This is a genomic window from Variovorax sp. PAMC26660, assembly GCF_014302995.1.
GTDB lineage: Bacteria > Pseudomonadota > Gammaproteobacteria > Burkholderiales > Burkholderiaceae_C > Variovorax.
The window spans coordinates 5,708,865-5,929,220 of the sequence record NZ_CP060295.1 but is presented as its reverse complement, the minus strand read 5'-3'; the positions used below and the strand labels follow the sequence as shown (position 1 = coordinate 5,929,220).

Annotated in this window: 225 protein-coding genes, 4 tRNA genes, 1 other RNA gene and 1 riboswitch (2 of these 231 running past the window's edge); of the genes, 116 read left to right on the top strand and 114 right to left on the bottom strand. The window is 65.3% G+C overall.

Going from position 1 to position 220,356, the window contains the following annotated elements; translation table 11 throughout:
• From H7F35_RS28005 to H7F35_RS27965, 9 genes are all read right to left on the bottom strand, one after another.
• On the bottom strand, positions 1-355 hold the start of the coding sequence (locus tag H7F35_RS28005) for an ABC transporter substrate-binding protein (protein ID WP_187109781.1). 572 nt of this gene lie to the left of the window's left edge; only the first 355 of its 927 coding nucleotides appear in the window; it begins with the start codon at positions 353-355; its stop codon lies beyond the left edge, outside the window.
• An 11-nt stretch (positions 356-366) separates the two neighbouring features.
• A complete protein-coding gene (locus H7F35_RS28000) occupies positions 367-1,287 on the bottom strand; it encodes an ABC transporter substrate-binding protein (protein WP_187109780.1) in 921 nt (306 codons plus the stop codon).
• Positions 1,288-1,327: 40 nt separating this feature from the next.
• Positions 1,328-3,175, bottom strand: a complete 1,848-nt coding sequence (locus H7F35_RS35075; protein WP_222621975.1) for an amino acid ABC transporter permease/ATP-binding protein — start codon at positions 3,173-3,175, stop codon at positions 1,328-1,330.
• Positions 3,172-3,708: a GNAT family N-acetyltransferase gene (locus tag H7F35_RS27990; RefSeq protein ID WP_187109779.1), complete on the bottom strand. Its 537-nt coding sequence runs from the start codon at positions 3,706-3,708 to the stop codon at positions 3,172-3,174. Before H7F35_RS27990 ends, H7F35_RS35075 begins: the two co-directional genes overlap by 4 nt.
• Positions 3,705-4,922: a M20 aminoacylase family protein gene (locus H7F35_RS27985; protein WP_187109778.1), complete on the bottom strand. Its 1,218-nt coding sequence runs from the start codon at positions 4,920-4,922 to the stop codon at positions 3,705-3,707. Before H7F35_RS27985 ends, H7F35_RS27990 begins: the two co-directional genes overlap by 4 nt.
• On the bottom strand, positions 4,922-6,262 hold the full coding sequence (locus H7F35_RS27980) for an LLM class flavin-dependent oxidoreductase (protein WP_410010734.1): 1,341 nt from the start codon (positions 6,260-6,262) through the stop codon (positions 4,922-4,924). The genes H7F35_RS27985 and H7F35_RS27980 overlap by 1 nt, the downstream gene beginning before the upstream one ends.
• Before the next feature lie 38 nt (positions 6,263-6,300).
• Positions 6,301-7,305, bottom strand: coding sequence for an LLM class flavin-dependent oxidoreductase (locus tag H7F35_RS27975; RefSeq protein ID WP_187109777.1), 1,005 nt, complete (start codon positions 7,303-7,305; stop codon positions 6,301-6,303).
• 101 nt (positions 7,306-7,406) lie between these two features.
• Complete coding sequence (locus H7F35_RS27970) at positions 7,407-7,907, bottom strand: AAA family ATPase (protein WP_187109776.1); 501 nt, start codon at positions 7,905-7,907, stop codon at positions 7,407-7,409.
• Positions 7,908-7,984: 77 nt separating this feature from the next.
• Positions 7,985-8,182: a hypothetical protein gene (locus H7F35_RS27965; protein ID WP_187109775.1), complete on the bottom strand. Its 198-nt coding sequence runs from the start codon at positions 8,180-8,182 to the stop codon at positions 7,985-7,987.
• Positions 8,183-8,331: 149 nt separating this feature from the next.
• On the opposite strand from H7F35_RS27965, the gene H7F35_RS27960 reads away from it, so the two are divergent.
• A complete protein-coding gene (locus H7F35_RS27960) occupies positions 8,332-8,538 on the top strand; it encodes a dodecin (protein WP_187109774.1) in 207 nt (68 codons plus the stop codon).
• Positions 8,539-8,571: 33 nt separating this feature from the next.
• Here the strand turns inward: H7F35_RS27960 and mgrA are convergent, their stop codons facing one another.
• A complete protein-coding gene (gene mgrA / locus H7F35_RS27955; protein ID WP_187109773.1) occupies positions 8,572-9,612 on the bottom strand; it encodes an L-glyceraldehyde 3-phosphate reductase in 1,041 nt (346 codons plus the stop codon).
• Positions 9,609-9,914 carry a hypothetical protein gene (locus tag H7F35_RS27950; RefSeq protein ID WP_187109772.1) on the bottom strand — a complete coding sequence of 102 codons (306 nt, stop codon included), beginning with the start codon at positions 9,912-9,914 and terminating at the stop codon, positions 9,609-9,611. Before H7F35_RS27950 ends, mgrA begins: the two co-directional genes overlap by 4 nt.
• Positions 9,915-9,957: 43 nt before the next feature.
• On the opposite strand from H7F35_RS27950, the gene H7F35_RS27945 reads away from it, so the two are divergent.
• Positions 9,958-10,386, top strand: coding sequence for a GNAT family N-acetyltransferase (locus H7F35_RS27945; RefSeq protein WP_187109771.1), 429 nt, complete (start codon positions 9,958-9,960; stop codon positions 10,384-10,386).
• 337 nt (positions 10,387-10,723) lie between these two features.
• Here H7F35_RS27945 and H7F35_RS27940 read toward each other — a convergent pair whose 3' ends face one another.
• Positions 10,724-11,914, bottom strand: a complete 1,191-nt coding sequence (locus H7F35_RS27940; RefSeq protein WP_187109770.1) for an acyltransferase family protein — start codon at positions 11,912-11,914, stop codon at positions 10,724-10,726.
• A gap of 216 nt (positions 11,915-12,130) precedes the next feature.
• Between H7F35_RS27940 and H7F35_RS27935 the strand changes: the two genes are divergently transcribed.
• From H7F35_RS27935 to H7F35_RS27900, 8 genes are all read left to right on the top strand, one after another.
• On the top strand, positions 12,131-13,120 hold the full coding sequence (locus H7F35_RS27935) for a MurR/RpiR family transcriptional regulator (RefSeq protein ID WP_187109769.1): 990 nt from the start codon (positions 12,131-12,133) through the stop codon (positions 13,118-13,120).
• The gene (locus tag H7F35_RS27930) at positions 13,117-14,082 is read left to right on the top strand and encodes an isoaspartyl peptidase/L-asparaginase family protein (RefSeq protein WP_187109768.1); all 966 of its coding nucleotides are present in this window, start codon (positions 13,117-13,119) and stop codon (positions 14,080-14,082) included. The genes H7F35_RS27935 and H7F35_RS27930 overlap by 4 nt, the downstream gene beginning before the upstream one ends.
• 29 nt (positions 14,083-14,111) lie before the next feature.
• Entirely contained in the window at positions 14,112-15,989 is a 1,878-nt protein-coding gene (locus H7F35_RS27925) for a dipeptide ABC transporter ATP-binding protein (protein WP_187109767.1), read from the top strand.
• An 85-nt stretch (positions 15,990-16,074) separates the two neighbouring features.
• Complete coding sequence (gsiB, locus tag H7F35_RS27920; protein WP_187109766.1) at positions 16,075-17,628, top strand: glutathione ABC transporter substrate-binding protein GsiB; 1,554 nt, start codon at positions 16,075-16,077, stop codon at positions 17,626-17,628.
• An 80-nt stretch (positions 17,629-17,708) separates the two neighbouring features.
• Positions 17,709-18,629, top strand: a complete 921-nt coding sequence (gene gsiC / locus H7F35_RS27915; RefSeq protein ID WP_187109765.1) for a glutathione ABC transporter permease GsiC — start codon at positions 17,709-17,711, stop codon at positions 18,627-18,629.
• Positions 18,630-18,639: 10 nt separating this feature from the next.
• Complete coding sequence (gene gsiD / locus H7F35_RS27910) at positions 18,640-19,566, top strand: glutathione ABC transporter permease GsiD (protein ID WP_187109764.1); 927 nt, start codon at positions 18,640-18,642, stop codon at positions 19,564-19,566.
• 15 nt (positions 19,567-19,581) lie between these two features.
• A complete protein-coding gene (locus H7F35_RS27905; protein ID WP_187109763.1) occupies positions 19,582-20,649 on the top strand; it encodes a P1 family peptidase in 1,068 nt (355 codons plus the stop codon).
• Positions 20,650-20,664: 15 nt separating this feature from the next.
• Complete coding sequence (locus tag H7F35_RS27900; protein WP_187109762.1) at positions 20,665-21,483, top strand: M55 family metallopeptidase; 819 nt, start codon at positions 20,665-20,667, stop codon at positions 21,481-21,483.
• Positions 21,484-21,495: 12 nt separating this feature from the next.
• Here H7F35_RS27900 and H7F35_RS27895 read toward each other — a convergent pair whose 3' ends face one another.
• Positions 21,496-23,094: a methyl-accepting chemotaxis protein gene (locus tag H7F35_RS27895; protein ID WP_187109761.1), complete on the bottom strand. Its 1,599-nt coding sequence runs from the start codon at positions 23,092-23,094 to the stop codon at positions 21,496-21,498.
• A 405-nt stretch (positions 23,095-23,499) separates the two neighbouring features.
• Here H7F35_RS27895 and H7F35_RS27890 point away from each other — a divergent pair, with 405 nt between their 5' ends.
• Genes H7F35_RS27890 through H7F35_RS27860 form a run of 7 tightly spaced genes read left to right on the top strand, consistent with a single transcriptional unit; the run spans position 23,500 to position 30,066 of the window.
• Positions 23,500-25,278, top strand: coding sequence for a nitrite/sulfite reductase (locus H7F35_RS27890; protein ID WP_187109760.1), 1,779 nt, complete (start codon positions 23,500-23,502; stop codon positions 25,276-25,278).
• Positions 25,275-25,670 (top strand): DUF934 domain-containing protein, encoded by a 396-nt coding sequence (locus tag H7F35_RS27885; RefSeq protein ID WP_187109759.1) that lies wholly within the window; start codon positions 25,275-25,277, stop codon positions 25,668-25,670. Before H7F35_RS27890 ends, H7F35_RS27885 begins: the two co-directional genes overlap by 4 nt.
• Positions 25,671-25,699: 29 nt before the next feature.
• Positions 25,700-26,332, top strand: a complete 633-nt coding sequence (locus H7F35_RS27880) for a phosphoadenosine phosphosulfate reductase family protein (RefSeq protein ID WP_187109758.1) — start codon at positions 25,700-25,702, stop codon at positions 26,330-26,332.
• Positions 26,333-26,375: 43 nt separating this feature from the next.
• Positions 26,376-27,329 carry a sulfate adenylyltransferase subunit CysD gene (cysD, locus tag H7F35_RS27875; RefSeq protein WP_187109757.1) on the top strand — a complete coding sequence of 318 codons (954 nt, stop codon included), beginning with the start codon at positions 26,376-26,378 and terminating at the stop codon, positions 27,327-27,329.
• Complete coding sequence (locus tag H7F35_RS27870; protein WP_187109756.1) at positions 27,329-28,669, top strand: sulfate adenylyltransferase subunit 1; 1,341 nt, start codon at positions 27,329-27,331, stop codon at positions 28,667-28,669. The genes cysD and H7F35_RS27870 overlap by 1 nt, the downstream gene beginning before the upstream one ends.
• Positions 28,670-28,708: 39 nt before the next feature.
• Positions 28,709-29,038 carry a ferredoxin FdxA gene (gene fdxA, locus H7F35_RS27865; protein ID WP_056518182.1) on the top strand — a complete coding sequence of 110 codons (330 nt, stop codon included), beginning with the start codon at positions 28,709-28,711 and terminating at the stop codon, positions 29,036-29,038.
• Between the two features lie 5 nt (positions 29,039-29,043).
• Positions 29,044-30,066, top strand: a complete 1,023-nt coding sequence (locus tag H7F35_RS27860) for an NAD(P)/FAD-dependent oxidoreductase (protein ID WP_261803383.1) — start codon at positions 29,044-29,046, stop codon at positions 30,064-30,066.
• Here the strand turns inward: H7F35_RS27860 and H7F35_RS27855 are convergent.
• On the bottom strand, positions 30,063-31,367 hold the full coding sequence (locus H7F35_RS27855) for an aspartate aminotransferase family protein (protein ID WP_187109755.1): 1,305 nt from the start codon (positions 31,365-31,367) through the stop codon (positions 30,063-30,065). The two genes, H7F35_RS27860 and H7F35_RS27855, sit on opposite strands and share 4 nt — an antisense overlap.
• 115 nt (positions 31,368-31,482) lie before the next feature.
• Between H7F35_RS27855 and H7F35_RS27850 the strand changes: the two genes are divergently transcribed.
• Entirely contained in the window at positions 31,483-32,223 is a 741-nt protein-coding gene (locus H7F35_RS27850) for a TetR/AcrR family transcriptional regulator (protein WP_187109754.1), read from the top strand.
• On the opposite strand, the gene H7F35_RS27845 is transcribed toward H7F35_RS27850, so the two are convergent.
• The gene (locus H7F35_RS27845) at positions 32,210-34,123 is read right to left on the bottom strand and encodes an adenylate/guanylate cyclase domain-containing protein (protein WP_261803713.1); all 1,914 of its coding nucleotides are present in this window, start codon (positions 34,121-34,123) and stop codon (positions 32,210-32,212) included. The two genes, H7F35_RS27850 and H7F35_RS27845, sit on opposite strands and share 14 nt — an antisense overlap.
• Positions 34,124-34,291: 168 nt before the next feature.
• A riboswitch (TPP riboswitch) is annotated at positions 34,292-34,399 on the top strand.
• Positions 34,400-34,475: 76 nt separating this feature from the next.
• On the opposite strand from H7F35_RS27845, the gene H7F35_RS27840 reads away from it, so the two are divergent.
• Positions 34,476-35,810, top strand: coding sequence for a purine-cytosine permease family protein (locus H7F35_RS27840; protein WP_187109752.1), 1,335 nt, complete (start codon positions 34,476-34,478; stop codon positions 35,808-35,810).
• On the opposite strand, the gene thiD is transcribed toward H7F35_RS27840, so the two are convergent.
• Positions 35,755-36,603, bottom strand: a complete 849-nt coding sequence (gene thiD / locus H7F35_RS27835) for a bifunctional hydroxymethylpyrimidine kinase/phosphomethylpyrimidine kinase (RefSeq protein WP_187109751.1) — start codon at positions 36,601-36,603, stop codon at positions 35,755-35,757. The two genes, H7F35_RS27840 and thiD, sit on opposite strands and share 56 nt — an antisense overlap.
• Positions 36,604-36,743: 140 nt before the next feature.
• On the opposite strand from thiD, the gene H7F35_RS27830 reads away from it, so the two are divergent.
• The 7 genes from H7F35_RS27830 (at position 36,744) to H7F35_RS27800 (ending at position 42,351) form a co-directional block, all read left to right on the top strand.
• Positions 36,744-37,838 carry an FAD-dependent oxidoreductase gene (locus H7F35_RS27830; RefSeq protein ID WP_187109750.1) on the top strand — a complete coding sequence of 365 codons (1,095 nt, stop codon included), beginning with the start codon at positions 36,744-36,746 and terminating at the stop codon, positions 37,836-37,838.
• Positions 37,835-38,038, top strand: coding sequence for a sulfur carrier protein ThiS (thiS, locus tag H7F35_RS27825; protein ID WP_187109749.1), 204 nt, complete (start codon positions 37,835-37,837; stop codon positions 38,036-38,038). The genes H7F35_RS27830 and thiS overlap by 4 nt, the downstream gene beginning before the upstream one ends.
• A 22-nt stretch (positions 38,039-38,060) precedes the next feature.
• Entirely contained in the window at positions 38,061-38,876 is an 816-nt protein-coding gene (locus H7F35_RS27820) for a thiazole synthase (protein ID WP_187109748.1), read from the top strand.
• Entirely contained in the window at positions 38,873-39,808 is a 936-nt protein-coding gene (locus H7F35_RS27815; protein ID WP_187109747.1) for a thiamine phosphate synthase, read from the top strand. The genes H7F35_RS27820 and H7F35_RS27815 overlap by 4 nt, the downstream gene beginning before the upstream one ends.
• A gap of 5 nt (positions 39,809-39,813) precedes the next feature.
• Entirely contained in the window at positions 39,814-41,964 is a 2,151-nt protein-coding gene (locus H7F35_RS27810; RefSeq protein WP_187109746.1) for a TonB-dependent siderophore receptor, read from the top strand.
• A gap of 83 nt (positions 41,965-42,047) precedes the next feature.
• A tRNA-Asn gene (locus H7F35_RS27805) sits at positions 42,048-42,123 on the top strand.
• Between the two features lie 152 nt (positions 42,124-42,275).
• Positions 42,276-42,351 (top strand) — tRNA-Asn (locus H7F35_RS27800).
• Between the two features lie 72 nt (positions 42,352-42,423).
• On the opposite strand, the gene H7F35_RS27795 is transcribed toward H7F35_RS27800, so the two are convergent.
• The gene (locus H7F35_RS27795) at positions 42,424-42,741 is read right to left on the bottom strand and encodes a YnfA family protein (protein WP_187109745.1); all 318 of its coding nucleotides are present in this window, start codon (positions 42,739-42,741) and stop codon (positions 42,424-42,426) included.
• 362 nt (positions 42,742-43,103) lie between these two features.
• Here H7F35_RS27795 and H7F35_RS27790 point away from each other — a divergent pair, with 362 nt between their 5' ends.
• Both H7F35_RS27790 and H7F35_RS27785 read left to right on the top strand, forming a co-directional pair.
• Positions 43,104-43,505 carry a GreA/GreB family elongation factor gene (locus H7F35_RS27790; RefSeq protein WP_187109744.1) on the top strand — a complete coding sequence of 134 codons (402 nt, stop codon included), beginning with the start codon at positions 43,104-43,106 and terminating at the stop codon, positions 43,503-43,505.
• Between the two features lie 384 nt (positions 43,506-43,889).
• Positions 43,890-44,792: a CsgG/HfaB family protein gene (locus tag H7F35_RS27785; protein WP_187109743.1), complete on the top strand. Its 903-nt coding sequence runs from the start codon at positions 43,890-43,892 to the stop codon at positions 44,790-44,792.
• Positions 44,793-44,837: 45 nt separating this feature from the next.
• Here H7F35_RS27785 and H7F35_RS27780 read toward each other — a convergent pair whose 3' ends face one another.
• Positions 44,838-45,242 carry a GFA family protein gene (locus H7F35_RS27780; protein ID WP_187109742.1) on the bottom strand — a complete coding sequence of 135 codons (405 nt, stop codon included), beginning with the start codon at positions 45,240-45,242 and terminating at the stop codon, positions 44,838-44,840.
• A gap of 87 nt (positions 45,243-45,329) precedes the next feature.
• On the opposite strand from H7F35_RS27780, the gene H7F35_RS27775 reads away from it, so the two are divergent.
• The 3 genes from H7F35_RS27775 to H7F35_RS27765 all read left to right on the top strand — a co-directional run bounded on the left by H7F35_RS27775 (position 45,330) and on the right by H7F35_RS27765 (position 49,057).
• Complete coding sequence (locus H7F35_RS27775; RefSeq protein WP_187109741.1) at positions 45,330-46,319, top strand: helix-turn-helix transcriptional regulator; 990 nt, start codon at positions 45,330-45,332, stop codon at positions 46,317-46,319.
• Positions 46,320-46,491: 172 nt separating this feature from the next.
• Entirely contained in the window at positions 46,492-47,187 is a 696-nt protein-coding gene (locus H7F35_RS27770) for a response regulator (RefSeq protein ID WP_187109740.1), read from the top strand.
• 4 nt (positions 47,188-47,191) lie between these two features.
• Positions 47,192-49,057 carry an ATP-binding protein gene (locus H7F35_RS27765; protein WP_187109739.1) on the top strand — a complete coding sequence of 622 codons (1,866 nt, stop codon included), beginning with the start codon at positions 47,192-47,194 and terminating at the stop codon, positions 49,055-49,057.
• A gap of 12 nt (positions 49,058-49,069) precedes the next feature.
• On the opposite strand, the gene H7F35_RS27760 is transcribed toward H7F35_RS27765, so the two are convergent.
• From H7F35_RS27760 to H7F35_RS27740, 5 genes are all read right to left on the bottom strand, one after another.
• Positions 49,070-49,372 carry a hypothetical protein gene (locus H7F35_RS27760; protein WP_187109738.1) on the bottom strand — a complete coding sequence of 101 codons (303 nt, stop codon included), beginning with the start codon at positions 49,370-49,372 and terminating at the stop codon, positions 49,070-49,072.
• Between the two features lie 120 nt (positions 49,373-49,492).
• Positions 49,493-50,977: a DegQ family serine endoprotease gene (locus H7F35_RS27755; RefSeq protein ID WP_187109737.1), complete on the bottom strand. Its 1,485-nt coding sequence runs from the start codon at positions 50,975-50,977 to the stop codon at positions 49,493-49,495.
• A 101-nt stretch (positions 50,978-51,078) separates the two neighbouring features.
• Positions 51,079-52,407: an ATP-binding protein gene (locus tag H7F35_RS27750; RefSeq protein WP_187109736.1), complete on the bottom strand. Its 1,329-nt coding sequence runs from the start codon at positions 52,405-52,407 to the stop codon at positions 51,079-51,081.
• Positions 52,404-53,063: a response regulator gene (locus H7F35_RS27745; protein ID WP_187109735.1), complete on the bottom strand. Its 660-nt coding sequence runs from the start codon at positions 53,061-53,063 to the stop codon at positions 52,404-52,406. The genes H7F35_RS27750 and H7F35_RS27745 overlap by 4 nt, the downstream gene beginning before the upstream one ends.
• A gap of 50 nt (positions 53,064-53,113) precedes the next feature.
• Positions 53,114-53,884, bottom strand: a complete 771-nt coding sequence (locus tag H7F35_RS27740; RefSeq protein ID WP_187109734.1) for an IclR family transcriptional regulator C-terminal domain-containing protein — start codon at positions 53,882-53,884, stop codon at positions 53,114-53,116.
• 130 nt (positions 53,885-54,014) lie between these two features.
• On the opposite strand from H7F35_RS27740, the gene pobA reads away from it, so the two are divergent.
• Positions 54,015-55,196 (top strand): 4-hydroxybenzoate 3-monooxygenase, encoded by a 1,182-nt coding sequence (pobA, locus tag H7F35_RS27735; RefSeq protein WP_187109733.1) that lies wholly within the window; start codon positions 54,015-54,017, stop codon positions 55,194-55,196.
• Here the strand turns inward: pobA and H7F35_RS27730 are convergent.
• From H7F35_RS27730 to H7F35_RS27715, 4 genes are read right to left on the bottom strand one after another with little or no spacing between them, the layout of a single operon-like run.
• Positions 55,193-55,615: an SRPBCC family protein gene (locus H7F35_RS27730; RefSeq protein ID WP_187109732.1), complete on the bottom strand. Its 423-nt coding sequence runs from the start codon at positions 55,613-55,615 to the stop codon at positions 55,193-55,195. The genes pobA and H7F35_RS27730 overlap by 4 nt on opposite strands.
• 15 nt (positions 55,616-55,630) lie before the next feature.
• Positions 55,631-55,990, bottom strand: coding sequence for a VOC family protein (locus tag H7F35_RS27725; protein ID WP_187109731.1), 360 nt, complete (start codon positions 55,988-55,990; stop codon positions 55,631-55,633).
• Positions 55,969-56,880, bottom strand: a complete 912-nt coding sequence (locus H7F35_RS27720) for a helix-turn-helix transcriptional regulator (protein ID WP_187109730.1) — start codon at positions 56,878-56,880, stop codon at positions 55,969-55,971. The genes H7F35_RS27725 and H7F35_RS27720 overlap by 22 nt, the downstream gene beginning before the upstream one ends.
• Positions 56,881-56,909: 29 nt before the next feature.
• Positions 56,910-59,240 carry a xanthine dehydrogenase family protein molybdopterin-binding subunit gene (locus tag H7F35_RS27715; RefSeq protein ID WP_187109729.1) on the bottom strand — a complete coding sequence of 777 codons (2,331 nt, stop codon included), beginning with the start codon at positions 59,238-59,240 and terminating at the stop codon, positions 56,910-56,912.
• Between the two features lie 225 nt (positions 59,241-59,465).
• On the opposite strand from H7F35_RS27715, the gene aat reads away from it, so the two are divergent.
• From aat to H7F35_RS27700, 3 genes are read left to right on the top strand one after another with little or no spacing between them, the layout of a single operon-like run.
• A complete protein-coding gene (gene aat / locus H7F35_RS27710; RefSeq protein ID WP_187109728.1) occupies positions 59,466-60,221 on the top strand; it encodes a leucyl/phenylalanyl-tRNA--protein transferase in 756 nt (251 codons plus the stop codon).
• Positions 60,218-61,051, top strand: coding sequence for an arginyltransferase (locus tag H7F35_RS27705; protein ID WP_187109727.1), 834 nt, complete (start codon positions 60,218-60,220; stop codon positions 61,049-61,051). Before aat ends, H7F35_RS27705 begins: the two co-directional genes overlap by 4 nt.
• Before the next feature lie 30 nt (positions 61,052-61,081).
• Positions 61,082-61,924, top strand: a complete 843-nt coding sequence (locus H7F35_RS27700; protein WP_187109726.1) for an IclR family transcriptional regulator — start codon at positions 61,082-61,084, stop codon at positions 61,922-61,924.
• A gap of 82 nt (positions 61,925-62,006) precedes the next feature.
• On the opposite strand, the gene H7F35_RS27695 is transcribed toward H7F35_RS27700, so the two are convergent.
• Positions 62,007-63,056, bottom strand: coding sequence for a serine hydrolase (locus tag H7F35_RS27695; RefSeq protein WP_261803382.1), 1,050 nt, complete (start codon positions 63,054-63,056; stop codon positions 62,007-62,009).
• 16 nt (positions 63,057-63,072) lie between these two features.
• Between H7F35_RS27695 and H7F35_RS34900 the strand changes: the two genes are divergently transcribed.
• Positions 63,073-63,348, top strand: a complete 276-nt coding sequence (locus H7F35_RS34900) for a hypothetical protein (protein WP_261803381.1) — start codon at positions 63,073-63,075, stop codon at positions 63,346-63,348.
• Here H7F35_RS34900 and H7F35_RS27690 read toward each other — a convergent pair.
• The 7 genes from H7F35_RS27690 to H7F35_RS27660 all read right to left on the bottom strand — a co-directional run bounded on the left by H7F35_RS27690 (position 63,345) and on the right by H7F35_RS27660 (position 71,645).
• Positions 63,345-64,883, bottom strand: coding sequence for a 2-isopropylmalate synthase (locus H7F35_RS27690; protein WP_187109724.1), 1,539 nt, complete (start codon positions 64,881-64,883; stop codon positions 63,345-63,347). The genes H7F35_RS34900 and H7F35_RS27690 overlap by 4 nt on opposite strands.
• Before the next feature lie 51 nt (positions 64,884-64,934).
• Positions 64,935-66,638: a 2-isopropylmalate synthase gene (leuA, locus tag H7F35_RS27685; protein ID WP_187109723.1), complete on the bottom strand. Its 1,704-nt coding sequence runs from the start codon at positions 66,636-66,638 to the stop codon at positions 64,935-64,937.
• 211 nt (positions 66,639-66,849) lie between these two features.
• Positions 66,850-67,674 (bottom strand): CDP-diacylglycerol--serine O-phosphatidyltransferase, encoded by an 825-nt coding sequence (pssA, locus tag H7F35_RS27680; RefSeq protein ID WP_187109722.1) that lies wholly within the window; start codon positions 67,672-67,674, stop codon positions 66,850-66,852.
• Between the two features lie 182 nt (positions 67,675-67,856).
• On the bottom strand, positions 67,857-68,873 hold the full coding sequence (ilvC, locus tag H7F35_RS27675; RefSeq protein ID WP_187109721.1) for a ketol-acid reductoisomerase: 1,017 nt from the start codon (positions 68,871-68,873) through the stop codon (positions 67,857-67,859).
• 50 nt (positions 68,874-68,923) lie between these two features.
• Positions 68,924-69,196 carry a DUF4282 domain-containing protein gene (locus H7F35_RS27670; protein WP_187109720.1) on the bottom strand — a complete coding sequence of 91 codons (273 nt, stop codon included), beginning with the start codon at positions 69,194-69,196 and terminating at the stop codon, positions 68,924-68,926.
• Between the two features lie 55 nt (positions 69,197-69,251).
• A complete protein-coding gene (gene ilvN / locus H7F35_RS27665) occupies positions 69,252-69,743 on the bottom strand; it encodes an acetolactate synthase small subunit (protein WP_187109719.1) in 492 nt (163 codons plus the stop codon).
• 117 nt (positions 69,744-69,860) lie between these two features.
• The gene (locus H7F35_RS27660) at positions 69,861-71,645 is read right to left on the bottom strand and encodes an acetolactate synthase 3 catalytic subunit (protein ID WP_187109718.1); all 1,785 of its coding nucleotides are present in this window, start codon (positions 71,643-71,645) and stop codon (positions 69,861-69,863) included.
• 283 nt (positions 71,646-71,928) lie between these two features.
• Here H7F35_RS27660 and H7F35_RS27655 point away from each other — a divergent pair, with 283 nt between their 5' ends.
• The 6 genes from H7F35_RS27655 to H7F35_RS27630 are packed head-to-tail and all read left to right on the top strand — an operon-like array spanning position 71,929 to position 75,380.
• The gene (locus tag H7F35_RS27655) at positions 71,929-72,495 is read left to right on the top strand and encodes an RNA polymerase sigma factor (RefSeq protein WP_187109717.1); all 567 of its coding nucleotides are present in this window, start codon (positions 71,929-71,931) and stop codon (positions 72,493-72,495) included.
• The gene (locus H7F35_RS27650) at positions 72,492-72,914 is read left to right on the top strand and encodes a DUF3619 family protein (RefSeq protein ID WP_187109716.1); all 423 of its coding nucleotides are present in this window, start codon (positions 72,492-72,494) and stop codon (positions 72,912-72,914) included. The genes H7F35_RS27655 and H7F35_RS27650 overlap by 4 nt, the downstream gene beginning before the upstream one ends.
• Positions 72,915-72,971: 57 nt before the next feature.
• The gene (locus H7F35_RS27645) at positions 72,972-73,775 is read left to right on the top strand and encodes a DUF3106 domain-containing protein (RefSeq protein WP_261803380.1); all 804 of its coding nucleotides are present in this window, start codon (positions 72,972-72,974) and stop codon (positions 73,773-73,775) included.
• 12 nt (positions 73,776-73,787) lie between these two features.
• Positions 73,788-74,354, top strand: a complete 567-nt coding sequence (locus H7F35_RS27640; RefSeq protein WP_187109714.1) for an RDD family protein — start codon at positions 73,788-73,790, stop codon at positions 74,352-74,354.
• Positions 74,351-74,758 carry a diacylglycerol kinase gene (locus H7F35_RS27635; protein ID WP_261803379.1) on the top strand — a complete coding sequence of 136 codons (408 nt, stop codon included), beginning with the start codon at positions 74,351-74,353 and terminating at the stop codon, positions 74,756-74,758. Before H7F35_RS27640 ends, H7F35_RS27635 begins: the two co-directional genes overlap by 4 nt.
• 31 nt (positions 74,759-74,789) lie before the next feature.
• Entirely contained in the window at positions 74,790-75,380 is a 591-nt protein-coding gene (locus H7F35_RS27630) for a TIGR00730 family Rossman fold protein (protein WP_187109713.1), read from the top strand.
• A gap of 47 nt (positions 75,381-75,427) precedes the next feature.
• Here H7F35_RS27630 and H7F35_RS27625 read toward each other — a convergent pair whose 3' ends face one another.
• Both H7F35_RS27625 and H7F35_RS27620 read right to left on the bottom strand, forming a co-directional pair.
• Entirely contained in the window at positions 75,428-75,766 is a 339-nt protein-coding gene (locus H7F35_RS27625) for a P-II family nitrogen regulator (protein ID WP_013540975.1), read from the bottom strand.
• Complete coding sequence (locus tag H7F35_RS27620; protein WP_187109712.1) at positions 75,763-77,460, bottom strand: NAD+ synthase; 1,698 nt, start codon at positions 77,458-77,460, stop codon at positions 75,763-75,765. The genes H7F35_RS27625 and H7F35_RS27620 overlap by 4 nt, the downstream gene beginning before the upstream one ends.
• A 19-nt stretch (positions 77,461-77,479) precedes the next feature.
• Between H7F35_RS27620 and H7F35_RS27615 the strand changes: the two genes are divergently transcribed.
• Positions 77,480-78,655: a GNAT family N-acetyltransferase gene (locus H7F35_RS27615; RefSeq protein ID WP_187109711.1), complete on the top strand. Its 1,176-nt coding sequence runs from the start codon at positions 77,480-77,482 to the stop codon at positions 78,653-78,655.
• Between the two features lie 30 nt (positions 78,656-78,685).
• On the opposite strand, the gene ppa is transcribed toward H7F35_RS27615, so the two are convergent.
• A complete protein-coding gene (gene ppa / locus H7F35_RS27610) occupies positions 78,686-79,213 on the bottom strand; it encodes an inorganic diphosphatase (protein WP_187109710.1) in 528 nt (175 codons plus the stop codon).
• 254 nt (positions 79,214-79,467) lie between these two features.
• On the opposite strand from ppa, the gene H7F35_RS27605 reads away from it, so the two are divergent.
• The 8 genes from H7F35_RS27605 to H7F35_RS27570 are packed head-to-tail and all read left to right on the top strand — an operon-like array spanning position 79,468 to position 89,861.
• The gene (locus H7F35_RS27605; RefSeq protein WP_187109709.1) at positions 79,468-81,981 is read left to right on the top strand and encodes a sodium-translocating pyrophosphatase; all 2,514 of its coding nucleotides are present in this window, start codon (positions 79,468-79,470) and stop codon (positions 81,979-81,981) included.
• A 1-nt stretch (position 81,982) separates the two neighbouring features.
• Entirely contained in the window at positions 81,983-82,351 is a 369-nt protein-coding gene (locus H7F35_RS27600) for a nuclear transport factor 2 family protein (protein ID WP_187109708.1), read from the top strand.
• Positions 82,352-82,402: 51 nt separating this feature from the next.
• Complete coding sequence (locus H7F35_RS27595; RefSeq protein WP_261803378.1) at positions 82,403-84,307, top strand: YhgE/Pip domain-containing protein; 1,905 nt, start codon at positions 82,403-82,405, stop codon at positions 84,305-84,307.
• 48 nt (positions 84,308-84,355) lie between these two features.
• Positions 84,356-85,087, top strand: a complete 732-nt coding sequence (locus tag H7F35_RS27590; protein ID WP_187109707.1) for a MerR family transcriptional regulator — start codon at positions 84,356-84,358, stop codon at positions 85,085-85,087.
• Positions 85,088-85,092: 5 nt separating this feature from the next.
• Entirely contained in the window at positions 85,093-86,514 is a 1,422-nt protein-coding gene (locus H7F35_RS27585) for a TolC family protein (protein WP_261803377.1), read from the top strand.
• A complete protein-coding gene (locus H7F35_RS27580; RefSeq protein WP_410010733.1) occupies positions 86,514-87,506 on the top strand; it encodes an HlyD family secretion protein in 993 nt (330 codons plus the stop codon). Before H7F35_RS27585 ends, H7F35_RS27580 begins: the two co-directional genes overlap by 1 nt.
• A gap of 19 nt (positions 87,507-87,525) precedes the next feature.
• Positions 87,526-88,710, top strand: a complete 1,185-nt coding sequence (locus H7F35_RS27575; protein ID WP_187109705.1) for an ABC transporter permease — start codon at positions 87,526-87,528, stop codon at positions 88,708-88,710.
• On the top strand, positions 88,710-89,861 hold the full coding sequence (locus tag H7F35_RS27570; protein WP_187109704.1) for an ABC transporter permease: 1,152 nt from the start codon (positions 88,710-88,712) through the stop codon (positions 89,859-89,861). The genes H7F35_RS27575 and H7F35_RS27570 overlap by 1 nt, the downstream gene beginning before the upstream one ends.
• Here H7F35_RS27570 and H7F35_RS27565 read toward each other — a convergent pair.
• Entirely contained in the window at positions 89,858-90,487 is a 630-nt protein-coding gene (locus tag H7F35_RS27565; RefSeq protein WP_187109703.1) for a TetR/AcrR family transcriptional regulator, read from the bottom strand. The two genes, H7F35_RS27570 and H7F35_RS27565, sit on opposite strands and share 4 nt — an antisense overlap.
• A 129-nt stretch (positions 90,488-90,616) precedes the next feature.
• Between H7F35_RS27565 and H7F35_RS27560 the strand changes: the two genes are divergently transcribed.
• Entirely contained in the window at positions 90,617-91,459 is an 843-nt protein-coding gene (locus H7F35_RS27560) for a metal-dependent hydrolase (protein WP_187109702.1), read from the top strand.
• A 1-nt stretch (position 91,460) separates the two neighbouring features.
• Here the strand turns inward: H7F35_RS27560 and H7F35_RS27555 are convergent, their stop codons facing one another.
• From H7F35_RS27555 to H7F35_RS27520, 8 genes are all read right to left on the bottom strand, one after another.
• Positions 91,461-92,048 (bottom strand): hypothetical protein, encoded by a 588-nt coding sequence (locus tag H7F35_RS27555; RefSeq protein WP_187109701.1) that lies wholly within the window; start codon positions 92,046-92,048, stop codon positions 91,461-91,463.
• Positions 92,049-92,283: 235 nt separating this feature from the next.
• Complete coding sequence (locus H7F35_RS27550) at positions 92,284-92,520, bottom strand: hypothetical protein (RefSeq protein WP_187109700.1); 237 nt, start codon at positions 92,518-92,520, stop codon at positions 92,284-92,286.
• Positions 92,507-92,878 (bottom strand): hypothetical protein, encoded by a 372-nt coding sequence (locus H7F35_RS27545; protein ID WP_187109699.1) that lies wholly within the window; start codon positions 92,876-92,878, stop codon positions 92,507-92,509. The genes H7F35_RS27550 and H7F35_RS27545 overlap by 14 nt, the downstream gene beginning before the upstream one ends.
• Positions 92,879-92,895: 17 nt before the next feature.
• Positions 92,896-93,807, bottom strand: coding sequence for a DUF6999 family protein (locus H7F35_RS27540; RefSeq protein ID WP_187109698.1), 912 nt, complete (start codon positions 93,805-93,807; stop codon positions 92,896-92,898).
• Positions 93,804-95,768: a 3-oxoacyl-[acyl-carrier-protein] synthase III C-terminal domain-containing protein gene (locus H7F35_RS27535; RefSeq protein ID WP_187109697.1), complete on the bottom strand. Its 1,965-nt coding sequence runs from the start codon at positions 95,766-95,768 to the stop codon at positions 93,804-93,806. Before H7F35_RS27535 ends, H7F35_RS27540 begins: the two co-directional genes overlap by 4 nt.
• 4 nt (positions 95,769-95,772) lie before the next feature.
• Positions 95,773-96,711, bottom strand: a complete 939-nt coding sequence (locus H7F35_RS27530; protein WP_187109696.1) for a fatty acid desaturase family protein — start codon at positions 96,709-96,711, stop codon at positions 95,773-95,775.
• Positions 96,695-97,504, bottom strand: coding sequence for a sterol desaturase family protein (locus tag H7F35_RS27525; RefSeq protein ID WP_187109695.1), 810 nt, complete (start codon positions 97,502-97,504; stop codon positions 96,695-96,697). The genes H7F35_RS27530 and H7F35_RS27525 overlap by 17 nt, the downstream gene beginning before the upstream one ends.
• A 9-nt stretch (positions 97,505-97,513) precedes the next feature.
• Positions 97,514-99,088: a phospholipase D family protein gene (locus H7F35_RS27520; RefSeq protein ID WP_187109694.1), complete on the bottom strand. Its 1,575-nt coding sequence runs from the start codon at positions 99,086-99,088 to the stop codon at positions 97,514-97,516.
• A gap of 133 nt (positions 99,089-99,221) precedes the next feature.
• Between H7F35_RS27520 and H7F35_RS27515 the strand changes: the two genes are divergently transcribed.
• Together H7F35_RS27515 and H7F35_RS27510 are read left to right on the top strand one after the other, a co-directional pair.
• Entirely contained in the window at positions 99,222-99,776 is a 555-nt protein-coding gene (locus H7F35_RS27515; RefSeq protein ID WP_187109693.1) for a peroxiredoxin, read from the top strand.
• Positions 99,777-99,839: 63 nt separating this feature from the next.
• Positions 99,840-101,273, top strand: coding sequence for an aldehyde dehydrogenase family protein (locus H7F35_RS27510; protein WP_187109692.1), 1,434 nt, complete (start codon positions 99,840-99,842; stop codon positions 101,271-101,273).
• A 115-nt stretch (positions 101,274-101,388) separates the two neighbouring features.
• On the opposite strand, the gene H7F35_RS27505 is transcribed toward H7F35_RS27510, so the two are convergent.
• Positions 101,389-102,318 (bottom strand): ZIP family metal transporter, encoded by a 930-nt coding sequence (locus H7F35_RS27505; protein WP_410010732.1) that lies wholly within the window; start codon positions 102,316-102,318, stop codon positions 101,389-101,391.
• Positions 102,319-102,329: 11 nt separating this feature from the next.
• A complete protein-coding gene (locus tag H7F35_RS27500; RefSeq protein ID WP_187109691.1) occupies positions 102,330-102,965 on the bottom strand; it encodes a superoxide dismutase in 636 nt (211 codons plus the stop codon).
• Positions 102,966-103,159: 194 nt separating this feature from the next.
• Here H7F35_RS27500 and H7F35_RS27495 point away from each other — a divergent pair, with 194 nt between their 5' ends.
• The 5 genes from H7F35_RS27495 to glp all read left to right on the top strand — a co-directional run bounded on the left by H7F35_RS27495 (position 103,160) and on the right by glp (position 108,441).
• Positions 103,160-103,891 carry a hypothetical protein gene (locus H7F35_RS27495; protein ID WP_261803376.1) on the top strand — a complete coding sequence of 244 codons (732 nt, stop codon included), beginning with the start codon at positions 103,160-103,162 and terminating at the stop codon, positions 103,889-103,891.
• Between the two features lie 85 nt (positions 103,892-103,976).
• Entirely contained in the window at positions 103,977-105,254 is a 1,278-nt protein-coding gene (locus H7F35_RS27490) for a serine hydrolase domain-containing protein (protein ID WP_187109690.1), read from the top strand.
• Between the two features lie 54 nt (positions 105,255-105,308).
• Complete coding sequence (gene moaA / locus H7F35_RS27485) at positions 105,309-106,472, top strand: GTP 3',8-cyclase MoaA (RefSeq protein WP_187109689.1); 1,164 nt, start codon at positions 105,309-105,311, stop codon at positions 106,470-106,472.
• Positions 106,473-106,486: 14 nt separating this feature from the next.
• Positions 106,487-107,128 (top strand): molybdenum cofactor guanylyltransferase MobA, encoded by a 642-nt coding sequence (gene mobA / locus H7F35_RS27480; protein ID WP_261803375.1) that lies wholly within the window; start codon positions 106,487-106,489, stop codon positions 107,126-107,128.
• Positions 107,125-108,441 carry a gephyrin-like molybdotransferase Glp gene (gene glp, locus H7F35_RS27475; RefSeq protein ID WP_187109687.1) on the top strand — a complete coding sequence of 439 codons (1,317 nt, stop codon included), beginning with the start codon at positions 107,125-107,127 and terminating at the stop codon, positions 108,439-108,441. Before mobA ends, glp begins: the two co-directional genes overlap by 4 nt.
• A 4-nt stretch (positions 108,442-108,445) precedes the next feature.
• Here the strand turns inward: glp and rnhA are convergent, their stop codons facing one another.
• Positions 108,446-108,931 (bottom strand): ribonuclease HI, encoded by a 486-nt coding sequence (gene rnhA / locus H7F35_RS27470; RefSeq protein ID WP_187109686.1) that lies wholly within the window; start codon positions 108,929-108,931, stop codon positions 108,446-108,448.
• A 15-nt stretch (positions 108,932-108,946) separates the two neighbouring features.
• Entirely contained in the window at positions 108,947-109,717 is a 771-nt protein-coding gene (locus H7F35_RS27465) for a class I SAM-dependent methyltransferase (protein WP_261803374.1), read from the bottom strand.
• Between H7F35_RS27465 and gloB the strand changes: the two genes are divergently transcribed.
• Positions 109,716-110,495, top strand: a complete 780-nt coding sequence (gene gloB / locus H7F35_RS27460; RefSeq protein WP_187109685.1) for a hydroxyacylglutathione hydrolase — start codon at positions 109,716-109,718, stop codon at positions 110,493-110,495. The two genes, H7F35_RS27465 and gloB, sit on opposite strands and share 2 nt — an antisense overlap.
• Positions 110,492-112,114 (top strand): transglycosylase SLT domain-containing protein, encoded by a 1,623-nt coding sequence (locus tag H7F35_RS27455; RefSeq protein WP_187109684.1) that lies wholly within the window; start codon positions 110,492-110,494, stop codon positions 112,112-112,114. The genes gloB and H7F35_RS27455 overlap by 4 nt, the downstream gene beginning before the upstream one ends.
• A gap of 42 nt (positions 112,115-112,156) precedes the next feature.
• Here H7F35_RS27455 and H7F35_RS27450 read toward each other — a convergent pair whose 3' ends face one another.
• The 8 genes from H7F35_RS27450 to dnaX all read right to left on the bottom strand — a co-directional run bounded on the left by H7F35_RS27450 (position 112,157) and on the right by dnaX (position 119,651).
• Complete coding sequence (locus H7F35_RS27450) at positions 112,157-113,347, bottom strand: low temperature requirement protein A (protein WP_187109683.1); 1,191 nt, start codon at positions 113,345-113,347, stop codon at positions 112,157-112,159.
• An 87-nt stretch (positions 113,348-113,434) separates the two neighbouring features.
• The gene (locus tag H7F35_RS27445) at positions 113,435-114,265 is read right to left on the bottom strand and encodes an ABC transporter permease (protein ID WP_187109682.1); all 831 of its coding nucleotides are present in this window, start codon (positions 114,263-114,265) and stop codon (positions 113,435-113,437) included.
• Positions 114,265-115,080 (bottom strand): ABC transporter ATP-binding protein, encoded by an 816-nt coding sequence (locus tag H7F35_RS27440; protein ID WP_187109681.1) that lies wholly within the window; start codon positions 115,078-115,080, stop codon positions 114,265-114,267. The genes H7F35_RS27445 and H7F35_RS27440 overlap by 1 nt, the downstream gene beginning before the upstream one ends.
• A 44-nt stretch (positions 115,081-115,124) precedes the next feature.
• Entirely contained in the window at positions 115,125-116,162 is a 1,038-nt protein-coding gene (locus H7F35_RS27435; protein WP_187109680.1) for an ABC transporter substrate-binding protein, read from the bottom strand.
• 136 nt (positions 116,163-116,298) lie between these two features.
• Positions 116,299-116,691 carry an MAPEG family protein gene (locus H7F35_RS27430; protein ID WP_187109679.1) on the bottom strand — a complete coding sequence of 131 codons (393 nt, stop codon included), beginning with the start codon at positions 116,689-116,691 and terminating at the stop codon, positions 116,299-116,301.
• Between the two features lie 48 nt (positions 116,692-116,739).
• Entirely contained in the window at positions 116,740-117,330 is a 591-nt protein-coding gene (gene recR / locus H7F35_RS27425; protein WP_187109678.1) for a recombination mediator RecR, read from the bottom strand.
• Between the two features lie 7 nt (positions 117,331-117,337).
• Positions 117,338-117,670 carry a YbaB/EbfC family nucleoid-associated protein gene (locus H7F35_RS27420; RefSeq protein ID WP_007836669.1) on the bottom strand — a complete coding sequence of 111 codons (333 nt, stop codon included), beginning with the start codon at positions 117,668-117,670 and terminating at the stop codon, positions 117,338-117,340.
• A gap of 100 nt (positions 117,671-117,770) precedes the next feature.
• Entirely contained in the window at positions 117,771-119,651 is a 1,881-nt protein-coding gene (gene dnaX, locus H7F35_RS27415) for a DNA polymerase III subunit gamma/tau (protein ID WP_187109677.1), read from the bottom strand.
• A 180-nt stretch (positions 119,652-119,831) separates the two neighbouring features.
• Here dnaX and ffs point away from each other — a divergent pair.
• Together ffs and H7F35_RS27405 are read left to right on the top strand one after the other, a co-directional pair.
• An RNA gene (gene ffs / locus H7F35_RS27410) (signal recognition particle sRNA small type) lies at positions 119,832-119,928 on the top strand.
• A gap of 115 nt (positions 119,929-120,043) precedes the next feature.
• Entirely contained in the window at positions 120,044-121,387 is a 1,344-nt protein-coding gene (locus H7F35_RS27405) for a site-specific integrase (RefSeq protein WP_187109676.1), read from the top strand.
• On the opposite strand, the gene H7F35_RS27400 is transcribed toward H7F35_RS27405, so the two are convergent.
• The 3 genes from H7F35_RS27400 to H7F35_RS27390 are packed head-to-tail and all read right to left on the bottom strand — an operon-like array spanning position 121,372 to position 122,265.
• Positions 121,372-121,734 (bottom strand): hypothetical protein, encoded by a 363-nt coding sequence (locus tag H7F35_RS27400; protein WP_187109675.1) that lies wholly within the window; start codon positions 121,732-121,734, stop codon positions 121,372-121,374. The two genes, H7F35_RS27405 and H7F35_RS27400, sit on opposite strands and share 16 nt — an antisense overlap.
• Positions 121,697-121,972, bottom strand: coding sequence for a hypothetical protein (locus H7F35_RS27395; RefSeq protein ID WP_187109674.1), 276 nt, complete (start codon positions 121,970-121,972; stop codon positions 121,697-121,699). The genes H7F35_RS27400 and H7F35_RS27395 overlap by 38 nt, the downstream gene beginning before the upstream one ends.
• Positions 121,969-122,265, bottom strand: coding sequence for a hypothetical protein (locus H7F35_RS27390; protein ID WP_187109673.1), 297 nt, complete (start codon positions 122,263-122,265; stop codon positions 121,969-121,971). Before H7F35_RS27390 ends, H7F35_RS27395 begins: the two co-directional genes overlap by 4 nt.
• A 347-nt stretch (positions 122,266-122,612) precedes the next feature.
• Here H7F35_RS27390 and H7F35_RS27385 point away from each other — a divergent pair, with 347 nt between their 5' ends.
• A complete protein-coding gene (locus tag H7F35_RS27385; RefSeq protein WP_187109672.1) occupies positions 122,613-123,008 on the top strand; it encodes a Rap1a/Tai family immunity protein in 396 nt (131 codons plus the stop codon).
• Between the two features lie 16 nt (positions 123,009-123,024).
• Here the strand turns inward: H7F35_RS27385 and H7F35_RS27380 are convergent, their stop codons facing one another.
• Positions 123,025-123,609 (bottom strand): recombinase family protein, encoded by a 585-nt coding sequence (locus H7F35_RS27380; protein ID WP_187109671.1) that lies wholly within the window; start codon positions 123,607-123,609, stop codon positions 123,025-123,027.
• Between the two features lie 143 nt (positions 123,610-123,752).
• Here H7F35_RS27380 and H7F35_RS27375 point away from each other — a divergent pair, with 143 nt between their 5' ends.
• From H7F35_RS27375 to H7F35_RS27365, 3 genes are all read left to right on the top strand, one after another.
• On the top strand, positions 123,753-124,601 hold the full coding sequence (locus H7F35_RS27375) for a hypothetical protein (protein WP_187109670.1): 849 nt from the start codon (positions 123,753-123,755) through the stop codon (positions 124,599-124,601).
• Positions 124,602-125,504: 903 nt separating this feature from the next.
• Positions 125,505-129,992 carry an RHS repeat-associated core domain-containing protein gene (locus tag H7F35_RS27370; RefSeq protein WP_187109669.1) on the top strand — a complete coding sequence of 1,496 codons (4,488 nt, stop codon included), beginning with the start codon at positions 125,505-125,507 and terminating at the stop codon, positions 129,990-129,992.
• 102 nt (positions 129,993-130,094) lie between these two features.
• The gene (locus H7F35_RS27365) at positions 130,095-130,307 is read left to right on the top strand and encodes a hypothetical protein (protein ID WP_187109668.1); all 213 of its coding nucleotides are present in this window, start codon (positions 130,095-130,097) and stop codon (positions 130,305-130,307) included.
• A gap of 249 nt (positions 130,308-130,556) precedes the next feature.
• On the opposite strand, the gene H7F35_RS34895 is transcribed toward H7F35_RS27365, so the two are convergent.
• The 5 genes from H7F35_RS34895 to H7F35_RS27345 form a co-directional block, all read right to left on the bottom strand.
• Complete coding sequence (locus tag H7F35_RS34895; RefSeq protein WP_261803373.1) at positions 130,557-130,685, bottom strand: hypothetical protein; 129 nt, start codon at positions 130,683-130,685, stop codon at positions 130,557-130,559.
• Positions 130,686-130,700: 15 nt separating this feature from the next.
• Positions 130,701-130,928 carry a hypothetical protein gene (locus H7F35_RS27360; RefSeq protein WP_187109667.1) on the bottom strand — a complete coding sequence of 76 codons (228 nt, stop codon included), beginning with the start codon at positions 130,926-130,928 and terminating at the stop codon, positions 130,701-130,703.
• 337 nt (positions 130,929-131,265) lie between these two features.
• The gene (locus H7F35_RS27355; RefSeq protein ID WP_187109666.1) at positions 131,266-132,504 is read right to left on the bottom strand and encodes a TIGR03862 family flavoprotein; all 1,239 of its coding nucleotides are present in this window, start codon (positions 132,502-132,504) and stop codon (positions 131,266-131,268) included.
• Entirely contained in the window at positions 132,501-135,758 is a 3,258-nt protein-coding gene (locus H7F35_RS27350) for a UvrD-helicase domain-containing protein (RefSeq protein ID WP_187109665.1), read from the bottom strand. Before H7F35_RS27350 ends, H7F35_RS27355 begins: the two co-directional genes overlap by 4 nt.
• On the bottom strand, positions 135,755-138,400 hold the full coding sequence (locus H7F35_RS27345; protein WP_187109664.1) for a PD-(D/E)XK nuclease family protein: 2,646 nt from the start codon (positions 138,398-138,400) through the stop codon (positions 135,755-135,757). Before H7F35_RS27345 ends, H7F35_RS27350 begins: the two co-directional genes overlap by 4 nt.
• A gap of 158 nt (positions 138,401-138,558) precedes the next feature.
• Here H7F35_RS27345 and trxA point away from each other — a divergent pair, with 158 nt between their 5' ends.
• Positions 138,559-138,891: a thioredoxin TrxA gene (gene trxA / locus H7F35_RS27340; RefSeq protein ID WP_042578306.1), complete on the top strand. Its 333-nt coding sequence runs from the start codon at positions 138,559-138,561 to the stop codon at positions 138,889-138,891.
• 180 nt (positions 138,892-139,071) lie between these two features.
• Positions 139,072-140,337: a transcription termination factor Rho gene (gene rho / locus H7F35_RS27335; RefSeq protein WP_013540932.1), complete on the top strand. Its 1,266-nt coding sequence runs from the start codon at positions 139,072-139,074 to the stop codon at positions 140,335-140,337.
• Between the two features lie 54 nt (positions 140,338-140,391).
• Here the strand turns inward: rho and H7F35_RS27330 are convergent, their stop codons facing one another.
• Positions 140,392-141,459, bottom strand: coding sequence for an oxidoreductase (locus H7F35_RS27330; RefSeq protein ID WP_187109663.1), 1,068 nt, complete (start codon positions 141,457-141,459; stop codon positions 140,392-140,394).
• 174 nt (positions 141,460-141,633) lie between these two features.
• Between H7F35_RS27330 and H7F35_RS27325 the strand changes: the two genes are divergently transcribed.
• The 3 genes from H7F35_RS27325 to H7F35_RS27315 all read left to right on the top strand — a co-directional run bounded on the left by H7F35_RS27325 (position 141,634) and on the right by H7F35_RS27315 (position 145,050).
• Positions 141,634-141,903 carry a type B 50S ribosomal protein L31 gene (locus tag H7F35_RS27325; RefSeq protein WP_007836661.1) on the top strand — a complete coding sequence of 90 codons (270 nt, stop codon included), beginning with the start codon at positions 141,634-141,636 and terminating at the stop codon, positions 141,901-141,903.
• 76 nt (positions 141,904-141,979) lie between these two features.
• Positions 141,980-143,710: a hypothetical protein gene (locus H7F35_RS27320; RefSeq protein ID WP_187109662.1), complete on the top strand. Its 1,731-nt coding sequence runs from the start codon at positions 141,980-141,982 to the stop codon at positions 143,708-143,710.
• The gene (locus H7F35_RS27315; RefSeq protein WP_187109661.1) at positions 143,707-145,050 is read left to right on the top strand and encodes an MATE family efflux transporter; all 1,344 of its coding nucleotides are present in this window, start codon (positions 143,707-143,709) and stop codon (positions 145,048-145,050) included. The genes H7F35_RS27320 and H7F35_RS27315 overlap by 4 nt, the downstream gene beginning before the upstream one ends.
• Positions 145,051-145,059: 9 nt before the next feature.
• Here H7F35_RS27315 and phoR read toward each other — a convergent pair whose 3' ends face one another.
• Genes phoR through pstS form a run of 7 tightly spaced genes read right to left on the bottom strand, consistent with a single transcriptional unit; the run spans position 145,060 to position 151,708 of the window.
• Positions 145,060-146,397: a phosphate regulon sensor histidine kinase PhoR gene (gene phoR / locus H7F35_RS27310; protein ID WP_187109660.1), complete on the bottom strand. Its 1,338-nt coding sequence runs from the start codon at positions 146,395-146,397 to the stop codon at positions 145,060-145,062.
• Between the two features lie 44 nt (positions 146,398-146,441).
• Positions 146,442-147,134 carry a phosphate regulon transcriptional regulator PhoB gene (gene phoB / locus H7F35_RS27305; protein ID WP_007836652.1) on the bottom strand — a complete coding sequence of 231 codons (693 nt, stop codon included), beginning with the start codon at positions 147,132-147,134 and terminating at the stop codon, positions 146,442-146,444.
• A gap of 27 nt (positions 147,135-147,161) precedes the next feature.
• Positions 147,162-147,863, bottom strand: a complete 702-nt coding sequence (phoU, locus tag H7F35_RS27300; RefSeq protein WP_187109659.1) for a phosphate signaling complex protein PhoU — start codon at positions 147,861-147,863, stop codon at positions 147,162-147,164.
• A gap of 15 nt (positions 147,864-147,878) precedes the next feature.
• Positions 147,879-148,658, bottom strand: coding sequence for a phosphate ABC transporter ATP-binding protein PstB (gene pstB / locus H7F35_RS27295; protein WP_187109658.1), 780 nt, complete (start codon positions 148,656-148,658; stop codon positions 147,879-147,881).
• A 13-nt stretch (positions 148,659-148,671) separates the two neighbouring features.
• On the bottom strand, positions 148,672-149,556 hold the full coding sequence (gene pstA / locus H7F35_RS27290) for a phosphate ABC transporter permease PstA (RefSeq protein WP_187109657.1): 885 nt from the start codon (positions 149,554-149,556) through the stop codon (positions 148,672-148,674).
• Entirely contained in the window at positions 149,553-150,635 is a 1,083-nt protein-coding gene (pstC, locus tag H7F35_RS27285; RefSeq protein ID WP_187109656.1) for a phosphate ABC transporter permease subunit PstC, read from the bottom strand. The genes pstA and pstC overlap by 4 nt, the downstream gene beginning before the upstream one ends.
• Positions 150,636-150,670: 35 nt before the next feature.
• A complete protein-coding gene (gene pstS, locus H7F35_RS27280; RefSeq protein ID WP_187109655.1) occupies positions 150,671-151,708 on the bottom strand; it encodes a phosphate ABC transporter substrate-binding protein PstS in 1,038 nt (345 codons plus the stop codon).
• 249 nt (positions 151,709-151,957) lie between these two features.
• Between pstS and H7F35_RS27275 the strand changes: the two genes are divergently transcribed.
• Positions 151,958-153,478, top strand: a complete 1,521-nt coding sequence (locus tag H7F35_RS27275) for a Ppx/GppA phosphatase family protein (protein ID WP_187109654.1) — start codon at positions 151,958-151,960, stop codon at positions 153,476-153,478.
• Here the strand turns inward: H7F35_RS27275 and H7F35_RS27270 are convergent.
• From H7F35_RS27270 to H7F35_RS27260, 3 genes are all read right to left on the bottom strand, one after another.
• A complete protein-coding gene (locus tag H7F35_RS27270) occupies positions 153,475-153,936 on the bottom strand; it encodes a SixA phosphatase family protein (protein WP_187114428.1) in 462 nt (153 codons plus the stop codon). The genes H7F35_RS27275 and H7F35_RS27270 overlap by 4 nt on opposite strands.
• Positions 153,937-153,958: 22 nt before the next feature.
• The gene (gene ppk1, locus H7F35_RS27265) at positions 153,959-156,097 is read right to left on the bottom strand and encodes a polyphosphate kinase 1 (RefSeq protein WP_261803372.1); all 2,139 of its coding nucleotides are present in this window, start codon (positions 156,095-156,097) and stop codon (positions 153,959-153,961) included.
• A gap of 179 nt (positions 156,098-156,276) precedes the next feature.
• Entirely contained in the window at positions 156,277-157,158 is an 882-nt protein-coding gene (locus tag H7F35_RS27260) for a GNAT family N-acetyltransferase (protein ID WP_187109652.1), read from the bottom strand.
• Between the two features lie 145 nt (positions 157,159-157,303).
• Here H7F35_RS27260 and H7F35_RS27255 point away from each other — a divergent pair, with 145 nt between their 5' ends.
• From H7F35_RS27255 to H7F35_RS27240, 4 genes are all read left to right on the top strand, one after another.
• A complete protein-coding gene (locus tag H7F35_RS27255; protein WP_187109651.1) occupies positions 157,304-158,983 on the top strand; it encodes an FAD-dependent oxidoreductase in 1,680 nt (559 codons plus the stop codon).
• 38 nt (positions 158,984-159,021) lie between these two features.
• Positions 159,022-159,285: a UBP-type zinc finger domain-containing protein gene (locus H7F35_RS27250; protein WP_187109650.1), complete on the top strand. Its 264-nt coding sequence runs from the start codon at positions 159,022-159,024 to the stop codon at positions 159,283-159,285.
• Positions 159,286-159,384: 99 nt separating this feature from the next.
• Positions 159,385-160,089: a glutathione binding-like protein gene (locus tag H7F35_RS27245; protein WP_187109649.1), complete on the top strand. Its 705-nt coding sequence runs from the start codon at positions 159,385-159,387 to the stop codon at positions 160,087-160,089.
• 36 nt (positions 160,090-160,125) lie between these two features.
• Positions 160,126-160,202: transfer RNA gene (locus H7F35_RS27240), tRNA-Pro, on the top strand.
• Between the two features lie 171 nt (positions 160,203-160,373).
• On the opposite strand, the gene H7F35_RS27235 is transcribed toward H7F35_RS27240, so the two are convergent.
• Positions 160,374-160,745 carry a hypothetical protein gene (locus tag H7F35_RS27235; RefSeq protein WP_187109648.1) on the bottom strand — a complete coding sequence of 124 codons (372 nt, stop codon included), beginning with the start codon at positions 160,743-160,745 and terminating at the stop codon, positions 160,374-160,376.
• 168 nt (positions 160,746-160,913) lie between these two features.
• Here H7F35_RS27235 and H7F35_RS27230 point away from each other — a divergent pair, with 168 nt between their 5' ends.
• The 3 genes from H7F35_RS27230 to H7F35_RS27220 all read left to right on the top strand — a co-directional run bounded on the left by H7F35_RS27230 (position 160,914) and on the right by H7F35_RS27220 (position 165,985).
• Positions 160,914-161,198: a hypothetical protein gene (locus tag H7F35_RS27230; RefSeq protein WP_187109647.1), complete on the top strand. Its 285-nt coding sequence runs from the start codon at positions 160,914-160,916 to the stop codon at positions 161,196-161,198.
• A 1,338-nt stretch (positions 161,199-162,536) separates the two neighbouring features.
• Complete coding sequence (locus H7F35_RS27225; protein WP_187109646.1) at positions 162,537-164,030, top strand: lactonase family protein; 1,494 nt, start codon at positions 162,537-162,539, stop codon at positions 164,028-164,030.
• Between the two features lie 950 nt (positions 164,031-164,980).
• Entirely contained in the window at positions 164,981-165,985 is a 1,005-nt protein-coding gene (locus H7F35_RS27220; RefSeq protein WP_187109645.1) for a hypothetical protein, read from the top strand.
• Between the two features lie 38 nt (positions 165,986-166,023).
• Here H7F35_RS27220 and H7F35_RS27215 read toward each other — a convergent pair whose 3' ends face one another.
• Positions 166,024-166,794, bottom strand: a complete 771-nt coding sequence (locus H7F35_RS27215) for a DNA adenine methylase (protein WP_187109644.1) — start codon at positions 166,792-166,794, stop codon at positions 166,024-166,026.
• 150 nt (positions 166,795-166,944) lie between these two features.
• Positions 166,945-167,967 carry a phage portal protein gene (locus H7F35_RS27210; RefSeq protein ID WP_187109643.1) on the bottom strand — a complete coding sequence of 341 codons (1,023 nt, stop codon included), beginning with the start codon at positions 167,965-167,967 and terminating at the stop codon, positions 166,945-166,947.
• On the opposite strand from H7F35_RS27210, the gene H7F35_RS27205 reads away from it, so the two are divergent.
• Both H7F35_RS27205 and H7F35_RS27200 read left to right on the top strand, forming a co-directional pair.
• Positions 167,933-168,394 carry a phage tail protein gene (locus tag H7F35_RS27205; RefSeq protein ID WP_261803371.1) on the top strand — a complete coding sequence of 154 codons (462 nt, stop codon included), beginning with the start codon at positions 167,933-167,935 and terminating at the stop codon, positions 168,392-168,394. The genes H7F35_RS27210 and H7F35_RS27205 overlap by 35 nt on opposite strands.
• A gap of 1 nt (position 168,395) precedes the next feature.
• The gene (locus H7F35_RS27200; RefSeq protein ID WP_187109642.1) at positions 168,396-168,848 is read left to right on the top strand and encodes a phage virion morphogenesis protein; all 453 of its coding nucleotides are present in this window, start codon (positions 168,396-168,398) and stop codon (positions 168,846-168,848) included.
• A gap of 183 nt (positions 168,849-169,031) precedes the next feature.
• Here the strand turns inward: H7F35_RS27200 and H7F35_RS27195 are convergent, their stop codons facing one another.
• The gene (locus H7F35_RS27195) at positions 169,032-170,657 is read right to left on the bottom strand and encodes a serine hydrolase (protein WP_187109641.1); all 1,626 of its coding nucleotides are present in this window, start codon (positions 170,655-170,657) and stop codon (positions 169,032-169,034) included.
• On the opposite strand from H7F35_RS27195, the gene H7F35_RS27190 reads away from it, so the two are divergent.
• The 10 genes from H7F35_RS27190 (at position 170,583) to H7F35_RS27145 (ending at position 177,309) form a co-directional block, all read left to right on the top strand.
• Positions 170,583-170,789 (top strand): hypothetical protein, encoded by a 207-nt coding sequence (locus H7F35_RS27190; RefSeq protein WP_187114520.1) that lies wholly within the window; start codon positions 170,583-170,585, stop codon positions 170,787-170,789. The two genes, H7F35_RS27195 and H7F35_RS27190, sit on opposite strands and share 75 nt — an antisense overlap.
• Complete coding sequence (locus H7F35_RS27185) at positions 170,789-171,070, top strand: hypothetical protein (RefSeq protein ID WP_187109640.1); 282 nt, start codon at positions 170,789-170,791, stop codon at positions 171,068-171,070. Before H7F35_RS27190 ends, H7F35_RS27185 begins: the two co-directional genes overlap by 1 nt.
• A 15-nt stretch (positions 171,071-171,085) precedes the next feature.
• Entirely contained in the window at positions 171,086-171,361 is a 276-nt protein-coding gene (locus H7F35_RS27180) for a hypothetical protein (protein WP_187109639.1), read from the top strand.
• 24 nt (positions 171,362-171,385) lie between these two features.
• Entirely contained in the window at positions 171,386-172,075 is a 690-nt protein-coding gene (locus H7F35_RS27175) for a hypothetical protein (RefSeq protein ID WP_187109638.1), read from the top strand.
• 453 nt (positions 172,076-172,528) lie between these two features.
• Positions 172,529-172,771, top strand: coding sequence for a DUF4224 domain-containing protein (locus tag H7F35_RS27170; protein ID WP_187109637.1), 243 nt, complete (start codon positions 172,529-172,531; stop codon positions 172,769-172,771).
• Positions 172,768-173,832: a tyrosine-type recombinase/integrase gene (locus H7F35_RS27165; RefSeq protein ID WP_187109636.1), complete on the top strand. Its 1,065-nt coding sequence runs from the start codon at positions 172,768-172,770 to the stop codon at positions 173,830-173,832. Before H7F35_RS27170 ends, H7F35_RS27165 begins: the two co-directional genes overlap by 4 nt.
• 448 nt (positions 173,833-174,280) lie before the next feature.
• The gene (locus H7F35_RS27160; RefSeq protein WP_187109635.1) at positions 174,281-174,790 is read left to right on the top strand and encodes a nucleoside 2-deoxyribosyltransferase; all 510 of its coding nucleotides are present in this window, start codon (positions 174,281-174,283) and stop codon (positions 174,788-174,790) included.
• A gap of 421 nt (positions 174,791-175,211) precedes the next feature.
• Entirely contained in the window at positions 175,212-175,988 is a 777-nt protein-coding gene (locus tag H7F35_RS27155; RefSeq protein ID WP_187109634.1) for a hypothetical protein, read from the top strand.
• Positions 175,989-176,362: 374 nt separating this feature from the next.
• On the top strand, positions 176,363-176,674 hold the full coding sequence (locus H7F35_RS27150; protein ID WP_187109633.1) for a hypothetical protein: 312 nt from the start codon (positions 176,363-176,365) through the stop codon (positions 176,672-176,674).
• A gap of 416 nt (positions 176,675-177,090) precedes the next feature.
• Complete coding sequence (locus H7F35_RS27145) at positions 177,091-177,309, top strand: helix-turn-helix transcriptional regulator (protein ID WP_187109632.1); 219 nt, start codon at positions 177,091-177,093, stop codon at positions 177,307-177,309.
• A gap of 172 nt (positions 177,310-177,481) precedes the next feature.
• On the opposite strand, the gene H7F35_RS27140 is transcribed toward H7F35_RS27145, so the two are convergent.
• The 7 genes from H7F35_RS27140 to H7F35_RS27110 all read right to left on the bottom strand — a co-directional run bounded on the left by H7F35_RS27140 (position 177,482) and on the right by H7F35_RS27110 (position 181,071).
• Positions 177,482-177,694: a hypothetical protein gene (locus H7F35_RS27140; protein ID WP_187114519.1), complete on the bottom strand. Its 213-nt coding sequence runs from the start codon at positions 177,692-177,694 to the stop codon at positions 177,482-177,484.
• A 222-nt stretch (positions 177,695-177,916) separates the two neighbouring features.
• Positions 177,917-178,555 carry a hypothetical protein gene (locus H7F35_RS27135; protein WP_187109631.1) on the bottom strand — a complete coding sequence of 213 codons (639 nt, stop codon included), beginning with the start codon at positions 178,553-178,555 and terminating at the stop codon, positions 177,917-177,919.
• 39 nt (positions 178,556-178,594) lie between these two features.
• Positions 178,595-178,753 carry a hypothetical protein gene (locus H7F35_RS27130; protein WP_261803370.1) on the bottom strand — a complete coding sequence of 53 codons (159 nt, stop codon included), beginning with the start codon at positions 178,751-178,753 and terminating at the stop codon, positions 178,595-178,597.
• Positions 178,754-178,791: 38 nt separating this feature from the next.
• Complete coding sequence (locus H7F35_RS34890; RefSeq protein ID WP_261803369.1) at positions 178,792-179,496, bottom strand: hypothetical protein; 705 nt, start codon at positions 179,494-179,496, stop codon at positions 178,792-178,794.
• Positions 179,497-179,562: 66 nt separating this feature from the next.
• The gene (locus H7F35_RS35070) at positions 179,563-179,850 is read right to left on the bottom strand and encodes an Arm DNA-binding domain-containing protein (RefSeq protein ID WP_187109629.1); all 288 of its coding nucleotides are present in this window, start codon (positions 179,848-179,850) and stop codon (positions 179,563-179,565) included.
• A gap of 173 nt (positions 179,851-180,023) precedes the next feature.
• Positions 180,024-180,100 (bottom strand) — tRNA-Arg (locus tag H7F35_RS27115).
• Between the two features lie 710 nt (positions 180,101-180,810).
• Positions 180,811-181,071 (bottom strand): hypothetical protein, encoded by a 261-nt coding sequence (locus H7F35_RS27110; protein WP_187109628.1) that lies wholly within the window; start codon positions 181,069-181,071, stop codon positions 180,811-180,813.
• Between the two features lie 154 nt (positions 181,072-181,225).
• Between H7F35_RS27110 and H7F35_RS27105 the strand changes: the two genes are divergently transcribed.
• Complete coding sequence (locus tag H7F35_RS27105) at positions 181,226-181,540, top strand: hypothetical protein (protein ID WP_187109627.1); 315 nt, start codon at positions 181,226-181,228, stop codon at positions 181,538-181,540.
• Between the two features lie 4 nt (positions 181,541-181,544).
• Here the strand turns inward: H7F35_RS27105 and H7F35_RS27100 are convergent, their stop codons facing one another.
• Together H7F35_RS27100 and H7F35_RS27095 are read right to left on the bottom strand one after the other, a co-directional pair.
• Positions 181,545-182,399, bottom strand: a complete 855-nt coding sequence (locus H7F35_RS27100; protein ID WP_187109626.1) for a fumarylacetoacetate hydrolase family protein — start codon at positions 182,397-182,399, stop codon at positions 181,545-181,547.
• Positions 182,400-182,444: 45 nt separating this feature from the next.
• Positions 182,445-183,422 (bottom strand): VOC family protein, encoded by a 978-nt coding sequence (locus H7F35_RS27095; RefSeq protein WP_187109625.1) that lies wholly within the window; start codon positions 183,420-183,422, stop codon positions 182,445-182,447.
• A 132-nt stretch (positions 183,423-183,554) separates the two neighbouring features.
• On the opposite strand from H7F35_RS27095, the gene H7F35_RS27090 reads away from it, so the two are divergent.
• From H7F35_RS27090 to H7F35_RS34880, 3 genes are all read left to right on the top strand, one after another.
• A complete protein-coding gene (locus H7F35_RS27090; protein ID WP_187109624.1) occupies positions 183,555-184,277 on the top strand; it encodes a GntR family transcriptional regulator in 723 nt (240 codons plus the stop codon).
• A gap of 124 nt (positions 184,278-184,401) precedes the next feature.
• Entirely contained in the window at positions 184,402-184,974 is a 573-nt protein-coding gene (locus H7F35_RS27085) for a DUF4865 family protein (RefSeq protein WP_187109623.1), read from the top strand.
• The gene (locus H7F35_RS34880) at positions 184,971-185,105 is read left to right on the top strand and encodes a hypothetical protein (RefSeq protein WP_261803368.1); all 135 of its coding nucleotides are present in this window, start codon (positions 184,971-184,973) and stop codon (positions 185,103-185,105) included. The genes H7F35_RS27085 and H7F35_RS34880 overlap by 4 nt, the downstream gene beginning before the upstream one ends.
• A 24-nt stretch (positions 185,106-185,129) precedes the next feature.
• On the opposite strand, the gene H7F35_RS27080 is transcribed toward H7F35_RS34880, so the two are convergent.
• Positions 185,130-185,981, bottom strand: a complete 852-nt coding sequence (locus tag H7F35_RS27080) for a LysR family transcriptional regulator (protein ID WP_187109622.1) — start codon at positions 185,979-185,981, stop codon at positions 185,130-185,132.
• Between the two features lie 114 nt (positions 185,982-186,095).
• Here H7F35_RS27080 and H7F35_RS27075 point away from each other — a divergent pair, with 114 nt between their 5' ends.
• From H7F35_RS27075 to H7F35_RS27065, 3 genes are all read left to right on the top strand, one after another.
• Positions 186,096-187,241, top strand: a complete 1,146-nt coding sequence (locus tag H7F35_RS27075) for a DSD1 family PLP-dependent enzyme (RefSeq protein WP_187109621.1) — start codon at positions 186,096-186,098, stop codon at positions 187,239-187,241.
• Positions 187,242-187,355: 114 nt separating this feature from the next.
• Positions 187,356-188,633: an acyl-CoA dehydrogenase family protein gene (locus H7F35_RS27070; protein ID WP_261803367.1), complete on the top strand. Its 1,278-nt coding sequence runs from the start codon at positions 187,356-187,358 to the stop codon at positions 188,631-188,633.
• 84 nt (positions 188,634-188,717) lie between these two features.
• On the top strand, positions 188,718-188,936 hold the full coding sequence (locus H7F35_RS27065) for a hypothetical protein (protein ID WP_187109620.1): 219 nt from the start codon (positions 188,718-188,720) through the stop codon (positions 188,934-188,936).
• A 9-nt stretch (positions 188,937-188,945) separates the two neighbouring features.
• On the opposite strand, the gene H7F35_RS27060 is transcribed toward H7F35_RS27065, so the two are convergent.
• Positions 188,946-189,260 carry a hypothetical protein gene (locus H7F35_RS27060; RefSeq protein WP_187109619.1) on the bottom strand — a complete coding sequence of 105 codons (315 nt, stop codon included), beginning with the start codon at positions 189,258-189,260 and terminating at the stop codon, positions 188,946-188,948.
• Between the two features lie 419 nt (positions 189,261-189,679).
• Positions 189,680-190,513, bottom strand: a complete 834-nt coding sequence (locus H7F35_RS27055) for a crotonase/enoyl-CoA hydratase family protein (protein ID WP_187109618.1) — start codon at positions 190,511-190,513, stop codon at positions 189,680-189,682.
• A gap of 92 nt (positions 190,514-190,605) precedes the next feature.
• Here H7F35_RS27055 and H7F35_RS27050 point away from each other — a divergent pair, with 92 nt between their 5' ends.
• Positions 190,606-192,471: a PhoX family protein gene (locus H7F35_RS27050; RefSeq protein WP_187109617.1), complete on the top strand. Its 1,866-nt coding sequence runs from the start codon at positions 190,606-190,608 to the stop codon at positions 192,469-192,471.
• 37 nt (positions 192,472-192,508) lie between these two features.
• On the top strand, positions 192,509-192,898 hold the full coding sequence (locus tag H7F35_RS27045) for a DUF488 domain-containing protein (RefSeq protein ID WP_187109616.1): 390 nt from the start codon (positions 192,509-192,511) through the stop codon (positions 192,896-192,898).
• Between the two features lies 1 nt (position 192,899).
• Here the strand turns inward: H7F35_RS27045 and H7F35_RS27040 are convergent, their stop codons facing one another.
• Positions 192,900-193,508 (bottom strand): glutathione S-transferase, encoded by a 609-nt coding sequence (locus H7F35_RS27040; protein WP_187109615.1) that lies wholly within the window; start codon positions 193,506-193,508, stop codon positions 192,900-192,902.
• A 129-nt stretch (positions 193,509-193,637) separates the two neighbouring features.
• Here H7F35_RS27040 and H7F35_RS27035 point away from each other — a divergent pair, with 129 nt between their 5' ends.
• Positions 193,638-194,096: an Lrp/AsnC family transcriptional regulator gene (locus tag H7F35_RS27035; RefSeq protein WP_187109614.1), complete on the top strand. Its 459-nt coding sequence runs from the start codon at positions 193,638-193,640 to the stop codon at positions 194,094-194,096.
• Between the two features lie 372 nt (positions 194,097-194,468).
• Here the strand turns inward: H7F35_RS27035 and H7F35_RS27030 are convergent, their stop codons facing one another.
• A complete protein-coding gene (locus H7F35_RS27030) occupies positions 194,469-195,371 on the bottom strand; it encodes an SDR family oxidoreductase (RefSeq protein WP_187109613.1) in 903 nt (300 codons plus the stop codon).
• Between the two features lie 160 nt (positions 195,372-195,531).
• Between H7F35_RS27030 and H7F35_RS27025 the strand changes: the two genes are divergently transcribed.
• Complete coding sequence (locus H7F35_RS27025; protein ID WP_187109612.1) at positions 195,532-196,425, top strand: CoA transferase; 894 nt, start codon at positions 195,532-195,534, stop codon at positions 196,423-196,425.
• 24 nt (positions 196,426-196,449) lie between these two features.
• Here H7F35_RS27025 and H7F35_RS27020 read toward each other — a convergent pair whose 3' ends face one another.
• Together H7F35_RS27020 and H7F35_RS27015 are read right to left on the bottom strand one after the other, a co-directional pair.
• A complete protein-coding gene (locus H7F35_RS27020) occupies positions 196,450-197,370 on the bottom strand; it encodes a hypothetical protein (protein ID WP_187109611.1) in 921 nt (306 codons plus the stop codon).
• 37 nt (positions 197,371-197,407) lie between these two features.
• The gene (locus tag H7F35_RS27015) at positions 197,408-198,313 is read right to left on the bottom strand and encodes a DMT family transporter (protein WP_261803366.1); all 906 of its coding nucleotides are present in this window, start codon (positions 198,311-198,313) and stop codon (positions 197,408-197,410) included.
• 269 nt (positions 198,314-198,582) lie between these two features.
• Between H7F35_RS27015 and H7F35_RS27010 the strand changes: the two genes are divergently transcribed.
• Together H7F35_RS27010 and H7F35_RS27005 are read left to right on the top strand one after the other, a co-directional pair.
• On the top strand, positions 198,583-198,963 hold the full coding sequence (locus tag H7F35_RS27010; RefSeq protein WP_187109609.1) for a tautomerase family protein: 381 nt from the start codon (positions 198,583-198,585) through the stop codon (positions 198,961-198,963).
• A 17-nt stretch (positions 198,964-198,980) separates the two neighbouring features.
• Complete coding sequence (locus H7F35_RS27005; RefSeq protein ID WP_187109608.1) at positions 198,981-199,652, top strand: DUF1294 domain-containing protein; 672 nt, start codon at positions 198,981-198,983, stop codon at positions 199,650-199,652.
• Positions 199,653-199,654: 2 nt separating this feature from the next.
• Here H7F35_RS27005 and H7F35_RS27000 read toward each other — a convergent pair whose 3' ends face one another.
• Entirely contained in the window at positions 199,655-202,042 is a 2,388-nt protein-coding gene (locus H7F35_RS27000; protein ID WP_187109607.1) for a YgiQ family radical SAM protein, read from the bottom strand.
• Positions 202,039-202,200, bottom strand: coding sequence for a hypothetical protein (locus tag H7F35_RS26995; protein WP_187114518.1), 162 nt, complete (start codon positions 202,198-202,200; stop codon positions 202,039-202,041). The genes H7F35_RS27000 and H7F35_RS26995 overlap by 4 nt, the downstream gene beginning before the upstream one ends.
• Between H7F35_RS26995 and H7F35_RS26990 the strand changes: the two genes are divergently transcribed.
• Entirely contained in the window at positions 202,199-203,140 is a 942-nt protein-coding gene (locus tag H7F35_RS26990) for a bifunctional helix-turn-helix transcriptional regulator/GNAT family N-acetyltransferase (RefSeq protein ID WP_261803365.1), read from the top strand. The two genes, H7F35_RS26995 and H7F35_RS26990, sit on opposite strands and share 2 nt — an antisense overlap.
• A 134-nt stretch (positions 203,141-203,274) precedes the next feature.
• On the opposite strand, the gene H7F35_RS26985 is transcribed toward H7F35_RS26990, so the two are convergent.
• The 4 genes from H7F35_RS26985 to H7F35_RS26970 form a co-directional block, all read right to left on the bottom strand.
• On the bottom strand, positions 203,275-204,057 hold the full coding sequence (locus H7F35_RS26985; RefSeq protein WP_187109605.1) for a 3-hydroxybutyrate dehydrogenase: 783 nt from the start codon (positions 204,055-204,057) through the stop codon (positions 203,275-203,277).
• A 43-nt stretch (positions 204,058-204,100) separates the two neighbouring features.
• Entirely contained in the window at positions 204,101-204,850 is a 750-nt protein-coding gene (locus H7F35_RS26980; RefSeq protein ID WP_187109604.1) for an acetoacetate decarboxylase, read from the bottom strand.
• A 78-nt stretch (positions 204,851-204,928) separates the two neighbouring features.
• A complete protein-coding gene (locus tag H7F35_RS26975; RefSeq protein ID WP_187109603.1) occupies positions 204,929-206,134 on the bottom strand; it encodes a patatin-like phospholipase family protein in 1,206 nt (401 codons plus the stop codon).
• Positions 206,135-206,199: 65 nt separating this feature from the next.
• Complete coding sequence (locus tag H7F35_RS26970; protein WP_187109602.1) at positions 206,200-206,649, bottom strand: CHRD domain-containing protein; 450 nt, start codon at positions 206,647-206,649, stop codon at positions 206,200-206,202.
• Between the two features lie 118 nt (positions 206,650-206,767).
• Here H7F35_RS26970 and H7F35_RS26965 point away from each other — a divergent pair, with 118 nt between their 5' ends.
• Entirely contained in the window at positions 206,768-207,319 is a 552-nt protein-coding gene (locus H7F35_RS26965) for a DUF924 family protein (RefSeq protein ID WP_187109601.1), read from the top strand.
• A gap of 44 nt (positions 207,320-207,363) precedes the next feature.
• Here the strand turns inward: H7F35_RS26965 and H7F35_RS26960 are convergent, their stop codons facing one another.
• Positions 207,364-208,287 (bottom strand): YihY/virulence factor BrkB family protein, encoded by a 924-nt coding sequence (locus H7F35_RS26960; protein WP_187109600.1) that lies wholly within the window; start codon positions 208,285-208,287, stop codon positions 207,364-207,366.
• 80 nt (positions 208,288-208,367) lie between these two features.
• On the opposite strand from H7F35_RS26960, the gene H7F35_RS26955 reads away from it, so the two are divergent.
• Genes H7F35_RS26955 through H7F35_RS26940 form a run of 4 tightly spaced genes read left to right on the top strand, consistent with a single transcriptional unit; the run spans position 208,368 to position 211,052 of the window.
• Positions 208,368-208,964, top strand: coding sequence for a chromate transporter (locus H7F35_RS26955; protein WP_187109599.1), 597 nt, complete (start codon positions 208,368-208,370; stop codon positions 208,962-208,964).
• Positions 208,961-209,560, top strand: a complete 600-nt coding sequence (locus H7F35_RS26950) for a chromate transporter (RefSeq protein WP_187109598.1) — start codon at positions 208,961-208,963, stop codon at positions 209,558-209,560. The genes H7F35_RS26955 and H7F35_RS26950 overlap by 4 nt, the downstream gene beginning before the upstream one ends.
• A 36-nt stretch (positions 209,561-209,596) precedes the next feature.
• Positions 209,597-210,562: an aldo/keto reductase gene (locus H7F35_RS26945; protein ID WP_187109597.1), complete on the top strand. Its 966-nt coding sequence runs from the start codon at positions 209,597-209,599 to the stop codon at positions 210,560-210,562.
• 13 nt (positions 210,563-210,575) lie between these two features.
• On the top strand, positions 210,576-211,052 hold the full coding sequence (locus tag H7F35_RS26940) for a DUF3237 domain-containing protein (protein ID WP_187109596.1): 477 nt from the start codon (positions 210,576-210,578) through the stop codon (positions 211,050-211,052).
• Positions 211,053-211,070: 18 nt separating this feature from the next.
• Here H7F35_RS26940 and H7F35_RS26935 read toward each other — a convergent pair whose 3' ends face one another.
• The gene (locus tag H7F35_RS26935; protein ID WP_187109595.1) at positions 211,071-211,754 is read right to left on the bottom strand and encodes a Crp/Fnr family transcriptional regulator; all 684 of its coding nucleotides are present in this window, start codon (positions 211,752-211,754) and stop codon (positions 211,071-211,073) included.
• A gap of 92 nt (positions 211,755-211,846) precedes the next feature.
• Positions 211,847-212,368: a GNAT family N-acetyltransferase gene (locus tag H7F35_RS26930; protein WP_187109594.1), complete on the bottom strand. Its 522-nt coding sequence runs from the start codon at positions 212,366-212,368 to the stop codon at positions 211,847-211,849.
• A 74-nt stretch (positions 212,369-212,442) separates the two neighbouring features.
• Here H7F35_RS26930 and H7F35_RS26925 point away from each other — a divergent pair, with 74 nt between their 5' ends.
• Both H7F35_RS26925 and H7F35_RS26920 read left to right on the top strand, forming a co-directional pair.
• Positions 212,443-213,033 (top strand): helix-turn-helix domain-containing protein, encoded by a 591-nt coding sequence (locus H7F35_RS26925; RefSeq protein ID WP_187109593.1) that lies wholly within the window; start codon positions 212,443-212,445, stop codon positions 213,031-213,033.
• A gap of 122 nt (positions 213,034-213,155) precedes the next feature.
• Positions 213,156-214,358 carry an NAD(P)/FAD-dependent oxidoreductase gene (locus H7F35_RS26920; protein ID WP_187109592.1) on the top strand — a complete coding sequence of 401 codons (1,203 nt, stop codon included), beginning with the start codon at positions 213,156-213,158 and terminating at the stop codon, positions 214,356-214,358.
• Between the two features lie 7 nt (positions 214,359-214,365).
• On the opposite strand, the gene rlmB is transcribed toward H7F35_RS26920, so the two are convergent.
• The 4 genes from rlmB to H7F35_RS26900 are packed head-to-tail and all read right to left on the bottom strand — an operon-like array spanning position 214,366 to position 217,415.
• Positions 214,366-215,112: a 23S rRNA (guanosine(2251)-2'-O)-methyltransferase RlmB gene (gene rlmB, locus H7F35_RS26915; protein ID WP_187109591.1), complete on the bottom strand. Its 747-nt coding sequence runs from the start codon at positions 215,110-215,112 to the stop codon at positions 214,366-214,368.
• Positions 215,113-215,157: 45 nt separating this feature from the next.
• Positions 215,158-216,138 (bottom strand): phage holin family protein, encoded by a 981-nt coding sequence (locus H7F35_RS26910; protein ID WP_187109590.1) that lies wholly within the window; start codon positions 216,136-216,138, stop codon positions 215,158-215,160.
• Positions 216,139-216,142: 4 nt separating this feature from the next.
• Positions 216,143-216,643, bottom strand: coding sequence for a hypothetical protein (locus tag H7F35_RS26905; protein WP_187109589.1), 501 nt, complete (start codon positions 216,641-216,643; stop codon positions 216,143-216,145).
• Between the two features lie 49 nt (positions 216,644-216,692).
• Complete coding sequence (locus tag H7F35_RS26900; protein ID WP_187109588.1) at positions 216,693-217,415, bottom strand: ABC transporter ATP-binding protein; 723 nt, start codon at positions 217,413-217,415, stop codon at positions 216,693-216,695.
• 36 nt (positions 217,416-217,451) lie between these two features.
• Here H7F35_RS26900 and H7F35_RS26895 point away from each other — a divergent pair, with 36 nt between their 5' ends.
• Entirely contained in the window at positions 217,452-218,084 is a 633-nt protein-coding gene (locus tag H7F35_RS26895) for an arylesterase (protein ID WP_261803364.1), read from the top strand.
• A 98-nt stretch (positions 218,085-218,182) separates the two neighbouring features.
• Here the strand turns inward: H7F35_RS26895 and H7F35_RS26890 are convergent, their stop codons facing one another.
• Both H7F35_RS26890 and H7F35_RS26885 read right to left on the bottom strand, forming a co-directional pair.
• On the bottom strand, positions 218,183-218,386 hold the full coding sequence (locus H7F35_RS26890; RefSeq protein WP_187109587.1) for a hypothetical protein: 204 nt from the start codon (positions 218,384-218,386) through the stop codon (positions 218,183-218,185).
• A 127-nt stretch (positions 218,387-218,513) separates the two neighbouring features.
• Entirely contained in the window at positions 218,514-219,707 is a 1,194-nt protein-coding gene (locus tag H7F35_RS26885) for a PLP-dependent transferase (protein WP_187109586.1), read from the bottom strand.
• Positions 219,708-219,802: 95 nt separating this feature from the next.
• Here H7F35_RS26885 and H7F35_RS26880 point away from each other — a divergent pair, with 95 nt between their 5' ends.
• Both H7F35_RS26880 and H7F35_RS26875 read left to right on the top strand, forming a co-directional pair.
• Entirely contained in the window at positions 219,803-220,141 is a 339-nt protein-coding gene (locus H7F35_RS26880) for a DUF5713 family protein (protein WP_187109585.1), read from the top strand.
• Positions 220,142-220,215: 74 nt separating this feature from the next.
• Positions 220,216-220,356 carry the beginning of a helix-turn-helix domain-containing protein gene (locus H7F35_RS26875; RefSeq protein ID WP_187109584.1) on the top strand. The gene runs 717 nt beyond the window's last position, so 141 of the gene's 858 nt are visible here — the first part of the coding sequence; it begins with the start codon at positions 220,216-220,218; its stop codon lies beyond the right edge, outside the window.

The following is a 220,356-nucleotide window of genomic DNA, read 5'->3' as shown; positions in this document are numbered from 1 at the left end:
TGCCCGAACTCAGGCCCAACGGCCAGTCGGCCCAGGCGATGGGCTGCAGATCGAGTTTGCGGCCCAGCGCTTCGGCCAGAAGGTGCGCGAAGTCGGCATCGAAGCCGACGACCGTCTTCGCATCGGTGGCATAGGTGGAGATCGGCGGCGCGAAAGGCGCCACCGCGATGGTGAGCACGCCATCCTTCACGAACTTGAAGCCCGCTGGAATGGCGTTGACAGCCCCCACGTCCTTGCTCGTGTGAAGGCGCCCGCGCTGCTCGGGGCTGAAGTCGAACTTGTCGGCGGCATGCGCCATCGTCAGGGCCGCGAGACCGAGGACGACCAGCACGCCCGCTTTGCTTTTGAATGACATGGGTTCCGGCCTCAGTTCTTCGGCAGGCCGGGCGGATTGGTGCGTGCCACCTCGATCGCCTCCGAACTCAGGTTCCAGCGCGACAGCGCCTTGGCGTAGTTGCCGTTCTTGATCTGCGCGTTCAGCGCCACCGTGACGGCTTCGGCGATGCCCGAGCCCTTGCGCGAGGTGACCGCGATCTCCGCATTCAGCGGCCAGCCGCCCGAGAACAGGCCGGCGAGCCGGGTCTTGCCGTCGCGCGCCTCATAGGCTGCGAGGGCGTTGGGGCCCACGTAGGCGTCGGCACGACCCGACTGGATCGCCAGGCGCTGCACCACATCGTCGTCGTAGTACTGCAGCTCGATCGGCTTCAGCCCGGCGGCGATGTTCTGCTTGTTCCAGCGCAAGAGAATCTGCTCCTGGTTGGTGCTGGCGGTCACGATGATCCTCAGGCCCGCAATGTCCTTGGGCTCCTTGATCGGGGCGATCTTGCTGTCGGACTTCACATACAGGCCGAGCTGGTCGTTGCGGTAGGTGGAAAAGTCGAACTTCTCCTTGCGCTCCTCGGTCACCGTCACGTTCGACACCACCACGTCGAACTTGCCCGACTGCAGGCCCAGCGGCCAGTCGGCCCAATTGGTCGGCACCAGCTCCAGCTTGCGCCCGAGGCTGTCGGCCACCAGTTGCGCGATGTCGGGCGCGTTGCCAACGGGTGTCTTCGTGTCGGTGGCATAGGCCGCGAGCGGCAAGCGCCCGACGCTGGTGCCGACGACCAGCACGCCTTCTTTCAGGAACTTGAAATCCTTCGCGAGCTTGATGGCTTCGTCCAGCTTCTGCGCGCGCGGCCGGCCCGGCTGTTCGGGGTTCAGGTCGCCGACGGACTGGGCCGATGCAGCCAGCGGCAGCAAGGCGGCGACAACCAGGGCGGACAGGATTTTTCTTCGGTGGTTCATGAGGGGCGATGCAGTGAATAAGGAAAAAGAAAAAAGGAAGTCAAAGAACCTTGGCCAGGAACTCGGCCGTGCGCGGATGCTCTGGCGCGTTGAATACCTTCTCGGGCGTGCCGGTTTCGAGAATGCGGCCCCGCTCCATGAAGACGATGGTGTCGGCCACCTCGCGGGCAAAGCCGATCTCGTGCGTCACGATGACCAGCGTGGTGCCTGAGCGCGCCAGCTCCTTGATGACGGCCAGCACCTCGCCCACCAGTTCGGGGTCGAGCGCCGAAGTGGGCTCGTCGAACAGCAGCACCTTGGGCTTGAGCGCGAGCGCACGGGCAATCGCCACGCGCTGCTGCTGGCCGCCCGACAGTTGACGCGGATAGGCATGCGTCTTGTCGGCCAGCCCAACCCGCACCAGCAGCTCGGAAGCCAGCGCCTCGGCGTCGGGACGCGACAGGCCGCGCACGGAGATGGGGGCCTCAATGATGTTCTCCAGCACCGTGAGGTGCGGGAACAGGTTGAAGTTCTGGAACACCATGCCCACGTCGACGCGGCGCTTGAGAATCTCTTTCTCGTGCAGCTCGTACAGCGTGTCTTCGTCGCGGCGGTAGCCGATCAGCTCGCCATCGATGGCGATAAAGCCGTCGTCCACGCGCTCCAGGTGATTGATGGCGCGCAGCAGCGTCGACTTGCCCGAGCCCGACTGGCCGAGGATGACCGTCACGCTGCCCTGCCCCACGTCGAGCGTCACGTTGTCGAGCACCTTGAGCGCACCGAAGCTCTTGGACACACCGTGGATCGTGACCTCGCCGCCTTGCGTGAGCGGGTCGGTCCATCGGGGCACCTGCGCCGGCACGGATGTATCTGCAACGTCGTCTTCGACCACGGGGCCGGCCACGGGCGCCTTCGACCGCCACAGCCCGCGCACCACGCCACCCAGCCACGAACGGGGCGGGTTGCGCAGCGCACCGCGCGAGAAATGCCGCTCGACGTAGTGCTGCACCACCGACAACCCCGTGAGGATGATGAGGTACCACACCGTCGCCACCATCAGCAGCGGAATCACTTCCAGGTTGCGGCGGTAGATGATCTGGATCGTGTAGAACAGCTCTGGCAGTGCCAGGATATAGAGGTTCGACGTGCCCTTGGCCAGCCCGATGATGTCGTTGAAGGCCGTCGGCAAGATGGTGCGCATCGCCTGCGGCAGCACGATGCGGAAAGACTGCCGACCGCGCGAAAGACCGAGCGCCGCAGCCGCTTCGAGCTGCCCCTGCTCCACCGACAGGATGCCGCCACGCACGATTTCCGAGGCAAAGGCCGCCTGGTTCAGCGTGAGGCCCAGCAGCGCTGCAATGAACGGGCTGATGAGCTGCGTGGTCGGGTACGAGAAGAAAGTGATGTCGGTGAAGGGCACACCCAGCGCGACCGTCTCGTACAGGTAGCCGAGGTTGTTGATGATCAGCAGCAGGACGATCACCGGCACCGAACGGAAGATCCAGGTGAACACCCACGACAACCGCGCCAGCAGCGGCGAGCGCGACACCCGCGCCAGCGCCAGCCCCGTGCCGAAGAAGAAGCCCAGCAGCGCACCCAGCGCGGTCAGCAGCAGCGTGCGGCCCAGCCCTTCGAGTACTGGTTCGGCGAAGAACCATTCGGCGAACACACCCCAACCCCAACGCGGATTGGTCAACACCGAATGCAGAACGATGCCGATGACGAACACCGCGAACACGGTGCCCACCGTGCGTGCCGGATAGCGGGCCGGCACGATGCGAAAGTGCGAATAGTCGCCTTTGGCCGGCGCGATGCGTGGCGGCGGTGCGGGCTCGGACCTCGATGGGACACGCGCCGGCGCGGGGCTTCGCGGCTCGGGGCCGACTTCCAGAACGGTGGTGGTGTTCATCGCTGCACCGCCTCTGCCTTGGCCGCTGCCGGGCGGCTGTGATGGCGCGCGGTGGCCAGGTGTTTCTCGAAAGGCAGCTTGCGCGGTGTCTCGGGGTCGGCGACCTCATCGAACAGCGCGGTGTAGCCGTGGCCGCGATACAGGCCCACGGCCTCGGGCTGGCGAAAACCTGTCGTGAGGTAGATGCGCTCATAGCCCTGGCGCAGCACCTGCGCTTCCAGCTCCAGCAGCACCTTGCTGGCAAGGCCCTGGCGCCGCAAGTCACTGTGCGTCCACACGCGCTTCAGTTCGGCCGTGCGTTCGTCGTGGCGCATGAAGGCGCCGCCGCCGATGGCAATGCCATCGCGCAGCAGCAGCACGAAGTTGCCGTGCGGCGGTGCGAACACCTCGGCCGGATACCGGTCGATCTCGCGCGGGGCACCCGGCTCGCGCAGCACGTCGCCGTAGCGGCTGTCGTACTCGAAAGTGAGGCCCTCGATCAACGGCTTGGCGCGCGGATCGAGCGGCGTGGTGTAGAGAAACTGTTCGCTCATGGGGTCGACTCCTGGGGGGCTTCGTCGGAGAGAAAGCGCTCGGCCAGTCGCACCCAGTAGATGGCTGCGGGCGCGAGGATCGCGTCGTTGAAGTCGTAGTGCGGGCTGTGCAGCGAGGCGCTGTCGCCATTGCCGAAGAACACATAGCTGCCGGGGCGCGCCTGCAGCATGAAGGCGAAGTCTTCGCTGGCGGTGCGCGGGCGGAATGCGGCATCGACACGGTCCGCGCCGAAGGTGTCGAGCGCCACCTCGCGGGCGAAGACGGTCTCGGCCTCGTGGTTGATGACAGGCGGAAAGCCCAGCCGGTAATTGACATCCGCCGTGGCACCGAAGCTCTCGGCCTGTGCCTTCGCCAACGCTGGAATGCGCTGTTGCAGCAAGGCACGCACCTCGGGCTTGAAGGAGCGTGCCGTGAGCTTCAGCTCCACGGTGCCGGGAATCACGTTGGAAGCCTCGCCTCCATGGATGGAGCCCAGCGTCACCACGCCCATGTCGAGCGGGTTGACGTTGCGCGACACGATGGTCTGCAGCGCTGTGATCAGGTGTGCGCTGACCACCACCGGGTCGACCGTTTCGTGCGGCTGCGCGCCGTGGCCGCCCTTGCCGCGCACGGTGATCTCGGCCTGGTCGATGGCCGCCATCGCGGGCCCCGAGACGCAGCCGACATGCCCCGCGCCGACGCAGGGCCAGTTGTGCAGGCCGAAGACCGCGTCGCACGGGAAGCGCTCGAACAGGCCCTCTTCGATCATCTGCTTGGCGCCGGCGCCAAGTTCTTCGGCCGGCTGGAAGATCAGGTGCAGCGTGCCGCTGAATTCACCCGACTGGGCGAGAAAACGCGCCGCCGCCAACAGGATGGCGGTGTGGCCGTCATGGCCGCAGGCATGCATCACGCCCGCATTCACGCTGGCATAGGCCAGGCCCGTGGCCTCGCGGATGGGCAGCGCATCCATGTCGGCACGGATGCCCAGACGCTTGCCGGGGCCGCGCCGCAACGTGCCCACCACGCCGGTGCCGGCAATGCCGGTCGTGACCTCGTAGCCCCAGGCGGTCAGGCGCTCGATCACCAGGGCGGAAGTGCGGTGCTCCTTGAATGAGAGTTCAGGGTGCTGATGGATGTCGCGTCGCAGTGCGATGAACTCGTCGCCGTAGCTGGCAATGGCGGATTCGACGCGGTGGATGTCCTTGACGGCCGTGCGCGGCAATACGGCGCCCATCAGGCGACCTTTTTCACAACAGCCGCGACACCTTCCTGCGCCACGTAGCGGCTCGCCTTGCGCGGCAGGCCGAGGTGATCGCGCAGCGTGTGGCCGGGCAGCTCACGCTGGTAGCGCCCGCGCGCCTCCAGCGCCGGGACCACGAATTCGATGAAGTCGTCCAGGCCCTGCCCCAACACCGGAAAGCCGAGGATGAAGCCGTCGGCCGCGCCTTCGTCCACCCAGCGGATGATCTCGTCAGCAATGCGCTCGCCGGTGCCGACGAACTGCGTGCGCGGCGTGGCGACTTCGAGCGCCACTTCGCGCAGCGTCTGGCCCTTGGCCCTGGCGTTGGCCTTGATGCGGTCGGTGGTCGAGCGAAAGCTGTTGCGGCCGATCTCGCCCAGCTCGGGGAACGGCGCGTCCAGCGGGTACTGGCTGAAGTCGTGGTGGTCGAAGAAGCGGCCCAGATAGGCCAGCGCTTCCTCGACGGTCAGCAGCTCGCGGATGGTGCGGTACTTGGCCTCGGCCTCTTCCTCAGTCGCCGCGACGACCGGGCCGATGCCCGGGAATATCTTCACGTCGTCGGCCTGCCGGCCCTGTGCGACCGCGCTGGCCTTCACCTGCTTGAGGAAGGCGCGTGTCTCCTCGATGGACGGCGAATGCGTGAACACCGCATCCGCGTACTTGCCCGCCAGCCCGACACCCGCGTCGGACGATCCGGCCTGGAAGATCACCGGCTGGCCCTGCGGCGAGCGCTGGATGTTCAGCGGGCCCGACACATTGAAGAAGCGCCCCTTGTGGTCCAGCGTATGCAACTTCTCGCGATCGAAGAACTGCCCGCTCTCGCGGTTGCGCGTGAAGGCGTCCTCATCCCAGCTGTCCCACAGGCCTTGCGTCACTGCGAGGTATTCGTCGGCGATCTCGTAGCGCAGCGCGTGCTCGGGGTGTGTGCGGCTGTAGTTCTTGGCGCTGCCTTCGAGCGGCGTGGTCACCACGTTCCAGCCCGCGCGCCCGCCGCTGATGAGGTCGAGCGAGGCGAACTGGCGCGCCACCGTGAACGGGTCGCTGTACGAGCTGGAAATGGTGCCCGCCAGGCCGATCTTCGAGGTCACGGTCGCGAGCGCCGACAGGATCGAGATGGGCTCGAAACGGTTCAGGAAGTGCGGGATCGACTTCTCGTTGATGTAGAGCCCGTCTGCCACGAAGGCGAAGGCAATGCCTGCCGCTTCGGCCTTCTGCGCGGTCCGCACGAAGAAGTCGAGGTTGACGCTGGCATCGGCCGGTCCGCCCGGATGCTTCCATGAATTCATGTGGCTGCCGGCACCTTGCAGCATGACGCCGAACTTGATGTTGCTCATGACGATCGTTCTTCTTGATTGGGGAAAAAAGGAAAGGCTCAGGCCAGCGCGGGCTCGCGCGCCTTGGCCAGCAGTTCGATGCAGGCCGAGCGCTCCGCGAAACCGGCGACGGGAATGTCGATGACGAACTCTTCGATGCCGTGGCGTTCGCTCAACGCATCGAGCGCGTCGCGCACCTCTTCGCCGGTTCCGGCAATGACATGCGGGCGCCGCTCTTCGGTGCGGTAGTCGGTCACACCGGCCTGCCGCGCGAACTCGGCCGCGGCCTCCAGGCTGGGCAGGTTCACGCTCTGCCCGGTCGGCAGATGCACCTTGAAGCTGCGCAACGCGCCCACGAGCTGCGCGGCCTTCTCGTGCGTCTGGGCCGCGAAGGCAAAGAGCGCGAGCAAGGGTGCGCGCCCCGTGGCCGAGCGGTAGGCATCGACAGACTGTTCGAGGTTGACGGGGTCGCCGTTGAAGTGACCGGCGTAGACAAACTCCCAGCCGAGTTGCGCGGCCAGCAGTGCACTCTCGGGGCTGCCGCCGAGCAGCACGCGCTGCGGCAACTGGGGCGGATTCGGCGTGGCGACCGCGCCTGCCAACGCGTGGCCCGAAGCCACGCCGTCATGCAGGAAGGCATCGAGTTCGGCAAGGCGCACGCCGAAGTCTTCGCGCTGCTTCACCGGATCGTGCAGCCACTGCAGCGCCTTGCTGGTGAGCGGCAGGCCACCGGGCGCCTTGCCGACACCCAGATCGACACGACCCGGTGCCAGCGAGGCCAGCACGCGGAAAGTCTCGGCCACCTTGAACGGGCTGTAGTGCTGCAACATGACGCCGCCCGTGCCGACACGGATGCGCGAGGTCTTGGCAAGCACATGCGAGGCCAGCACCTCAGGGGCCGATCCCGCGTAGTTGCGGTTGCCATGGTGCTCGGCCAGCCAGTAGCGGCGGTAACCCAGTCGCTCGGCGCTTTGTGCGAGCGCGATGGTGTGCTGGAAAGCCTGTGCGGCGTCTGCGCCTTCAGGGATCAGGCTCTTGTCGAGCAGGGACAGCGAATAGGACACGGTGTGCGGCGAAAGACGCCATTGAAAGAATTGCTGCGAATTCTGTAGGGCATCGCGCGCACCGTTTGCGCTGATTTTCTATATCGATATCTGCATATTGCTCAGTCGCCCAGGTGGCCCAGGATCGACCGCGCCGCATCGGCCGCGCTGACGATGGCCGTATCGATCACGAGGCGTTGCGTGGTCCACGGCATGTAGTCGCGGCCTTGCACAGAAGCCCATGTCGGCGGCGCGAGGCCCGGAATGTCGCAGGTGCGTTGCGTGACGCGGCGCCGGTGTTCGGCGACATCGGAGCACACGATCTCGACCTCGATCACGCGCGAAGATGAGTCCGACGCCACGGCACGCCAAGCCTCGCGCGTGAGCGGCAGCGGATTGACGCAATCGGCCACCACGGTCTGCCCGAGTGCCAGATTGGCGCGGGCCAGTTCATAGGCGACGACATAGCCCGCAGGCCCGACGTCGCCCGCCAGCACCTTTGCCGACACGATGGCCTGCTCGATGGTGTCGATGCGCAGGTACACGGCCGGGGAGCGTGCAACGATCTCGCGGGCGATGGTGGTCTTGCCCGTGCCGGGCAAGCCACCCAGAACAATCAGCATCGGTGTCTTTGCCTCCAGGTGGGTCCCGCATGGTGCTGGCCCCGGCCCTTGCTGTCAAAGCGCCTGATGCTCGCGCCTCACCACGAATGCGGCAGCAAGGCCAGCGTCGCTGCCGCATGCAGCCGGCGCAACGCCCTCACCGGCACATAGCCATGCGGCGCACGGCGTGCAATTTCGCGCGGCGAGCTGGGGGGAATGCGCCACGACTTCGCTGTCAGGGCAAGAACATGGCGGGCCTGTGCGGCGGGAGAGTCGAAGAGATGGCGCTGTGGCATGGCAATGTGAAGGTGAACGCTGCGCCCGATTCTGCGCAGCGCCCTGCCCTTTGCCAAAGACGGATTGCGAGTTTCCTGATGCAGAAAATTCCACCTGCCACGCCAGGCACTCACTACGATGGCCTGGGTCAACCACAAGGAGCACAGACATGTCGAATCACGTTTACAAGTCGCTCGAGCTGACCGGCTCGTCCTCCACCGGCATCGAGGACGCAGTTCAGACCGCCATCGCCAAGGCGCACGAGACCATCCGCAATATCCAATGGTTCACCGTGACCGAGACGCGCGGCCATGTCGTGGATGGCAAGGTCGCGCACTGGCAAGTGACGCTGAAGATCGGCTTCACGCTGGAATAGCCCACCCGGCGCAAGGCCGGGCATGGCCCGGCATCAGGCGAAGTCGGTCGAGGGCTTTTCCCAGAGATTCACGCCGCCTTCGACCGCGTACTTGTCGATCTCGGCCAGCTCTTCGGCACTCAGCGGCGCATGCGCGAGCGCCGCCACGTTGTCGACGATCTGCTCGGGCCGGCTGGCACCGATCAGTGCGGAGCTGACGCGCGGATCGCGCAAGGTCCAGGTCAGCGCGAGCTGCGCGAGACTCTGGCCCCGGCGCTGCGCGATCTTGTTCAAGGCGCGCGCGCGTTCCACGTTCGCTTCGGACAAATGCTCCTGCTTCAGCGAGCCGCCGCCGGGCCGGTTGATGCGCGCATCGGCCGGAATGCCTTGCAGGTACTTGTCGGTCAGCAGCCCTTGCGCGAGCGGCGTGAAGGCGATGACGCCGGCACCCAGATCCTCGGTGGCCGTGAGCAGGTCTTTCTCGATCCAGCGGTTGAACAGGTTGTAGGCCGGCTGGTGGATCAGCAGCGGCACCTTCCACTCGCGCAGCAGCGCGGCGATCTCGCGCGTCTTGCCGGCCGAGTAGGAAGAAATGCCGATGTAGAGCGCCTTGCCCTGCTGCACGGCCTGCGCCAGTGCAGACGCGGTTTCTTCGAGTGGCGTGTGCGGGTCGAACCGGTGCGAATAGAAGATGTCGACATAGTCCACACCCAGGCGCTGCAGGCTCTGGTCGAGGCTGGCGAGCACGTATTTGCGCGAACCGCCGCCCTGGCCGTAGGGGCCGGGCCACATGTCCCAGCCGGCCTTGCTGGAGATGATGAGTTCATCGCGGTAGGCCTTGAAGTCTTCGCGCAGCAGGCGACCGAAGTTGGTCTCGGCACTGCCGTACGGCGGGCCATAGTTGTTGGCCAGGTCGAAGTGATTGATGCCCAGGTCGAAGGCCGTGCGCAGCAGCTTGCGTTGCACGTCGATGGGCGTGCTGTCCCCGAAGTTGTGCCACAGCCCGAGCGAGATGGCGGGCAGCACGAGCCCGCTGCGCCCGACGCGGCGATAGGGAATGGCGTCGTAGCGCGCGGGAGCTGCGAGATAGGTCATGGAATGTCTCTGAGCGAAAAAGTATGAAGGAAGAGAAAAGCACGCGGAGTGCACGGGGCACGCCAGTGCAGCATGCCTGCGCAGGGATATCGCCGCAAGCGTTGGCGGTCGCTGGTTTCAATGGCGATGAAAGCGAACGTATCAACGGGCGTGCGCGGGCACAAAGAAGGAAAGCGTGGATCGATATGCGGGTTGTGCGCGAGAGGCAGAATCGCGATCTTGCAGATCACGCTCGCGCCGATCCGCCAACCAACCAATCTCCCAGCCGAAACCCATTCGGGCATGGCTGTGCCTTGGGCCATCGTGGCACTCCTCTCCTGAGATTCCGTCTGCCTCATGCGTCCAATGAAAAATATCACCTTCTCCACACCCACGCCCGAACAACTCGCCAGTGGCGAACTCGGCCGAAAGCTGCGTGCGTTCAACTACGGGGTCGTCGGCAAGTACGCCGAGACCCAGTACGTGCGGCTGGACGCGAGGGACGAAGCCGGCCGCCTGCTCGGCGGGCTCCGGGGCTACGTTGCCCTGCGCTGGCTCACCGTCGAAATTCTCTTTGTGGAAGAAGATACGCGCGGCTCAGGGCTTGGGAGTCGCCTGCTCGTGGAAGCGGAACAGCAGGCCATCGCGCTCGGTGCGAAGAATGCGAGGCTCGACACTTTCGAGTGGCAGGCGCGGCCTTTCTATCTCAAGCACGGCTATGAAGAGTACGCCCGCATCGATGACTTCGTGCAGGGCCAATACTTGGTGCTGATGAAGAAGGCGCTAACGGGCTGAAGGCGTGTCTGTTGTTGGCCACATTGAGGTTGCTGTTCAGGGCATCGCTCACGCCGACACGGGGCTCTTTTTCGCGAATGTCCCCCGCTTCGCTCCTCCTTTATTTAGCTAAAAAGAGCCCCGTATCAGCGTGAGCGTTATGCGGAGCAGTCGTTGATCGGCGATCACCAGCAGCGTGCCCCTGTGTGAATGACGCCAGGTGCTCCCCGCAGCGAAATAAAGGAGGAGCGAAGCGGGGGACATTCGCACAGGGGAGCACCTGGTGTCATTCGCACTCGCCCTGAATGAACCCGCTCCAAACAGCAGCGCCCAGAACAAGTACACCCTAAACAAAAAATCAGAGAGCCGCCCGCCCTCGAAGCAAGAAAGCCCTCAGCCTCGCATTCATCGGCTCCGAATAGAACCGCGCGACGCCCCATGCCACAAGCACCGAGGCCGCGACAAAGAAGACCATCGCGGGGAGCTTGTAGACAGCCGGCATCGCCCCACGCGGCACAAAGCTGCGCATCAACCCCAGCACGATGATGTGAAAGAGGTACAGCTCATAGCTGTGCCGTCCCAGCCAGCGCAGCCCCGCCAACGCCCTGCTGCGCAACGCCCAGCCCGGCACGCGCTCGTTGTGCGCGCCGATCAGCAGCACGGCAGTGCCGGCCGCGATGGCAGTGAAGCCGAAGACTTCGTTGCCCTGAATCCCGCGCAGGTACGTCACGGCCACGAGACAGGCTGCGGCAAGCTGTAGCTGGCGGCCTCCCCAACTGCCAAGGCTGAAGCGTTGTGCCAGCAACGCGGCGCAGCAACCGAAGGCCACCGCGTCGAAACACGCGAGATAGCCGTACATGAAGTAGATCTCGTCGTCCGTGTGAAAGCTGCGGTAGATCGGGCCCACGACGATCGCCAGCACCCACACGGCCACGATGGCCCATTGCCGCTTCAGCCCGAAGCACAGCAGCGGAAACGCGAGATAGAACACCTCCTCCACCGACAGCGACCAGTAGATGTTCATCGCGTAGTTGAAGTACCACGCATGCTGCATCAGCACGTTGTGCCAGAAGCTCAGCACCGACAGCACCGCGACCGGATAGCCGACCTCCGGCCAACCGGGCTTGGCGACATTCATGAATGCCGGTTGCTTCAGCAGCCCGAGCACCACGATCACCACCAGCGCAACGACAAGGCACGGCACGATCCGCGCGAAGCGAAACGCATAGAAGCTGCGCACGTCCACGTTGCCCAGGCTGCCGTAGCGCCGCAGCGTGGTCGAGGTGATGAGGTAGCCCGAGACCACGAAGAACATCGTCACGCCGTAGTTGCCATTGCGCGCAACGGCCTTGATGAATTCCGCCGGCAGCACGGCCGCCAATGGACTGTCGAGCAGCGAGTACGACAGGTGGAAGTGCAGCAACAGCACGAGGGAAATCGCGATCCCGCGAAGGATGTCGATCCTGAAATTCCGGGCCTGCAAAGGCTGGGCAGATGCGCCGGCAGCGCCGGGGCCGGTGGCCGCGGACGGCGAAGGAAGCAAGGACATCGGGAAAACACCTAGAGGCGAACTGCAACGAGCTTAAACGAGCGCGCCACGAGGGAAACGGCACGCATGCCGCGTCCATGCGCAGCTCCAAAAGCCCCCTCACTCCTGGCCCGTTACTTGCAACTTCGCCTCAAAATGACAGAAAATTTTCTTAACTGACTTATATTTGTAAACTAGTTTTCATTAACGCACCCTTCCGGGCGCCCCACTCCCCGCATGAGCACCAACGTCGACACCCCAGGCACCACCGTGGCCCAGCGCATTGCGCAGGCATTGCCACGGCTGACGCGTTCGCACCGGCAGGTGGCCGACTACGTGCTGGAGCACCCGCTGCAGGTGGCCACGCTGCCCATCGACGAGCTCGCGGCCGCGGTGGGTGTCTCGGTGGCCACCGCCAACCGTTTCGCCCGCGCGCTGGACTTCGACGGCTACGCCACCTTCCGCGCCGAGCTCGTGCGCGGCTTCGAATCGCTGGTGGCACCGGTGGAGCGCCTGCGCGGCAACCTCGAGCATCCGACCACGGTGGCCGAGGTGTTCGCCACCGCGCTCGACGAAAGCCGCCGCAACATCGAAGCCACGCGCCAGACGCTGGACTACACCGCCTGCGAAGCCGCGGTGGAACGCATCGGCAAAGCGCGCTCGGTCTACATCGCAGGCTTCGGCGCCAGCGGCTGGCTCGCAGGCCTGCTGCAGCACGGGCTGGACAGCAGCTGCCGAGACGTGCGCCTGCTGCCGGGCGTGAGCGGCGTCACGCACGCGGCGCGCTCGCTGATGCACGCGGGCCCGAAGGACGTGTTCATCGGCCTGACTTTTCCGCGCTACCTGACCGACACCGTGATGCTTGCGCAGATCGCACGCGAACAAGGCTGCGGCGTGATCGCGCTCACCGACCGCCCGACCTCGCCGATGGCGCCGTTGGCCGACGTGGCGCTCTATTGCCAGACCGAAACCAGCTACCGCCCGAACTGCGAAACCAGCGTGCTCGCGCTGGTCGAGGCGCTGACCAGTGCGGTAGCGCTGCGCGCGCCCGACCCGGTGCAATCGGCGCGCCGCACGCTGCAGGTGTTGCGCCCCTGGCTGCACGGCGCCAACGGGTTGCCGCGGATCGACGGCCCCGCCGCGCGCTCGGTTGGCACGTCCAGCACTTCCTCCGATGGCGCCGCCCTGAACGGCGCCGGCAAGAAAAAGAACAAAGCTTCCCGATGAAGAACGACAACACCCACATTCCCGTCATCGCCATCCATGGCGGCGCCGGCACCATCAGCGCCGCAACGACCAGCCCCGAACAGGCGCAGGCCTACCACGACGCCCTGCAGAACATCGTGCGCGCCGCACAGGCCATGCTGCTCAAGGGCGCCAGCGCACTCGACGCCACATGCCTGGCCGTCGAGATGCTCGAAGACTGCCCGCTCTTCAACGCGGGCCACGGCGCGGTCTTCACCCACGACGAAACCCACGAACTCGATGCCGCCGTGATGGACGGCGCCACGCTCGCCGCCGGTGCCATCGCCGGTGTGTGCCACGTCCGCCGCCCGGTGCGCGCCGCGCGCGCCGTGCTCGAAGACGGCGCGCACGTGCTGCTGGCCGGCGCGGGCGCCGAAGCCTTCGCGCGCGAACGCGGGCTGGAAATGGTCGAGCCTGCGTTCTTCTCCACCGAGGCGCGCCGCCAGCAGCTCTACCGCGTGCGCGACACCGGCCGCGTGGTGGTCGACCACGACGGCGCCACCATGACGCCACCGCTCGACGAAGACAAGAAGTTCGGCACCGTAGGCGCCGTAGCGCTCGACATGCACGGCCACCTTGCCGCAGCCACATCGACCGGCGGCATGACCAACAAGCGCGTCGGCCGCATCGGCGACACGCCCCTCATCGGCTCCGGCACCTATGCCGACGACCGCACCGCCGCTGTGTCCTGCACCGGCAGCGGCGAAATGTTCATCCGCGTTGCCGCGGCCTACGACGTCTGCGCCCGCATGGCCTACGGCGGCGCCACGCTCGAAGCCGCTACGCACGCGGTGGTGCAGCAGTCGCTGCCCGCCATCGGCGGCACCGGCGGGCTGATCGCCATCGACCGCCACGGCAACCTGAGCCTGGCCTTCAACACCGAAGGCATGTACCGCGGCCACGCGCGTGGCGATGAAGCGCCGGTAACAGCCATCTTCGCCTGACACGCGCGCCCTCTTTCTCTCGCACTCCCATGTCCACCCCTGCCCTCGCCCTGCCGGACGGCCGCGTTCTCGCCGTCGACGATCTCACTGTTCGCTTCTCGACGTCGGAGCGCACCGTCGATGCCGTCAAGAACCTGTCCTTTCACGTCGACCACGGCGAAACGCTCGCGGTGGTGGGCGAATCGGGCTCGGGCAAGTCGGTGACTTCGCTCGCGCTGATGCGGCTGGTGGAGCACGGCGGCGGCCGCATCCTCGGCGGCAGCATGGCGTTTCGGCGCCGCAACGGCGAAGTGCTTGACCTGGCGCAAACGCGCGACAGCACGATGCGCGGCATTCGCGGTGCGGACATCGCGATGATCTTTCAGGAGCCGATGACCTCGCTGAACCCGGTCTTCACCGCCGGCGACCAGATCGCCGAGGCCATCCGCATCCACCAGGGCAAGAGCAATGCGGCCGCACGCGCCGAGGCGCTGCGCATGCTGGAGCTGGTGCGCATTCCCGAAGCGCGCAACGTGCTCGACCGCTTTCCGCACCAGTTGTCGGGCGGCATGCGCCAGCGCGTGATGATCGCGATGGCGCTGTCGTGCAAGCCGCAGTTGCTGATTGCCGACGAACCCACCACCGCGCTCGACGTGACCATCCAGGCGCAGATCCTCCAGCTCATTCGCGAGCTGCAGAAAGAGATGCACATGGGCGTGCTCTTCATCACGCACGACATGGGCGTGGTGGCCGAGATTGCCGACCGCGTGCTCGTCATGTATCGCGGCGACAAGGTCGAAGCCGGCACGTCGGATGCCGTGTTCGCCTCGCCGAAGCACCCTTATACGAAGGCACTGCTGTCGGCGGTGCCCAAGCTGGGCGCGATGCAGGGCACCGACCTGCCCGCCAAGTTCGAACTGCTGCGCACGGAAGGCAGCGCGGAGATGGCGCCATGCGACCACATCACGCCGCAAGACACGGTGCGCGAAGAAGCCGGCCCGATCCTGCGCGTGCGCGATCTGGTCACGCGCTTCGACGTGCGCAGCGGCATCTTCGGCCGCGTCAAGCGCCGCGTGCACGCCGTGGAAAAAATCAGCTTCGACCTGTACCCCGGCGAAACGCTGGCGCTGGTCGGCGAATCGGGCTGCGGCAAGTCGACCACCGGCCGTTCGTTGCTGCGCCTGGTCGAGAGCCAGAGCGGCGCCATCGAGTTCGGCGGCAAGAACATCCGCGAGCTGCCCACGCGCGAACTGCAGGCACTGCGCCGCAACATCCAGTTCATCTTCCAGGACCCGTTCGCATCGCTCGATCCACGTGTGACGGTCGGTTTCTCGATCATGGAGCCGCTGCTGATCCACAACATCGCCAAGGGCGCCGAGGCGCAGCAGCGCGTGGACTGGCTGCTGCAGAAGGTTGGCCTGCCGCCGGAAGTGGCGCAGCGCTATCCGCATGAGTTCTCGGGCGGCCAGCGTCAGCGCATTGCGATTGCACGCGCGCTCGCGCTGAACCCGAAGGTGGTGGTGGCCGACGAGTCGGTGTCCGCGCTCGACGTGTCCATTCAGGCGCAGATCGTCAACCTCATGCTCGACCTGCAGCGCGAGCTGGGCGTGGCCTTCCTCTTCATCTCGCACGACATGGCCGTAGTCGAGCGCATCAGCCACCGCGTGGCCGTGATGTACCTGGGCCAGATCGTCGAGATCGGTCCGCGCCGCGCGGTGTTCGAGGCACCGCAGCACGCCTACACCCGCAAGCTGATGGCGGCGGTGCCGGTGGCCGATCCGTCGCGCCGCCACAAGCCGCGCGCGCTGCTCGAAGGCGAGATCCCCAGCCCCATCCGCGCAGTCGGCGACGAGCCCGACGTGCCGCCGCTGGTGCAGGTCGCGCCCGGCCATTTCGTTGCCCGCCACGCCATCGGCGGGGCCTTTTGATTCCTGACGCCATCGGCGGCGCGTTCCGATTTTTCATCCCGCAGGCCCTCCTGCTTTTTTTCCACGAACCGACTGGAGTTCTTCCATGAAGCCATCTTCTTCCTCCCTGCGATGGGCATCCGCACTGCTGGGCCTGGCCGCCATTGCCGCATCGGGCACGGCGCTGGCCGCGAAAGACGTGGTGCTGGCCATCGGCTGGCAGCCGGAAACGCTGGACCCGTACAACACCAACACCACCATCACCACGGCCGTGACCAAGACCTTCTATGAAGGCCTGTTCCAGTTCGACAAGGACCTGAAGGTGCAGAACGTGCTCGCCGAGAGCTACGACGTGTCCAAGGACGGCCTGGTCTACACCATCAAGCTGCGCACCGGCGTCAAGTTCCACGACGGCACCGACTTCAATGCAGAAGCCGTGAAGGTCACGCTCGACCGCGTGCTCAATCAAGACAACAAGCTGCTGCGCTACAACCAGTTCAACCGTGTTGGCAAGGTCGAGGCGGTGAACCCCAGCACCGTGCGCATCACGCTGAAGGAGCCCTTCGGCCCCTTCATCAACTCGCTGGCCCACGCATCGGCCGCGATGATTTCGCCGACCGCGCTGAAGAAGTGGGGCAACAAGGACATCGCTTTCCACCCCGTCGGCACCGGCCCCTTCGAGTTCGTCGAGTGGAAGCAGACCGACGCCGTCAAGGCCAAGAAGTTCGACGGCTACTGGAAGAAGGGCTACCCGAAGGTCGACAACCTGCAATGGAAGCCGGTGCTCGAGAACAACACGCGCGCCGCCATGCTGCAGACCGGCGAAGCCGACTTCGCCTTCCCGATTCCCTACGAGCAGGCCGAGCTGCTGAAGAAGAGCGACAAGCTCGAAGTGGTGGCCTCGCCGTCGATCATCACGCGCTTCCTGGCATTCAACATGCTGCAAAAGCCCTATGACAACCCGAAGGTGCGCGAAGCCATCGGCTATGCCATCAACAAGGAAGCGCTAGCGAAGGTCGCGTTCGGCGGCTATGCCTTCCCCGCGCAAGGCGTGATGCCGCAGGGCGTGAAGTTCGCCGAGAAGATGGCGCCCATTCCCTACGACGTGAAGAAGGCCAAGGAACTGCTGGCCGAAGCCGGCTACCCCAACGGCTTCGAGTCGGTGCTGTGGAGCGCCTACAACAACACGACCAGCCAGAAGACCATCCAGTTCGTGCAGCAACAGCTCGCGCAAGTGGGCATCAAGCTGCAGGTGCAGGCGCTCGAAGTGGGCCAGCGCACCGAGCTGGTCGATGCATGGCCCGATGCGAAGACGGCCAAGGTGCGCATGTACTACACGGGCTGGTCGTCGTCGACCGGTGAAGCCGACTGGGGCCTGCGTCCGCTGTTCGCGTCCGAGTCGTGGGCGCCCAAGCTGAACAACATGTCGTTCTACAAGAGCGATGTGGTGGATGCTGCGCTCGCCAAGGCGCTGATCACCGTGGACGACAAGGAAAAGGCCGCGCTGTACAAGACCGCGCAGGACGAAATCCGCAAGGACCTGCCGCGCGTGCCGCTGGTCACCGAGCAGAACCTGTCGGCACACGCCAAGCGCCTGTCGGGTGTGTTCGTGATACCTGACGGCAACATCAACATCGACGCCATCGCGGTGTCGAACTGATCGCGCGCTCTTCGTTTCCTGACTGACTGTCCGGCGGGCGGCGGCCTCCTGCTGCCGCCCGTTCGCGACAACCGTACCCCATGCTGAATTACTTCCTCAAACGACTGTTGGGCCTGATCCCGACACTGCTCATCGTGGCAGTGCTGGTGTTCCTGTTCGTCCACATGCTCCCCGGCGACCCGGCGCGCCTTGCCGCCGGACAGGACGCCGACGAGCAGACCGTGGCCATGGTGCGCCAGGAACTGGGCCTCGACAAGCCGCTGCCACAGCAGTTCGTGAGCTTCTTCGCCCACATGGTGCAAGGCGACTTCGGCACCTCGATCCGCACGCGGCGGCCGGTGTCGACGGAGATTGCCGAGCGCTTCTTCCCGACGGTGATGCTGACCATCACCAGCATGGTGTGGGCCGTGATCTTCGGCATGGGGATCGGCATCGTGTCGGCGGTGTACCGCAACAAATGGCCCGACCGGCTGGGCATGACGCTCGCCGTGTCCGGCATCTCATTCCCGGCATTTGCCCTGGGCATGCTGCTGATGCAGATCTTCTCGGTCCAGCTCGGCTGGCTGCCCACCGTGGGCGCCGCCACCTGGAAGCACTACATCCTGCCCTCGATCACGCTGGGCGCGGCCGTGGCCGCCGTGATGGCGCGCTTCACGCGTGCGTCCTTCGTCGAGGTGATCCAGGAAGACTTCGTGCGCACCGCGCGTGCCAAGGGCGTGCACGAAACCAGCGTGGTGTTCAAGCACACGCTGCGCAACGCGCTGATTCCGGTGGTCACGATGATGGGCCTGCAGTTCGGCTTTCTGCTGGGCGGCTCGATCCTGGTCGAAGCGGTCTTCAACTGGCCGGGCCTGGGCCGCCTGCTGGTGGACGCGGTGCAGATGCGCGACTACCCCGTCATCCAGACGCTGGTGCTGCTGTTCTCGCTCGAATTCATCCTGATCAATCTCGTGGTCGATGTGCTGTACGGCTACATCAACCCGACCATCCGCTACAAGTGAGCAAGCAGCCATGACGCAAGCTTCCGGCGTGCCTGCCGAATCCATCGTTCCACTGTCCCCCGTTGCCGTGGTGCAAACCGCGGGCAAGGTCCGCACGCCCTGGGGCGAATGCTGGCGCCGCTTCAAGAAGCAGCCGCTGGGCATCGTGGCGGCCATCTTCGTGCTGTTGCTGGTGCTCATCGCGGTGTTCTCGCCGTGGATCGTGCCCTTCGATCCGGAGAACTTCTTCGACTACGACATGCTGAACAGCGGGCCTTCGGCCACGCACTGGTTCGGCGTCGATCCGCTGGGCCGCGACATCTTCAGCCGCATCCTGGCGGGCACGCGCATCTCGCTGGCGGCCGGCTTCCTGTCTGTGCTGGTGGGCGGCTTCATCGGCACGGCCTTCGGCCTGCTCGCGGGCTACTACGAAGGCTGGTGGGACCGCATCGTCATGCGCATCTCGGACGTGCTGTTCGCCTTCCCCGGCATCCTGCTGGCGCTGGGCGTGGTGGCCATCCTGGGCAGCAGCATGACCAACGTGGTGGTGGCGGTGTCGGTGTTCAGCGTGCCGGCGTTCGCGCGGCTCGTGCGCGGCAACACGCTGGTGCTCAAGCAGCAGACCTACATCGAGGCCGAGCGCAGCATCGGCGCGTCGGACTGGACCATCATCGTGCGGCACATCCTGCCTGGCACCATCTCTTCGATCGTGGTGTATTTCTCGATGCGCGTGGGCACCTCGATCATCACGGCGGCCAGCCTTTCGTTCCTGGGCATGGGCGCGCAGCCGCCAACGCCCGAGTGGGGCGCGATGCTCAACGAGGCGCGCGCCGACATGGTGACCTCGCCGCACGTGGCGCTGTTCCCCAGCCTGGCGATCTTCTTCACCGTGCTCGCCTTCAACCTGCTGGGCGACGCCCTGCGCGACGCGCTCGATCCGAAGATCGACCGCCAGTAAGTTCTTCTCTTCTTCATGCCCTCCACCACCCTGCCCTTCATCGGCCACCTGCTCCAGGGCGAGCGCAACACCATCACCGACGTTGCGGGCGTCACGGTCGGCCACCAGACACTGAGCGATGGCGATGTGCAAACTGGCGTGACGGTCATCCGCCCGCATGCCGGCGATCCGTTCCGCGACAAGGTGCCGGCGGCTGCGGTGGTGCTCAACGGGTTCGGCAAGAGCGTGGGGCTGGTGCAGCTCGCTGAACTCGGCGTGCTCGAAACGCCGATCGCGCTGACCAATACTTTCTCGGTCGGCACCGTGGGCACGGCACAGATCCGCCAGTGCGCTGCCGCCAACCCCGAGACCGGACGGGCGCTGCCCACGGTCAATCCGCTGGTCTTCGAGTGCAACGATGGCTTTCTGAACGACATCCAGCGGATGGCGGTGACGGAGGCCGACTACCTGCATGCCTTCGACAGCGCCGCCGCCGACTTCGCGCAGGGCTCGGTCGGCGCGGGGCGCGGCATGTCGAGCTTTCAGCTCAAGGGCGGCATCGGCAGCGCTTCGCGCCGCGTGTCGTCGCGCGATGGCGGGCTGCACACGGTCGGTGCGCTGGTGCTGGCCAACTACGGGCGCCAACCGCAGATGCTGCTGGCGGGTCATGCGGTCGGCGAGCGGCTGGCGGCGATGCAGGCATCGCGCAACGCCGCGGCTTCAGGCGAACCCGAGAAGGGCTCGATCATCATCGTCGTGGCCACTGACGCGCCGCTCGATGCGCGGCAACTGCGCCGGCTTGCACTGCGCGCAGGCGCGGGACTGGCCCGCACGGGCTCGGTCTTCGGCCATGGCAGCGGCGACATCGTGCTGGCTTTTTCGACCGCCTACACCGTGCCCGACCGTGTCGAACGGCCGATGCCGGCCGTGGCGATGCTGCACGACGGCCTGCTCGATGGGCTGTTCCAGGCTGCGGCCGACAGCACCGAGCAGGCTATTCTTCATGCGCTGTGGCGCGCGACGCCCGTCACGGGCCGCGACGGCAACCACCGCGCCGCGCTCGGCGATTTGCTGCCGGCGTCTTCCCTTTCACCCCTCGCCTGAGGAAACCCTCCGCCCATGAAAGTCCTGATCTCCACCGACATCGAAGGCGTTGCCGGCGTCTATCACCATGAGCAGACGCGTCAGGGCAACCCGGAATACGAACGCGCCCGGCTGCTGATGGCGCACGAGGCCAACGCGGCCATCGCGGGTGCCTTCGACGCCGGCGCCACCGAGGTGCTGGTGAACGACTCGCACGGCGGCTTTCGCAACATGCCGCCCGACGTGCTCGATGCGCGTGCGCGCGTGGTGCAGGGCAAGCCGCGCTACCTGAGCATGGTGGCGGGCGTGGAAGAAGGCGTGGACGCGGTCTGCATGGTGGGCTACCACTCGCGCGCGCAGGGGCGCGGCATCCTCGCGCACACGATCAACGGCTTTGCCTTTGCCGGCATCTGGTTCGGCGATCAGGAGCTGGGCGAAGCCGGCGTCTACGGCGCGCTGGCCGGCGAGTACGGCGCGCCAGTGGTGATGGGCAGCGGCGACGACATGTTCATCGCCGAGAACCGGCCGCTCTTTCCGCACGCGACCTTCGTGCAGACCAAGCGCGCCACGGGGTACTACAGCGGCGTGTCGCTCTCGCCCGAGCAGTCGCGCCATGCGATTCGCGCAGGCGTCGAAGAAGCGCTGGCCGCGCGCGCAAACGCACTGCCGTTGGTGTTCAAGGGCCCGCTGGTGGTCACGCTGCGTTGCCAGTCGCCGGGGCTGGCCGACCTGTTCTGCCAATGGCCGAACTTCGAGCGCGTCGATGGCGTGAACCTGCGCTTCACCGCCGAGACGGTCGAAGCGGCCGTGCGCATGCTGAACTGCTGCTCGGCGATGTCGACGATGCTGCGCTGAGGCGCGGCCCGATCAGCCCGCGTAACCCAGGGCCCGTGTCGCACTGCGACCGCCTTGGCCGCCCTGTTCCAGCTTGAACTCGCCGACGATCTTCGACAGGCTGCCCGCCTGTTCCTGAAGCGACTGGGCCGCCGCCGAGGCCTCTTCGACCAGCGCGGCGTTTTGCTGTGTCGCCTGGTCCATCTGCGTGATGGCCTGGTTGATCTGCTCGATGCCCGAGGTCTGCTCCTGGCTCGCCGCGCTGATCTCGCCCATGATGTCGGTCACGCGTTTCACGCTGCCGACAATCTCGTCCATGGTGCGGCCCGCATCGGCCACCTGTCGGCTGCCTTCCTCGACCTTTTCGACGGAGTTACCGATCAGCGTCTTGATTTCCTTGGCCGCCGCGGCCGAGCGCTGCGCAAGGCTTCGCACTTCGGAAGCCACCACCGCAAAGCCGCGTCCCTGGTCACCGGCACGGGCCGCCTCGACCGCTGCGTTCAGCGCCAGGATGTTGGTCTGGAAAGCAATGCCGTCGATCACGCCGATGATGTCGACGATCTTCTTGGACGATGCATTGATCGAGCCCATGGTGTCGACTACTTGCGACACCACGCTGCCTCCCTTCACTGCCACTTCCGATGCCGACGTGGCCAGTTGATTGGCCTGACGCGCGTTGTCCGCGTTCTGCTTGACGGTCGAGGTGAGTTCCTCGATCGATGCGGCGGTCTGCTCCAGCGAACTCGCCTGCGCTTCCGTGCGCGACGACAGATCGTGGTTGCCCATCGCGATCTGGGTGCTGGCCGTCGAGACGTTCATCACCACGCCATGCACCTGCATCAACGAGCCCTGCAAGGCCGAGCGCATCAGGTCCAGCGCGCGCAGCAGGCGGCCAGTTTCGTCCTTGGCATAGCTCGATTGGGCAACGCCCGTCAGGTCCATGTCGGCAATCGACTGCGCGATGGTCTCGGCACTGCGCAACGGTTGCGTGATGCTGCGGGCCAGCAGCCACGCCAGCAGCGCGCCCAGGACCAGGCTCACTGCGGAGCAGACGATCAGCAGCGTGCGGGTCTGCGCCTGCAGGTCGTTGGCGCGGGCGGCGGCGGCGTCGAGCTGCTCGCGCTGCATGTCCACGACCTGCTGCACACCGGCGAGGTAGCTGGTCGACGTGGGCTGGAACTGGGCATCGAAGGCGCGGTTGGCGCCGGCAAGGTCACCGGTCAGCTTGAGCTTGCTCACTTCTTCGCGCGAAGCCAGGTAGGCCTTGCGCAGGTTGCCGACCTTCTCGAACAGTTCGCGCTCCGCAGGCTTGACCAGCTTGGTCTCGATGAATTTCTGCAGCTCGTTGGTGTCCTTGATCGACTTGGCCGTTGCGGGCGCGAAGTAGTCGATCAGGCTGGCGTCGCTGCTCTTGGCAATGGCGGCCGCGCGCTGCACGCCCGAGGTGGTGTGGCGCAGCCAGTCGGAACCCGCCCGCTCGGTCTTCACGTTGTCCTGGATCATGGTGTCGATCTCCAGGCTCAGTTGCTGCAGCTTCAGCACCGCGGCGACGCTGGTGGCGAGAAACAGCGCCAGGATGGCGCCCAGCACGATGGCCAGACGCTTGCCAATTGAGACATTGCTCAAGAACATGATCGAACTCCAGAACGCAAGGGGGCGGAAAGACGGCCGCAAGACACGGCGGCACCGTCGAACCTGAACGAAGGAGCGAGGCCGGTGGCCGCTCTCCATGGCTGGATATCGGCAGTTCGGGTGAAAACTTTAGGCAACTTCCATCCGAACGCATCGCCGCCCGTCGCTTGCCTGCCGAAACTTCGTTCTGTTCCTAGAATTCCCGGGTCAGGCGGCTCCACGCCGGGGTCCGCGCCTTATCCGGAATAAGCATCCAACCGTCTTGAAACCCGCATGGACACTGGTGAATATGCTTATCCGGATAAGGCGCGAACCAAAAAATAGTTTGTTTCCATAAGGCCCGCTTTCAGAATCTCGGCTTCTTGCTGGGGCGCTGGACGCACTGCACTTCAAGACACACGCACGATGTACCAATACACAGAATTCGATCGCCAGTTCGTTCACCAACGAGCCGCCCAATTCCGAGACCAGCTCGAGCGCTGGCAAAAGGGCCGCTTGCACGAGGACGAGTTCCGCCCCCTGCGGCTGCAAAACGGCTGGTATGTCCAGCGCTACGCGCCGATGCTGCGCGTGGCCGTGCCCTATGGTGAGCTTTCGAGCCGCCAGCTGCGCGTGTTGGCAAAGATCGCCCGCGAGTACGACGAGCCCGAAGCCGAGGTCTACAAGAAGGCCATCGAGACGCAGGGCCTGCTCGGCAGCCAAAAGCTGCCCACCCACTACGCCCACTTCTCGACGCGCCAGAACGTCCAGTACAACTGGATTCCGCTGTCGAAGTCGGCCGACGTGATGGACCTGCTGGCTTCGGTCGACATGCACGGCATCCAGACCAGCGGCAACTGCATCCGCAACATCACGAGCGACGAGCGCGCCGGCATTGCCATCGACGAGATCGCCGATCCGCGCCCCTTCGCGGAAATCATGCGCCAGTGGAGCACGCTGCACCCTGAGTTCGCGTTCCTGCCGCGCAAGTTCAAGATTGCCATCACCGGCGCCACCGAAGACCGCGCCGCCACTGGCTGGCACGACGTGGGCCTGCACGTGGTGAAGAACGAAGCCGGCGAAATCGGTTTCCGCGTGCAGGTGGGCGGCGGCATGGGCCGCACGCCGATCATCGGCACCGTGCTGCGCGAGTTCCTGCCGTGGCAGCAGATCATGAATTACCTCGAAGCGGTGATTCGTGTCTACAACCGCTATGGCCGCCGCGACAACATCTACAAGGCGCGCATCAAGATTCTGGTGAAGGCCGAAGGCCAGCGCTACATCGACGATGTGGATGCCGAGTACAAGCAGATCCTCGAACACGACGGCGCACCGCACACCATCACGCAGGAAGAGTACAACCGCGTGGCTGCCTCCTTCGTGCCGCCGACGCTCGCCACCCGCGTGCTGCAAAGTGCCGAGAAGACCGACGCCGAGCTGCGCACCCACGCGGCAGACGACGTGCAGTTCGCCCGCTGGCTCGCCCGCAACGTCGCGCCGCACAAGAACCCCGCGCTGCGCGCCGTCACGCTGTCGTTCAAGCGCCTGAAGCAGGCGCCCGGCGATGCTTCGGCCGACCAGCTCGACACGCTCGCGTTGCTGGCCGACCGCTTCTCCGCCGGCGAAGCCCGCGTGACGCACGACCAGAACGTGGTGCTGCCCTGGGTGCATGCCGAAGACTTGCATGCGCTGTGGCTCGCCGCTCGCGCGGCCGGCTTTGCCAGCGCCAACGTGCACCTGCTGACGGACATGATCGCCTGCCCCGGCGGCGATTTCTGCTCGCTGGCGAACGCGCGCTCCATCCCGATTGCCGAAGCCATCACCGAGCGCTATCAGGACCTCGACGAGCTCGACGACTTGGGCGAGATCGACCTGCACATCAGCGGCTGCATCAACTCCTGCGGCCACCACCACAGCGGCCACATCGGCATCCTGGGCGTCGACAAGGACGGCAAGGAGTGGTATCAGGTGTCGCTGGGCGGCTCCGACGGTTCCGCGCTCAGCGGCGCGCCCGTGGCCGGCAAGGCCGTGGGCCCCTCGTTCTCGGCGGCCGAAGTGCCGGGCGTGATCGAGGCCGTGCTCACCACCTACCGAGACACCCGCGAAGGCGGCGAGACCTTCATCGACACGCTGCGCCGCGTAGGTCCGGACCCGTTCAAGGCCGCGGCCAACGGTGCGCGATTCAAGGTGGAGGAAGCAGCATGAACAAGACCCTGAACATTCTGGCCGCCGAAGATCACATCGACGATGGCGACCCGAAGGTGCTGCAGCTCGCCAACGATGCCGATCCGCTCGCCATCGAGATGTGCCTGGCCGACATCGAGCGCATCGACCTGAACTTTCCGAAATTCACCGACGGCCGCGCCTACAGCCAGGCCTTCCTGCTGCGCCGCCGCCTGGGCTTCACGGGCGACATCCGCGCCACGGGCGACGTGCTGATCGACCAACTGGTGCAGATGGAACGCACCGGCTTCTCGAGCGCCGTGCTGAAGGAAGGGGTGGACGCCTCCGACGCGCAGCGCCAGTTCGACCGCTTTGCCGCCTTCTACCAGGGCGACGCAGTGAAGACCGCGCCGCACTTCGTGGCCGGCAACTGAGCACCCGAAAGCGCATCGGAACCTTCGACATGAGCATCGCCACGGACATCGACTTCACACGCATCAACACCGACCTCGGCCGCAACGCCGAGGGCTTGGTGGACTGGGCCATCGGCCTGGGCCAGCCCGCGATCATCACCACCAATTTCCGCCCCTTCGAAGCGGTGATCCTGCACATGGTCACGCGTGCCAGGCGCAATGTTCCCGTGGTCTGGATGGACAACGGCTACAACACCGAGGCCACCTACCGCTTTGCCGATGAAGTGACGAAGCAACTGGGCCTGGATCTGCACATCTACCTGCCGCGCCGCTCGCGTGCGCATCGCGAAGCGGTGGAGGGCCAAACGCCGGCGCTCGACGATCCGCGCCATGCCGCTTTCACCGAAGAGGTGAAGCTCGAGCCCTTTGCCCGCGCGCTGCGCGAGACAGCGCCGAAGGTTTGGTTCACCGCGCTTCGTGCCACCGACACGGCCGTGCGTGCGCAGATGGACCCGGTCAGCGTCAACCCGGACGGCCTGATCAAGGTCGCGCCGCTGCTGCACTGGTCGTCCAAGGAGCTGTACGAATACTGCGAGGCCCATGGCCTGCCGAACAACTTCGACTACGTAGACCCGACCAAGGGCGAAGACAACCGCGAGTGCGGATTGCATCTCTCACACTGAGCGCCAACGCCTCACCCACCCTTCGCATTCAGCACACCACCCGATGAACGCCCGTACCGAAACCGATCTGCTGCTGCCGCCCATGCACTCTCCTGCGCACCTGTCCAACACGCACCTCGATGCGCTGGAAGAAGAAACCATCTTCATCCTGCGCGAAGTGGCGGCCGCCTTCGAGCGCCCCACCCTGCTGTTCTCGGGCGGCAAGGACTCGCTGGTGCTGCTCAAGTGTGCGGAGAAGGCCTTCGGCGCGGGTCGCATTCCGTATCCGCTGCTGATGATCGACACAGGCCACAATTTCCCCGAAGTGACGGCCTACCGCGACCAGCGTGCGAAGGAACTGGGCGCCGAACTCATCGTGCGCAATGTCGAAGACTCGATGAAGCGCGGCACCGTGCGCCTGGCGCACCCCGGCGAATCGCGCAATGCGCACCAGTCGGTGACGTTGCTTGAAGCCATCGAAGAATTCCGCTTCGACGCGCTCATCGGCGGCGCCCGCCGCGACGAAGAAAAGGCGCGCGCCAAGGAACGCATCTTTTCGCACCGCGACAGCTTCGGCCAATGGCAGCCCAAGGACCAGCGCCCCGAGCTGTGGACGTTGTTCAACACGCGCCTTGCCTCCGGCGAACACTTCCGCGTGTTCCCGATCTCGAACTGGACCGAACTCGACGTGTGGCAATACATCGAGCGCGAGCACGTCGGCCTGCCGTCGATCTACTACACGCACAAGCGCGAAGTGGTCGAGCGCCGCGGCCTGCTGGTGCCCGTGACCGAACTGACCCCGCCGCGCGACGGCGAAACGGTGCAGGTGCGCGACGTGCGCTTTCGCACCGTGGGCGACATCACGACCACCTGCCCGGTCGAGAGCCTCGCGGCCGATGCGGGCGACGTGGTGCTGGAAACGCTCACGGTCGATGTCAGCGAACGCGGCGCCACCCGGATGGACGACATGACGTCCGAAGCTTCGATGGAAAAACGCAAGAAAGACGGTTACTTCTGATGAGCGCGACGACTGCTGCAACCCCTGTCACCACCGACGTCCACGGCGACACCGGCACCGCCCTGCGCTTCATCACCTGCGGCTCGGTCGACGACGGCAAGAGCACGCTGATCGGCCGCCTGCTGGTAGACAGCAAGACCGTGCTGCAAGACCAGCTCGCCGGCGTGCAGCGCGGCGGTGAAACCGACCTCGCCCTGCTGACCGACGGCCTCTCGGCCGAGCGCGAACAGGGCATCACGATCGACGTGGCCTACCGCTACTTCTCGACCGCCAAGCGCAAGTTCATCATCGGCGACGCGCCGGGCCATGAGCAGTACACGCGCAACATGGTCACCGCCGCTTCGGCTGCCGATGCGGCCGTGGTGCTGGTCGATGCAACCAAGCTGGCCTGGGCCGCCGAAGTGGAAGACGGCACCGTGGTCAAGCGCGAGCTGCTGCCGCAGACCCGCCGCCATACGCTGCTGGCCAACCTGCTGCGTGTGCAGTCGATCGTGTTCGCAGTCAACAAGCTCGACGCCATCGGCGACGCCGGCCTCGCCTTCGAGCGCATCTCGACCGCGCTGAACGCCTTTGCAGAAGCGGCCGGCGTGCAAGTGGCCGGCATCGTGCCGATCTCTGCCCTCAAGGGCTGGAACGTGGCCACGCGCCATGCCGACTGGGTTGGCTACGAAGGTCCGAGCCTGCTTGAACTGCTCGAAGAACTGCCGGTCACCGCGCAGGACGAGGCCGTGCCCTTCGCCTTCCCGGTGCAGTGGGTCGAAAAATTCTCTTCCTCGGCCGACACCTCGCAGGGCCGCCGCGTGTTCTGGGGCCGCGTGGCCTCGGGCCATGTGGAACCCGGCCAGCGCGTGACCGTGCTGCCGAGCAACCAGACGGCGACCGTCGCCCAGGTGCTGAGCCACACCCGCCAGCCGAAGTCGGTGCATGCGGGCCACAGCGCCGGCATCGTGCTCGACCGCGAGGTCGATGTGTCGCGCGGCGACTGGCTGCTGGCGCCTGACGCCTTCGAGCCGGTGCGCGAGATCACGGCCACCGTGGCCTGGCTCGACGACGAGCCGCTGGTTGCGGGCCGCGTGTACTGGGCGCTGCAGGGCCATCGCTGGGTCAAGGCCAAGGTGGCGCGCATCGTCGATCGCGTGAACATCACGACGCTCGAATCGGAGCCCACCACGCAACTGGAAGCCAATTCCATCGGTGATGTGGTGCTCGCGCTGCAGCAGCCGCTGGCTGTGTTGCCCTTCGCGCAATCGCGTGCGCTGGGCTCCCTGGTGCTGGTCGATACGGCCTCCCACAAGACCGCTGCTGCCGTGCTCGTGCAGCCCGCCGCCGCAAAGGCCTAAAATCTCGGGTTTTCCCCGACCACTGACGTTAAAAGACAAATGACCCACGTCGTCTCCGAAGCCTGCATCCGTTGCAAATACACCGACTGTGTGGACGTTTGTCCCGTGGACTGTTTCCGCGAAGGTCCCAACATGCTGGTGATCGACCCGGACGAGTGCATCGATTGCGCGGTCTGCATCCCCGAATGCCCGGTCAACGCGATCTATGCCGAGGAAGACCTCCCGGCCAACCAGATCGCCTTCATCAAGATCAACGCCGAGCTGGCTCTGGCCGACGGCTGGAAGAGCATCACCAAGCGCAAACCCGCGCTGCCTGATGCCGACGACTGGAAAGACAAGACCGATAAAGTTGGGGAGCTGGTGCGCTGAGCACCTTGGCCTCCCCTATCGAAACCGACGCACTGATCGTCGGTGCCGGCCCTGTCGGGCTGTTCCAGGCCTTCCAGCTGGGCCTGCTTGAAATCTCCTGCCACATCGTCGATGCGCTGCCCGCCGCTGGCGGCCAGTGCGTGGCGTTGTACGGCCACAAGCCCATCTACGACATTCCCGGCACGCCGGTGACCAGTGGGCGCGACCTCGCGCAATCGCTGTTGCAGCAAGTGGCGCCGTTCAAGCCGCAGTTTCACTTTGGTGAGCAGGTGGCAACGCTGGCCCGGCAGGCCGATGGACGGCTGCTGATGACCACGTCGGCCGGCACGTCTTTTCTGGCGAAAACCGTGTTCATCGCGGCGGGTGTCGGGGCTTTCGTGCCCAAGCGCATCGCCGTTGAAGGCATCGAGCACTTCGAGGGCTCATCCCTCTTCTATCACCCCGATTCGCTGGACCGCTTTGCCGGCCAGACGGTGGTGGTCAACGGTGGCGACGACATCGCGCTGGAAACCGCCATTGCCCTCACGGTGACGGCCAGGCAGGTCACGCTGGTTCACCGACGCGACGGTTTCCAGGCCGACGAAGGCACCGTGGCATCGATGCGTGCCCTCGTAGCGGCGGGCAAGCTGGCCCTCAAGGTCGGCCAGCCGACAGCTTTCGACGGCAAGCAACTGCAGATCACCACGCCCGACACCACGACCGTCGAGCTGCCGCTCGATGCGCTGGTCGCCTGCCTCGGCATTTCGCCGCGCCTCGGCCCGATTGCCGATTGGGGACTGGAACTCGAGCGCAAGCAGGTGCCTGTCGACACCGAGAAATACGAAACGCGCGAGCGTGGCGTGTTCGCGGTGGGCGACATCAACACCTATCCGGGCAAGAAGAAGCTCATCGTCTGCGGCTTCCATGAAGCCACGCTGGCCGCCTGGGGCGCCACGGCCATCGTGTTCCCCGGCAAGGCCGTGCCGCTGCAGTACACGACCACCAGCACCCGCCTGCACGAGCTGCTGGGCGTGACCGTTCCGCGCTAGGCAATTGCCGCCAGCAGCGGCCGGTATTCACCGATGAAGCTGCCGATGGCGTCAACGAAACGATCGATGTCCGCATCGGTCACCGGCAAAGACAGCACGATGAAGCCGCGCGGCGAGGCATAAATGCCCTGGCCGATCAGGTGAAAAAACAGCAGTTGCCGCAGGCGCCCGTCGACCGCCGCCAGGTCTTCGGAGCGCAAGACTTCGCCCTTCACGAAATGCGCGTTCATCAGCGAACCCAGGCCGGTGAACTGCATGACCACGCCCTCTTTCGCACACAACGCGTTGAGGCGCGCGCGCATGGCGTCACCCCGGTCGGCCAGCGCGCCCGCCGCCTCGGACGTGAACAGCTTCGTCAGGCCCGCATACCCAGCCGCCATCGTCATCACGTTGTTGTTGAAGGTGCCCGAGTGCGCGAGCGACCCCGTGCGCGGGTCGAACAGCGCCATCACGTCGCGGCGTCCACCGAATGCGCCGAAAGACATGCCGCCGCCGATGTACTTGCCCAGCGTCGTCAGGTCGGAGCGAATGCCGAGTTTGTTCGCCAGGCCGTGCGGCGCCAGGCGTGAGGTCATGACTTCGTCGAAGACCAGCAGTGCACCGACACGCGTGGCCTCGTCGCGCAGTGCCTGCAGGAAGTCGAGACGCCCCGGAATGCAGCCACTGGCCCCTTGCATCGGCTCGATCAGGATGGCCGCGATTTCCGGCCCGTGCGCGTCGATCTGCTCGCGTGCGGTCTGCGCGTCGTTGTAGGGCAACACCAGAAAGTCGAAAGGCACTGTCGTCGGCAACGGCTTCGCGCCGAACCCCAGCACGCCGCCGTGATAGCCACCGGAGAACACCACGATCTTGCGGCGCCCCGTGAAATGCAGCGCCGCGGTGAGCGCCATCAGGTTCGCCTCCGTGCCCGAGTTGGTGAAGCGCAATTGCTCGACCTGCGGAAAGCGCTCGCAGATGACTTGGGCGAGCTTCCCTTCGAGCAGGTTGTGGCCCGTGAGGTTGATGCCGCTCTTCATCGCCTCGATGACGGCATCGCGGATCTCGGGCGCCGAGTGGCCGTAGACGCCGGCCGTGTATTCGGCGATGAAGTCGGCATAGCGGTGGCCGTCTGCGTCCCAGAGCGCAGCACCCTCGCCTTTTGCGATGGTGAGAGGGAACGGTGCGTAGAACAACACCGAGCGGCTGTTGGCGCCAGGCATGTAGCGCGCTTGTTCCTCGAACTGGCGCAGGCTCACCGGGTTGCTCTCGGTGAACTGCCGGTGCGCCTTCTCAAGGGCCTTGTTGATCGCGGTGTCGGTCATGGAAGATGTCCTCTCGATGGTGGTACGTCCGGGCGTTTGCGGCGCATTTAATTGATCAATGCTCAATTAATATTATTTATACGATTAATTGATCGCCTGCACAATGGCGGCTTCCATGAAGAAAACACCTGCCAAGCCCCCGCCCAGGACCGCCGGTCGCCCAGCAGGCGGCGCTGCGTTGACGAAGCAGCGCATCGCCGAAGCGGCGCTGGAATACATCGACGAATTCGGCCTCGGCGCCTTCAGCATGCGCGAGATCGCGACGCGGCTGGGCGTCTATCCGGCCACGGTGCACTGGCATGTGAGCACGCGCGAAGCGCTGCTCGCCGAGGTGGCCGCCACGGCGATGGCCGAAGTCACGCCGTCAGCGGGCAAGCTGACGTGGCAGGCATGGATCGCCGAACTGTTCCGCCGCTGCCGCGCCACCGTGCGGCGTCACCCGAACGTGGCGCAATTGCTCGGCGCCCAGTTGGTGTCGAACGGCAGCCTGCCGACCGAGCTTGTCGAGGGCGTGCTTGCGGCTCTGATCGAAGCCGGCTTCGAGGGCGAATCGCTGCTGGAGGCCTACAACTGCGTGATCGCGGCCATGCTGGGCTTCGTGACGATGGAGTTCTCGCCCCTGCCCTCCGACAACACGCAGGCCTGGGCCGAGGAACTGCGCGAACGCGTCCACACCATTCGCCCGCTCGACCACCCGGTGCTCACGCGCCACCTGCCGTTGCTGGCCAACAAGGCCTTCATCGTGCGCTGGGACAACGGCACGACAGTGCCGCTGGACGGCAGCTTCGAGCGGCACGTGCAGATCACCATCGACGGATTGGAAGCTTTCGCCAGCAGGGTCATCAGGACTGCGTAGGCTCCAGCAGCTCGTAGAGCACCATCCGCGTCTGCCGCCCGCGCAGTTCCACCAGTTCCTCGATGCGGCGCGTGGCGAGCCGCCCTTGCAGCCCCGCGAACGTTTCCTCGGAGAGCAACGTGCGCGTGCCCAGTTGCTTGTTGGTGCCTTCGATGCGGCTCGCCACGTTGATCACATCGCCCAGGGCCGTGTACGACAGGCGATCGCTGGAGCCGAGCACACCCGCCACCGCGAGACCCGTGTGGATGCCGATGCGTGTGCGGAACTCGTGCAAGCCCTCGTCGCGCCACTTCTGGTTGAGTTCGTTCATCTCGGCGTGCAGTTCGAGCGACGCGACGCAGGCTTGGTACTCCGCATCCGGCAGGTCTGCCGGCGCCCCCCACAGCACCATGATGCCGTCGCCCATGAACTTGTCGACCACGCCACCGTGCCGTGCGAACACGCCTGTGGCGAGGTTGAAGTACTCGGTCAACTGGCGCATCAGCACATCGGCTTCCATCGATTCCGAAATAGTGGTGAAGCCTTCCACGTCGGTGAACATCGCGGTGATGCGGCGCGGCGCCCCACTGGGCGCGAGCGTGTGGCCATCAGCAATGAGCTGCTTGATCACATCGACCGGCACGAACTTGCTGAAGGCCTTGAGGCTGCGCGCGGAATCGTCCAGCGCCTGGTTGAGGTGCTGGATTTCCAGCACCCGGCTCTTCTCGAGCGGCAGGTCGTCAAGTTCCAGCCGCCCGATGCGGCGGGCGGTGCGCGAGAGGTTTTCGATCGGCGCGGTCACGAGCTTCGACAGGCGCAGCGAAATGAAGAGCGCGATGGCAAGAAAGCTCAACGTGAGCAGCAGCGACCAGAGCACGTTGCGATGCAGGCCGCCGAGCAGCGCGTCTTCGGGCTCCCAGCTCACGAGCCGCCAGCCCGTGCCCGCGATGAGCGATGTCTGCACCCGGTAGCGCGCTCCCTCATGGTCAAGGGTGAAGGCCGTGTCTTCGGTCCAGCCCCGGCTGCCGTTGGCCAGCATGTGCGCGTGCAGCGCGCCGAGCACGCCACCTTGTGGATCTTCCAGCACGCGAACGACGTGGGGCTGGTCGCCACGTGCGATCACGTGGTGGTCGGCGCTCAGCAACGCGCTGTTGCCATGGCCGGTGCCACCGAACAGCCGGACCAGGCTGGAGAGATGGCCCAACGACACGTCGGCGGCCACCACCAGCGTCTGGGGCGCGCCTTCGTCGTCGCGTCGGTGGCTCGGCCGCGCGTGGCTGACGCCGAGTTCCTTCTCCGCTGGCAGCAGGAAAGGTGCGGTCCATACCGCGTGCCGCGCCTTCTCGGCTTGCAGGTATTCGCCGTCCTTCGTCGGGTCGTCGTCACTGCGGAAGGCCTCGATGCGGGTCGTCGCATAGCGCTGCCTCGGGTCGCTGTCGCCGTCTGAATCGGGTGGCTGCTTGTATTCCCACGTCTCGGTGCTGAACGTCGGATCGCGCAGGACCTGCCGCACGGCTGGCACGGGCTGGCGCAGCGCCATCAACTGGTGGCCGTCGTCGCTGGTCACGCCGATGCTGTCGAGCTCGGGCGTCTGCTCCAGCGCGGTCCAGAGCAACTCTGCGGTCTGGTCGCCGTCTTGGCCCGCCGGATGCAGGCTGGGCGTGTGGGCGATGGCGCGCACCAACGCTTCTGTCTTGGCGAGGAAGGCCAGCACGTTGTCCTCGACCCGGTCGTGGTTGACCTTGTGCGCGGACTCACCCACCCTCGACACCAGCCGTTCCGCTGCCCAGTAGCCGAAAGCCACCAGCAGCAGCGATTGCACCAGCGCGACGGCGCAGATGATGGTGCCGACATCGACCCTGAAGCGCCGCATGCGCGTTCGCGAAGTGTTGTCGGAGCCGACCGGCAAAGGCCCTGCCATGTCCGAACGCCTGAAATCATCATCTGCCATACGGTTTCCCTCCCGCGCATTGAAACGCGCCCTTGTTATTGGCCTTGATTTTCTCCCGTTCGCAGCATGGCCATGGCACGCGCGGCGATGCACTTTCCGGCAAGGGATAAAATCCTCCCCGCGCCGCAGTTCGCTGCAGTGCATTGCTAGGGGTGTCGAGCCGGAATCCGTTCCGGGGCTGACTGAGAGAGTCCCTTTGAACCTGACTGAGGTAATCCTCGCGCAGGGAAGCTGGTCCGGCGGCCTGTCGCGTTGTCTCGCGCGACGGCCGAGCCGCTGGAGCCTCGCCCACCTGCCAAACCTTTTGCACTGGAGCAAACGGATGGCACACGACGACAACAACGAATCTTCCCGCGCCAACGAGGCGCTCTCGCCGCTGCCCGCGTCGAAGCGCGTCTTTGGCTGGCATGACCATGCCTCGCTGTGGTTCAGCCTGGGCGTCGGCCTGCTGGTCATGCAGATCGGCGCCTACTTGGTTCCGGCAGTGGGCACGCGCGACGCGGCCATCGCGATCGTGCTGGGCTCCTGCCTCGGCGCCGGCCTGCTGGCCTGGACCGCGCGGCTGGGCTGCGAAAGCGGACTGGCCAGCGCCGGCCTGATGCATGCCACCTACGGCAGCGCCTTCGCGCGCCTGCCGGTGCTGCTCAACATCGTGCAACTGGTGGGTTGGACCACTTTCGAGCTGGTGATCATGCGCGAGGGCACGCAGGCCATCGGCCAACTGGCTTTCGGCCCGTCGCTCGGCTCCTTTTGGGGCGGCGTGCTGACCACGCTGCTGTGGGGCGCGGTGTTGCTGGCGCTGCTTGCGGGATCGATGGTCAAGCTGGTGCGGCGCTTCGTCAGCCGATTCGGCCTGCCGCTGGTGGTGCTGTCGTTGCTGTGGCTCAGTTGGCAGTTCGCGACGCGGCTGCAGGCCAAGGGGCTGGACGCCTTCTGGGCGCGGCCGGGCGACGGCAGCATGGGCATGTTCGGCGCGCTCGACCTGGTGATCGCGATGCCGGTGTCATGGCTGCCGCTGGTGGCCGACTATGCGCGGCACGGCAAGCGCAGCACGGGTGGTCTGGGCAGCGCGTTCAGCGGCACCTGGATCGGCTACGCGCTGGCCAATATCTGGTGCTACGCGCTGGGCGTGATGGTGGTGAGCGTGGCCGAACCGGGCGTCAGCCTCGTCACCGCGCTGCTGCTCGCACAGGGCGGGCTGGTGGCGCTGGGCCTCATCCTCATCGACGAACTCGACAACGCCTATGGCGACGTCTACTCGGGCTCGGTCTCCACCCACAGCCTGCTGCCGCGCTGGAGCGTGCGGCGCTGGGGCCTGCTGCTGGCCACGCTGTGCATTGCACTGGCGCTGGTGCTGCCGATGCACACGCTCGAACCTTTCCTGCTGCTGCTGAGTTCGGTGTTCGTGCCGCTGTACGGCGTGATCCTCGGGCGCCTGGGCAGTGGTCAATCGGTGGTGGCTACCGGCACGCGCCAGGTCGACTTCGGCGCGGCGCTGATCTGGATCGCGGGCATCGCGGCGTACCACGCCCTTGCCAAGTGGGCGCCCCAGTTGGGCTCGGCATTGCCGACGCTGGCCGCGACCTTCGTGCTTGCGTGGCTCAGCCGCCCGTCGCGGGCAGGCGGTACGTCGGCACTGGCGCAAAGCCGTGGTTGAGCGGACCATGGCCCGCGCCGATCTGCACGTTCGCGCCGGCGGCCATCGCGCCGAGGATGTACGTGCGCGCCTTTTCGACCGCCTCGGGCAAGGCCAAGCCCAGTGCCAGGTGCGCCGCGATGGCGGACGACAGCGTGCAGCCGGTGCCATGCAGGTTGCGGCTTGCGATGCGCCTCGAGGCCAGGCGCTTGCGAGCGCCATCGGACTGCAACAGCACGTCGACCACATCGTCGCCCGGCAGATGGCCGCCCTTGAGCAGCACGGCCTTCGCGCCGAGCGCCAGCAGTTCGTCGGCGGCGCCATCGAGCGCATCCACCCCGTCAATGGCATGGCCGATCAGCAACGCAGCCTCGTCGAGATTGGGCGTGACGACCAACGCGCGCGGGAACAGCTCGCGCACCAATACCTGCACGGTCTCCGCGGCGATCAGCCGGTCGCCGCTCGTGGCGACCATGACCGGATCGAGCACCACGTTCTTCAATTGATAGCGGTCGATGGCCCAGGCCACGACCTCCACCACCTCGGGCGTATGCAGCATGCCGAGCTTGACGGCATCGACGCCGATGTCCTCGATCACCGCCTGGATCTGCGCCTTCAGAAAATCGGGCGGCACGCCGTGAATGCCCGACACGCCCAGCGTGTTCTGCGCGGTGAGCGCGGTGATGGCCGTCATGCCGTAGCAGCCGAGGGCCGCGAAGGTCTTGAGATCGGCCTGGATGCCGGCACCGCCGCCGCTGTCGGAACCGGCGATGGAAAGCACGCGTGCGTAGCGCTGGGGAAGTCCTTGGGTCATACGGAAAATTATCGGCGACCTGCCTTGCATTTCTCCCTCCCCTTCCGGGGGAGGGTCGGGGTGGGGGCAAGCGGCGTATCTATTGGGCGCTCTGCCTGCCCCCATCCCAGCCTTCCCCCAGAGGGGGAAGGAGCAAGACCATGAGCCTGCCATTTCAATCAGTCGCCATCCTCGGCGCGGGCCTCATGGGCCGGCTACTGGCGGTTTCGCTGGCGCAGGCTGGCTGCAAGGTCGACCTGTACGAAGCGGGCAGCGCCGACGCCGAGGGTGCGGCCGCGCGCGTGGCCGCAGCCATGCTCGCGCCGCTGGCCGAATCGGCCGTGGCGCCGGTCTCGGTCGTGCGCATGGGGCAGCACGCGCTGTCGCGCTGGCCCGAACTGCTGGCCTCGCTCGCACAGCCCGTGTTCTTCCAGCGCGAAGGCACGCTGGTGCTCTGGCACCGGCAGGATGCGGCCGAAGCCTCGCGGCTTGCGCGGGTGCTCGCCACGACTGGCGCGCAGGTCCCCGAACTCGCGCCGATGCAAACGCTCGACGCGACAGCCATCGCCGCGCTCGAGCCTTCGCTGGGCCAGCGTTTCGCGCAGGGCCTGTTCCTGCCGGGCGAAGGCCAGCTCGACAACCGCGCCCTGCTTGCATCGCTGCTCGCCACCTTGCAGGGCAGCCCGAACGTCGACCTGCACTGGCAATCACCTCGCGCACTGGCGGACTTCTCACCCGGCCAACCGGGCCAGCCCGACTGGGTGATCGACTGCCGCGGCCTGGGCGCCAAGCCCCAGTGGCAGGCGCTGCGCGGCGTGCGCGGCGAGGTGATCCGCGTGCATGCGCCCGAAGTGACGCTGCAGCGCCCCACGCGCCTCGTGCATCCGCGCTATCCGCTCTACATCGCGCCCAAGCCCGGCAACATCTTCGTGATCGGCGCGACGGAGATCGAGTCGGACGACATGTCGCCCGCCAGCGTGCGCTCCACGCTGGAACTGCTGAGCGCCGCCTACGCCGTGCACAGCGGTTTTGCCGAAGCGCGCATCGTGGAGATCGCCACGCAGTGCCGTCCCACGCTGCCCGACAACCTGCCTGCCATTCGCCAGCCGCAGCCGCGCGTGCTGCAGATCAACGGCCTGTACCGCCACGGCTTCATGATCGCGCCCGCCCTGCTCGACGCCACGATGCAGTTGCTCGCGCACGGCCACGCCACGCTTGCGCGCAGCTTCGGCATGGAGACCTCCGACAACGCATGACGATGAACATCCTGATCAACGACAAGCCCTTTGCGCTGCCCGACAGCGCCACGCTCACCGACGCGCTGGCCGCATTGAATGCCACGCCGCCGTTTGCGGTGGCCGTGAACCGCGAGTTCGTGCCGCGCTCGGCCTATGCGGCGCGCACGCTGCAACCCGACGACCGCATCGAGGTGATTCGCCCCGTGACGGGCGGCTGAACGAACGATGGAGACAACACCCATGACGAACAACACAAACGATCCGCTGGTCCTCTACGGCGAGACCTTTCAAAGCCGGCTGCTGCTCGGCACCGCGCGCTACCCATCGCCCGACCTGCTCGAAGCGGCGGTGAAGCGCGCGAAGCCCGCGATGCTGACCGCGTCGCTGCGCCGCCAGACAGCGAATCAGGGCTCGGGCAACAGCGACCTCGGCAACGGCTTCTGGGAGCTGCTGCGCAACCTGGCCGTGCCGGTGCTGCCCAACACCGCCGGCTGCCACAGCGTGCAGGAAGTGGTCGCCACCGCGCAGATGGCGCGCGAGCTGTTCGACACGCCGTGGATCAAGCTCGAATTGATCGGCGACGACTACACGCTGCAGCCCGACACGCTGAATCTTGTCGATGCCGCATCGCAGCTGATCCGCGACGGCTTCAAGGTGCTGCCCTATTGCACGGAAGACCTGGTGCTGTGCCAGCGGCTGGTCGACGTCGGTTGCCAGGCCGTGATGCCCTGGGCCGCGCCCATCGGCACCGGCCGCGGGCCGATCAACCCTTACGCACTGCAAGTGCTGCGCGACCGGCTCAAGGTGCCGATGCTGGTGGATGCGGGCCTCGGTCTTCCTTCGCATGCCTGCCAGGTGATGGAGTGGGGATACGACGGCGTGCTGCTCAACACCGCCGTCGCCCTGGCGCAGGACCCGGTTGCAATGGCAGGCGCTTTCGCCGATGCCGTGCAGGCGGGCCGCACCGCCTGGCGCGCCGGCGCCATGGCTGCGCAGGATGCGGCGCAACCCAGCACGCCGGTGCTCGGCACGCCCTTCTGGCACCACGCGCCATGAGCACCGCCCCAGACGCCCGCGCCATTGCGCACGCCATCGTCGCAGCCCACGGGTTGCGCTTCGGTGCCATCACCTCGGCGCCCGTCAGCGCGCCGAACTTCTCTTCGGACGATGCGGTCTATCGCGGCGCCAAGCAGGCCTGCACAGCCCTTGGCTTCATCGAGATCGATGCGGAATGCCTCGCCCACGCCTGGCGCGCACAAAGCGAGCGGCTGAGCCAATTCGATGCGGCGCTGTGGCCCGACAGCCCTGTTGATTTCGGCCTGCGGCCGTTTCCGCCCGCTGCACGCGACGATGCTTTTCCGCCCTGCCCCGAACGGCTCGGCCTTTACGCTGTGCTGCCCGATGCAGCATGGGTCGGCCGCATGGCGCGCGCCGGCGTGCCAACCGTGCAGTTGCGCTTCAAGTCCGACGACGCGGCAGCCGTCGAACGCGAAGTGCAGGCGGCTGTCGCAGCGGTGCAGGGCACCGGCGCCCTGCTCTTCATCAACGATCACTGGCAAGTGGCCATCGCTGCGGGTGCCTATGGCATTCACCTTGGCCAGGAAGACCTCGATGCGCTCTCGCCTGAAGAGCTGCAGCAGTTGCGCGCTTCCGGCCTGCGCCTGGGTGTCAGCACCCATGGCTACGCCGAGATGGTGCGCGCCGACGCCGTGAGCCCGAGCTATATCGCGATGGGCGCGGTGTACCCGACAACGCTCAAGCGGATGGCGACCGCACCCCAGGGCGTGGCCCGGCTTGCGGCCTATGCGCGCCTGCTGCGCGGCTATCCGCAGGTCGGCATCGGCGGCATCGATGCCGTGCGACTGCCCGAGGTGCTGGCCACCAGCGTCGGCTCGATCGCTGTGGTGCGCGCGCTGGTCGCGGCCGAAGACCCTGAGGCCACGGCCGCGCAATGGATGGCGGCCATGAGCGCCGCTGCAGGCAACTGAACAGAATGAACCAACGCCACCCCTCCCTTTCGTCCATCCAATCGCTCTCACCCGTCTCACGTGCAATTGCCGTTGTGCTTCTGGCAACGGCTTGCAGCGCACACGCGCAACAGGCTTCGCTGCCCGAAGTCACCGTCAATGAAGGCGCTGCTGCACCGCAAGCAGAGATCAGCGGCTTCGGCGACGTGCCGCTGCGCGAGCTGCCGATCTCGGCGACGGTGATCGACAGCAAGCAACTGCGCGCCAGCGGCGCACGACGGCTGGCAGACCTCACGCAGTTCGATGCCTCGGTCACCGACGCCTACAACTCCGCCGGCTATTGGGACTACCTGACGGTGCGCGGTTTCGTGCTCGACAACCGCTTCAACTACCGGCGCGAAGGCCTGCCGATCAGCGCGGAGACATCGATCCCGCTGGACAACAAGGAACGCGTCGAGATCCTGCGCGGCACCAGCGGCATCCAGGCCGGCACCAGCGCGCCAGGCGGGCTGGTCAACTACGTCGTCAAGCGGCCGACCGAGCAGGACCTGCGCGTCGTGCGCATCGAAACCACCAGCCGTGGCAGCGTGCTGGGCGCCATCGACCTTGGCGGCCGCTTCGGCGAGAACCGCCAGTTCGGCTACCGGCTCAACGTGGCGAGCGAAAACCTCAAGCCGCTGACGCACGACCTCGACGGCAACCGCAACCTGTTTTCGCTCGCAGCCGACTGGCGCATCACGCGCGACTCGGTGCTGGAGTTCGAGATCGAGCAAAGCCACAAGACACAGCCGAGCCAGAACGGCTACAGCCTGCTGGGCCATGTGCTGCCTGCACCGGTCGACCCGCGCATCAACCTCAACAACCAGCCCTGGTCGCAGCCCTCGGTGTTCAAGGCGCTGACGGGCACCGTGCGCTTCAGCCAGGCGATCAACACCGACTGGCGCTGGAGCGCGCAGATCGGCCAGCAGCGCCTGAAAAGCGACGACCGCCTGGCCTACGCCTTCGGCTGCGGCGCCGAGGGCAACTACGACCGCTATTGCTCCGACGGCACCTTCGACGTCTATGACTTTCGCAGCGAGAACGAGCGCCGCACGCTGACTGCGGGCAGCCTCAACCTCAAGGGCAACGTGATGACCGGCAGCGTGCGGCACGAGCTGGGCTTCGGGCTGCTGCAAAGCCGCGTGCGCAACCACTTCCAGAATCAGGCCTACAACTACGCGGGCACCGGCAACATCTGGGCCACGGCCATGGTGCCGCCGAACCCGGACGCCACCACGCCGCAGACCAACCGCGACGAGCGCTCGACCGAACTCTCGGTGCAGGACGCGATCCGCTGGAACGACCGCTTCACCACCTGGCTCGGCGCACGCCACACGCGGCTCGACCGCAGCAGCATCGGCAACGACGGCTCGAATCCGACGGGTTACAAGCAGGGCGTGACCACGCCATGGGTCGCCGCCAGTTTCGCCATCCAGCCGGGGCTGCTCGCTTACGCAAGCTGGGGCCGGGGCATCGAGTCGCAGGTCGTACCCAACAAGAGTTCGCAGTACAGCAATGCCGGCCAGGCGCTGCCGGCGCTGCGCTCGCGCCAGTGGGAGCTGGGCCTGAAGGGTGGCAACGATGCCTTCAACTGGCAACTCGCGTGGTTCGACATCTCGCGGCCGATGACCAACCTCGACCTGTGCAGCGGTCTTTGCGAAGTGCGCAACGACGGCAGCGCGGTGCATCGCGGCCTCGAAGCCGGCGCGCAGTGGAACCAGGGGCCCTGGCGTGTCGGCGGCAGCCTCACGCTGATCGATGCGAAGCGACGCGGGAGCGTGGCCAATCCGGCGCTCAACGGCCAGTCGCCCACCAACGTGCCCAAGCAGGTGCTGCGCGCGCAGACGGCCTACCGCTTCGCATCGGTGCCGGGCCTCGAACTGGCGGGACAGCTTTCGTATGAAGGCCGCCGCAACGTGCTGCCCGATGGCTCGGTCACGCTGCCTTCATGGACGCGCGTCGATGCCGTGCTGCGCTACGACACGAAGATGCGCGGCGCCAATGCGACCTGGACGTTGGCGGTCGACAACCTGTTCGATCGGCGCTACTGGAAGGAGTCGCCCTATCAGTTCAGCCACGTCTATCTGTTCCCGGGTGCGCCGCGCACTTTGCGTCTCGGGTTGAGCATTGCGCTTTGAACATCGCGCACGCCGGAAATTTGGTGCGGCAATAACGCGTGGTTGGGAAGGCCCAAAAAACCACGCTATAATCTAAGGCTTGTTCCTCGATAGCTCAGTTGGTAGAGCGCCGGACTGTTAATCCGTAGGTCCCTGGTTCGAGCCCAGGTCGAGGAGCCACTACAAGCCGCAAGGCAACTGGATGCCCCGCTACTCAAACGTAGCGGGGCATTTTCATTTGCGGCTTCGCGACGCTCATGCATTGCCTCTCAAAAAAATGAAGCCGACTGGCCCGGAATCGACAATTTCATTGAATATAATTTAAGGCTTGTTCCTCGATAGCTCAGTTGGTAGAGCGCCGGACTGTTAATCCGTAGGTCCCTGGTTCGAGCCCAGGTCGAGGAGCCAAAACAAACCCCCGTGGTTCTTGGATGCCCCGCTACTCACAAGGTAGCGGGGCATTTTCTTTGGTGCTCTCGCCTATCGCGGCTGGAATGCGATCAGCCCCATGCCGACGAAACACACGGCGACGCCGGCAACGTCCCACGGCGTGGGTCGCATGCCATCGACGGCCCAGAGCCACGCGATCGCCACGCCGATGTACACGCCGCCGTATGCCGCATAGACGCGGCCCGCTGCTGCTTCATGCAGCGTCAGCAGCCAAGCAAAGGCCGCAAGGCTGATTGCTGCCGGCAGCAGCAGCCAGGCCGAACGGTCCTGCTTGAGCCAGAGGTACGGCAAATAGCAGCCGATGATTTCGGCGAGCGCTGTCGCGACATAAAGAAGAAAGGTCCGCATCCGCCGATTGTGCGGGCCGCTTCATGCGCATCCCTCTTTGCGCTTATCGGCAAGACACGTGAGGCCATTGCTTGATGGCCTCATCGGGCACACCTACACTCGTTCGAATGGTCTGCCCGTCCTCGTCCCGCAAACACCCTGCACGCACCGCCCTGCCCTTGGCAGCAGCCGGCCGCCGCGCGGGTGCTGTCGTTGCGGCGGCCACGACGGCCATCCGACGTACCTCCGCACTTTCCTGAGCCCGGCGGTCCGCTACTTCCCTTCTTGTTGCGCGAACCATTGACCGCCGGGCCCCCTCCGCGCGGTAGCGACTTCGCCTGTTCCACTTCACAGGGCGGCGTCGCATTCAATTGGAGTGCTTCATGCTTGCAACCATTCACGGGGAGCGCACGCTCACCGAACTCGACGCCGCCCGTCTCAACAAACTGAACGGCAGCCAGCTTCCGCCGGTGCTTGCGGATCTTCTCGATCTGGCGGAGGTCCTGCCATCGCGCGAGGTGCCTGCGGACATCGTGACGATGTACTCGCAGGTGCAGATCGAAGACCCGGCCACGCATCAGACGCAGAAGATCACCCTCTGCTACCCCGCCGATGCGGAGCCAGCGTCCGGCTTCATCTCGGTGCTCTCGCCCGTGGGCATCGGCCTGCTCGGGGTGAAGGCCGGCACGCTGGCCCGGTGGCAGATGCCCAATGGCGCGCAAGGTGCGGCGCGCGTGGTCGCGATTCTTTTCCAGCCCGAGGCCAGCGGCGACTACACGACCTGAAGCGCGGCGACGCGCCCACCGTGACACGCCTGTTTTAAAAAGTTTCCTGAGTAATAATCGCCACGCTCCGCTTGTCACCCCGGGCAGTTTTCTGTTCGGCGTCGCGGCTGGAGCGACCGAGGATCGGGTTGCCGGACACCCCGCACATCCCCGTTTCGGACACTGGTCAAGGAGCCCTCGCGGCAAAGGGCCATCGACCAGGCCATGCGCGCAAGACCATGACTTTCGGCACTGGTGTGCCGGACCCCCGGGTCGTATCGTCGCGCGGCCGTTGGCGGCGCGTCGGATCGGGAGGTCGTACAGGCCCCTGCAGTTCCCTCTTCGGTTCTCGACGCGTGATGCCCGCCACGGGCACCGCATTGTTTTCACTTGATAGATCGGGACATGGCTTTTTCTAAACTCTCTCTCGCGAGCGCACTCGCCGGCCTGCTGGTCCTTTCGGGCTGCCAGACCATGGACATGCAAATGGGCAGCCAGTCGGCCAAGACCGTCGCCACCGGCAGCGCGGCCGGCGCGGCCACCTCGGGCGAAAGCAGCCAGCTCGAGCGCTGCGACTCGCCGCTGGGCACCGTCTCGCTGATCGAGAACGTGAACGCCGGCTGGTACACGGTGCTTACCGGCGAATACAAGCTGCCGCCTACGGCCAACCTGCTTCGCCTGCTGGTGCAGCAATCGAACTGCTTCGTGGTGGTCGAGCGCGGCGCGGCCGGCATGAACGCCATGACGCGCGAGCGCGCGCTGATGCAGTCGGGCGAAATGCGCGGCGGCAGCAACTTCGGTCGCGGCCAGATGGTGGCTTCCGACTACGGCCTGTCGCCCGAGATCGTGTTCAGCAACAGCGACGCCGGCGGCATCGGTGGTGCGCTCGGTGGCCTGGTGGGTGGTGGCCGTGGCCGCGCACTGGCCCAGCTCGGCGCCAACCTGCAGACCAAGGAAGCCAGCGCGCTCCTGACGCTGATCGACAACCGCTCGGGCGTGCAGGTCGCGGCGGCCGAAGGCAGTGCGTCGAAGACCGACTTCGGCGGCTTCGCCAACCTGAGTGGTATCTCCGGTGCCGGCGGCATCGGCGGCTATACGCGCACCCCGCAAGGCAAGGTGATCGCCGCGGCCTTCATGGACGCCTTCAACCAGATGGTCCGTTCGCTGCGCAACTACAAGGCGCAGACCGTGCGCGGCCAGGGCCTCGGTGGCGGTGGCCGCCTGGGCGTGGACGGCAGCGCAGCGCCGTCGCAAACCTCGGCGCCGAGCACGTCCAAGGGACGCCGCAAGCAACAACAACAGCAGTAAGCCCACGGGTTCGCCGCCGGCCGACCCGCCACCTTTCTCTGCAGTTCAGAGGTGGCGGGTTTCTGCCGGCTGCTCGAACCAGTTGTTGTTGCGCCCGTCCATGTAGCGCACGGGTGCCGTCGCAAGCTCCTCCAGCGTCACGTCGTCCAGGCAGGTCACGTTCACGCTGACATACGCACCGCCGATTTCGGGAACATTGCCGCGCCCGAACGGCCGGATGCCGCAGTGCCTGCAGAACAGGTGCTCGGCGCTGTGCGTGTTGAACTGGTAGCTCGACAGATCCTCTTCTCCCGACACCAGCGTGAAGGCTTCCGGCTTCATGGTCACACCCCATCCCCTGGCCTTGGTGCAGATGGAGCAATTGCATTTGCCGGTGCCTTCGGCAAGGTCGATCAGCGCCTGAAAGCGCACCTTGCCGCAGTGGCAGCTGCCGTTGTATGTCTTCTTCATGGGTCGAGTCCGTTGGATTGAAAGAGGCGCCAAGGCTACGGGCCATTGCGGACAGATACTGTCCTCGATCACAGGCATCATGCGGGCATGCTGTCTGCCTCCGCACGCCTGATCCGGCTTCTTTCGTTGTTCCAGGCCCAGCGCGCATGGACGGGCGCGGGTCTGGCCGAGCGGCTCGAAATCACCGAGCGCACCTTGCGCCGCGACGTCGATCGCCTTCGCAGCCTGGGCTACACGGTCGACTCCACCTCGGGCGTGGCCGGCGGCTACCGACTGGGCGCGGGCACCGCCCTGCCCCCGCTGATGCTCGAAGACGAAGAAGCCATCGCCGTCGCGCTCAGCCTGGGCAACCCGGCCGGGTCTGCGGGCGACATCGAGAACGCCTCGATGCGCGCGCTGGCCAAGCTCGAACAACTGATGCCGCCCCGCCTGCGCCGCCGGCTCGACAGCGTGCGCTCGTCGGTGGTGCCGGTGGCGCGGGGCAAATCATCCGTGCGCCTGAAAGCAGTCGCCTTCCTTGCTGAAGCCTGCACCGAACGGCTCGTGCTGCGCTTCGGCTACCGCGACCACAACGACGCCGCCACCGCCCGCACGGCAGAGCCGCATCGCGTGGTGCAGACCGGACAGCGCTGGTACTTGCTGGCCTGGGACACGGTGCGCGAGGACTGGCGCACCTTTCGCCTCGACCGCATCGTCGAGCCCGAACCCACGGGCGACCGCTTCACGCCTCGCAGGCTGCCGCACGGCGATGTGGCGACCTATATGGCGCACGCGCTCGACGTATCGCCCTACCTGCATCACGCCAGCGTCGTGGTGCATGCACCGCTCAAGGCAATCGAAGCCCGGATGGGCTGGGTGGGTGGTGTGCCGCAAGCCATCGATGAAGGGTCCACGCGCATCGCCACCGGCGCCAATTCGCTCGACGGGCTGGCCGTCTGGCTCGGTTGCCTGGGACACGACTTCGAGGTGGAGTCGCCTCCGGAGCTGGTCGAGCACCTGGCGCGCGTCGCCGAACGACTCGGCAAGGCGGCGGCGCGCCAGCCCGGAAAAGCCGCGCTCCGCCTCCCCCATCTATAGGATGTGCAGGGGTTCGACCGGACCCTACCCTCGGCGTCATTCAGCCAAACACCCGCCAGGGAATCTTCATGCGCCTCACCTCCCCGTCCTGTATGAGCGCATACAGCTTTCCCGCATCGGGCATCTCCTTCAGCGCCTTCCAGGGCAGGCTTGATCCGCACCGGGCAGGCGCATGACGGCGGCGACACAGGTCGCGCTGGTCGAGGACGACACCGGCATGCGCGAGCGCATCGCGCGGGTCGTCGATGCAGACCCGTCGCTGACCTTGGCCTACAGCGCCTCCAACGCCCTCGACATCCTCGGGTGGCTGGTCCACAACCCGGTGGACGTGCTGCTGGTCGACCTCGGCCTGCCCGATCACCCCGGCCTGCAGGTCATCAGCCAGTGCCGCCACATGCAACCGGCCTGCGCGGTGATGGTGCTGTCCATCTTCGGCGACGAGGCCAACATGGTCCAGGCCTTCGAGGCCGGCGCCAGCGGCTACCTGCTGAAGGACGGCACCGAGGCCGACCTGGCCACCCACATCCGTCACCTGCGCGCGGGTGGCTCACCCATGTCGCCGGTGATCGCACGGCAGTTGCTGCGCCGCTGGCAGACCCGCGCCGGCACGCCACCCGAGCCCACCGGTGTCCGCCCGCCCAGCGCCACGGCCTATGGCGCCAGCACGGCGTCCGAGCGCCTGTCGCCGCGCGAGTTCGAGGTGCTCGACCTCGTGTCTCGTGGTTTCACCTATGTCGAAGTCGGCGTGCAGATGGGAGTCTCGGCGTCGACAGTCCAAACTCACATCCGCAATATCTACGGCAAGCTGGATGTGCACAACAAATCGGAAGCCGTGTTCGAGGCCCGCAATCTCGGCTGGCTTCCCTAGTCGCGTGACACCCGGGGGACTCCATCGCCTGCTGCTCACGGCGCTGCTGCTGATGGCAGCGTTGACGGGTCATTCCACGCACGCAGCCAAAGCAGCCGAAGCGATGGACGTGACCTCCGCCGAGGCCACCCTCGAACCCGATGGCCTTCCCGCCCAGGTGCGCCGGGTGCAACTGCCATTCCGCTGGGACCACGAGTTCCCGGGCCTCGGCGGCAAGGCCAGCTACCGCATCGACCTGCCCGCAGCGGCAGTGCCGGCCGGCGAGCCTTCGGCGCTGCTGCTTTCAGGCGTGGGCAACCAGGTGGCGGTGCTGTTCAACGCTGCCCTCGTCGCCAGCTTCGGCACGCTGGGCGATCCCGAATACGACGCGGCCAAGGGCAACCAACTGGTTCCCGTGGCGGCCGCCCTGCACCGCGAGGGCCAGGCGCAGGCACTCGTCATCCGCACCACCATCCAGCGCCAGCGCGGCGCGGGGCTGGCCAGCATCCGCTACGGCACCGAGGCCTCGCTCGCATCGCTCTACCGCGAGCAGCAGAACTGGCGCAACACCTCGGCCATCGTCTATGCGGTCAGCCTGCTGCTGATGGGCGGCATGGCCGGCGGCCTCTGGCTGCGCCAGCGCGATGCGCTCTACGGTTGCTTCGCGCTGGCCGCGCTCTCGGGCGTGACGCGCAACCTCGACCGCGTGTGGACCGAGGTGCCGGTGCCGTGGCCGCTCTGGGGCGCGGTGGTGGCGGTTTGCTACGCGATGCACATCGGGCTGATCGCGCGCTTCGTGCTGCTGGTGCTGGACCGCAATCCGCCCTGGCTGGTGCGGTCGATCTACATTGCCCTCGCGTTGTCCGTGACGCTGGCCTGTGCCTCCTTCGCATTCGCACTGCCGACGCTGTGGACTGGCGGCCTCGTCGTCCTGCAAATGATCAGCATCGTCTGCCTGCCCTACGTGATCCACGGTGCGCTGGTGGCACGCCGGCGCATTGCGGGCGTGCTGATGGCGGCCGGCACGCTCGCCATCCTGGCCGGCGCGCACGACCTGCTGCTGGTGCGCATGGGCCTGTTCGGCGGTGCCTACTACACGCTCACGCCGCACGCGATGTTCTTCTTCGTGATGATCCTGGCCGGCCTGGTGGTCGAGCGCTACAGCCGCACGGTGGCCGACTACGGTGCGCTCAACGCCAACCTCGCAGCCCGCGTCGCGGAGCGCGAAGAACAGTTGCGCGGCGCCTTCGAAACCGTGCGCCAGCAACAGCAGGAGCAGGCCGTTCTGCTGGAGCGCCAGCGCATCATGCGGGAGATCCACGATGGCGTGGGCTCGCAACTGGTGGGCCTGCTCAACGTGGTGACCCAGGCCGTGCCCGACCGAGGCGTGGTCGAAGAGCACGTGAAGCTCGCGCTGGACGAAATGCGCATGGCCGTCGATTCGCTGCAGCCCACGCACGACGACCTGCCCACCGTGCTGGCCACGCTGCGCTACCGCCTGCAACCGCGCCTGGACGCCGCCGGCATCGAACTGGTGTGGGACGTCGCTGTGATTCCCACGGTCGCGCCCTTCGCCGCGCAGGCTGCCCTGCAACTGCAGCGCATCCTGCTGGAAGCCTTCACCAATGTGCTCAAGCATGCGTCGGCCACGCGCATCGTGATGCATGCGAGCTGGCATGGCGACGAAACGCCGCCGCTGGTGCGCATCGTGCTCACGGACAACGGCCGTGGCCTGCTGGCAGCGCCCGCCGGTGGCCGGTCGAGGGGGCACGGCATCACCAACATGCGGGCGCGCGCCCAGTCCATCGGCGCGCGGCTGCACATCGAAACGGCCGACGAGCGAACGGGCGGAACGCGCGTGCTGCTCGACTGGCCCTGCGTCCTGCCCTGACAGGCCGCGGCGTCAGCGCAGCGCAAACGCCAGCGTGACCGCACCCAGCGCGAGCAGCGCCAGTCCGGCGATGAAGACCATCTCGCCCCAGGCCTCCAGCCGTGCACCCGATATGCGCGTGCGCATGGAGATGAAAGACAACAACGCACTGGCCAGGAAGACCAGCGCGTCGACAGCCAGCAAACGATCGATCAGCAGCCGCATGTCATCGCGCGGCCCGAGATGCCCGATCGACATCACGGTCATGCACACGCCGATCATCGTGGCCGACGTGGGCAGGATGTGCGCCGAGAGGCCGCCGGCAGATGACGTCATGCTTTTTTCTTCCCGTCTTTTCAAGGAACACCGCGGAACCGGCTTTGCCGGGCCGCCGGTGTTGCCCCCGGTAGGGGGTTGGAGAAGCGACACGAAGTGCGCGAAGCCTGGGGGCGAGCCTTATCCAATGCGGACCGGCACGAAGATCTTGTCTTCGCCGCGCTGGATCAGCAGCGCCACCGACTTGTTGGTGGACTTCGCCACCACCTCGCGCACCTGCTCCAGGCTCTGCGCCGGCGTGCCGTTGATGGCCAGCAGCACGTCGCCTGCCTGCACACCGGCCTGCGCCGAGGGGCCCGCCGCGTCTTCGATCAACAGACCGCTTTCAACGCCGGCCTGGCGCTTTTCCTGCGGCTGCAGGGGGCGCAGCGCCAGACCCAGCTTGCCCTGGCCCGTGGCGGTGTCGGCCTTCGCGACCTGCGCCGGCTTGTCGCTGGCGTCGCCAAGCTTCGCCTGCAGCTCCTGGCGCTCGCCCTGGCGCCACACTTCGAGCGTGACCTTCTTGCCGGGCGCCTGCTGCCCGATCACCGCGGGCAAATCGCCCGACGACACGATGGCCTGGCCGTCGACCTTGCGGATCACGTCGCCCGCCTTCAGGCCCGCCTTGTCGCCGGGGCCGCCCTTCTCGATGTTCGAGACCAGTGCGCCCTCGGGCTTGTCGAGCTTGAACGAATCGGCAAAGGCCTGGTTCACTTCCTGCACCGCCACGCCGAGCCGGCCGTGCGTGGCCTTGCCGGTGGCGACGATCTGGTCTTTCACCTGGATCGCCACGTCGATCGGGATCGCGAACGACAGGCCCTGGTAGCCACCGCTGCGGCTGTAGATCTGCGAGTTGATGCCCACCACCTCGCCGCGCGTGTTGAGCAGCGGGCCACCGGAGTTGCCGGGGTTCACGGCCACGTCGGTCTGGATGAAGGGCACGTAGCTGTCGTCGGGCAGCGAACGGCCCTTGGCGCTGACCACGCCGGCCGTTACGGTGTTCTCGAAGCCGAAGGGCGAGCCGATGGCCAGCACCCATTCGCCGACCTTCAGGTCCTTGGTGTTGCCCATCGCAAGCACCGGCAGGTTCTTCGCGTCGATCTTGAGCACGGCGATGTCGGTCTTGGCGTCCGCACCGAGCACCTTGGCGCGGAACTCGCGGCGGTCGGTCAGCTTGACGGTGACCTCCTTCGCGTCCTTCACGACGTGGGCATTGGTGATGATGATGCCGTTCGGGTCCACGATGAAGCCCGAGCCTTCGGCGCGCACCGGCACGTCGCGTTGCTGCTGCTGGCCGCGCGGATTCATCTGGCCCTGGAAGCGGCGGAAGAACTGGAACATCGGATCGTCCGGGTCCATGCCCTGGATCTCGGCAGCGGCCTGGTCATCCGAGGCCTTCATGGTGCCGGTCACGCTGATGTTAACCACGGCCGGGCCGTCGCGCGAGGTGATGGTCGAGAAGTCGGGCAGCGTGACCATGGCCGCGGGCGCCGCCACTGTGGCGGTGGGTGTCGACGCGTTCACGGCACGGGCGCTGGTGTAGGCACCGGCACTGACGGCGCCGATCACACCTGCGCTCGCCAGTGCAATCACCAGGGCGCGGGGCGAAGTCAGACGGGTGTTCATTTGTCGGTTCCTTTCAATGCGTATGAACGCAAACACGATGAAAGGAATGTCGTTGCGCTGACTTAAGCACCGCTTAAACGGCGCGCCCTTCGCAAAAAGCCTCAGGCGTGCACCGGAAAGCGCACCCGCACGCGCAGGCCGCCCAGGCTCGGCGAGGCGTCGAGCGCCACCGTGGCGCCGTGCAGTTCGGCAATCGACTTGACGATGGCAAGGCCCAGGCCGCTGCCCGGCGCCTGTGTTTCGCCCGAACGGTAGAAGCGGTCGAGCACGCGCTCGCGCTCGGCTTCGGGCAGTCCCGGGCCGCTGTCGTCGACGCTGAGTTCGACTGCGTCGTCGAGCCGGGCGATGCCGATGTCGACACGGCCCTCGATGGGCGTGTACTTGACCGCGTTTTCGAGCAGGTTGCGCAGCAGCATGCGCAGGGCTTCCGACTGGCCGCTGACCACGGCCGCATCGGCATGGGTGATGCCGATGTCGATGCCGCGTGCCTGCGCAGCGGCCACGGCATCGGACACCGCCAGGCGCGCGACCTCGGACAGATCGACCGGCTCGGGCTTGGCACCGGCCGCCATGCTGGCCTCGTGGCGGGCCAGTGCAAGCATCTGCTCGACAAGTCGCGTGGCGCGGTCGATGCCTGCGACCAGCCGGCTCACGGCCAAGTCCCTCGATGCGCCATCCGGCGCGCGCTGCAGGCCCTGCACCTGCAGCTTCAACGCCGCCAACGGCGAGCGCAACTCATGCGCCGCATCGGCGACGAAATGCTTCTGCGCATCGAAGGCATGGCGCACCCGGTCGAACAGCAGGTTCAGCTCCTGCACCAGCGGACGCACCTCTTCCGGCAGGCCCTCCTCGCTGACCGGCGACAGATCGTCGGCCTGCCGCGACGCCACCTGCTTGCGCACACGCGCCACCGGCGCCAGGGATCGGCTCACGACCCACCACACGACCAGCATCAGCAGCGGCGCCATCAGCGCCACCGGCGCGATGGTTCGCAGCGCCAGCGTGCCGGCCATGTGCCGCCGCGCGGCCATGTCCTGCGCCACCTGGATCACCAGCCCGCGCGTCTGCATCGAGAACACGCGGTAGGTGGTGCCACGCGCATGCACGTCGGCAAAACCCAGCACCGCGAGCTGCGGCAACGCGGCCTGCTCGGCCGACTCGAAGATGCGCACGCCATCGGCGGTCCACACCTGCACGACGAAATCGAAGTTCTGTTCGCCGCTGCCGATGCCGCCGACCGCCGCACTCGGCGGCAGGCCTGCGCGCAGCGACATCGCCATCTGCTGCATGTGATAGTCGAAGATGTCGTCGGCTTCGCTCAGCACCGTGCGGTAGGCCACGAGCGCCTGCGCGCCAGCCGCCAGCACGATGGCCGCGAGCAGGAACCACAGCAACCGCGCGCGCAGCGATCCCGTCAGGCTGCGCCTCATACCTTCGGCACCATGTAGCCGACACCGCGCACGTTGCGGATCAGTTCCGCGCCGAGCTTCTTGCGCAGGCCGTGCACGTACACCTCGACGGCGTTGCTGCTGATCTCGTCTTTCCAGCTGTAGAGTTTTTCTTCGAGCTGGGCACGGGAGAGCACCATGCCGGGCCGCGCGAGCAACGGCTCCAGCACAGCCCATTCGCGTGCCGAGAGCACCACCGGCTGCCCGTTGACCGTGACCTCGCGCGTGGCCGGGTTGATGCTCACGCCCATGTGCTCGTAGACCGGCTCCGCGCGGCCCGCGGCGCGGCGCAACAAGGCACGGATGCGGGCCAGCAGTTCATCGAGGTCGTAGGGCTTGAGCACGTAGTCGTCGGCACCGGCATCGAGCCCTTCGATGCGCTGCTGAACCGAGTCGCGCGCGGTGGCGATCAGCACTGGCATGCGCTGCTTGCGCGCGCGCAGGTTGCGCAGCACCTCGAGGCCATCACGCCGGGGCACGCCCAGGTCGAGCATCACGAGGTCGTATTGCTGAGTGCGCAGCGCCGACTCGGCAGCCTCGCCGTCTTTCACCCAGTCCACCGCGTATTGCTCGGCGCGCAGCAGGTCGAGCACGGCCTCGCCGATCATCACGTCGTCTTCGAGAAGCAGGAGTCGCATGGTTGTGTTCCGGTTTCAGGCTTCGAGGCAGAGGTTGCGGCGAAGTTCAGTCAGAGCAAGGAGCGGACTTCGCGCGCCGCCTCGAACAGCAGCGGCAGCATGTCGCGTTGCAGGGCCTCTTCCTGGTAGCGCGTGCCCGACAGCACCACGTTGAGCGCGGCCACCGTGTGACCCTGCATGTCGCGCAGCGGCACCGCGAGCGCCTGCACACCAAGTTCGTGCTCTTCGCTCGCGAAGCAATGGTCGTCCTTGCGTGCGCGCGCGATCAGTTGGCGCAGGCCGCGCGCCTGCGTCACGGTGTGCGGTGTCAGCCGCGCGAGGTGGCGGCCCTTGAGCCACTGCGTGAGCTGGGTGGGCGGCAAGGCCGCCAGCAGCACGCGGCCAGTGGAGGTGGCGTGGGCCGGCAGCCGCGCGCCGAGATGCAGGCCGTAGGCCAGCACGCGCGTCGGTGTGCCGTAGCTGCCGCTGCGCGCGACGATCACCACCTCTTCCCCGTCGAGCACCACCGCGGAGAACGATTCTCCGGTCTGCGCCGCGAGCCGGTTCAGCGTGGGTTGCAACGCACGCGGCAGGCGCGACGAGGCCAGGTAGCTTCCCGAGAAACGCAGCACCTTGGGCGCCATCCAGAAATAGCTGCCGTCGGTTTCAAGATAGCCCAGGTGAGCCAGTGTCAGCAGATGCCGGCGGGCGGCAGCGCGCGTGAGGCCGGCGCGCTCGGCGGCCAGGGTGGCATTCAGGCGCTGGCGTTCGGTGTCGAAGCTCTCCAGCACCGCCATTCCCTTGGCAATGCCTTCAATGAAATCGGCTTTGGCGATGGTCATTCGTGGTTCTGTCGAAGTGTTTGCGCGATCATCGCGCACGCGTTCGCATGATCGCACAGAGCCTCTCGGTCCCATGCGCCAAAGGGCCGGGCGCGCCCTACGCTCTGCAAAACCAATCGGAGACACGAACATGCGCACCCAGGTCGCCATCATCGGCGCAGGCCCCGCCGGCCTTCTGCTCGGCCAACTGCTGCACAAGGCAGGCATCGACAACGTCATCGTCGAACGCCAGAGCGGCGACTACGTGCTGGGCCGCATCCGCGCCGGCGTGCTGGAACAGATCACGATGGACTTGCTGGCGCGCGCCGGCGTCGATGCCCGCGCCAAGGCCGAGGGCCTGCCGCACGAAGGCATCGAGTTGCTGTTCAAGGGCGCACGCCATCGCATCGACATGCACAGCCTCACGGGCGGCAAGCAGGTCACGGTGTATGGGCAGACCGAAGTGACGCGCGACCTGATGGAAGCGCGCACGGCCGAAGGCCTTGCCACCATCTACAGCGCGGCGAACGTCAGCCTGCACGACTTCGATTCGGCCAAGCCGCGCGTGCGCTACGAGAAGGACGGCCAGACACACGAGATCGAATGCGACTTCATCGCCGGCTGCGACGGCTACCACGGCGTGAGCCGCGCCAGCGTGCCGGCCGATGCGATCCAGACCTACGAGAAGATCTACCCCTTCGGCTGGCTGGGCGTGCTGTCCGACGTGCCGCCGGTGTCGCATGAACTGATCTACGCCAACACCGAGCGCGGCTTTGCGCTGTGCAGCATGCGCAGCGCCACACGCTCACGCTATTACGTGCAGGTGCCGACCGAGGAGCGCGTGGAAAACTGGAGCGACGAAGCCTTCTGGAACGAGCTGCGCGCGCGACTCGACCCCGAGGCCCGCGAACAGTTGGTGACCGGCCCCTCGCTCGAAAAGAGCATTGCGCCGCTGCGCAGCTTCGTCGCCGAGCCGATGCGCTTCGGCGCGCTGTTCCTGGCCGGCGACGCCGCGCACATCGTGCCGCCGACGGGTGCCAAGGGGCTGAACCTCGCGACCGCCGACGTGGGCTATCTCTCGCGTGCGCTCGAGATTTTCTACGGCGAGAAATCGGCTTCGGCGCTCGATCGCTATTCCGACCTCTGCCTGCGCCGGGTCTGGAAGGCGGAGCGCTTCTCGTGGTGGTTCACGTCGCTGATGCACCGCTTTCCCGAAACCGGCGCCTTCGGCCAGAAGATCCAGGAAGCCGAACTCGACTACCTGGTGCACTCGAAGGCGGCTTCGACCGCGCTGGCGGAAAACTACGTCGGCCTGCCGCTCGAAGACTTCTAGGCGAGCGGCGTCGCCGGAACGCTGCGCCCTTCGAGCGTGGCTTTCATCGCCTGTCCGCCCTGCGCCATCATCGGCTCGATGTAAGCGGCCCATGTGTCCGGCAGCACGTCGGTGATCCAGACGAAGCGCGAGCGCCCATCGCCCTGCGCGAACACCTGTGCCGATGCGTGGTGGTGGCTGGCCTTGCCATCGGTGACGGTGTAGGCCAGACGGCGGTTCGCCTCGTCAAGGCCGACCAGCATCTCGCGCGCCACGAGGCCGTTGGCAAAGCTGACGATGCGGGCACCCGTGCCATCGAGCTTGCAGCCGGTCAGGAAGCCCGGCGCTAGGCGTGTGTGCACGGCGCCGAAGTCGCGCAATGCGTCCCACACCTGTGATGCATCCGCTTCGACGATGAATTCCTTGTAGATCGTTGCCATGGTCTTGCGCGCGCCTCAGGGGCAAACGGCCTCGATGTTGTTGCCGTCGGGATCGATCAGGAAGGCCGCGTAGTAGGTCGGGCTGTAGTCGGTGCGCGGACCGGCGCCGCCGTTGTCGGTGCCGCCTGCCTTCAGGCCCGCTTTGTGAAAGGCCGCGACGGCCTTGTGATCGGTCGCACGGAACGCAATGTGGGTGCCCGGCCCCTTCGCGCCCTTGGCTGCATAAAGCCACAGCGCAGGCGCTTCAGCCGGGCCGATGCCGGCATAGCTGTCGTCGTGCGAACCCAGCACATGGCCGAGTGGCGCCAGTGCAGCTTCGTAGAAATGGCGGCTCGCGGCGAGGTCCGCGACTTTCAATCCGATGTGGTCGTACATGATGGCTTCCTGCTCGATGTGTGAATCAGGCGGTCATCATGGAAGAGCGCGGCAATGCGGTCTTGGAAAATCTTGCGGTCGCCCTTGGCGGCCTGCCGAAAGCCACGCGGCGACACACCGGCCGCACGATGGAAGGTGCGAACGAAATTGCTGAGGTCGGCAAAGCCCACGTCGAGGGCCACGTCGGTCACGGGGCGGTCGTCGTCCGCGAGCAGGCGTGCGGCATGGCGCAGCCGGGAACGCACGAGGTACTGGTGCGGCGTGACGCCGAGCACCTGCGAGAACAGGCGAAGGAAGTGAAACGAACTCAGGCCTGCTTCGGACGCGGCGCCGTCGAGGCCGATGTTGTCGTGGGAGTTGGCGTCGATCCACATGGCCGCATCCACCGCACGGCGACGGTCGCGCGCGCCAGCGGATTGCAGCGACGGCGGCTTGCCGCGCCCGCCCACCACTTCGACAAAACGGCTGGCGAACCACATGCCCAGTTCGTCCAGCCCGACATCGCTCTGGCCCTCGGCCGCAACCTGGGCGAGTTCGCCCAGCACCATGAGTTCAGGCAGTGGCGGCAGACCCGCCGTGCGCCAGGTGCGCTGGTCACCGCCGATCAGGTCGACGAAACCCGGCGACAGGTGAAAGGCCAGGCATTCGTCGCCGCAGATGTGATGGTCGTGCGTGCAGATGTATTCGTCGCCCGGACAGCCCACCAGCACCGAGCCGGCGACCAGTTCATAGGCGTTGCCGCGCGTGCGGTAGCCGAAGCTGCCCTTGCGCACGTACGAGACCGAATAGTCGGTGTGCACCTCGGTGAACGGCTGCGCATCGGGGCCCGCGTCGCAGCGGTAGCTCGATACGCGGATCGGGTCGGTCTGCAGTTCGGTGGTGACGAGCATCGCGTTTCACCCTGCGGCGAGCGTTCTTTCTAGTCGACGGTCTGCATGGCCTGCCAGACACGCGACGGGCTCAATGGCATGTGCAGGCGCGGTGCGCGCGTTGCCAGTCCGTTGCGGGCGAAGGCATCGGCCACCGCATTGACGATGGCCGGCGTCGCGCCGATGGTGCCAAGCTCGCCCACGCCCTTCACGCCCAACGGGTTGTTGGTGCACGGCGTCGATTCGTCCATTTCCATGTTGAACATGGTGCTGACGATGTCGGCCCGCGGGGCGGCGTAGTCCATCAGGCTGCCGGTGACGGGCTGGCCGGTTTCGTGGTCGTACACCACCTGCTCGTACAGCGCCTGCCCGATGCCCTGCACCGCGCCGCCTTCGAGCTGGCCGCGCACGATCATCGGATTGATGACGCGGCCCACGTCGTTGACGGAGCTGTAGGCCACCACGCTGATCTCGCCGGTGGGCGGGTCGATCTCGATCTCGCAGATGTGGCAGCCGTTGGGCCAGGTCGGGCCCGCCACGGTGCTGGTGGAGTCGATGAAGATCTCGCGCTCGGGCTGCTTGCCGGCCAGCGTGAAGAGGTCGAGTTCGAGGTCGGTGCCGGCCACGGTGAAGACGCCGCGGCTGTAGGTGATGTCGTCGAGGGCGGCTTCGAATTCCTGCGCTGCGAGTTCGCGTGCCTTGTCGATGGTGCGCTCGGCGCCGATGCGCACGGCCGAGCCGCCGGTGAAGAGCGAGCGCGAGCCGGCGCTGCCGAAGCCGTCGCCGCGGTCGGTGTCGCCGAGCACCACGCGCACCTTGTCGATCGGCACGCCGAAGGCATCGACCGCCAGTTGCGCGAGCGACGTGGCAATGCCCTGCCCCATGGCATTGACGGCGGAAAACACCTCGATCACGCCGTCGGCCTGCACCGAGACGGTGACGCGCTCCTCGAACACATTGCCGCCCGTCCATTCAAGAAAGGTGGCAATGCCCAGGCCGCGATGCTTGCCATGGCTGGCCGATTCGGCCGCGCGGGCCTCGAAGCCCTCCCAGTCGGCGAGTGCCAGCGCCTGGTCCATCACCGACTCGAAATTGCCGGTGTCGTAGGTCTGCGCCATCGGGTTCTTGTACGGCATCTGCTCGGGGCGGATGAAGTTGCGCCGGCGCAGCAGAATGCGGTCGATGCCGGTCTGGCGTGCGGCTTCGTCCATCAAGCGCTCGATGGTGAAGATGGCTTCGGGCCGGCCCGCACCGCGGTAGGCACCCGTGGGGGCCGTGTTGGTGAGCACGGCCTTGAAGTGGAAGTCGATGGTCTGGATGTCGTAGACGCTGGTCTGCACCCAGGGGCCGATCAGCAACTGGATCGCGACGCCGGTGCCGGTGGCGTAGGCGCCCACGTTGGCCAGCGTCTTGATGCGCAGCGCCAGGATCCTGCCGTTGGCGTCGAGCGCCATTTCGGCACGCGCCTCGATGTCGCGGCCGTGCGCGCTCGACAGGAATTCTTCGCTGCGGTCGGCCACCCACTTGACCGGTCGCTTGACCTGCAGGGCTGCGAAGGCAACCGCGATGTCTTCGGGGTAGGCGCCGGTCTTCATGCCGAAACCGCCGCCCACGTCGCCCACCACCACGCGCACTTTTTCCTTGGCAAGGCCGATGGCCGCACACACGGAATCGCGCACGCCCGAAGGCATCTGCGTGCTCATGCGGATCGTGAGGCGATCGGTCTCGGCGTCGTGCGCCGCGAGCACGGAACGCGGCTCGATGGTCAGCGCAACCACGCGCTGGTTGTTCACGTCGAGCGCGACCACATGGCTAGCCTTGGCAAAGGCGGCGGTTGCGGCTTCGCTGCTGCCGTGCCGCATCTCTGCTGCGATGTTGCCGGAGGCCTCTTCGCACAACTGCGGCGCACCTTCGGCGGTGGCGCTTGCGAGGTCGACCACCATGGGCAGGTCTTCGTAGTCGATCAGGATGGCTTCGGTCGCATCGCGCGCCTGCTGGATCGTGTCGGCAACGACTGCCGCCACGGCTTCACCGACGAAGCGCGTGCGCTCGTGGGCGATGGCATGGCGTGGCGGGCTGGCGCTGTCGGTGCCGTCCGCACGCTTGAAGCCAGCGGCACCCGGCATGGGCTTCACGCCAGCTGTGGCCAGGTCGGCACCGGTGATCACGCACAACACGCCGGGCATGGCTGCGGCCGCGCTGGTGTCGATCGAGAGGATGCGTGCGTGCGGGTAGGCGGAGCGAAGGAAAACGAGATGCGCCTGGTCGGGAAGCGTGACGTCGTCTGTGTAGTGTCCGGCACCTGCCAGCAGGCTTTCGTCTTCGAGGCGGCGCACCGCCTGGCCGCTGCCGAAGCGCGTGGGGTTGGGTTCAGTGGTCAACGTGGTCCTCTTGTGCTGGTCCCCGGCGCGAAACACATGCCTGCCGGATCCGCTTTGGGTGCTGCGAATGCAAGCTGTGCACTATATGGTCTTCGACGGGTCTTGTGGGTGTGTCGTGCCAACGGTTGCAACGCCCGAGCCACAGTCTGCTGGACAGACCCATGGCGTACGCAATTTTCCCTCAACTGGATTCAGCTTTTCGCGAAGCCGTGTATACCTAGGCCCATGCAACAACTGCCCTGGCTCGAACCCGGAGATGCCCTGCCAGACCCCGCCTCGGCGTGGGGCGTGGCCGACCCTGTGCCCGGCCTTCTCGCGGCCGGAGGCGCGCTGGACGTCGATACTTTGATGCAGGCCTACAGCCACTGCGTCTTTCCGTGGTTCAGCGAAGACCAGCCCATCCTCTGGTGGAGCCCGGACCCGCGCATGGTGCTGCAAGTGGCGCAGTTCAAGCTGCACCGCTCGCTACGCAAGACCCTGACCCGATTTGCGGAAACACCCGGCTGCGAGGTGCGCATCGACCATGACTTCGCCTCGGTCATCGAGGCCTGTTCGCACTCGCCGCGCGTGGGCCAGTCGGGCACCTGGATCGTGCCGGACATGGTGAAGGCCTATACGAATTTGCACAAAGCCGGGCATGCCCACAGCGTCGAGACCTGGATCGACGGCAAGCTCGCGGGTGGCCTGTATTGCGTGGCGCTGGGCCGTGCGGTGTTCGGCGAATCGATGTTCACCCGCCAACCCGATGCCTCGAAGATCGCGCTGGCCGCGCTGGTGTCGCTGTGCCGGCACTTCGGCGTCCAGATGATCGATTGCCAGCAGAACACCGCCCATCTGGCGAGCCTTGGCGCCCACGAGATGGCACGCAAGCGCTTCGTCGCGCATGTGGCCACTGCGCGACAGCAAGAGGCCCCACGGTGGCGATTCGACCCCGTATACTGGAACGAACTCCTGTCCGCGCGACCTCCTCTTTCGACGTGACGCACCTCAAGGATCTCCCGCTTCACACGCTGCAGTTCTATGCGACGGCGCCCTATCCTTGCAGCTATCTGCCGGATCGCCAGGCCCGCTCGCAGGTGGCCACGCCCAGCCACCTGATCCACAACGACGCGTATTCCGACCTCGTACTCAGCGGTTTCCGGCGCAGTGGCATGTTCACCTACCGCCCTTACTGCGACGGCTGCCGCGCGTGCATTCCCTTGCGGGTGCTGGCCAACGAATTCCGTCCCACGCGCAGCCAGCGGCGTGCGGTGAAACAACATTCCGACCTGCAGGCGCGCGTGCTCAAGCTCTGCTTCATGCCCGAGCACTACCAGCTCTACCTGCGCTACCAGAACGGCCGCCACGCAGGCGGCGGCATGGACCACGACAGCATCGACCAGTACACCCAGTTCCTGTTGCAAAGCCGGGTCAATTCACGGCTGGTGGAGTTTCGCGAAACGCTGCCCGACGGCAGTGCTGGCGCGCTTCGGATGGTCTCCATCCTCGACGTGCTGAACGATGGCATCTCGGCCGTCTACACCTTCTATGAGCCGGATACCCGCGCGGCGCCGGGCCGCCCCAAGCAAGCGGACGGCCCCCTCGGGGGGCAGCGAGAGCACACAGTGCCGAGCGTGGGGGCCTCGTCCACGGGCTACGGCACCTACAGCGTGCTCTGGCAGATCGAGCAGGCGCGCAAGCTTGGCCTGCCGCACGTCTACCTCGGCTACTGGATCGAGCAGAGCTCGAAGATGAACTACAAGGCGCGCTTTTCCCCCCACGAAGTGTTGGTGGATGGACACTGGCAGGCATCGGGCGATTTCACAAGGTAAAATGGCGCCCGGTCATCACCGCACAGCGCCATGAGAAAAAACCAATCCGACGTTCCCGCCGTTCCCGTGATCCAGGTGATCGAGCGGATGTTCTCGCTGATCGATGTCCTGGCATCGCGCGAGGAGGCCATGTCGCTGAAGGAGATCAGCGAAAAGACCGGGCTCCATCCTTCCACCACGCACCGCATCCTCAACGACCTGGCGGTCGGCCGCTTTGTCGACCGACCCGAGGCCGGCAGCTACCGGCTCGGCATGCGCCTGCTGGAATTGGGCAACCTGGTAAAGGGCCGGCTCAACGTGCGCGACGCCGCGCTGGGCCCGATGCGCGAGCTGCACAAGCTCACGCAGCAGCCCGTCAACCTGAGCATGCGCCAGGGCGACGAGATCGTGTACATCGAGCGTTCCTACAGCGAGCGTTCGGGCATGCAGGTGGTGCGCGCCATTGGCGGGCGGGCTGCCCTGCACCTCACCTCGACCGGCAAGCTGTTCCTCGCAGCCGACGATCCGCAACGGGTGCGCAGCTACGCAACGCGCACGGGTCTCGCTGGCCACACGCGCAACAGCATCACGCAACTGCCGGCGCTCGAACGAGAGCTGTCGAAGGCACGCCAGTACGGCATTGCCCGCGACAACGAAGAACTCGAACTGGGCGTGCGCTGCATGGCCGCCGGCATCTACGACGACCAGGGCAAGCTGGTGGCGGGCTTGTCGATTTCCGCCCCGGCCGACCGATTGGACGAAGGCTGGTTGCCCAAGCTTCAGGCGACGGCCAATGAGATCTCGGGAGCACTCGGGTTCAAGGATGGGGTGTCTGCTGCCACGCCAGCCCCTGCGAGCAACAGCTCTTCGGTGACGACAGGCACGAGCACCTGATCGACCCCTTCGACAAGGGCCATCCGGTCAAGCAAATAAAAAGGCCCGCATCGCGGGCCTTTTTATTTCTTCCGAACGTCTCTCAACCAGCAACCTGGAAGCTGGCGTTGCGGGAGGAAACCGCCGGCGAACCCACGCCATGCGTGGCCTCGACCCAGCGGCGCACACGCTCCGCATCGGCAATTCGGCTGAACTTGCCGGCCGAATCGAGGAACACCATGATCAGCTTGCGCCCGGCGACCTTGGCCTGCATCACGAGGCATTGGCCGGCTTCGGAGATGTAGCCCGTCTTCTGCACGCCGATTTCCCAATCCGGGCTCTTCACGAGGCGGTTGGTGGTGTTGAACTGCAGCACGCGGTTGCCGACCTCGACCTGGTACTCAGGCGACGTGGAAAGCGAACGCACCGTGGCATCGGAGTAAGCGGCATTGACCAGCAGCGCCAGGTCTTGCGCGCTCGACTGGTTACGGCTCGACAGGCCAGTGGGTTCCACGTAGCGCGTGTCCTTCATGCCGAGCATCTTGGCCTTGGCATTCATGATGCTCACGAAGGTCGCCAGGCCGCCCGGGTAGGTACGGCCCAGCGCGTGCGCAGCACGGTTTTCGCTCGACATCAGCGCCAGATGCAGCAGTTCGCCGCGCGACAACGTGGTGCCGACCGTCAGGCGCGAGCTGCTGCGCTTTTCGGTATCGACGTCGTCCTGGGTGATGGTGATCAGCTCTTCGTTCGGCAGATGGGCTTCGCTGATGAGCAGGCCGGTCATCAGCTTGGTGAGCGATGCAATCGGCAGCACGGCGTGGTCGTTCTTGCTGAACAGCACTTCGTGCGTGTCCTGGTCGATCACCAGCGCGACGCTCGACTTCAGGTCGAGCACATCATCGGTGCCATGCAAGCCGGCCATCTGGCCGAAAGACTGACGGGGAGGCGCCTCGACGCGAACGACCGAGCGGCGCTGCACGGCCACCACGGTCTTGCCGTTCTTCTTGTGGATGGTGGCGACCACATTGCGGCCACCACGAACGACTTTTTCTGCTCTTTCGGCCTTCTCGGCGCGGCCACCGCGCTTGGCGACGACGGCCGTAGCGCCACGCGCAGCCTTGGACGACGCAGTGCGCTTGACTTCGACCGGCACCGGACCCTTCGCCTTCTTGGCGACGGCAGTCTTGGCGGCGACGGGTTTTTCTTTCTTCGCAGCCTGGGCGCCAGGCAGCAAAAACGCCGTGGCGCAGAGCGCGACGGCGATGAATTTGAACGCGGGTAGAAACCGCTGGCTGGAAACTCGGCGGAGACGGGCTTCAGGCATTAATAAATCTCCAGCGGCGACAAACGAGAACCGCAGTGTATCGAAATCAAAAAAGACACGCAATATCAGTTACTTGCATCCTCTTCTTCAATCGAATACCAAGGAACGCCTGAAAACCTAACCTTGCGCTGCAACTCTCTCAGCTTGGCTCTGTAACTTGTTGAGCGCACTCAAATAAGCCTTTGCCGAAGCGACCACGATGTCTGGGTCTGCACCCACACCGTTGACCACCCGCCCTGCGTTTTGTAACCGGACTGTAACTTCTCCCTGGCTTTCCGTCGAGCCACTGATGGCGTTTACAGAGTAAAGAACCATCTCGGCGCCGCTTTTGACGTGCGACTCGATCGCCTTGAGGGAAGCATCAACCGGGCCATTCCCGTCGGACTCGCCGGTCACTTCCTTGCCCTGGACGGTGAAAACGACCTTCGCCTGGGGGCGCTCGCCGGTTTCGCTGTGCTGGGAAAGAGAGACAAAAGCAAACTGCTCACCAACGTTCGACAGCTCTTCCGCGCTGACGAGCGCGAGGATGTCTTCGTCAAAAATTTCGGATTTTCGGTCGGCCAACTCCTTGAAGCGCGAAAACGCTGCATTGATGTCGGCCTCGCTGCCCATGGTCACGCCCAGCTCGTTCAGGCGCTGCTTGAAGGCGTTGCGGCCACTGAGCTTGCCCAGCACGATCTTGTTGGCGGCCCAGCCCACGTCTTCGGCCCGCATGATCTCGTAGGTGTCGCGCGCCTTGAGCACGCCATCCTGGTGGATGCCAGAGGCATGCGCGAAGGCGTTGGCCCCCACGACTGCCTTGTTGGGCTGCACGACGAAGCCGGTGGTCTGGCTCACCATGCGGCTCGCGGCCACGATGTGCTGGGTATCGATGTTGAGGTCGAGCTCGAAATAGTCCCTGCGGGTCTTGACGGCCATGACGACTTCTTCGAGCGAGCAGTTGCCCGCGCGTTCACCCAGGCCATTGATGGTGCATTCCACCTGCCGCGCGCCGCCGATCTTCACGCCGGCCAGCGAGTTCGCCACCGCCATGCCCAGGTCGTTGTGGCAATGCACCGACCAGATCGCCTTGTCGCTGTTGGGCACGCGCTCGCGCAGCATCTTGATGAAGTTGCCGTAGAGCTCGGGAATCGCGTAGCCGACGGTGTCGGGCACGTTGATGGTGGTGGCGCCTTCGTTGATCACGGTTTCGATCACGCGGCAGAGAAAGTCCGGGTCGCTGCGATAGCCGTCTTCGGGGCTGAACTCCACGTCGGCCACCAGGTTGCGCGCAAAACGCACGGCCAGCTTGGCCTGCTCATGCACTTCGTCGGGCGACATGCGCAGCTTCTTTTCCATGTGCAACGGTGAAGTCGCGATGAAAGTGTGGATGCGGCCGCGCGCCGCGCCCTTCAAGGCCTCCGCCGCGCGCGAGATGTCGCGGTCGTTGGCGCGCGAAAGGCCGCACACGGTGGCGTCCTTGATCGCATTGGCAATCGCCTTGACGGCCTCGAAATCGCCGTTCGAGCTGGCCGGGAAGCCGGCTTCGATGACATCGACCTTGAGCCGTTCCAGCTGCTTGGCAATGCGCATCTTCTCGTCGCGCGTCATCGAGGCGCCAGGCGATTGCTCGCCGTCGCGCAAGGTGGTGTCGAAAATTATGAGTTGGTCAGTCATCGTGAATTTCCTTTGTTCGTTCCCACCTTGCGCACCCGGCGAAGGGCCGCGTCAGGCGACTTCAGCCGTCGATTGTGCGCTGTGCGCGCCCCGGCTCCGTGCCCGCTCCACACCCGAGAGGATGGCCTTGAGCGATGCCGAGATCACATTCGCGTCAATGCCCACACCGAACAGGGTCTGCGTTTCATCGATCCGCAGTTCGAGGTACGCCACCGATTTCGCGTCGGCACCGGCGCCGATGGCGTGCTGGTGATAGTCCATCACGCGCACCGTGTGGCCCGTGGCCTTGCTCAACGCCTGCGTGAAGGCATCGATCGGCCCGTTGCCACGGCCTTCGACGGCGCGGATTTCGCCATCCCAGGGCAGGTCGCCACGCAGAACCACGGAGGCATTGGCGCCCTCGCCCTCTTCCTCGATCACGCGATGCTGCAGCGAGTGGGCCGAGTCGATGCCGTATTCGCGCACGAAGAGATCCCAAAGGTCTGCTGCCGTGAGCTCCTTGCCGGCCACGTCCATCACGCGCTGCACGGTCTGCATGAATTCCATCTGCAGGCGGCGCGGCATCTCGATGCCGTATTCGCTCTCGAGCAGGTAAGCCATGCCGCCCTTGCCCGACTGGCTGTTGACGCGAATCACGGCTTCGTAGCTGCGCCCCACGTCCTTCGGGTCGATCGGGAGATAGGGCATGTCCCAGATGTCGCCTTCCTTGCGTGCTGCAAAGGCCTTCTTGATCGCGTCCTGGTGCGAACCCGAGAACGAGGTGTAGACAAGGTCCCCCACGTACGGATGGCGCGGATGCACCGGGATCTGGTTGCAGTGCTCGACCGTGGCGCGGATCTCGTCGATGTTCGAGAAATCGAGTTCCGGCGACACGCCTTGCGTGTAGAGATTGAGCGCGACGTTCACGAGGTCGAGGTTGCCGGTGCGCTCACCGTTGCCGAAGAGGCAGCCTTCGATACGCTCTGCACCGGCCATCAACGCCAGCTCGCCGGCAGCAGTGCCGGTGCCGCGGTCGTTGTGCGGGTGCACGCACAGAATGATCGAATCGCGGCGCGCGAGGTTGCGATGCATCCACTCGATCATGTCGGCAAAGATATTCGGCGTGGAATGCTCGACCGTCGTGGGCAAATTGACGATGCACTTGCGCTGCGGCGTCGGCGCCCAGACTTCGGTGACCGCGTCGACCACGCGCTTGGAAAACACGACGTCGGTGCCCGAGAACATTTCAGGCGAATACTGGAAGGTCCACTGCGTGCCCGGCTGCTTCGCGGCGAAGTCGTTGAACATGCGCGCATGGCTGCTGGCGAGTTCGACGATCTGGTCTTCGTTCATGCCGAGCACCACGCGGCGCATCACGGGGGCCACCGCGTTGTAGAGGTGAACGATGGCGCGTGGGGCGCCTTGCAGTGCCTCGAAGGTGCGGGCAATGAGGTGGTCGCGCGCCTGCGTCAACACCTGGATCGTCACGTCGTCGGGAATGCGATCTTCTTCGATGAGCTTGCGCACGAAGTCGAATTCAACCTGGGAAGCGGAAGGAAAGCCGACTTCGATTTCCTTGAAGCCGATGGCCACCAAGGTTTCAAACATCCGCATCTTGCGAGCGATGTCCATCGGCTCGACCAGGGCCTGGTTGCCATCACGCAGGTCGGTCGACAGCCAGATCGGGGCCTTGGTCAGCACGGCATCGGGCCAGGTGCGGTCCTTGAGGCCGATCGGGGCGAATGCGCGGTATTTGGCTTGAGGTTGCTTGAGCATGTCGATTTCTCTGTGATGGTTGGTAATCAACCAGCAACCCCAAAAACAAACGGCCCGTTGCTGGTGCGAACGGGCCGTGGTGAGGGATTTGCGCGTGCGCTACCGTCTCCGCCCGTGAGGGAGGGCTAGTAGGGCCAGCAGCGAAATCTTGGTCATGAGGGTTGCGAATGTAGCACAGCCTTTGCGGGCCTGGGAAGGCCCATCGGCTTGGTCAGTTGTGCAGGCCGCGCTCGTCGGGCTCTTCGGTCGATGTGCTGATCACGCTGGCTGGCTGGCCCTTGGCCTTGCGCCAACCATAGACCACATAGCCGCTCAGGCCATAGATCACGAAGAGGCTGAACAGCACCGTCGGCGGATGGATGTTGATGACAGCGATGCCGAGCGCGATCAGCACGATCGCCGCAAAGGGCACGCTCTTCTTCATCTGGATGTCCTTGAAGCTGTAGAACGGCGCATTGGTCACCATCGTCAGGCCCGCATAGAGCGTGAATCCGAATGTGACCCAGGTGATCTGCGTCCACGAGAGATACAGCACCTCGCCGCCACGCTTGCCCCACTCGTCCACCAGCCAGATGAACCCGGCCACCAGCGCCGCAGCCGCAGGCGACGGCAAGCCCTGGAACCAGCGCTTGTCGACCACGCTGGTGTTGACGTTGAAACGCGCCAGCCGCAGTGCTGCGCAGGCGCAGTACACGAAGGCCGCAATCCAGCCCCAGCGGCCGAGGCCCTTGAGCGACCACTCGTAGGCGATCAGCGCAGGCGCGGCGCCGAACGACACCATGTCGGACAGCGAATCCATCTGCTCGCCGAACGCGCTTTGCGTGTTGGTCATGCGTGCGACGCGGCCATCGAGGCTGTCGAGAATCATCGCGGCGAACACGCCGAGCGCTGCGAGATCGAAGCGCGCGTTCATGGCCATCACGACCGAGTAGAAACCGCCGAACAACGCCGCCAGCGTGAACAGGTTCGGCAGGATGTAGATGCCCTTGCGGCGTTTGCGCGGCTGCACCACGTCGGGAACCGTATCGTCATGCATTGAATTTGCCTCCGTCCCTCATGGGCACTGCGCGGTCAGCTATCCATTCGATAGCATCTTGATCTGTGAGTCGCATGGTTCGCAGTGTAGTTCAGGGGATGCTTTGCCCCCGTCAAACAAAAGGGCCACCGCGACGGGTGGCCCTTGGGAAACGGGTGCCGAAGCACCCTTTGCCAGCAAGATCAGTTGCGGGTCTGGTCGACCAGCTTGTTCTTCTTGATCCAGGGCATCATCGCGCGCAGCTTTTCGCCGACCACTTCGATCTGGTGCTCAGCCGTCAGGCGACGGCGGCTGATCAGCGTGGGAGCGCCGGCTGCGTTTTCGAGCACGAAGCTCTTGGCGTATTCGCCGGTCTGGATGTCCGTGAGGATCTTCTTCATGGTCTTCTTGGTCTCTTCGTTCACGACGCGCGGGCCGCTCACGTATTCGCCGTATTCGGCGTTGTTCGAGATCGAGTAGTTCATGTTGGCGATGCCGCCTTCATAGATCAGGTCGACGATGAGCTTGAGCTCGTGCAGGCATTCGAAGTACGCCATTTCGGGCGCGTAGCCGGCTTCCACCAGCGTTTCGAAACCAGCCTTGATCAGCTCGACCGTGCCACCACACAGAACCGCTTGTTCGCCGAACAGGTCGGTCTCGGTTTCTTCGCGGAAGTTGGTCTCGATGATGCCGGCCTTGCCGCCGCCATTGGCGGTGGCATAGCTCAGCGCGAGGTCACGCGCCTTGCCGGTCTTGTCCTGGTGCACGGCCACGAGGTGGGGCACGCCGCCGCCTTGGGCATAGGTGCTGCGCACCGTGTGGCCGGGGGCCTTGGGAGCGACCATCCACACGTCGAGGTCGGCGCGCGGCTGCACGAAACCGTAGTGCACGTTGAAGCCGTGCGCGAAGACGAGCGAAGCGCCTTCCTTGATGTTCGGGGCCACGTCGTTCTTGTAGACGCTGGCGATCTGCTCGTCGGGCAGCAGAATCATGACGACGTCGGCGGCCTTCACCGCATCAGCCACTTCGGCGACCTTGAGGCCGGCCTTCTCGACCTTCGGCCACGAGGCGCCGCCCTTGCGCAGGCCGACCACGACCTTGACGCCGCTGTCGTTCAGGTTTTGCGCATGCGCGTGACCTTGCGACCCGTAACCGATGATTGCAACCGTCTTGCCCTTGATGAGGCTGAGATCGGCGTCCTTGTCGTAGTAAACCTTCATATGCGTCTTTCCTATTTAATCTCTGGCACCCCCTGGGGGGTGCCGTTCACTCACAGTTGGCCGGAAGAATTCCGGTCCTTCATTTGCTGGTTGATGGACACGAGGTTGTCGTGAATGCGGAACAGCAGGATCAGCAATTCGCTGTAGACGCGAACCATGATCGCGCCGAAAACCAAAATGGCGAGGCCGGTAAGAACCCCTCTCAGGCCGCCGCTGAAAAGCGCGCCGACCCCAGTAATCAATACCCCGATCAATCCCAGGAAATACAGTACCCGGATGACGATAGGGGTCACCATCTTGTCGAAGCCCAGCAAGTCTTGCATTACCTTCTCCTCATGTCGTGTTGATAAACGATGAAACTGAGGGGATCTTCACCCCCTACACGCGCAGGATGCGCTCGCCGCGCCCGATGCCGCTGGCACCGGTGCGGACAGTCTCGAGGATAGCGCTACGGTCGATCGCTTCCAGAAAAGCGTCGTTCTTGCCGTGGTCGCCGGTGAGTTCGATGGTGTAGCTCTTGTCGGTCACGTCGATGATCCGGCCTCGAAAAATCTCGGCCATGCGCATCATTTCTTCGCGCTCCTTGCCCACCGCACGCACCTTCACCATCATGAGCTCTCGCTCGGTGTAGGCGCCTTCGGTCAGGTCGACAACCTTCACGACTTCGATGAGGCGGTTCAGGTGCTTGGTGATCTGCTCGATCACGTCGTCGGAACCGGCAGTGACGATCGTCATGCGCGAGAGGCTCGGGTCCTCGGTCGGCGCAACGGTCAGCGATTCGATGTTGTAGCCACGGGCCGAGAAAAGGCCCACCACGCGGGAAAGAGCCCCCGGCTCGTTTTCCAGCAGCACTGCAATGATGTGTTTCATGTTTGCGCGACTCCTCTTTTCGCCGCCCTCCCCCGCGCACGGTAATGCGCGGGCTTGGCGGGCAATAGATTCGTCAGTAAGAGTTGAACGGACTAGCGAACGAACGGGAAACCGGGATCAGAGATCCTCGGAACCCAGGAGCATCTCGGTGATGCCCATGCCGGCCTTCACCATCGGGAACACGTTCTCGGTGGGGTCGGTACGGAAATCCATGAACACCGTGCGGTCCTTGAGCTTGCGTGCTTCGCGCAGCGCGGGCTCCACGTCTTGTGGACGCTCGATCAGCATGCCGACGTGGCCATAGGCCTCGGCGAGCTTCACGAAGTTGGGCAGTGCATCCATGTAGCTGTGGCTGTAGCGGCCGGAGTATTCGATCTCCTGCCACTGGCGCACCATGCCCAGGTAGCGGTTGTTCAGCGAGCAGATCTTGATCGGCGTGTTGTATTGCAGGCAGGTGGAAAGTTCCTGGATGCACATCTGCACAGAGCCTTCGCCGGTGATGGTGAACACCTCCGAATCGGGCTTGGCGAGCTTGATGCCCATGGCGTACGGAATGCCGACGCCCATGGTGCCCAGGCCGCCCGAGTTGATCCAGCGACGCGGCTCGTCGAAGCGGTAGTACTGCGCGGCCCACATCTGGTGCTGGCCCACGTCGGACGTGATGTACACGTCGGCGTCCTTGGTCATGTTCCAGAGCGTCTCGACCACGTACTGTGGCTTGATCACGTCGTTGTTGCCACGGTCGTACTTGAGGCAGTCGCGCGAGCGCCAGGCCTCGATGGTCTTCCACCAGTCGGCCAATGCGCCAGCATCGGGCTTGGTCGTGCTTTCGCGGATCATCGAGATCAACTCGGTGAGCACGTCCTTCACGTCGCCGACGATCGGAATGTCGACCTTCACGCGCTTGGAAATGCTCGACGGGTCAATGTCGATGTGGATGATCTTGCGTTCGTTCTGCGCGAAGTGCTTGGGGTTGCCGATCACGCGGTCGTCGAAGCGCGCGCCCACGGCGAGCAGCACGTCGCAGTTCTGCATCGCGTTGTTGGCTTCGATGGTGCCGTGCATGCCCAGCATGCCGAGGAACTTGCGGTCGCTCGCCGGATAGGCGCCCAGGCCCATCAGCGTGTTCGTGACCGGGTAGCCGAGCATGTCGACCAGCGTGCGCAGTTCGTTGCAGGCGTTGCCCAGCAGCACGCCGCCGCCGGTGTAGATGTACGGACGCTTGGCAGCCAGCAGCAGTTGCAGCGCCTTGCGGATCTGGCCGCCGTGGCCCTTGCGCACCGGGTTGTACGAGCGCATCTCGACCTTGTCGGGATAGCCGGCGTAAGGCGTCTTCTTGAAGGAAACGTCCTTGGGCACGTCCACCACCACCGGGCCCGGACGGCCGCTGCGTGCGATGTGGAAGGCCTTCTTCATCGTCATGGCCAGATCCTTCGGATCCTTGACGAGGAAGTTGTGCTTGACGATGGGGCGGGTGATGCCGACCGTGTCGCATTCCTGGAAAGCATCGAGGCCGATGGCAGCCGTTGGCACCTGGCCCGAGATGATCACCATCGGGATCGAGTCCATGTACGCGGTGGCGATGCCGGTGACGGCATTGGTCAGGCCAGGGCCGGAGGTGACCAGTGCCACGCCGACTTCACCAGTGGCGCGGGCATAGCCGTCGGCCGCATGGACTGCCGCCTGTTCGTGGCGTACCAGCACATGCTGGATGGTGTCCTGCTTATAGAACGCGTCGTAGATGTAGAGAACCGCGCCGCCGGGATAGCCCCAGACGTACTGAACGCCTTCGGCCTGCAGTGCCTTGATCAGCACTTCAGCGCCCATGAGTTCTTGCGTGGGATTGCCGGCGCCAGAGGACGCGGCTGCTGCGGAAATGATTTCCGCCTTAGAGATTTCCATGATCAACCTTTGGAGTTTTTTCGGGAACGAAAAACCTTGGGTGCCCCTTGCCAACCCTTGTGAGGTCGCGCCAGGACTTGAGGCCATAGCCATGAGCGGACTGATGTTCCGCCGGACCTTGACCCGTTTGCCTTTTGACTTGCAGCGCGGATTATGACATTTCCGGGCGTTCAGCTTCGCTTCAGCTGTCGTGTAAAGACACAAAGGCATAATCGTCGGCGGTAAACATACGCGATCGCTAGACACCTCCTCCCCACGCGGCGCGCCCTGCGCCCTCTCTCGCTTGGCCACTGAACAAGAACTCTCCGACTTCCTGAAAAGCGTCGAACGACGCGCTTTCAAGCGCTCGGTCTATCACGTGCGGGACGAAGAAGCGGCGCTCGATATCGTGCAGGACAGCATGATGAAGCTGGCGCAGCACTACGGCGACAAGCCGATCAACGAGCTGCCGATGCTGTTCCAGCGCATCCTGTCGAACTGCACGCTCGATTGGTTCCGCCGCCAGAAAACCCGCCGCGCCCTCTTCTCGAACCTCAGCGACTTCGAATCGGTCGACGACGACGGCGATTTCGACCTGCTGGAGAACTTCGTCTCGCCCACCGACTCTAGGGAAACGGAGAGTGCCGAAGACACGACCCGCCGCGCCCAGGTCTTCCACGAGATCGAGGAACAGATCGCGGCGCTGCCGGGCCGTCAACGCGAGGCTTTCCTGATGCGTTACTGGGAGGAAATGGACGTCGCCGAGACGGCCGCAGCGATGGGTTGCTCCGAAGGCAGTGTCAAAACCCATTGTTCGCGAGCCGTTCACGCTCTCAGCAAGGCGCTCAAGGCCAAGGGAATATCGCTATGAACACTAAGGTTCCAACCTCTTCATCCGCCGCCGAAGACCAGTTCGGTCAGCGCCTGGCTGCCCGCCTGTCGACCGGCAACCGCGAGTTGTCGCACGACATCGGCGAACGCCTGCGTGTGGCCCGTGCGCAGGCCGTGGCCTCGCGCAAGCTGCCTCCGCAGTTGCGAACTGCGCCTGTCGTGGTGCAGTCGGGCCGCACGCTCACGCTGGGTGGCAGCTGGTGGACGCGCATCGGCTCTGTGGTGCCGCTGATCGCGCTCGTGGCCGGGCTCATCACCATCAGCGTGATGCAAGACGATGACCGCGCCACCGAGCTGGCCGAAGTGGATTCCGCGCTCCTGACCGGCGATCTGCCTCCTGCCGCCTACACCGACCCCGGTTTTGCCCAATTCCTGAAGGCCGACAGCGCCTCCGACTGAACTTTCACCGAACGAATGCGACGCCGCCCTTCCCCCAGCGCGAACACCCCTCGCCCGTTGCGCCCGCTCCCGGCGGGCGCAGTCGTTTGGGCGGGTGCGCTTGCAGTCGCGGCCTTCGGCCTGACGCTTGCCAGCGCCCAGCCCCGCCCCGAGGCGGCGGTCAAGGCCATGGGCAGCCCGGCATCGGCCGCCTCTTCCGCGGCAGCCACCAGCCCCAAGGCCATCTCGCCCACCAAGCCGCTCTGGAGCGAGCTCACCGCAGAACAGCAACAAGCCCTGAAGCCGCTGGTTCCTCACTGGAACACGCTGAATGCGGGGCAAAAGCGCAAGTGGCTGGCGCTGTCGCGCAACTACGCCAGCATGTCGGCCGATGACCAGGTCACGCTGCACAGCCGCATGATCGAATGGGCCGCCCTGAGCAACCAGCAGCGCACGCAGGCGCGCCTGAATTTCGCCGAGGTCAAACGCATCCCGGCCGATGAGCGCAAGGCCAAATGGGAGCAGTACCAGGCCTTGAGTGAAGAAGAAAAGCGCAAGCTCGCGGAGCGCGCACCGGCCAAGCCACGCGGTGCGGCCATTCCGGTGCGACCGGTTTCCTCGCAGAAGCTCGTGCCCGTGCCGGCCGTCACGCCTGGCGGCCAACACACGCCAAGAATCCTGCTGGCACCGCCGCCGCCGCCCGCCCCGTCGACGATCATGGTTGCAACCCCGCCGGAACGCACGCCAGCGACGACTTCGCCCGCAGTCGCCATCGTGCCCGCAGCGCCGGCACCCGCCAACATCACGTCCCCACCGGTCCCGGCCGAAGCCCAGGTGCCAGCGCCCTCCTCGGCGATCGAGCCGCCTTCTTCCGCTCCCTGACCCAAGGCTTCGATGGTTTCCAATACGCCCGAGGCTTCGGGATCCAATCAGCCCGTTTCGCCCGCCTCTCCTTCAACCAGCGCTCCTGTTTCGATAGTGCCCAGCCTGTGGCGCCGTATGGCCTGCTGGCTTTATGAAGGCATGCTGCTCTTTGCGGTGGTGTTCGTTTCGGGCTGGCTGTTCAGTACGCTGGGCCAGATGCGTGACGCCATGGACTCGCGCCGGCACCTGTTCCAGGCCTTCCTGTTCGTGGTGTTCGGCGTGTACTTCGTCTGGTTCTGGGCCAAGGGCCAGACACTCGCGATGAAAACCTGGAACATCCGCATCGTCGATGTCCACAGCCACCCTGTCAGCCAGCGCCGCGCCCTGGCGCGCTACCTGCTGAGCTGGGTCTGGTTCCTGCCGCCGCTGGCTGCCATCGCCCCCTTCAAGCTGTCGGGCGGCAAATCGACGCTCCTGATCTTCGGCTGGGTCGCCGTCTGGGCCCTGCTTTCCCGCTTTCATCCCGACCGCCAGTTTTGGCACGACGCCTGGGCCGGTACACGGCTTGTCACCTCCCAACCGATGAGCCGCCGATGAGTGCCTTGCCCAATCTTCCCGATCCCGCCGTCAACCCGCAGAAGGCCCGCAAGGGTTTCGAGCGCGTCTGGCACGCCACGCTGATCTCGCTGCACGGTCTGCGCGCCGGCTGGAGCGAGCCCGCCTTCCGCCAGGAAGCCGTTCTGTCGATCGTGATGATCCCGATCTCTTTCTGGCTGGGGCGCAGTTGGGTCGAGGTGGCGTTGCTTGCCGGCAGCGCGATGCTGGTGATGATCGTGGAGCTGCTCAACACCGCCGTGGAAGCCGCCATCGACCGTATCGGCCCCGAATGGCACGACCTCTCCAAGCGCGCCAAGGACATGGGCAGCGCCGCAGTGCTGCTGTCTCTCACGCTGTGCGGGGGCATCTGGATTGCAGCGTTGTGGCAGCGCTTCATGTCATGAGAAGGCCTGCCGGCTGCGGCATGATGGCGGGATGAATCCTGAATTTTCGATCTGTGTGTATTGCGGCTCTCGTCCCGGCGAGCGCCCCGAGTTTTCCCAGGCTGCGCAAGCGGTTGGCCAATGGATCGGCCAGCACGGCGGCCAACTGGTCTACGGCGGCGGTCGCACCGGCCTGATGGGCACGGTGGCCGAAGCCACCCGCCTCGCCGGTGGCCGTGTGGTTGGCATCATTCCCAAGGCGCTGGTCGACAAGGAACTGGCCAATCCGCTGTGCGACGAGTTGCATGTGGTCGACACCATGCACGAGCGCAAGGCCATGATGGGCGAGCGCGCCGATGCCTTCGTGGCGCTGCCGGGCGGCATCGGCACCTTCGAGGAATTGTTCGAGATCTGGACCTGGCGCCAGCTCGGCTATCACGACAAGCCGACCGGCATCCTCAACACCGCCGGCTACTACGACGGACTGCTGGGCTTCCTGGCGCACAGCGTGCGCGAGGGCTTCATGGGCGAATGGCAGATGGACCTGATCCGCACAGGCACCAACGCCACCGAACTGCTGACGGCATTGCGTGCTGAAGTGCCGCTGCATCCGCGAGAAGACAGGCTGTCGGAAAACCTTTGACGCCAGTCTTCAACGGCAAAGCCCCCGCGAGGGGGCTTTGTGCCTTGTCAGACCGCGTTTTCGTTCTCTTCGCCGGTGCGAATGCGCACGATGCGCTCGACGGCGGTGACAAAAATCTTCCCGTCGCCGATCTTCCCGGTGCGTGCGGAATTGACGATGGCTTCGATGCAGCGCTCCACGTCGCCCTCGTTGACGACCACCTCGACCTTCATCTTGGGCAAGAAGTCGACCACATACTCGGCGCCGCGGTAAAGCTCGGTGTGGCCCTTCTGGCGGCCGAAGCCCTTGACCTCGGTCACGGTCAGGCCGGTGACGCCCACTTCGGCCAAGGCCTCGCGCACGTCCTCGAGCTTGAAGGGTTTGACGATGGCGGTGATCTGCTTCATGGGTTTTGTGCTCCGGCGGTTTCGTTGAATTTGCTGGTGATAGGGTAACGCCAATCCTTGCCGAAGCTTCGATGGGTGACCCGGATGCCTACCGGCGCCTGGCGCCGCTTGTATTCGTTGATCCTGATGAGCCGCGCAACCCGTTCGACCACCGCGCGGTCGTAGCCCGCGGCAATGATCTCGTCGATGCCCTCGTCGTCCTGCATGTAGCGTGCCAGGATGCCGTCGAGGATGTCGTAGGGCGGCAGACTGTCCTGGTCGGTCTGGTCGGGCCGCAGCTCCGCGCTCGGTGGGCGCGTGATGATGCGCTCGGGAATCGGCTCCGTGCCGGTGCCGTACGGATCGTGGGCATTGCGCCAGCGCGCCAGGGCGAACACGGTGGTCTTGAGCAGGTCCTTGATGACCGCGAAGCCGCCAGCCATGTCGCCGTAGAGCGTGCAGTAGCCGGTGGCCATCTCGCTCTTGTTGCCGGTGGTCAGCACGATCGATCCGAACTTGTTCGACAGTCCCATCAGCAGCGTGCCGCGGATGCGGGCCTGGATGTTCTCCTCGGCTGTGTCCTCGGGACGGCCCTTGAACTCCCCGGCCAGCGCATCCTTGAACGACTCGAAGGTGTGCCTGATCGAGATTTCGTCGTAGCGCACACCCAGCCTGCCCGCCATGTCGCGCGCGTCGATCCAGCTGATGTCGGCGGTGTAAGGCGAAGGCATCATCACCGCGCGCACCTTGTCCTTGCCCAGTGCATCGACGGCAATGGCAAGCACCAATGCGGAGTCGATGCCGCCCGAGAGCCCCAGGATGGCGCCCGGAAAACCGTTCTTGCCGATGTAGTCGCGCACGCCCAGCACCAAAGCGTCCCAGAGTTGCGCCTCGGCCTCGCGCGAAGGCGCGATGTCGCCGGGCTCACCCACAAAGCCGACGCCGCCCTGCGGCGCACGCTCGAGCTGCGCGAACACCACCTTCTCGCGAAAGCTCTCGGCCTGCATGGCGACCGCGCCATCGGCCTGCAGCGCGAAGGAAGCGCCGTCGAACACCACTTCGTCCTGCCCGCCCACCAGATGCGCGTAGACCAGCGGCAGGCCCACGGCACGGGCCCGGTCGGCCATGCGCGCCACGCGCTCGCCTTCCTTGCCCACGTGATACGGCGACGCATTGATCACCGCCAGCACCTCGGCGCCGGATTCGCGGGCCAGTTCGGCCGGCTGGTCGAACCAGGCGTCTTCGCAGATCAGCAGGCCGACCGAGACACCGCCCGCCTCGAACACGCAGGTGCCCTGCCCCGGCGTGAAATAGCGGCGCTCGTCGAACACCTGGTAGTTCGGCAGCTCTCGCTTGGCATAGGTCTCGAGGATGCGGCCCTCCTTGATCACGCTGGCCGCGTTGTGGCGCCTCTGCACCGCCACCGAGCGGCTGCGCAGGCTGCCACCGGTCGGATGCCCTACCACCACGACCATGTCTTTGAGGTCGGCCAGCGCAGAGGCGATGCCTTTCACGGCATCATCACAGGCTTCGGTGAAGGCGGGACGGAGGAACAGGTCCTCCGCTGCATAGCCGGCAATCGAGAGTTCCGGTGTCAACAGAAGACGCGCGCCTTGCGCATGGGCAAAGCGTGCGGCGTCGACGATCTTTTTCGCGTTGCCGGCGAGATCGCCCACCACAAAATTGAGTTGCGCGATGGCGAGCTTGAGCGTCATACAGAAGGAAGAAAAAGGCTTGAACGATTATGTCATTCGGGTTCTGGCGTCGCCGTCGGACGTGAGCCCGCAAGCCTGGAATGCGCTGCTTGCCGCCGAGGCCGAACCCTCGCCATTCATGCGCCACGAGTACCTGTCGGCGCTGCATGAAAGCGGCAGCGCCTCGCCCGCGAGCGGATGGACGCCGCAGTTCGTGACGCTGTGGCGCGGCAAGCGGCTGGAGGCCGCGTGCCCGTTCTACATCAAGGACCATTCCTACGGCGAGTACGTCTTCGACTGGGCCTGGGCCAATGCCTACGAGCAACACGGCCTGACCTACTACCCCAAGGCTGTGGTCGCGGTGCCCTTCACCCCGGTGCCCGGCACGCGGCTGCTGGCGCGCGACGCGCAGAGCCGCACGCTGCTGGTGCAGGCGCTGGTCGCGCTGTGCAAGCAGGAAGAGCTGTCGTCGCTGCACCTGCTGTTCGGCGCCGACGCAGACATCGCCGCCTGCACCGAAGCGGGGCTGATGCTGCGCAACACGGTCCAGTTCCACTGGACGAATGCGGCCCCCACGCCCGGCGGCGAAACGGCCTACTCCGACTTCGACGCCTTCCTTGCGAGCCTGGCCCATGACAAGCGCAAGAAGATCCGTCAGGAGCGCCGCAAGGTGGCCGATGCCGGCGTGAGTTTTCGCTGGTCGCGTGGCGCCGACATTTCCGCAGCCGACTGGGATTTTTTCTACCGCTGCTACGAGCGCACCTACCGAGAGCACGGCAATCCGCCCTACCTCACGCGCGACTTCTTCCAGCGCATGGCCGACATCATGCCCGAGGCCTGGCTCCTGTTCATTGCCGAGCGCAACGGCAAGCCCATGGCCGCCAGCCTGATCGCCCTCTCGACGCAGGAAGACGAGGGTCTGGTCGCCTACGGCCGCTACTGGGGGGCGCTGGAGCGGGTCGATTGCCTGCACTTCGAGGCCTGTTACTACCAGCCGCTGGCCTGGTGCATCGCGCATGGCGCCAAGCGCTTCGAGGGTGGCGCCCAGGGCGAGCACAAGATGGCTCGGGCGTTGATGCCGGTGAAGACCACCAGCGCGCATTGGCTGGCGCATCCGGCGTTTTCAGATGCCGTCGAGCGCTTTCTCGAACGCGAGGGCGCGGGCATCGAAAACTACATGGATCACCTGGGCGAGCGCAGTCCGTTCAGAACGTAGGCTCGCCCCAGGCGCCGCGAACGAGAGAAATTACTTCGTGTACGCGGCGATGCCGTCCAGGATTTCCTTCTTGGCGGCGTCAATGCCTTCCCAGCCCAACACCTTGACCCACTTGCCGGCTTCCAGGTCCTTGTAGTGCTCGAAGAAGTGGCTGATGGCCTTCAGGCGCATCGGGTTCACGTCGTCGACCGACTTCCAGTGGCTGTAGATCGGCAGCACCTTGTCGGTGGGCACGGCCAGCACCTTGCCGTCGACGCCGGCTTCGTCTTCCATCATCAGGATGCCGAGCGGACGGCAAGGCACCACCACGCCGGGCAACAGCGGGTACGGGGCGATCACCAGCACGTCGACCGGGTCGCCGTCGCCCGACAGCGTCTGCGGCACGTAGCCGTAGTTGGCGGGGTAGTACATCGCGGTCGTCATGAAGCGGTCGACGAAGATCGCGCCGGACTCCTTGTCCACTTCGTACTTGATCGGATCGGCGTTCATCGGGATTTCGATCACGACATTGAAGGCGTCGGGAACGTTCTTGCCGGGGGAGACTTTGTCGAAGGACATGACGTTTTTCGAGTAGTTGAAAAGTATGAGAGGGACGGGGACAAACCCTGAGTTTACTTTCCGTGTCATGGCACGGTCGCACACGCCCGCGTTTTTGCCTGTAAATTGCAACCGTTGGCCAATCGGCTCCGCACCTCGGTGCAGCGAGCTTCGAGGAAGCAACGCGACGGAAAACCTGGGTCCCGTACGCGTTGCGCGCAGGATCCATGCTGTCCGTCTCCACAAGTCACAACGAACGAATGGAGAAGCAAAGCATGATCGGCAACACCCCCCTGATACTGGCAATCGTCTGCGGCCTCGTGGCCGTGGGCTATGGTTTCTGGGCCCGAAGTTGGATTCTGGCCAAGGACCCCGGCAACGCGCGAATGCAGGAAATCGCCGCTGCCATCCAGGCCGGCGCCTCGGCCTACCTCGCAAAGCAGTACACGACCATCGCGGTCGTCGGCATCATCCTGGCCATCCTCATCGGCCTGTTCCTGGACCTGACCACGGCCGTGGGCTTCATCGTCGGCGCCGTGCTTTCGGGCGCCTGCGGCTTCATCGGCATGAATGTGTCGGTGCGCGCCAATGTGCGCACCGCACAGGCGGCCACCCACGGCATCGGCCCGGCACTTGACGTGGCGTTCCGCGGCGGCGCCATCACCGGCATGCTGGTGGTCGGGCTCGGCCTGCTGGGCGTGACGGGCTTCTACTGGTTCCTGGCCGGCAGCACGCCAACGGCGGACCACAGCCTCGCGGCCATCCTCAATCCGCTGATCGGCTTTGCCTTCGGCTCCTCGCTGATCTCGATCTTCGCGCGGCTGGGCGGCGGCATCTTCACCAAGGGCGCCGACGTCGGCGCCGACCTGGTGGGCAAGGTCGAGGCCGGCATTCCGGAAGACGACCCTCGCAACCCGGCCGTGATCGCCGACAACGTGGGTGACAACGTCGGCGACTGCGCCGGCATGGCAGCCGACCTGTTCGAGACCTACGCGGTCACGCTGATCGCCACCATGGTGCTGGGCGCGCTGATGGTCACGGCGGCGCCGGACCGCGCGGTGCTGTACCCGTTGGCGCTGGGCGGCGTGTCGATCATCGCGTCGATCATCGGCTGCTTCTTCGTGAAGGCTTCGCCGGGCATGGTCAACGTGATGCCGGCACTCTACAAGGGCCTGGCGGTGGCGGGCATCCTGTCGCTGATCGCATTCTGGTTCGTCACGAGCTGGATCATTCCCGACAACGCGATCGCCGCGAGCGGCAGCCAGCTCAAGCTGTTCGGCGCCTGCTTCGTGGGCCTCGCGCTCACCGCCGCGCTGGTGTGGGTCACCGAGTACTACACCGGCACGCAGTACAAGCCCGTGCAGCACATCGCACAGGCCTCGACCACGGGCCACGGCACCAACATCATCGCGGGCCTGGGCGTGTCGATGCGTTCGACGGCATGGCCGGTGATCTTCGTGTGCATCGCGATCCTCGCTTCGTACTCGCTCGCAGGCCTGTTCGGCATTGCGGTCGCCGCCACGTCGATGCTGAGCATGGCCGGCATCGTGGTCGCGCTCGACGCCTATGGTCCCATCACCGACAACGCCGGCGGCATTGCCGAAATGAGCGACCTGCCCGCCAGCGTGCGCGCCGTGACCGACCCGCTCGACGCAGTCGGCAACACGACCAAGGCCGTGACCAAGGGCTACGCCATCGGCTCGGCCGGCCTCGCCTCGCTGGTGCTGTTCGCCGACTACACCCACAAGCTCGAGAGCTTCGGCCTGAACATCAGCTTCAACCTGAGCGACCCGATGGTGATCGTCGGCCTCTTCATCGGCGGCCTGATCCCCTACCTGTTCGGCGCGATGGCGATGGAAGCCGTGGGCCGTGCAGCCGGTGCGGTGGTCGAGGAAGTGCGCCGCCAGTTCCGCGAGATCCCCGGCATCATGGAAGGCACCGGCAAGCCCGAGTACGGCAAGGCCGTGAGCATGCTGACCGGCGCAGCCATCAAGGAAATGATGATTCCGTCGCTGCTGCCGGTGGTGGTGCCGATTTTGGTCGGCCTGCTGCTCGGGCCAAAGGCGCTGGGCGGCCTGCTGATGGGCACCATCGTCACCGGGCTGTTCGTCGCCATCTCGATGTGCACCGGCGGCGGTGCCTGGGACAACGCCAAGAAGTACATCGAAGACGGTCACCACGGCGGCAAGGGCTCCGAGGCGCACAAGGCGGCCGTCACCGGCGACACCGTGGGCGACCCCTACAAGGACACGGCCGGCCCGGCTGTGAACCCGCTGATCAAGATCATCAACATCGTGGCGCTGCTGATCGTGCCGCTGGTCGTGAAATTCCACGCCGGCGATGCGGCGGCTGCCGTGCCTGTCAAGGTGGAAATGCCCCCGGCCGTGACCGCGCCCGCCGCCATGGCACCGGCCACGCCGGCCGCAGCCATCGCCTCGGCAGCCGTGACGGCCACCGAAGCCGCCGCGGTGAAGGTCGAGAACGGCGTGGTGAAGTTCTACTTCGCCAGCGCCAGCGCCGAGGTCGCGCCCAATGCCAAAGAAGCATTGGCCGACGTCATCAAGGCCGTGCAAAGCGGCAGCACCGTGCTCGTGAGCGGTTTCCACGATGCCAGCGGCGATCCGGCGAAGAACGCCGAACTGGCCAAGCAACGCGCAATGGCCGTGAGCGACGCGCTCAAGGCGGCCGGCGCGCCCGAAGACAAGATCGAGCTTGCCAAGCCCGAGCAGTCGCAGGCCGACGGGCCGCCTTCCGAAGCCCGCCGCGTGGAAGTCAAAGTAAAGTCCTGAGATGCCCACTGCCGCTCGACTCGAATCCTTCATCGCCGCTGTCGAAGGCGGCGCGCATGCCAAAGCCATCGAGGACTACTACACCGAAGACGCCACCATGCGAGAGAACCAGGCCGAGCCCCGGCGCGGCCGCAGCACGCTGGTGGCGCAGGAAACCGCCGTGCTCGCGCGCACCGAGTCGGTCACCAGCACCTGCGTGCGGCCGGTGCTGGTGAACGGCGACCATGTGGCGATTCACTGGGTCTTCGAGTTCAGCTTCAAGGGCGGCGGCGCGATGCGCATGGAAGAGATCGCGTGGCAGCGCTGGGAAGGCGAGCGCATCGCCGAAGAGCAGTTCTTCTACGACCCGGCGCAACGAAAGCCGGGCTGAAGACTTTTCACGCACCCATCGTCATGGCGCTGAAGACCGTCTCCTAGCCCCATGCTGCGATACCTCCAAGCACTGATCGCCGGCACGCTGGCCATCGCGCGCGCCGAACTGGCGATCGTTCGGCGTTTTCCGCGCATCCTGCTGGCCGTGGTGGCCGTGGGCGTGGTGCCGGCCATCTACGCGCTGATCTATCTCACGAGCGTCTGGGACCCGGCCGGCCATACGGCCGACCTGCCCGCGGCCATCGTGAACGAGGACCGCGGCGTCACCTACATGGCGCACTCGGTCAATGTCGGCGACGAACTGACGCGCACCCTGCTCGCCAAGCGCGCCTTCGGTTTTCGTGTGATGACCGATGCCGAGGCCGCGCACGCCGAGGTGCGACGCGGCACGCTCGCCTTCGCGCTGTTCATTCCTGCCGACTTCAGCGCCAACGCGGTACCGGGCATCCAGCGCGGCGCCGGGCAACTGGTGGTCTACACCTCGGAAGGCAACAATTACAGCTCGGCCGGGTTGGCCCGCCGCTTCGCGGGCGAGTTGGGCCACCAGGTCAACGAGATGCTCAACGAGCAGCGCTGGGGCCTGGTGCTGAATGCGGCATCCGGCTCGCAGCAGCGGCTCGACAAGCTCAAGCAGGCGCTGCTGGAGCTGCGCGACGGCAGCCAGGCATTGGCCACCGGCGCCATCCAATACAGCGCCGCGGCGCAGCAGGTCGGCGGTGGGTTCAAGCAGGTCAATGGCGGCATAAGAACCATCCAGTCGAAGCTGCCGGCTGATGCGGACCTGCACGCACTCAAGAGCGGCGCGCAGCAACTCACCGCCGGTCAGCACGAACTGGGCAGCGGTCTCGCGCAGATCGGCGACGGGCTCGAGCTGCTCAACGGCGGCGCCGGCCAGTTGGGCGATGGCGCACGTCGGCTGCAGAAGGAATCGGCCGATATCCCCTTCGTCGGCGACCGCATCGCCAAAGGCGCCGGAGAACTTGCCGCTGGCGCGGACAAGCTGCACGGCGGCCTCGGGCAAGCGCAGGCCGCACTGGGCAAGGCGGAAGAAGGCAACCAGAAACTCGCCACCGGCGCTTCGGCCCTGGAAGGCGGCGTTGGCAAACTCACCGACGGCATGGGCGCGCTGTCCGCCGGCATCCGCACCATGGCCGGCAAGCTGCCCGAAGACCGCAAGCTCGACGAGTTCATGCAGGGCGGCACGCAGTTGGCACAGGGCGCGCAGCGGCTGCTGACCGGCGTGAGCACCATCGAGGCCGCCCTGCCCGCTTCCATCACCCGCATCCAGGGCAGCGCCTCGGGGCTGGCCGATTCGGTCGAGCCCAAGGTCGAGGTGGTGGCGCCGGTGGCGAACAACGGCAGCGCCTTCGTGCCGAACATGGTGTCGGTCGCACTGTGGATCGGCGCCGTGATGGCCGGCTACCTGTTCAACATCCGCATCGTGCTCGCGGACCACAGCCACTATCCGAAGCTTGCGAAGACGCTGGGCAAGATCACCATGCCGGCGCTCATCGTGCTGCTGCAGGTGGCGCTGGTGCTGGCCACGCTGCTGGGTGTGCTGGAGGTGCAGGCGCCGCGGGTGGCGGCACTGGCGCTCACGATGGCGCTGGCCTCGCTGGTCTTTCTGGTGGTGCTGTTCGCGATCCTGCACGTCTTCGGCGATTTCGGCCGCATCCTGACCGTGCTGCTGCTCACGCTGCAGTTGTCCGCCGGCGGCGGCGTGCTGCCCGTGGAGCTGTCGGCCGGCTTCTTTCGCACCGTCCATAGCTGGCTGCCGTTCAGCTGGGTGGTGCAGGCCTTCCGTGCCGTGATGTTCGGCGCCTTCGATGACGGCTGGGCGCATGCCTGTGGCGTGGTGGTGCTGTCGGGTGCGGTGGCCGTCGGCCTGATGGCGATCTTCGGCAAGTGGAAGGACGTGCTGCTGTCGGACTACAAGCCCACGATTCAGGTCTGAGCGCGTCCGGCTTATGCAACATTTTCGATGTCACATAGAATTTGTCGAATGACCGCACCCGCCAAGCCCACCGCCGATGCTGCCCAGGATCTCTCCATCGAGGCCTTGGCAGCGCGCACGGGCGTCACGGTGCGCAACATCCGCGCCTACACCACGGCAGGGCTGCTGCCACCGCCCAGCCTGCGAGGCCGCCTCGGGCTGTACGGGGACGACCATGCACAGCGGCTGGTGCTGATTCGCGAGCTGCGCGAACAGGGCTTCGGCATCGAGGCAATCCGCCGCATCTTCGGGCGTGCCCCGGCCTCGGCCTGGGGCGACCTTGTCGCCGTGGCGCGCTCCGTGTCGGGCAGCCTGTTTGCATCGGAAACGCCAGTCGTGGTGTCGGCCAAGGCGCTCGCCGTCAAGTGGAAAGGCCAGATGACGCCGGCCCTGCTCGTGCGTGCCGCCAAGGCCGGCCTCATGCGCGAACTGCCCGACGGCCAGGTGCAGATGCTGAGCCCCGCGCTCGGCCAGATCGCAGAGCAACTGGCGGCACTCGGCCTGCCGCTCGAAGAAGTGATCGGCATGCAGGAAACCATGGCCCGCACGCTGCGCACCACGGCACGCCATTGGCTGCGCACGCTGGCCGACAGCCTTTTGTCGGGTGATGCGATCGATGCCGAGCGCACCGCCCAATTACTTGAAAAGGCGCGGCCGCTGGCCACCGGCGCGGTGCAGGCCGCGTTTCCCGTGATCCTGCAGCAGGAGCTGGACGCCCTGCTGCGCAAGGCTGCGGCCTGACCCCGATGACAAGACCTCGCCACGCACTCTTCCACGCCCTGCTGCTGTTGCCGGCGATGATCGGCACCGCCGCCTCCGCGCAGGCCCGCAGCGACACCCTGGCATTGAGTTTCGACGCAGCACGCGCCCGCATGGTCGATCGCTCCGACAAGCTGGCGGCCGCGCGCGCGGCGGTCGAATCCAAGGAACTGCAGAGCCAGGGCCTCAAGGGCCTGGGCGGACCGGTGGTCAGCGTCTCGGGCCTGGCCTATGCCTACAACGCCAACCTGAACCTGGACCTCGATCCGCTCAACCAGAAGCTCGGCCAGATCGGCCAAGCGCTGCCGTCGTCGATCCAGGGCCTCATCTCGCAGGTGCCGATTCCGCAATTGCCCAACAGCTACACGCTCAACCGGCACGACACCGGCTCCAACGCGTCGATCTCGGCGGTCTGGCCGATCTACGTCGGTGGCGCGACCGACGCGGTGCGCGGCTTCGTGTCGGCGCAAACGCGTGAAGCACAGGCCGATGCCGATCAGGCCGGCCATGAGGTCGACACGCTGCTGGTGCAGCGCTACTTCGGCGCCCAGCTCGCCCAGCGCGCGGCCACGCTGCGCGCGCAGGCCGAGCGCGCCATCGCGCAGCATGACTCGGCGGCGCAGAAGATGCTTGCGGCCGGCGTGATCTCGCGTGTGGAGCGCCTGCAGGCCAGCGCCGCCTATGAAGAAGCCCGGCGCAACGCACGCAAGGCGGAGGACGACGCCGCACTGGCTGCCGTGGCGCTCGCTCGCACGGTGCGCGCCGATGGCAGCGTGGCGCCGCAAACGCCGCTCTTCCTCATTAGCACGCCCATCGAGCCGCTGGGCTACTTCATCGATTCGGCGCTCACGCGCCACCCCGGGCTGGACAAGGTCGCGGCCAAGAAGTCGCAGGCCGAGCAACTGCATGAAGGCGAAGAAGCCTTGCGCCGCCCGCAGGTCATCGCCTTCGGCACGCGCCAGATCAAGGGCAGCAACGCCGACTGGGTAGCCGGCCTGGGCGTGCGCTGGACGCTCTACGACTCCATCGACCGCAACGCGCTTTCGGCCTCTTCGCTCAAGCAGGTCGAGCAGGCCGAACGCACCGACGCGCAGGCGCGTAGCGACATCTCGCTGCTGGTCGAGCGCAACTGGCGCGCCCTTGAAAACGCGCGGCGCCAGTACCTGGAAATGAAGGCCTCGGTCGAGCTGGCGCAGGAAGTCGTCAAGCTGCGCACCTCGGGCCTGCGCGAAGGCACGAGCACCACGCTCGACCTGATCGACGCCGAAACCAATCAAGCCAAGGTGCTGACCGAGCGTGCGCAAGCCGCCAACGACTACGTGCAGGCGCTTGCGCAACTGCTCGAAAGCGCTGGCCTTTCCGACAAGTTTTCCGACTACATCGCGCGCGCCGACGTGAGGGTGAATTGATGATGAGTGCCAAGACCCGAAAACTGATCGCGATCCTCGCCGCCCTGCTGGTGCTGGCGCTGCTCATCTGGGGCTTTTGGCGCGCGTCGCAGCCCGCGCCCGAGGTGTTCCAGGGCCAGATGGAAGCGCGCGAGACCGACGTGGCCGGCAAGGTGACGGCGCGCGTGGCCGAAGTGCTGGTGAAGGAAGGCGATCGCATCCCCGCCGGCGCCGTGCTGGTGCGCATGGACAGCCCCGAAGTGCGGGCCAAGCTCGCGCAGGCCACCGCCGCCGAGCAGGCCGCACAGGCCGTGGCCGAAAAGGCGCAGAACGGCGCCCGCCCGCAGGAGGTCGAGATGGCGCGCATGCAGTGGCAGCGCGCGGAAACCGCAGCCCAATTGGCGCAAACCTCATTCCGCCGCGTCGACGGACTGGCCCGCGAAGGCTTGGTGGCTGATCAGAAACGCGACGAAGCCGAAGCCAACTGGAAAGCCTCGCGCGACGCCGCCATCGCGGCCAGGGCGCAGTACGACATGGCGCGCAGCGGTGCCCGCCCCGAGGACAAGGCCGCAGCCAGCGCACAGGCGCGCCAGGTCGCCGGCGTGGTGGCCGAAGCGGAAGCCGCCAAGGCCGAGACTGAGTTGCGCAGCCCCGTCGGCGGCGAAGTTGCCAAGGTGCTGGCGAAGGTCGGCGAGCTGTCGCCCCAAGGCGTGGCGGTGGTCACCGTGGTCGATCTGAGCGACCAGTGGGTGGTGCTCAATGTGCGCGAAGACCGGCTCGCCCGCTTCGCGCTCGGCAACGAGTTCGATGCCCGCCTGCCCGCGCTGGCGAGCGACGGCAACAAGCGCGAGGCCCGCTTCAAGGTCTACTACAGCGCCGTCATGCCCGACTTCGCCACCTGGCGCGCAACGCGCGGTGGTGCCGGCTTTGACGTGCGCACCTTCGAAGTTCGCGCACGGCCGCTCAAGCCCATCGAAGGCGCGCGGCCCGGCATGAGCGTGCTGGTCGACTGAGCCCATACGGCGCCGCCCGATGAGCCTGCGAGGCTTTTCCGCAGCCAGTGCCCGGCGCGAGTTCGCGCTGCTGCGCACCCGCCCCTGGGACCTGGCCATGATCTCGTGGGTGCCGCTGCTCGCGGTCTGGCTGATCTGGTGGATCTTCTCGGCGGGCCTGCCCGAGCGCTTGCCGATCGGCGTGCTCGATCAGGACCACTCGGCCCTCTCGCGCCAACTGGTGCGCTTTCTCGACGCCACGCCCGGCTTGCGCGTCGTGCAGCAGTACGACGACGAAGGCGCGATGGCGCGCGCGCTCACCAGCGGCGACGTCGATGCCGCCGTGCAGTTGCCGCGCGACCTGAGCCGCGACGTCAAGCAGGGCCGTGTCGGCCAGGTCGTGCTGTTGCACAACGCGCAGCTGGGCACGCATTCGAGCCTGATCCAGCGCGACGTACGCACCGCCGTCGCCACCGTGTCGGCTGGCGTCGAGCTCATGGTGCGCAACAAGCGCGGCGAATCGATGACGTCGGCGCGCGTAAGCATGGAGCCGATCAAGGCGAGCATGGTGGCGCTGTTCAACACCTCGACCGACTACGAGCAGTTTCTCGGCGCCGCGCTCATTCCGGCGCTGCTGCACATCCTGGCGATGACAGCCGGCGCCTGGGCCGTGGGCCGCGAACTGCACGACCGCAGCATCGCGCAGTGGCTGGGCACTGCGCCGCGCTGGCACGAAGCGTTGGCTGCACTGGCGGGAAAGCTGGCGCTGCCGTTCGCCAGTCTTTCCGCGGTGGGGATCGCGGCGATGCTGTGGATCACGGTGGGGCGCGGGTGGCATCCGGTGGGGTCTGTGGGGTGGACGCTTTTTGCGCTGGTGGTATTCCTTGCGCTGTCGATTGCGCTTGGTGCTTTTGTCTCCAGCCTCACGCGGTCGTTGCGCACTGCGCTGTCGGCCACGGGCTTCATCACGGCACCGGCCTTCGCATTCGGTGGCGTGGGCTTCCCGCTGGTCGCGATGCCCTTCTTCGCGCAGGCCTGGGCCAACCTGCTGCCCTACACGCACTACATCCGCGTGCAGATGGAGCAGTTGCAGATGGGCGCACCGCTTGCCTATTCGGTGGCCACGCCGCTGTGGATGGTGCTGGCCACGGCCGTACTGCTTGCCGCGTCGGCCGGTGCACTGGTGCGTGCCGCCGGGGCTCCCGACACCTGGGGTGGCCGCTGATGACGAACGATGCGAGCCGCACCCGCCTCGGCGCTGCCTGGCGCGATACCGCGCTCGCGGTGCTGCGCGACAAGGGCGTGCTGCTGATCATGCTGCTCGCGCCCATCATCTACGGCTTCTTCTATCCGTGGCCTTACGGTACGCAGGCGGTGACGCGCGTGCCGGTGGCCGTGGTCGACCATGACCACAGCGGGCTGTCGCGACAGATCGCGCGCTTTGCCATGGCCAATCCGCGCCTGGACGTGCGAATGGTCACGGCCGACGTGCACGAGGCGCAGCAGGCGCTCTGGCGTGGCGAGATCGAGGGCTATGCGCTGCTGCCGGCCGACCTGAAGCGCAATGTGCTGCGCGGCACGTCGGCGGTGGTCACCATCGAGGGCAACGGCGCCTATGCGCTGCTGAACAAGGCGGTGCTGTACGGCTTCTCGGAGGCGGTCGGCACGGTCTCGGCGGGTGTCGAGATCCGCAAGCTGCAGGCCGGCGGCCAAAGCGCCATTCAGGCGGCACGCAGCCGCAGCCCGCTCAACACGCAGCTCGTCGCGCTGTTCAACCCGACCGAAGGCTATGGCAGCTACGTGGTGCCGGCGGTGGCGCTGCTGATCCTGCAGCAGACGCTGCTGATGGGGGCTGCGATGCTGGCCGGCACCTGGGCCGAAGCCGGGCGGCTGCGCGCTCCCGTGAGCGCATGGCTGGGGCGCCTGGGCGCGCTCTCGGTGTTCGGCTTCCTGAGCGGGCTCTTCTACTTCGGCTGGGTGTTCTTCCTGCAGGACTACCCGCGCGGCGGCAATCCGTGGGGTGCGCTGGTACTGCTCGCGTTCTATGTGCCCGCGATCTGCACACTGGGCCTGCTGCTGGGCTGCTGGTTCCGCGATCGCGAGCGGGCCTTGCAGGTGCTGCTCTTCACGGCCTTGCCGATGGCTTTTCTGTCGGGCTTCTCATGGCCCGTCGAGGCCTTGCCCGGACCGTTGCAGGTGCTGCGGTGGATTTTCCCGAGCACGGCCGGCATTCAGGCCTCCTTGCGCCTCAACCAGATGGGTGCGCCGCTGCATGATGTGCTGCCCTACCTGGGCGTGCTGCTGTCGCTGACGCTCGCAGGGCTGCTGACGCTGTGGCTCGCTGCCACGCCGCGCGCCGCCGACAAACACCCTTAGCGCTGGCTCTCGGCCGCCACCGCGCGCACCAGCCGCGTGGCCGGCCCGACCAGTTCACGCAGGTCGCCCGCGCGATCCTGCTCGATGGACTGCAACACCAGTTCGTTGATGCCGCCGACCACGGTCATCGCCATCTCGTTCGTCAGGTGCGCTGCAGGGCCCTCCGCGCTGCCGCTGCTGTTGATCGCGATCTGGATGAAGTTGGCGATCTCGTCGTTCACCCGGCGCCGCACCACCAGGCCCGGCATGCCCAGCCCCAGGATCTCGACGAAGAGCGTGCGCAGCAGCACCGGGTCTTGCGCCAGATAGTCGAAGTACGCGGTCATCGCCTGCTCGACTTGCGCATGCCAGGGCTGCACCGGGTCGAAGGCCTCGCTCACCGCCTGCAGGGCCAGCCGGCTCGCGGTTTCGTAGAGCGCGATCAGGCACTCGGTCTTGGTGCTGAAGTGCTCGTAGAACGTGCGGCGCGAGACGGCCGCCTCGCGCACGATGTCGGCAATGGTGGTTTCGGCATAGCCCTTGGCCGCCACCGCCTGCGCCATGCCCTGGAGCAGACGGGCGTAATGTTCGTTGGCCGGGCCTTCAGCAGGCTTGGCGACGGCTGTTTTTTCGATGGTTGCGCTCATGAATGGCACATTTTCCTACGTCTAGGTACTTGACAGTACCAACTCGCGATTGCACCATGGAGGCATTCGGTACGAAGTTGTACCAACCTTCCACCCCACACAGCCCGTGCTTTTTCGAGGATTGTTTTCATGACTGAACTCGTTGTCCGCCGCCTTCTGATCGATCTGCAATCGCCGTTTTCCCGCGACTGGTGCGGCGGCGATGCATTCTCGACCGCTTTCTTCAACGCCCTGTCGATGAGTTTTCCATTCGGCGAGCAGTTCTTCATCGACGCCGTGCGCGACGCGGTGGCCACCCTGCCGCCCGAGGTGCAGGAAAAGTACCGCGCCGATGTGCGCGGCTTCATCGGCCAAGAGGCCACGCACCGCCGCATTCACTCGCTGTTCAACACCCATCTCGAAAGCCAGGGTCTGGTGGACGGCTGGACCGCGCGCGCCGGCAAGCGCATGACCTTGATGGAAGGCGCCGACCCGCGCCATGCGCTGGCTGTCACCGCCGCCACCGAGCACTTCACAGCGATGTTTGCCGAATGGCTGCTCGCGCGCCCCGAAGTGCTCGACGGCGCCGAACCGCGCCTGCGCACTATGTGGCTGTGGCACAGCGCCGAAGAGCTGGAGCACAAGAGCGTCGCCTTCGACATCTACAAGGCTGCAGATGGTTCCGAGGCATGGCGCAAGCGCTGGTTCCGCCGCGTGACGATCATGTTTCTCAGCGACCTGATGCACCAGACCGTCGACAACCTGCGCCACGAAAAGCAGCTGTGGAAGTGGTCGACCTGGACGAGCGCCGCGCGCATCCTGTTGAGCCGCAATGGCCTGCTGCGCGGCAACCTGCGCGGCTGGCGCAGCTACCTGCGTGCGGATTTCCACCCGGCACAGCAAGACAGCAGCCTGTCGACGCGCTGGCTGGCGGACAACCGCGCGCAGTACGCGCCGGTGGGCGCCGCACCCGAGGCGGCCACCGCTCGATAAATCAGAAAAAGGTAGCGCGGTGCGTGTCGCCGCGGCCGGCCTGCGGATGGTCGGGGCGCAGGTTCAGGTCGTGCAGGGTGTCGAAGTCCGACGGGGCGTCGGGCACGCGCATCACCACTTCCAGCTCGTGCATCGACGTCACCCAACGGCCAGCCGGCGATTCGGCCGGCTCGTCGTTGGCGAACACGCCATCACGGATGTAGAGGGTTTCGCCTTCGGGACGCTCGCCATGAAGCTCGATCAGGCGCGCGATCGAGAAGTTGTACGTCACCAGCTTCTCGCGCGTCTTTCGGTCCTTGCCACCGCAATTGAAGGAGCCTTCAGCGGCGATGACGATGCAGGAGCCGTCCACGCCCCCGTCCACGTCGATCTCGTTGCCGGAACGCCAGATGGCGTTGGGCAGGCGCACCCGGACCTTGTCGATCACAAGGTCGCGTTGCTTGTTGAGACTGCCCAGGGGCGGGACGAGCGAACGCAACTGTCGCAATCGCTCTGCGAAGTTGTCGTCCATCAGGAATTCGACGTGATGGGTCGCGCTGCCGGATGAGCGCTTGACCACCTGCATGACGACATGGCGCGGCTTGCTCATGGCTGAACCCCTTTGCGAGCGTTGTGATCCGCGCCCGATGCGGGGCGCCAATGGCTTTGCTGCAAATTCATTGGAAATCGACTACAGATTAGAACTTTTGAATAAATGCAAATTGATGCATCATTTGTTTCCAACTGTATATCGATTGGCCCCGATGTGGAAGCCAATCAGCGACAAGCTCGCGCGGAAATGTCGCCAAAACGTCTCCCTGCTGTGATAGCAGGAAGACCGTTGTTTATTCCGCTGCCAATGCCTCGTCGAGCGCCTTGCACGAAGGCGCGCAAACCGTCTGGGATTTTCCGAGCACCTGGCGCGTGCGCAGTTGCGAGCGAATGCGGTGCTTGCCGCACATGAAGCAGGACATGGTCGCGCCGCTGAACGACGCCGAGGCGCGAAATGGCGAACCCGGCGTCTTGGTCTTGTAGCGCAGGCCGTCCGCCACCACTGCCGTCTTCACTTCACCCTTCGCCATGCGTCTTGTCCTTGTTGTTTGGTTCGGCACTGCGCATCGCGCGTGCAATGGTTTCCCTGGCGCTGACTTCAGCCGCAAGAGAAGCGTCGAGCGCCGAGCGGCAAAGCCCGGCGTGTTGATAGTTCAGATTTTCGTAGACCTCGGACGCGGCCGGATAGGCATCGAGCAGGCGGCCCAGATCGGCGCCCTGTTCGACATCTTCGAACTCGTGGACGAGGTGCTCGACCACCGAGCGGTACTGCTCGGCGCCGACGGGCACGGGACTGTGCTCGAGCTTTTCCAGCAGTTGAGCCAGCACGTGGGTCACTGCCAGATCGGTCTTGGGCGACGGATTTCGGGTCGTGTTCATGGTTTGCATCTGGGGGCAGCATACGCCTATGCAAGTGGCTGCTCGTACAGGGTCGTCTCGGCCTCCCCCGCTTTCTGGGCTGCCTGCATCCGCTGGAGCAGGCTGTGGAGCATCTCGGTCGACAACCCGTGGATCACCAGCCGGTGCCCCGCGCGCAGGGTGGACAGCGGCACCAGCGGGTGCTTGTTGTTGACCAGGATCAGGTGTTCGGGCGCATTCAGCAGGGTCGCCGTGTAGATGCCGATGGTTTCGTCCAGTTGCAAGGAGTTGGCCGCTCGCCAGAAATCGTTGTCGGTCAGCATCAACTGGTAGAGCGGCGTGAAAAGCTCGATCGCGCTCTGAAGATCGAGAAAGTTGAGCTTGCCGTGCGGCATGTCTTCCAGCCGCAGGCCCGGCTCCTTGATCATCGAGAAATCGACCTTCTCGGCCTTGCACAGCGCCAGCCCCTTCTCGCGCAGCGCCGTGTTCAGGCGAATCACGAAGTTGAAGAGGTTCAGGTCGTGCTTGAGGAACATCTCGTCCTTCAGCGCGTCGATGTCGGCCGGCTCCAGCGGGTTCGTGGCGACAGGCGCCGGTGAATTGCGCCCGATGAAGGCCAGCACCTGCGAGCCCAGGTGAAAGTGCCGCAGGATCAGCCAGTTGGCCTCCGGTGACACAAAACGCGTCAGGCCCCAGGCCAGGAACCGGTGCAGCAGCTTCGAGTGCGACCAGTTGCGCGGCACGAACACCTTGACGATCTGGATCAGGATGATCGTCAGCCGCGCCAACGGCCGCAAGAAAGGCAGCAGGTACTGCCGCGAACCCGAGCTCGAATCGGCCAGCCACGCCGACTTGACGTTGTCCGGCAGCGGCGTGCTCTGGTCGAGGTAGAGCGCGAGCCACGGACTGGGGTCGCGCTCGTCGTGTGCCTGGGTCAGAAATTCAGGCGTTCGATTCACTGGAAACCTCCGCCTGCGGCTGCGGTATTCGCCTTGGGGCGGCCCGGCGGCTCATGTCTCATTCGCTCCGTGATGTGCTGGAACTGCATCAGGTACAGCGCGGCCGTGTGGCGCGCCGTGTCGATGATCTGGCGGGCGGCGCGGGCCTGGCCTTCCACGGCCATCACCATCTCGACCGCCACGAGCCAGCGGCTCAGGTGGTTTTCGTCGTTGTGGCCGTGGTATTCGAGAAAGCGGAAGGCATCGGGCGGCAGCTTCAGGCCCGCCTTGATGAGCGGCAGCAGCGCCGGCACGATGCGCTGGCCCGTGCCTTCGATGATGTAGATGGCGCCCAGCAGGCCGATCGGGTCGCGCGTGGCGGCCAACCCGTGCAGGTAGGCGTTGAGCGCCTCGCCACCGGGGTTGCGGCGCAGCTCGCCGATCTGCTGGACCGTGCCACCGGCCTTCTTGTAGTCGTCGAACAGGATGTTGAAGTCGTTCTGCTCTTCGCCCGCATGCACGTCGATCAGCGAGGCCAGCATCTGGTACGGCTCGCTCAGCGAGGCCGCGCCTTCGCGCATCCACAGGCTGCCTTCGCGCACCTGGGGCACCCACTGCTCCATCCAGTTCAGGTAGTCGGGCAAGGCGAAGCGGCGCTCGCGGATCTGGCGGATCAGCGGCGTGCGCCAGACGCGCGAGCGGTAGTCGTGCCAGATGGCGGCCAGTTCCGTCAGCAAGGCGCCAAGGCCTTCGGGCGCGGCGGCCGGATCGTGCGGCGGCGCGATGACGAAATCGTCATCGGGCACCGCCGGAGCTGCCGCACGGGTTGCCACGGCAACTGCTGCCGCATCGACCGCCTCGACCTCAAGCAGCATGTACGCCGCCATGAACCGGCCCGACTCCGGCACATAGCAGAATATCTGCTCGCCGGGCTTCAGCGTCTTGGTGTGCAGGAATTCAGCCAGCATCACGAGGATCGACGCCGCGCCCGTGTTGCCGCGCCACGCCAGGTTGCTCCACCAGCGCTCGCGCGGAATCGACAGGTCGGCCTTCGCCATCAGGTCTTCCACCACCGGAATGAATTTTTCCGACGAGTAGTGGCACAGGAAGTGATCGATGCGCTTCGGATCGACCCAGCCATCGCGCACCAGCCCCGCGTACTCGTGAATGCCGATGTCGAACAGGTGCGGCAGCAGGCGGATGTCCTGCCGCAGCGACAGCGCGCCGGCGGCTTCCGCTTCAGCCCATGAGCCGAAATCGAGGTGGCCGCGCGCGCGGTCTTCGGTCAAGCCGAGCTGCATGCAGACCGGGTAGTCACCCGAGAAGGCACGCTGATGCACCCACTTCAGCTTCAGGCGCAACCCCGGCACACCCGCCAGCGCAGGCGAACCATCGGACAGCAGCAAGGCGCCTGCGCCATCGGACAGCATCCAACGCAGGAAGTGCGAGTCGAAGTCGGTCTCGTAACCACGTGCTGCAAAACGCGAGCGCTTGAACAGCCGCGACGGCATCTCGCTCGCCACCGCCATCGCCGTACGGTGCGCGCCCAGCTCGATGCCCTGCGCGGCCGTCTGGATCGCCGAGACGCCCGCGGCGCAGATGCCGTGCACCGAATGCGTTTCCATCGGCTGCGCCGCAAGCTCGCCCTGGATCATGTTCGCGAAGCCGGGCATCAACGTGTCGCCCCCCGACGATCCGCTGGCCAGCAACGACACGCGCGACAGATCGGCCCCGCCGCGCCGCAGGCAATCGCGGATCGCGCCGGCGGCCAGTTGCGCGTTGGTGTGCTGCGTCACGCCTTCGGCGTCAATGGCGTAGTGCCGCGTGAGGATGCCGTTCTCCGCCAGAATGCGCCGCTTGATGCGCTCCGACATGCGGTTGAGCGGTGCGATGTACGCGTCCATGCGCTCGTTGGGAATGGGTTCGCCCGGCATGAAATAGCCGGCGCTTTCAAGGTAGACGCGTTGGAATGGAACGGGCATGGGTTCAGGTGATTGAAGAATCGGGAGGCATCAGCGAGCGGCTGCGAAAGCGCGGCCACACGGCCCCCAGCACGAACACCCGCACCATGTACGGCACCAGCCCGCCCTCGTTGAGCACAGGGGCAACCTGCGCGCGGTAGCGCGTGTGATGCAGGTGCGTGAGCTCGGACCAATGGGCATGCGGGTTCTCGTGATGTGCGGTGTGCAGGCCGATGTTGAACAGCAAGGGGTTCACCAGCCCCTCGAAATTGCGGGCGTAGTTCAGTCCGCTCCCGGGGGTATCGCCCAGCGCCTCTTTGCGCGGGGTATTGCGGCCATCGGCGTGTGCGTGCTGCAGGTAGTTGGTCGCCAGCAGCCAGTGCAGGCCATGCAACTGCGGCACGATCACGAACAGCAATGCCTTGCGCCAGTCGAGCGCCAGCAGCACGACCCAGCTCGCCAACCACAGCGCGTACTGCGCCATGCAGTAACGCCAGGCGCCGCGTTGATGCCTGCGTAACCTCGCGAGCCAATCGAAGAACACCGGCACCAGCACCCACACCGCCTGGAACGGGTGCAGCAGATAACCCCACAGGTGGTTCGTGTCGCCGCCGAAACGGTAGGTGCGCGCCACATCCTTCGGCCCGTGCCGGTAGCGATGGTGGTTGGCCACGTGCGCAGGCCAGAACACGAAGGTCGGATGCCCTTGCAGCAGCGTGATCCAGAAGTCGGTCAGCCGGTTCATGCGCCGCCCGCGCCACATGCGCAGGTGCACGTGGTTGTGATGGATCACGCCGATGCCGAGCGTCAGGAACAGCATCAACGCATACAGCAGCACGTTGAAGCCATGCACCCACTGCCAGGCCGCGAGCACAGGCAGCGCCACGAGGTAGGCCAGGCTCTGCCAGTCACGCCAATGCCGCAGGCGCGGCAGGCGACTGCGCGCGTCAGGCGGTCGCGCCATGCTGTTCGGGTTGGGGTTGCTGTTGTTGCCTTTGCAGTTGCTTGTCGCGGAAGGCCTGGAAAAGTGGCTCGGCCGCATCGGCCGCGATACGGGTGCGGAACAACCGGTCCATGAAAGTGAACTGAAAGCCGTAGTTGCCGTTGTGAACGGCATGGTGCAAGTGATGCCGGCGGCTCGCGGCAAACCAGTGGCTGTACGACACCCCGGTGAAGAAATCGTAGTTCGAGTGCCCGACGCAATTGAAGAACAGGCTGAACACCGGCACCGCCGCGAGCGACCAGAAGCTGAAGTCGTGCACCACCATCGGCAGCAGGATCACGTTGCCCAGCATCAGTGCTTCGATGGGATGAAAGCTGTAGGTGGCCCACGGCGTGGTCACGAACGAACGGTGATGCGGCCCGTGAAAGCGCCGCAGAAAGCGTGTGTGCAGCAGGCGATGGTTGATCCAGAAATGCACGTCGTTCCAGACCGCGAGCACGAGGATCTCGACCGCGATCTGCCGCCAGCCTGCATCGGGATCGAGCCGCGCCCAGCCCAATTGCAGCAAGCCCCACGGAAACACCATGCCGAGCCCGAAGATCAGCACCGAAATGCTCGACTGCCCCACTTCGCGCCGCAACTGCCCCGGCTGCAGGGGGCGCGGATCGAGCGCGCGCCCGATGCCGAGCGCCGGCAACACCCGTTTCGTCAGCAGCCAGGTGAGGCCGCCGAAACCGAAGTAGATGCCGCCGAAAAAAAGCACGCCCCACAGCATGACCTGCAGGGCGGACAGCGAAGTGAAGGTCTGTGCCATCCCCCGAGGCTACAACAGCATCTCGGGAACGATCGGCGCAATGAGCATGTTGTAGAAGCGCTTGAAGAAACCCGACTCGGGTTCGGCGGTCAGGATCACTTCCTTTTCGCCGTCGTTGGTGAGCCACTGCAGCGTGCCGGTGCCCTTGGCCAGCCGCAGCCGGTAGGAGTTCTGCAGCTTGCTGATGTTGATGACGCGCAGCATCTCGCGCGCCAGTTGCGGGCTGTCGACCACCAGCCCCATCTCGGTGTTCTGGCTGGCCGAGCGCGGATCGAGGTTCATCGAGCCGATGAAGATGCGCTCCTTGTCGATGGCGGCGGTCTTGGCGTGCAGCCGGCCGAGCGACTTGCCGAACATGCCGAATCGCTCGCCCGCGCTGGTGCGCTGCGGGCTCAGCTCGTACAGGTCGGCGCCGCCTTGCAGCAGCCGCTCGCGGTAGCGCGCGTAACCGGTGTGCACCAGCGGCTCGTCGTTGGCGGCCAGCGAATTGGTCAGCAGCGTGACCTTGACCTTGCGCCTGGACAGGTCCTCGAACGCCGCCATGCCGCGCTCGCCCGGCACGAGGTACGGGGAGGTCATGTCGACCTCGGTCTTGGCATCGAGCAGCAAGGCCCACACCTTCATCGTCACGCTGGTGGCGATGGCCTCGTCGGCCGTCATGGTCGCAGGCTTGGTGGGCGGATCGGCAATGGCGCGGGCCTCGCCCCACAGCAGGCCCATGCGGCCGCCATCGAGTTCTTCACCGATGGGGCCGTAACCCAGGATGTCGGACGGCGGCAGCACGATCTTCGGCGGCGGCGCGGCCATGCCGACCCAGCTGTCGAAATCGGCAACACCGGGCTTGCGGCCGCCCTCGCCCGTCACGATGTCGGCAATGGGCCAGACCTGCACGCTGTTCCAGTAGGCATCGAAGATCGATTCGAGCTGCGGCACGACCTTGCCGACCACCAGCGCGTCCATGTCGATGAAGTTCTGCGCCTCGCTCAGCACGAAGTATTCGTCGGCGATGTTGCGCCCGCCCACCACCGCCATCGCGCCGTCGGCAATGAAGAGCTTGTTGTGCATGCGGTGGTTGAGCCGGTTGATCTCGAACGGCGAGGCCACGAAGCGCGAGAGGAGTCCGTTGCGGCCGCAGCAGAAGGGGTTGAACAGCCGCACCTCGACATTGGGCGTTTCGGACAGCGCCAGCAGCAGTTGCTGGCTGTTGACGGTGTACAGGTCATCGACCAGCACCCGCACTTTCACGCCCCGGGCCGCAGCCTCGCGCAGCGTGCGCAGCAGCAGACGGCCGACGGCATCGTTTTCAAGCTGGTAGTACTGCACCACCAGGGAGCGCTGGGCCCGTTGGGCCAACTGGATGCGCGCATCCAGTGAATACACGCCCAGCGGCATCAGCCGAAAACCCGAGTGCTCGCCGGGCGGCGTGGAGGCGGCGGCGATCTTCGCCAGCGGGGTCGACGGATCGGCCGAGGCCGCCTGCTCGGCGGGCCGCTCGCGCGCCGGGGGCAAGGAACCGCAAGCGCCGAGTGCCGCAATCAGCACGCCCGCAAGCGCCATGCGCAGAAGACAGATACAGGCGTTCATGAGGGGTGGTTCCAGTGCTTCGTTTTTGTCAGCCGTTGCCTTGAGTACGCCCACCGGGCGCTGCCGGTTTCACATGCCCCTTGCGGCGGATGCGAGGCCTAGAATTCGCCCCACACCGCTTCGGAGTTACATCATGGCCCGATCGACCTTCTCGCGCATCGCCTTGATGACAGTTTTTGCAGCCCTGGCCCACCCCGCCTGGGCCGCCCTGGACATCGGCGACCCCGTGCCCCGCTTTACCGCCAACGCCGCGCTGGGCGGCAAGACCTTCCGCTATTCGCTGGCCGATGCGCTCTCCAAGGGGCCGGTGGTGGTGTACTTTTTTCCGGCGGCCGACTCCAACGATTGCTCGATCGAAGCCCATGCCTTCGCCGAGGCCGTCGACCAGTTCGCCGCACTGGGCGCCACCGTGATCGGCGTATCGGCGGACGACATCGGCACGCTGGCGAAGTTCTCGGTCAAGTCCTGCCAGAACCGCTTTCCCGTGGCGTCGGACGAATCCAAGGCCGTGATCCAGGGTTTCGATGCCTTGATGCAGACACGGCCGGACTTTGCCAACCGACTGTCGTACGTGATCGCACCAGACGGCAAGGTCGCCTATTACTACCAGAACCTGAACCCCGACAAACATGTGGAACGCATGCTGAACGCGGTGCGGGCTCTGCCAAAGGCCACGGCAGCCAAATAAAGGCAGAAGGACAGCCGGCCCCGCGGCCACGGGTTCTGCGTGCTTCGCGCAAAATCCTGCCCCATGCAGCTCAACTACATCGCCAACGCGGACGTTCCGTCCTCCTCCGGCCGCACCCTGCCGGTCATCGATCCCTCCGACGGTCAGCCTTTCGACGAAATCCAGCGCAGCAACGCCGCCGACATCGACTCGGCCGTGCGCGCCGCGCGCGACTGCTTCGAGGGTGTGTGGCACAAGGTCAGCGCCGCCGACCGCAGCCGCCTGCTCTACAAGCTGTCGCAAAAGATCGCCGAGCACGTCGACGAACTGGCGCTGATCGAGCAGCGCGACTGCGGCAAGCCGGTGAAGCAGGCGCGCGCCGACGCGGTGGCGTTGGTGCGTTACTTCGAGTTCTATGCCGGTGCCTGCGACAAGCTGCACGGCGAGACGATTCCCTACCAGGACGGCTACAGCGTCTTCACCTGGCGCGAGCCGCACGGCGTCACCGGCCACATCATTCCGTGGAACTACCCGATGCAGATCTTCGGGCGCAGCGTGGGCGGCGCGCTGGCGGCGGGCAACGTGTGCGTGGTGAAGCCGGCCGAAGACGCCTGCCTTTCGCTGATCCGCGTGGCGCAGCTGGCGGCCGAAGTCGGCTTTCCGGCGGGCGCGCTCAACATCGTGACGGGCTACGGCCATGAAGTGGGCGACGCGCTCGCGCGGCACGAAGGCATCGACCACATCAGCTTCACCGGCAGCCCGAAGATCGGCACGCTGATCCAGCAGGTGGCGGCCGAGCGGCATTGCCCGGTCACGCTGGAGCTGGGCGGCAAGAGCCCGCAGATCATCTTTGCGGATGCGGACCTGAACGCGGCGATTCCCGTGGTCATCAACGCCATCGTGCAGAACGCTGGCCAGACCTGCTCGGCCGGCTCGCGCGTGCTGATCCAGCGCGACATCTACGAGCCGCTGCTCGAGCGCCTGGGCCATGCCTTCGAGGCCCTGCGCGTGGGCCCCGCGGCGATGGACCTCGATGTCGGTCCGCTGATCCGCCAGACCCAGCAGCAGCGCGTGTGGGACTTTCTGAGCGATGCGCAGCATGCCGGCATTCCGATGGTGGCGCAGGGCGTCGTCGTCGAAGAGGCGCCTGAAACCGGCTTCTACCAGGCCCCCACGCTGCTGCGCGACGTGCCAGTGAACCACCGGCTGGCACAAGAAGAAGTGTTCGGCCCGGTGTTGGCTGCGATGCAGTTCGCCGATGAAGACGAAGCCGTGGCGCTCGCCAACGCCACCCAATTCGGCCTTGTGGCCGGCGTGTGGACGGCCGATGGATCGCGCCAGTTCCGCATGGCCAGGCGCGTGCGCAGCGGCCAGGTGTTCATCAACAACTACGGCGCGGGCGGTGGCGTCGAGCTGCCCTTCGGCGGCGTGAAGTCTTCAGGCTACGGCCGCGAGAAGGGCTTCGAGGCGCTGTACGGCTTCACCACGCTGAAGACCGTGGCCGTCAAGCACGGCTGAAAGCAAGAGTCCTTCCGGGGGTACCGCGGAACCGGCTTTGCCGGGCCGCAGGTACCGCCCCCGGTGAGGGGGTTGGAGAAGCGACACGAAGTGCGCGAAGCCTGGGGGAGAGCCATTACCCCAGCGCGGTATCGAGCAACATCATCAGCACGAAGCCGATCATCAGCCCGCTGGTGGCAAAGGCTTCGTGACCCTTGCGGTGCGATTCGGGAATGATCTCGTGGCTGATCACGAACAGCATCGCGCCCGCCGCAAAGCCCAAGCCCCAGGGCAGCAGCATCACCGAATGGCCGACCACGGCCGCACCCAGCACGGCGCCCAGCGGCTCCACCAGCCCTGACGCCATGCCGATCAGCACCGCGAACATCCGGCTGTAGCCGGCCGCCAGCAACGCCACCGCCACGACCAATCCTTCGGGCACGTCCTGGATCGCGATGCCGGTGGCCAGCGCATCAGCGCGCAAACCGTTGTTGGCCGCATAGCCGACGCCGATGGCCAGCCCCTCGGGCACGTTGTGCAGCGCAATCGCGAACACGAAAAGCCAGGTGCGGCGCAACTGCTTGGCCGACTGCCCTTCGCGCCCCTTGATGAAGTGCTCGTGCGGCAGCACGCGGTCCATCACCATGAGCACGAGGCCGCCCAGCAGGATGGCGGAGCCGATCACGCCGCCCGCCGCCCAGGGGCCGCCGCCGAAGACGCCCACGCTCCTCGCCGCTTCCAGCCCGGGGATGATCAGCGAGAAGGCGCTGGCCGCCAGCATGACGCCGGCACCGAAGCCGAACAGCGTGTCCTGCAGCCGTTCGGGCAGCTTCTGCGAAAACATCACCGGCAGCGTGCCGAGCGCAGTGGCCAGCGCAGCCACCGAGCCCCCGAGCAAGGCGTTCCAGACGATCGGGTCGGCGCGCACGAATTGCCAGAACTGCGACACGAGCACCAGCACGCCGGCAGCGACGATGGCCAGCCCGATCCATTCGCGCACCGAATACGCCGGCCTTGACCGGAGGGGCGCGGCAAGAACCTGGCGCTGTTGCGGCTCGTCGTTCACGCGTCCGTCCTTCAGCCGCCGATGGCTGCTGCGTAGCGCCGGGCCACCTCGGCCCAGTTCACTACGTTGTAGAAGGCCGCGATGTATTCGGGGCGGCGGTTCTGGTACTTGAGGTAGTACGCGTGCTCCCACACGTCCAGCCCCAGGATCGGCGTGTTGCCGGAGCCGATGCCCTGCATCAGCGGGCTGTCCTGGTTGCCGCTGCTTTCGACGGCCAGCTTGCCGCCCTTGGCGACCGACAGCCAGGCCCAGCCGCTGCCGAAGCGGGTGAGCGCGGCCTTGGTGAAGGCGTCCTTGAAAGCGTCGAAGCCGCCCAGGTCGGCATCGATGGCCTTGGCGAGCGCGCCCATGGGAACGCCGCCTCCGCCCTGGCCCGCAGGTGCCATCACGGTCCAGAACAGACCGTGGTTGGCATGGCCGCCGCCGTTGTTGCGCACTGGCGCGCGCAGCGCCTCGGGCAGCTTTTCGACGCCGACGATCAGTTCCTCGACCGGCAAGCCCTCGTGCGGCGTGTCCTTCAGGGCCGCATTCAGGTTGTTCACATAGGTCTGGTGGTGCTTGCTGTGATGGATTTCCATCGTCTGCGCGTCGATGTGGGGTTCGAGCGCATTGAAGGCATAGGGCAAGGCTGGGAGGGTGTATGGCACGGTTCGGAAGCTCCTTGGTTGGAAGAGCCCTTTGCGTTGTCGACGTGCTGCGTACTCAGGCGTCCAGATGATAGTAATTCGCATTGGCGACGTCAAGACATCCGAGTGCCTGATGGCGCAAACCAGCCAGTGCCCAGAGGCGCCTTGTGACGGTCGATACACTGCACGCGGCACCTCTTTCCGGGAGATACAACATGCGTCTCGCAGACACCTCCGTCACGATGAAGCTCAAGAAAAGCGCCCGGCACTTCGTCCTGCCTATTGCCCTGCTGCTCTGCACCGGCCTTGCCGGCGCGCAGACCGCCACGCCACCGGCCGGCGAGTACATCTACGAAGGCGGCAGCGGCGCGTTGCGCGTCAAGCCCGACGGACGTTTCGACATCACCACCATCGGCGCCAACGCCCACACCTGCGCCCTCGACGGCGCCATCGTGCGCGGCAAGGCCAAGCTCGGCGACTCGGGCTGCGTGGTGAACTTCGCGACCAGCGCCGACAAGGTGCAGGTCAGCACCAACGGTGCGGAGCAGTGCCGCGAAAACTGCGGCATGCGTGCCGGCTTCGAGGGCACCTACACCCGGCCCACCCCGGCCTGCACCGACAAGGCCGTGTCGAACTCCCGCAAGAGCTTCAAGCGCCAGTACGACGCCAAGGACTACGCCATCGCCCTGGCCACCCTGTCCCCCGTGCTCTCGGAGTGCGACAAGACCCTCGACTGGATCACCAAGGGCTGGATGCGCAACGACATCGCGCTGACGCAGTTCAAGCTCAACGACCGCACGAGCTGCCTCAAGACGTTGCAACCGCTGGCCGAGGATGCCGCCCGCACCGACGACGGCATCAAGGACAACTACCCGCCCGCCGATGCCGAAATTTTCCTGCCCGTGGTCCGCGCCACGCGCACGAACCTGAAGCTCTGCCGCGGATAGCCCGCCGATCACCCGCGCAGTGCAACAGGCGGCGCCCAAGACCGCCGTGCCGAATTTCCTTTCACAACAAGACGGAGACAACACCATGAAGTTCTTCAAGCGCAGCCTCTGCGCCGCCGTGCTGGGCCTGGCCCTTCCCCTGCTCACCGCGGCGCAGTCGCTGCCAACGGCAAAACCCGAGCAGGTCGGCCTTTCCACCCCACGCCTGCAGATGCTCAGCGACGTGCTCAAGGCCGACGTGGCGGCCGGCAAGATCCCCGGCGCGGTGCTGCTGGTGGCACGCCAAGGCAAGGTCGCCTGGTTCGAGCCGGTCGGCAAACTCGACCCCGCCAGCGGCGTGGCCATGCCGAGCGACGGCATCTTCCGCATCTACTCGATGAGCAAGCCCATCACCACCGTCGCCGCGATGATGCTGGTGGAAGACGGCCGCCTGAAGCTCGACGACCCGATCGCCACGTACCTCCCCGAGTTCACCCGCATGACCGTCGGCGTCGAGAAGCCGGGGCCAGACGGCAAGCCGGTGCTCGACACCGTGCCAGCGCGCCGCCCGATCACCGTGCAGGACCTGATGCGCCACACCTCGGGCCTGACCTACGGCTTCTTCGGCCCCGGCCTCGTCAAGCAGGCCTACAACGCGGCCAACCTGGGCGCCGACGATCCGACCAATGCCGAGTTCTCGCAGCGGCTGGCCAAGCTGCCGCTGGCCTACCAGCCGGGCACGACCTGGGAGTACAGCCACTCCACCGACATCCTCGGCCGCGTGGTCGAGGTGGTGTCGGGCCAGTCGCTCTACCAGTTCGAGAAAAGCCGCCTGCTCGACCCGCTGGGCATGAAGGACACCAGCTACTACGTGCCCGAGCCGGCGCGCCAGCCGCGCATTGCCGAGCCGTTGTCCAATGACCGCAGCTTCGGCGTGGGGGCCGACTTCAACGATCCGCGCGTGGTGCGCAAGCTCGAATCGGGCGGCGGCGGGCTGGTGTCGACGGCAGGTGACTACGCGCGCTTTTTGCAGATGCTGCTCAATGGCGGCTCGCTGGACGGCAAGCGCTACCTGGGCCCGCGCACGCTGGCGCTGATGACGGCCGACCACTCCAACGCCGGTGCCGGCATCGTGCCCGGCCCGCTCTACCTGCCGGGCGCCGGCTACGGCTTCGGCCTGGGCTTTGCCGTGCGCCGCAACGACGGCGAGGCGCCTTACCCGGCGGCCGGCGGCGAGTACAACTGGGGCGGCGCCGGTGGCACCTACATGTGGGTCGATCCGAAGAACGAGATGTTCGTCGTGCTCATGCTGCAGTCGCCCAAGTACCGCACCCACTATCGCAGCCTCACGCGCGACATGGTCTATGCGGCGATGCTCAAGTAGCCTGCGGTGCGCCGGCCCTTGGTCGATGGCGCAAAATCGGCGTTCGCCTCCACCATGAAGAACAGCAGCAGCACCGTCATTCCGATCACCGAGGTCGGCCATTTGCGCCCCGCCGTGGCGGTGCCCGAAGTGGCCGTGCCCGCCACCGGCCTGCTGCTCGACCGCCTCGGCCGCCCCCTGACCGACCTGCGCATCAGCGTGACCGACCGCTGCAACTTCCGCTGCAGCTACTGCATGCCGAAGGACGTGTTCGACAAGGACTACAAGTACCTGCCGCACAGCGCGCTGCTGAGCTTCGAGGAGATGACGCGCCTGGCCCGCCTGTTCGCGGCGCACGGCGTGCGCAAGATCCGCCTGACCGGCGGCGAGCCGCTGCTGCGCAAGAACATCGAGGGGTTGATCGAACAGCTTGCCGAGATCCGCACGCCCGGCGGCGAACCGCTCGAACTCACGCTCACCACCAACGGCTCTCTGCTTGCGCGCAAGGCCGCCGCGCTGAAGGCCGCCGGCCTGCAGCGCGTGACGGTGAGCCTGGACAGCCTCGACGACGCCGTGTTCCGCCACATGAACGATGTCGACTTTCCGGTGGCCGACGTGCTCGCTGGCATCGACGCCGCACGGGCCGCCGGCCTGGGCCCGATCAAGGTCAACATGGTGGTCAAGCGCGGCGCCAACGAGCAGGAAATTCTGCCGATGGCGCGCTACTTCCGCGAGCACCATGGCGCCAGCGTGGTGCTGCGCTTCATCGAATACATGGACGTGGGCGCCACCAACGGCTGGCGCATGGACGAGGTGCTGCCCTCCGCCGAGGTCATCGCGCGCATCGCCGCCGAATTCCCGCTGGTGCCGCTCGAAGCCAGCACGCCCGGCGAAACCGCGCAGCGCTGGGCCTACGCGGACGGCGGCGGCGAAGTCGGCGTGATCAGCAGCGTGACCCAGGCCTTCTGCCACGACTGCAGCCGCGCGCGCCTGTCGACCGAAGGCAAGCTGTACCTGTGCCTCTTCGCCAGCGCCGGCCACGATCTGCGCCCCCTGCTGCGCGGCACCGCCAGCGACGACGAGATTGCGTCCGCCATCGGCCACATCTGGCAGGGCCGCGCCGACCGCTATTCCGAGCTGCGCGCACTGCGCGGCCCGGACGATCACCGCAACGACAACGACAGCAATGCCAGCGGCAAGGCACCGCGCCGCGTCGAGATGAGCTACATCGGCGGATGACGCAGGCGAACGCCATGCCTGCGCATGCCATCGCCCCCGCCGACATCACCGGCCTGCTGCTGGCTGGCGGACGCGGCACCCGCATGGGCGGTGTCGACAAGGGGCTGCAGCTTTTCAACGGCGAGCCTCTGGCACTGCATGCGATGCGAAGGCTGGCCCCGCAGGTCGGGCGATTGATGGTCAATGCCAACCGCAACCGGCCCGAGTACGAGACCTTCGGCGTGCCTGTGTGGCCCGACAGCCTGGCCGACTACCCGGGGCCGCTCGCGGGCTTCCTGACGGGCCTTGCGCACTGCACCACGCGCTGGCTGCTGACCGTGCCCTGCGACACGCCGCTGTTCCCGCTCGACCTGGCGGCTCGACTCGCCGAAGCGATGGCCACCGACGATGCCGAGATCGCCATGGTCAGCGCGCCGGAAGCCACGGCCGACGACGCCACGATACCTGTCTTGCGCCCCCAGCCCGTCTTCTGCCTCCTGCGCGCCGACCTGCACGACAGCCTGCGCCACTTCACCGAAGCCGGCGGCCGCAAGGTCCACGCATGGATCGCGCAGCACCGCACCGTGACCGTCCCTTTCGACCGGCCCGGCGACGCCCCCGACGCCTTTTTCAACGCCAACACCCTGGCCGAACTGCACGCACTCGAAAACCGATGAGCCGCATCGCAGACATTGCCGCCGCCCTTTCGGGCTATGACGCCGCCGACCTGAGCGTTGACGCCGTACACGCCTTTCTTTCGGAACTGACCGCATCGGCAGTCGTGACGCAACGCGAGAACGTTCCGCTGTTCGAGGCCCTGGGCCGCGTGCTGGCCGAAGACATCGTCTCGCCCATCAGCGTGCCGCCGCACGACAACTCGGCGATGGACGGCTATGCCTTCGATGGCGCCGTGCTGCCGCAGGACGCGCCCATCGACGCCTCCATCAGCCTGCGCGTGGTGGGCACGGCGCTGGCCGGCTCGGCCTGGCGCGGCGCGCTCGGCGCCGACGATGCGGTCCGCATCATGACCGGCGCGATGATGCCGGCCGGCCTCGACACCGTGATCCCGCAGGAGTTCTGCAACATCAACGGCGACCGCGTGAGCTTCCCGGCCAAGGTGCTGCGCCGCGGCGACAACCGCCGCTTCGCCGGCGAAGACCTGATGCAGGGACAGCCTGCGTTGCGACGCGGCGAACGGCTGTCGCCCGCCGCGCTGGGCATGGTCGCCAGCCTCGGCCTGTCGAACGTGCCCGCGCTGCGCCGGCTGCGCGTTGCCTACTTCTCGACCGGCGACGAAATCCTGAGCCTGGGCGACGCACCGCGCGAAGGCGCCGTATACGACAGCAACCGCTATACCGTGTTCGGCCTGCTCACGCGGCTGGGCTGCGAAGTGATCGACCTCGGCCTCGTGCGCGACGACCCCGCCACGCTGGCCGCGACGCTGCAACGCGCCGCGCGCGAAGCCGATGCCATCGTCACCAGCGGCGGCGTCAGCGCAGGCGCGGCCGACCACACGCGCGACGTGATGCAGCAACTGGGCGACATGGCTTTCTGGCGCGTGGCCATGCGCCCCGGGCGGCCGCTGGCCGTGGGGCTGATTCCGCGTGAAGAGGCCTCGTCACCGCAGCCGGCCGTGCTGTTCGGCCTGCCCGGCAATCCGGTGGCGGTGATGGTGACTTTTCTCGCCTTCGTGCGACCGGCGCTGCTGCGCATGATGGGTTGCCACGAAGCCGCCTCCGCACCGCCGCCGCTGCTGCGGGCACGCAGCGCAGGGGCGATCCGCAAGAAGCCGGGCCGCACCGAGTACCAGCGCGGCTTCGTCAGGGCCGTGGCGGGTTCACTGCCCGAAGTGTGCGTTGCAGGCAACCAGGGCTCGGGCGTCCTGAGTTCGATGCTCGAAGCCAACGGGCTCGTGGTGTTGCATCACGACCAGGGCCCCGTCGCGGCAGGCGACGAGGTGGACGTGATGATGTTCGACGGGGTGATCTGACCCGTCAGATCCGGCCAAGCGCCTTGTCGACGCCCTTGTTGGCCAGCATGTCGGCGCGTTCGTTGCCCGGGTCGCCCGAGTGGCCCTTGACCCAGCGCCATTCGATCTGGTGACCGCCCTCGGCCACCAGCTTGTCGAGCCGCTGCCAGAGCTCGACGTTCTTCACGGGCTGCTTGCTGGCAGTCATCCAGCCCTTGGCCTTCCAGCCGCGGATCCATTCGGTGATGCCCTTGCGCACGTACTGGCTGTCGAGGTACAGCAGCACCTTGCAGGGCCGCTTGAGCGCGGCCAGGCCCTCGATGACGGCGGTCAGCTCCATCCGGTTGTTGGTGGTGTTGAGTTCACCGCCGAACAGGTCTTTCTCGGTAGCGCCTGACTTGAGCCAAGCACCCCAGCCTCCCGGGCCCGGATTGCCTTTGCACGCGCCATCGGTGTAGATCACGACTTCATCATTCAAACTGACTTTTCCTTCTGCTTTCGATTCGATCATTCAATTCATTCGTCTTCAATTCTTGCCGGCCTCTTGGCGATGCACCTTGCCGGCGATGGGCACGGGAGCCGTGGCGCGCGCACCGGCGCGGCGCCAGTCCGCACTCAGCAGGCGCATACCGCGCACCCGCTTGACCGCGACCAGAAAGTACGCCGCGCCGAAGATCGGCCACCAGCGCTCGCCGGCGGCGTCCATCCAGCGCGAGCGCTCCAGCCAGGCTTCGCTGCGCACGGAGGGCCGGTAGATGCCGAAGCGGCCCGATTCCACCTCGAAGCTCAGCAACCGCAGCCAGTCGCGCATGCGCCAGTAGCCGATGAACTCCCCGCCTTCCGGCAGGAACAGGTCGCCAATGCCGAGCCTGCGGTAGAGGTGCGCGCGGCGCTGCCGCATGCCCCAGAGGCTGGTCGGGTTCAACCCGCAAATCACCACGCGGCCTTCCGGCACCAGCACCCGCTCGACCTCTCGCAGCGTGGCATGCGGGTCGGGGCTCAGCTCCAGCGCATGCGGCATCACCACCAGGTCGAGGCTGTTGGCCGCGAACGGGAGTGCCGCGAAGTCGGTCAGGAGCGTCGCCTTGCCGGCCCGGGCCGGGTCGTCCAGCGCCAGCCAGCGGTGCGGCATGCGGTTGGCGCGCAGGCCATCGACCTCGGCTGCGCCCAGCTGCAGCGCGTGATAGCCGAACACATCGGCCACCGCCTGGTCGAACTGGGCCTGCTCCCACGCCAGCAGGTAGCGGCCGGGGGGGGTCGCGAACCAATCCTGCAAACCTATAATTTGACCGCTCATGACCCTCGTTCCGCTGCCCGCCTTTGCTGACAACTACATCTGGATGCTGCACGACGGGTCCAACGCGATCGTGGTGGACCCGGGCGATGCCCAACCGGTGTTCGACGCGCTGGCGCGCCACAAGCTGCAGCTGGCCGCGATTCTAGTCACGCACCATCACGCCGATCACACGGGTGGCGTGGCCGCGTTGCATGCCGCCACCCGCGCACCGGTGTGGGGCCCGGCACGCGAGCGAATTCCCGAGCCCTTCACCCCGCTTTCACAGGGCGACACCGCCGAAGTGCTCGGCCTGCGCTTCCAGGTCATCGACGTGCCGGGCCATACGGCCGGCCACATCGCCTACTTTCTGCCGGCAATGGCAGGCCAGGCGCCGCTGCTGTTCTGCGGCGACACGCTGTTCTCCGGCGGCTGCGGCCGTTTGTTCGAGGGCACGCCCGTGCAGATGCTTGCCTCGCTCGACGCGCTCGCGGCACTGCCTGGCGATACGCGCGTGTGTTGTGCCCACGAATACACACTTGCTAACCTGCGTTTCGCCCGCGCGGTGGAACCCGCCAACGACGATCTGACTCACTACAACGCGCGCTGCGAAAGCCTGCGCGCGCAGGGGCAGCCCACACTGCCGTCGCAACTGGCGACCGAACGCCGGATCAACCCCTTTCTTCGCAGCCGCGAAGCCACTGTCCTTCGAGCGGTGCGTGCCCATGCCGAGCTTTCTGCCGATGCAGACGAAGCCGATGTATTTGCCGCGCTGCGCCAATGGAAAAACGACTTCCGATGAAATTTATCGCTGCCACCTGCCTTGCAGGTTCCCTGGTGCTCGCGGGCTGCGCGAGCACCGACAACAGCTCCACATCCTCCTCCACCCAGGCCGGCGGCACCGGCGCCCGAGCCGCAGGCAGCGCGTCCCCGGTGTACCCCCGCGACGCCCTCTCGCCCCTTTCCAGCGGCCGGGCCCAATCGCAGAGCGTGGTCGCGCTCGCGCCGCCGACCGACATGTGGGATCGCATCCGCCGCGGCTTCAAGATGCCCAACCTCGAGAGCGACCTGGTGCGTGACCGCGAGCAGTGGTACGCCAGCCGGCCCGACTACATCCAGCGCATGACCGAGCGCTCGAACAAGTACATGTTCCACATCGTCGAGGAACTCGAGCGACGCAACATGCCGACCGAACTCGCGCTGCTGCCGTTCATCGAGAGCGCATTCAACCCGCAGGCCGTGTCCAGCGCGCGCGCCGCGGGCATGTGGCAGTTCATGCCGGCCACCGGCACCGACTTCGACCTGAAGCAGAACATCTTCCGCGACGACCGCCGCGACGTGCTCGCCTCGACCCGCGCCGCGCTCGATTACCTGCAAAAGCTCTACGGCATGTTCGGCGACTGGCAACTGGCCCTGGCCGCCTACAACTGGGGCGAAGGCAGCGTGAGCCGCGCCATCGCCAAGAACCAGCGCCTGGGCCTGCCCACCACCTACAGCGACCTGACGATGCCGGCAGAAACCCGGCTCTACGTGCCCAAGCTGCAGGCGGTGAAGAACATCGTTGCCAATCCGCAGGCGTTCAACACCGAACTCCCGCTGATCGCCAACCACCCCTACTTCCAGACCGTCTCGCTCACACGCGACCTCGACGTGGAGCTGGCGGCCAAGCTGGCCGACGTGCGGCTCGACGACTTCCGCGCCCTCAACCCTGCCGCGCACAAGCCCGTGCTGATCGCGGCCGGCACGCCGCAGATCCTGCTGCCATGGGACAACGCAGCCGTGTTCCAGCGCAACTTCGACGCATACGCGCAAGGCCAGTACGCCAGTTGGACGGCCTGGGTCGTGCCCACCACCATGACGGTTGCCGACGCGGCCCAGCGCTCGGGCATGAGCGAAGCCGACCTGCGCGCGATCAACAACGTGCCGCCGCGCATGCTGATCAAGACGGGCTCGACGCTCATCGTGCCGCGCGGCGCCCGCGTGAAGGAAGACGTGGCCGCCGTGGTGGCCGACGAAGGCCACCTGAGCTTCCAGCCCGAGATCGTCAACCGCCGCACCACGGTGAAGGCCGGGCGCAACGACAGCGTGGCGAGCATCGCGCGCCGCTACAACCTCAAGCCCACCAACGTGGCCGAGTGGAACGACGTGAAGCCCAATCACGCGTTCAAGCGCGGCTACAGCGTGGTGGTGTATCTGCCGATCCGCGCGGCCGCCACCGCCCGTGTCGGTGCCGGCGTGTCGACGGCGGCCCGCGGCGGCCATGCCGCAGCGACCCCCGCCAAGCGCACAGGCACGGCCCCCGTCAAGGCCGTGGTATCGCGGGCACCGCGTGGCGGCAACGTCGTGAAGGTGCCTGCAAGCAGCAAGCAGCAGGTCGTGCGCGAGAAGCGCGGCGGCACGCCGGCGAAGAAGAAGCACTGACGAAAAAAGCCTGCCGGGCCCAGCCTCGGCAGGCGTCGGCTTTCAGTGCGGGTGCGCCTCGGCAGCCCATGCCCGGCGACGCACCACGGCCTCCAGCGCCGCCACGGCAATCATCACCACCGTCGTGAGCGAGCCCACCACCAGCATCGACAGGTGCGGCGCGAAGATCGCCAGCACCGCAAGCAGGATCAGCCCGTAGAGGTGCGACTGCGGCAGGAAGCCGCGCACCACGCGCTTGAACAGCGCATTGCCGAACAGGTAGAGCGCCGGCCCGCCGAGCAGCGCCCCGAGGTACTTCCACTCCGCGTGATGCGAGCCTTCGGCGATCACGAGTTCGTCCGCCACGGCCGACACGATGATGCCCGCCACCAGGATCACATGCGTATAGTGGAACTTGGCGCCCACGCCACCGGGATCGCTCGAATGCTCGATGACGTGCGTGGCCTCCTTGGCGCTGGTGTCGAAGTACATCCACCACATCGCCAGGCTGCCCGCGAAGCTCACGAGCAGTGCAAAGAGGTCCATTGAATGCCATTCGGCATGGTGTCCGAACGCAATGCCGGTGGCCAGCACCGATTCGCCCAGCGCCACGATCACGAACAACTGGCAGCGCTCGGCCAGATGGCCGCCATCGATGGTCCATTCGGCGGTCGACGAACGCCCCAGCCCCGGAAACCGCAGTCCGATCATCGGCGCGATGTATTCGCACAGCACACCGCCGAACCAGAGCGCAAGGCGCGTCTGCCCTTCTGCAAAGCCACCTGCGATCCAGAACACCGCGGCCAGGCTGTTCCAGGCCAGCAGGCGCCGGAAGTTGGGTGCCAGCGCGTGGTCGCGCCCTACCGCCACCAGCATGCAGAAGGTGCGTCCGACCTGGATGCCCGCAAAGCACAGCGCAAACACCAGGCCGCGTTCGGCAAAGGCACCTGGCAAGGCCGAGGCCATCACGAGAGCCAGCAACATGATCCCGAACAGCATGCCCCGGATGCGCAGCGAACCGGGGTTGAACCAGTTGGTGGCCCAGGCCGTGTACTGCCAGCCGAGCCAGACCGCGAACCACATCACCAGCGTCTGGAGCGCGCCCAGCAGCGTGAGATGGTCCAACAGGTAGTGGGACAGTTGCGTGACTGAAAACGCATAGACCAGATCGAAGAAAAGCTCTTCGTTCAGTACCCTGGCCGACTCGCCACGCGTGCGCAAGGTGCTCGCGCGTTCATTCTTGTTGTGTTTCAAGATTCACCCCCATAAGTCGTTGTCGCGCCCCCGGCGCGCGGGCGCGATCATCGCACGGTGGGGGCTGCGGGCCGATACGCTCAGGCGCTACAACTTTTCGGTTTCGCCGCTCTTGGGCTGCCATTTCATGAGGCGCCTTTCGATCAGCCCCACGATGCCGTCGAGCACCAGCGCAAAGGCCGTGAGCACCACGATGCCGGCGAACACGGTGTTGACGTCGAAGGTGCCCTCGGCCTGCAGGATCAGGTAGCCCACGCCACGCGCCGACCCCAGATACTCGCCCACCACCGCACCGACGAAAGCCAGCCCGACGGAGGTGTGCAGGCTGGAGAACACCCAACTCGTCGCGCTCGGCAGGTACACGGTGCGCAGCAGTTGCCGCTGGTTGGCGCCCAGCATCTTCGCGTTGGCCAGCACCACCGGGCTGACCTCGCGCACGCCTTGGTAGACGTTGAAGAACACGATGAAGAACACCAGCGTGACGGCCAGCGCCACCTTGCTCCAGATGCCCAGGCCGAACCACAGCGCGAAGATGGGCGCCAGGATCACACGCGGCATCGAGTTCGCGGCCTTGATGTAGGGGTCGAGGATCATGCTCGCCGTAGGTGCCAGCGCCAGCCAGAGCCCGCAGGCCAGCCCGAGCACGGTGCCGATGCCGAAGGCCAGCACGGTTTCGAGCAGCGTGGTGCCCAGGTGCAGGTAGATGTCGGCGTTGCCCTTCAGCCCTTCGGGAAACAGCGCATTCGGCGGCACCTCGAACGGCAGGAACCAGCTCCAGATGCGCCCCGCCACCTGGATCGGCTCACCGACGAAGAAGGCGAACTGCTGGTTGCGTGAAGCCAGGTGCCAGCCCACCAGGATGATCAGCAGCAGCACGAGCTGCCAGAAGCGCGCATTGCGTTCGTTCAGGCGCGACATCACGCGGCCTTCTTCAGTTGCTGCGCGTAGCCCTTGAGCACCTCGTCGCGCAGTACCTCCCAAATCTGGGTGTGCAGCTCGACGAAGCGAGGCTGCGTGCGCACCTCGGCCACGTCACGCGGGCGCGCCAGATCGATGGCGAACTCGCCGATCGGATGCGTCGCCGGGCCGGCCGACAGCACCACCACGCGGTCGCTCATTGCAATGGCTTCGTCAAGGTCATGCGTGATGAAGAGCACGGCCTTCTTCTTCGCGCTCCAGAGGTCGAGCACTTCGTTTTCCATCAGTTGGCGGGTCTGGATGTCGAGCGCGCTGAAGGGCTCGTCCATGAGGATGATGTCGGGGTCGAGCACCAGCGTCTGCGCCAATGCCACGCGCTTGCGCATGCCGCCCGAGAGCTGGTGCGGGTAGCGATCGCCGAAACCCGTCAACCCCACACGCGACAGCCACGCCTCGGCCTGCTTGCGCGCCTCGGCATCGGGCACGCCGCGGTATTGCAGGCCGACCATCACGTTGTCGATGGCGCTGCGCCACGGCATCAATGCCTCGGTCTGGAACATGTAGCCGGCGCGTGCGTTGACACCCACGAGCGTCTTGCCGAAAACCTTGACCGTGCCCGAAGAAGGTTCGAGCAGGCCAGCGCCCATGTTCAGCAGCGTCGACTTGCCACAGCCGGTGGGACCGACTACCGAGACGAATTCCCCGGCCTTGATGCGCAGCGTGGTGTCGGCCACTGCCGTGTAGCGCTGGCCCGGATCATCCTTCGAGTGGAAGGTGCAACTGATGGAAAGGAGTTCGAGTGCGTAGTCGGACATGGCATAAAAAACCCGGCCTGAGCCGGGTCGCGGGACGTTCGCAGTCAGGCTTTGAACCTGTCTTTCGCGCGCCTTGCAAAATCGTTGGTGTAGGTCTTGGAGAGGTCGATCTTGTCGGCCTTCACGGAGGTGTCGAAGCTCGCGATGGCGGTGAGCGCCGTCTTGGGTCCATCGGTCGGCACGAGGCCGTCGGTGGCGATCGATTCGCGCACCTTGTCGAAGGACGCAAGGTACAGCGCGCGGTCACCGAGCAGGTAGGTCTCGGGCACGGTCTTGATGATGTCGCCCGGCCCTGCCGTCTGCAGCCACTTGAGCCCGTGCACGATGGCATTGGCCAGCGCCTGGCAGGTGTTGGGATTCTTCTGGATGAACTCGCTCGACGCATAGAGGCAGGCCGCAGGCATCGTGCCGCCGAACACCTGCTGCGTGCCCTTGAGCGTGCGCGTGTCGCTGATGATCTTCACGTCGCCCTTCTGCTCGAGCATCGTCATCACCGGGTCGGTGTTGCTGATGGCATCGATCTGGCCCGAGCGCAATGCCGTGAGCGCACCGGCCGCCACGCCCACGCCGATGAAGCTGACGTCGCTGGCCTTCAGGCCGCCGCGCGAGAGCACGAGGTTGGCCACCATGTTGGTCGACGAGCCCGGCGCCGAGACACCGATCTTCTTGCCCTTGAGATCGGCAATGCCCGTGTAGCCCGCCATGTTCTTGGTCGACACGCCCACCGCGATCTGCGGTGCGCGGCCCTGCAGAACGAAGGCCTGGAAGAACTGGTTCTTGGCCTGCAGGTTGATGGTGTGCTCGTAGGCGCCCGAGCACACGTCGGCCGAGCCGCCAACCACGGCCTGCAGCGCGCGTGCACCGCCAGCGAAGTCGGAAATTTCGACATCGAGGCCTTCGGCCTTGAAGTAGCCGAGTTGCTCGGAGATGGTGAGAGGCAGGTAATAGAACGCCGCCTTGCCGCCGACCGCGATGGAAATCTTTGTCTTCTCCAGCTTCGCCTGCTGCGCAAAGACACGCGGCAAAGCGATCGATGCGGCGGCGATGGCGGAAGCGGAAATGAGGGTGCGGCGGTGAAGCATGAAACGGTGCCTGCGGGCTCTTTGATTCTTGTGAACTGAATCGAGCTTAGGGGCGCCCTCACGCGCCTGCATCGGGGTCATCCCGTGCGGGTTTTCACGTAAGCACGAAGGCCTCTCGCAGGCCTGCGATGCACGTCTACCGTGCGAGGAAAAAGATCGCGATGTTGACGATGAACGCGAGGGCCCAGACCGCACTGCGCGCTGCAGCAATGCCCTTGATGTAAAGACCGAGATAGATCACGCGCAGCACCACATAAGCCACCGAGAGCATGTCGAGCCCCGCCTGTGCCACACCGAGTTGATGCGCAATAAGCACCGCACCGATGAACAGCGGCAGCCCCTCGAAGCTGTTGGCCTGCGCGCTGTTGGCGCGCGCACGCCAGCCACTTTGCTTTGCGGCCCAGTCGCGCGGATGCATGTTGTCGCGCGGGCCGAAGCTGCCGGCCTTGGCAATCCATGCCGCCAGGTACGGCAGGCCGCAGGCGATGAACACGCACCAGTAGGCTACCGTGAGCAAAGAAAAAGTCATGTCGATTTGTCTCCGTTGCGCTGCGCGCGGAGTGCCCTGTCAGGGCCTCTAGCGGCGGTCTACCAATGCATGCGCGATGGTGCCCAGGTCCACGTATTCGAGCTCGCTGCCGGCCGGCACGCCACGCGCGAGCCGCGTCACGTTGAGCCCGCGCTGCTTGAGCGTTTCACCGATCACGTGCGCGGTGGCCTCGCCTTCCGCCGTGAAGTTGGTGGCCAGGATCACCTCGCTCACCGTGCCGTCGAGTGCGCGGTCGAAGAGCTTCTGCAGGCCGATGTCCTTGGGCCCGATGCCGTCGAGCGGGCTGAGCTTGCCCATCAGCACGAAGTAGTAGCCACGGAACGCACCGGTGCGCTCGAGTGCCGCCTGGTCGGCGGGCGTCTCGACCACGCAGAGCTTGCTTCCGTCACGCCGCGAGTCCATGCAGACGCTGCAGATACGTGCTTCGGTGAAGGTGTTGCAAAGCTCGCAATGCTGCACATTGCCGGCGGCCTGCTGCAATGCCCGTGCGAGCAGTTGCGCGCCCTCGCGGTCATGCTGCAGCAAGTGAAACGCCATGCGCGAGGCCGACTTGATGCCGACACCGGGCAGGCGGCGAAGCGCATCGACCAACGCGTCGAGCGAACTGGCGTCGGCCATCAAGTGCTTAGAACGGCAGCTTCATGCCAGGCGGGAGGCCCGGCATGCCAGCGGTGAGCTTGCCCATCTTCTGCTCGCTGGTTTCTTCCGCCTTGCGCACGGCAGCGTTGAAAGCGGCAGCCACGAGGTCTTCGAGCATGTCCTTGTCGTCGGCCAGCAGGCTCGGGTCGATGGTGATGCGCTTGACGTCGTGCTTGCAGGTCATGACGACCTTGACCAGGCCGGCGCCGGATTCGCCTTCGACCTCGATGTGCGCCAGTTCTTCCTGGGCCTTCTTGAGGTTGTCCTGCATTGCCTGCGCCTGCTTCATGAGGCCGGCCAGTTGTCCTTTGTTGAACATCGTTGGTCCTGATTGGTTGGAAAGTGGTGGAAGGATAAGAGAGATGGCGGTCGCACCGAAGTGCCACAAGGGCCGGCTCGGGATTGTTGCCGTGAACGGGTCAGGCCGGTTTCAGCGTTCCGGGCACGATCTTCGCATCGAAGTCGCGCATCAGCGCCTGCACTTCGGGGTCGTTGTGGATGGCCTCCTCGGCCACGCGCTGGCGCTCGTCGGCGGCCTGCTTGTTGCGTCGCGCGGGGCTGTCGACCACGCCGCCGATCTCGATGACCAGCTTGACGTCATGGCCAAGCGCATTCAGTGCGGCGGTCAGTTTTTCGCGGCTGGAAGGCTGGTTGAGCGTTTCGCGCTCGATGCGCAGCATCCATTGGTCGGTGTCGCGCGCCACCAGTTGCGACTGCAGGGCCAACTCGCGGGCCAGGGCCGCGATGGCTTCCGAGGCGACCAGTTGAGTAACCGTGACGAACCAGAAATCACCGTCTTCACTGGCCGGAATGGGAGTGAAAGTGCCGCGCGACTCTTCGCCGCGAGGTGCATCGCGTGCGCCGGGCGGCGGCTGCACGCGGATCGGGACGCCAACGACCTTGGCAGGTACATCCGTCGTGGCCTCGACACGGGGCGCGGCTTGCCGCAACGGCTCGTCGACGACCGAGAGGCGATGCCCGGCCGGGACCGAAGCAGGTTGTTGCGCGACCGCCGGAGCCGGGACTGGGGGAGTCGGCGCTGGGGCGACCGGTGGTGATTCGGCTTCAGGGCGAGCCACCGGCACAGGTGCCGGAACAGGGGCCGCGATACGCGCCGGAGCAGCCGGCGCCGCGACCGCGGCTTCATTCAGAGTTTTTTTTTCCGGGGAAGCTGTCGAGGCAGCCGCGTTGGAAGGCTTGAAGGCCAACAGCCGCAGCAGCACCATGGTCAGCGCCGCGTATTCATCGGGCGCCAGGCCCAGCTCGCCACGGCCGTGCAGGCACAGGCTGTAGAGCAATTGCGTTTCGTCGGCTGGCATCAGCGATGCAAGGCGCGTGGTGTCTGCCGCGTCGGGGTCGGTGGCCGAATCGGCCGACTCCGCCCGCGAGGGGACGGCTTGAAGCACGGCCATGGCCTGCAGCACCGCCGTCATTTCTTCGAGCGTGGAGGCGGCGGACATGCCGTCACGGCGCAGCGCCTCTGAAGTGTCGACCACCGTCTTGCCGTCGCCCTGCGCCAGCGCTTCGATCAGCTTGAACACATGGCCGCGGTCGACGCTGCCGAGCATCTGGCGCACGCCGGTTTCGATCAGTTCGCCATTGCCGAAAGCGATGGCCTGGTCAGTGAGCGACAACGCATCGCGCATCGAACCGCGCGCGGCCCGCGCCAGGAGGCGCAATGCCTGCGGCTCGGCAGGTACTTGCTCGGTTTGCAGCACGCTGGTCAGGTGCTCGAGGATCGTCTCTGGTGCCATCGGCCGCAGATTGAACTGCAGGCAACGCGACAACACCGTAACGGGCACCTTCTGCGGATCGGTGGTCGCGAGCACGAACTTGAGGTACTCGGGCGGCTCTTCGAGCGTCTTCAACATCGCGTTGAACGCGGTGTTGGTGAGCATGTGCACTTCGTCGATCATGAAGACCTTGAAGCGCCCCTGCACCGGTTTGTAGACGGCTTGTTCTAGCAACGATTGCACTTCGTCGACGCCGCGGTTTGAAGCCGCATCGAGTTCGGTGTAGTCGACGAAGCGGCCGGAATCGATATCGCGGCAGGCCTGGCAGACGCCACACGGCGTGGCGGTGATGCCACCCAGTCCGTCCGGGCCCTGGCAGTTGAGCGACTTCGCCAGGATGCGCGAGACCGTGGTCTTGCCCACGCCCCGCGTGCCGGTGAAAAGATAGGCGTGATGCAGGCGCTGCGTGGTCAACGCGTTCTCGAGCGCCTGCACCACATGCCCCTGGCCGACCATCTCACCGAAGGTTTTCGGACGGAACTTGCGAGCGAGCACGAGATAAGACATTGCGGGCATTCTAAAAGGCGCAACGGCCCTCTCCGGCCCGACCCTGCAATCAAAAGAAGGCTGTCTTCTTCGTGAGACACCGGAAGCCGGCTTTGTCCGGACCACCGATGCCGTCCCCTCTGAAAGGGATTGGCGAAGCGACACGAAAGTGCGCGCGACCTGCGGGTTAGAATGCGGGCTGACGGGCCTCCCTGCATGGTGAAGTGGCCAACCGGGTCAGGTGGGGAACCAAGCAGCCCTAACTGCGTAGTCAGTGCCAGGGGTAAGGCTCGTCAACCTCTTTCTGTAAAGCGCTTATTTATCAAGAACTTAAGCGCTGACATGGGCTCACGAGCCCCCCTCTGTATCACTTTGCTGTGTCACCTCCGTACAACATGACGAAGGGACAGGACATGGCAAAGGTCGAGGGATTGAACCTCAGAGGAACGCGCTACTGCGTCCGAATCATCATCCCGGAGGAACTCCGTGCGGTCTATCGCAAGACCCGGGTGAACATCGCTCTGGGCACCAGTGACCGCCGCGAGGCAACGCTTTTGGCGACCCTGAAGCGGGCCGAATGGCTCGCCGATTTCGACGTAAAAAAGCGTGAGCTGAAGCCCAAACCTCTGGCGCTGATAACCCCTGAGTTGGCGCAAGAGTTGGCCCTGAGGATTCGCGCCCGCGTCCTCAGAATGGACGATTTGCTACGCGATGACCCTGCACGAATCGCTACTCTCACGGACATAGCGAAAGCCGTTGAGCACAACACGCGAGCGCTCCGCATTGGACCGCTTACCCCGTACCTCCCGCCCGAGCGGGACACGTCATTCGGCGCCGGGCTGTCAGACGACGACGCCGCAACCCTGTCAGGCTTGAACGCCCTCCTCGATGCTCGCGCGGGTGCCGATCTGGCGAAACGCCGTAGAGCGGCTGTGCTGCCCTTGGTGCGCTTCGAGGCGCTGAAGCTTGGGGTAGCCTTCGATCCGAACGTTGAAGGGGCTCGCCTCACAAACATCAAGTCGCTTCTGAAGTTTGCGGCGGAAACCTTGCAGTGGATTCCCGTGCAGCCCTGGCGCAGCTTGGACATCAAGACCACGACGACGAACAAGCGTAGGCCGTGGACGAACGATGAACTTGTGGCGCTGTTCTCCTCCCCGCTGCACACGGCGTATGCACTTCCTGATGCCCGCTACGGTGGTCGCGAGGCGGCCTACTGGATTCCCCTTCTGGGATTGTTCACGGGGACCCGGCTGGGGGAACTGTGCCAGCTACGCACGGTTGACGTTCAGAAGGTGGAAGGCGTACACGTTCTGGTGCTGACGAACGAAGGCGAAGGCCAGAGCATCAAGAGCGACGCAGGACACCGCAGCGTTCCGATTCACAGCGAACTCATCCGGCTTGGATTCCTCAAGTACGTCGAGACCATCAAGGCGTCTCGTAGCGATTCGCTGTGGCCGTCCCTGCCGCTGCGTGAGGGCAAGCCGAGCGACTACTTCGGGAGGTGGTTCGGTGCTCACTGCAAGGCGATGGGGCTCACCCCCACGTTCCACTATCTGCGCCACACGGTGCGCCCGTTGATGCGGCGTGCGGGGGTCAGCGATGGCACGATGGATAAAGTAACCGGACACAAGACCGTGGGCAGCGTCGGCACGGTGGTCTATGACCATCACACGCTGAGCGAGGTTCAGGAGGCCGTGGAGGCGATCCGGTACCCTGCCCTCACGTTGCCCGCTGTGGGGCCTTACGGGGCTTCCTGAGGGCTTACCTTCGGCATCGGCTGCGGCTTGGCCTTACTCGGGTTTTTCGCTCGCGTGTAGTTGAAGGGCGGGTACTCAAAATGGTTGGCGTAGTACCACCACAGCATCTGATTTTCAGCCACTAGCAGGCTTTGCCCGAATACCCGATAGTCGCAAGCCGCCAGCGTGATCGGCCCGTATGCCTTGAGCGCATGCTCGTTCCGCTTGAGCGTAGATATGAGCGCGGCCCATTGCTTGTATCGACGCTCGAAAGTGGTCTTGGTTTGACCGATGTACAGGATGTCGCTCTCACCGACAAGGCGCGGCACTTTACGCTCCGCGCGAAAAAGATAGACGACGTTCTTCATGCGTGCGGCTGCGGCGGATGGTGTCGGGGTGCATGCCGTAGGCATTGCCCTTGCCTATGATTGACTTGTCAGCCGCGTCGATGCGCGGGATGATCTTCGGCCCGCCCCGCAGACCCATCGCCGGGAGCACGTCGAGCGTGACGAACCAAAAGGCCCCGGCAGCATCGCTGAAGCCGCGAATGGGCTGCCCGCTTGGGGGACTGAAAACGCACAAGGCCGGGACGTTCGCGGCGCTCACGATTGCACCTCTGGCTGACCGGCTACCAAGTCGCCCATGTACAGAGCCGACACGAACGGGCCGATGTGCATGTCCGAGCGAACGGCGACGGTGGCAAGCAGGCCGTGGTGGTGAAGGATGTGCGCGAGCGTCTGACTGTTCGTGATCCAGTGGGCGTCACCTTCGCAGGCAGGCGTACCGGCTTCAGCGTCGGCGGCGAACTGAAGACTGCGTTGATAGTTTTTGAGATGGTCGAACTGTTCGACGGGAAGGGAATACGCGCGAATAACGCGGGGGGTCAGGTGTTGTGCCATTGCAAGCTCAGGATGTGAATGTGAAGACGAAAGAAAGCCCCCTGACGGCGAACCGAGAGGGGGCGGAGAGGTGCGCCAGGAAGGGCACCTTGAGGTGGGCCAAGTGGGCTCTACCTAATGCGCCGGTTTTGTGGATCGGCCCGGGTTGTCTTAGTCAAGGGGTAAATCGAAATCCATGCCCGGGCTCGTTCTGAGTAGCTCAAACGGGAGCCTTGAGGTATTCATAGACCGTGGGAGCTTGCGTTCGGTCATATCTTTGTACGGATAGGCTGCCCCACTAAATCTCCAACAGCATTCACGGATGTCTGGCAGCACGTTCCGGGACGGTTGGTTCTTACACTCTTGCGATGAACAACATCACACGTCTTTTGGGTTTGCTTTCGATGGCCTCTGCATGCGGCCTTGGGGGTGGCGCAGCCCACGCATCGGGTGTCGATGGCGGGCCGTTCCTCAAGGTGTGCGAGGCAGCGTTGCGTAAGCATGCACCGGAGACGCAGCAAAAGGAGGCGTTCCAGTCAGGCTACTGCATCGGCGTCCTCGATGCCTCAGCGGGCGCCCTTTTGGCGGAAGCCGCTGAGGCTCGAAGGACGGACAACGGCTTGTGTCCGAAGGAAGACTCAGGCGACCCGCTGCTCTTGGTGAAGATCGTCGTGAAGTACCTGAAGGAGAACCCTCAGACTCACTCGCTCCCCGCAGAGGTACCAATCAGGGCTGCGCTGCGGAAGGCATTTCCGTGCCCCTAGCAGGCGGAAGGCGGGGTCACACCGGTGCGTTAGCGTCCCGAATGCGCATGATGGTCTGACGGCTGGTGTTGTGGGCACGGGCGATAGCGGCGACAGCCTCACCCCTCTGAAGCCGCTCGCGCACATCGTCAATCACGCTCCCTTGCAGGGCCTGCGGCCTGCCGAGCGTCTTTCCTTCCGCCTTCGCCCGAGCAAGCCCCGCTTGGGTCCGCTCGATGAGAAGATCCCGCTCGAATTCCGCGACGGCGGCGATAACGCCCATCGTCATCTTCCCTGCGGGACTCGTCAGGTCCACCCCGCCAAGTGCCAAGCAATGAACACGCACGCCCATGCCGGAAAGGCCCTCCACGGTGCTCCGCACGTCCATAGCGTTGCGCCCGAGACGGTCCAGCTTGGTGACCACTAGCACGTCCCCCGCTTCGAGCTTGTTCAGAAGCATCCCGAACCCCGTCCGTTCGGAGGCCGCTACAGACCCCGACACGGTTTCCGCGATGGTGCGCTGGGGAGTGACACTGAAGCCCGCAGCAGCGATCTCCTGCACTTGGTTGTCGGTGGTCTGGTCGGTGGTGGAGACGCGGCAGTAGGCGAACACGCGGGACATAGGGAGGCCTCTTTGATGTACGGAAAGGACGTCCGAATCATCGGGTGTGTTCAAAATTGGGTCAAGCTATTTTTTGGACATAGCTGCCGAGGATGTCCGTATCCGGTCGAATTCGGACGCCACCAAGTCGATACGATGTGAGCATGGCTACAGATCACCCGCTTTTCATTTACCGGTATATGGACCGTGCTGCCCCTAGAGGCGACAGCCCTCGCTTTCGTGTGCGGATCGGCGCAGCGTTCCCAGACGGCGACGGGTCGAGCGCCGAAGTGAAGCGACGACTGCGTGCCGAGGCAGGTATCGTCGTGCCGACCGGCCAATGGGGCACGCTGTGGAACGATTTCTTCACGCGGAGCCCGATGGAGGAGGTGCTAACTGCCATAACAATTACGTTCAATTTCTTGCTTCGGCAGAGTGGTCCTCGGCCAGCCGCGATCTACCGCGCATCTGTGGAACGCGCTCTTGCTGAGGAGCACATGGGCTTTCGCATCGATGAACAGGGCATCATTCACTACGCGGTCGATGAGGTGTTCGAGGGGATGCGTGCCGCGACCTTGGCCATCCTCAACGACCCCGTGCTGGCCGTTGCTCGAAGCTGCTATGAGTCTGCGTTTCAACACCTTGATCGCCACCCCCCAGACACGAAGCCAGCCATTCGGTCGATGTTTGAGGCGCTTGAAGTCATCGCCAAGCAGTTGAATCCAACAGCACGCAATCTCCACGCGAACCTGTGTCGAGTTCAACTTCGAGACCAGTACCTTGCAGTCTCTGCAGGGGACGGGGTTGAACAACGAGTATGGGGGGCGATGTTCGAGGGCATGGCCCAATGGGTCCAGGGAATGCATGAGTACAGGCATGGTCAAGTAGACAACCTCGCGCCGCCAACGGAGGAGTTCACCGTCTATGTCTTGAGTTCCGGCTCCGCGTTTCTTCGCCTTTTAGCCCACCTCGCGCTTCGTGTCGGTGTTCAGCCCGCGCCAGCTATCCCGTAGAACTCGTAGTCGACTTGACTGCCTCCTTGCCCACACTGTGGCACCGAGCCCATGGCGCCAGACTGCACCGCGCACGATTCCGCGGCTGAGCGAGACCGCCACGTTCCACATTTCCACATCAACCCCTCGGTGTACTGCCGGTGCCCTGCGTGTGGCTTGGAGGCAGAGTACCCGGCGTGCCTCCCCGATTAACGGTCTGCAACACAGCTTTGATGACGCCCATTCGGTGACACAACAGGGCCACCTATATGCGCCAGCGGGTGCATGCACGGTCCGCCTGTGTTGACGGGCGCGGTACGCGGGTGGGCGCACGCGAGGGGGCCAGGGGGGGATTCGCCGCCCGGATTTCTTCGAGGGGGCTCTCGGACTTTTGCGGCAAAAGCAAACTGCCTCTGCACCGCCGCGCCCTCCTTCTGAGTCCCATGTGGGCAGCTGAAGGCAGCGAGCAGAGCGCCCCAACAGTCGCCCACCGACAACAGCCACTTTCGGGCGCTGGGTACTTTCATATTCAGCCTGCGAGCAACTTACCTCGTGCCATCGATCTGTCGTTGTTCGGGTGCGGCCTTTCGGCTAACCTGAAACAACTTGTACGAAGTGCGCTGCGTGGCAGTGCACGTCACCTGAGGGGGTGATTGACTGTTCAAGAAATGCTGATCGTCACGGCTCGTGAAGAGTGGGCCCGTAGACGTTCAGACACGCAAACGAGAAGGCATGGGGGAGAGTGCAATGGGAATCGCAAATGCATTGCGGTGTTTGGTGGGCTTCGCTTGGAATTTGCGCAGCGGAAAATCGCGCAATATTTTTGAGCGACTAACCCTTGGTAACCGAGTGCAAAGTCGGCATCACCTGTTTGAGCCCTTGTGGGGCTTGAGATTCCGGCGTCTTTTTCCCACGAGCAGTGTTGTGGTCGTAGCGCTCCTCCTGCTCATCAGCAGCAGTGTCTGGGCATACATTCCGACAGAGAAGACTTGGTCGCTTTACGATCAAACCGATGAATATCCATCCAAGTTAGCAGCCTGTACGGCACTTGGACCTGTGGCGGCCGATAAGCAAATGCGCGGAGCCTATAGCGACTATCCCGGCAACTGGACAATACTGGGCAACTATCGAGAGTCAGAAAATGGCTTGAATTGTTCTTACGATGCCCTGCGCAAGGCCGATGGGCGAGTTTGGGTCGGTAATATCGGTTTTCGCGTGGCGCGTGAATTTTGCCCAGTGAACGGCAGCTTGGCGTCCGGCTTTGGTTGCCAGTGCAACTGGCCGGGATTCGAGGAGGATGAAACTCACACGTCTTGCAGACCGGTTAAGACATCGCAGCCTCCCATGTGCATGTCGGGATTGCGAGCCGGCAATCCTATCCTTCCTGCGACCGGTGAGAAGTACCGTGGCGAAGTCGATTGGACCGACAGCGGTTCCGATGCCTTGTCCTTCACTCGTACCTATCGCAGCAACTGGACCACCGATGACACGAGGGCATCTTCCGGCCTTGGTCAAGGCTGGTCTCACAACTACAGTGTTGGCTTAAACGCCGTGCCCGTCGCTGCGCCAAGGGCTGTCGCGATCACTTTGCCTGGCGGCACTGAGCGCACTTTCTCACGGCTCTCTGTCAATGAAAGTTGGACTGCAAACGACAGCGCTGACACCTTAACGCAGGCAGGAGATGGCGCGTGGATATGGCGTCGTTCTGACAATAGCAGCACCTATAACTTCACTGCGAATGGTCGGTTGCAGACGACCGTGGCAAGTAACGGATGGGCCCGTAGCTACGCATACAACGGTTCGGGGCAAGTTGTCAGCATAACCAATGCATTCGGCCGCACGCTCCTCCTTTCGTACCTCGACGGATACCTAGTCTCCCTTGTTACTCCTGACGGCCGAACAATCGGATATACCCACGACAGTTCCAGCCGTCTCTCTTCCGTTGTCTATTCCGACGGTAAGAGCCGGACGTTTCTATACGAGAGCACCGCATACCCCAAGGCTCTAACCGGCATCCTCGATGAAACAGGCGCTCGCTGGGGCACTTTTGGCTACGACAGCAAAGGGCGAGCCACCAGTTCCGTACTGGCCGGGGGGGTAGACGGTTACCAAGTCAGTTATCAGCCGTCAGGCTCTGCGACGATCATCGATCCTTTGGGTACGTCGCGGTCATACAGCTATCGCACCACGAAGGGCCAACTCGCGGTCACGGCGGGCTCTCTCCTTTCAGGCAATGGTGGATCTGATGCCGCGTCCCGAGTCCAGGATGCAAATGGCTTTGTGACTTCTGAGACCGACTTCAACGGTATCGTCACCACCACGGCATGGGATGTCGCCCGCCGCCTGCCCACGACCGTGGTCTACGCCTCTGGCACCCCCGATGCTCAGACTGTAACCACTCAATGGCATGCGACCTTTGCATTGCCTGTGCTCGTGACGGAAGCTGGTCGCACCACCGCCTACACCTACGACACGCTCGGCAATGCGCTGTCGAAGACGATCACCGACACGGCCACCAACAAGACCCAACTCTGGCAGTGGACCTACACCCCTCAAGGCTTGGTGAACACCACGACAGAGCCCAATGGTGCCGTCACCAGCTACACCTACGACCTCCTCGGCAACGTCCTGACGTCCACCAACGCTCTCGGCCATGTCACCAGCTACACCTACGACAGTGCCAACCGCGTAGCCAGCACGACCGCCCCCAATGGCCTCGTCACGACCTACACCTACGACGCGCGTGACCGGTTGTTGATCCAGACCATCGGCGGCCAGACCAGCACGCTCACCTACAAGGCCTACGGCACCGTCGAGACGATCACGCTGCCCACCGGCCTCGTCCTGGCCTACACCTACGACGCAGCCCATCGCCTGACCGGCTGGAGCAACAACCGAGGCGAGAGCGGCACCTATACCCTTGATGGCATAGGTAACCGCACCACCGAACAGATCAAGGACGGCACCGGCAGCATTGCCTGGAAGGCCGCCCGCACTATCAACTATCTCAATCGCCTGAGCGGCAAGACCGAAGGTCCGAACCAGACCAGCACGTTCGGCTACGACGCCAACGGCGAACTGACCCGCAATACCAACGGTCTGAATCAGAGCACCCAGTACAGCCTGGATGGCCTGCGCCGCATCAAGGTCGTGAGAGATGACGCCAACGCAACGGCCACGCTGAAATACAACGCCCTGGACGCCGTCACCGAAGCCAAGGACTTCAAAGGCGTAGCCACCGCCTACACCCGAGACGCCCAAGGCAACGCCACCACCGAAGCCAGCGCCGACGTGGGCAACGCCAGCACCCAGTACGACAACCTGGGCCTGCCCAGCCAGATCACCGACGCCCTGGGCCAGGCCACGACGATCACCCGCGATGCGCTGGGCCGCCCCACAAGCCTGGTCTTCGCCGACGGCAAGACCACCACCCTGCGCTACGACCTCACGGCCAACAGCAAGGGGTATCTGTCCGAGATCTTGGACCGCAGCGGCACCACCGAGTACACCCGCGATGCCTTCGGCCGCGTCACCCTCAAGAAGCAGACCCTGATCAACGGCAGCGTGCAGCAGGTCAGCTACGGCTATAACGCCAACGGCACGCTGGCGAGCATCGGCTACCCCAACGGCGCCACGCTCACTCACGTCTACGACGCCACCGGCCGCCTCGTGGGCCTGAACTGGAACGGCAACCCTCTCGTCACCGGCATCGCTTGGAACCCGCTGGGCCAGCCCACCGCATGGACCTGGGCCTTCGCGAACCCCGCAGTGGCCGCCAGCCGGGTCTATGACACCGCAGACCGCCTGACCACCACCGAGTTCAGCAGCTACGTCTACGACGCCGCAGGCCGCATCACCAGCCTGACGCAGAACCTGTACCAGCCCGGTGACACCGACCCCACGCACAGCACCATCTCCCTGGTGCCGCAGACATGGAGCGTGGGCTACAACAGTGTCGGACGCATCACCAGCTTCAACGCCACGGGCAACACCGCAGGCTTCGGCTACGACGCCAACGGCAACCGGAACCGCAGCACCCGGGCCGTCAACGGCCTGAGCACCAGCCGAACCTACACGGTGGGTGCATCGAGCAACCAACTGACAGGCTTCATCCAGAGCATCAACGGCGCGAGCAACACCAGCGTCACCTATGGCTACAACGCCAACGGCGACATGGTGAGCGATGGTTTGCGCAGCTACACCTACGATGCCGAAGGGCGCCTCGGTGCATCGACCACCGGCGCCACCGATGTCAGCCCGACCACCCGATACGCCCACAACGCGTTGGGGCAACGGGTGTTCAAGACCGAGCCGCTGTATCCGCCGAGCCAGGGCAATGCGGCCGATCCAGGGTTCATGCAGAGCCTGATTGCGTTCTTCACGAAGCTGTGGAGCCCGAGCACAACGCAAGCGGAGCAGTTGGGCTATGCGTATGTCTACGACGAGCAGGGCACGTTGATCGCAGAAGTGGGCAGTGGCGGCACGAGCAGCGGCGGCCAAGCGCAGTACATCTACCTGCCCACTGCGAACGGGCTGATGCCGATTGCGGCGGTGATCAACGACGCCACCTACGCGGTACACAGCGATCACCTGAACACGCCGCGCAAGCTCACCAACGCAGACGGACAAGCGGTCTGGCAGTGGGGCTACAGCGCGTTCGGGGAAGACAAGCCGACGATTGCGAAGAACCGGTTCACGAATCTGGAAGTGGCGCCGCATCCGGGCACAACCGGCATCTCGGAAGTGAAGTTCAACCTGAGGTATCCGGGGCAGTATGCGGATGAGGAGTCGGGGCTGTTCTACAACGGGTATAGGACGTACAGCCCTCCGACTGGCCGCTACACGCAGGGCGATCCCATCGGGCTCGATGGAGGGTGGAATCGATTTGGATACGTAGATGGGAATCCGTTGAAATTCACCGACCCCGCAGGGCTGCAGGGCGGGGCAACCACACTCCCATTTCCGGAGGGAGGTATTAGCATCCCTCCATGGGCGGTCTCCTTGGGAGGCAGAGCGCTCGGCGTGCTCGGCGCAGCTCTCTCTTTAAGTGGAGATACAACGTGTACGTGCGATGAGGGGTATGTATCGATATATCGAGTAGTTAGTCCGGCTGAATTCTCTGCGATAGCGAGCACTCAAATGTATTCAATAGAGGGAAATCCAACAGGGGCCGGGTTCAAGCAGTTTTGGCTGTCTCCTGGCGACGCGAATTGGTTTCAATCCGCATCTTTAATCATGGATCCGCGCGTAACCAATACAAGAATAGTTACGTCGAAAATTTGCAAATCCACCATGGCTTCCGGAACATCTTTCACTGATGTTGGGCACCCCGCAATTAGCTTCGATAGCGCTAGTCTTCCCATGGTAAACAGAAACGCCCAAGCCACGGGTGGAATCATTCCTTACAAGTGAGTCGATATGACAACGTATTGCGGAGTAGCTTTCACGTGCAAAATTCATGTGTGCGGTGATGGGAAAAGGTTGCAGCAAGACCATCGAGGAAGTATTCTTGTGTTGAATGATCTCTACCCAAGCCAGGTGAAATTGCCAGAAGGATGCTCTTATATCGATGAACTCTTTGATGAGTGTGTTGAAATCACTTCTATTACCAAAAAATCAAACGTCGAAGAATTTCAGGTTGGCGCGAAGATTAAGTTATACGAATACCCTATTTTAATTGCTGAAGGGATTATTTTTTCTGTTGATAGGGTGATTGATATTGAATGAATAAATCTAAAACTCATGGGGGAGTCTGGAGCTTGGCGGTCGCATCGATGCTCTGCCCCCGATGACGACCTACGCCCCTCGGGCGCCCTCCCCCTAAGCCCCCATCGGTGCTCCCAGCACACCCCTAGCGACTGGCAAGGATGTGCGCTTTGTGGTCGTGCGAAAACTGACTACGTGGATGGTTCCGCTAGCGCTTCATGCACGGCGCCCTTTCACGAGCCCAACAAGGCCGCCCATGAAAGGCACCAGTCAGATATACACGAGGGTCCCGCCGATGGCCTTTTCGTTGCTCCAGGGGGAGCCGATGAGGTCATAACCGATGTAGAGCATCAGCAGGGAAACGAGGACCGCCAGGGTCGAAATGATCTTCATCGGCATTGCCCTGCTCAATTCTCAACGTCCTGGCCGGTGGCCGAGTTGCTCCGGAGCTTTGTCGTAAGTCAGTTGCCAGCCGAACGCCGTGAAGACCCCGGCCTGCTTACCTTCTGCTTGATGATGGGGCCACCAAGAGGCATCTGGACTGCGGGCAATGAACACTTCGTTGTGCGTGGTCTTGAGGTAGAAGGACCCGCCAGTGTTCAAGACTACTTCGCGATGGTCGAGGGCAAATTGCAGCAGCATGTTTTCGGTGATGTAAGCCGCGCCGAAGTGGGCGGATAGCCCGACTGTGCCCATAGCCAAAGAAGATTACAAACTACTATTAGAGAGTATCTCGCTATGTTGAATATCAACGATCCGGGAGAATTGAGCTAAAGTGACCTTTCGTTGTGACACCAACGTGTATCACTTGAGGTCTCTAGCCCGGCATTAAGTTGTTGATTTAATTGGGCTTTTATTGCCGCATGACAGCGGTAAGGCTCGTCAACCTCTTCCGCAGCCTCGTTTCATTCCAATGCGAAATGAAACGAGGTTTGCAAAAACTCTCAGCGACAAAAAATCATCCGCCGGCACGAGGCCTTCACAGGCCCAGCCGCTGGATTGCGCCGCGCGCAGCCGCCGCGCCGCTCGCCATCGAGGCTGTCAGCAGATAGCCGCCGGTCGGCGCTTCCCAGTCCAGCATCTCCCCTGCCGTGAACACGCCGGGCAACGCGTTGGCCATGAGCTGTGCGTCAAGCGCATCGAAACGCACGCCGCCCGCAGTGCTGATCGCCTCATCGATGGACCGTGCTGCAACCAGTCGCAACGGCACCGCCTTGATCGTTGCCGCCAGTTGCGCGGGGTCTTGCATCGCCTCGCGGCTCAACACCTCGTGCAGTACGCCGGCCTTGATGCCTTCAAGCCCAAGCCGACTCTTGAGGTGGCTGCTCAGGGAGCGCGCGCCGCGCGGGTGCCTCACCGCTGCCAGCACTTGTTCCGCGCTGCGATCAGGCAACAGGTCCAGCAACAGCGTCGCGCTGCCCTGAGTGGAGATCTCATCGCGCAACAGCGCCGACGCTGCATAGATCAGGCTGCCCTCGATGCCCGTGGCAGTCGCCACGAACTCACCCTTGCGCGCAAACCGGCGCCCCTGGCTGTCGGTGAACGAAATGGCGACCGACTTGAAGGGCTGGCCTGCGAAGCGACTGGAGAAATGCTCGCTCCAGCCGCTGCCGTCGAAACCGCAATTGGCCGGCAACAACGGAGCGACATCCACGCCTTGCGCCTGCAGCCACGGCGCCCATGCGCCATCCGAACCCAGTCGCGCCCAGCTTGCACCGCCCAGCGCCAGCACCACCGCGTCGGCCTTCGCCGTGATCTCGCCGGCTGGCGTCGCGAAACGCAGGGCGGCGGTGTCGAACGGCCCGTCACCCAGCCAGCGATGGCGCATATGGAACCGCACGCCTGCCGCGCGCAGCCGCTGCAGCCACGCACGCAGCAAAGGTGCGGCCTTCATGTCCGTCGGAAACACCCGGCCTGACGTGCCGACAAAAGTCTCGATGCCCAGGCCGCCGGCCCATTCACGCACCTGCTGCGGCCCGAACTGCGCGAGCAGCGGTTCGAGCTGCGCGCGGTGCTCGCCGAAGCGGCTCATGAACACATCGAAGGGCTCCGAATGCGTGAGGTTCAGTCCGCCACGCCCAGCGAGCAAAAACTTGCGGCCCACCGAGGGCATCGCGTCATACACATGCACTTGCGCGCCGGACGCACTGAGGACTTCGGCCGCCATCAGGCCAGCAGGTCCGCCACCGATCACGGCGACGACAGGAGAAACGGTCATTCGAGATTTACCAGTTCGCCCTGCCCGGTGAGGAACGCGACGCGGACCGTGGCACCAGGGTAGGCATGTTGCACTGCTGCGCGATAGCGCTGCATCTGTGCGATCAGCGCCGCGTCCCGTTCAGGGCGCGCGGCAGATTTGTAGTCGAGGATCCACCAGGCACCGCTGGCGCGCTCGCGCACCAGGCGGTCGATGCGCAAGGTCTCTCCTTCATGGACCAGCGTGACTTCATTGCCATGCCAGTCGACCCTGCGATCGTCCCACACCCAGGCACCGGCACCTGCGCGGATGCGTTCAGCCAGTGTCGCGGTGCCGCGTGCCTGCTGGGCATCGAGCATGAATTCACGCGCCGCGGCGCGCACGTGGGCCGGCGGCAGCGGCTCGCCCGGCACGGCCCATTCGAGCAGCCGGTGCATGGCCTGGCCGAAGGCCGCGGCGCGCGCATCGACCGTGGCATCCGCAGCCTTCTTGGTGGACGGCTGCTCTGCGGCGGACTCGGGCAGCACGGGCATCCGCTTCATCGAGAAGCTCGCGACACCTGTCTCAACGGGCAACGCGACCAGCGGCTCGTCAGCCTCGGTGGGCTCGCACAACGGCTCCAGCCGCGCCCACCAACTGCCTTCGTTGGCGCGTGCCGGCCGTACCGACGACAGCACCAGCCGCTCGCGCGCCCGCGTGGTCGCAACGTACAGGCCGTTGAGTTCTTCGCGATGGCGCGCGCGCTGCTCTTCTTCGAGCAACGAGGCCGCGCAGGCGGGCGGCGCCTTCTCGCTCGCAAGAAACACGAAGCGCGTCGGCGCGCTGTCGCTGCCCTTCCATTCGACCAGCACGCCCATGGTCTGCGCACGCGGCGGCGCGGCATCGCAATCGAGCATCAGGACAGTGTCGGCCTCCAGCCCCTTCGCACCGTGCACGGTCAGCAACTGCACCGCATCGGGCGCGGCGACGGACGGCGCACGCACGCCGCCGGCGCGCAGGGCACGCACCAGCGCGTAAGGCGTGGCGAAGCGCGCGCCCTCGATATCGAGCGACGCGGACAGCAGGCCGCGCAGATTGGCCAGTGCGCCCTGGCGCATGGCGGCGGGCACTGCGGCGCCGAACTTCGCAAGCACATCGCCGTCGTGAAAGATCGCATCGAGCGCATCGTGAGGAGGCAGCGACATCAACCAGCGCTGCCATTTCTTGAGCTTGACGCCCGCATCGACCAACACCGGCGGCAGGCCCTCGCCCTTCTGGATCAAGCCGAACCAGCTTGCCGAAGGGTGTTCGCGCTGGCGCAATGCCAGTTGCACCAATGCTTCGTCATCGACACCGAACAGCGGCGACTTGAGCGCCTGTGCCAGCGACAGGTCGTGCGCGGGCGAAACCAGCGCATCGATCAGCGCGACCACGTCCTGCACTTCCGGCGCATCGTGCAGCTCGTTCTTCTCGGGCTGCTGCACGGGAATGTGGCGCTGCCGCAGTTCGTCCTGCATGGCGGACAGGCGACTGCGCCGACGCGCCAGCACCATGATCTGTCGCGGTGGCGTGCCGTCGGCGATGCGTTGCGCGACCCAGCGCGCGGCCTGCTCGCACTCCTTCTGCAGCAGTTGCTCCTCGGGCAGCACGCGCGGCGTGACGAGGCTGTCGCGCCAGTGCAGCATGCCGTCATCGGCAGGCGCCGCTTCGGCAGCCGAACCGAGTGCATCGCGGTCGATGGCCGGCAGCTTGAGCAATTCACCGTCGTCGCCGCGCTCGGTGGTGTGGGCGCGGTAGCCGTCGAACTCGCCGGCGTCCTGTGCAGCCAGCATCGCCTGATTGACCAGCCCGATGACTGCGCGCGTATTGCGGTGGGTGTGATCGCAGTTGAGCAATTCCCCGTCGAGCCCTTCGCGCACGAATTTCTTGGCGGCGATAAAGACCTGTGGCTCGGCGCGACGGAAGCGGTAGATGCTCTGTTTCGGGTCGCCCACGATGAAGACGCGCGGCGCACGGCCTTGTGCACCGGTGTATGCGCTGAGCCAGCCGTAGAGCGCCTGCCATTGCAGCGGGTTGGTGTCCTGGAATTCATCGATCAGCAGATGTGCGACGCGTGCATCGAGCCGTTCCTGCACCCAGCCCGACAGGGCCGATTGGCCCAGCAGCAACTGCGCGGCCTGTTCGACGTCATTCATGTCGACCCAGCCGTGCGCACGCTTCACCTCGGCGAAGGCAGCGATCAGGATGCGCGTGAGTCGCGCCATGCGCTGCTGAAAAAGCCATGCCGCATGTTGGGCCTGCGCGGCACTGTGTTCGATGGCGTGGCCCTGCGCAATACGCACCTGCTCCAGGCCGGCAAGCTTTTCGCTGAATTTGCGTGCCTCACCCTTTTGCGTCAGCAACGCATCGAGCACGCCCTGCGCATGGCGGGCGCCGATGGCCTGCTCCAGCTCGCTGCCCTTGGCCGAGAAGGTGGGCGCGCTGGCACGGCCCAATGCCTGCGCGGCAGCCCACAGCGCATCGCAGATGGCCGGCGTGTCGAACAGAACCTGGGCCGGATCGGTCGCATCGGCATAGGACGGGAACAAGGCGCCGACGGGCTGCACTCCGCTGTCGACGACGTCATTGGCATCGGCGAGCGAGAACTCGACACGCTTGGACAGCGCCTCGCCCAACGCCTTGGCCGTCTGCGAACGGCCGTGCGTGGCGACGACGGCGTAGTAGTCGGCCAGCGCGTTCTTGTCGGCCGTGACCGCCTCGAAGAACGGACGCCAGGTGTGGCCTCGTGCCTCGGCGTCGTCTTCGAGAAGTTCGTAGTTGGACGGCAGGCCCAGTTCACGCAGCACCGCCAGCGGCGCGTTGCGCAGCAGGCCGGCAAACCACGCGTGGAAAGTTCGGAACTGCACCGGTCGGCCGCCTTCGAGCAGGCGCCTGTAGAGGCCCTTCAGGCGCGGCACCGCAGCGAGCGCGGCGACGGGATCGACACCGCGCATCACGAGCTGCTTCACCAGTTCTTCGGGGGGCAGTTCGGCGAATTGCTCCAGCCACTGATCGAGCCGCTCGCGCATCTCGCCGGCAGCCTTCTTGGTGAAGGTGATCGCCAGGATCTCGTGCGGCTCGCAGGCCGATTCGCCCTCTTCGAGCAACGCACGCAGGATGCGCGACACCAGCATCCAGGTCTTGCCTGCGCCTGCACAGGCCTCGACCGCGACCGATCGGCGCGGGTCGCAGGCGACGGTGTAGAAGGCCTCGCGCGTGACGTGCTGGCCGTTGTGTTCGTAGGCTGCGCCGTTCATTTCGTATTGCCTCCAACCGCCGGGCCGCCCCAAGGGGGAGGCGCCTCCCCCTCGGGGGGTGGCGAAGCACACGCAGTGGCAAGCCGGGGGGCCTCATCGCTCCAGAAGTCTTTTCTGCAGAGGCCGCGTGCGGCGCAGTAGTCGCAGACCGCGCCCTCCCCCAGCGGCGGCAGCGCCGCGCCCTGCGCGATGCGGGTGAAGTCGCTGATGATGCCGGCCACCAGCGCGTCCCTTGCTTCCACCACCGCGGGTTGCTCGACAGTCTGCGTGCCGGAGGACTTCTCGCCCACGTTCACATACGCTGCGCGCAAGGTGTCGTCGGCCACCAAGGCCGCGTAGAACGCGAGCTGCGTGTCCTCGGTCGGATCCTTCACGCGCTCCTTGGAAACAGTGGCGGATTCGGTCTTGTAGTCGATCACGAAGGCCTGACCGTCGGCGGCGCGATCGATGCGGTCGAGCCGGCCGATCAGCCTCAGGTCGCCCAGCGGCTGCTCTTTCCAGGGCTCGGCCTCGACGAAGACGGCTCCAGTCGCCTCGTGCCCGACGAGCCAGGCCAGATAGCCGTCGCGCACCGCCGGCCAGGCGGCGGCGAATGGCAAGAACTCGGCATCCGACAGGCCGAGTTCTTGTGTCGCACGCTGGGTAGCGGCTTCGATGAGTGCTGCGCGCTCCTGCGCGTCCTGCGTCGGGGTTTCGAGCAGCGCCTCGTGGAAATGGCCCAGCACGGCGTGCAGCCAGTTGCCGAAGTCGCGCTTGTCGATTTCGGCATCGAGCTCGTCGGCGCTGCGCAGCCCCAGTTGCCGCAATGCGAAGAAGCGATAGGGGCAACGGCGCAGGTCCTCGTACACGCTGGTCGAGATGTTCTGCAGCGGCAGCAGCGCGCCCGAAGGCGTTGGGTACGCGGTGGGCTGCACGAGAACCTCGCGCGGCGTGCGCGGATCGGCAGCGGGCTGCAAGGCGTGGTCGAGGTGCAGCGCCTGCACCAGTGGGCTGGGGCGCACCGGCTCGCCGGTGGCATCGGACTGGCGCCACAGAAGCTCGCATGAAGGGTTGTGCAGCGCCGCGGCCCAGGCCGCGCGCTGCGCGGCTTCGAGCACGTCGCGCGAAGGCAGGCCCAGTTCGGCACGCTGGGCCGCGCTCCAGTTGCCGGGTGGCTCGGGCGACGCGGGCAGGCGTCGGTCGTCACAACCGGGAATGACCACCGCGCCGAATGCACGGCCCAGCAGTTGATATAGCGGCAAGACCACGACCTTCGGTGCCTGGTCGCCGGCGGGCGGCACGAAGCTGGCGTCTTCGAGCACATCGCGCACCCAGGCGGTGAACTCGGCGAGCGTGTGCCGGCCGCCGGGGAAATCGTCGTCATCGCCGTGGGCGTCTGCATCGAGCCACAGTGCACCGATCACCTTGCCACCGGCGAGGTCGTCGGCGAGGGGCTCCCATTGCTCGCCAGCCTCCAGCAGCTCGCGCAGGGCACGCAGCCATTCGGCCAGGGGCCGCGAGCGGATCATGGGGGCGCGGCGCGCCTCGATGGCGTCGGTGAAGGGCCGCAGCGTCGCGTCCTTCATTTCCCCGGTGCGCGCCACCAGAGCGCACCAGGCCGACCAGTCACGCAGGCCCTCGCGTCGAAGGCGTATTTCCAGCGACTGAACTGCCAGCGCGTCGCCACTGGCGCCGCTCTTGAGCCATTCAAGCACCTGGTCGCTGCCTGCGTCGTGGGCGCAGGCGCGCAGCGCGCTCATCAGCGCGGCGGCGGCGCGCGTGGTCGAGAGCTTCCAGCCGGTTTCGTCGTGCGTGACGATGCCCTGCGCCTTCAACTGGGCACTGATGCGGCGCGTGAGCGCACGGTCGGTAGCGACCAGCGCGACCGGTGCGCGGTCTTCGGCGAGATGGCGCAGCACACAGGCCGCGGCGAGTTCGGCTTCGTCTTCGGGGTCGAGGGCAACGTGCGACGCGGCGGGCTCCGCCAATGCGTTGGCAGGCACCAGCGAGAGATGGAGGGCACGGTCGCCCCACAAGGTGCAGAGCGACTGCGTCAGCGGATCGGTCTGGAAACCCTCGAGCACGATCAGCGCATCAACCTGATCGCGCGTGGACTCGCGCATCAGCACATCGGTGGCAAAGCCCGAGTTCGCGGCCCAGGCGACGGCAATGCGGATCAGCGCGCTTTCGGTGCGAAACCACTCGGACTCGCTGCCGGCCTCGGCCACTTGCGAAGCGCTCTGCGCCCATTCGGCACTGCGCTCTTCCGGCGATACGGCCGCCGCGAGCGGTGCAAGCTGATAGGCCAGTTCGACCACGCGGCCGGCCAAAGCGAAGCGTTCGGCACTGAAGCCGGCTTGCGACAACAGCGCCTGTGCCGTGACCAGATCGCGCGCCATGTCGTGCGCGATGTCGTAGCCGGTCGGCACGAAGCCGCCCGCGCTGCGCGCCCAGTTGTGCGTGGTCTCGAAGCGCGGCACGAAGCCGGGACTGCCGCAACGGGCCCACATGCTGCGCGCAACACCCATCAATTGCGCATAGGGCACGAGCACGACGGTGCGCGCGGCGTGCAGTTGGCGCTCTGCGAGCGCGCGGACGATTCGCGCGACGACGCCATCGGCGGGATCGCACCACAGGGCCTGTACAGGGTGGCCTTCGTTCATGTTCTATCGAGGGGTTGGAGAGCGCTGGGAGGTGACTCGCAAAGGGCTTTGGCTATCGGTGCCATAGCGTCTGCGCATGGCGCGCCACCCCTTGGTTTCTGTCACAATGACCTGCACTTTAGCTGCACCGAAACTCTCTGCGCACAAGGACCCATCACATGGCCAGCGAACTCATCAAACACATCTCCGATTCCTCCTTCGAGGCCGACGTGCTCAAGTCCTCCCAGCCCGTGCTGGTCGACTACTGGGCTGAATGGTGCGGCCCCTGCAAGATGATCGCCCCGATCCTCGACGAAGTGTCGGCCACCTACGAAGGCAAGCTGCAGATCGCCAAGCTGAATGTCGACGAAAACCGCGACATCCCCGCCAAGTTCGGCATTCGTGGCATCCCCACGCTGATGCTGTTCAAGGACGGTCAACTGGCCGCCACCAAGGTCGGCGCAATGAGCAAGGCGCAACTCACGGCCTTCATCGACCAGCAACTCGCTTAAAGGCATTTCACCCGGCCAATGCGCAATGCGTTGGCCGGAGCGTTTTTCCTGTCATAATCTCCCACAGATCACCGGCCCTTTCAGGCAACCGGTTCGAGTTCCCCGGTTAGTGCAGCAGTTCTCGCTACACATTTAACCTCCCCCCGTTTTCCGATCGATTACCCCGCGAGGGGTCATTCCATGCACTTAAACGAACTCAAGGCACTCCACGTGTCTGAAGTCCTCAAGCAGGCTGAAGCGCTTGAGATCGAAAACGTCGGCCGCATGCGCAAGCAGGAGCTGATGTTCGCGATCATCAAGAAGCGCGCAAAGGCCGGCGAACAGGTCTTCGCCGACGGTGTGCTCGAAATCCTGCCCGACGGCTTCGGCTTTCTGCGCAGCCCCGACACCAGCTTCACCGCAAGCACCGACGACATCTACATCTCGCCCAGCCAGGTGCGGCGTTTCAACCTGCACACCGGCGACATGATCGAAGGTGAAGTGCGCACGCCCAAGGACGGCGAACGCTACTTCGCGCTGACGAAGCTGGACAAGGTCAACGACGGCCCGCCCGAGCAGAACAAGCACAAGGTGATGTTCGAGAATCTGACGCCGCTGTTCCCCAAGGAACAGATGAAGCTTGAACGCGATGGCGTCAAGGGCGAAGAGAACATCACCGGCCGCATCATCGACATCATCGCCCCCATCGGCAAAGGCCAGCGCGCCCTGCTCGTGGCGCCGCCCAAGAGCGGCAAGACGGTGATGATGCAGCACATCGCCCACGCGATCAGTGCCAACTACCCCGACGTCCACATGATGGTGCTGCTCGTTGACGAGCGCCCTGAAGAAGTGACCGAAATGCAGCGCACGGTGAAGGGCGAAGTCATTGCTTCGACCTTCGACGAGCCCGCAGCGCGCCACGTGCACGTCGCCGAAATGGTGATCGAGCGCGCCAAGCGCCTGGTCGAACTCAAGAAGGACGTGGTGATCCTGCTGGACTCGATCACCCGCCTTGCCCGCGCCTACAACAACGTCGTGCCCTCGTCGGGCAAGGTGCTGACCGGCGGCGTCGATTCCAACGCGCTGCAGCGCCCCAAGCGCTTCCTGGGCGCCGCGCGCAACGTGGAAGAAGGCGGCTCGCTGACCATCATCGGCACCGCGCTGATCGACACCGGCAGCCGCATGGACGAAGTGATCTTCGAAGAGTTCAAGGGCACCGGCAACTCCGAAATCCACCTGGACCGCCGCCTGTACGAAAAGCGCGTGTTCCCGTCGATCCAGCTCAACCGCAGTGGCACACGCCGCGAAGAGTTGCTGCTGGCACCCGAGATCCTGCAAAAGACCCGCATCCTGCGTCAGCTCATGTACAACATGGACGAGATCGAGTCGATGGAGCTGATGCTCAAGAACATGAAGGCGACCAAGACCAATGTCGAGTTCTTCGACATGATGCGTCGCGGCGGCTGAGTACCACGCTCTGTCGCGAAAGCGCGTTGCCCTTCACGGGGCAACGCGCTTTTTTCATGGGCGCGATGTATTGATCGCGCGGCCCTCGAGAGCGCTCTGGCGACCGACGTCGAGCAGTTCCATCAACGCGACGGCCTGCTCGGGCGGCACGGGATTGGGGCCGTTGCCAAGAATGGCGTCGCGCACGGCGGCGTAGTAGTCGACATAGTTGCCCGGCCGGGTCGGCAAGGCGCGGCGCTGCGGTGCGCCGTTGCTGTCGCACACAGTGATTTCGCCATCGAGCGGATCGGCGCCCCACCCTGCCGCCGGCGGCCGCTGGCCCTCGCGCAACGCATCTTCTTGCGTGTCGACCCCATGCTTGACGTAGCTGCCGCGCGTGCCGTGCACGATGTAGCGCGGCGCCGCATGGGACGCCAGCGTGGTGGCGTGCAAAACCACGCGCAGCGGTGCATGAGGCCCGCTTTCATAGCGCAGCACGGCATGGAAATAGTCCTCGACCAGCGCGCCATCGCGCAGCGCGGCGGTGTCGAGCTGCAGCGTGTCGGGTCGACCAAAGAGCTGCACCGCCTGATCGACCAGATGGGAGCCAAGGTCCACCCACAGGCCCGATCCAGGCACAGCCTGCTCGCGCCAGCGCTCGCGCACTTCGGGCCGGAAACGGTCGAAATGCGATTCCAGATACACAGGGCGGCCCAGCTCGCCGCTCGCCAGCACGTCCTTGAGCGTCAGGAAATCGGCGTCGAAGCGCCGGTTCTGGTAGACCGCCAGCACACGATTGTTGCGTTTAGCCAACAACTCAAGTTCCCTGGCTTCGGCCACATCGAGCGTGAAAGGCTTGTCCACCACCACGTGCTTGCCCGCCTCCAGGGCCGCTTTCGCGACCGGATGATGCTGGGCATTGGGCGTGGCGACCACGACCAGGTCGATATCCGCTCGCGCCAGCAGCGCCGAGACGTCGGGCACCACTGCAACACCCGGCCAGTCCGCGTGGACCTTGTTCGGCTGCGAGCTCGCCACGGCCGCCAGTTCGAGCCCGGGCACGGCCGAAAGCACCGGCGCATGGAAGGTCTGACCGGCAAAACCGTAGCCGACGAGGCCGGCACGCAAGGGTGTGGGGGTCATGGGTGAGCTCGGTTTTCTCGAAAATGGGTCAGTATGCGATAATCGAGGGCTCCGCGAAAAGTGCGGCTGGGCAGCGTCGCCCGGCTTCCTTCAGGACGGCGCGCCAGATTGCTGGCACACCGGTGGCTCTCGCATCGACCGCGCATTGATTCCAACAGCGCAAAAGGAAAGACCATGGCAAAAGAAGGCATCCACCCCAATTACCGCGAAATCCTGTTCGTCGACATGTCGAACGGCTTCAAGTTCGTAACCCGTTCGTGCGCGAACACCAAGGAAATGGGCAAGACCGACGACGGTCGCGAGCTGCCCCTGTTCAAGCTCGACACCACGAGCGAATCGCACCCGTTCTACACCGGCACGCAAAAGTCGGTTGACAACATGGGCGGTCGCGTCGAGAAGTTCCGCAACCGCTTCGGCAAGACCACCGGCGCCGCCTCCAAGTAAGGCACGCGCTTTTGCGTCCAGGGCAGCCCGGTTTACCGCGCTGCCCTTTTTCTTTCTGAACCCGGTCTCTCGTCTCTTGAACCTGCCCACTCCCGCGATCGTTGCCCAGAATGCCGTGCGCCGGCTGCCGCGCATTGCGCTGCTGTTGTTGTGCGCAGCCTATCTGCTGCCGGGCCTGGTCGGCCGGGGCCCCTGGAAGAGCGCGGACATCACGGCCTTCGGGTACATGGCCGAGCTGGCCCGCACCACCGAAGGCATTTCGCGCTGGTTCGACCCGATGCTGCTGGGCATGCGCCCGGAAACGCCCGCGCTGATTCCGTATTGGATCGGCGCCTGGGCCATCAAGATTTCTCCCTCGTGGCTGAACCCCGACCTGGCGGTGCGCATTGCTTTCGCGCTGCTGCTCTGGGGCTCCTTCACCGCCACCTGGTACGCCGTTTACTACCTGGCACGCACGGCCCGCGCGCAACCCGTCGCGTTCGCCTTCGGTGGCGAAGCACGCCCGACCGACTACGCACGCGCGATTGCCGACGGTGGCCTGCTGGCGTTGATCGCCTGCCTCGGCCTGGCCCAGCTCGGCCATGAAACCACGCCGGCGCTGACACAGCTTTATTTCGCCTCTCACCTGTTCTACGGTGTTGCCGCGCTGCCGTACCGCCGCGCTGGCCCGGTGATCGCGCTGGTCGTGGGCACGCTTGGTGTCACGCTGAGCGGCGCCCCCACGGTCGGGCTTGCGTTGGCCATCGGCAGCGCGCTGTACATCGCCTACGAGCGCCGCCGCACGGCGAAGGCAGGCACGAATGCCAGCTCCGACGACGGCCCCGGCTACACCCGCGGCGCCTTGGCCACGATGATCGGCGTCACGCTGCTCGCCGCCGCGCTGGTCTTCGGACTGGGCCTGCAGCAATGGAAGATCACGCTGATGGGCAACTCGCTGTTCAGCGATGTCCGCGGTCAGGCCAAGTTGCTGCTGTGGTTCACCTGGCCGGTGTGGCCGTTCGCGCTCTGGACGCTCTGGCGCTGGCGGCGACAGCTCTCCGCACGCCACGTGGCCTTGCCGCTCTGGTTCGCACTGGTACCGCTGGCCGCCACCTGGACCACCGACTTCTCCGACCGTTCGCTGCTGCTGGCGCTCCCGGCCTTTGCAACCCTGGCTGCCTTCGCCCTGCCCACCTTCCGCCGCAGCGCGCTGGCGTTGATCGACTGGTTCAACGTGCTCCTTTTCAGCAGCCTCGCCGCGCTGGGCTGGCTGTACTGGATCGCCATGCTGACCGGCAAGCCGCCCAAGCCCGCCGCCAGCGTGGCACGGCTGGTGCCCGGCTTCGTGCCCGAGTTCTCGTTGATCGCCTTCGTGCTTGCACTGGCGGCAACCATCGCCTGGTGCTGGCTGGTGCGCTGGCGTACCGGGCGACACCGCGCGGCGCTCTGGAAGACGCTCGTGCTGCCGGCCGGCGGCACCGCACTGTGCTGGATGCTGCTGATGACGCTCTGGCTGCCCCCGATCGACTACGCGCGCAGCTATGTGCCGCAGGTGCGCGCCGTGGCCGAGCGGGTCGGGCAGCCGAGCTGCATCGCCGAGCTGGCCCTGAGCCGTCAGCACATCGCAGCGCTGCGCCACCACGGCAACTTCAACCTGCAACCGCTGCTGCTGGGCACCAACTGCCCCTGGCTGCTGGTGAGCCCCGACACGATCGAGCGGCTGCACACCATCATCCCGTTCGATCAATGGCGATTCAGCGGCACCCTGCGTCGTCCCAGCAGCCCGGCCGACGATCTGCTGCTGTACCAGAAGATCCCGCCGCAGTGAAAGGCGAGCGGGGCCTGATCGCGCGGCACGCAGGCACCGTGCTGGTCGGCCAGCTGGCCGTGATGGCATTCGGCGTGACCGACACCATCATCGCGGGCCGCTATTCCGAAAACGCACTGGCGGCCCTCTCGGTCGGTGCCGCCATCTTCATCAGCGTGTACGTCTCGCTGATGGGTGTGCTGCAGGCGCTGCTGCCGGTCTGGGCCGAACTGCACGGCGGCGGCCGCGGCAGCGAGGTGGGCCGTTCCGTGCGGCAGTCGCTGTACCTCGCCGGCATCGCCATCGTGGTCGGCATGGCGGCGCTGCTGTCGCCCGACGCGGTGCTGCGGCTGACGCAGGTGCCGGCGGAAATGCGCGGCGAAGTGGAGATGTACCTGACCGTGCTGGCCTTCGCCCTCGCACCGTCCCTGCTGTTCCGCCTTTTCAGCACGCTCAGCCAGAGCCTGGGCAAACCCCAGCTCGTGACCTGGCTGCAACTGGGCTCGCTGTTCGTGAAGCTGCCGTTGTCGATCTGGTTCACCTTCGGTGGTGCGGGCCTGCCAGCGATGGGGCTGGTGGGTTGCGCCTGGGCAACGCTGGGCGTGAACTGGGCCATGCTCGCCTGCGCGCTCTGGTTGCTGCGCAGCAGCCCCTTCTATCAAAGCTACCGGCTCTGGGAGCGCATCGAGAAGCCCGACTGGCGTCAGATCCGGCAGTTCGCGCGGCTGGGCGTACCCGGCGGCCTTGCGGTGCTGGTGGAGGTGACCTCGTTCACGCTGATGGCGCTGTTCATCGCGCGCCTGGGCACCGCCGCCGCAGCCGCCCACCAGATCGCCGCGAACCTGATGGCGGTGGCCTACATGGTCCCGCTGTCGCTCTCGATCGCAACCAGCGCGCGCGTGAGCTACTGGCTCGGCGCGGGCGATGCCGCCAAGGCCCGGCACACGTGCCGGCTGGGGTTCGAGCTGGCAGTGTTGTGCGCCCTGCTCTTCGCAACCGCGCTGGTCACGCTGCGCTTCCCGCTGGCCCATGTGTATTCGGACAACCCGGCCGTCATTGCGCTGGCCGCGGCACTGATGCTGCCGGTGGCCGCGTTCCACATGGCCGACGCGATGCAGACGCTCTGCGTGTTCGTGCTGCGCTGCTACCGGGTCACGATGGCACCGCTGGTCATCTATTGCACGATGCTGTGGGGCCTGGGCCTCGGCGGCAGCTATCTGCTGGCGTACCGCGGGCTGGGTCCCTGGGAGGCCATGCAATCGCCATTGGCGTTCTGGATCATGAGTTCGGTGGCATTGGCACTGACCGCCCTGCTCTTCGGCACGCTGCTGCGCTGGACGATGGCGAAGCGGGCCATCTGACGCTGCGCGTCACTTCGCCAGCACACGCGCCTCCCGCACGCGTGCCGCCGGAAACAGCAGCGCAAAGCGGGAGCCCTTGCCCACCGTGCTTTCGATGCGCAGTTCGGCCCCGTGCCGCTGTGCGATGTGCTTGACGATCGCCAGCCCCAGGCCGGTACCGCCGGTTTCCCGCGAGCGGCTGCGGTCGATGCGATAGAAGCGCTCGGTCAGCCGTGGAATGTGCTCGACTGCAATGCCCGGACCGGTGTCGCGCACCGCGTACTCGCCGCGTCCATCGGGCAGCACCTTCCAGCTCACGGCCACTTCGCCGCCGCCGGGTGTGTAGCGGATCGCGTTGCTCAGCAGGTTCGACATCGCGCTTTGCAGCTCGGTCGGTGCGCCCGACATTTCGGACTCGGCATCGATGGTGAACGACAGCCGATGGCCCAGTGGTGCCAGCCGGCCCGACAGGCCACGGCCTTCGTCCTCGCACTGCGCCAGCAAGGCACGGGTGCGGATCCACTGGTTGCCCGAAGGCGCCGCGCTGCCTTCCAGCCGCGACAGCGTGAGCAGGTCGTTCACCAGCGTTTCCATGCGGTGCGACTGCTGGCCCATCAGCGCGAGGTAGCGGGTGCGCTCGTCCGCATCGAGTGGCAGGTTCTGCAGGGTTTCGACAAAGCCGGCCAGCACGGTGAGCGGCGTGCGGATTTCATGCGACACGTTGGCCACGAAATCGCGCCGCATCGCCTCGGCCTGTTCAAGCGCCGTGATGTCGCGCGTGAGCAGCATCCGGCGGTTGCCCGCATAGGGATGCACCTGTACCGACAGCCGCACCGGATGGCTGCGCAGTTGCGCATGGCCCGGTCCGGAGGCATCGATGACCACATCGCGGCTGTAGTTCCACGAAGCCAGATACGCCACAAAGGCCGGGTCGCGCACGAGGTTCGCCAGGTGCTGCGCCAGGTCGCGCTCGGCATCGATGCCGAATTGGCTGGCCGCCGTCTCGTTGCACCATTCGATGCGGCCCTGCTCGTCGAGCAGCACCACGCCATTGGGCGACGCCTGGATGGCAGCCAGGAATTCCTGCAGCCGGTCTTCGGCCTGGCGGGTCTGCTGCTCGCGGTCGCGCAGCAGCTTGCGGATGCGTTCGGAGAGTTCGCCCCACACACCCGGGCCCCGCGTCGGCAGGCCGGCGGCGTCGTTGCGCAGCACCTGGAGCAGCCGTTCGGCGCGCCAGGCATCCAGGCCCAGCCACAGCACGGCGCCCAGCCAGGCACCGAGCCAGCCGAACTTCCAGCCAAAAAAGCCAACGGCGCCCGCTCCTATTGCGAGAGACGCTATTAAAAATGTAGCGATTCGGAAGGGCATGGCGGGCGATTATCCGCGCCCGCAGCCAAGGGACGCCACGGCTTTCAAACCGTGACTTGGGCGGTCAGGCGATAGCCCGCTCCCCGGACGGTTTCCACCATCGGCGCGGCCGCACCCAGCGACTCGCGCAGGCGCTTGACGTGCACGTCGACCGTGCGTTCTTCGATGTAGACGTGGTCGCCCCACACCTTGTCGAGCAGTTGCGCCCGGCTGTGCACGCGCTCGGCGTGCTGCATCAGGTAGGCCAAGAGCTTGAACTCGGTGGGCCCGACCTTGAGCGCACCGCCCTGCCACGTCACGCGGTGGGTGGAGGTGTCCAGCGCCAGTTCGCCGATCTCGACGCGTTCGGTGACCACTTCCGGCGCCCGGCGACGCAGCACTGCGCGGATGCGTGCCAGCATTTCCTGCGTGGAAAAAGGCTTGGTGATGTAGTCGTCGGCACCGGCATCGAGGCCGGCCACCTTGTCGGGTTCGTCGCCGCGCGCAGTCAGCATCAGGATCGGGATGGCCTTGGTGCGCGGGTCCTTGCGCCACTGGCGCGCGAGCTGCAGGCCGCTCTGGCCGGGCAGCATCCAGTCGAGCAGGATCAGATCGGGCAGGAAGGCGTCGATCTCGCGCTGGGCTGCGGCGCCATCTTCAGACCAGATCGGCTCGAAGCCGTTGTGGCGCAGGTTGACGGCGATCAGCTCGGCGATCGAGGACTCGTCTTCGACGATCAGGACTCGGGGTTTCTTCATGCTTTCTTTGGGAGTCTTTTGCCGCGCTTACTGCAGCGCGGACTCGATTTCTTGCATCGAAGTGTGCCGCACATCGGCACCCTTGACGATGTAGATGATGAACTCAGCGATGTTCTTGGCGTGGTCGCCGATGCGTTCGATGGCCTTGGCCAGGAACAGCAGGTCGAGGCTGGCGGAGATCGTGCGCGGGTCTTCCATCATGTAGGTGACCAGCTTGCGCACGAAACCGTCGAACTCCTTGTCGATCAGGTCGTCGTCCTTCAGGATCGACAGCGCCGCGGCCGTGTCCAGGCGCGCGAAAGCGTCCAGCGCGGTGCGCAGCAGGCCCGAGGCGAGGTCGGCGGCAATGCGCAGCTCGGTGGTGGGCAGCGCGCGGGCCGAACCGCTCTGGATGATCGACTTGACCATGCGCGCGATCTTGTTGGCCTCGTCGCCCACGCGCTCGAGGTTGGCGGTGGTCTTCGAGATGGCGATCAACAGGCGCAGGTCGCGTGCGGTCGGCTGGCGGCGCGCAATGATCGACGACAGCTCGCGGTCGATGTCGATTTCCATCGCATTGACGCGGTGCTCGGTTTCCATCACGCGGTCGGCCGCTTCGGGGTCGAACTGCAGCAGTGCGTAGACCGCCGTGTGGATCTGCGACTCGACCATGCCGCCGAGTTCCATCACGCGCGACGAGACGCCGTTGAGTTCGCTGTCGAACTGGCTGGAGAGGTGTTTTTCAGTCATGGTGTCTCCTGTGGATCAACCGAAACGGCCGGTGATGTAGTCCTCGGTCTCCTTGCGCTGCGGCTTGAAGAACATCTGTTCGGTGGCACCGAACTCGATCAGGTCGCCGAGGTACATGTAGGCGGTGTAGTCGCTGCAGCGGGCGGCTTGCTGCATGTTATGCGTGACGATGACCACCGTGTACTCGTTCTTGAGTTCGGCGATCAGCTCTTCGATCTTGGCGGTCGAGATCGGGTCCAGCGCGGAGCACGGCTCGTCGAGCAGCAGCACTTCGGGCTTGATCGCGATGCCGCGCGCAATGCACAGGCGCTGCTGCTGGCCACCGGACAGGCCCGAGCCGCTTTGCTGCAGCTTGTCGCGCACTTCGGTCCACAGGGCGGCCTTCTTCAGGGCCCATTCGACGCGGTCGTCCATTTCGCTGGCGCTCAGGCTCTCGAACAGCTTCACGCCGAAGGCAACGTTGTCGTAGATCGACATCGGGAACGGCGTCGGCTTCTGGAAAACCATGCCGATCTTGGCTCGGATCAGGGCGACGTCTTGCTTGGAGGTGAGCAGGTTCTCGCCATCCAGGGCAATCGTGCCCTCGGCGCGCTGCTCGGGGTACAACTCGAACATGCGGTTGAAGGTGCGCAGCAAGGTCGACTTGCCGCAGCCCGACGGGCCGATGAAGGCCGTGACCTTGTTCTCGGGAATCTCGAGGTTGATGCCCTTGAGCGCGTGGAACTTGCCGTAGTAGAAGTTCAGGTCCTTGACCGAGATCTTCGAGCGCGACGGTTGTGCGACGGTATTTGGCATGTGGGCTTCTTCTTTAATGTTTGTTGCGCGTCAGGACCCGCGCCAGGATATTGAGGGCGAGCACGGCGACGGTGATCAGGAACACGCCGGCCCATGCCAGGTGTTGCCAGTTCTCGTATGGGCTCATCGCAAACTTGAAAATCGTGACCGGCAGGCTGGCCATCGGCTGGCTCACGTCGGCGGTCCAGAACTGGTTGTTCAGTGCGGTGAAGAGCAGCGGTGCGGTTTCGCCGGCAATGCGCGCCACGGCGAGCAGCACACCCGTGACCACACCAGCGCGTGCGGCGCGCAGCGTGATGCTCAGGATGACCTTCCACTTCGGCGTACCGAGTGCGTAGGCCGCTTCGCGCAGCCCCGGCGGCACCAGCTGCAGCATGTTCTCGGTCGTGCGGATCACCACCGGAATCACGATCAGCGCCAGCGAGAGCGCGCCCGCCAGACCCGAGAAGGACTTGAAGTAGGCCACCACCACGGCATAGACGAACAGGCCGATCACGATCGACGGCGCGGACAGCAGGATGTCGTTGACGAAGCGCGTGATCGCGGCGAGCCAGCCCTTGGGGTTGTACTCGGCCAGGTAGATGCCGGCCATGATGCCGATCGGCGTGCCCACGAAGGTGGCCAGCGACACCATCACGAACGAGCCGAAGATCGCATTGGCGATACCGCCCGCCTCGTTCGGCGGCGGCGTCATTTCGGTGAAGGTGGCGATCGCAAGGCCACCGATGCCCAGGCGCAGCGTTTCCCAGAGGATCCACACCAGCCAGAACACGCCGAACACCATTGCCGCGAGCGACAGCGTGAGCGCGATCTTGTTGACGCGGTTGCGCGAGGCGAACCGGGCCTGGCGCGTTTCGGCGAGCGCCTTGGCGCTCAGCAGGTTTTGCGCGGTGCTCACGACTTGGTCCCTTCGCTCTTCTTCATCTGGGTCAGCAATATCTTCGAGAGCGTCAGCACGACGAAGGTAATGAAGAACAGCACGAGGCCCAGGTACATCAGCGCAGCCTGGTGCAGGCCCGCGCCGGCCTCGGCGAATTCATTGGCAAGTGCCGAGGTGATGCTGTTGGCAGCCTCGAACACGGAAAGCGAATTGAGCTGGTTCATGTTGCCGATCACGAAGGTGACCGCCATCGTTTCACCCAGCGCCCGGCCCAGGCCGAGCATGATGCCGCCGATCACGCCAGCCTTGGTGTAGGGCAGCACGACCTTGGAGACGACTTCCCAGGTGGTGGAGCCCAGGCCGTAGGCCGACTCCTTGAGCAGCGGCGGCGTGACCTCGAATACGTCGCGCATCACCGAGGCGATGAACGGAATGATCATGATCGCCAGGATGATGCCGGCCGACAGAATGCCGATGCCCACGGGCGGGCCGGACACCAGCGCGCCGAGGTACGGCACGCCGGCAAACAACTTCTGCAACGGCTGCTGCACCCAGGTCGAAAGAATCGGGCCGAAGACCAGCAGGCCCCACATGCCGTACACGATGGACGGCACTGCAGCGAGCAATTCGATGGCCGTGCCCAGCGGGCGCTTGAGCCAGTTGGGCGACAGCTCGGTCAGGAACAGCGCAATGCCGAAGCTCACCGGCACCGCGATCACCAGCGCGATGAACGAGGTGGCCAGCGTGCCGTAGATCATCACCAGGCCGCCGTACTCGTCCTTCACCGGGTCCCACACGCTGCTCGTGAGAAAGCCGAGGCCGTACTTGGAAATGGCGGGCCAGGCGCCTGCGATCAGCGACAGCAGGATGCCGATGAGCATCGCGAGCGTCAGCAGCGCAGCGCCCTTGGCGGCCCAGCCGAACAGCCGGTCGGCCATGGGGCCGGAACGCGGTGCCTTGACGGGCGGCGGAGGGGCGGTGGCACGACGGCGCTCGGCCGCTAGGTCGAGTGAGGCGGCGGCGGCAGGAAAGGTGGATGACAAGGGTCGCTCCGGCAAAGACGAAAGCGGCGCGTCCTCGAGCGATGAAGTGCTCATGGGCGCGCCGTCCTGGACTGGTGGGTGAGGTTGGTTTACTTGTACGCGACGGCCTTGCCCGACGCGTCCTTCACTTCACCCCACGACTTGGCGATGGTGGCCTTCACGGCATCAGGCATCGGCACGTAGTCGAGGTCGTCAGCCGTCTTGTCGCCGCTCTTGTAGGCCCAGTCGAAGAACTTCAGCACGGTGGTCGCGTTGGCGGGCTTGTCCTGCACCTTGTGCAGCAGGATGAAGGTGGCGCCGGTGATGGGCCATGCGTCCTTGCCGGCCTGGTTGGTCAGCACCTGGTAGAAGCTCTTGTTCCAGTCGGCGCCGGCGGCGGCGGCCTTGAAGGCGGTGTCGTCAGGCGACACGTACGAGCCGGCTGCGTTCTGCAGTTGGGCATAGGTCATCTTGTTCTGCTTGACGTAGGCGTACTCGACGTAGCCGATCGAATTGGGCAGGCGGTTCACGAAAGCGGCAACGCCTTCATTGCCCTTGCCACCCGCGCCGGTGGGCCAGTTGACGGCCGTGCCTTCGCCGACCTTCGACTTCCACTCGGCGTTGACCTTGCTCAGGTAGTTGGTGAACAGGAAGCTGGTGCCCGAACCGTCGGCGCGGCGAACCGGCGCGATGGCGGCGTCCGGCAGTGCCAGCGAACCATTCAGCGCCTTGATGGCGGGGTCATTCCACTTGGTGATCTTGCCCAGGTAGATGTCGCCCAGGACCTGGCCGTTGAGCTTCAGCTCGCCGGGCTTGATGCCGGGGATGTTGACCACGGGGATCACGCCGCCGATGACGGTGGGGAACTGCATCAGGCCCTTGGCTTGCAGTTCGTCGTCCTTCAGGGGAGCATCCGATGCGCCGAAATCGACGGTCTTGGCTTCGATCTGCTTCAGGCCTGCGCCCGAACCGACCGACTGGTAGTTGATTTTGACGCCGGTGGCCTTGTTGAAGTCGGAAGCCCACTTGGCGTACAGCGGTGCCGGGAAGCTGGCACCAGCGCCGGTCACATCTTGTGCGAAGGCAGGGACTTGGGCGAAAGCGGCGGCGATCAGGCCGGCTGCTGCAAATTTGAACGTCGTTTTCATAAAGCTTCCTTTAGAAGTAAGAAGTAGTCCCTTTCGGGCTTGGGACGGACTCTAAAAAGCTTGTGTGACATCCATGTGACACCCCTCCTGTCGAGGGAAAATGCCGCTGCATCCCCGCTGGTTTGTGTGACGCTGTCACACAACCGTCATGCGCCGCGCCTAGCCTCCAACCCTCCCCGTGAAGACACTTGGGCGACGGCGCGTTCTGTCACGGCGCTACGATCAGAGAACCGCCCTCCTCACTACACAATGCAAAACGGCACCCGCCTCGCAGCGGTCGATCTGGGTTCGAACAGCTTCAGGCTGGAAATCGGACAGGTCGACCATGGTCAGATTCACCGCACCGAGTACCTCAAGGAAACCGTGCGCCAGGGCAACGGCCTGGACAGTGCGCGCAACCTCACGCCCGAAGCCATGCAGCGCGGCTGGGATGCGCTTGCACGTTTCGGCGAGCGCCTGGCCGGCTTCAAGCGCTCGCAGGTGCGTGCCGTGGCCACGCAAACGCTGCGCGAAGCGCGCAACCGCGAAGAATTTTTGTTGCGTGCGCGCACTATCCTGGGCTTCGGCATCGACGTGATCCCGGGCCGGGAAGAAGCCCGGCTGATCTATCAGGGCGTGGCACACATGCTCCCGCACACCGACGCCTCCGACCGCGAACGCCGGCTGGTGATCGACATCGGCGGACGCTCCACCGAAATGATCATCGGCCAGGCGCTGGTGGCGGAGCGCACGGAGTCGTACCGCGTCGGCAGCGTTGCCTGGTCGATGAAGCACTTCGGCGAAGGCCTGTTCACCCTGCCCGCCTTCCGCGCCGCCGAAGTCGCGGCCAAGGCCGTGCTCGACGACGCGCTCGCCAGCTACACACGCGACCAGTGGGATGTGGCTTACGGCGCCTCCGGCACCATCGGCGCAGTCGGCGACGTGCTGGCCGCATCCGGCGCCAAGCCCGGCCTTGTCACGCGCGAAGGCCTCGACTGGCTGCTCGACCGACTGCTCAAGGCCGGCAGCGTCGACAAGCTGCGCATCGACGGCATGCGCGAAGACCGCAAGGCCGTGATCGGCGGCGGCGTGAGCGTGCTGCGCGCGGTGTTCGACCTGCTCGGCATCACCGAGATGAAAGTGGCCCAGGGCGCATTGCGCCACGGCGTGCTCTACGAACTGCTGGAGCGCGACGACAGCGTGGCCGACATGCGCACCGCCACGGTCGCGCGACTGGCCAATCGCTTCACCGTTGATGCGGCACAGGCCAAGCGCGTCGGCGAAACGGCCGCGACCCTGTTCGTGCAGCTCGCTCCCGCCGCACGCGGCGGCAACACATCGAGCCGCGCCGGCCGTGCACTGCGCAAGCTGGGCTGGGCCGCGCAACTGCACGAGATCGGCACGCAGATCTCGCACAGCGACTATCACAAGCACGGCGCCTACATCCTGGACAACACCGACGCCCCCGGCTTCGCCGTCAACGAGATGCATGCGCTCGGCCAGCTTCTGCTGGGCCAGCGCGGCAAGCTGCGCAAGCTCGAAGTGGCACTGGACGACGAAACCTTCGTGATGCAGTTGCTCGCGCTGCGCCTTGCGGTGATCCTGTGCCACGCGCGCCGCGACCCCGACCCCGAAGCCCTGCACCTCGCAGCGCTGGGCGCCAGAGCCTTCACGATCGCATGCGCGCCGGATTGGGCCGAGGCCTATCCGCAGTCGGCCCACCTTCTGCGCGAAGAAGTGCTGGCCTGGCAAAAGACCAGCAACTGGCGCGTGGAGCTGAGCGGGGCTTAAAGCAGCTCGGGCGACTGCACCGTCACCACGACGGTCTGCACGTCGCCGTCGCGCTCGCGCGTGCGGATCCACCACAGCGCGCCCTTGCGCACCGGGCAGCTGTCCTGCTTGAGGCCAAGCAGCAGCGATATCGCCTGCCCCACCGAGGGCTGGTGGCCGATCATCAGCACCACCGACTTGCCATTGGGCCAGCCGGCCGCGCCGAGCAGCAGCTCGGGCGTGGTCTCGGGCGACAGCTCGGAGCGCACCTTGTACTTGCGGCCCAGCGCCAGCGCGGTCTGTTCGCAGCGCCGCGCGGGGCTGCAGATGATGCGCGTGCCATCGGGCAGTTGACGGTCCAGCCAGCTGGCCATGCGCTTGGCCTGTTTTTCGCCGCGTGCGGTGAGCGAGCGCTGCATGTCGTCGCAGCCCTCGGTCCAGTCCTCGGCTTCGGCGTGGCGCCAGAAGATCAAGTCCATGGTCATCGTCTTTCGGTCGTCGTCAGTTGCTGGATGCATCGCGGTGATGCCCTCGCGATGCGTAGCGGTTCATGAGTGCGGCCTGGGCACCGTGCGCCTCGATGGCGCGCGATGCGCCCTCTTCGCCCGGATGCGTGTCGCGATTGACGCGGGTGTAGATGCCGTCGCCGCCGAGGTCCCAGGCATCACGCCCGTCGTGCAGATAGGCCACCAGGCATTCGTCGATCAGGCGCTGGCGCAGCCCCGGGTCGGTGACGGGCCACGCAAGCTCGATGCGCCGCATCATGTTGCGGTTCATCCAGTCGGCGCTCGACAGGTAGAGCGACTCGTCCTCACCGTTGCGGAAATAGAAGACCCGCGAATGTTCGAGGAAGCGGCCGATCACCGAGCGCACGCGCACGTTGTCGGTCAGCCCCGGCACCTGGGCCGGCAGCGTGCAGGCACCGCGCACGATGAGGTCGATCTTCACGCCCTTCTGCCCCGCGCGGATCAGCGCGCCGATGATCTCTTCGTCGGTCAGCGCATTCATCTTGGCGACGATGCGGGTCGGCTGGCCGCTCGCGGCGGCCACGCCCAGTGCGTCGATCTGCGTGACCAGATTCTTGTGCAGGTCGAAGGGAGCCAACCACATGCGATTGAGCTTGGGCAGCCGGCTCTGGCTCGCAAGGTGGACGAACACGGCCTCCATGTCGGCCGTCAGCAGCGGATCGGCCGTGAGGTGGCTGATGTCGGTGTAGAGCCTGGCAGTGCGCGGGTTGTAGTTGCCGGTAGACAGGTGGCCGTAGCGGCGCATCTGCTTGCCCTCGCGGCGCGTCACCAGCAGCATCTTGGCGTGGGTCTTCAGACCCACCACGCCATACACCACCTGTGCGCCGATCGATTCGAGCATTTCGGCCCAGTTGATGTTGGCCTCTTCGTCGAAGCGCGCCTTCAGCTCCACCACCACGGTGACTTCCTTGCCGCGGCGCACGGCTTCGCGCAGCAGGTCCATCAGCTCGGAATCGGCGCCGGTGCGGTAGATGGTCTGCTTGATCGCCAGCACCTGCGGATCGAGCACGGCTTCGCGCAGGAAGGCGAGCACGCCATCGAAACTCTCAAAGGGCTGGTGGATCAGCACGTCGCCGCGCTGCAGCCGCTCGAAGAACGACTGGGCCGGCGACAACGTGACGGGATACGAGGCGGGGTACGGCGGAAAGCGCAGTTGCGGCTCGTCGATGAGGTCGATCAGCTGTGTGAGCCGTGCCAGGTTCACCGGCCCGTGCACGCGGTACAGCGCCTGCGGCGGCAGGTTGAACTGGGCCAGCAGGAAGCTGGCGAGCGATTCGGCGCAACTGGCTGACACCTCCAGGCGCACGGCCTGGCCGTAGTGGCGATGCTGCAGGCCCTGGCGCAACGCGGTGCGCAGGTTCTTCACGTCTTCTTCGTCGACCGCAAGGTCGGAATGGCGCGTCACGCGGAACTGCGAGAAGTCGCCTACCTCGCGGCCCGGGAACATGCTCGACAGGTGCGCCCGCACCACGCTCGACAGCGCCACGAACAGCGTCTTGCCGTCCGACACCTTGGCCGGCATGCGGATCAGGCGTGGCAGCACGCGCGGCAGCTTGACGATCTGGATCGGGTTTTCGCGCCCGAAGGCATCCTTGCCACCGAGCCGCACGATGAAGTTGAGCGACTTGTTCGCCACCTGCGGGAACGGATGCGCCGGGTCCAGTCCGACCGGAATCAGCAGCGGACGCACTTCGCGCTCGAAATATTCGCTGACCCACTTGCGCTGCGCCGGGTTGCGCTCGCCGTGCGAAATGATGTGGATGCCGTGCTTGGCGAAGGTCGGCATCAGCTCGTCGTTGTAGAGCGCGTACTGGCGCGCCACGAGCGTATGGGCCGCCTCGGCCAGCCGCTCGAACGACTCGACGGTGTAGGTGCCCTTGTGGTCGCCGGCGCTGCCCGCAATCAGATGCGGCGCGGCGCGCACTTCGAAGAATTCGTCAAGATTTGACGAGACGATGCACAGGTAGCGAAGGCGCTCGATCAGCGGCACCTCCGGGCGATGGGCCCAGTCGAGCACCCGTTCATTGAATGACAGGATGCTGTGGTCGCGGTCCAGCAGCGGGAATGTGGGCGCCGCGACGTCAGGCGACGGATCTGCGGGGGCGGATGGCATGGGCACTGATTCTGAAGCAAGCGGCACGGGAGAACACGTAGGCTGAAATATGACAGTGTCAGCCTCGCTTGTGACAGTTGCATGACATTCTCGTGACGCCTCCATGCCCGCCGGTGACGGACGGCCAGCACCCGGCGAAGAAGCAAGCGGCCCGGTGTCGGGCCGGGCCGCCGCCGGCTTCATGCGCCCAGGAAGTGCTTGCGGTAGCGCGCCGGCAGATCGTCGATGCGCATCAGCATCGGCAGGTCGGCGGCATTGAAATCCGGGTCCCAGGCAGGCGCGCCCAGCACCTTGGCGCCCAGGCGCAGGTAACCCTTGATGAGTGCCGGCGGCTCGACGTCGAGCGTGCTGTCCAGCCGCTCGACCGGCAACGGCAGGCGGGGCTGCACCTGGTATTGAATCGGCGCCATGTGTTTGGCCGACACCTGGCGCCAGATGCTGGCAGCCGCGTCGCCGCTGGTCACGCCGTTGTGCGACATCGGAATGCTCGCGCAGCCGATCATGGTGTCCAGCTTGTTGCGGTGCATGAAGCCAGCCAGCGCACCCCACAGCGCCAGGATCACGCCACCCTGGCGGTGCTCGGGGTGGACGCAACTGCGGCCCAGCTCGACCATGCGCTCGCGCAGGTCGCGCAGGCGGGTCAGGTCGAATTCGGTGTCGCTGTAGGTGCTGCCGACGCGGCGGGCCTGCGCCGGCGTGAGCACGCGGTAGGTGCCGATCACTTGCTGCGTCGCCTCGTCGCGCACCAGCAGGTGTTCGCAGAAGTCGTCGAACAGGTCGATGTCGTGGCCAGCCAGCGGCGATGAGACGCGGGCGCCCATCTCGCCGACGAACACGTCATAGCGCAGGCGCTGGGCGGCACGCACGTCGTCGAGGTGGCGGGCCCAGCCCACGGTGATGCCTTGCCGGGCCTCGACGGCCGGCGGCAGGATGACGGCGACGGGTGCCGGGGGCACCGTGGTGCGAATGGCAGCGACGGTTCCGGTCGCGGGAGCGGGCCACAAGGCCGCGCGCAGCCCGATCTGCGAAAACGGAAACGTCGGGTTGGGCAGTTCTTTCATGGGGAACCCTTTCTGCCGAGGGAGTCTCCGCACCTGCGATGAAGCCGGCATGTCAGGAACATTTCAACGGCATGACGGTGTTACAGCACCGCTGCCACAGCTTCGGCGTCTAATGCGTTGGATTCGCGAAATGGAGCTCGAAGACATGGCCAACGACGCAAGCGGCACTGGCAACAGCCGCCTTCATCAGACCTTTCCCGTTCTCAGTGACACCGAGATTGCGCGCATTGCACGCTTTGGCAACGTGCAGCAGTTCGCGCGCGGCACACGGCTGTTTACCGCCGGCGAAACAGGCCCCGGCATGTTCGTGCTGCTCAAGGGCGTCGTGGCTGTCACGCAACGCGACGGCCTCGGTCATGTGGTGCCGATCGTGCGGCAGGGCCCTGGCGAATTCCTGGCCGAAGTCGGCCAGTTGAGCGGCCGCCCTGCCCTGGTCGACGGCCACGCCGATGAAGATGTCGAAGCGCTGCTCGTGTCGCCCGCGCAACTGCGCGCGTTGCTGGTGGCCGAAGCCGACCTTGGCGAGCGCATCACGCGCGCGCTGATCCTGCGGCGCGTGGCGCTGATCGAATCGGGCGCCAGCGGGCCGGTGCTGATCGGCCCGCCGCAGTCGCCCGACATGGCGCGGCTCGAGAACTTCCTGCGCCGCAACGGCTACCCCTATCACGTGGTCGACGCGGTTGAAGACCCGGACGCCGCCGCGCTGCTCGCGCAATACGGCGCCAGCCAGTTGCTGGCTGTGTGCCCCGACGGTTCGGTGCTGGTGAACCCGAGCGACGATGCGCTGGCGCGCTGCCTCGGCATGGTCGATACCGTCGCGCATGACGAGCTGTTCGACGTGGCCGTGGTCGGTGCGGGTCCGGCCGGATTGGCGACCGCCGTGTATGCCGCTTCCGAAGGGCTGCGCGTGATCGTGCTCGACTGCCGCGCCTTCGGCGGCCAGGCCGGCGCCAGTGCGCGCATCGAGAACTATCTGGGTTTTCCCACGGGCATTTCGGGGCAGGCTCTGGCAGGCCGCGCCTTCGTGCAGGCACAGAAGTTCGGCGTCGAAATGCTGATCCCCGCCAAGGTCGCGTCGCTGGACTGTTCGCGCAGCAATGCGCTCGGCAGCCTGGCCCTCGCCCTGGCCGACGGCCGCACGATCAACGCGCGCACGGTGGTCGTGGCCAGCGGCGCGCGCTATCGGCGGCCCGGTGTGCCCCGGCTGACCGAGTTCGAGGGCCGCGGCATCTGGTACTGGGCTTCGGCCATCGAGGCGAAGATCTGTTCACAGCAGGAAGTGGCGCTGGTCGGTGGCGGCAACTCGGCCGGGCAGGCTGCTGTGTTCCTGTCGCACCACGCGGCCAAGGTCAACGTGCTGGTGCGCGGGCCTTCGCTGGCGGCCAGCATGTCGCGCTACCTGATCGACCGCATCGAGGCCACGCCCAACATCTCGCTGCAACCGCACACCGAACTCGTGCGCCTGCATGGCGGCTCGGACGAAGGCCTCACGGGCGCGACGTGGCGCTGTCACACCACAGGCAACGAACACGACTGCCCGGCACGCAACATCTTCCTGTTCGTCGGTGCGGAGCCCGAGACCTCGTGGCTCGAAGGCTGCGGCGTGTCGGTCGACAAGCATGGTTTCGTGCTGACCGGCACCGAAGCCAGCAGCGGTTTTCCGGCACGCCCGGCCACCGCGCTCGAATCGAGCGTGTCGGGCGTGTTCGCCGTGGGCGATGTGCGCTCGGGTTCGGTCAAGCGCGTGGGCGGCGCCATCGGCGAAGGCGCTGCGGCGGTCGCACTGATTCACCAGCATCTGTCATCGACCTCGGCCGTCGCCTGAATCCATTCACACACCACCTCACGACAAGGAGCTTCCCGGTGCCCATCAAAGCCTGCGACCACGTGCCCTCGACCATTGCGCAACCTCACACGCTGAAGGGCTGCGAAGACTGCCTGAAGACAGGCGACACCTGGGTCCACTTGCGCCTGTGCGTGCACTGCGGCCACGTGGGCTGCTGCGACTCATCGAAGAACCGCCACGCGAGCCGGCATTCGCAGGCCGAAGGGCATCCGGTGATCCAGTCCATCGAGCCCGGTGAAGCCTGGATGTGGTGCAACTCGCACGAGAAACAGGTCGGCTGAAGGGCTCGCGGCAGGCCAATTCCCGCGCCTGCACGTGGTTCGATTCGCACGTATATGCTGCGCGCTCGCATCACGTTCACATCCACCGGAGCCCGCGACATGCCCGCATCGCCCATCGAGGTCTATTCATGGCCCACGCCGAACGGCCACAAGATTCACATCATGCTGGAGGAGTGCGGCCTGCCGTACCACGCGCATCCGGTGAACATCGGCAAGGGCGACCAGTTCGCGCCTGAGTTTCTTCAGATCAGCCCCAACAACAAGATCCCCGCCATCACCGACCCCGACGGTCCGGACGGCAAGCCGATATCGCTCTTCGAGTCGGGCGCCATCCTTGTCTACCTTGCGGGCAAGACCGGCAAGCTGCTGCCCACCGGCGATCGCGAACGCTACGACGTGCTGCAGTGGCTCATGTTCCAGATGGGCGGTGTCGGCCCGATGCTCGGCCAGGCGCACCACTTCCGCCTGTACGCGCCAGAGAAGATCGCTTACGCGATCGAGCGCTACAGCAACGAAGCCAAGCGCATCTACGGCGTGATCGACAAGCAACTGTCGAGGAACAAGTTCATCGCCGGCAAGACCTATTCGATTGCCGACATCGCGATCTTCCCGTGGCTGCGCAGTTGGGAAAACCAGGGCATCACGCTCACCGACTACCCGCACCTGAAGGCCTGGTTCGACGGCATCGCCGCGCGTCCCGCCGTGCAGCGCGGCGTGAAAGTGCTGGCCGATTTGCGCCAGCCGATCACCGGCGACAAGGAGCGCGAAGTTCTTTTCGGAAAAACTCAGTACGAGAAGCGCTGAAACGGACTAATTTCCGGGCTAGAATAGAAGGCTTGTCGGGGTGTAGCGCAGCCTGGTAGCGCATCTGGTTTGGGACCAGAGGGTCGAAGGTTCGAATCCTTTCGCCCCGACCATAGAAATCGTAATGCGGACAGTCACTTAGGTGGTTGTCCGCATTTTCGTTTCTGGCTCCCGTTTCTAACCAGTGGGAGGCTTTCTAACGGACGACTGACTGCAGGGTCGGATCGAACGAGGTTAGAGCTACGTCCACCGCCTCCGAAATGCGCTGCAAGTCTGCTTCGCCCCTAGGTCTTTCCAAGCGGGAAAACGCCAGACAGCAAGCATTTGTTCGTGCCGTCGGCTAATCGAGTTTTTTCCAGGACAACCGTCCTGTCTCCACCAGCTTGCCTGTCGCGAACTGTCAGCTGCCCCCAGATGCTCGAAACGCACTTGTCATTGCAAGACGACATCAATACTTCGTCATTCCCGCCCGCAACGATGTCGACGATCCGAGGCCCAACCATTTCTGCACTTCCATCGGTGTAGGTGAACTTGGCTTGAATCTTGACGATATTGACCGCCACTCCACTCGGCATGAGGTTTCTGAAGCCGGCTGTCTTGATGTCGCAATGAAGCTGCGCATCGACCACGTCAAAAATGACCGGAGAATCGTTCATGTCTGCCTCTCACTGGATAAAGGTAGTAGAAAGTAACTCTCGAAAGCACGCGCATGGTCCCACGCGACATTCCAAGCCGCAAGCGGGGTACTGAGAAACGCATTGCCTTTTTTCTGCGCCGTCGACGTGCCTATTGGGTGCAGGGCCCAGCTGCTCTAGCATGCGCGCATGTGGAAGCCCGCCAAACCCATCGTCATGGCCGGCAGCGTGTTGACCGATCAAGAGGCGTGGTGGAATGAGTTCTCGGATGAGTTTCGAGAACTTTGCAGTGGCGAGGTCGATAGTGAATGGCTGGCCGGCCTGGCCGGTACGCTCTATCCGCTCAACATGGATCGAGCGCCGCGCGAGGCGGCCGAAGTTGCCTTCAAGACGCTCGGCGACGAGCTGCCGGGCTTCGAACTGGAAGAACCGTTTACGCCTCCTCCGCCCCGCCGCCGGCCGGGGCTGCACTGAGAATCTAGAAGGGTCTCATCTACCACCTCGCCACCATCGGCAGGTATGGGCCCAACGCGGTCTTGGCTACGATGACGGCACCCGGCCAGTAGCAGCCTGTCGCGACAGATGAAAGCAGACGCTCAATGTTTGACATGAGAGGGCTCGCAAAGGCAGGCCGCGTGAAGAGGGAAATACACGGCGAGCGTAGCGCGGCCTGCCTTCACGAGTTCTCTCGATGGAACGGTTAGGCGCCACTTTTCACCTCTATGCATTGAATTGAATCGTCATCCAACAGTGCGGGCGGGAAACCCAAAAAGCCGTCATCTTGAAACTCCGCCCCACTTTCCTTCATGAATTTTATCAATTCATCTCTGGTAAAGCACCGAAAAAACGCGTACAGACCCGATAGTCGCGCATTCTTCTGAAGCGTGGGATCGAAGTAATCTCCGTTGATCTGTACGACCGCATGGCCGTGCCGGCGGCCTAATGAATCGGTTACTCGGCAAAGAACGTAATTCCCCGCTCCCAATTCGTACACAATTCGCGCGCAGTTTGCGTAGCATTGCGTCGGTTCAGTACAGCCCCTTTGTACGAAATGCTGTAACTGTTTGGGTGTCAGCGGAGTGATCTTCATGACGAGGGACAGGGTGGCGCCTGACGCAATGTATCCCACAAAACCTGCGGGATAAGCTGGGCGGTGCGGGTTGTTCTAGACACCAAGTTCTCCTGAAAGTGGCTTGTAGCTTGGGTTTTCACCCCCTCTGCCGTTCAAACATTCAGGTATAAAAATTCGCGAAACACGGCAAGCTTTAGCTGGGCAACTATAGCCTGCAAGCAGGCAGGAACCGGGCACTAAAGAGCACGTTTCGGGCTGCGCGATCAAGCCGCGCTTTGAATCAATGACCGCTTTGACGACCAAGTCCACCGTCGGCTTAGGGCCGATTCTGTTGAAAAACTCGGTCGCAGCGTTCACCGCTGCCCCGTGGCGAAAATCGACCTCTCAGATCGATCCAGGATCGACGATCGCGACCCGCGGAATGGTTTGACCACCCCCGCAAATGTGCCCAAGAGGGCACCACTCGAGTTTTTCAACAGAATCGGCCCACTGCGGTCTTCCGACTTTGTCCAAAGCTGCCGGTCGTCACGGCAACACAAGCAAGCAACGCCGCCGAACTTGCTCCGACCGCCCCCGCTGACAGCCCTTTTCGGCCACGGCTTCCGCACTGCACCTGCGAGCGGGCCCCTCGGGGGATCCTGTGCGCACTCACACGTTTTGGTGAGTGACTCCTCGTCATGAGGTGACTAGGCTTACACAACTTCACATTTTGTTGCACCTGTTCTCCGATGCCCAATTCCATGCCCAAGCTTTTCATGCACCGCGCCGCTGTCGCGCTTCTTCCGTCGGGGCGTCCAAGACGCATCGGCTTGAGCCTCGCGGCCGCTGTGACGCTGGCGCTCCTGGCTTGTGGTGGTGGGAGTGGCGGCGGTGGTGGCCTGCCCTTCGCGCCGGCCTCTGGCAACGAAAGTGTGCCCTCCGCGCCGGCTTCGGGCAACGAAAGTGTGCCCTCCCCGCCGGCTTCGGGCAACACGGCGACCTACCAGGTCACCGGTTCGCTCTCGGGTCTGGCCACGGGGGAGTCGGTCACACTGCTGGGCAATGGCCAGCCTGTGGTGGTGGCACAGAACGGGACATTCCAGGCCGCATCCGGTCTGGTCACCGGAGCGGCCTATACGGTGACGGTCGGTACGCGGCCCCGGACTAAGGCCTGTGTGGTGACGAATGGGACTGGCGTCATTGGCACGAGCAATGTGAGCAACGTGAGCGTGGCCTGTGCCACCAGGCAGCAATTCGCCTACGTGGCGAACGTTGGCGGCAACACCGTCTCGGCCTACCGCATCGATGCTGCCACTGGGGCGCTCACCGCCATCACGGGCAGCCCGTTCACTACGGGAGGTGCCCCCTACTCCATCACTGTCAACCCAGCAGGCACCTTCGCCTATACGGCGAACGCTGGCGGCAACACCGTCTCGGCCTACAACATCGATGCTGCCACCGGCGCGCTCACCGCCATCACGGGCAGCCCGTTCACCTCGGGACGTGCCCCCTCCTCCGTCACGGTCAACCCCGCAGGCACCTTCGCCTATGTGGCGAACGCTGACGACAACACCGTCTCGGCCTACCGCATCAATGCCGCTACCGGCGCGCTCACCGCCATCACGGGCAGCCCGTTCCCCACGGGAGTCAAACCCTTCTCCGTCGCAGTCAACCCGGCAGGCACCTTCGCCTACGTGGCGAATCGGACCGACAGCACCGTCTCGGCCTACCGCATCGATGCCGACACCGGCGCGCTTACCATCGCGGGCAGTCCGTTCGCCGCGGGATTCGGTACCAACTCCGTCACCGTCAATCCAGCAGGTACCTTCGCCTATGTGGTGAACGCTGGCGAAAACACCGTCTCGGCCTACCGCATCAATGCCGACACCGGCGCGCTCACCGCCATCGCGGGCAGCCCGTTTGCCACGGGATCCGGACCCATCGCCTTCACAGTCAACCCCGCAGGCACCTTCGCCTATGTGACGAACACTGGCGGCAGCAGCGTCTCGGCCTACCGCATCGATGCCACCACCGGCGCGCTCACCGCCATCACGGGCAGCCCGTTCGCCACGGCATTCGGCCCCTGGGCGATCACGGTCAACCCCGCTGGCACCTTAGCCTATACGGCGAACGTAGGCAGCGACTCCGTCTCGGCCTACAACATCGATGCTGCCACCGGCGCGCTCACCGCCATCACGGGCAGTCCCTTCCGCGCGGGATTTGGCCCCTACTCCATCACGGTGGCTCAGCCTTGACTTGAAATGGCGCGCGAGCTTCGAAAGAGGACCGTACCCAGTACGCGCCGGCGCCAGTTCGGTGGGTGCTAGACCGCGCGCCGGGGGAGCAGCATGCCAACGTAGCCCCATAACCCCTCACCAGCAGACCCCGTCATCAGCCCGCTTCGGCGGGCTTTGTTTCGCCCGGAAAGCCGACACCAACGGCCCTTGCCGCCGCTCGGCCCAGCCACACGCCATCCAGAATTCCGGTGAGGGGTCGGGAAAAGCCTAATTTTCCTAATCGACCACCCGAAACACCCCGCAGATCCTTTATCCATGCGGGTTTCAGCACTTCAAGCAAACCTAACTTTTTTCTAATTTAGACCTAACCAGATTAGGGTGTTGTCTTCTGATTTTCGAAAAAACAAAACCCTATATAAATCAACAACTTACAGAGAAATTAGGTTTGAGGTTAGGTCAGATTAGAAAGTGACCTAACCAGCCCAGCGCTAGGCGCCATGCGGGTTTGCGGACGGTTTTGCCCCCACGATTAGAAAATTAGGTTTTGCCCGAACCCAAACTGGATTCGCTCCCGGGGTTCTTCCCCCGAGACATGCCAAAGCTGCCCCTTTTTGGATACGAAAAGCAGTCAGAACCCGTCGCCGCCGAGGGAGCGCGGGCTGGCCGCCGGGCGGCATGGCGCCTGGGCGCGCGCCCTTCCGACAGGGCCGTCAGAAGAGGCCCATTTAGCGGGCAGGCGTGGCGGGGTCAAGACCGCGCGCCACGGGCAGAGATGCCCTCGCCCGAAGCAGCTTCCGCCGCATATGACGCCTGCAAGGGCCGCTGGAGGGCCGCCAGGCCCACGAAAAGCAAAGTGGAGGGGTTTGGAGGTGGTTGCTGCGGCGGGCGCAGCCATGAGTCCGCTGCTCGGCGGAGGTGATATCCACTCTGTTTTGCCGCTACGCTAGCAAGTAGTTACAAGGAGCCGCATGAATACCCAGCGATTTTTAGCCTTTTACACGCCCCGAGCCTTTTGGGTCGATGCCCCAGCAAATCTAGAAAATATTGGCTCTCCAGCTTTTGCAAAAAGCATGGGGGAAATCTGTTACGCGTGTGTTTTCGAGAAATTTACTTTGAAAATTGCTCGAGATGGGTTATTGATGTTGAGCGTTGGAAAATTAGATAGAAAAGAATCAACACCTCTCCCCAACATAGACCAAACAATTAAGCTATGGCGCAACTATTTGGAACACATCAATTCTCTTTACCTATTACTCGACAGTGCGACGATTCGATGCAGCAGCGCATCGTTTTTCAATCTCAACGAAATCACGCTGCGAGATGCGTTCACCATTCATTTGGATGAAAACGACGAATTTTTAGGCATGCAGACTCTCACGGGTAGTTTCGCCGGTGTTTTGCAACATGATCGACTTCCATCTCAAGCAAATACTCCTCAACTCCTCAATCGCTTGATGCTGCGAAGCACTTTGCCGTCGAGCGTCATACATCACGCAGTTACGCGCTACAAGCGGGCCGCGACTGAGCCGGAGCTGCTGCGACTCCTCAACTCACTTGCCAAAGGCCTTTCCGAATATAAACAGGGAAACTACGAAACCGCCGTTGTGCTTGCTTGGTTTCTTATTGAGTTTCATCTCAACGCGATTTGGGAAAAATTCCTCGAAACAGAAAACAAAACAATGCCTGATGGAGTTCTTCGGTTTGGAAAAGATCGAGAAAGATATCTCACAAAAGAGCTGACCATCAGCATGATTGTTCAGCATCTCGAATTCGCGGGACTGCTCGATTGGGAAACTTTCAGAAAAGTAGATGCAACTCGCAAAGTGCGAAATCGACTTGCGCATAGGATGCCCGCGACGGCCTCGCGCGACGAAGCCAGCATCGCACTTCACCTTGCACACGAATTTATCGAAAATCAATCGCACATCGATATTGATTTGAATTCGTCACTTTCCATAATGTCCGGCATCTAGTTTTCTAAGCTCACCAGCTGGAAATCGATGCCCGAAGACTAAAAGTTGGTGACCAGCAGCTCGCGCGATGGCGAACGGTGCTCGGCCGAGCCGACCGAGTATGTGATCGACAGCGGGCGCAGCTTCAGCCCTGCGAACGCTTTGCGCATCTCCGGCAGGTCGTTGACACTGACTACAGCCCTCCCCTTCATCGACTTGAGCAGCTCAGCCATGCGGTCGTATTGCTCGAGGCCGAACGGCACGTCATAGCCAGCCGTGCCCCAGTAGGGCGGGTCGAGGTAGAACAACGTGTGGCTGCGGTCATAGCGCTCCACGCAAGCGGCCCAGTCGATTCGCTCGATGGTCACCTGGTGCAGCCGCAGATGCACCGCGCTGAGATCCTCTTCCATGCGCAGGAGATTCATCCGGCCGGGCGACGAGGTCGCTGTGCCAAACGTGCGCCCCTCGACCTTGCCGCCGAACGAATGCTTCTGCAGATAGAAGAACCGCGCCGCCCGCTGAATATCCGTCAGCGTGGCTGGCGGGGTCGCGTTGAGCCAGCCGAAGATCTCCCGGCTCGTGAGCGCCCACCGAAAGTGCCGCATGAACTCGTCAAGGTGGTGCTGCACCACGCGGTAGAGGTTGACCAGGTCGCTGTTGACGTCGTTGAGCACTTCGACCTTCGCGGGCTCTTTCAAGAAGAAGAGCGCAGCCGCGCCAGCGAATGGCTCGACGTAGCAGGTGTGCTCCGGGAACAGGGGAAGGATGTGCTTCGCGAGGCGGCGCTTGCCACCGATCCATGGCACGAGGGGTTTCGCTGAGATTTCCATTGTGCAAGCCTTTGACACTAAAAATTACTGATAGGCTTGGCCCACTCTGTACAGGGTGGCGGGCCTCGCCGGCTTGCAGGCTCGTTCTGCATTTCGGGGCTTGCGCAGGTGCTACAACACCGGCACAGGTCGCCCGTCTTTTTTTGTGATTCAGGGCGCGACCGTCGCCTCGCCCTTGGGCACCTCGTAGTCGGTGAACCGCACGACTTCCTCGCCGATCCACTCGTTGATCTCTTTGAACCGGTCCTGCAGCGGCTTGATCTCGTTGCGTGCGAAGACCTGAGCCGCCGGCAGCACGGCGCCGAAGCCGCCCGTGTTGCTCGGCACGATGCCCAGCAGCTGCGGCGGAATGCGATGGGCCGCGAGCACGTCATCGCGGCTCACGTTCTTGATGTTGAAAAACTCGTCCTTCGCAGCGACCTCGCTCACCGGGATCAGCTGCACGCCGTCCTTCTTGCCGTTGGGCGCATAGAGGAACAGGTTGCGAAAGTTGCCCGGTCCCTTGCTGTTCTTCAGCGCGTCGCGGATGGCATCGACGTCGCCCTGCTGCTGCGCCGCGTCGCTGATGTACAGGATGAAGCCGGCATGGCTGCCGTTGTTGTAGTAGCGCCGGCGGAACAGCGTGGCGCTCTCGTTGAGCCAGGCGGACTGCAGCGCGCTCAGGTACTCCGGCAAGCCGTACACCTCCTGATTGATGTCGGCCTCGCGCATGTGGAACACGCTGCCCGCCTTGAACTCGTGTTCGTCTTGCCAGCCACGCACGAAGAAGTAGGTTTCGAGATCGATGCCGCGGCGCATGTACTTCGCCAGCGAGTGCTGCAGCTTCACAGGGCGCCGCGTCAGCGAGTCCCGCCGCTCGAGGTATGCGTTGCCGAAGGTCAAATAGTCCAGCGCATAAGCGCTGAAGGTCGCACGGTCGAAGAGCTTGTGCGGCTGGAACGTGCTCAGCAGGATGTTGCGCTTGAAGTAGATCGAGCTGCTGTGGTGCGTACTGGCGTGAAACGACCGCGCGAGCCCGTGCAGGTTGACCGGCGGCTCGTACCAGCGCCCGTTCATCCAGCACTCGATGTAGTCGAGCACCTCGCGGCCATCCATCACCGGGGTCGGGTCACCGAAGGTGACCGCCGCCACGCCCGAATTGCAGAACGACCCGGACAAGCTGTCGATCTTCATCACCAATGGGAAGATCGTGGGCGCCGGCGCCGCGTCGCTGTCGTTCGTCTATCGCTACACCCTGAAGCTGGTGGTGCTCGACTACAGCAGCCACGCCGACGCCATCATGGTGCCGATGCTGGCCTGGCTTCGCACCGAACAGGTCGAGATCCTTGAGAACCCGGATCTGCGCGAGCGCAGCTTCCGCTTCGAGGCCGAATACCTGAACAAGGAAACCATCGACCTGTCCATCGAGCTGGACCTGACCGAGCGCGTGATCGTCTCGCCCGGTGCTGATCCCGACTCGCCCGAGACGACCAGGCGCTACAACGTGAAGCACGCAGCCGAGCCCCCGCACGTCGGCGTGGTGCAGCGCGCCGAGCGCATCGAAGTGTGGTTCGGCGATCAGCGGCTCGCGGCGTGGGACTTCGAGCCTGCGAAGAACTGACATGGCCGACGACCTACGCGCGCTCGAGGACTGGGCTACCCCGCTGCTGTCCGCGTTGACGGTGCCGAAACGGCGGGCACTCGCACGCACCATCGGGCAGGCACTGCGGCGTGAGCAGGCCGCGCGAATCGCCGGCCAGCGCAACCCGGACGGTAGCGCCTACGAGCCACGCAAGACGACGCAGGCGCGCTTGCAGAAGGGCAAGATTCGCCGCTCGATGTTCGAGAAGCTGCGCGCAGCGCGCCACCTCAAAGTGCAGACCGATGAGGAAGGCGTCGCGGTTGGCTTCTTCGGTCGCACGGCACGCATCGCCCGCGTTCACCACTTTGGCCTTCGCGATCTTGTGCAACCCGGCGGCCCAAGTTATCAGTACCCGGCGCGCGGTCTTCTGGGCCTCACCTACGCCGAACGCGAGCTGATCAAGGATCTGCTGCTGAAGCACCTCGCAGGCTGATGTCGTGTTTCACCGAACTTGTAGAGAGGTTTCGTGCGACGATTCGGGGACCGCGCTCGGCCAAGAACTGCCGCTCGCTCAGTGGCGCCAAAAGCGGACGTCAGACTAGCTTCAGAATCGGCGTGGCAGACCTTCCCTAGGGCACGGCTGGCTCACGCCGGCGCCATGCCGCGCGCGAAATCCTCATGCATCCGGGTACTCGCGGATAAAGCGCAGTCCACGGGTGCGTCCCTCCTCCAGGCGCAAGCCTAAGACCCGGTCGGCGTCGCGATCGATGCGGATCACCCCGACGGTGGGCGTGGACGATGGCTGGCCGTCGCTCGCGATCATGAACAGATCCGTCGAGAGTGGCTGCAACCGCAAGGTGCGTCTGCCGTACGGGCCCTGGACGTGCAGCCGCAGCGTGCCGCCCGTGCGCGCGATGCGTGCCGTGGCGTCCATGTCGGGCACGCGATAGCGCCCCTCCAGCTGCGGCGCGAGATCGGCCGCACTTGGAGCCGGCGCATTCATGTGTGCGAACCGATGCACCGAACCGCCCACGGTGAGCGTGATGAAGGCGGGTGCGACGTCGCCGTCTAGGCCCGTCGTTTTGATGCTGATCGGCGCCATCATGCTGTCCTCGCTCGCCAGCGACAGCCGGCCGAGTTCCGATCGCAATGGCATGGGCGGCGATCCCAGCCATGACAGCCCGAGCCGACCTTCCGCATCGCCGAAGCGGACCAGCACACCCGTGGCGGGCGAATAGTAGGGCTGGTCCATCAGCGCCGGACGCTCCGCCGAGGGCACATGCGCGGGCGGTGGGCCGAGATGCGCCGCCAACAAGGCATCGACAATCTTCCACGCCAGCGCGCGCGGTGACGTCTTGGCGCCGTTGGTCATGATCGAGATGTCCAGCGCATGCGCCGGCACCGTGAGCATCTGGCACGTGCCGCCGATCACCGTCCCGCCATGGCGGACCACCTCGACGCCCCGGTACGAATGCCGCATTAACCCAAGCCCGTAGGATGTGACCGCGCCATCGGCGAGCACTGTCGGCGCCGTCATCTGCGCCCAGCTCGCAGCACTTCCTACGCGCTTGTCGCTGCCGCGCAGATGCGCGATCCAGCGCAGCATGTCGTCGACCGTTGAGACGATCGCGCCCTCGCCGCCAATGTCTTCTACCGGGAAGATGCCACGCCGCCATTCGGCGTCGCTTCCTGCGGCGCCCGTGGGCAAGGCCTGGTACAGCGTGGCCATGCCGGGCTTGATGTCGAAATCGCTCGGCACCGACTCGGTGTCGTGCATGCCTAGCGGTTCGAAGATGCGCTCGGCGAGGAATCTTTCAAAGCGCTGCCCGCTGATGCGTTCGATCACGTGCGTCAGCAGGTGATAGCCACCATTGCAGTAGAGCATGCGGGTGCCTGGATCGAAGTTGAGTTCGCCTTGCCGCGTCAGCAACGCCAAGCCCGCGCCCTTGGGTTGAACAGCGTCGCCGCTGCTACTGCACGACAGAGCGATGTGGCAACGCCAGCCGCTCGTGTGGTTCATCAGCTGGCGCAGCGTGGGCGCGACCTTGGACAGCCGCGGCAGTTCCGGCAAATGCGCATGGATCGAATCGTCGATGGAAAGCTTGCCTTCCTCTGCCAGCAGCAACGCGGCCAAGCAGGCAAAGTGCTTGGACGTCGAGCCGATGCGCATGCGAGTGCGCGGCGTGTTGGCGATGCCGTGCTCGATGCTCAGCGTGCGGAGGTCGGCATGAACGCCCCTCGCAAGACCATGCCGACGCGCAGCATTTACGCGCCCGGCTTCAAGTACCGGGACTCGGCACACACGGACATCCGCGAGACCTTCAAGGCCGCGCGCCGCGTCCTCACGCGTGAAGCGCAGCGCAAGGCCGCAGAGCGCCAGCAGAGCCTCGAACTCGACAACGTGGTGACCATGCCGGCGCGAGGTGCCAAGTGATGGTGCTCGACGTTGCAGAGATCGGCGCCATGCCCGCCGCCAAGGTGTTGCTCGTGTCGCCACCGTGCGTTGGGCACAGCAAGTTTCCCGTGCCTGCGTTGGCCACGGCCTTCCGCGCCTGCGAACTGTGCTCGCACGTCACCGGTCGCACTGGTGGCCTGCTGTGCGATAGCCCGGCAGCGCGCCTCTCGGGTGGCCCCGAAGCCCTTGACGTTGCGCGCTCCGCGCAAGGCAGCTGCGGCCCCAACGCGCGGCATCTCGACATGCCGGCCTGGCGCTGACCTGGCGAAGCCGACATGGCCCACGCGATCGAGCCCACCGACCAACTGCTGCGCGAAGCCTGCGCACGCATGGCGGCGCGCTTTCGGTGGGCCGAGGACTTCGAGACCGTGATGCGTGACAGCGTGCGCAGCCGCATGGTGCGCCTCGCGGCCCAGCATCCGAGCGCCGCCGGCGCGTTGCCCGTGCGTGCACAGCGCGCTGCGGCCTGCCGGCCCTTCCCACCGCCCACGGGCGGCCTTCCCTTCTTCGATTGCAAGCGCGCCGCATCAGGCGAGCGCGACGACGACTGATCCACCCCAAAAAGAAGACCCAGCATGAATCGTGTCTACATTGAATCGCCGCGCCGCTGCGGCAAGGCCACGCAGCACGGCGTCACCGTGATCGCTTTCACCGGCAAGACGGGCGCCGGCAAGGACAGCGCCGCTGCCGTGCTGCTCAACCACTGCCAGTTCGAGACCATCGCGTTCGGCGATGCACTGCGGCGCGAGATCGCGTCTGCCTGGCGCATCGACGAGCGGATGCTCAACCACCGGCCGACGAAGGAATGGTCGATTCCCGCGCTTGCCGTGGGCATGTGCAGCGAGCCGGCTTTCATCAGCTGGTGTTTCGACGCAGGGGAGAGCCTGCACGAGCCGCGCAGCCCGCGCTGGGCAATGCAGCACTGGGCGGACTTCCAGCGGCGCTATCGCCCGACCTACTACGCCGACATCGTCTGCCGCTGGATCAGCCGGCAGGCCTCTGTGGGCTTCCGTCGCTTCGCGATCACCGACCTACGAGATCCCGTCGAACTTGCGGCATTGCACTCCCTCGGGGTCCGCGTCAGCCTGGTCTGCGTGTACAGCCCGAACGCCACCACCCTTGGCACGGATACGGCACATCACAGCAGCGAGCGACACCAGATCGCAGCTGACTTCGAGCTGCAGAACGACGGAAGCCTCGAAGCGCTGCGAGACAGTGTTTTATCGCTGGCGCGGACGCTCAAAATCACAATAGACCGGGCATGAGCGCGCCCGGCCTTTTTTCGGGGTGCGACTCGTTGTATCCCTACACCCCTCCTACGCCAAACACTGAGGCCGCTTACTTTTTTGTTGGCGGTGGCGGGGGCGGTGGTGGCGGCTTAACGAAGCACTCTTTGGGCGCATTCGGCTCTTTGCACTCTGGCGGTGCTGCCGTTGCAACGGCAGATGTGAACACGATGGCAAGCACCGCAAAAACAACTCGAGCAGTTCTCATATGGTTCTCTCCTCTTTGGGAGTCGGATGCTGACATATGGGGCTGTGCTCGTCGAGAGGGGGAAACCAAACCCCACCCCTACTACTTTCGCGCAGCCCAGTTTTCCCGCGTGACTCACCGCCAGCGCTGGTTAGCCTGCAAATGCTCGCAGACGAATCGCTTTTGCTTGCCGCTGCCTTCGGCGGTAGCGAGTAATTCCCAAACTTTGCGAAGGAGGCAACCCTATGCCGACCGCTGATCCAACAAGTGCAATCCTGACGCGCAAAGAATTGCATCAGCTCACTGGCTACAGGCGAGCCGCCGAACAGTTGGCCGAGCTTCAGCGGCAAGGGTTCTATCGCACACGTCGGTCACGCGTTGATGGCAGCGTAATCCTCGAGCGGCCGCACTACGATGCCGTCTGTGCTGGTGCCAGCAAGCCGGCAAATGAGCCCAAACTTCGACCTGTCACAAGGAAGAGAGCATGAAGCGCGACCTACCGCCGAGGGTCTACGAGAAGAGCGGCAGCTACTACCACGTGGCGGCGGACGGCAAGTCGCGGACATGGACGAAGTTATGCCGGGTCAGAGATGGGCGCTCGGCCATGTACATGGCACTGGCCAAAATCGAGACCGACAAATCTCTCGACGACATGATCCCGAAGCTGTGCGCTGCCTGGATGACGGAAATCGGCAGCAAGCACACCGCGAAAACCCAGGCCGACGACCGAACGCACAACAAGGCGATTTCGGAAGCCTTCGCGGAATTCCGGGCCCGTGAGGTCACGCCGCCCATCGTGATCGACTTCCTGGATACCTGGGATCTGCAGCCACGCAGCTACAACGCCTACCGAGCTGCCCTGCGCGAGCGCCTGCGATTCGCCGAGGTAAAGGGCTTCCGTCCGGCCGGAAGCAATCCTGTAGACCCAGTCAAGACGAAGAAGGTGAAGGCGCGCACCCGATACATCACGGACAGCGAGCTGCGGCGCATCAAGGTGGCGGCCTGCTACGGCGACGACGGCAAGCGCACGCGGTCTGGGCACACCATCTGCAGCCTGATCGACATGGCTTACCTGACCGGCCAGCGCATCAGCGACCTGCTGACGCTGGAGTGGTCGCAGATCCGCAAGGAAGGGATCCTCTTCGAGCCTGCCAAGACCGAGGACTCGACGGCGGTGCGCATCCTGATCGAATGGACCCCGAAGTTGAAGGCGGTCATCGAGCGTCTGAAGCACCCGCCGCCGGTACCGGGCCAGAAGGGAAAGCCGGGCAAGGCTAAGCCCGTCAGCATGCGGTATGTGTTCTCCACGCTGAAGGGCGAGCCGTACACCTACGACGGCGCGTCGACGGCCTGGACGCGAGCACGGGAGCGGGCCGAAGTCAAGAACGCCCACTTCCATGATCTGCGCGCCAAGGCGCTCACCGACATCGATGGCGTGACCGACCGCGGCATTGGCCAGGCACAGACGATGGGCGGCCACAGCACGCAAACCCAGACCGCCGACTACGTGCGCCACAAGCGCGCAAAAAAGACCAGTGCAACACGCTGAAATCCTTCTAACGGCGTTTTTCGCTCAGAGGGAAAAGGGGCATCCGAAGGTGATGCGTCCGTTAGAAGATTTCGCGCTAAGCTGTTGATTCTTATGGAAACTCGGTCTGTTTTGGGACCAGAGGGTCGAAGGTTCGAATCCTTTCGCCCCGACCAAAAAATGTGAATGCCTGCAATGACCTATGTTGTTGCAGGCATTTTGCATTTCTGGGCCTGCTTCACTGGGTTGCGATTCTTCAGCGCAGACGGCAGACGGCCTTGGATCGTATGAAGACATGCGGGATCTTGATGGGCCAAGGTGACCGCGCGATGGATCACTCAATTTCGCTTGCGCCCGGAGGGGATTGAAGGTCGAGCTACGGGCCGCGCCAGTGTTCGATTCCCGACGTTGGCGTGCGAAATGTTCCCCCGTCCGTTCCCCCGCTTTGAAGGTACTAACCCGTCGCGCCATGCCAATCGCCCGCCCCCGCGTCTATCTCGCCGGCCCTGACGTGTTCCGGCCCGACGCCGTGCAGCACTTCGCGGCTCTTGTGCGCGCATGCAATGCGCTCGGCATGGAAGCGCTCGTCCCGTCCGATGATGGCGCGGCCGCTGCAGGCCTCAACGGACTGGCGCTGGCCCGCGCGATCTACAACGTAAACATGGGCCTGCTGAGTGAGGCGGACGGCGTCATCGCCAACGTAGCGCCTTTCCGCGGCGCGGAGCCCGACTCCGGGACCGTGTTCGAGGTGGGCGTTGCCGTGGCGCTGGGCCTGCCAGTGGTGGCCTACGGCGTGCCGCCGAGCAGCTACGCCAGCCGCGTCCAGTCAGTGCGCGACACGCAAGGTGTGCTGCGGGACGCCAGCGGGGCCGCAATCGAAGATTTCGGCCTGTCGATGAACCTCATGCTGTCCTGCTCAACGCACACTGCACCAACCGCAACCGAGGCGATCAAGGTGATGGCGACGTTGCTGCGGTAACGGCCGGCTCTACCGCGTCGGCGTACCGTTCGCAGATGGTGCCGGAGGCGGCACTCAGGCCGGCCATTGGAATAATTTATACCCATTTTCAGGGATGCCTTGACAACCATTCTAAGTAAACTCTTGCGCTACAAAAAGTGACAAGAGAGTTGCAAAGATGGCAAAACAACATCGGGGACTTCGTCTTCAGAGGATCGGCGGCGTACTGGCAACGCTCCTTATTACGGCGTGCGGCGGTGGAGGAGGAAGTGGTGGTGGGATCACTTTTCCCTTGGTGCCAGCTCCCACCTCCGCTCCGGCTCCTGCACCCGCCGCGCCCACCCCACCGGTGGTCTCGCCCCCAGTAGCCCCGCCCGCACCAACGCCGACGACGCTTTCATCCAGCGTCTCGAAGATTGCGCTGTCAGTGAATGCGCGAGGAGTGAATGCAGCCCTCACGGGGACACCGCGCACCATCACGATCACGAATTCAGGAACGTATGAAGCAAAGGCTGTCACCTATACGGTCTCGCCGGCTTTGCCTTCCGGCACGACGATCACTCCTTCGGCTTGCGGCCCGATCACTTCTGGCGGCACCTGCGTCTTGACGGTCACACCCGGAGCGACGCCCAGCGCAGCGCCGACCGACATCGCCCCGGTTCCTATCGTTCTGAGCATTCAGGGCGAGAACACTGACCCGATTGCCACAGCGGTCTCCATCTTGGCCTACGGCAGCGTGTATCAGGGCGGGTACGTGTATTCGCTGGACGACAGCACGGGCACGACGACTAGTGCGGGCGGAAAAGTATTGGCCCTGTCGCTCGCGTCGGCCGGAGAAATCTGGGGCCCGGATGGTGCCCTCTTGGTAGAGAATTTCATCGACGGACGGGCGGCGACGCAGGCCATCGTTGCTCAATTTCCAGGTCAAGCCTCAGCAGCGAAAACCTGCATGGACAGCACCTTGGGCGGCTACGCAGACTGGTACTTGCCTGTCATCCGCGAACTCACCGGCGGCGCCCAGACTATTTTTAGTAACCTGTTTGTACCGTATCCTGGCACCGTCAGCTCCGGCTCCAGCTGGCTGGCTGACTCAAGGCATTTTTCAAACCCGGTCAGCGTGAATACGGCCACCAGTTACGACCCCACGCATTCGGTCATCTTCCTTATGTCAGCGCGCAGCTTGATCTATTCAACGCGTTGCATGCGCGACCTCACGTAGGCGAAGGTTGCCGGCTGCGCGCAAGCAGACGGCGGCGGCCATAGCACGGAGGGAAACTCGCGAACTTGCGCGAGTTCATGCCCGCGCCCCAAACGACAAAATCCCCCGCCCGGCCGAAGCCAGAGCGGGGGATGCCAGCTCAAAATTGAGCCGGAAATAGAGCCCCTATCGTTCAGGGCTCGGTGGCGACGGCGTACCGCTCACAGGCTGTGCCAGCGATGCTGGCAGCGTCAGCGAACTTTGCCAAGACTCCCGCTCGCGCGTCAGCCCGGCCGTGCAGGGGCTGCACTACGCGAGGCAACCCTCATTGCGCCCATGCGGCTCATCCCAAAGAATGCGGTCAATCGGCGATTCACAAAAGAGGGGGTGAGGAAATGGAATGGTTGACGATCCTGATGCTCGAGAAGCCCAAGACGGTCATCGGGTGGGGCAAAGCACTCTTCACTGCTGGAGGGCTTGCCACGATAGTGGGGATCTGGGGGGTGCTCGCCCTCCGGGCAATTGCGGTGCCGGCCAAGCTGGGAATCACCGACGCTGTCACTCGCAGTCTGGCCGACGCCTACCCTGCGTTGCCCACCTGGTGGATTCCTGAAAGCGCGGCCGGCTTCGCCATGAGCATCGGCATTGCTGCTGTGGGCGTGTGGCTGGTCATGGCCACCAAACACCTCAATCGCACCTTCCGCTAATGAGCCGCCCCGACCGGGCACTGAGCCGCACGAGATGGCCACAGCTGCTTCTGGCCGCGGCAGCACTGATCGGGAGCGGAGTCTCTGCAGCCAACTATCCTTGCTCCGGAGGAAAAGGCGGGGTCGCCCGGTGCAACGGCACGCTGTTCATCTGCAATGACGGATCGATCAGCGGCTCGAAGAAGAACTGCTCGGCCGAGTTGGGCGCACCGGCGCTCAACTTCGTCGCACCTCAACGCACGGCGGCCGGGAACGACTGTTCATGCCGCTCGAACAACATCTGCACGGGCCCGCGGGGTGGACAGTACTGTCTCAGCGATACCGGTGCGAAGAGCTACGTGCGTCGCTGATAGAGCCGCAACGGCTCGGAGCTGACTGCCAGAGCAATACGATTGATCGCGCGGAGGATCCACCCTATGAAGTTGCTGCGTCTACCCGAAGTGTCCGAGCGCGTTCGCCTCGGCAAATCCACCATCTACGAGAAGGTCAAGACGGGTGACTTCCCGGCGCCGCTCAAGCAGTGCAACGGCAATTTCTGGCTCGACACGGAAATCGATTCGTACATCGAAAAGCTGATCGCAGCACGTGAGGAACGGCGTGCACGTGCAGCAGGCAACGCCGGGCGCAGCGTGTAACGCTCTCGTGTAACGCGCGAGGCTCAGCATTACACGGTCCTCATTGGGAAAGCAGCCGTGTAACGCGACCGTGTAACGCTGTTCTTTTTCTCAAACGGTCCCGAGAAACGGGCGCGCGCAATGCCCGCGTCGCCCAGTTTGCGCAGAAGGACCCGCTCCGGGCCCGGCCGGTCTACCTGCGGCGCCCGCCCACGTAGTGGCTGCCCTTGCCGCTACTGCTGCGTCCACCGACGCGCCGGCTGCCCGACCGATTGGCCGCCTCGAAGATCGGCGCCGACGAAGCGCCAGTGGGGCTAAATCCCAGGCTGCCCGGCATGGCCAGGGAGCCTGCGTTGGAGCTGCCGGCGGCGGCCGCGAGCAGGATGGCGAGCAATGTTGTCTTCATGATTTTGGTCTCCTCGTGCCGAGCAGGATCGGGCGCCCGGCTCCCCCGTACTTGATGGACGGCTTGGCACGATGCTCTCACGCTGCGCATGCGCTGGCGAGCCCGTCAGGGTCCCGCATTCATGGGAAGCGCGCTGACCAATGCCAACTTCGCGCACGAGACGCTGATTCATGGGAGGGCCGCAGCGTGATCACAGGCCGCCACATAGCCGGCGTAGGGCCGCTAGAGCCGCAGCATTTCTTCCTTCCGTTGCTCATACAACACCGGATCGAGCTGTTGAATCTTTTCGGCCAAGCTCACCTGGAATCCACTGCAAATCTTCCTCAGCTCTTCCAAACGGCCGCGGTTCGCAAGGTAGAAGCCGTCGCCCTGCTGTGGATCGGTGGCGTACATCACAACCAAGTCGTCAGCTGCACGGCGAAGGCAAAGGTAGGTATCCAGCTGCCCGTGCAAAGTTACCTCGGAGAAAGGCAATTTCTCCAGCGTTCCGACAAGCAGGCGGAACTCGCCTGCGATGTCTCGATACACAACACGATTGGTCGCGTTGTCCAGCTGGTAGTTCGCAAAGATGTTGGTTCGCTTCAACTGCGCCGCGACGTACTGCAACATCAAAACAACATCGGTCTTCGCACGGCGGGCCTGCTTTGCGTCTGCCGTTTCCGCGCGCTTGGCCTCAAGCCTCTGCTGCCACTGAACCAGACCGACGCTCGCCAGTATCGCGAACACCGAGAAAACCGCCTGGACCCATGCCGCCCAATCACCAGGCGACACAGGGCGATGCCTCATAAAGATCACTCGCAGAGCGAAAAACACTCCTGCCACCACCAACGCGACCAGCGCCCAACCGGCTGCTCTACGCATCTCTACCTCCGTCATTCAATGGCAGGAGTATCGCTGGCCTCAATCCTCCAGGTCGAACTGCCCCTGCAGCGTGCGGATGATCCGCGCGATGTCGGTGCGGTGCGTGCCGCGGTCAGTGCGCACCGGAACCGTCCAGCTGGGCCCGTCGTCACCGCTGAGACCAGTTCCAACGACGCCGGCGCAGTGCACGTCGGTCATCTGGCCGCGCAGATCGGGAATGGCTTCGATGCGCTCTATCAGAAGGGGCCTGCAGCTGCTCGGCGGTGCGGGTGGGCTTGGGCATCTAGCGAGCAAAGGGCCTGGGCTAACAACCCGTGGGCCTTTTTCAAATTGTCGTGCGCGGTCTTCAAATTGAACTCCGAGCCCAGCAAGTTGCGCAGCTGTTCGGTCTGCGAGCCTTCGTACGGCGTAACGAGGACGTCGAGCACGTGGCCCACACGCTTTTGGGCGCTGAGCCCGGTCGCAATCGTCTCGGCGATCTCAGGGAATGCCAGCACCAATCTCAACAATTGATCCTCGCTTGGAAGGTTGAGCCGAGCAAATACCGAGTGAAAGAACTTGGCCACTGTAGCCGCGTCATGCTCGGTCACGGTGCTGAGCGTCTCCAACATGCTTTGACATGTGAATGCTGCGACGTCAAGCATTGGCTGCACGGAAACCGCAACGACGCGAGCGGCAGCCAAATTGCGAACGTGCGATGCGGTGCGCTCTTCGCTGCGCTGCCACGACGCAATTGCGATAGCGGCACCTATCGCTGCAACCGAACCGACTGCCTGAACCCAAGCGGGCACGTCCAAGCGCCCCAGCACTACAGCACAAGTCACGAAAAACCAGCGTATTGCTGGCACGCCGGGAAAGATCGCAAGCGCGTGCACAAGCAGCAGGCAGGTCAGCACTGCGAGGCACAGCAGCGTGCCCCAGCTCAGAAATTTCTCTTTCATTTCTCACTCCATCCTGGGAGCGGATTGTGAACCTCCTCGACACCTTTCCCGGCCGCGCGTGCCACGTTATCTGGCCACTGGGCCTGCGGACACCAGTGCGGACATTGCACCTGCTGCGGACATTCCTTGTATGTCCGCATCGGTGTCCGCAGCCTTCTTCGCACGCGGTGTTGGCGCCGACCGGAAACTGAGCCAGTGGCTCAGTTCTACTTCGGCGCGGACACGGTACTTCCAGAACCAGCGCCTGGAGCCGCTGGGCTCGATCTGCAGGTAGAGGCCGCCCGAGTCGGCGAGGCGCAGCCGCAGCTTGTCAGCTGGGCAAATGGTCTTCCTGCAGGCAGTGTCGGTGAGCATGGGGGAACAAATCCGGCGAGAGAAGCCGAAACTGTACCCGTTCCCCCGTATGTTCCCCCAATTTTGACGAATCTCAGCAGTTCATCGTGATTGCTCGTGGAGCAAACAATGCGCTTCTACAGAGGGAAAGTGGGGGTTTGTGGTGCCTTGCGGGGCTTCGTGAAGCACTCAATTGGCCTGCCCGGAGGGGATCGAACCCCCGACAACCTGCTTAGAAGGCAGGTGCTCTATCCAACTGAGCTACGGGCAGATTTCCGGGTCGGGCAGAAGCGAAAAACGCGCGCCGAAGAAAAAATGCTGGGACGGGCGAAGAGATTCGAAACTTCGACCGTCTGATCCCAATGCAGGGCGACATTCCAAGCAAATCAACGACTTAGCCGCTTCTTCTGCAGACCGGGAAGGCCGGATTCTACCCACTTCTTCGCCTCGCCCCCTCAGTCAAGCGCATCGCAAAAACACGCAATAGCTTCATGTCGATCGGCGGCATCAATGCAATGAAGGCCGCTCGCGCGGCTGCATTGCCGTCGAGCATTCAGGACCACGTGTTTGCCTGGAGACAGCCAGTGCTGTCGATGGAGCAAAAGCAAGCTCAAGCGGCACCGAGCCGCTTTCGGTCGACGCACCGCCGAGCGTCAGCGCCCGTCGTACATCAGCCGCCAGACGTTGCACCCGCTTGTGCACTGCGACGCCGGATAAGCCTGTGCGGCAACGACCGGCTCGGCAGAACGGGACAGGTCGGCGGGGCCGCTGTTCGGCGAGGGTGTGCCACCAAACGCGAGGGCAGTCACTCCGGCTGCAACCACTTTCGTAACCATCAACATGTTCGTCTCCAACAGTGGGTCACGCTTCCAACATAGACCTGCAGGAGGCAAAAATCGCGGGTGTTTACCCTGAATCTCTTCCTCGAGATTCGGGTTTCTTCACGGCACTTCGCCTGTGCGAAAGGCGGCCGCGAGGGGCCTAGAGAAAAGTGCCGCCGTCCGCCGTTTCGACCGGATCGTCGGCCTCTTCCCGTGGACCGATGTTCAGGTTTTCCGACAGCCCCTTCAGCACGGCATAACCCGCCTGCAAGGCATCGACATAAGTGGAGAAGCCTGCGGCCGCCTCCATCAGCGGCTCGAACTCCATCGAGTGGTCGAAGGATTCGAGCAATACCCAGAAATAGTCGCCGCCGTCGTGCTGGTCCACGGTCAGGGCGATGGAGATCAGTTGGCCTGTCATGCGCGCATGGTGGCGCGCTCAAGTGACAGGCCGAAGAAACGAACGCACGGGAAGTGCCGGTTGCCCGACCACAGCACCGGTCATCGCCAAAGCACTACATCCCTACGCGCGGAAGGCCTTCACGTCGAATCGCGCAATCGGCGAAGCTTGCGGTATGCCCACCGCGAATTCACGGCCGCTTCAGCTTTCCGGATGGCGCCTTGCGGCGTCGATCTACACGGCCGTGGGCATCGTGTGCATCCTGGCCTGCGCCATCGTTCCGGAAAGCGACGTGGGCATGCTCGTCGCCATCGTGGGCGGGCTTCCATGGTCTTTGAGCCTGTTGACCCTGGGCCTGTCGCCCGGGATCGCCCATACGGCGCTGCTGCTGCTCGCCGTGAGTTGGGCAATCAACGCAGCGCTCTTGTGGTGGCTGGCGCTGCGGCAACGGCGGCGGCAAACGCACCGCATACCGTCGCATCCGGCATAGCGGCTCAGTCCCCGTCGACGACGGGGTTCGACAGAAGACCCACGCCTTCGATCTCGACTTCGCACACATCGCCGGCCTTCATGAAAACCTGCGGCTTGCGCGCCAGGCCCACGCCCGAGGGCGTGCCGGCAATGATGATGTCGCCCGGTTGCAGCGCGAACGGTTCGGAGCACACCGACACCAGCGTGGCAACGTCGAAGATCATGTCGCGCGTGTTGGCGTCCTGCAGCACTGTGCCGTTCAGGCGCGTCTGCAGCTTCAGGCCGGCTGCGCCCGGCGGCAGTTCGTCGGCGGTGACGAACTCGGGGCCGAAGGAGCCAGAGCGGTCGAAGTTCTTGCCCATCATCCATTGCGCCGACTTGAACTGGTAGTCGCGGATCGAGCCGTCGTTGAACACCGAGTAGCCCGCCACATGGTTCAGCGCGTCGCCCTTCTTGATGTAGCGGCCGGCCTTGCCGATCACCACCAGCAACTCGCCTTCGTAGTCGAACTGCGTCGACACGTGTGGGCGCACGATCGGCTGGTTGTGGCCGACCCACGATGAGGGAAAGCGATGGAACAGCACCGGGTAGGTCGGCGGATCGAACTTGCTCTCGGCCGCGTGGTCGACGTAGTTCAGGCCGACCGCGATCGCCTTCGATGGCGACTGCACGGGTGGCAGCCAGTCGATGCCGGACAACGGCAGGCGCGTGCGCGCGGTGTCGCCGGCGCGCTTTGCGGCGGCCATCGCATCGGGACCGGCGCGCAGCAGCTCGTCGAGCGTGGCGGGCAGGCCTTCGGCCGTGAGGTTGACGACTTCCTTGTCGAGACGCAGGCCGAGAGTGGGCTTGCCGTTGTGTTGAAAGGCCAGGAGACGCATGTTGGATTCCTTGTCTGTGATGCGGATTGAACGAAGAGGCAGGAGTCAGGCCTTGGCAGGCTCGATCTCGAAATTGGTGATGAAGTCTTCAGGCACCCTGGGGCCCCAGGCGTAGAAGGAGTCTTCGGGCGGGTGGTCGCCGGCGGCCCAGTCGAAATCGCCGGGCACGTAGTCCATGTCGCAGGAGTACTCGCAGTAGCTGCCCCACGGGTCGCGCACGTAGTGGAAGTAGTTCGAGCCCAGTACGTGGCGCCCTACTCCCCAGCCGCGCACGTGGCCGGCGGCGAGCATCTGCTCCATGCCCCGGCCGACCTCGTCGATGTTCGCAACGTCCCAGCTCAGGTGATGCAGGCCAGGGCCGGCCGACTTCGCCATCGCGATCAGGTGGTGATCGCTCCCGTGAACCCCATGCATGAAGACGATGTGGTCGCCCGAACGGTCCGTCACGCGCAAGCCCAAGGCTTCTTCATAGAAGCGAAGGGCCTCGGGCACCTGGGCGCAGAACAGCAAGATGTGCGAGAGCCGGCGCGGGTGCACCTTGGGAATGCGCGCCCGGTTCAGCGAGGCGCCGGTGCCGGTCGGCGGGCGCGGTTCAGTGGCCAGTTCGCTCCGGTCGTCCGGCGCGCTCTTCGCGGCCACGACGATCTGCACCGGGTAGCCCTCCGGGTGCTGCACCCACAGGCCGCTGTCGTCGCCCAGCGGATGCGGCGCGCAACGCGGCACGCCCAGCCGTTCGATGCGCGCGGCGATGGCATCGAAGTCTTCCGCGAAGCAGGCGAAGCGCAGGTACTGCAGCTTTTTCACGCCGGGCGCCTGGTACAGCGAGCCCCAGGCATGCGGATGGCTCTCGGTGTACAGGTCGAGCCGGGCACCCTCGCGCCGGGGCGCCAACCCGAAGGCATCGTAGAAACGCTCGGCCTCATCCAGGTCGGGCACGGTGAAGACGAAGCTGTCGAGCGAATGAACGCCATGCAGCGCCGCGCGATGCGGGCTCTTGCGGGTGCGAAGCTGGATCTGGGCCATGTCGTGTCTCCAATCGATTCTGCGTGCTCGCCTGAATAATATATTATTTTTCTTTTAACCTATTATTTATCAATCAAAGGATCATTAGAGGCAACAAGTATGATCAGCCGATTTCGCTGAGACGGAAGTGCGATGAACGAGAAAACGAAGGGTTTGAGCCAGACGCGGCAGGTGTTCACCGAGCTGCGCACATCCATCGTGGGCGGGCGGCTGCTGCCCGGCTCCAAGCTCAACATCGCGGCACTGGCAGAAGAACTCGACGTGAGCGCCGGTGCAGTGCGCGAAGGCCTGGCGATGCTTGAAGCCGAGGCACTGGTGGTGTCGGAGCCGGCCCGTGGCTACCGCGTGAGCCCGATCTCGGCAACCGACCTCGAAGAACTGGTGAAGGCACGCATCGAGATCGAAAAGCTCTGCCTCGCCGAAGCCATCCGCCACGGCGACCTGGCCTGGGAAGGCAGCGTGGTCGCCGCGCACCATCGCCTCACGCGCCTTGCTGAACGCGACACCGCGCTGCCCACCATGCTCAGCACCGACTGGACCGCGGGCCATGCGGAGTTCCACAACGCGCTGGTGGCGGGCTGCCCGAACAGCTGGCTGCTGCGCATGCACCAGATGCTTTATCAGCAGAGCGAACGCTACCGGCAACTGTCGGCGCCCCTCTCCATCGAGAAGCGCGACGTGCGCGCCGAACACCAGGCGCTGGTCGATGCCGTGCTGAACCGCGACATCCAGGCGGCGCAAACGCTGATCGCCGAGCACCTGCAGATGACCGGCCGCCTGCTGCTGGCTGCGCTGCAGGCGAGTCCATCGTCGAACAAGGACGCGGTGGAAGAGCCGATCAAGCGCCGGCCCTGACGCGGCCCTGGCCGGCCGCGCCGGTCATTGCATTGGCGAATCACAGCTATATCGCGCGCCCTCTTCTGCCGGCGCATGCGCAGGTGCAAGCTCTCGTGATCCATTCACGACAAGGAGCAACGCGATGTTCGCAATGCAGTACGCGCACCGGCTGCCGGCCGACTACGACATGCAGGTGATCCGCCAACGCGCGGCCCAGCGCGGTCCGTTGTGGGACGACACGGAAGGCCTCGCCTTCAAGGCTTTCGTCTTGCAGGAACGCGGTCGACACGGCGCCACGGGCCACCTCTATGCATCGGTCTATCTCTGGCTCGACCCGGCAGCGGCTGCACGCTTCCTCATGGGGGAGCGCTTTCAGAGCGTGATCGATTCCTTCGGGCGACCGCGTGTGGAAACCTGGTTGCCCCTGGATGCGCTCGCGGGCGCCGGCCGCGCGCAGCAGGCGCATTCGCTTCTTCGCGAAGAACACGCCCTCGATGCGGCGGTGGACCGTGCCGCCTTGCAGGCAGCGGAGGCCGAGGGCAATCGCGCGCTGGCTTCAGGGCCGGACACCATTGCGGTCTGGACGGCGCTCGATCTCGCTGCATGGCGGCTGATCCGGTTCACGCTGTCGGCCCGTGCGCCGGAGCATGTAGCCGGCGCCACGGTCTACGAGGTGCTGCACCTGGCAAAGCCCGGCATCGGCCAGCTCGCATGAGCCGCATCCGCACACCTCGCCGCTCGGAGATGGTGCTCGCGCATCTCGCGAGCCTCGGCATCGCGGCAGTGTCGATCTGCGGGCTCGCCGCGCTGGCGGCGGTGGCGGCTCATCGGCTGCTGTCGATGTAGCCGCGTGCGCCTTCGCGTCGCGGACTACACCGCCGTCGACCGGATCGCCGCCGACAGAGAGCGCAATGCACTGCGCCCCTGCGGATCGGACACGCTGGTGTGCAGCACCACATCGCGCGACGGCAATGGCGGCAGGCCCAGCACCGGCCCCACGTCGATGGTTCCGAGCGGCGCCACGCGCCGCCCCAGTGCAGCGACCGCCAACCCGGCCGAAACCGCAGCACCGACCGTGAGCACGCCACCGCCCACGAACACCTCGGTCCACGGCACCTTGCCTCCGGCCAGCGTGGCGACCGCCATGCTGCGAACACTGCAAGGCTCTGCCTGCGTGGCCAGCCGCAGCGGCTCGCCCGAGCGGTGCACGAAGTCCGGCGCGGCCATCCAGCCGAACTGTTCTTCGAGCAGCAATTCGCCATCGAGCCGCCGGCTGTCGTGCCGCAGGATGACGACAGCATCGATCACGCCGCGATCGAAAGCATCGAGCAGCTCGTGCGACGTGGAGATGCGCACCTCCATCACCACGTGCGGCTCGGCATCCCTCATCTGCCGCAGCAGCAGCGGCAGCTCAGCGCCCACGATGTGGTGGCTGATGCCGACGACCAGCCGGCGCTGTTGCACGCCGAAGGACTCGAGTGCGCCGCTGTGCGCGGCCAGCAGCTTGCGCGCCGAGGGCAGGAAGGCCAGTCCCTCCGCCGAGAGACGCACCGACCGTGGCGTGCGTTCAAGCAAACGCCGGCCCAGCGCCTCTTCAAGACGCTTGACCTTGAGGCTGATGGCCGACTGCGCGCTGTCCATGGCTTCGGCCGCACGCGTGAAGCTCTTGAGGTCGGCAACCCGCACGAAGGCCTGCACCGCTTCGATGTCGAGCGCCTTCATCGCAAGCCAGCCATTTCGGGGACAAGGGGTCGTGCACGCATTTCGATGCGATCATTTCACAGCGCGCCTCTTCCTGCACCGCGCCTTCACTCTCCAAAAACCAAGGCCTCTTTCATGCCCACTGAATTGCAAGTCAACGCGCCGCTGATCGGCGTTCCCGGCGGTCGCCAGTTGCTCGACACGCCCGCGCTGCTGATCGACCTGCCCGTGATGACGCGCAACATCGAACGCATGGCGGCCTTTGCCAAGGCACGCGGCATCGACCTGCGCCCGCACGTGAAGACGCACAAGTCGGTCGAGATCGCGCGGCGCCAGGTGGCGGCCGGCGCCATCGGCGTGAGTTGCGTGACGCTGGGCGAAGCGGAGGTCATGGTCGAAGGCGGCATCCCCGGCGTGCTGATCACTTCGCCGGCCGTCACGCCGAGCAAGATCGCGCGGCTGATGAAACTGGCGCAGCGTGCCCGTCCCGGCGACGTGATGGTAGTGGTCGACAACCCGCGCAATGTGGATGACCTGGCACGGGCTGCCAGCGAGCTTGCGCATCCGCTCGACGTGCTGGTCGACTACGGCGCCGGCTACAACCGCACCGGCGCCGCGACCGAGGCACAGGTGCTTGAACTGGCGGTGCGCGTGACCGCCGAGCCACGCCTGCGGTTGCGCGGGCTGCAAACCTATGCCGGCAACCTGCAGCACATCGTGGAGCGTGAACGGCGCAGCTCGGCGGCAGCGGGCCTGCGCAAGACCGTGGCCGGCATCGTCGCCGCAGCCAAGGCACAGGGCATCCACTTCGAGATCGTCACCGGTGCCGGCACCGGCACGCACGATCTCGATTCGCAGGAAAACGCATTCACCGAACTGCAGGCCGGCTCTTACGTCTTCATGGATGCCGAATACACGCGTGTGCTCGCCAATGGCGAACAGCCCTCGCCTTTCGAGGTCTCGCTGCTGGTGCAAACGGCCGTGGTCAGCACCAATGCGGCCGAATGGGTGACGGTCGATGGCGGCAGCAAGTGCTTCTCGACCGACAGCGGCGTGCCGCTGGTAGCGCATGGCGTCGATCCTGCGAGCCGCTACGCCTTCTTCGGTGATGAGCACGGCAAGTTGATGTTGCCGACCGGACCAAGGCCCACGCTCGGTGCGCGCATCGAGTTCGTCACGCCGCATTGCGACCCGACGGTCAACCTGCATGACGCGTTCCACGTGGTCGAGGGCGACACGCTGGTCGCCATCTGGCCGGTAGACGCGCGCGGCAAGCGGTAGGCGTCGCCCGGCATAAGAAAACTCGAAAAGCGTATTTCACAGGCGGGCGTTGCAGGGGCACAGTCGGCGCCCGTCTCTCTCTTTTCGCGGGCAGTCAAAGGCTGTCCGATCTCCATGGCCTCCATCCAAGACACGCCAGACCTCGCAGCGCATGCAGTGAGGCCGCGTCCCGCTGCGATCCACGCGCCCTTCTCTTCGCAGCAACTCGCCGAACGTTTCCGCCCGATCTTTATTCGCATTGCCGAGCACGCGGCGCAGCGCGAGAACGAGCGCGAGCTGGCCTACGAGCCCGTGGCCTGGCTCAACGCCGAACGCTTCGGTGCGCTGCGCGTGCCCCTCCAATACGGCGGCCTTGGTGCCTCGGTCGAGCAGTTGTATGACCTGCTCATCGAACTCGGCGAGGCCGACTCCAACCTGCCACAGATCCTGCGCGCGCACTTCGGCTTCATCGAGCGCCTGTTCGCGGAAATCGACCCTGCGTTGCACGGCCCGTGGATGCGCCTGGCCGCCGAAGGCGTGATCTTCGGCAACGCCACCACCGAACTCGGCGACGGCTCGCTCAAGACAATGCAGACCACGCTGAAGCGCGACGGCGATGCGTGGCGGCTCGACGGTGACAAGTACTACAGCACCGGCACGCTGTATGCCGACTGGATCTCGGTGTCTGCCCAGCGGCTGAACGACGACGGCAGCAGCGACCGCGTGATCGCGCTCGTGCCCTCGGAGGCGGCCGGCGTGGAGCGCGTCGACGACTGGCGCGGCTTCGGCCAGCGCCTGAGCGCTTCGGGCACCACGCGCTTTCGCAACGTGCGCGTGAAGCCCGAGAACGTGCTGCTCTACGTGCGCGACCAGCCCACGCCGCTCACCGCGCATTTCCAGCTCACGCACCTGGCCACGCTGGCGGGCATTGCACGTGCCATCGTGCGCGACGCGGTGGCCTTCGTGCAGCCGCGCAAGCGCGTCTACAGCCACGGCAGCGGCGACACGCCACGCGAAGATCCGCTGGTGCAGCAGGTCATCGGTCAACTCGCGAGCACGGCGTTCATTGCGGCCTCGACCGTGCAGGCGGTGGCACGCGGCCTGGGCGACATCGACCGCTTTCTTCAGCGCGGCGAAACCGTTCCCGAGAGTCTGCTGTTCGAGGTGGAACTCAACACCGCCAAGGCACAGGCTGGCATCGTCGATGCGGTGCTGCAGGCCGGCACGCGGCTGTTCGACATCGGCGGCGCCTCAGCGCTGCAGGAAGACCGCCGGCTCGACCGCCACTGGCGCAATGCGCGCACGCTGGCTTCGCACAATCCGACGATCTACAAGGGGCGCGTGGTGGGCGACCATCTGCTCAACGGAGCAAGGCCGACTTTCTACTGGGCAGTGGGCGCGATCGCATCTTGAAGAAGATGCATGCATGCATGAAGGTGCGCGCAATCCCGGCCAGCGCTTACAGTCTGCGGTCTTCCAACCGGACCCGTACCTCCCATGCACCGATTGCTGCTCGCCCTTCTTCCCATCACCCTCGCCGCCTGCGCGACAGCCCCTGTGACGGGCGTGGTACGGCTCTACGACGGGATCTTGCGCGCGGGGAGTAAGCAGGAAGCCGAGGCCTATTGCGGCATCGACGGCAAACCGATCTGGTTCCTGGAGCAATCCGATGCCCCGAACACGCCGGGCAATGGCGTGCTTTTCAGGTGTGATTGAGCGTCAGGCTCAGACGCGCGGCAACGCCGCCAGGTAGGTGGACACAACGATCGCGGCTGCGCGGTCGAGTTGCAGGATGTCTCCCACCTCGAAGGCGTGCGGCGCGGTGCGTCCACTCGAACCGAGTGGCTTGCGGATCTCGACAAGAACTTCAGCCGCCAATTCGCGGTCGCTGCGCGGCCGGCCATCGGGGTGCATGACCCATTCATCGACTTGATCGAATGGAATGCTGCGAAAGACCCCGACTATGGGGATGTACTTGTAGCGATCCTCGCCCACCAGAATGGGCACGCTGAGGTTACAAAAAAACGTGGTCGTCGACATGCAGGATCGCCGTCGCTAGGCAAAGTCCTCGATTGTTAATGACTGTGACGCAAGGAGCCATCCTCCCGAAGACCGCCCACACGGGAAGGCGTGACCTTCTGCACACAAATTGACTCCATTTTCATCCATCATCCCTTTAAAACAACTACTTTATTCTTACACAAAGACACTCAGAGTGCACTTTTCGGCATTTTTCGCGCGCGAGTAGCAAAAAATGCTCCCGAATTCGAGAAAAGAACGGGCGCCGATGAGGGCCTGCAAAGGTGGTGGGGTGCGAGGTTGCGCGAAGAGTCTGTTCCACGGCAAGCCGTCCTCGGGAATACCCCGCCCGGCGTCGTGCGGGCGCGCAACACCAGAGGGTTCATGCGGGTTTGCATGCCCCTCCCATCAACGTCGCGGCGATTGCCGCCGAGGGTTCGTCAGCCGGGCGCGTTGAAGCGCGGTGCGCGGCGCTCGATGTTGGCCTTCACGGCCTCGACCTGGTTCGGACTGCCGATCAATGCTTTCTGCTCGACCGATTCGGCCATCAGCAACTCCGCGGCACTCTGCGCCAGTGAGGCATTGAGCAACCGCTTGCCGGCGCGAATGGCATCGGGGCTCTTGCCCGCGATCTCGTGCGCCATCTGCAAGGCCTCGGCCAGCGGGTCGGCCGAAAGGCGCGTGGCGAAGCCGATCCGCAAGGCCTCTTCGCCCAAGAAGATGCGGCCCGTGAACGTGAGTTCGCGCACCACGTCGTTGCGTGCCAACTCGCGCATCAGCACCATGCCGGCCATGTCGGGCACCAGTCCCCACTTGATCTCCATGACCGACAGCTTGGCGTCCGGCGCCACGATGCGGATGTCGGCGCCCAGCGCCACCTGAAGGCCGCCACCGAAGGCCACGCCGTGCACCGCTGCGATGACCGGCACCGGCACTTCGCGCCAGACCATTGCCACCTGCTGCGCGGCGTTCGAGATGCCATGCGTGCGCTTGAGCAAGTCGGTGCCTGCAGCGCCCTCCCCCAGCACGTCGACACCGCCTCCCTGCTGCTGCATGCGCTCGAAAGACGCCATGTCGAGGCCCGCGCAGAAAGCCTTGCCGCGACCCGAGATCACCACTGCACGCACTGAGTCATCGCCACGCAATGCCTCACCGGACTCGATCAGCGCATCGAACATCGCCGGGTCCAGCGCGTTCATCTTGTCGGCGCGTGCAAGCTGCAGTTCCACCACGCCATCGGGGTGGCGGGTCCATTCGATGCGGCGATCGGTCATGAGGCATGTCTCCTGGGCGGTTCTTTGGGCCAGTATCGCCCGGCATGGCGCTGGGCGATGATGGCGGCTGTCGCCTACACAACACTTCTGCCATGCCGCTGGACCGCCGTCACTTTCTTCTTCAATCGGGTTCGGCTGCCGCCGTGGTGGCGCTGTTCGGCCAGGGCTGTGCCCTGCCTTCCGTCGCACGCCAAGGCACTGCGCCCGGCTTCACCAGCGTGCCCGCGTCCCTTCGCGATGCCGTCGTGGTGCCGACCGAATACGAATGGCAGGTGCTTTACCCGTGGGGCACGCCCACCGGCATTGCCGGGCAGATGCCGGCCTTTGCGCCAGATGCGAGCAACAGCGCCGCCGACCAGGCCGTGCAAGCCGGCATGCACCACGACGGCATGCATTTCTTCGCGCTCGACGCGAGCGGCGATCGCGGCCTGCTGGTGATGAACCACGAATACACCGACGAGCAACTGCTGCACGCCGACGGCATCAAGACCTGGACGGCAGAGAAGGTCCGCAAGTCGCTGCACGCGATGGGCGTCTCGGTGATCGAAATCCGCCGCACGCCCACCGGCTGGCAGCAGGTGCAACCCTCGCCTTTTGCGCGCCGCGTGCACGGCAACACGCCCATGCGCATCACCGGCCCGGCCGCAGGCACGCCGCTGATGCGCACCGCCGCCAACCCGGCCGGCGACGCCGTCTTCGGCACCTTCGCCAACTGCGCGATGGGCGTCACGCCTTGGGGCACCTACCTGACCTGCGAAGAGAACTTCCACGGCTACTTCGGCGGTCCGAAGGAAGCGGCGAAAGGCATGACACACGCGCAGCGCCGCTACGGCACGGTGCCGGGCTCGCAATGGGTCGAGTACTGGCGCTTCGATGAGCGTTTCGACCTGAGCCGGCATCCGAACGAGCCGCACCGCTTCGGCTGGGTGGTCGAGATCGATCCGTTCGATCCGACTTCCACGCCCATCAAGCGCACAGCCCTGGGCCGCAAGCGCCAGGAAAGCGCCACCTGCACGCTCGCCAAGGACGGCCGCGTGGTCGTCTACATGGGCGATGACTCGCGCTTCGAATACATCTACAAGTTCGTCAGCCGCGACAAGGTACGCCCCGGCACCGACGCCGCCGCACGCGCGGCGAACCGGCATCTGCTGGACGACGGCACGCTCTACGTTGCGCGCTACGACGCCGGTGGCCGTGGCCAATGGCTCGAACTCGCGCACGGCCGCGGCGGGCTCGACGCCAGCAAGGGCTTTGCCGACCAGGCCGAAGTGCTGATCCACGCACGCCTTGCAGGCGACACCATGGGCGGCACGAAGATGGACCGCCCCGAATGGATCGCAGTGCATCCGCAAAGCGGCGAGGTGTACGTCACGCTCACCAACAACAGCCAGCGCGGCGATGCCGGCAAGCCCGCGCCCGATGCGGCCAACCCGCGCGCCAACAACCTCTTCGGCGGCATCCTGCGCTGGCGCGAGGACGCTGGCGACGCCGCCAGCACCGGCTTTGCATGGGACCACTTCGCACTGGCGGGCGACCCCGCGCAACCGGGCAGCGACGCGCGCTATCCCTCCGGTGACGCCGACATGTTCGGCAGCCCCGACGGCCTGCATTTCGACAGCGGCGGCCTGCTCTGGATTCAGACCGACATGAGCGGCCAGGTCATCGGCAAGCCGCCCTATGCGTCGCTGGGCAACAACCAGATGCTGTGCGCAGACCCCGCCACCGGTCGCATCCAGCGCTTCCTGACGGGGCCGAACGGCTGCGAAATCACGGGCTGCGTGGTCGCGCCCGACCGGCGCACGCTGTTCGTCAACATCCAGCATCCGGGCGAAGCGCGCGACGACGGCAGCGCCATGCCGAACAGTGCTTGGCCTGATGGCAAGGCATCGGGCAGCGTGCGGCCCCGCTCGGCCACGCTGGCGATCCGGCGGCGCGACGGCGGTATCGTCGGCACCTGAAACACCCCACGAGACAAGACAAAAGAAGGACCACGCCATGAGCATCCGCATCGTTCGCCTCGGCACACCACGCGCACCCGGCGAAGGCCTGCGTGTCGGCACCGTCCGGCGCCCGCCGCGCGGCGTTCCCAAGACGGAGTTCGCCTCGCAGGACTGGTACGACGTGTGGTACCCGAACCTCGCACCTTCTGTCGAGACCATGAAGCAGGCGCAGGAAGCGGAAACGCCCGCGCAATGGAACGCCTTCGTGCGCAAGTTCAAGGCCGAGATGGCGCAGACCGACGCGAGCCGCAGCCTCGACCTGCTCGCCGCGCTGTCGCACGGCACCTCGCTCGCTGTCGGCTGCTACTGCGAGGACGAATCGCACTGCCACCGCTCGGTGCTGCGCGGGTTGCTGGCCGAGCGCGGGGCGGACATCGCGGGCTGAGTCAGACCTGCGGCGCGGCCAGGAACACCGGCAGGCTTTCCGCCTGCGCGGAGTACGCCGCCAACACCGGAAAGTCTCCAGGCGCGACGGCATCGGGCAGCAGCAACTGCGTGAACGCCCAGGCCACGGCGGCGGACACACCGGCTTGCGTCATCGTTCCTTCCTCGCCCGACAGCGGATGTGCGGCCACCTCATGTTCAAGCGCCGAATACGCCGCGATGAGCTGGCCGTGCACCCGGTCGAGCCATGGCTGATGCTGCTTCTCAGCCGGCCGCAGGTTGCGTTCGTAGACGATCTGCACCGTCTTCTCGCACGCGGCCAGCGCAAGCCCGATCACCCGCGTCGCACGGAGCCGTTCGGTCGCATCGCGCGGCATGAGGCTGCGGCCGCAGGTTGCTTCGGCGTGGTCGATGATCAGCGTCGAATCCATCAGCACGGTGCCGTCGTCGCACACCAACGTGGGCGCCTTCACTACCGGGTTGATCTCGCGGAACTGCTCGAAGGTGCTGAACACCGAGACCGACCGGTGCACGCACGGAACACCGAGCAGCCGCAGCGAAATGGCGGCGCGCCGCACGAAGGGTGAGTCGAGCATGCCGACGAGTTGCATTGTTTCTCCTAAAGAAGGAGCGCCACGATACCGGCCGCTGCGTTCGCGCCGAATGGCAATCCATCGAAAATCGGACCCGCAAACCGATCACCCATCGGCGACTGCCAACACATCGCCCGGAACGCACACATGAACATCGACAAGAAGGATCGCCTGATCCTCGAAGCCCTGCAAGCCGACGCGCGCCAGAGCCTGGCCGCGCTCGGCAAGCGCATCGGCCTTTCGCAGCCTGCCATGAGCGAGCGTGTGCGCAAGCTGGAAGACGCCGGCGTGATCGAGGGCTACGGTGCCCGCGTCAACCTGCGTGCGCTGGGTGTGGGCCTGCAGGCCATCATCCGCATCGAGACCACGCATGCGGGCATCGCCAAATACCTGAAGCTGTTCGACGCCATGCCCGAGGTGCTGAGCGCCGACCGCGTGACCGGTGAAGACTGCTTCATCGTGCGCTGCGCGATTGCCGAGCCGGCCGACCTGCAGCGCGTGGTGGACGCACTGGCAGTGGACGGCGCGGTGACCACATCTCTGGTGCTGTCGAGCCCGGTGAACAAGCATGTCACCGTGCATGCGGCGAAACTGCCGAAGAAATAAGGCCCGTCTTTGCGATCTTGTTTAAGGCTTGTTGTTCGGAGGCGCTGCTGTTCAGGGCGTCGCTCACGCCGATACGGTGCTCTTTTTCGCGAATGTCCCCCGCTTCGCTCCTCCTTTATTTCGCGAAAAAGAGCACCGTATCGACGTGAGCGGTCAGAGCACTTGTTAATCGGCCGCAAACGCAGAGCGTGCCCAGGTGCGAATGACGCCGGGTGCTCCCCGCAGCGAAATAAAGGAGGAGCGAAGCGGGGGACATTCGCGGAGGGGAGCACCCGGCGTCATTCGCACCCGCCCTGAACTGCCCACGCACCTCACCCGAACAGGCATCAGCAAGGTCCTGAACGAATCGCAAACAACGCCCCCCGCAGCCGTTCAGCGCTGCGCCTTGTCCTTCTGGTTCTGCGCCTCGATGCGTTCGCGCGCGGCCAGCCAGTCGGCGTCGCTCCACTGGCGCAGCTCGTAGAAGTTGCCGCCGGTGGCCAGTGCATTGCCGCCGTCCATCATGATGCTCTGTCCTGTGAGCCAATCGCACTGGCCCGGTGCCATGAGGAAGGACGCGAGATTCTGCAGCTCGCTCATGCGACCGGTGCGCGCCATCGGGTTGTTCTGCTTGCTGCGCGCGCCGGGCTCTTCGCCGGGATTCAGGCGCTTGCTCATGCCTTCGGTCGGAATTTCGCCGGGGCCCACGGCGTTCAGGCGGATGCCATGGCGCGCCCACTCGACCGCAAGCGACTTGGTCATCACGTCGATCCCGGCCTTGCTCATGGCCGAGGGCACCACGTAGGGGCTGCCGTTGTCGACCCAGGTCGTGATGATGCTCATGACACTGCGGAAGGCATCGCCCTGCTTCCACTCGCCCGACTTGGATTGCGCCACCCAGCGCTTGCCCACGGCCTGCGTCACGTAGAAGCTGCCGTGGAACACGATGTTGGCGACGGCGTCGAAGGCGCGCGGCGAAAGGCTTTCGGTCGGCGACACGAAATTGCCCGCTGCGTTGTTCACCAGCCCCGTGAGGCCGCCGCTCTGGAACAGGCTCTCGACCATCTCATCGACGGCCTGTGCCACGCGGATGTCGACGCCGAAGGTGTCGACGCGCCGGCCCGGGAACTGCTGGCGCCATTCGGCTGCCGTTGCCTCGCAGACCGACTGGCGCCGGCCGCAGATGGCCACGTCGGCGCCCAGGCTCAGGAAGCGCTCGGCCATCGCGCGACCGAGGCCAGTGCCGCCGCCGGTCACGAGGATGCGCTGGCCGCTCATGAGGGAAGCTTCAAACATGTTTGTCTCCTTGTCGTTGCGGCAGCGGCAAGGAAGAGCGCCACCATCGTGCATGCTACGCGCGCCATCGGCGCGGTGGCTTGCGGAATCTGGCTCCCACGCCGCGCACGCGGGCGAGAATCATCGCCATTCGACAGCCATCTGTTCCTGGAACACGCCCATGCCAAGTTCTTCTGCCCCGTCCCTCCAGCCGCTTGCAGGCGTGCGCGTCCTGAGCCTTGCGCTCAACCTGCCCGGCCCGGCCGCGCTGTTGCGTTGCCGCGGGATGGGTGCCGATTGCCTGAAGCTCGAACCGCCCGGCGGTGACCCGATGGGGCTCTACAACCGGCCCGCGTATACCGCGCTGCACGAAGGCATCGCCATCCAGGCTGCGGACCTGAAGACCGAGGCGGGACAGCAGCAGTTGCACGCCGAACTCGCGAAGACGGATGTGCTGCTCACGTCTTTTCGCCCCTCGGCGCTGCGCAAGCTGGGCCTCGATTGGCCCGCGCTGCAGGCGCGCCACCCGTCGTTGTCGCAGGTCGCCATCGTCGGCGCGCCGGGCGAGCGCGCGGAAGAGCCGGGCCATGACCTCACCTATCTCGCCGAAAGCGGCCTCGTGACCGGCACCGAGTTGCCGCCCACGCTCTATGCCGACATGGGCGGCGCCCTGCTCGCGAGCGAGGCGGTGCTGAAGGCCGTGCTGCTGCGCGCCCGCGCCGGCACAGGCGACAACAACAAGGCCGGCGGCGTGTACCTCGAAGTCGCGCTGAATGCCTCGGCCGACTGGCTGGCGCTGCCACGCACATGGGGCCTGACACAGCCTTCGGGCGCAGTCGGCGGTGCCCATGCGGGCTACCGCGTCTATCCCTGTGCCGATGGCCGCGTGGCCGTCGCGGCGCTGGAGCCGCATTTCGCGGCGCGCCTTTGCGAAGCGGCGGGCGTGACGTCGCGCGACATGCTGGCATCGGCCACGCACGATGCGCTGGCCGCCTGGTTGGCAAGCCGTACGCGCGCTGAACTGGAGGCCATGGGCCGCGAGCGCGACGTGCCGCTGCTCACGCTGGCCGACTGACGCGCCGCAACGCAGCCGCGTCGTTCAGCGGGCGGGGCCTTCGCGCTTGCGGTCTTCCCGCTTGAGCGCGAGATACGTGTCGAGGTCGACCTCGTGCAGTTGCCGCGGATACTGTTCGGCCGCCGCGAACCAGTAGCGCTCGCGGCGCTCGGACTGGTCTTGCGCCGGGGCCGCCAGGAAGGCGTCGAGCGTGAGGAAGTAGCGCATCGCATTGCGCTCGACCAGCCCGCGCAGGCCACGGATGTACTCGGGCTGGCCGTCCGGGCCCTTGCCTGTCGGCGTGAAGCCCACCTTGTCGCGGCCAAAGGTCGCCAGGTAGGCCTGGGTGCCGAGCCGCACCATCATGTTGTGGTCGTAGCTGTAGCTGAAGTGCAGGAAGCTCTTGCGCTCGTCCAGCGCCACAGCTTCGAGCGTGACGCGGTAGTTGCTCGTGCCCAGCGGTCCGCTGGCAGCCGTCATCTCGACCGACAGGTGCTCCGGCGCGGCGTTCACGATCCGATAGACGAAGGGCAACTCGAAGGCCTGGTCGACCGGCTTGTCGTAGCGGCGCACCACGTAGAGCGTGAGCGTCTCGCGCCCCTGCGGCGACGTGCCCGTGCGGCAACGGCGGTTGTTGATGTGCAGCGCAAGCACGTCGCACCAGCGCGCCGCCCCCTTCAGCGTCGAGCTGATCTCCGAGAGCGAATGGTCGACCACCGCATAGACGTCGCCCTGCAGGCCGCCGGACGTTTCCTCTGAATCGAGCTGCACGGGACGGCCGAAGCTGCTGTGATCGAGCTTGTCGCTCATGCGCTGGTGGGCGGCACGCAAGGTCTGGGCGGGCGTGGCCGACGCAGCCGGCGCGGCCTCGGGCGCCGCCGCCAGCACCGGCAATGCGGCAGCGAACAGCACGACGCCCGCCAGGGTGCGCATCCATGGGGCCGGCGTACGGAGCGAATGACTCATGGGGTCACACCATACAACGGAGTGCTCTCATTTGCGCTCAGGCGACTCCCGTATCTCCCTTTCGCCTGACCAGCAAGAGCATTGCACCGGCCAGCAACACGGCTCCGGCCCACTGGCGCGGCGCCATCGGCTGTGCCAGCAACAGCGCCGCCAGCACGGCCGCCACCAGCGGCTCGATCAGCGTGCCGACCACGGCTGCGGTCGGCGACAGCCGGCGTGCGCCCCAGGCGAATGCGAGGTAGGCCACCGAGGTCGTCACCACGCCCGTGTAACCCACGCCGAGCCATTGCGCCGCACCTGTCGGCCATGTGATGCCGCCGGGCCATGCGATCACCAGCATGCACAGCGCCGCCACCCCCATGCCCCAGGCCGATGCCGTGATGGCCGGCACCCGCACGGGCATGCGCGCATTGCCGAGCACCACCATCGCGTAGCAGAACGCGGAGCCGAAAGACCAGGCCAGCCCCACCGCATGCCCCGGTGCCAACGGCCCCCAGCCCGCCGCGGGCATCACGAGCAGCAGCACGCCTGCCAGTGCGAGCAGCACCCCCGCGAGCAGTCGCACGCCGAAGCGCTCATAGCCGCGCAGCACGGACACCAGCGCAACGATCACCGGCGCGCAGCAGATCGAGATGACCGTCGGCAGTGCCGCACCCAGATGCGCGATGCCTGCGAACCAGCAACTCACGTTGAGCGCCATGGCCGCGCCCGTCGCCACGATCTGGAAGCGCTCGCGCCCTGCCAGGTCGGCCCAGCGCGCGTCTGGCCTGGCGGGCGCCCGCCAGTACAGCCACCAGAGCAGCGGAAGCCCCAGCGCGAAGCGCGCCAGCGACAGGCTCTGCGGCGCGATGCCGCCATCGATCAGGAATTGCGCCACCAGCGCACCGCCGCCCCACAGCGCACCGGCCAGCAACACACCGCCCCAGGCCAGGGCGGCAGACATTCTTGCGTTCATTGTTGAAAGTTCTCCATGACGCCCGCCGCTTCCGTCTCTTTGCAGAGGGCAGGCAAGACCATCCAGCCGTCATCCGGCCTTGACGAAGAAGGCGGACGGCGGCGACCACTTGCGGGTCTGAGCGCGGCACGAGGCGCGCGTCAGCTGCGGGTCGAGGGAGGGGGAGAACGGTACAGAGCCATGGCAACGATCTTAGGCGCTTGCGCGCAGACTACGCCTCCGGGATGCTCCCAACCCACCCCTTCAAGGAAACACACATGCCACTCGTTCGAATCGACCTCTCCAACGACAGCCCCGAGACGCTGGGCGGCGCCATCGGCGACCTCATCTACCAGGCGATGCGGGACACCCTCAACGTACCGGCGGACGACAAGTTCCAGATCATTGCGCGGCACGACGCGAGCGAGCTTGTTCGTCCGGCCAGTTACCTGGGCATCGAATACTCGGCGGGCTTCGTGGTGATCCAGATCACGCTGAACCAAGGCCGCTCGGTCGATCTCAAGAAGGCTTTCTACCGGCGCGTGGCCGACGATCTGCACAGCCAGCTGGGCATCCGACGGGAGGATGTCTTCATCAATCTGGTCGAGGTGGTGAAGGAGAACTGGTCGTTCGGCAACGGGGAAATGCAGTACGCATAACGGCGAAAATCCCGGCGATGAAACGCCAGGGCACGCTCGTTCGATGGGACAAAGACCGGGGCTTCGGCTTCATTCGTTGTCCTGAAATTTCTGCCGACGTCTTCGTGCACCTGCGCGATTTTGCGGATCGCGGCACGACTCCGCAGGTCGGCATGACGCTGGCTTTTGACGAGATCCATGTGGGAGGCAAAGGGCCGCGTGCCGTGGCGGTTCAGGCGGTCGGCGCGACTCAGCAACAGCGGCAACAACCTCGGCAACGCGCTTCCGGCTCACCGCGTGGGCGAGTCAGTCGCAACGACACCGCACGCGGACGGGATGCTGCGCCCTCCTCTTCCTCAAGGCTGCCAATGGCGATTCTGGTCGTCGGCTACGCCGGCCTGCTCGCTTATGGCGTGTGGGCCGGGCGCATCCCGCCAATCGTTCTTGGCGTGTTGGCGCTGCTCAACCTGTTGACGTTTTTTGTCTACGGGTTCGACAAGAACGCCGCCGCAACAGGCCGCTGGCGCACCGCTGAAAGCACGCTGCATCTGCTCTCGCTGATCGGCGGCTGGCCGGGTGCATGGTGTGCACAACGCCTCCTGCGCCACAAGGTTCGCAAGACGAGCTTCATGGCGGGCTACTGGGTGACGGTGCTGGCCCACATTGCGGCCGTGGCCGCCTGGGTCGGCAAGTTCTTGCCGACCTTCTGAACTCAGCGTGGCTTGCGAATGCTGCCGCGAACCGGGCCGGATGCCTTGCGCGGCGCCGAACCGTTGTCGCGCGGCGGCAGGCCGGTGTGCTGCGTCAGGATGCGGCCCTTCGAGGGCTTCACCGGCGTCAGCTTGACTGGTGCTGGTGCAGACGCAGCGGGCGCGGTCGTCGAGTTCTTGCGGCGCGCGCTCGTGTAGCCGCCGTCGGTCAGCGGCTGCCACGTCGGGATCAGGTGGTGCTTGCCATTGCCGATCAGGTCGGCGCGGCCCATGCTCTTGAGCGCCTCGCGCAGCAGCGGCCAGTTGTTGGCATCGTGATAACGCAGGAAGGCCTTGTGCAGGCGGCGGCGCTTGTCGCCACGCACGATGTCCACCGTTTCGCTCTCGCGCGTGATCTTGCGCAGCGGGTTCTTGTTGGTGTGGTACATCGTCGTGGCCGTGGCCATGGGCGACGGATAGAAGGTTTGCACCTGGTCGGCGCGAAAGCCGTTCTTCTTGAGCCAGATTGCGAGGTTCATCATGTCCTCGTCGCTGGTGCCCGGGTGCGCGGCGATGAAGTACGGAATGAGGTACTGCTTCTTGCCCGCCTCGGCCGAGAACTTTTCGAACATCTGCTTGAACTTGTCGTAGCTGCCGATGCCGGGCTTCATCATCTTCGTGAGCGGGCCCTGCTCGGTGTGCTCGGGCGCGATCTTCAGGTAGCCGCCGACGTGGTGCTGCACCAGCTCCTTCACGTACTCGGGCGACTGCACAGCCAGGTCGTAGCGCAGGCCGGAACCGATCAGGATCTTCTTGATGCCCCGCAGCGCACGCGCGCGACGGTAGATCTTGATGAGCGGGTCGTGGTTGGTGCCCAGGTTCGGGCAGATGCCGGGGTACACGCAACTGGGCTTGCGGCATGCCGCTTCGATCTCGGGGCTCTTGCAGCCCAGGCGGTACATGTTGGCGGTCGGGCCGCCAAGGTCGGAGATGGTGCCGGTGAAGCCGCTCACCGAATCACGGATGGCCTCGACCTCCTTGATGATCGATTCTTCCGAGCGGCTCTGGATGATGCGGCCTTCGTGCTCGGTGATCGAGCAGAAGGTGCAGCCGCCGAAGCAGCCGCGCATGATGTTCACGCTGAAGCGGATCATTTCCCAGGCGGGAATCTTGGTCGTGCCGTCGTGGCTGCCCTTTTCGTCGGCGTAGCTCGGATGCGGGCTGCGCGCATACGGCAGGTCGAACACGTAGTCCATCTCGGCCGTGGTCAACGGAATGGGTGGCGGGTTGATCCACACGTCGCGCGCCGTGGCGCCCTCGCCGTGCGCCTGCACCAGTGCGCGGGCATTGCCTGGGTTGGTTTCGAGATGCAGCACGCGGTTGGCATGTGCATAGAGCACCGGGTCGCTGCGCACCTGTTCGTAGGAAGGCAGGCGGATCACCGAGCGGTCGCGCGGCGGCACGCTGATCTTGCCGCGGCTTTGCAGCGCCGGGTTGGGCACGAAGTTCAGTGGCTTGATGCCCAAGCCAAGGTTGACCGAACCCGCAGCTTCGGCGGCCTTGGCCACGCCCTGAGCCTCGTCTTCCTTCGCGCAGGTGGCGCCATTGGCCTTGGCCTGCTCGGACACCATCAGATACGGGTTGACATGCGCCTCGACGCGGCCCGGTTCGTCCACACTGGTGGAGTTGATCTCGAACCAGGCTTCGGGCGTTTCGCGCCGCACATAGGCCGTGCCGCGCACGTCGGTGATCTGCTGCACCGGCTCCTTGGCGGCCAGGCGGTGGGCGATCTCGACGATGGCGCGCTCGGCATTGCCATACAGCAGCAGGTCGCACTTCGAATCGACCACGATGGAGCGGCGAACCTTGTCCGACCAGTAGTCGTAATGCGCGATGCGGCGCAGGCTGCCTTCGATGCCGCCGAGGATGATCGGCACGTCGTTCCAGGCTTCCTTGCAGCGCTGCGAATACACGATGGCCGCGCGGTCGGGGCGCGAGCCGCCGACGTCGCCGGGCGTGTAGGCGTCGTCGCTGCGGATCTTGCGGTCGGCCGTGTAGCGGTTGATCATCGAATCCATGTTGCCGGCGGTCACGCCGAAGAACAGGTTCGGTTTGCCCAACGCCTTGAAGGGCTCGGCACTTTGCCAGTCGGGCTGGGCGATGATGCCCACGCGAAAGCCCTGTGCCTCCAGCATGCGGCCGATCACCGACATGCCGAAACTGGGATGGTCGACGTAGGCGTCGCCCGTGACCACGATGACGTCGCAGCTGTCCCAGCCGAGGGCGTCCATCTCCTTGCGCGTGGTCGGCAGGAATTTGGCCGTGCCGAAGCGGGCCGCCCAGTACTTGCGGTAGCTGGTCAGCGGCTTGGCGGCACGCGCGAAAAAGGAGACGTCGACGGGGGCGTTCATCGGTGGGAGTTGACAGCGCCAAGGGCGCGCTGTTGTGGGCAACCCTCAATTTTAGGGTTTTCCAGCATCCCTGTCGCGACAAACATCCATTGGCCGGATTTGTTCGCGGACTTCATATGATTGCCAAAGTCAATCATATGAATGACAATAGCAATCATGACCAAGCCATCAATCACTGTCGATACCTCCGCCGTCAAGGCGATCCGGCAGTTCAACCGCTTCTACACGCGCCACATCGGCGCCCTCGACCCGTACCTCGGCAGCCCCATGTCATTGACCGATGTGCGTGTGCTGTACGAGCTGGCGCACCGCGAAACGCCGGTCGCCAGCGAGATCGGGCGCGACCTCGGGCTCGATGCGGGCTACATGAGCCGCATCCTGCGCCGCTTCGAGACTGAAGGCTGGCTCACGCGAACGCCGGATGCGCGTGACGCGCGGCAAAGCGTGTTGCGCCTGACCGACGCCGGCCATGCCGCATTCGCGCCTCTGCAACAGAAATCGCGCGACGAGGCGGCCGCCCTGCTCGCCCCGCTCGCGCCGGGCCAGCGCGAACAACTGGTGCAGGCGATGGGCACGATGCAGTTGCTGCTCGATCCCACAGCCGCACCCATCAAGACCCAGACGGCCGTGCTGCGCGACCCGGCGCCCGGCGACATTGGCTGGGTGGTTCAGCAGCACGGGGAAATCTATGCGCGCGAATACGGCTGGGGCAGCAAGTTCGAGGCGCTGGTGGCGGGCATTGCGAGCGAATTTCTGCTCAAGTTCCAGCCCGAATGGGAGCGCTGCTGGATCGCCGAACTCAACGGCGAACGCGTAGGCGCGATCTTCGTGGTGCGCAAGTCGGCCACCGTGGCGCAATTGCGCCTGCTGATTCTTTCGCCGGCCGCGCGCGGACTGGGCCTGGGTGGCCGCCTCGTCGACGAATGCCTCGCCTTCGCTCGACGCAAGGGCTACAAGAAGATGGTGCTGTGGACCAACAGCGGCCTGCTGGCCGCGCGCGGCATCTATGCCAAGCGCGGCTTCAAGCTGACCCACTCGGAGCCGCACGAGGGCTACGGAGAGCCGCTCGTGGGCGAGACCTGGGAGCTGAAGCTGTAGCGCTGCGCCGGACTTGCCCCGCTCCTTCCCCCTTTGGGGGAAGGCTGGGATGGGGGCAGGCAGAGCGCCGGAAATGAAGGCCGTCGTGCCCCACCCCAACCCTCCCCCGGGAGGGGAGGGAGAAAGAAAAAAACTTACTGCATGAACCAGCCGTGGCTCACGACGAGCGACTGGCCAGTCAAAGCATTGGTCGGGAAGCCCGCGAACAGCAGCGCCACGCGCGCTACGTCTTCAGTCGTGGTGAATTCGCCATCGACCGTTTCCTTGAGCATCACGTTCTTGATAACTTCCTCTTCGCTGATGCCCAGCGTCTTGGCCTGCTCGGGAATCTGCTTTTCGACCAACGGGGTACGCACGAAGCCCGGGCAGATCACATTGGCACGCACGCCATGTTTGGCGCCTTCCTTCGCGACCGTCTTGGCCAGGCCGATCAGGCCGTGCTTGGCCGTGACGTAAGGCGCCTTCAACAGCGAGGCTTCCTTGGAGTGCACCGAACCCATGTAGATCACGCTGCCGCCGCGACCTTGCGCATACATGTGCTTCAGGCAGGCCTTGGTGGTGAGGAACGCGCCGTCGAGGTGAATGGCCAGCATCTTCTTCCAGTCGGCAAAGCTGAACTCTTCCACCGGATGAACGATCTGGATGCCTGCGTTGCTGATCAGGATGTCGATGCCGCCGAAAGCCGCAGCCGCTTCCTCGACCGAGGCATTGACCTGGTCTTCATTGGTCACGTCGACACCCACGCCAATGGCTTGCGCGCCCGTGGCCTTGAGTTCGGCGGCGGTGGCATCTGCCGCGTCCTTGTTCAGATCGGCAATCACGATCTTGGCGCCTTCCTGCGCGAACAGGATGGCGATTTCCTTGCCGATGCCGCTGGCCGAGCCGGTGATGTAGGCGACCTTGTCCTTGAGTTGCATGTCAGTTTTCCTTGAGAGTGGAGTGAAGAGGTGTCGGCAGGAATCAGGCGAGATAGTCCAGCTCGACGGTGCCGAGCGCAAGCGTCATGTCGGCGATGTAGTGCACGGCCGATTCGACCTTCAGCACCGGAAGGTCGGCCACCGGCGCCAGCGCATGCGGATGCAGTTCGAGCGAGGCCGGGCCGGCCCATGCGCCGTGCAGCGTCACGTCGACCATGTGATAGCGCACCAGCTCGCAGATGCGGGCCGTGCCATCGACGTGCGGAATGATCTTGAGCAGGAAGTTGGGCTGCGCGATGCCCGCAAGGATCGGCTCGGGGTCGAGCGCGCGGTGCTTGAAGCCCATGGTGGCCTTGGCCACGCGCACCTTGCCGTAGTCGAGCGTGCCGACGACCACGTCGGTCTCGTAGTCGAGCACCGGCGAGGCGAGCTTCTTCGGAAAGCCCCACAACTCGCGCCCGCCCGCAATCGGCGGATGGTCGTTGAGGTACATCGCGTGCACGTAGGCGCCCTTCTCCACGCCCTTGGCGGTGCGCAGTTGCACCGGAATCACCTGGCCCGATTCGGTGTAGTCGCCGAAGCCGGTGGAGTCGGGCATGCGAATGAATTCGTACTTGACCAGCGGCTCGACCACTTCGAGCGGCTCGGGCACCACGGCGCGCAGGGCGTCCATGTCGGTGCGGTACGTGATGATGAGAAATTCGCGCCGGACAAAGCGATAGGGTCCGGGCGGAAAAGCGGGGCTGGTCAGCGGCATTGCGAAGGCCTGGCGCCGCACATCTTCAATGTTCATGAACATTTCCTCCTGTTGAAGTGGCTACCCAGTCTGGCGCTGGTTTCTTAGTTGAAACTGAACCTGGCTTGTCTTCTCTCAGCGCGACAGGCCGGGCCGCTTGACGCGCCCCGCACCATGCTCGCCCAGGTCGAAGGTGGTGACACCGTTGACGGTGGCATCGGCGCGCAGCGTCTCGGGATGCGCCAGCGTCACGCGCATGTCGCGCGCGCCCGACTCCCAATGCTCTTCGACCGCTGCGCGCGAGAACTCGTAGTCTTTCGATTCGAGTTCGTAGGGCTTGTCGCGGTAGATCAGGTGAAAGATGTCGATGGGCTCGTGCGTGAGCTGCGACTGCACCGCGAGCACGCTCGGGTCTTTGCGCAGGCTGGCCGGCAGCTTGGTGATCAGGTCGGCAATGGCCTGCTGCAGATTCATGTTGGCGGCCATCGCATCGGTGTTCATGCGGGTGCGGCTCGAATAGGTGATGTCCTTCTGCCGCTCCATCACGCCCGCCATGGTGCGGGGCATTTCGCCGCGCGCATTGAACAGGTCGACCTGCAGCACCACCAGCGACTCGGAGCGCGGGTGCATGTCGAGCACGTACTGCAGCGGCGTGTTGGAGACGATGCCGCCGTCCCAGTAGTCATCGCCGTCGATGGTGATGGGTGCAAAGCCCGGCGGCAATGCGCCGCTGGCCATGATGTGCTCGGGGCCGATGCGCTGGCGCGTGTTGTCGAAGTACACCGAATTGCCGGTGCGCACATTGACGGCTCCCACGCTGAAGCGCGCCTCGCAGGCATTGATGCGGTCGAAGTCGACCAGGCGCTCGAGCGTGGTCTTGAGTGCCGAGGTGTCGTAGTAGCTCAGGAGCGGCGCGGCGCCGCCCATCAGCAAGGCCGGCGAATAGCGCGGCTCGAAGAAGCCCGGAATGCCCACCAGCGAGGCCATGGCGGCGCTCAACTGGTTTTGCGTGGCCCGGTCGCCCATCCACGATGGCAGGCGCTGCGAAGGCCCCGAAGACACCAGATGCCAGAACTCACGCAGCCGGTCGACCCGCCGTTCCGGTGCGTTGCCCGCGATCAGCGCCGCGTTGATGGCGCCGATGGAAACGCCCGCAATCCAGTGCGGCTGCAGGTCGGTTTCGCTGAGCGCGGCATACACACCCGCCTGATAGGCACCGAGCGCCCCGCCACCCTGCAGCACAAGCGCCTTGCGGGCGTTGCGCATGTCTTCGCGGCGTGATGCGAAAGGGTTGAGGGGTTGGGATGCGGCACGGGGTTTCTTCTTCGTTGGTGTCGTCATGCGTTCATTTGACACCAGCCGTGCGACACCAACCTGACCTGGGGTTGTTCAGCCCTGGAACGATTTCACATCTTCGGCAGCAACTGTCCGCGAATCTCGCCACCCGCATTGGCCGCGGTGTGCACGTTGGCGTACCACTTGCCGGCGACCAGATCGGCGGCCTGCGCAGGCGTGAGCGTGGCCTGGCCTTCGATCGGGCTCGCCGGATTCGCAAACGGCAGCACCACGCCCGCATTGGCACCCGCAGCCGCGGGGCCGTGGAAGTGCGCCATGGTGGCCGGGCCGCTCAAACCCGTGTAGGTGATCTTGTACTTGAGTACGTTCGTGTCACGGTCGAGCCAGGCCTCGGCCATGCCGCTGCCACGCGTCATGTTCGGCGGGACTTCACTGGCGGCGTTCATCGTGCCGCTGAAGCTGGCGACGTTCGACTTCGACATCATTCCGCAGCCGGCCAGCGCAGCCGCAGCCACTCCGGTCACAAGGGCTGCGCGCAAAAGGGTGCCATATCGGTTCATGAGCGTTATCTCCTGGTTATGAAAACGAACACGCCAGCATAGGCAGTCCGAGGGCCGTGTGTTGTCGGCCACCACCCCGACTTTGGCCTGCGCTTTGTGCCTGAAAGAGAATGCAGCGATGACTTCCAATGCCCTCCCCACCGCCCGCACCGTGGTCGATTTCTGGCGCGAAGCCGGCCCCGACCGCTGGTTTGCCAAGAACGACGCCTTCGATGCCGAGTTCATCTCGCGCTTCTCGGACGCCCACCAGGCTGCGGCCCGCGGCGAACTCGATCACTGGACACGCGATACGGAAGGCACGCTGGCGCTGCTGGTGCTGCTGGACCAGTTGCCACGCAACGCCTGGCGCAACAACCCCCACATGCTCGCGACCGACGGCTTGGCGCTGGCGGTGGCGCACAAGGCGGTGGACGCGGGCTTCGACCTGCAGGCCGATGAGGCGCTGCGCCGATTCTTCTATCTGCCGTTCATGCACTCGGAAGTACTGGACGAGCAGGAGCGCTCGGTCGAACTCAACTCGGCGCTGGACGACAACACACAGCGCTTTGCCGTGCTGCACCGGGACATCGTGGCGCGCTTCGGGCGCTTTCCGCATCGCAACAGGCTGCTGGGGCGGCAGTCCACGGCGGAGGAGCAGAGGTTTCTCGATGAAGGTGGTTTTGCGGGCTGACTGGTGTTTGCAATCCGGGGTGCGTGCGAAGCACCCCAAGACCCTCAGACATCGTTGTGAGCCAACGGCACATCCCGCGTCGGTGAGGGGTTCAGCTCGACCGCGCCCTTCGTGTCCTTCATCGAGCCGTAGGTGCGCGCATAGACCCAGGTGAACTCCGCTCCCAGCAGGAAGATCTGCGCCGAGTAGTACACCCACACCAGCACCACCACCAGCGAGCCCGCCGCGCCATAGCCCGAGGCCACGCTGCTCTTGCCGATGTACAGGCCGATCAGGTGCTTGCCCACGGTGAACAGCAGCGCCGTGACCGCGGCCCCCACCCACACGTCGCGCCACTGCACCTTGGCGCGCGGCATGATCTTGTAGATCATCGCGAAGATCACGGTGACCATCCCGAAGCTGAAGACGAAGTTCACCACCTGGGCCAACGTCTCCCAGGCACCGAAGATGGGTGACCACCACTTGCCCAGTGCAGCGAGAGCGGCGCTTGCCACCAGCGACACCATGAGCAAAAAGCCGATGCCCATGATCATGCTGAACGACAGCAGCCGCACGCGCAGCATGTTGAACAGCCCCTTGTTCTTCTCGCGTGCCGGGGCGCGCCAGATGCGGTCCAGCGCGTCCTGCAGTTCGCCGAAGACGGTGGTCGCGCCCACCACCAGCAGGCCGATGCCGATGACGGTGGCCACGATGCCCTCGGCCGGCTTGTTGACCGCCTGCAACATGCCCTGCACCGCCGTCGCGCCCTGCGCGCCCATCAGGCCCGAGAGCTGGGCGAAGATTTCGCCGCGCGCGGCCTCCTGCCCGAAGACCAGGCCCGCCACCGCAATCACGATCAGCAGCAGCGGCGCAATGGAAAAAATCGTGTAGTACGCCAGTGCCGCGCCCATGCTGGGGGCGTAGTCGTTCGACCAGGAAGCGAAGGCGCGTTTGCAGAGATCGAAGAGTGCGCGGATTTGCATGAGCATGGAGTCTCCCTGTGGAATGGCCGGGGCATGTCGGCCCGGTGCCCGGCATGTTGCAAGCCTGCCTACGATAATCGCTCCACATGCAATCGTCTCCCCCAGCCTCCGGCGCGGTGGCGCCATCCACACCCGCCCAGCCCGAGTCGCCGCGCGACCTGTTCGTGTCATTCACCTGGCTTGCACTGCAGGGCTTCGGCGGCGTGCTCGCCATCGTGCAGCGCGAGATGGTCGAGAAAAAGAAGTGGCTCACGCCCGAGCAATTTCTTGAAGACTGGGCCGTGGCCCAGGTGATGCCGGGGCCCAACGTCATCAACCTCGCACTGATGATCGGCGACCGCTACTTTGGTTTGCGTGGCGCCCTCGCCGCCCTGGCGGGCATGCTGACCATTCCGCTCGTCGTCATCCTCGCGTTGGCCGTGCTCTATGCGCACTACGCCGGCAATCCGCAGGTGGCAGCCGCGCTGCGCGGCATGGGCGCGGTGTCGGGCGGGCTGATCGCGGCCACCGGCATCAAGCTGGTGCCGCAGTTGCGCAAGCATCCGCTGGGCTTTGCGGTCTGCCTGGCGATCATGGCGCTGGTGTTCCTTGCCATCACGGTGCTCAAGATCCCGCTGGGCTGGGTGCTGCTGGTGCTGGGCGGCGTGGCCTGCGTATGGACCTGGCGAAAGATCCCGGCATGACCATCGCCATGCAATGGCACGACTGGCTGGCCCTGTTCGGGCAGTACATGCTGCTTTCGCTGCTGTCGATCAGCGGTGCCATCACCACCGTGCCCGACATGCACCGCTACCTGGTGGCCCAGCACGGCTGGCTCACCGATGCGCAGTTCAGCTCCTCGGTCGCCATCGCCCAGGCCGCGCCCGGGCCCAACGTGCTGTTCGTGGCGCTGATGGGCTGGAACGTGGGGCTCAACGCGGGCGGCGGCATCGGCGCCGGGCCGGGCGCATGGCTGCTCGGCTTCTTCGGCCTGCTGGTGACCATGGTCGGCATCATGTTGCCGAGCACCACGCTGACCTACTTCGCCACGCGCTGGGGCCATCGCAACCGCACACGCCGCGAAGTGCGCGCCTTCAAACAGGGCATGGCGCCCGTGGTGGTCGGGCTGCTGATTGCCACCGGCTGGGTGCTGGCCACTGGTAACCATGCCGGCAATGCGCCCGCGTGGCACCTGTGGCTGCTGACCGGCGCGGCTGCGCTTATCGTGTGGCGCACGCGCATCCACCTGCTCTGGCTGCTGGGCGCTGGCGCGGTGCTGGGCGCCGTCGGTTTCGTCTGACCTCTTTTCTCAACGCTTCTTCGGAAACACATCCTCATGTCGCAACTTCGCCCGCTCGGCCGCTCCGGCCTCCTGGTTTCTCCGCTCGCCTTCGGTGGCAATGTGTTCGGCTGGACGGTGGATGAAGCTGCCTCGTTCAAGCTGCTCGACGCCTGGCTCGATGCGGGTTTCAACTTCGTCGACACCGCTGACGTGTACTCGGCCTGGGTGCCGGGCCACACGGGCGGCGAGTCCGAAATCATCATCGGCAAGTGGCTCAAGCAAAGCGGCAAGCGCAACCGCGTGGTGCTGGCCACCAAGGTCGGCAAGCCGATGGGCGAAGGCAAGGTGGGCCTGTCGCCCAAGTACATCCGCGAAGCGGTCGAGGCCTCGCTCAAGCGCCTGCAGACGGACCACATCGACCTGTACCAGTCGCATGACGACGACGCCAACACGCCGCTCGAAGACTCGCTCGGTGCCTTCGACGCGCTGATCAAGGAAGGCAAGGTGCGCGCCATCGGCGCCTCCAACTACACCGCACCGCGTCTCGCCGAGGCGCTCGACGTGTCGGAGCGACTGGGCATTGCGCGCTACGAAAGCCTGCAGCCCCTGTACAACCTGTACGACCGCGCTGTGTTCGAAGACGAACTGGAGCCGCTGTGCCTGAAGCGCGAAGTGGGCGTGATCAATTTCTACGCGCTGGCGGCCGGCTTCCTCACCGGCAAGTACCGCACCGAGGCCGATGCCGCCAAGAGCGCACGCGGCGCCAACACCACCAAGAAGTACCTGAACCCGCGCGGCCTGCACATCCTCGAAGCGCTCGACCGCGTGGCCCAGCAGTACAACGCCAAGCCGGGCCAGGTGGCCATCGCCTGGCAGATCGCGCGCCCTGGTGTGACGGCACCCATCGCCAGCGCCACGTCGATCGCGCAGCTCGAAGAACTGGTGGTCGCCACGCAGCTCAAGCTCGACGCGGGCACCATCGAGATGCTCGACCGCGCCAGCGCCGAAACGGCGGCCTGAGCCGAACAGCGCGATGAGCGTCTTCGCTTCGATCGCCGCGCCCGCGCTCGAACACTTCGTCGACCTGCGCGTCGAAGTGGGCGTGCCTCAGGTGCTCGGCAGCAGCCCGCGCGGGCTGCGCCGTGTCGTGCCCATCACGGGCGGCGAAGCCATCGGCCACGGCTGGCGCGCCCGCGTGCTGCCGGGCGGCAGCGACTTCCAGTTGATCGTGAGCGACACGCTCTCCGAACTCGACGCGCGCTACGGGCTCGAAACCGATGCGGGCGATCTCGTCTATGTGCAGAACCACGCCATCCGCTCCGCCTCGCCGGAGGTGATGGCCAGTCTGTTGCGCGGCGAGCCTGTCGATGCGGCGCAGGTGTACTTCCGCTGCAGCCCGCGCTTCGAGACCGCCTCTCCCGCGCTGAAGTGGATCAACGAACGCATGTTCGTCGGTGCCGGTGTCAGACACCCTGCCGAGGTGGTGATGCGCTTCTTCGCGCTGGTCTGACAACGCCCACAGTGCCGCTCAGGCGGCCGGCTGCGTGCATGCCGCGAGGCGATCGCGGTCGAGCAGCTCGACGCCGCGGTAACGCAGGCGCAGCATGCCCTCTTCTTCCCACAGCTTGAGCTGGCGGTTCACGCTCTGGCGCGAAACGCCGAGCATGAAGGCCAGGTCTTCCTGCGACACCGCGAGCATTGCCGCCTCATTGGCGGACGCCGGGTGCACGTCGATGGTCAGCAGCCGGTGCGCAAGGCGCACGGGCAACGGCATCAGGATGGCATCGTCGATCCACGCCAGCGCCTGGCGCAGCCGCAGGCAGACCAGCCGCGTGAAAGCCATGTGCACGTCGGGCCGCTCGGCGATGAGCCGGTGGAAGTCTTCGGCGCGCACCACGGCCATTTCGGTGTCTTCGACCGCGCAGGTGTCGTAGACGCGCTCGCGTCCCACGAGCAGCGAGACTTCGCCGAACCAGTGGCCGGGCTCCAGCACCCCGATCACCGCCTCGCGCCCGCCCGGCGCCACCACGCTCACGCGCAGCGAGCCTGCGATCACGCCGAACAGCGCATCGGGCGACGAGCCCTTGAGGAAGAGCGAATCCCCGCGCACAAGGCGCTTGCGATGCGCCACGTCGAGCAGCGTCTGCTGCACGGCGTCGGGCAGGCGCATGCGGTCGTCGGCGTCGATCGGCTCAGAGGCGGGAGTGGTCATTGCGGGTTTGCCCCGAGCCGCAACGGTCTACACCGGACAGTCTGCGTCGAAGGGGCAGCCGATGGTACGTCCGTACCCGCCGCAGCGCACCCTCAGCCGTCGACCGGGCTCAGCGGCGTGGCAAGGATGCGCTGGTAGAAGGCCACGTCGAGCCAGCGGCCGAACTTGAAACCGGCCTGCCGCACCGTGCCCGAGTGCTCGAAACCCAGGCGCTCGTGCAGCCCGATGCTGCCGGCGTTCGCCGCGTCGATGGCGCCGACCATGACGTGCACGTCGCGTGCGATCGCCTCGACGATCAGCACTTCCATCAGCGTGCGGCCCAGGCCAGCGCCGCGGTTTGCGCTGTCGACGTACACCGAATGCTCCACCGTGTACTTGTAGGCTGGAAAGGCGCGAAAGGCGCCATAGCTCGCAAAGCCCAGCAGCTTGCCGCTTTCGTCCACCGCGCCGATCACCGGAAAGCCGTTGGCGCGCTTGGTGGCGAACCAAGCGACCATGTTCTCGGGCGTGCGCGGCTTGTAGTCGTACAGCGCGGTCGAGGTGACGATGGCCTCGTTGAGGATGGCGAGGATGGCGCCCGAATGGGCTTCTTCGGTGCAGGGGATGAGACGCATGGTGTTCCTTTCGGGTCTGCATGGACGTTTTCTGGCACGTCCAGTCGTTCAATATAGGAGAATAATAATCTCATATGAGAAACACAGCATCTGCTTCGAGCGACCCGGCCGCGAACATCGACGCGCTCATCGCCACCCGCCTGCTGGCCCTGCGACAGGCGCAAGGGCTCAGCCTCGCCGAGCTGGCCGAGCGCTCGGGCGTCAGCAAGGCGATGATTTCAAAGGTCGAGCGCGCGCAGAGCAGCCCCACGGCCGTGCTACTGGGGCGCCTGGCCGCCGGGCTCGGCGTGCCGCTGGCGCAGCTTCTGACCGAGGACAAGGCGCAGCCCCAAAGGTTGCGTGCGCGTGCCGCGCAGGAAACCTGGCGCGACCCCGAGGCGGGCTACCTGCGCCGACAGGTCGCGGAGCGACATGCAGGCAGCGGCGTGGAACTGGTCGAAGTCGAGCTGCCGCGCTCCGCGCAGGTCAGCTACCCGCGATGGAGCGGCAAGCCCTATCGCCAGTGCCTGTGGATGCTCGAAGGCGCGTTGCGGGTGGACTACGGCGACGAACGCTTCGAGCTGGCGCCCGGTGACTGCCTCGACTTCGGCGTCGACCGGCCGCTGGTCTTCAAGGCCCTGGGGCGCAGCGCCTGCCGCTATTTGCTGGTGGCCAGCCCGGAGTAGCCGCGTGAGCGTGGGCGCTCGAACGGGAGTTCACACAGGCTTCACGCCGCGCGCACATGGCATCGCTAACTTCGCATGCACGCCGCAGATCGCGGTGCTCATCGACTTCGGTCAGCTGCTCCATGACAACTTCCTCCAGCTTCTTTTCTCCTCTCGCCCCCGCCTCTTTTGCCGCGGCCGGTACGGCCCCCGCGCCCACGGCCATCAACAGCATCGGCAGCCTCAAGGTCGATCTTCTTGTGGTGGGCGCGAGCTTTGCTGGCCTGGCCTGCGCCCGCGCCGCGGCCCTTGCCGGGCTCAGCGTGATGGTGCTGGAGAAGAAGACCAGCGCCGGCGCCAAGCTGCACACGACGGGCATCATCGTCAAGGACGCGGTCGACAGCGTGCCGTGGCTGGGCGAAGTTCCGCCCGCGCTCGTGCGCCGCATCGAAGGCGTGCGGCTCTACGCGCCCAACATGCGCCACGTGGACCTGCACGCGCCTGGCTACTGGTTCTGGGCCACCGATGCGCCCGCGCTGCTCGACTGGATGGTGGAATCAACCCGTGCCTGCGGCGTCGATGTGCGACTCGGCACACTCTTCGAGCAGGCGCTGTGGGTGAACGGCCGCTGGGAAGTCCCTGTGACGCAAGGCCCGTGCATCACGGCCACGTACCTCGTGGGCGCGGACGGTCCGCACTCGCGCGTGGCCAAGGCGCTCGGCCTGTCGCGCAACACGCGCTTCCTGTACGGCATCGAGCATGAATACCAGGGCGCGCGCATGGCGCCCGACCTGCTGCATTGCTTCATCGACCGCAAGCTGGCACCCGGCTACATCGGCTGGGCACTCGACGGTGTGGGCGTGAGCCAGATCGGCCTGGCGCGCCGCATGGGGCACAACGACGCGGGAGCGCTGCGGCTCGACCCGCTGCTGCGCAAGATCGCCTCGGTGGTGACGCCGGGCGATGCGCCACCGGTGGCGGTGCGCGCCGGCATGATCCCCTGCGGCGGTGTATTACCGACGGTCGCGCGCGAACGGGCCTTGCTGGTGGGCGACGCGGCCGGCATGGTGTCGCCGGTCACCGCGGGCGGCATTCACACGGCGCTGCAGCACGGCGAACGCGCGGGTGAGGCCGTGGCGCGCTTCGTGCGCGGCGAGGCCGACGATCCGGCCACCTGGTTCGTGCGCAGCTACCCGAGCTTCCTGCTCAAGCGCACGCTGCGCTGGGCCTTCGACAACTTCCAGAGCGACTGGATGTTCAACCACCTGCTGGGCACGCCGCAGATGCGGCGCGTGGCGGAACTCATCTACTTCCACCGCAAGGGCGGCCCACCATCGAAGGAATAGCCGGCGCTCAGAGGCTGCGCTGGCGCATCGCCTCGTAGAGGCACACGCCGCTGGCCACCGAGACGTTCAGGCTCTCGACCGCACCGGCCATCGGAATGCTCACCAGCTCGTCGCAGGTCTTGCGGGTGAGCTGGCGCATGCCCTCGCCCTCCGCGCCCAACACCAGCGCCAGCGGGCGCTTGAAGTCGCTTTGGTAGATGGTGCCCGGCGCGTCGTCGCTGGTGCCCACGCACCAGATGCTGCGTTCCTTGAGCTCGTTGAGCGTGCGTGCAAGGTTGGTGACCATGAAGTACGGCACGGTCTCGGCCGCGCCGCTCGCCACCTTGGCCACGGTGGCGTTGATGCCGGCCGCATGGTCCTTGGGCGCGATCACCGCATGCGCGCCGGCACCATCGGCCACGCGCAGGCAGGCGCCGAGGTTGTGCGGGTCGGTCACGCCGTCGAGCACCAGCAGCAGCGGCACGGTGCCGGCCGCTTCGAGGCCTTCGAGCAGTTCGTCGAGCGAATGGATTTGCGGGGCGGGCTCGACCCGCGCGACCACGCCCTGGTGGCCGTGGCTGCCGCTGAGCTTGGACAGCCGCAGGCCATCGGCCTCGACCAGCCGCACACCGGCTTCTTGCGCACGCGCAATGAACTGTTTCATGCGCGCATCGCGCCGGCTGGTGTCGAACATCACTTCGAGCACCGATTTGGGCGCGGTCTTGATGCGCACGCCCACGGCATGGAAGCCGAAGATCACTTTAGGGGAAGACATCCTCCGATTATCCCCACCCCCAGGCTTCGACCGACTTCGGACCCGTCAGGCCAGCGGAAAACCGCTGTTCGCGCGGGTACGTTCGTCATGCAGTTCCTGCACGGCCTGCGCGCTGGGGTGCAGGCGTGCGGTGTTGCCCACGCTCTCCAGGTACTGGCAGGCGGCATGGCCTTCGGCGGCCGTTTCATAGCGCGCCACCCAGGCGTCGCGCACCGGCAGCTTGTCGGGCGACACCGGCCACACACCGGGCCGCGGCCGCATCGGCTCGCTGATGCCGATGCGCCAGGGCTTGGCGCTCAGGCGGGCCCGAAAGCAGTTCTGGTTGCGGCACATGCGCGCATAGACCTTGTCCACGCCCATCAACTGGAAGCAGTCGGCCACCACCGCGTCATTGGGGCTGAACACGTCGTGCATGGCCAGCACCCGGAAGCCCGCCGGCGTGCGGTAGATGCGCAGGTGCCAGTCCGGGTGCTGGTGAACGAAGCGCCCGATGCGCTCGGCCGCTTGCTTCTCGGGCGTGGGGTTGTCGGTAGGCTCGCCGCGCTTCTTGCGCCGGCCGATGGCGTAGGCCACGGCAAAGACGACGAAGAACGCGATCAGCCCGCCCAGCCAGGTCCGGGCCGCCCAGCCGCCGACCACGCTGGCGATCAGCGCCGGAAACAGCGCAAAGAGGAACAGGCTGCCGCGCAGTGGTTCGTCGAAGTCGATGTCGACGAACAGCACGTCGGGCGTGTTGAGGCAGCGCGCGCCATAGCTGTTGCGCGTGATGACGGTGTCGCCCTGTCGCTCGATGATTTCCTCGCGGATCGGCACGCCGTCGGCGCCGTTGTAGGCCATCTTGCGTTCGCGGCGGTCGAGCTTTTCGCCACTGGCGATGCGGTCGAAAGCCTCGCGGGTGCGCTGGTCAGCATGCGCCTGCGCAGCCAGCGGGCTGTCGTCGGACCAGCCGTAACGACGCACCGTGAACTGCTTGCCTGCCACCTGCTCCTGGATGCGGCCTTCGGCCCAGAACTGGGGAACGATCATCGCCTCAGCCCTTTCCGCCGAAGTAGACCCAGGCCATCGCCACGACCAGCAGGACGATGGCCGCCGGCAGCCACTTGTAGCCGCCAGGCTGCACGCGGCCGGGCTCGGCCATCGGGTTGCGCGGCATCTCCGACGGCAGATGGCCGAAGTCGCCCGCTGCCGGGTTCTCGTGGTTCTCGACCAGCCGCTTGGCCGCGGCCAGGCCCAGCCCGGTGGCGTCGCGCGTGAGGCGGACGGCCTCGACCTTGTTGCCCTGTGCCAGGGCGGCAAGCGCGGTGGACGGCATCGAGGCGAAGCCCCTGTCTTGCATGGCGACGTCGGGCTCGGCACGGCCCCAGTCGGCTTCCTGCCATTCGGGCTGCTCTTGCTGGCGCTTGGCGTAGCGCTCGACGGCCTCCTTGGCCGATTTCAGGTCAAGTCCCGTGCTGTCGCGCACGATCTTGATAGCCTCGATGAGCCTGCCGCGCTGCAGCGCGAGCACGGCTTCGGGGGGTAGCGTGTCCATGGGCATCTCCTCCACTTGCTTGATTGTGTACCGCTATTTATTTGATAGCTTATAGCGCTGATTCGACGCTCGATACAGGCGTTTTTTCATTGAGCGACACGCGCCCGGCCTCGATGGTGATGCGGCGCTCGCAACGGGCCGCGATGCCGCGGTCATGGGTCACGAGCACGAGCGTGGTGCCCAGTTCGCGGTTGAGGTCGAACATCAGCTTCATCACCTGCTCGCCGGTGGCGAAGTCGAGGCTGCCGGTGGGCTCGTCGGCCAGCAGCAAGGCCGGCTGCACCACGAAGGCACGGGCGAGCGCCACGCGCTGCTGCTCGCCGCCCGACAGCACCTTCGGGTAGTGGGCCAGCCGCTGGCCCAGGCCGACGCGCCCGAGCATCTCGGTGGCGGCCTTGCGGGCGTCCTTGCGGTTGGCCAGCTCCAGCGGGAGCATCACGTTCTCGAGGGCGCTCAGGTTGCCGAGCAACTGGAAGCTCTGGAACACGAAGCCCACGCGCTGGGCGCGCAGCGCGGCGCGCTCGTCTTCGTCGATGGCAAAGAGATCGTCGCCCGCCAGCTTCACGGTGCCGCGCGTGGGCGTGTCGAGGCCCGCGATGATCGACAGCAAGGTGCTCTTGCCGGAGCCCGAGGCGCCGACGATGGCGGCGGTTTCCCGTGCCCCGAGGGTGAAATCGATGTCCTGCAGAATGTCCAGCGTACCGGTCGAGTCGGTGACGGATTTGAAGACATGCTCGACGGCGACAATGGCATCAGACGGGGGTTGGGACATGGAAAGGCTTTGGTTTTGAATCGACGTGACTTTATCTTGACCACCGCCGCGCTCGGCAGCGCGGGGGCATGGACGACCGCGGCGCAAGCCCAGGCCACGACGGCAGGCAAGCCGGTGATCCTGGTGCTGGGGGACTCGCTGAGTGCAGAGTACGGCCTCAAGCGCGGCGAGGGCTGGGTACCCTTGCTCGAAAAAAGGCTTGTGCAGCAGAAGATTGCCGCGACCGTGGTCAACGCCAGCATCAGCGGCGACACCAGCTCCGGTGGCCGTGCCCGCTTTCCGGCCCTGCTGACTCAGCACAAGCCCGGCTACGTGGTGGTGGAGCTGGGCGCCAACGACGCGCTGCGCGGCCTGCCGCTTGCCAACACCGAAGACAACCTCCTGCAGATCACCAAGGCTGCGCAGGCCGCTGGCGCGAAGGTGCTGATCGTCGGCATCCAGGTGCCGCCGAACTATGGCGGCGACTACACGCGACGCTTCGAGGCGGTGTTCTCGAAGGTGGCCAGCGCGACCAAGGCGGCGCTCGTGCCCTTCCTGCTCAAGGGCGTGGCGGATGCGCCCGATGCGATCTCGCTGTTCCAGGCCGATCGCATCCATCCAACAGCGGTGGCGCAGCCGCAACTGCTCGACAACGTCTGGCCCGAGCTTCGCAAGCTGCTGCCGAAGTAAAGCCGGAAGCCGCTGTGCGGCACTGTGGCGGCGGCAAAGAAAAAGCCGCCACAGGCACAGGCCTGCGGCGGCTTCTTGATGGGGATGCCAGGAGCGGATCAACCGTTCTTGGTGGGCAACTCGGGCACCGTGGGTGGATCGCGTTCGAGCGAGGCCACATCGGTTTCCGGGTCTCCGGGAGCCAGTCCATCGCTGCTCGGGCCGAGCTTGCGATACTGCTTTTCGCGGAGCTTTTCTTCCTTTTTCTTCTTCTTGGCCAGTTCTTTCTGGCGCTTTTCGTAGCCGTAATTTGGTGTTGCCACTGCTTCTCCTTGGGGCGAGGCAGTCACGGTGACTGCGCGTTGGCCTACTGTAAGCGATAACGGTACGTCTTCAGAGCGCCCGGAAGCTGACTTCCCAAGGCGGTCGACGCGCTTTTTTACATCCGCGCTACATCCTCGCGAGCGCCTGTTGCAGATCGGCCCGCAAATCGTCCACGTCTTCGAGGCCGACCGAGAAGCGCACGAGCGTGCCCTTGTAGGGCCAGCGCGCCACGCTGGCGTCACGCATGAGCCCGATGTCGTAAGGCACCACCAGGCTGACCGGCCCGCCCCACGAATAGCCGAGGCGGAACAGCTTCAGGCTGTCGCAGAAGCGGTCGACCTGCTCGGTGCTGTAGCGCTCATCAAAGACGACAGAGAACAGGCCTGCTGCCAGGTCGGTGGCACCACAGAGTGCACGCCAGTGGACATGGCCGGGCGAGTCTTCCAGCGCCGGGTGCAGCACCTGTGCAATTTCTTCGCAACCATTGAGCCAACCCGCCAACTCGCGCGCTGCACGATCGTGCGCGGCATAGCGCAGCGAGATGCTGGGCAGCGAACGCAGCAGCGTTTCCACATCGCCCACGCCGATGCCGAAGCCCATGCGCATGTGCGTGAGCTTGAGCGCGCGGTGCAGCCGCTCGTCGCGCGTGACCACGCTGCCCATCAGCACATCGCCACCGCCGCTGGGGTACTTGGTGAGCGCATGCACCGAGATGTCGACACCCTGCCCGCTGTCATTGAAATCGAAGGGCGCGAACGCAAGGCCCGCGCCCCAGGTGTTGTCGAGCGCCGTCATCACGCTGCGCGCACGGCAGATGTTCACGAGCGCGGGCAGGTCCGGAAACTCCATCGTCACCGAACCCGCCGCCTCGACCCACACCAGCCGCGTGCGGTGCGAAATCTTGGCCTCCAGGTCGACCGGATTCATCGCGTCGTACATGCGATGGGTGATGCCGAAGTTGGCAAGCTCGCCGGTGGCCAGCGCCTTGTTGGGGCCGTAGGCGTTGTCGGGAATCAGCACCTCGTCGCCGGTCTTCAGGAACGCGAACGAGACCAGCGAGATGGCTGCCAGGCCGCTGGGCACCAGCAGGCATTCGGTGCCGCCTTCGAGCGTGGCCAGTCGCTCTTCGAGCGTGAAGGTGGTCGGCGTGCCGTGAAGGCCGTAGGTGTAGCCGGCCTTGGTCTTCCAGTCGCGCGCGCGCATGGCGGCCACGTCGGCGAAGAACACGGTCGACGCCTTGAACACGCCGGGCTGCGGCGCGGCGAAGGTGTCGGGCGGGGTGTAAGGGTGATGAATCAGTGTCGTGGAAGGCTTGCTCATGTGCCCGATGCTAGCGCGACCGTCATATCCCGGAAAACGCCTCGCCCTAGACTGGCGCTCCCGCCCGCGCCGCCGGGAAACCAGGAACCCGTTTCATGCCGATCACCAACCCGCAGCTGCTGAACCACCCCTTCCTCCAGGAGATGTACCTCGACGCGTACTTTCCCGATTTCCTGGTGGACAAGTGCAAGCAGATCTTCGTTCGCCTGTGCGAGGCGATCGAAGCGCAAAAGCCTTCGGACAACGCCAGCCTGCTGCGGCTGACGCATGCCGCCACGGAAGAATTCAATGCGCTCGCCGAAGAGTTCGACGAGAACGGCAGCGAACTCGAAACCGCCGCACGCGAAGCCATTGCCGCGGACTTCGAGACCATCGCGAAGGCCTACGGGTTCGACATCGACACCGAAGAATTGATCTCGCCGCGCGACTGGTAAGCCGGCTGCCCGATGCCGCGCCCGGCGCACAATGCGCCGATGTGCCATCGCCTGCTTTTCACGGGCTTCACCGCATGCATCTGACACGGCCCCCTGCCCCGCATCTGCGGCCCTTCGTGCGGCTGCTGTGGGCTTCGGCGCCCGGCGACACACCCGCCGAGCGGCCCGGTGCCCGCGAACATGTGCTGCCCACCGGCGGCATGCATCTGGTCTTT

What these genes read in the sequence shown, in the direction of transcription:
- H7F35_RS27590 (WP_187109707.1), top strand. Translation starts at nt 84,356, where the DNA reads ATGACCGCACCCGCCAAGCCCACCGCCGATGCTGCCCAGGATCTCTCC.
- phoU (WP_187109659.1), bottom strand. Translation starts at nt 147,863, where the DNA reads ATGACTGAAAAACACCTCTCCAGCCAGTTCGACAGCGAACTCAACGGC.
- phoB (WP_007836652.1), bottom strand. Translation starts at nt 147,134, where the DNA reads ATGAAGAAACCCCGAGTCCTGATCGTCGAAGACGAGTCCTCGATCGCC.
- moaA (WP_187109689.1), top strand. Translation starts at nt 105,309, where the DNA reads ATGAAGAACAGCAGCAGCACCGTCATTCCGATCACCGAGGTCGGCCAT.
- H7F35_RS26940 (WP_187109596.1), top strand. Translation starts at nt 210,576, where the DNA reads ATGAGCGTCTTCGCTTCGATCGCCGCGCCCGCGCTCGAACACTTCGTC.
- H7F35_RS27600 (WP_187109708.1), top strand. Translation starts at nt 81,983, where the DNA reads ATGCCCACTGCCGCTCGACTCGAATCCTTCATCGCCGCTGTCGAAGGC.
- H7F35_RS27730 (WP_187109732.1), bottom strand. Translation starts at nt 55,615, where the DNA reads ATGGCAACGATCTACAAGGAATTCATCGTCGAAGCGGATGCATCACAG.
- rlmB (WP_187109591.1), bottom strand. Translation starts at nt 215,112, where the DNA reads ATGTCTTCCCCTAAAGTGATCTTCGGCTTCCATGCCGTGGGCGTGCGC.
- H7F35_RS27065 (WP_187109620.1), top strand. Translation starts at nt 188,718, where the DNA reads ATGCACCGATTGCTGCTCGCCCTTCTTCCCATCACCCTCGCCGCCTGC.
- H7F35_RS27845 (WP_261803713.1), bottom strand. Translation starts at nt 34,123, where the DNA reads ATGGCAGGGCCTTTGCCGGTCGGCTCCGACAACACTTCGCGAACGCGC.
- H7F35_RS27900 (WP_187109762.1), top strand. Translation starts at nt 20,665, where the DNA reads ATGAAAGTCCTGATCTCCACCGACATCGAAGGCGTTGCCGGCGTCTAT.
- H7F35_RS35070 (WP_187109629.1), bottom strand. Translation starts at nt 179,850, where the DNA reads ATGCTCACCGACACTGCCTGCAGGAAGACCATTTGCCCAGCTGACAAG.
- H7F35_RS27445 (WP_187109682.1), bottom strand. Translation starts at nt 114,265, where the DNA reads ATGTCGCGCCTGAACGAACGCAATGCGCGCTTCTGGCAGCTCGTGCTG.
- H7F35_RS27400 (WP_187109675.1), bottom strand. Translation starts at nt 121,734, where the DNA reads ATGAAGAACGTCGTCTATCTTTTTCGCGCGGAGCGTAAAGTGCCGCGC.
- H7F35_RS34895 (WP_261803373.1), bottom strand. Translation starts at nt 130,685, where the DNA reads ATGCCGATGAAGATCATTTCGACCCTGGCGGTCCTCGTTTCCCTGCTG.
- ilvN (WP_187109719.1), bottom strand. Translation starts at nt 69,743, where the DNA reads ATGAAACACATCATTGCAGTGCTGCTGGAAAACGAGCCGGGGGCTCTT.
- H7F35_RS27330 (WP_187109663.1), bottom strand. Translation starts at nt 141,459, where the DNA reads ATGACCCCCACACCCTTGCGTGCCGGCCTCGTCGGCTACGGTTTTGCC.
- gloB (WP_187109685.1), top strand. Translation starts at nt 109,716, where the DNA reads ATGACCCTCGTTCCGCTGCCCGCCTTTGCTGACAACTACATCTGGATG.
- H7F35_RS28000 (WP_187109780.1), bottom strand. Translation starts at nt 1,287, where the DNA reads ATGAACCACCGAAGAAAAATCCTGTCCGCCCTGGTTGTCGCCGCCTTG.
- H7F35_RS27905 (WP_187109763.1), top strand. Translation starts at nt 19,582, where the DNA reads ATGCCCTCCACCACCCTGCCCTTCATCGGCCACCTGCTCCAGGGCGAG.
- H7F35_RS26960 (WP_187109600.1), bottom strand. Translation starts at nt 208,287, where the DNA reads ATGCTCATGCAAATCCGCGCACTCTTCGATCTCTGCAAACGCGCCTTC.
- H7F35_RS27070 (WP_261803367.1), top strand. Translation starts at nt 187,356, where the DNA reads ATGGCCTCCATCCAAGACACGCCAGACCTCGCAGCGCATGCAGTGAGG.
- H7F35_RS27255 (WP_187109651.1), top strand. Translation starts at nt 157,304, where the DNA reads ATGGCCAACGACGCAAGCGGCACTGGCAACAGCCGCCTTCATCAGACC.
- H7F35_RS27160 (WP_187109635.1), top strand. Translation starts at nt 174,281, where the DNA reads ATGCCAATCGCCCGCCCCCGCGTCTATCTCGCCGGCCCTGACGTGTTC.
- H7F35_RS27635 (WP_261803379.1), top strand. Translation starts at nt 74,351, where the DNA reads ATGAGTGCCTTGCCCAATCTTCCCGATCCCGCCGTCAACCCGCAGAAG.
- H7F35_RS26990 (WP_261803365.1), top strand. Translation starts at nt 202,199, where the DNA reads ATGACCAAGCCATCAATCACTGTCGATACCTCCGCCGTCAAGGCGATC.
- H7F35_RS27555 (WP_187109701.1), bottom strand. Translation starts at nt 92,048, where the DNA reads ATGAGCAAGCCGCGCCATGTCGTCATGCAGGTGGTCAAGCGCTCATCC.
- H7F35_RS27790 (WP_187109744.1), top strand. Translation starts at nt 43,104, where the DNA reads ATGCTTGCAACCATTCACGGGGAGCGCACGCTCACCGAACTCGACGCC.
- H7F35_RS26900 (WP_187109588.1), bottom strand. Translation starts at nt 217,415, where the DNA reads ATGTCCCAACCCCCGTCTGATGCCATTGTCGCCGTCGAGCATGTCTTC.
- H7F35_RS27935 (WP_187109769.1), top strand. Translation starts at nt 12,131, where the DNA reads ATGAGCACCAACGTCGACACCCCAGGCACCACCGTGGCCCAGCGCATT.
- H7F35_RS27225 (WP_187109646.1), top strand. Translation starts at nt 162,537, where the DNA reads ATGCCCAAGCTTTTCATGCACCGCGCCGCTGTCGCGCTTCTTCCGTCG.
- ppa (WP_187109710.1), bottom strand. Translation starts at nt 79,213, where the DNA reads ATGTCCTTCGACAAAGTCTCCCCCGGCAAGAACGTTCCCGACGCCTTC.
- H7F35_RS27830 (WP_187109750.1), top strand. Translation starts at nt 36,744, where the DNA reads ATGAGCCTGCCATTTCAATCAGTCGCCATCCTCGGCGCGGGCCTCATG.
- H7F35_RS27640 (WP_187109714.1), top strand. Translation starts at nt 73,788, where the DNA reads ATGGTTTCCAATACGCCCGAGGCTTCGGGATCCAATCAGCCCGTTTCG.
- H7F35_RS27175 (WP_187109638.1), top strand. Translation starts at nt 171,386, where the DNA reads ATGAATCGTGTCTACATTGAATCGCCGCGCCGCTGCGGCAAGGCCACG.
- H7F35_RS27925 (WP_187109767.1), top strand. Translation starts at nt 14,112, where the DNA reads ATGTCCACCCCTGCCCTCGCCCTGCCGGACGGCCGCGTTCTCGCCGTC.
- H7F35_RS27580 (WP_410010733.1), top strand. Translation starts at nt 86,514, where the DNA reads ATGATGAGTGCCAAGACCCGAAAACTGATCGCGATCCTCGCCGCCCTG.
- H7F35_RS27275 (WP_187109654.1), top strand. Translation starts at nt 151,958, where the DNA reads ATGCAAAACGGCACCCGCCTCGCAGCGGTCGATCTGGGTTCGAACAGC.
- H7F35_RS26920 (WP_187109592.1), top strand. Translation starts at nt 213,156, where the DNA reads ATGACAACTTCCTCCAGCTTCTTTTCTCCTCTCGCCCCCGCCTCTTTT.
- H7F35_RS27815 (WP_187109747.1), top strand. Translation starts at nt 38,873, where the DNA reads ATGAGCACCGCCCCAGACGCCCGCGCCATTGCGCACGCCATCGTCGCA.
- H7F35_RS27850 (WP_187109754.1), top strand. Translation starts at nt 31,483, where the DNA reads ATGAAGAAAACACCTGCCAAGCCCCCGCCCAGGACCGCCGGTCGCCCA.
- H7F35_RS27740 (WP_187109734.1), bottom strand. Translation starts at nt 53,884, where the DNA reads ATGACCATCGCCAAAGCCGATTTCATTGAAGGCATTGCCAAGGGAATG.
- H7F35_RS27545 (WP_187109699.1), bottom strand. Translation starts at nt 92,878, where the DNA reads ATGCAAACCATGAACACGACCCGAAATCCGTCGCCCAAGACCGATCTG.
- H7F35_RS27890 (WP_187109760.1), top strand. Translation starts at nt 23,500, where the DNA reads ATGTACCAATACACAGAATTCGATCGCCAGTTCGTTCACCAACGAGCC.
- H7F35_RS27525 (WP_187109695.1), bottom strand. Translation starts at nt 97,504, where the DNA reads ATGGCACAGACCTTCACTTCGCTGTCCGCCCTGCAGGTCATGCTGTGG.
- H7F35_RS26925 (WP_187109593.1), top strand. Translation starts at nt 212,443, where the DNA reads ATGAGAAACACAGCATCTGCTTCGAGCGACCCGGCCGCGAACATCGAC.
- H7F35_RS34890 (WP_261803369.1), bottom strand. Translation starts at nt 179,496, where the DNA reads ATGAAAGAGAAATTTCTGAGCTGGGGCACGCTGCTGTGCCTCGCAGTG.
- pobA (WP_187109733.1), top strand. Translation starts at nt 54,015, where the DNA reads ATGCGCACCCAGGTCGCCATCATCGGCGCAGGCCCCGCCGGCCTTCTG.
- H7F35_RS27210 (WP_187109643.1), bottom strand. Translation starts at nt 167,967, where the DNA reads ATGAAGATCGACAGCTTGTCCGGGTCGTTCTGCAATTCGGGCGTGGCG.
- H7F35_RS27055 (WP_187109618.1), bottom strand. Translation starts at nt 190,513, where the DNA reads ATGACCGATCGCCGCATCGAATGGACCCGCCACCCCGATGGCGTGGTG.
- H7F35_RS27025 (WP_187109612.1), top strand. Translation starts at nt 195,532, where the DNA reads ATGCCAAGTTCTTCTGCCCCGTCCCTCCAGCCGCTTGCAGGCGTGCGC.
- H7F35_RS27200 (WP_187109642.1), top strand. Translation starts at nt 168,396, where the DNA reads ATGGCCGACGACCTACGCGCGCTCGAGGACTGGGCTACCCCGCTGCTG.
- H7F35_RS27840 (WP_187109752.1), top strand. Translation starts at nt 34,476, where the DNA reads ATGGCACACGACGACAACAACGAATCTTCCCGCGCCAACGAGGCGCTC.
- H7F35_RS27360 (WP_187109667.1), bottom strand. Translation starts at nt 130,928, where the DNA reads ATGCTGCTGCAATTTGCCCTCGACCATCGCGAAGTAGTCTTGAACACT.
- H7F35_RS27660 (WP_187109718.1), bottom strand. Translation starts at nt 71,645, where the DNA reads ATGGAAATCTCTAAGGCGGAAATCATTTCCGCAGCAGCCGCGTCCTCT.
- leuA (WP_187109723.1), bottom strand. Translation starts at nt 66,638, where the DNA reads ATGCTCAAGCAACCTCAAGCCAAATACCGCGCATTCGCCCCGATCGGC.
- H7F35_RS27515 (WP_187109693.1), top strand. Translation starts at nt 99,222, where the DNA reads ATGGCCCGATCGACCTTCTCGCGCATCGCCTTGATGACAGTTTTTGCA.
- H7F35_RS27150 (WP_187109633.1), top strand. Translation starts at nt 176,363, where the DNA reads ATGGAATGGTTGACGATCCTGATGCTCGAGAAGCCCAAGACGGTCATC.
- H7F35_RS27945 (WP_187109771.1), top strand. Translation starts at nt 9,958, where the DNA reads ATGAAAAATATCACCTTCTCCACACCCACGCCCGAACAACTCGCCAGT.
- H7F35_RS27145 (WP_187109632.1), top strand. Translation starts at nt 177,091, where the DNA reads ATGAAGTTGCTGCGTCTACCCGAAGTGTCCGAGCGCGTTCGCCTCGGC.
- H7F35_RS27390 (WP_187109673.1), bottom strand. Translation starts at nt 122,265, where the DNA reads ATGGCACAACACCTGACCCCCCGCGTTATTCGCGCGTATTCCCTTCCC.
- H7F35_RS27690 (WP_187109724.1), bottom strand. Translation starts at nt 64,883, where the DNA reads ATGACTGACCAACTCATAATTTTCGACACCACCTTGCGCGACGGCGAG.
- H7F35_RS27985 (WP_187109778.1), bottom strand. Translation starts at nt 4,922, where the DNA reads ATGGGCGCCGTATTGCCGCGCACGGCCGTCAAGGACATCCACCGCGTC.
- H7F35_RS27075 (WP_187109621.1), top strand. Translation starts at nt 186,096, where the DNA reads ATGCCCACTGAATTGCAAGTCAACGCGCCGCTGATCGGCGTTCCCGGC.
- aat (WP_187109728.1), top strand. Translation starts at nt 59,466, where the DNA reads ATGCAACAACTGCCCTGGCTCGAACCCGGAGATGCCCTGCCAGACCCC.
- H7F35_RS27085 (WP_187109623.1), top strand. Translation starts at nt 184,402, where the DNA reads ATGTTCGCAATGCAGTACGCGCACCGGCTGCCGGCCGACTACGACATG.
- H7F35_RS27990 (WP_187109779.1), bottom strand. Translation starts at nt 3,708, where the DNA reads ATGAGCGAACAGTTTCTCTACACCACGCCGCTCGATCCGCGCGCCAAG.
- H7F35_RS26995 (WP_187114518.1), bottom strand. Translation starts at nt 202,200, where the DNA reads ATGATTGCTATTGTCATTCATATGATTGACTTTGGCAATCATATGAAG.
- H7F35_RS27325 (WP_007836661.1), top strand. Translation starts at nt 141,634, where the DNA reads ATGGCAAAAGAAGGCATCCACCCCAATTACCGCGAAATCCTGTTCGTC.
- ilvC (WP_187109721.1), bottom strand. Translation starts at nt 68,873, where the DNA reads ATGAAGGTTTACTACGACAAGGACGCCGATCTCAGCCTCATCAAGGGC.
- H7F35_RS27855 (WP_187109755.1), bottom strand. Translation starts at nt 31,367, where the DNA reads ATGACCGACACCGCGATCAACAAGGCCCTTGAGAAGGCGCACCGGCAG.
- pssA (WP_187109722.1), bottom strand. Translation starts at nt 67,674, where the DNA reads ATGCATGACGATACGGTTCCCGACGTGGTGCAGCCGCGCAAACGCCGC.
- H7F35_RS27795 (WP_187109745.1), bottom strand. Translation starts at nt 42,741, where the DNA reads ATGCGGACCTTTCTTCTTTATGTCGCGACAGCGCTCGCCGAAATCATC.
- H7F35_RS27700 (WP_187109726.1), top strand. Translation starts at nt 61,082, where the DNA reads ATGAGAAAAAACCAATCCGACGTTCCCGCCGTTCCCGTGATCCAGGTG.
- H7F35_RS27550 (WP_187109700.1), bottom strand. Translation starts at nt 92,520, where the DNA reads ATGGCGAAGGGTGAAGTGAAGACGGCAGTGGTGGCGGACGGCCTGCGC.
- H7F35_RS27385 (WP_187109672.1), top strand. Translation starts at nt 122,613, where the DNA reads ATGAACAACATCACACGTCTTTTGGGTTTGCTTTCGATGGCCTCTGCA.
- H7F35_RS27090 (WP_187109624.1), top strand. Translation starts at nt 183,555, where the DNA reads ATGAACGAGAAAACGAAGGGTTTGAGCCAGACGCGGCAGGTGTTCACC.
- cysD (WP_187109757.1), top strand. Translation starts at nt 26,376, where the DNA reads ATGAACGCCCGTACCGAAACCGATCTGCTGCTGCCGCCCATGCACTCT.
- H7F35_RS27215 (WP_187109644.1), bottom strand. Translation starts at nt 166,794, where the DNA reads ATGGAAATCTCAGCGAAACCCCTCGTGCCATGGATCGGTGGCAAGCGC.
- recR (WP_187109678.1), bottom strand. Translation starts at nt 117,330, where the DNA reads ATGGCCGACGCCAGTTCGCTCGACGCGTTGGTCGATGCGCTTCGCCGC.
- H7F35_RS27040 (WP_187109615.1), bottom strand. Translation starts at nt 193,508, where the DNA reads ATGCAACTCGTCGGCATGCTCGACTCACCCTTCGTGCGGCGCGCCGCC.
- H7F35_RS27605 (WP_187109709.1), top strand. Translation starts at nt 79,468, where the DNA reads ATGATCGGCAACACCCCCCTGATACTGGCAATCGTCTGCGGCCTCGTG.
- H7F35_RS27520 (WP_187109694.1), bottom strand. Translation starts at nt 99,088, where the DNA reads ATGAACGCCTGTATCTGTCTTCTGCGCATGGCGCTTGCGGGCGTGCTG.
- H7F35_RS27015 (WP_261803366.1), bottom strand. Translation starts at nt 198,313, where the DNA reads ATGTCTGCCGCCCTGGCCTGGGGCGGTGTGTTGCTGGCCGGTGCGCTG.
- H7F35_RS27565 (WP_187109703.1), bottom strand. Translation starts at nt 90,487, where the DNA reads ATGAGCGCAACCATCGAAAAAACAGCCGTCGCCAAGCCTGCTGAAGGC.
- H7F35_RS26930 (WP_187109594.1), bottom strand. Translation starts at nt 212,368, where the DNA reads ATGCGTCTCATCCCCTGCACCGAAGAAGCCCATTCGGGCGCCATCCTC.
- H7F35_RS27745 (WP_187109735.1), bottom strand. Translation starts at nt 53,063, where the DNA reads ATGCGACTCCTGCTTCTCGAAGACGACGTGATGATCGGCGAGGCCGTG.
- H7F35_RS27140 (WP_187114519.1), bottom strand. Translation starts at nt 177,694, where the DNA reads ATGAAGACAACATTGCTCGCCATCCTGCTCGCGGCCGCCGCCGGCAGC.
- H7F35_RS27100 (WP_187109626.1), bottom strand. Translation starts at nt 182,399, where the DNA reads ATGCGTCTCCTGGCCTTTCAACACAACGGCAAGCCCACTCTCGGCCTG.
- H7F35_RS27720 (WP_187109730.1), bottom strand. Translation starts at nt 56,880, where the DNA reads ATGCTCGTCACCACCGAACTGCAGACCGACCCGATCCGCGTATCGAGC.
- pstB (WP_187109658.1), bottom strand. Translation starts at nt 148,658, where the DNA reads ATGCCAAATACCGTCGCACAACCGTCGCGCTCGAAGATCTCGGTCAAG.
- H7F35_RS27355 (WP_187109666.1), bottom strand. Translation starts at nt 132,504, where the DNA reads ATGACCGTTTCTCCTGTCGTCGCCGTGATCGGTGGCGGACCTGCTGGC.
- ppk1 (WP_261803372.1), bottom strand. Translation starts at nt 156,097, where the DNA reads ATGCCATCCGCCCCCGCAGATCCGTCGCCTGACGTCGCGGCGCCCACA.
- H7F35_RS27780 (WP_187109742.1), bottom strand. Translation starts at nt 45,242, where the DNA reads ATGAAGAAGACATACAACGGCAGCTGCCACTGCGGCAAGGTGCGCTTT.
- H7F35_RS27535 (WP_187109697.1), bottom strand. Translation starts at nt 95,768, where the DNA reads ATGCCCGTTCCATTCCAACGCGTCTACCTTGAAAGCGCCGGCTATTTC.
- H7F35_RS26905 (WP_187109589.1), bottom strand. Translation starts at nt 216,643, where the DNA reads ATGGACACGCTACCCCCCGAAGCCGTGCTCGCGCTGCAGCGCGGCAGG.
- trxA (WP_042578306.1), top strand. Translation starts at nt 138,559, where the DNA reads ATGGCCAGCGAACTCATCAAACACATCTCCGATTCCTCCTTCGAGGCC.
- mobA (WP_261803375.1), top strand. Translation starts at nt 106,487, where the DNA reads ATGCCTGCGCATGCCATCGCCCCCGCCGACATCACCGGCCTGCTGCTG.
- H7F35_RS27585 (WP_261803377.1), top strand. Translation starts at nt 85,093, where the DNA reads ATGACAAGACCTCGCCACGCACTCTTCCACGCCCTGCTGCTGTTGCCG.
- H7F35_RS34880 (WP_261803368.1), top strand. Translation starts at nt 184,971, where the DNA reads ATGAGCCGCATCCGCACACCTCGCCGCTCGGAGATGGTGCTCGCGCAT.
- H7F35_RS27110 (WP_187109628.1), bottom strand. Translation starts at nt 181,071, where the DNA reads ATGACAGGCCAACTGATCTCCATCGCCCTGACCGTGGACCAGCACGAC.
- H7F35_RS27245 (WP_187109649.1), top strand. Translation starts at nt 159,385, where the DNA reads ATGCCCGCATCGCCCATCGAGGTCTATTCATGGCCCACGCCGAACGGC.
- H7F35_RS27440 (WP_187109681.1), bottom strand. Translation starts at nt 115,080, where the DNA reads ATGTCCGACTACGCACTCGAACTCCTTTCCATCAGTTGCACCTTCCAC.
- rnhA (WP_187109686.1), bottom strand. Translation starts at nt 108,931, where the DNA reads ATGATCGAATCGAAAGCAGAAGGAAAAGTCAGTTTGAATGATGAAGTC.
- H7F35_RS27405 (WP_187109676.1), top strand. Translation starts at nt 120,044, where the DNA reads ATGGCAAAGGTCGAGGGATTGAACCTCAGAGGAACGCGCTACTGCGTC.
- H7F35_RS35075 (WP_222621975.1), bottom strand. Translation starts at nt 3,175, where the DNA reads ATGAACACCACCACCGTTCTGGAAGTCGGCCCCGAGCCGCGAAGCCCC.
- H7F35_RS26985 (WP_187109605.1), bottom strand. Translation starts at nt 204,057, where the DNA reads ATGCAACTCAAGGACAAGGTCGCCTACATCACCGGCTCGGCCAGCGGC.
- H7F35_RS27430 (WP_187109679.1), bottom strand. Translation starts at nt 116,691, where the DNA reads ATGACTTTTTCTTTGCTCACGGTAGCCTACTGGTGCGTGTTCATCGCC.
- mgrA (WP_187109773.1), bottom strand. Translation starts at nt 9,612, where the DNA reads ATGACCTATCTCGCAGCTCCCGCGCGCTACGACGCCATTCCCTATCGC.
- H7F35_RS27885 (WP_187109759.1), top strand. Translation starts at nt 25,275, where the DNA reads ATGAACAAGACCCTGAACATTCTGGCCGCCGAAGATCACATCGACGAT.
- H7F35_RS27490 (WP_187109690.1), top strand. Translation starts at nt 103,977, where the DNA reads ATGAAGTTCTTCAAGCGCAGCCTCTGCGCCGCCGTGCTGGGCCTGGCC.
- H7F35_RS27650 (WP_187109716.1), top strand. Translation starts at nt 72,492, where the DNA reads ATGAACACTAAGGTTCCAACCTCTTCATCCGCCGCCGAAGACCAGTTC.
- H7F35_RS27575 (WP_187109705.1), top strand. Translation starts at nt 87,526, where the DNA reads ATGAGCCTGCGAGGCTTTTCCGCAGCCAGTGCCCGGCGCGAGTTCGCG.
- gsiC (WP_187109765.1), top strand. Translation starts at nt 17,709, where the DNA reads ATGCTGAATTACTTCCTCAAACGACTGTTGGGCCTGATCCCGACACTG.
- H7F35_RS27895 (WP_187109761.1), bottom strand. Translation starts at nt 23,094, where the DNA reads ATGTTCTTGAGCAATGTCTCAATTGGCAAGCGTCTGGCCATCGTGCTG.
- H7F35_RS27080 (WP_187109622.1), bottom strand. Translation starts at nt 185,981, where the DNA reads ATGAAGGCGCTCGACATCGAAGCGGTGCAGGCCTTCGTGCGGGTTGCC.
- H7F35_RS27165 (WP_187109636.1), top strand. Translation starts at nt 172,768, where the DNA reads ATGAAGCGCGACCTACCGCCGAGGGTCTACGAGAAGAGCGGCAGCTAC.
- gsiD (WP_187109764.1), top strand. Translation starts at nt 18,640, where the DNA reads ATGACGCAAGCTTCCGGCGTGCCTGCCGAATCCATCGTTCCACTGTCC.
- H7F35_RS27980 (WP_410010734.1), bottom strand. Translation starts at nt 6,262, where the DNA reads ATGAGCAACATCAAGTTCGGCGTCATGCTGCAAGGTGCCGGCAGCCAC.
- H7F35_RS27235 (WP_187109648.1), bottom strand. Translation starts at nt 160,745, where the DNA reads ATGAACGATTCTCCGGTCATTTTTGACGTGGTCGATGCGCAGCTTCAT.
- H7F35_RS27960 (WP_187109774.1), top strand. Translation starts at nt 8,332, where the DNA reads ATGTCGAATCACGTTTACAAGTCGCTCGAGCTGACCGGCTCGTCCTCC.
- H7F35_RS27950 (WP_187109772.1), bottom strand. Translation starts at nt 9,914, where the DNA reads ATGGCCCAAGGCACAGCCATGCCCGAATGGGTTTCGGCTGGGAGATTG.
- H7F35_RS27190 (WP_187114520.1), top strand. Translation starts at nt 170,583, where the DNA reads ATGAACGCCCCTCGCAAGACCATGCCGACGCGCAGCATTTACGCGCCC.
- H7F35_RS27530 (WP_187109696.1), bottom strand. Translation starts at nt 96,711, where the DNA reads ATGGCGCGACCGCCTGACGCGCGCAGTCGCCTGCCGCGCCTGCGGCAT.
- glp (WP_187109687.1), top strand. Translation starts at nt 107,125, where the DNA reads ATGAGCCGCATCGCAGACATTGCCGCCGCCCTTTCGGGCTATGACGCC.
- H7F35_RS27760 (WP_187109738.1), bottom strand. Translation starts at nt 49,372, where the DNA reads ATGACGTCATCTGCCGGCGGCCTCTCGGCGCACATCCTGCCCACGTCG.
- H7F35_RS27595 (WP_261803378.1), top strand. Translation starts at nt 82,403, where the DNA reads ATGCTGCGATACCTCCAAGCACTGATCGCCGGCACGCTGGCCATCGCG.
- H7F35_RS26945 (WP_187109597.1), top strand. Translation starts at nt 209,597, where the DNA reads ATGTCGCAACTTCGCCCGCTCGGCCGCTCCGGCCTCCTGGTTTCTCCG.
- H7F35_RS26885 (WP_187109586.1), bottom strand. Translation starts at nt 219,707, where the DNA reads ATGAGCAAGCCTTCCACGACACTGATTCATCACCCTTACACCCCGCCC.
- H7F35_RS26965 (WP_187109601.1), top strand. Translation starts at nt 206,768, where the DNA reads ATGACTTCCAATGCCCTCCCCACCGCCCGCACCGTGGTCGATTTCTGG.
- gsiB (WP_187109766.1), top strand. Translation starts at nt 16,075, where the DNA reads ATGAAGCCATCTTCTTCCTCCCTGCGATGGGCATCCGCACTGCTGGGC.
- H7F35_RS26910 (WP_187109590.1), bottom strand. Translation starts at nt 216,138, where the DNA reads ATGATCGTTCCCCAGTTCTGGGCCGAAGGCCGCATCCAGGAGCAGGTG.
- H7F35_RS26880 (WP_187109585.1), top strand. Translation starts at nt 219,803, where the DNA reads ATGCCGATCACCAACCCGCAGCTGCTGAACCACCCCTTCCTCCAGGAG.
- rho (WP_013540932.1), top strand. Translation starts at nt 139,072, where the DNA reads ATGCACTTAAACGAACTCAAGGCACTCCACGTGTCTGAAGTCCTCAAG.
- H7F35_RS27725 (WP_187109731.1), bottom strand. Translation starts at nt 55,990, where the DNA reads ATGTACGACCACATCGGATTGAAAGTCGCGGACCTCGCCGCGAGCCGC.
- H7F35_RS27135 (WP_187109631.1), bottom strand. Translation starts at nt 178,555, where the DNA reads ATGCGTAGAGCAGCCGGTTGGGCGCTGGTCGCGTTGGTGGTGGCAGGA.
- H7F35_RS27270 (WP_187114428.1), bottom strand. Translation starts at nt 153,936, where the DNA reads ATGGACTTGATCTTCTGGCGCCACGCCGAAGCCGAGGACTGGACCGAG.
- H7F35_RS27105 (WP_187109627.1), top strand. Translation starts at nt 181,226, where the DNA reads ATGCCCACCGCGAATTCACGGCCGCTTCAGCTTTCCGGATGGCGCCTT.
- H7F35_RS27060 (WP_187109619.1), bottom strand. Translation starts at nt 189,260, where the DNA reads ATGTCGACGACCACGTTTTTTTGTAACCTCAGCGTGCCCATTCTGGTG.
- H7F35_RS27380 (WP_187109671.1), bottom strand. Translation starts at nt 123,609, where the DNA reads ATGTCCCGCGTGTTCGCCTACTGCCGCGTCTCCACCACCGACCAGACC.
- H7F35_RS27775 (WP_187109741.1), top strand. Translation starts at nt 45,330, where the DNA reads ATGCTGTCTGCCTCCGCACGCCTGATCCGGCTTCTTTCGTTGTTCCAG.
- H7F35_RS27930 (WP_187109768.1), top strand. Translation starts at nt 13,117, where the DNA reads ATGAAGAACGACAACACCCACATTCCCGTCATCGCCATCCATGGCGGC.
- H7F35_RS27230 (WP_187109647.1), top strand. Translation starts at nt 160,914, where the DNA reads ATGTGGAAGCCCGCCAAACCCATCGTCATGGCCGGCAGCGTGTTGACC.
- H7F35_RS27940 (WP_187109770.1), bottom strand. Translation starts at nt 11,914, where the DNA reads ATGTCCTTGCTTCCTTCGCCGTCCGCGGCCACCGGCCCCGGCGCTGCC.
- H7F35_RS26980 (WP_187109604.1), bottom strand. Translation starts at nt 204,850, where the DNA reads ATGAACATTGAAGATGTGCGGCGCCAGGCCTTCGCAATGCCGCTGACC.
- H7F35_RS26935 (WP_187109595.1), bottom strand. Translation starts at nt 211,754, where the DNA reads ATGACCACTCCCGCCTCTGAGCCGATCGACGCCGACGACCGCATGCGC.
- H7F35_RS26950 (WP_187109598.1), top strand. Translation starts at nt 208,961, where the DNA reads ATGACCATCGCCATGCAATGGCACGACTGGCTGGCCCTGTTCGGGCAG.
- H7F35_RS27970 (WP_187109776.1), bottom strand. Translation starts at nt 7,907, where the DNA reads ATGCTGATTGTTCTGGGTGGCTTGCCCGGCACGGGCAAGACCACCATC.
- H7F35_RS27035 (WP_187109614.1), top strand. Translation starts at nt 193,638, where the DNA reads ATGAACATCGACAAGAAGGATCGCCTGATCCTCGAAGCCCTGCAAGCC.
- H7F35_RS27755 (WP_187109737.1), bottom strand. Translation starts at nt 50,977, where the DNA reads ATGAACACCCGTCTGACTTCGCCCCGCGCCCTGGTGATTGCACTGGCG.
- H7F35_RS27455 (WP_187109684.1), top strand. Translation starts at nt 110,492, where the DNA reads ATGAAATTTATCGCTGCCACCTGCCTTGCAGGTTCCCTGGTGCTCGCG.
- H7F35_RS27560 (WP_187109702.1), top strand. Translation starts at nt 90,617, where the DNA reads ATGACTGAACTCGTTGTCCGCCGCCTTCTGATCGATCTGCAATCGCCG.
- thiD (WP_187109751.1), bottom strand. Translation starts at nt 36,603, where the DNA reads ATGACCCAAGGACTTCCCCAGCGCTACGCACGCGTGCTTTCCATCGCC.
- H7F35_RS27420 (WP_007836669.1), bottom strand. Translation starts at nt 117,670, where the DNA reads ATGTTCAACAAAGGACAACTGGCCGGCCTCATGAAGCAGGCGCAGGCA.
- H7F35_RS27000 (WP_187109607.1), bottom strand. Translation starts at nt 202,042, where the DNA reads ATGAACGCCCCCGTCGACGTCTCCTTTTTCGCGCGTGCCGCCAAGCCG.
- H7F35_RS27030 (WP_187109613.1), bottom strand. Translation starts at nt 195,371, where the DNA reads ATGTTTGAAGCTTCCCTCATGAGCGGCCAGCGCATCCTCGTGACCGGC.
- H7F35_RS27005 (WP_187109608.1), top strand. Translation starts at nt 198,981, where the DNA reads ATGAAACGCCAGGGCACGCTCGTTCGATGGGACAAAGACCGGGGCTTC.
- H7F35_RS27630 (WP_187109713.1), top strand. Translation starts at nt 74,790, where the DNA reads ATGAATCCTGAATTTTCGATCTGTGTGTATTGCGGCTCTCGTCCCGGC.
- H7F35_RS27130 (WP_261803370.1), bottom strand. Translation starts at nt 178,753, where the DNA reads ATGACCGACGTGCACTGCGCCGGCGTCGTTGGAACTGGTCTCAGCGGT.
- H7F35_RS27045 (WP_187109616.1), top strand. Translation starts at nt 192,509, where the DNA reads ATGAGCATCCGCATCGTTCGCCTCGGCACACCACGCGCACCCGGCGAA.
- H7F35_RS27770 (WP_187109740.1), top strand. Translation starts at nt 46,492, where the DNA reads ATGACGGCGGCGACACAGGTCGCGCTGGTCGAGGACGACACCGGCATG.
- H7F35_RS26955 (WP_187109599.1), top strand. Translation starts at nt 208,368, where the DNA reads ATGCAATCGTCTCCCCCAGCCTCCGGCGCGGTGGCGCCATCCACACCC.
- H7F35_RS27345 (WP_187109664.1), bottom strand. Translation starts at nt 138,400, where the DNA reads ATGAACGAAGGCCACCCTGTACAGGCCCTGTGGTGCGATCCCGCCGAT.
- H7F35_RS27570 (WP_187109704.1), top strand. Translation starts at nt 88,710, where the DNA reads ATGACGAACGATGCGAGCCGCACCCGCCTCGGCGCTGCCTGGCGCGAT.
- pstC (WP_187109656.1), bottom strand. Translation starts at nt 150,635, where the DNA reads ATGAGCACTTCATCGCTCGAGGACGCGCCGCTTTCGTCTTTGCCGGAG.
- H7F35_RS27020 (WP_187109611.1), bottom strand. Translation starts at nt 197,370, where the DNA reads ATGAGTCATTCGCTCCGTACGCCGGCCCCATGGATGCGCACCCTGGCG.
- H7F35_RS27965 (WP_187109775.1), bottom strand. Translation starts at nt 8,182, where the DNA reads ATGCCACAGCGCCATCTCTTCGACTCTCCCGCCGCACAGGCCCGCCAT.
- H7F35_RS27180 (WP_187109639.1), top strand. Translation starts at nt 171,086, where the DNA reads ATGGCCCACGCGATCGAGCCCACCGACCAACTGCTGCGCGAAGCCTGC.
- H7F35_RS27510 (WP_187109692.1), top strand. Translation starts at nt 99,840, where the DNA reads ATGCAGCTCAACTACATCGCCAACGCGGACGTTCCGTCCTCCTCCGGC.
- pstS (WP_187109655.1), bottom strand. Translation starts at nt 151,708, where the DNA reads ATGAAAACGACGTTCAAATTTGCAGCAGCCGGCCTGATCGCCGCCGCT.
- H7F35_RS26975 (WP_187109603.1), bottom strand. Translation starts at nt 206,134, where the DNA reads ATGACGACACCAACGAAGAAGAAACCCCGTGCCGCATCCCAACCCCTC.
- H7F35_RS27625 (WP_013540975.1), bottom strand. Translation starts at nt 75,766, where the DNA reads ATGAAGCAGATCACCGCCATCGTCAAACCCTTCAAGCTCGAGGACGTG.
- H7F35_RS27375 (WP_187109670.1), top strand. Translation starts at nt 123,753, where the DNA reads ATGGCTACAGATCACCCGCTTTTCATTTACCGGTATATGGACCGTGCT.
- H7F35_RS27880 (WP_187109758.1), top strand. Translation starts at nt 25,700, where the DNA reads ATGAGCATCGCCACGGACATCGACTTCACACGCATCAACACCGACCTC.
- H7F35_RS26970 (WP_187109602.1), bottom strand. Translation starts at nt 206,649, where the DNA reads ATGAACCGATATGGCACCCTTTTGCGCGCAGCCCTTGTGACCGGAGTG.
- H7F35_RS27010 (WP_187109609.1), top strand. Translation starts at nt 198,583, where the DNA reads ATGCCACTCGTTCGAATCGACCTCTCCAACGACAGCCCCGAGACGCTG.
- phoR (WP_187109660.1), bottom strand. Translation starts at nt 146,397, where the DNA reads ATGCCCTTCCGAATCGCTACATTTTTAATAGCGTCTCTCGCAATAGGA.
- H7F35_RS27810 (WP_187109746.1), top strand. Translation starts at nt 39,814, where the DNA reads ATGAACCAACGCCACCCCTCCCTTTCGTCCATCCAATCGCTCTCACCC.
- H7F35_RS27220 (WP_187109645.1), top strand. Translation starts at nt 164,981, where the DNA reads ATGAATACCCAGCGATTTTTAGCCTTTTACACGCCCCGAGCCTTTTGG.
- H7F35_RS27820 (WP_187109748.1), top strand. Translation starts at nt 38,061, where the DNA reads ATGACGAACAACACAAACGATCCGCTGGTCCTCTACGGCGAGACCTTT.
- dnaX (WP_187109677.1), bottom strand. Translation starts at nt 119,651, where the DNA reads ATGTCTTATCTCGTGCTCGCTCGCAAGTTCCGTCCGAAAACCTTCGGT.
- fdxA (WP_056518182.1), top strand. Translation starts at nt 28,709, where the DNA reads ATGACCCACGTCGTCTCCGAAGCCTGCATCCGTTGCAAATACACCGAC.
- H7F35_RS27670 (WP_187109720.1), bottom strand. Translation starts at nt 69,196, where the DNA reads ATGCAAGACTTGCTGGGCTTCGACAAGATGGTGACCCCTATCGTCATC.
- H7F35_RS27785 (WP_187109743.1), top strand. Translation starts at nt 43,890, where the DNA reads ATGGCTTTTTCTAAACTCTCTCTCGCGAGCGCACTCGCCGGCCTGCTG.
- H7F35_RS27495 (WP_261803376.1), top strand. Translation starts at nt 103,160, where the DNA reads ATGCGTCTCGCAGACACCTCCGTCACGATGAAGCTCAAGAAAAGCGCC.
- H7F35_RS27465 (WP_261803374.1), bottom strand. Translation starts at nt 109,717, where the DNA reads ATGAGCGGTCAAATTATAGGTTTGCAGGATTGGTTCGCGACCCCCCCC.
- H7F35_RS27870 (WP_187109756.1), top strand. Translation starts at nt 27,329, where the DNA reads ATGAGCGCGACGACTGCTGCAACCCCTGTCACCACCGACGTCCACGGC.
- thiS (WP_187109749.1), top strand. Translation starts at nt 37,835, where the DNA reads ATGACGATGAACATCCTGATCAACGACAAGCCCTTTGCGCTGCCCGAC.
- H7F35_RS27170 (WP_187109637.1), top strand. Translation starts at nt 172,529, where the DNA reads ATGCCGACCGCTGATCCAACAAGTGCAATCCTGACGCGCAAAGAATTG.
- H7F35_RS27260 (WP_187109652.1), bottom strand. Translation starts at nt 157,158, where the DNA reads ATGAAAGAACTGCCCAACCCGACGTTTCCGTTTTCGCAGATCGGGCTG.
- H7F35_RS27350 (WP_187109665.1), bottom strand. Translation starts at nt 135,758, where the DNA reads ATGAACGGCGCAGCCTACGAACACAACGGCCAGCACGTCACGCGCGAG.
- H7F35_RS27750 (WP_187109736.1), bottom strand. Translation starts at nt 52,407, where the DNA reads ATGAGGCGCAGCCTGACGGGATCGCTGCGCGCGCGGTTGCTGTGGTTC.
- H7F35_RS27050 (WP_187109617.1), top strand. Translation starts at nt 190,606, where the DNA reads ATGCCGCTGGACCGCCGTCACTTTCTTCTTCAATCGGGTTCGGCTGCC.
- H7F35_RS27185 (WP_187109640.1), top strand. Translation starts at nt 170,789, where the DNA reads ATGGTGCTCGACGTTGCAGAGATCGGCGCCATGCCCGCCGCCAAGGTG.
- H7F35_RS27095 (WP_187109625.1), bottom strand. Translation starts at nt 183,422, where the DNA reads ATGGCCCAGATCCAGCTTCGCACCCGCAAGAGCCCGCATCGCGCGGCG.
- H7F35_RS27620 (WP_187109712.1), bottom strand. Translation starts at nt 77,460, where the DNA reads ATGACGCTCAAGCTCGCCATCGCGCAACTCAATTTTGTGGTGGGCGAT.
- H7F35_RS27435 (WP_187109680.1), bottom strand. Translation starts at nt 116,162, where the DNA reads ATGCTTCACCGCCGCACCCTCATTTCCGCTTCCGCCATCGCCGCCGCA.